Below are 230,686 nucleotides of genomic sequence, written 5' to 3'. Positions count from 1 at the left end.
AGGCAAAAGCTGAAGGCTAAATCCTGTTCCTGACAGAGCTGCACCACAGCCCGGATTTCGGTCTGGCGGAAGTTCTTCTTGAACGACCGCAGGCAGATATCGCTGCCTGAATCAATGCCAAACTCCACTTCCGTACACCCTGCCTGCTTAAGCAGCCCGGCAAACTCTGCAGTGAAGAACCGGGGATTCAGGAAGCAGCCCCAGGACACCGGCACCGCACGCCCGATCAGCTCCCGGCAAATATCCTCAGCATGCTCCAAGGGATAGTTGAACACACTGTCCACGAAATCAAAGGAACCGATGTCATGCTGCAGCACCATCTGCTCAATCTCGTCTGCAATTCCCTGCGGCGACCGCAGGCGGACTGCCCTGCCCTCCAGCGACGGATAGGCGCAATAGGTGCAGCTCAGTGCACAGCCTCTCTTGGTCAATACATTATGGCGCACCTTCCGCTCCACATCATAGCTATGCAGAAATCCGCTGCGGCTCGGAAAATAAGGGTGATCCAGCTGTTCAGGCGCCTCCGGCGCCGAGTATTTCCATTCTCCGTTCTTTGTGCAGAACATCAGCCCGCTTACGGCAGATGGCTCCTCTCCCTTCTCCAGATGGGATAAGAGTTCAACCATACTGTCACAGCCATCGCCCACAATCCCATAATCAGCCCCCGTCTCCTGCAGCCACTGCCTGGGAAGGAGCGAGAAGCCCGCTCCCCCCAGAATGACAATAGCCGCATGGCTCCATTGCCGGACCCAATCCACCAGGAGGCAGACCTGCTCCACGAAACTCCGGGGATACTGCATACAGCAATTATCCAGGTTACGGATCGACACGCCGATGTAATCCGGTGCATAGGAATCCAGGTAAGAGGTAACAGCCTCCCGGGTATAGTCCAGCTGGGTCATATCCAGCATGCCTGCTTCATAGCCGGAGGCGACAAGACTGGCATGAATATAGCTGAGGCCAAGGGGAAATACGGGCGGCCGCTTCTCCGTATTCGCCGATATTAGCAGCACTCTGCCCATGCTACTCCTCCTTGAGGAAAGTGAGTATTGCACTGGCTACGGTTTCGCTCTCCTCAAGAAACATAAAGTGTCCGGTGCCCGGAACCGCCAGCATCCGGGAGTCCGGCATATACCGGTTCAGCTCCAAGGCCTTGGGCAGTGGCGTGATACGGTCCTCTTGGCCGGTTATAATCAGAGTCCTCTGCCGGATATCCTGAAGGATCGGCCGGAGGTCGGGATGCTTAATCTGGATCATCAGCCGGTGGGTCGCGGCGGGCAGCCTGGACCAGCCCTCCAGAATGAGATGCTGAACCTCTTCATGGTCTGCTGTGAAAAAATACGGAACCGCGGCTGCATTCGTCTGCTTTACTGTATCCGGCGTGATCTCCTCGCCGTGGCCGGGCCGCTTGAACGGAACCCGAAAGGTGGCGGCTGCCCCCATAAGCACCAGCTTCTTCACCCTGCCCGGATCACGTGCGGACAGCAGCAGCGCAAGCGTGCTCCCCAGAGAATGCCCCACAATGGAGACCTGCTTCAGTCCCTGCTCGTCCAGCAACCGGACGATATCATCAACCATGTCCTCAAGGGTGAACGGCGGACCGGAGTATTCCGACTGGCCATGCCCCCGCAGATCAGCACATAGCACCTGATAATGAGGCTGCATCGCCTGGGCCAATTCCCGGAAGACGAGCGAAGAGTCCCGGTTGCCGTGCAGACACAATACGGCCTCCCCGGTGCCTTGGCACCTGTAAAATAAAGGTATGCCCTTAGTCTTCAACATTTGTGACTTTCCTCCCTTGATCTTGTCCGTCTACCGGCTCATACGATGGCTTCCTCCAGATAGTCAACGACCCGGCCGATCTCCCGGCCCTGCGTTCCATCAACGGCAAACAGCTGCCACTCCTCCCTGGTCCGTCCCACCAGAATGGCCGGCTGGCCGGGTGCTACGGAGCACCGTGAGGCCAGCGCGTCTTCCCAGTCATAATACAGCTCGAAGCCGGGAACTGCCTGCCCCGTCTTCTCCTTCACAAATTCATGGGTAATGAAGTGGGGCAGCTGCCCCACTCTCGCGATCAGCGCACAAGCTGCCCTGCCGCCGAATTGCTGCTCCAGCTGCTCCAGCAGCGGCCCGCAGCGGCTGCTGGCCTGCTGATCCCCAATGACGAAGATATGCGGCTGCTTCTCCGCCAGCTCACCGAGCCTGACCTCCTCATCCCTGATGTTCTGAACAGTGAAGGCAGACCAGGCACCGGCCAGCTCCGCGCGCTCCTGCTGCTGTTCCCAGCGCACCTGCCCCTGCTCCGCCGGGCTGTCAAAGTAGGAGAATCCCAGAGCCGAAGCAACCCTCAGCCCGACGGCCCGGGCCATCATTTTGGCGGATTCCGCTTCTTCAATCGGTTTGCTCCAGGAGCGTTTACGGATACCCGGCTGGCCGTCGTATTCAATCAGGCTGATGCCTGCGCTGGCGATCATGGACAGCTTGATGGCCGTGAAGCAAGGCATGAGAGAGGCCAGCGCCCATTCATGCCCCGGACCCGCTGCGACGACAATCTGCCCGGCGACCTTTCCCTTGAACGCTTTGCCCTTCACCCCGGCAACCCGGTCATAATTGTAGTGCTCAAAATCCAGATCCTCGGCGGAGCAGGGCTCGCAGCGGTCGATCCAATTCTTCCAGACTGCCGGAAGCGAGAGTGCATAGACCGGGGAAGAGAAGATAAAGCCATCCGCTTCCTTCAGCTTGTCATACAGTTCTGTCAACTGATCCTCCGGCTTCTTCAGCAGATGGCAGGGTTTGCCGTTCATGCAGTTGCCGCAGCCCTCACAAGGAAGAATATTGTAATCATTCAGCCGCAGCAGTTCCGTCTGCACCCCCTGCTCCTCCGCTGCTTCGAGCGCGACGGACAACAGATATTCACTGGAGCTGTGATGCTTCTTCATGGACCCGGCGAGCCCGATCATCTTCTTCATCCCACAGCCTCCTCTGCATCCAGCTCTGCCGTATCAAATCCAAGTGACCTCAGGTCCATGAGTGCAAACATCCGGAAATCAGCCGGTGTACACAGCACATTGGCTTTGGCCACATCATATCTGGAGACCTGACCTGTTCCGTTTGCTGCGGCAAGCTCCTCGGCTTTCTTCCGGATCTCCGTGCTTGCCATGTCACGGATGAACTCGGGCTTCCGTCCCACAACCCCCTCATAGAGACTCTGGCCCTCCGCCGTCCAAGTCACCGGCGCTCCGGCGGCCGATTCGAAGAAAGTGCCTGAAGCCAGCGCCGCAAACAGCTCTTCAAACTCCCGGAGAACAGCTCCCCCCGGCTTCGCCACTTGAACAGTCCGGCTGGCCCATTCGGCACAGTAGCCGCATTTGTCACAGTCCATCCTGTCACATCGCTTAGCGCGGAAGCCCTCCAGGAAGCCCTCCAGACTCTCATTGTCAATGTTCGCCTGGAAGCTGAACAGCAGGCTGTAGACCTGTCTCATTTTTTCGGAGGGTGCGAAATCCTCCTTGATGTTCTTGGAGAAATTGGGCATTTCGAAATCAGCCTCCGCCATCCGCGAGTTGAGCAGACTGAGCAGATTGCCCTGATAACTCCGCCCGGAATAGGCCAGCGCCGTATCCGCAATTTTCTCCGTAGTCTTCATCCGCTCGGTCAGCTTGAATTTGTGATATCCCAGTTCCTCATAGATATGCATATCTTCCGGGCGAATCCATTGCGATTTCAGCAGCTCCTCGGGATGCTGGAGCTTGCGCTCGGTGCAGCGCAGCATATAATAATCCAGCGCAAAGCCGTCGGTCACATGATTGCACTGCGAGGCATGGCTCTGAAAGTTCGCATGATTCTGGCGCATCGGGCAATCCAGCAGGCAGTCATTGGTCGCAATGAGCTGATAGTCGCAGCTGGTACTCTTGCGCAGGCTCTCCAGAAAGGAAAAATCACGGTTCCGGCTCTCGGGCAGGGTAATCTCGCTGACACCCCGTTCTTCAAAGTAATGCGCCTGTCTAAGCGTGTTGACGTTGGCAAAGGTAGACAAGCTGATCTTGACGTCGGGCAACGCTGTACGCACCATATCAACCAGCATGGGGAGGGACACAGTGACATATTCCGGCTGCAGCGTACCGATCCATTCCAGCAGCTCGCGCAGGCGGTAATGAAATTCCTTGGTCGTCTCCAGATTATCCAGACAAGTGGCATTCAGCAGGTAATTGAACTTGAACCCGTAGGCATGAAGGAGCTTCACATGCTCCTCCACCCTTGTCCGGTCAATGGTTGGCAGCGCAAACGTTGGCCGGCCACCGCCCACCAGATCAGAGGATAACTTGCCATAGAATACATCCACATGTGAATCCTTCAGCAATAAAGGTAACCGGTCATCAAAATTGGTACCGACAGACAGCTTCATCACTTCAGGACCTCCCCGGTAACCTCGGCCGGTTTTTGTCCGCGTGCCAGCTTCACACGGCTCTCGAACGTCTGCTGATTCGCTTCCGAGAAGAATTCCTTGCATACATTATTGCCCCAGACAATGCCCTTGGCGGACAGGCGAATCTCATGCTCATCCGTTTCAAGCAGGCCTTTGGATACCAGGTCATCGATAGTCGGACCAAAGACTTCTTCCGGCTGATACCCGAACATGCCGGCAAAATCCTTCCGCTTCACCGACAGCATGCGCAGGCCCTTGGCCATCATTCCATGCATCGCCTCCAGATCATCGGCTTTACTGGCGATGAAGACGGACAGGAACTGCTGCTGAAGACGGCTGCTGTACTCCTGAATATCACCCTGATTGATGTACATCAGCTTGTTGACATAACCGAAGGCCGCCGGACCGTGCGCGAACAAATCCTTCTGCTGGGTGTAGTACAGCAGGACATGCCGGTCTTCGAAGCCCGGCTTGGCGAAATCCCACACACTATATTGAACATATCCCTCTTCCTGCAGCAGCCGCTTGGCCTCCAGATACATGTCCACTTCCAGATTAACGTCCCCGGTAGGCGGAATCGTGCCTTCCTTAATCATTTTGAACAGCGCAGTAAACGGCACGACACACAGGGAGAACACAGTGATATGATCAATTCCGAGCCGCACGGCCGTCCGGACATCCTCCAGCCATTCCTCCATGGTCTGCTCGGGCAGATTGTACATCAGATCAATCCCGATATTGTCAAAGCCTGCTTCCTTCGCTTCGTTCAGCACCTCGAAGGCCCGGTGCGAATCATGGCTCATCCGGAGATGCCGCCCCATTTTGTCGTTGAAGGTCTGCACCCCTATGCTGATCCGGTTCGCCCCTTGGGCACGGATGGCCTGCATTTTCTCCAGCGTTAAGGTAGCGGGGCTTCCTTCAAACGAGATTTGTGCATCCGGCAGCACCCGGTAATGCTCCTGCACGCTCTTCAGCATCTCCACCATCCGCTCGGCAGACAGAGCCGAAGGCGTGCCACCCCCGAACGTAACTGCACTGATCGTAGACTGTGAAGCATAGGGGGAAGAGGCATAGATGCCGATTTCGGCCTTGACGGCCTCCATATACTGCTCTACCTGCTTCTCCTGATAAGCCATCTTGTTGAAGGGGCAGAAGATACAGACTGACGCACAGAATGGAACATGCACATAGACTGCACCGACATTGTCCGCCGGAGGCTGACTGTTCAGATCCATCACTCCATAAATGTCGGCTGGAGCAATCTCGGTCACAGGATTCGGATAGTGGGACACACAGATCGGATCTCTATGGGGATACACATTGTAGAATGGCTCATAGGACGTCTTAACTGCCATGATGAACACCCCGCTTGGATTCCAGTGCCGTCATGGCCGCAGCCAGACCGGAGGATACAGCTTCAATACCAGCCACAGGCAGGCAATTCATAACGGTCTCCGTCACTTCCTCAGGGGTCGCCCCCAGCTCATAAGCCTTCAGTGCATGCAGCCGGATGCCGTAGGTAGAACGGTCAGTCACTACACAAGCCAAACGGACCAGTTCCCGCACCTTGGGCTCCAGCGTCCCCGTATCCTCAATCGCCTTGCACATGCCTTCAAATGCGGTGCCTACCTGCGGATTGACTCTCATCAACATATCGCTCATTTGCTATAGCCTCCTTATTATTTAACCGATTGCACCGGACGCCCCTTGGCCAGCTTCATCCGGTGCTGCAGCCCGTAATCCGCATACTTAGAGGAGAAAAATTGCTTGCTGACATTGTTGCCCCATATAATTCCGTCGTCGGTCAGCCGGATTCCTTCGGCATCCTGAATCAGCAGACCGTCCTGAACCAGACGCTCAATCGTATCCGGGAACAGCTCCTCCGGCTCCTGCCGGAACATCCGTACGAAATCTGCACGGCTGACTGACAGCATCCGCAGGCCCTTGGCCATTGCCCCATGCGCCAGCTCCAGCTCATCGGCTTTCTCCCCGCAATTGACCGGGAGCAGCCCGTCCTGCACGCGGGACATATATTCATTCAGATTGCCGCTGTTGACATACATATAGCCGTTGATGATACCGAACGCGGCCGCACCGATCCCGATCATATGCGACTGCTCGCTGAAATATAAAGTCGCGTGCCGGTCCGTCTTGCCCGGCTTGGCGAAATCAATCACACTGTACTGGAGATAACCTGCCTCAAGCAGCATCTCCTTGGCGATGGTATACAGCTCGATCTCTCTGTAGACATCCCCGATTCCCGGAATCTTCCCTTCCGCTATACGCGAAGCGATCTGCGTATGCGGCACCACACAGAACGAAATCACACAGATATGGTCAATCTCCTGCTCAATGGAGGTGAGAATGTCAGCCCGCCATTGATCCAGTGTCTGACCGGGCAGATTGTACATCAGATCAATCCCGATATTATCAATTCCGCAGCTTCGGGCATTCTTCACCAGCTCAAAGGAATCATCGACACTATGGTATAACCCCAGCAGTCCGGCAAGCTCTTCCTGAAAGGTCTGCACCCCTACACTGATCCGGTTTAATCCCTGCAGGGCTAAGTCTTCAAGCTTGTCAGCCGTGAAATTCCGGGGGTTGCCCTCAATGAAGATCATGGCGTCCTCCGCAACGTGAAAAGCCTGCTTCATGTGCTGCAATATTCCCGTCAGCTCTTCCGAGGAGAGGCAGGAGGGGGTTCCGCCGCCCAGATTAATGGAGGAAACCGTGATGCTGCTTCCAAAAGGCGTACCCGCATACCTGTCGATCTCCTTCCGGACAGCAGCCAAATAATCATCCACCTGCTCCTGCTTCTTCAGATAACGGTTGAACGGGCAGAACGAGCAGGTTGCATCACAGAAGGGAATATGCAGATACAAGGCTGTCGGCGTATCTTTGGTATTCACCTGCTCAAGCTCCATCAGCGACCACACTTCGGACTCGGTATGCTGGGAGATCGGCACAGGATAATGGGAGACACAAATGGAGTCTCTTTCCTTGAATAATTCAACATACTGCTTCGCTCTGCTCATATGGAGCGGCCTCCCCTTCATTTGGATTGCAGCATCCGTCCCGCGTACGGGGAATCTTCAGACGGCTCTACCGGGATGCGGCGGATTTCCATCGTCATCTGGTTGCGCAGATCCGGACAAGCCGAGTGCACAATATTACCCTCTGGGTCCCACGGCAGCTTCGCATCCATATTCAGCGCCAGCAGCATCGGGAAGACCGAATGGAATGCCGTTCCGCACAGATTGCCTGCGTTCAGCGGAGAGACCTTCATGATATCCCCTTCTTTATGCCCTGCCCGGCAATGCCCCTTAACGCCCGTTACCTTGAGTTCAAATTCATAATTCATTCGAAATGCCTCCTCCATATATTTGGTGATAGATTTCACTTACTCTGCCGCAGGCTCTTCGACAATGGCCACTGCCCGTACCCAGGCCGCTCCTGCCTGTCTGATCTTGATTGGAAAACAAGCCACCTTAAACCCGTAAGGAACCGGAATCTGCTCCAGATTCGCCAGGCGCTCCATATGGCAATAGGTCTGCTCTCTTCCCCAGAAATGGGCCGGAAACAGATAGGCGTTGTCCCGGGTTCGCTTATAATCGCCGATCATATTCTTGAACGGACGGTCGAACCCGTAGCTGTCAATGCCCATGACCCGGATGCCCTGGTCAGTCAGCAGCTTCGTGGCCTCTCTGCTCATGCCCGGATAATCCGTAAGGTATTGGGGCGTGCCCCAATCACGGTCTGCACCTGTACGGATCAGCACAATATCCAGCGGCTTCAGCTCGTACCCGATCTTGGCCAGCGCCTGCTCGATATCCTGCTTCTCAATGGCTTCACCCGCTTGCCTATGCGTAACATCCAGCACCACACCGTCACAGTAGCACCACTCCAGCGGCACCTGATCTATAGACGCTGCGGGCTTGCCTTCGCTCATAGAGCCGAAATGCAATGGGGCATCGAAATGTGTCCCGGTATGCGTGGAAGCGGTGATCATCTCCATGTTCAAGAATTCTTCATCCGGAAAGTCTTTTCTGCTCCCGTCGAACTGGCGTGCAAAGCGGTCCGCCCCTTCCTGGTGGCCGGTCTGCTCGAAACCGTATGGAGCCAGCTCACCCGGATTCTGTTCCATATGCACACTCAGATCAATAAATTGATATCTCATGCCCTCACCTACTTCATTATTCTCAGCGCGTTCAGCCCCAGGATGTTCTGGACATCCTCCTTCTTGATTTCCTTCACGCCCATCATCAGCTTCATGGGCAGGGGAATAGCCACCTTCTGCATGTAATTCAGCACTTCGGCGATGTTCGGCGTAACCGTCCAATCCGAGCCCCAGAGAATCTTGTGGCTGCCGCAGACCGAGATCATCTTGGCCAGCTCCATCCGGAACACCTTGGGATTGTTATGAATGAGGATATTGGCTACCGCCGTAATGGTCACATACATATTCTCGTGCCTGCCCACCATGTAATAGCACAGGTCATTCCATGGATGTCCCATATGCTCCACAATCAAGGTCAGCCCCGGAAAATCAACAGCAACGTCATCCAGCAGAATCGGATAGTTATGCTTCATCCGAAAAATACTGCCTGGCGTAATTCCGGTATGCACGCTTACCGGAATTCCCAGCTCGCTGCACCGTTCATACAGCGGATAGAGCAATTCCCGGTCATTCAGGCCGAAGCCGCCATAATCATTAGGATTCAGCTTAAAGCCCTGCATTCCAAGCGTGTTAATCGCGTAATCCAGCTCCGCCAGCGCTTCCTTCCCCTTATAGGGGTTGACACTCGCGAATCCGCGCAGCTTGTCAGGGTGTGCCCGTACCGCCTCGGCGATTTTTTCATTGGACAGCACCTCATAGCCGTATACATCCTCAAAGCTGAGCTGATGGACCCAGCTCATGGCAATTTGATTCTCGGCCATACAGGAGAGGTAATCCTCGAGCAGATTGTTGTCATCCACGAATCCTTCTTGAGTAGCACCAACCATCTTCTTCAAATATTGCAAATCATCGAATCCTTTTTGCTTCTTGTAATCGGGGACGGTTCCGGCGCCAGCCAGACTGAGCTCCAGACTTTTATTCTCCTTGACGGCAAAATGGGCATGAGTGTCTACAATAACAAGATTGCTTTTCACGTTTCTCTTCTCACCCCTTTGGATTGTATGGGATAGCTTATTGCTGCCCGGGAGCTATACATCTCTGTGACCCTTCTCTGCACTCGGGGCCAGCGGTGCCGTGGCAAAGACCAGCTCCATTTCGCCCGGCCCCTCATTTACCACACGGTGCCGCTCACCCTTCCTCGCAATGAACAGGCAATGCTCCTGAAGGGAATGCGGGATATCTTCAATGAACGCCGTTCCTTGTCCCCGGACCACAAATACGGTCTCTTCACCGTAATCATGGAGATGCTCCTTGATCTCTTCCCCGGCGCGGAGGATCACATGACCCATAATCAGCTGCGAGGCTCCAACCGTTGCCGGATTTGCCAGCACGCGCATCTGTCCTCCCCTGGCAAGAACCACCGGCACATCGTCAAATTGAACCACTGTCCTTGCGTACACCTGATTCATCAATGCACTCCTTTATCCGGCTGATTTATATTCAGATACACCCGATTCTTCCTTTTTGCCCAGACCAAGCGAGATCAGAATCGTAAGCACCATCATTCCGGCTGCCACCAGATAGCTGGGATGCGTTCCGATCCTGCTGTAGAAGAATCCGCCAAGCGTTGATCCCAGCGCAATCCCGACCCCCTGCAGGGTCCGGAAGGTTCCTAAGGCCGTCCCCATTTCCATCGGATTGATCTTGACGACCTTATCCGTAATTATCGTGTTAACCAGCGTAATAATAGGCCCTTCTGTAAGTCCGATCAGCGCATAACCGAACGTCAGCAGCCAGGGGTTGAAGTCCAGCGCATACAGCAGCAAGAGCGCTCCCAGACAGATCGACTGGGCCCAGATCAGAGGCGCATGTCTGCCCACCTTATCCGAGATCCAGCCAATGAATACCGCCCCGAACGAAGCCACCGCTTCATACGGAATGAAGAGAAAGCTGAGCAGCACCAGGGAAATATCCTGCTCTTTGGCCGCGAACGGCACCAGGAAGGTCGTAAAGACACCCACCATGAAGCACAGGGTTCCCACAATCCCCGCCAGCAGGATTTCACGGATGCCCAGCCATTTGAACGAATTTTTGAAGGCTTTCCCGATGCTCTTGCTTGAATTCTTGACCCCGGTCTCCTTCAGCAGCGCAGAGGTAACCAGTGCGGACAGAACCAGGAGTGAACCCAGCACCGCGAAGGATACATGCCAGCCGAAGTAATTGCTGAGCAGACCGCTGACGACATATCCCAGCACCGATCCGGCACCGATCGCCCCGGACACAATGCCCATTGCCCGGCCCCGCTCTTCGGGCTTGCACACATCCGTCACCACCGCAAAGATCGGTGTGGATACGAAACCTCTGGCAAAGCCGAACAGCAGCCAGCCGGCTGTAAACATCAGCACGCCTTGAGCAGCGGCCACCATGAATACGGCTACTGCCGAAAGTGCGATCGAGGTGACGATAATCTTCTTCCGCCCGTACCGGTCGGCAAAGACGCCGGATGGAATCGACAGGAAAGTCATGACCAGCGAGGCAATGCCCGCTATGGTTCCGATTTCACCGGAGGTCATCCCAAGATCGCTGCTGATCAGGGGTGCGATCGGGAAGATACTGACCATAATCGAAAAGACGAGTAAAATATTGATGGCTAAGAGTGTGAAAATTTTGTTGTTGCTCATATCAATTGTCCTCTCCTCACAGTCATTGACTGCTCTCAATAATGATGAATGCAGCAGCATAATCACCGTGATGACTAATGCTTACGTGAACCGTCTCCTGCTGCTGTACGTAAGTCTCCAGGCCTCTGCTGCGGACCAGATAGGGCTGGCCGCTGGCATGGTTGAGAAACTCCATTTCATTCCAGCCCAGCTCACAGTTCATTCCGGTTCCGATGGCCTTCAGCAGCGCTTCTTTGGCGGCAAATCTGCCCGCAAGGAAGTCTGCGGCATGTCTTTTTTTACAAGTGAACAATTCTCTCTCTTCCTTCGAAAAATATTGCTGCATAAAGAGTTCACCGCATTTAGCCATCATCTGCTCCACAAAGCTAATGCTGATGATATCCATGCCGATCCCTCTGATCATGCCTTCAAGGCAATAGCTTCCATCACCTGGCCCACGGAATAAGCTCTGAGCGCCTTGCCTTCAATAAAGATGCCAAAGGTCTTGGCCAGCCCTGTAGACACAAGCGCCAGCTCCGTCGAATCCAGAGCCAAATCTTCATACAAACGCGACGCCTCCGTAATCTCCTCCTCAATTCCGATATCCTCAATGATGGCCTTTATCTTATCGAATACCATTAGATACACCCTCCCGCTTGAGTTTATGAGTTATAACCTTCGTTCTTCACAAGCCTTCGCCCTTCACAACCAGTGCCGAAGAGACCCCTCCCCTCCCTCTGGACAGAATAAGTGAGGACTCGACAGATACCCGGCGGCTGCTTCCCGCCACGAAATTCAGGTCGTTGTCCGGAGCCGATTCCGCTAAATACGGAAGACCGGGCAGCTGCCCGTGATTCATGGCAAGCACGCTCAGTGCCACATCGAACGCGCCTGCAGCCCCAATCGTGTTGCCGAAGGATGTCTTGGGACAGCCCGCCCATTTGTCCGATACACTGCCACCGAATACCTCCCGGATTGCCGAGCATTCAATCCCGTCTTGACGGGAGGAAGCCGCCCCATCCAGTGAGAGATAGCCAATCTGCTCCGGCTGGATCTCTGAATGTCCGATGGCCAGCCGGATGGCCCTGGCATATTGCGCCACACTCTCCTCATGCGGGGCAGATTCCTGCCCGTCATTCGTGAATCCGAAACCCTGGATACTCGCTCTCACCCGGCCGGTTGACTCGCGCTTCCGGAGGCTGCGTTCAGATTCGAGGCAGAGGAAAGCTGCTCCTTCAGCCAGGGCTATTCCGCTCCGGGCCGCTACAAACGGACGATACGCCGTCTCCGGACTGTCTGCCTTCAGGTTCAGCAGCCCCTCCGAGTTATAGAAGGAGAGCGCCCACGGATCAAGCGGCGTCTCTGCACCGCCCACGATGGCCGCATCAATGATTCCGCTGCGAATGGCTCTGGCCGCATAAGCAATGGCAAGCAGTCCGCTGCTGCGGTCTGCGATAACCGTCTTGCTGTAGCCCTTAATGCCGAAGGCCAGGGACATATGCCCCTGTGCGGCGGCCGGAAACCAATTGCTTGCGAGGTTAGGATCAATGAAGGGGGCACCTTCGTTATGCAGAACACGCAAGCCATTCCTGGCACTCTCCCATCCTCCCGAGTTGTTGCCGACGAAGATGCCGATCCGCCCGCGGCTCATCGTGTCAAGATCCCAGCCGGCATCATCCATGGCATCCTTAGCTGCCAGGATCGACATCACAGAGAACCGGGAGCATTTCTTGAACAGACGCTTCGAGATGACCTGCTCCGGCTCCATCCCGCTGACTTGTCCGGCGAAGGGAGGCGCCTCTCCAACCGTACCCTCAAGCTGGAGCGGGGTCATATAGTTACGGCCGCTCAGGAGTCCGTCCCAGAAGCCCCCGGCAGTATTCCCGCAAGGCCCAACCATACCTACTCCGGTTACGAATACTTTATTCTTCATGGGCTGCACATCCATTGTTCAGTCTGAAGCTTCCCCGTCATATTACAGCACTCGCTCCTCGCCAGAATCATGGCGGAATGAATGCCGGAGAAGCCGCTTGCATTGGTCAGAATATGGTACAGGTCACGCTTTAAGGCTTGCCCCGGCACATAATTCAAATCGCAGGCCGGGTCCGGCTCGTCCAGATTCGCCGTGGGCGGGATATAGCCTTCGTTCAAGGCCAGCAGACAATGTACGATCTCAATGGCGCTTGCTGCCGAGAGCGGATGGCCCACCATGGACTTCGTGGAGCTGATCGGAATGGAATAGGCTAATTCGCCAAAGGTTCTTTTGTAGGCAGCGGTCTCAAAAGCATCATTCTGCGGGGTCGAGCTTCCATGCGCATTGATATATTGAACTTCCCCCGCTTCAATGCCGGCATTCTCGAGCGCCTCGTTCATCGTCAGGCTGAGCGCCTCTCCGTTCTGGGGCAAATCGGTCATATGATAGGCATTGTTCGTGCTGGAGAAGCCGGTGACCTCACCATAGATTCTGGCCTGCCGCCGCAGTGCATGCTCCAGTTCCTCCAGTACAACAACTGCACAGCCCTCACTGAGAACGAATCCGCTTCTGTTTAGCTCAAAGGGTCTGGAGGCGCGCTTGGGATCATCGTTGAACTTTGAGGTCAATGCTCCAATTGCATCAAAGGAAGCGATGGTCATGGAGCTGATCGGCGCTTCCGCTGCACCGCATATCATGATGTCATGTTCTCCTGCCGCGATAGATTCGTATCCATACCCGACAGCATCAATGCCGCCTGTGCAGCCCGTTGACATAACCAGCGCTTCTCCCTGAAGCCCGAACTCATGCGCCACATCAAAGGCAATATAGGAGAACATGCCTTTGCGGTATAAATCATCCTGTCTGAGCCCCTGGGCAATCGGCCCCTGGCCGCCCTCCGTCACTTGCAGAAAGGTCTGCTCAGAGAATGGGGTATCGGCAATCGCATTGGCGATGCAGACCCCGGAACGCTCCCGCATTTCCTTGGTGAACTCCAGCTGCGCATCGGCAACAGCCCTTACAGCGGCGTTGACTGCCAGAATTCCCGGCCGGCCCATGCCTTCCCTCGCTGCTTCATCGGCCGTCCTGCCGAGATGCTCAAAATCCGGTATTCTCCCGGTGACCCGGCTCTTCAAAGCCATATGCTCATATCCCTGCAAACTGTCATATCCAACCTTGCACTGCAGGCTGTTCTTCCAGAAATTCTCCGGCGTATTCCCCAGCGGGGTAAGCAGACCCATTCCTGTGATAACCACTCTTCTTCCCATCACATTCTCCATCCAGGCCTCAGCTCCGAATCCTTAGTTTCTCGATATTAAGCTTGACCGCCTCCATCTGCTCCTTCGTGGTACGGTTCAGATGGGCTTCCACCTGCTCTGCGGTGAGGCCGCTTACGGGATCAACCTCAAACTCCTGAATCCAGGTCATGTACGTGCCCTCGCCCTGCTCCTCATAGAGCCATTCCAGATTCATATGCTTGAACGGCAGCAGCGGCGCAAGACGTCTGGCGGTAATCCGGAAATTCGGCCGGTCCAACCATCTTTCGGATGTCCATGAGCGCGACGGGCGATTTGGCTCGGGAAATGTAGTCAATTCAAAACGGATGTAGGACTCCCCCTGCTCCAGCACCCGCGTTTCTTTATATTCCGTGAACAAATCCGTCCAGCCCGCAATATCGTTGGTTCTGTCAAATACGGTGTTCCGGTCTGCCTGAATCCAGATACTGTTCTGAATCGTTGTCACTGTACATGCCTCCCTAATAGTATTAATTACATCGTAGCGTTAAATTTTGGAGGGGGACATAACCCGGCTGTTAAGCTTGCGTTAATTTACAGTTATTCTGCAGCACGAAGACAGCACAGGCTCCCTATCAAAAAAAATCAAAAAAAAGACCTGACAGAAAACTGTCAGATCTAAAAGCTAACCGAATATCCGATTCCCCGGCGGAAGTGAATGATGTCGCTTCTGCCGGCTGTCGTTTCAATTTTGTGCCTCAGCTTGTATACATACTGCCTGACAATTTCAGGGGATGTATAGCTGTCCCACAGGTGGTGCAGTATCTTCTCGGTGGGGATGTACTGGCCCTGGCATTCCAGCAGCAGGTCAAGCAATTCATATTCTTTACTGGTGAGTTCAATGATAACCTCTCCGACTTTCAGGGATTTAGAGTGAAGGTTAAGTGCGATATCCTTGATTTGTCTGGTACAGTGCGTATTCACACTCAGCTCTTCGTCGAACCAGCAGCGCAAACGGCTGAATAATTCCTCCTGGAAGCCATGGCCTCCCGAGCTGTCGATGTAAATATGATTGGAAGGGAACTGGACGGTTATGCCCTGAGTGCTGATCTTCTCAACAATAAGGAATACTTTCAGCTTAAGCATCTGCTGCAGGTATTGCATCGTATGAATGAAGCCCAGGTTAAAGTCCGGGGTACTGACGACCACACCGTCAAACCTCAAGCCATCCTTAACAATATCGACCAGCGCCTCAAGCTCCTTGAAATGAAACACCTTACAACCATACACCCTTGAAAAAAAAGAATGAACATTCTGAAACCTACACCCCTCACAAGGCTCTGTGGAACCCGCACAACAAACCAGTGCAACCCGCATGCGCTTCTCTCCAATCCCATTCTTTTCAACATACACCGAATTTCACCAAGGGTTTCGTTTTCTATTTTATAGTATTAATTAGGATAAAAAAGGAAAAATATCATAGCGTTATATTAAAAAAATCAATTCGCAGAATACTGCATAACTCATTGCCGTCCTCTGCTTCGCGGACAACCTTCCCTATGTATCAGTTACTCTCCGCCATCCTTCCGTCAACAGGTCATCAGACCTAATTTTTATCAATAATTCCTCGCGGAATGCGACAGCGGGATCAGAATAGATCAATCCTCAAGACTTATGCATTCGCCGCATTCCCAACTTTATGTATTTCAAAAAAACATGCTCATTATTTACTATTTTTTTTGAAAATGAACCTTTCTCTGCGATCCGACAAAATCCGAGTTATTTTAAATGTAAAACAAACACTGTTTTATCCGAAAATAATTCATTTGAAAAAATTTTCTTTGCCAGGTGCAACATTTCCCACCTAAAAACCATCTTAGTAGGTAGAGGTGATGCACAATGAGAACAACTAATCTAATGAAGCGCGCAAAAAATATGAGCATCGCGTGCGGAATCCTGGCTGCCAGCTTGTCATTTGGGGCATCCGCTTTTGCCTTCTCCGATCTGAACGGAAATCCTGCCGAAACCAAAATTAATGCGCTGCATGACGCCGGTGTAATCAACGGTATAACCAGCGACCTTTTTGCCCCCAACGCTAAAGTGACCCTGGCACAAGGCGTTCAATTTCTCGTCAAAGGGCTGGCGCTGACACCAGGGGCGGATACGGGCAGCAATTCTTCTACGGCCAGCAGTTATTTTGACAATGTAAAAGATAACGCCTGGTATGCCTCCTCGTTCCTGACCGCCAAGCAGAGCGGTTTAACCCTGGCACAGAATGCCAATCCGAATGCAAACCTGACCCGTGCAGAGTTCGCTCATCTGTTGACCGAAGCCTTGCAGAGTAAAGGTGATTTTGCGGTTACCAAAATGTATTTCATGGTTGAGGATGGCGACAAGCTCTCTTCCGAGGTTATGAACAGCCTGCAGATTCTGCTGAACACAAAGGTGATTACGCTGGACAACGGAAAATTCCGCCCGGCCGATATCATCACGCGCTCCGAGGCTGCTGTTATGGTTCATGATGCCGCTGAGTTTGCAGCGCGGGTGATAAACCAAGACAATACAGTAATTGAGCCTTCTGAACCGGAACCAGTTCCGGTCAACAACTACATTTCGGATGTCGTACTAGAAAAAGCGGCTGAAGGCGTCAATAAAGCCACCATCACCGTCGATAATCTGCCTAACCCCGGCTACGGCCTGGCGGTAGAGCGCATCGAATTCACCAGCGCCACCAAAGCAGTGATCTACTTCAAAATAACCCTGCCCGATCCGGATATGATGTACCCGCAAGTCATCACCAAAGGAACAGTGGTTACTTATCTGCCTGAAGGCTACACTGCTACAGCAGAGCCTGTAATGGGTTCGCGTTGGCTGCAGCCGGCAACTGATGTTGAGTAATTCTTGAGCTAGGTAGATTGTAAAATTAAAAGCAATTGAAATGAAAAACAGATCATGCCTGACTTCCGGGACATGATCTGTTTTTTTATTCCACCACTCCATGTTAAACAGTAGACGCATACGGCGCAATAAGGACATGAATGTATAAAAAAGACGCCGCATTATTTACGCCGCCTACGATTATGTAAAAACCTAGTAATACCAATGCAAAAAAAAGCGGTGAGGGGTATCGGTTGTTTAAGGTCTATTTGCTGACGACCATAGGAAAGAAAAAATAAAAATGTACGCAAAATAACAAATTACAAAAGCAGCAGAGATCCATCTTATTGAAGAATTCATTATACTTCTTTCCCCAAAAAAACTTGTTATAAATGAGCCAGTAAATCCAAACATGATGATATAAAGAAACACTTTATTGTATTCAACAACAGCATCAAAAAAGTAGATTATGAACACTACTAGGGAGACAAAAAACAAAATACGAGTGAAGTATTTCATATTACCTCCTTAAAATGGTTTAATTTCTATTATTTATACTACAGTTTATTTAGCTTATTGCCTATAAGGAGATAAAAGATACACCTTGAATGTAAATGTTGCGATAACCCAATGCAGTTTATTAAATTATGCTAAAGACTTGGTATGTAGAATATGTGGCACTAAATGGACTGGCTCGGATTATGGTTGATGATGAGGAACACATAGATTTTTACGCTTAGAGAGCTCAGATTGGAGAGTAGTGACACAATTGTGCATTAAAGAGTAGAGATTTCGTTACCATATTCCTATCGTTTCACTTTGCTGTTATTTACCAATATTTACCTGACGCGAATCATATGATAGCCTTCACTATCCGCTTGCGCATCACCGCAGCCTGCAGCGTTTGCCCCTCCCACTCCAGCTAATTCGGTTACATCCGCTTCCGTTACTCTCTGTACACTACATAATTCCGTTACAAAATCATTATTTCTCTCCTATCCCTGCAGCGCCTTCCGTACGCTCAAAATATACTTCGCCTGATCCAGCGGGTTCACGCCCCGGCGGGTACGCTCGGCAGTGACGTCCGGTGGGCACGGTTCATAGCCGGCAAAAAAGGAAGTAAACGTGCTCCGCCCCTTCGTGTAGGAGCTTAAGGTCACGGGATAATCGAGCGAGGTTGCCAGCGGCAGCCGGCCTTCGATGATCATCCGCTCGCCCTGCAGCACGGGCGGCTCGAAGGTGCCGCGCATCTGCACGAGGTCGTTCATCACGCGGCCGCCGTTCTCCTCCGGCACGACGATGCGCACCTGTAGGACCGGCTCCAGCAGGCTGGTGCCGGTATGGGCCAGCCCATCCATGATGGCCATGGGCGTAGCCACGGCAAAATCCAGCGGATGGGTATGCCACACATGGTGGTTCCCCTCCACCAGTGTGATCTTGAGGTCGGTGACCTCCCAGCCGCGCAGACCCTGCTGCAGCGCCTCCGGCACGCGGCGGGCCGTCTCGTTCTGGTATTGCGGCAGCAGATCGGAGCTGCGCACCAATGATTCATAGACGAGGCCGCTGCCCGGCGGGCCCGGCTCAATCTGGAACCTCAGGATCGCCCAGCAAGGCTTCGGCATCAGGTACGCAATGTAGCCTTCACCCGCGCGGCTTGGCGTTTCGCGGTAGATCACCGAAGGCTGGCCGAAGGTAACCTTCAGCCCGAATCGTTCCTGCAATACACTATCCAGAATCTCCAGCTGGATCGGCCCCATCACCTTGATATGCAGCTCCCGCTCCTCCTGCAGCCACTGTGTATCCAGCAGCGGGTCCTCGTCGGCCAGCTCCTGAAATGCGGCAATCACCTTATGGTCGTCGGCATCCTCCCCCCAGAAGACGCGCACGGTCAGCAGCGGCACGGCGAGCTTCGCCTCCTGCGGAATGGCCTCCGGCCGGCCCAGCACATCGCCGATCCGCACGCCGGACAGCCCATAGACTACGGCGATGTCCCCCGCTTCCAGCGCCCCCACATCCTCGGTGCGTCCGCCTTCGACCTTGCGGATCTGCGTCACCTTGGCCTGGACATCCTGCGTATAATTCATCACCGTATCCCGGTTGCGGATAGTTCCTTGATAGAGGCGCACGAAGGCCATGCGGCCCATGCTTTTGTCGCGCTGGATGTTGTACACGATGCCGGACACCGGCTGCTCCGCATCCCCGCCCGCGCGGGGGAAATACTGGGTCATGGCATCGAGCAGCGCCGTGACACCGAGACCTTTGGCCGCTACGCCATACACCAGCGGATACATTCTTCCTGCGGCCGTCCGAACGGCCAGCTCTCTTTTCCACCGCGCCAGATCTGCCGTACCGCCCGCCATATACAGCTCCAGCAGCTCCTCATCCCGCTCCGCGAGCGCTTCCAGCAGTTCTGTCCGCGCCGCCGCGTCTGCGCCTTCACTCCATAAATCCGCCGCCCCTATGTATTCCCGTTCCCTATATAAGGGCTGCTGCACAGGCACAATATCCCCGGACAGATAGGTCCGTGCCTGAGTTAGCACAGCGGCTGGATCAGCGCCGATCCGGTCCATTTTATTCACGAAAATAAGCGTAGGAATCCCCAGCTTGCGCAGTGCATTCCAGATCATCTCGCTCTGCGCCTGCACGCCCTCCACTGCTGACAGGATCAATACCGCACAATCCATCACCCGCAGGCTGCGCTCCACCTCGGACAGGAAATCCACATGCCCCGGGGTATCGACCAGGTTGATCTGCACTCCTTGCCACGTAAATGAAGCCAGAGCCGCCCGCACAGAAATCCCCCGCTGCCGCTCCACCTCCATGGAATCCGTCAGCGCCGTTCCGCTGTCCACACTGCCAAGTGCGCGAATCCGCCCGCTCTCATACAAAATATGCTCCGTCGTAGTCGTCTTCCCCGCATCTACATGGGCAAAAATCCCCACGTTGATACGTTCAACCCTCTGCTGCTGAATCATCTATGTTCTCCTGTCATAAGCCGGATGTATGAATGGCCTGATAGTGTTTGAATCCGTTTACTGATTCTACCTCAAGTGTACAGCCAAATGCCGTTAATGTTCAATCGGTAAGCACTTTCCCGGATGACGGCCTCCCAGTCTGCTGATACTAACAACAGCACGCCTTCTACAATCATGTTACTTGGTGACAGACGCACATCACTCAGCCCAACAACAATTTTTTTAGCTTATACAGAACTGCCTGCAACATTTCTGCCCCTTTATCCATCTAAGAGTATAAGAGGTGAGGCACAATGAAGAATAAATCATCATTCCAGAAGCACGCTACAAAAATCACTCTAGCGTGCAGCATTCTGGCGGCAACAGTATCGTTCGGAGCATCGGCTTCTGCCTTTTCGGATCTGAAGGGCAATGCTGCCGAATCCAAAATCAATGCACTCCATCAAAATGGCATCATTAACGGAATTACCAGTGATATGTTCGCACCGAAGTCCAAGCTGACTTACGCCCAAGGCCTGCAGTTCATCGTCAGCGGTCTCAAGCTGTCTCCGCAGAATACTACTGGCAGCAAAGCCAGCGATTACTTCGACAAGGTAAAAGATAACGCATGGTACGCCTCCGCATTCGTGGCTGCCAAGCAGAGCGGATTGTCTCTGGACAAGTCCATCGACCCCAATGCGGCAATGACGCGGATCCAGTTCGCTCATTTGCTGACCCAGGCGCTGCAGAGTAAAGGGAACTTCCCGGTTACGCTGATGTACGCTAATATCACGGATGGCGGCAAGCTGTCTACAGCGGAGATGAACAGTCTGCAGATTCTGGTTAATACCCGTCTGATCACGCTGGAGAAGAACAACACCTTCCGTCCGAATGAACCGGTTACCCGAGCGGAAGCCGCTGTCCTGATCTATGACGCAGCCAAATTCGCCAAAGAGGTAATCACTCCGGATGACAGCGCCACTGCTCCGGTTAATGACTATGAAGCAGCGGTTACGCTGGAAAAAGCGGCAACTGGCGTAAACAAAGCCACTGTCACTGTTGAGAATCTGCCTACCTCGGGTTACGGCCTGTCAATTGAGCGGATCGAATTCGGCGCTAACAAAACAGCAGTGATCTATTTCAAAGTGACTGCTCCGCCTGCCGGCTCCATGAATCTGCAGGTCATCTCTACCGCCTCCGCCGTGACTTACCTGCCTGAAGGGTATACAGCGGTAGCCAAATCCGTAACAGGTTCGGCTTCTGCTGCCGCTTCTTCCGCAGGGATGTAAGTGAGAAATACAGCAGCTACTGCTTGATACCATGGCACATGGCAGTAACCTATAAACGCATATACGTCAAAAGAAGCCGCATCGCCGTTGGGATAACCAAGGGGATGCGGCTTTTGGCGATTGTACTAATAACTGGCGCTTTCATTCCTTAAGTTAAGGTGTCCACTGATCATGAATGATCCCTACAAGGATATGGTCCTGACCATTCTTCTCGAAGACCAGCCGCAGGCTGCGCCAATCCATGCCCTCTAAGGAAGGATCGATACCGGCGATATGATATTCTACGAAGTCATGGGTCTCCTTGGGGTACACCTCATTGAGATTATTTAGAGTTGTCCCTTGGCCCAAGCCCTGATTCAGTGCAACTTCAGATTTACCGGAAAAATCCGCATCGTACACAAACCGCTTATAATAGTCGGCAAAGGTCAGCTTAATCAGCTCTCCGGTACCGGCGAACTCACGCCATTCGCGCTTTACCGGATCTTGCATTGCAGCCTTCAGCTCATCCTGACTTAACACAATGTCTTTATCAACATCAACATAGGCGTAAGGGGAGAAGCGTACCCCTCTGTCCCGGTGTACCCACGCGGCGAGCGTCTCCATATTCCCGCTCTTCAGCGCCCGCATTACTGTGGTTGCCGCTTCCAGTGCTGTAGGCGGTGTGCCTTCCTCCGGCGGTCCGGGGTCTTCCGCTACCAGAGGTGGTTCCGTAGCTTCAGGACTTGGAGCAACCGTTGCCGGGGATGCAGATGGTGATGGTACGGCCGCAGTAGTCGCCGGGGCAGATGTCTGAGTCTGCTCCGGTGTGGATGTGGTCGCCGGCGCCTCTTCCGGCGCTGAGCTGCAGGCTGCAAGCATTAGCATTCCGGCCGTTAACGCAGCGAATCCAATTGATCTTGCCTTATACATGATATCCCTCCTCATGCTGCCATTCTTACCTTTGTAGACGATACCGAGCCGGATATAGTTGCACGGCGCCTGTCACTTGGCAAGGTAAGCAGTGGGAGGGAGCTGGTTAACTGGTTTGCAGCAGACGTACGATTTCACCGTCGATTACTTCTTCACTGGCTTTTAGAAACCCTAAAGCTTCATACATTCTTCCCGCAATCAGATTGTCCGGCCGGTGTCCAATCATGATTCTTGTACAACTGGAATTACGTTCATCAACATATTTCGATTCGGCAATCCAATTCACCACCGGTGCAGGAAAAACATTAAGCTGTTCCGGCTTCACCGTAAGCCGGGTGCATTCATACCAATTATCAATACACACTGGCTTTAATTCCACTGTCATATAAACTTCCGCCCAACTTTCACTGTGCCGATTTCACTGTGCAGAGGAACTCATCCTGAGCGATTATTAATCCAGCTCCGTATACAATCTGATCTCCTGCCGTCCCGTTTGGAAACCCACGGATACGTACAGGGACAGTGCCGATTCATTGGTAGTCATGGCGATAAGCTGTGCCTGCTCCAGTCCGTGCTCCTTCAGATACGCCAGGGCGCGGACCAGCAGGGCCTTGGCGATCCCGCGTCTTCTCCATGGGTCACGGACAAACACATCCTCGATAATGCCGTTCTTGTCTTCCTGCCAGACCATCAGACTGCCGGCCACCTTGCCTTCATCCAGTACAACAGCCGATGTCCAGAGCGGATGCTCCTGATATTCGAGCAGACGTTCCACGCCCAGCGGGGTATCCGGCCAGATCTCCGCCTCCAGTTCCAGATAAGCCTCTCTCTGCTCCGGCGAATCCAACTGAACCCACGCTGATTCAAGACCTGCCGCAAGCTCTATCACGGGTATAGGTTCGTTCAAGTCACGATGGAGCGTATATAACCGGCTATGCGGCAGGTAACCCAGATGCTGTGCGAAATAAGTGTTGCAGCTCTCTTCTGCGGCATAATTCCCTGTACACAGAACCGTTCCGTATTCCCGGGGCAGTGTCCCCTTCAGTTCATGCGCCCGTTCCAGCAGAAGGGAGTAGACACTGTCCAGCAGTCCGATATCCTGTTCACGCCCGGGCAGAGTTTTCAGATTCACAAAAATCTTATGTTTGCTCATGGGCAGACGTCCGGGGGGAACCACATTGAAGATCTGCAGCTGGCCTTTGGCCACCATAGTCTCCCCTTCAAAGGCACAGATTACGTTCTCCCAGTTGCTCTCCTCCCCTACCCACCAAAAAAGCACATCCTCCTGTGCCGAGACCCGCGCATACATTTCCCCAAGCGCTGCCATATCGTTCTGTTCAAATTTCCGGATGATTCTGTTACTCAATACCCGTCCGCCACCTTCTGTTTTTTTCCATCATATCACTGTAAGGGAGGGAGCTTTAGATCATTAATAACTATAACTATTCTTTACCGCAGCTTGGACCTGGACGTTACATCTACTGCTATTTAGGGTAGACAAAAAACGGCTGCGCCGTCCTGGTCAAGGAAGCGCAGCCGTCCGGCTGATAATATGGGTTAGTTCTTGGGTTGCTTCTTCGGTTGGTACATGATTCGGGCTTGCGCTGATTTGGGTCTGTTCTGTCTAGATTGGTTATTAACCTTGGTGTCTCGTACCCGTTTCTTTGCTGCTGTATTCGCTGGCTGGCATTATTAATAGGTTAGATGGTTTGCCTGGTGCTCCATAGTGACTCCTATTGAACAGCTGCTCCGGTATTCCACTCACCATACCATGTCGGTACGCTCTCTTATGGACACCATAGACGTTATTTTGCGAAAAAGGCCTGTTATTCTGCCCTTGCTTCAACCTGCCAGCGTTGTCGCCGGCCTACTTCACGCTGTCGGCCGCCTCGCGCGGCTGGCGCATGGTCAGGTTGACGCGGCCCTTCTTCAGGTCGACGCCCATCACCCAGACGGTGACATTGTCTCCCACGGAGACCACGTCCATCGGGTGCTTCACGAAGCTGCCGCTCAGCTGGGAGATATGGACCAGCCCGTCGTTCTTGATGCCGATATCGACGAAGGCGCCGAAATCGATTACGTTGCGGACGGTTCCCTGCATCTCCATGCCGGGAACCAGGTCCTCGATCTTCAGCACATCCGTGCGGAAGATCGGCAGCGGCAGCTCCTCGCGCGGATCGCGGCCCGGGCGCTGCAGGCTCTCCAGGATGTCGCGCAGCGTAGGCACGCCGACATCCAGCTTCACCGCCAGCTCGGCGGCATCCTGCACCTCCAGCTGCTGTGCTACTTCCTTGCTGCCGAGCTTGGCCACATCCAGGCCCAGCTCGCGGAATAACCGGTCGACCACCGGATAGGATTCCGGGTGGATCGGCGTACGGTCCAGCGTGTTATCCCCTCCGGGGATACGCAGGAAGCCGATGCACTGCTCGTAGGATTTCGCGCCCAGGCGCGGCACCTTCTGCAGTGCCTTGCGCGTGGCGAACTTGCCGTTCTCCTCGCGGAACTTCACGATATTCTTGGCGATCGTCGTATTGACTCCCGCCACATAGGACAGCAGGGAGGCCGAAGCGGTATTCACGTCGACACCGACGTGGTTAACCGCCGACTCCACGACGCCCTTCAGGCTCTCCTCCAGATGCTTCTGCGACACATCATGCTGGTACTGCCCGACACCGATCGCCTTCGGGTCGATCTTCACCAGCTCCGCGAGCGGGTCCTGCACGCGGCGGGCGATGGAGGCGGCGCTGCGTTCCGCCACATCCAGGTCCGGGAACTCCTCCTGCGCCAGCTTGGAGGCTGAATACACGCTGGCCCCTGCCTCGTTAACGATCAGGTAGGCCAGCTCAGGATTCCCGACCTCGGCAATGACCTCGGCCGTGAACTGCTCCGTCTCCCGCGAGCCGGTGCCGTTGCCGATCACGATGAGCTGAATGCCATATTTGGCAATCAGCTCTTTGAACTTGGCCGCCGCCTCTTTCTTCTTGTTGTTCGGCGGCGTCGGATACGTGACCGCTACCTCCAGCAGCTTGCCGGTATCGTCCACAACGGCCAGCTTGCAGCCGGTGCGGTAAGCCGGGTCTACGCCAAGCACATGGCGGCCCTTCACCGGCGGCTGCAGCAGCAGGCTGCGCAGATTTCCGGAGAAGATGGAAATCGCTTGCGCCTCGCCTTTTTCCGTCATCTCCCCGCGCACCTCGCGCTCGACGGAAGGCGCAATCAGCCGTTTGTAGGCATCCTCGGTTACGGCTTCCAGCAGCTCTTTGACCGGGGACGGCCCCTTCACCAGCTTGCGGATAATGAAAGCGTGAATCTTATCGGCAATGATCTCAATGCCGACCTTCAGCACATTCTCCCGCTCCCCGCGGTTGATGGCCAGAATACGGTGCGGCGGCATTTTGTGCACAGGCTCACGGTATGAATAGTAATTCTCGTATACGCTCTCCTGCTCCGCATCCTTCGCTTCGGAGACCAGAATCCCCTGGCTTGCCGTATACTGGCGCACCCAGGAACGGATGGCCGGGTCATCGGCAATATTCTCGGCAATGATATCCATTGCCCCTTGCACAGCAAGCTCAGCGCTGTCTACACCTTTATCCGCATCTATATATTTCGCCGCTTCTTCATAAGGATTGCCCTGGCGGCGCTGCTCCATGATCCAATCGGCAAGCGGCTCAAGTCCCTTCTCCTTGGCTACACTGGCCCGTGTCTTGCGCTTCTGCTTGAACGGGCGGTACAAGTCCTCCACTTCCTGCAGCTTCACAGCCTTCATGATCTGCGCCTGCAGCTCCGGAGTCAGCTTGCCCTGCTCCTCAATGCTGCGGATGACATCCTTCTTCCGGTCACCCAGGTTCCGCAGATACCCAAGCCGTTCTTCGATATCGCGCAGCGCGTTCTCATCCAGCTCTCCGGTCATTTCCTTGCGGTATCTGGCAATAAACGGAATCGTGTTGCCCTCATCCAGCAGCCCCACCGTAGTCCGCACCTGCTTCAGGCTGATGCCCAGTTCCTTCGCAATTGCTGCAGTAATCAGTTCCTGCTCCTGGCGGGCAGCTGCATCTTCCGCCGCTTTACCTGCCACATTAGTATCAACGCTCAAGTATATCCCTCTTTCTATACACAGTCTGAGTTCATAACTCTCTACCAAAATACTATCACAGTTTGCCGCAGGACCAAAGCTTGGCACGCTAAAGTACCGCGCAAAGCAAGATACCAACCCGGTGATAACTCAGCAGATTTGCGTGGACCCCCAAAACATATTTCGCCCGAAGGGTAAAATTAGCAGCTTACCAAGGTTAGATTGGACCCTACCTTGCATACCTTTCCCGTTTACGGTCCCTCAGGCACCCACTTTGCAACAGTAGTTGGATAAACGTATCTTATTTTAGTTATTTTGGAGCGTTTGAGTGAATTAGTTGGATAAACGTCATTTAATTCCATGCACTTCCTCCACTTTGGCTGATATGGCTTATATTAAGTGCTGTTTTTCCAACTGCTGTTTGAGAGGGGCTTCTCTATTTATGAGCAAGTGGACAAAATCCAACTATTTCCCTGGCCCGCCGCAGCACCCCTGGTTAATGAGGAGGTTCCCGGTGTCTTTACCCGCTTCAGCGGAGTTATATAAAGACGGCTACACCGTCCCATCCGGGACAGCGTAGCCGTCTTGTTCTTGCAGTCCCCCTCATTACCTAGCCACTTTGCGCTTCACCCGTCTCTGCCGCCCATAACTCAGCGACATCAGGAAGCAGAGCACCATGACAAGCGCAGCCGCCGCATAAGGGAAATTCACATCCATATCGAACAGGATTCCGGCAACAATCGGGCCTGCAATATTGCCAAGACTGGTGTAGGCAGAGTTCATCCCCATGACAAACCCCTGCTGCGATTCGTCAGCCATCTTGGAGAGCTGCGTACCGACTGCGGGACGGAGAATATCCATCGCTAAGAATACAATAAAGGTAACCGATACTATAGCCGCGAAGCCGTGAACGAACAGCGTCAGGAAGATAGACAGGCCGGCAATGAGCAGGCAGATGGAGATCACTCTATTTTCGCCGAAACGGTTCAAAATCCAGCTAAACACCGTAACCTGAACCACCGCACCCGCGATCGAGCCGAACGTCAGGACAAACGCAATATCCTTGGGGGTGAACCCGAACTTATGATCCACAAACAAGCCGAACACTGTATCATAATTAGCCAGTCCGAAGGAGAGCACGAATATGATGACCAGGCCGAAGAAATAAGGTTCACGGTAAGAGCGCAGCATCTGCAATCCCAGATTCTCCTTGTTACCCTCATCAGACTTCGCTTCATGGCGCTTCTCCGCAGACAGGGATTCCGGCAGAACGGCAAAAGTAATGAGTGCAACAACAGCAGCCGCTCCGGCAGCGACGAAAAAGGGTACCCGGATGCCGAGCTCAGCCAAATATCCGCCAATTCCCGGACCGATGATGAATCCCGTAGTAATGGCCGCATTGATTAAGCCCATACCTTTGGCGCGTTCTTCAGAAGAGGTCGTATCGGCAACATAAGCCATGACCGCCGGCATAATCATCGCCGCACCCGCACCGCCTAGCATTCTGGATACGAAGAGCAGCCAGGGCACATTAGCCAGACCAAAGAGCAGCTCCGAAAAAGCAAAGACAATCAGACCGGCGATAATGATTTTTTTGCGGCCCATCCGGTCCGACCAGTTGCCGGCAAACGGTGACACCAGCAGCTGCGTCAGGGCAAAGGCGGCCACCAGCAGTCCGACAACACTCCCGCCAATGCCCAGCTCATTCATGTAGGTCGGCATAATAGGGACAACCAGACCAATCCCCGTGAACGCCAAAAATATATTCAACATCAGGAGCAGCATCGCGCCCCGGTTTCTTAAAAGTAATGACATTGTAAATCCCTCCGTAATTCCCGGGCAAATCTTCAGGCTCCAGGTGTACTTCATCTAATGGTAATAACAATCCGTAAATCCGGCTGCTGTACTATTTCAGTCTCTCCCATTAACGGGCCAAGAAATCATACCCGCGCGGATGATGCAGCTTGTATAGTTCATAGTACAAGACCGACCATCCGGTCTATTTAATCGCTAAAAAATACGTTCCCCGCCCAGGCTGCAATCCGCCCTCATACGAACAGCTTCCTCTGCTCCGGCAGAAACGTCATCTCTCATGAGTAAGACGGCTGAGCCGTTTCTGCCTGCGGATTCACTGCTTTCACTGTAGCATTGTGCAGAGCCCGCTCAGCTCTACCGGGTACGCAGTCCCTGCAGCAGCAGCTGAATGGCCCCGCGGTAATACTCCCTGATATCCTCAGGCCCCTTGGCGAGTGCGGTAATCTCACTGACTCTTCCGATTCCTTCCAGCATGCCGCTGACGATGATCACACAGTTATCCAGATTGCCTGTAATCAGGTATCCGGAATCCATACCTTCCTGTAGCAGATCACGGCAGGCCTGAGAAGCGGACTCGTAGATCTGCGAGAGCCGCTGGCGGATATCATCGGTAAGCGTACGGGAGCGGGCGTATTCCTCAAGCGCATGAATCAGCGGATTCTGGAAGTCATTCGCATAATGATCCCCCAGCGCGTACAGCCTGGCTTCCGTCCCGGTGATCTTGTTCCGCAGCTCCTCCCACTCACAGAGCCACTTCCGGGTATCATCCTCCACCACATACAGGAATAATTCATCCTTGCTGGGAAAATGGTGATACAGGCTGCCCTTGCTGACCTTGGCAGCTAAGCACACTTCATTCATACTTACCGAACCATAACCCTTGTGTGCGAACAAATGTGAAGCATTCTGCAGAATACGGTTCTTGGTTTCTTCTCCATCCGAACGTCCTTTGATATGTATCCCCCCTATAGACCGACTGACCGGTCTAATTGTATCATAAGGCCAAACATTAACACAACAGCTCTTGCACAACACCTTCTTAGCCTTTGAAAAAAGGCACACCGGTAACTTCCCGGCATGCCTTTTAGTACAATTATTGATGTCATAGCCCTATAAGGTTCAGAAATCAATCAAACCCAGGCTGATTTGCAGCGAATCATCCACCAGTTTCATGGTTTCGTCATCCAGGTGGGTGATCTTATCGGTTAAGCGTTGTTTGTCAATGGTCCGAACCTGCTCCAGCAATATAACGGAGTCCCGGTCAAAGCCATGGGCAGCCGCATCAATTTCCACATGCGTCGGCAGTTTGGCCTTCTGGATCTGGGCAGTGATAGCTGCCACAATTACAGTCGGGCTGAAGCGATTGCCAATGTCGTTCTGAATGACCAGTACCGGCCTAACTCCGCCTTGCTCTGAACCCACGACCGGTGAAAGGTCGGCAAAAAAAACGTCGCCGCGTTTAACAATCAATATTTACACCCCGCTTACTAAGCGGCCAAGAGTACTGTCTGCATCTTCCTCTGCGAGAAAGGCCTCGCTTGCCATGGTCAAATTAATCTTAGCCATTTCCATGTATCCCCGCTGCATCGACTCCCGGATGGTTCGTTTCCTCCGTTCAGTCAAGTACAGCTTCATGGCCTGCCTGATCAATTCACTACGGTTAGAGTTCTCCAATTGAACGATCCCATCCACTTCCTGTAAGAGATGATCGGGCAAGCTGATCATGATTCTTTTGGTGTTCTGCAAATTGGCCACCTTCTCTTCCACCCCCACAAACCTTCTGCCCTTGTGTTCCAGTGTTACAATATACAAGGAATTTTATACAAGGAATATATGCCGCCAGTATATCAAGTATGCTGCATCCCATTATAAACTAGAAATGGCGGTTCGTATAGACTATAAGTCACACGCTCTATACGGGTTAGTCCTTATTTTCAATTCCTGCACAAGGTACCTGGTCAGGCTTCAAGCCTGCAGCAAGGGATTCACGAGGTTGGGTGACATGCCTTCGCGTACATATACACGGGGCACCCGGTGAGCCAGCATACAGATGACTTCGTAGTGAATCGTCCCAAGATGGAGTGCCAGTTCATCTGCCGTGATCGACACGGCTCCCTGGCGGCCGATGAGTACAACCTCTTCGCCAGCTTTGATTTGTTCCGCTTCTTCAGCGAAAGATTTGAGTGATACCATACACTGGTCCATGCAGATTGTTCCGACGACAGGAACGCGGCGTCCGCGTATTAGCACCTCCGCTTTGCCCGTTAGCATGCGGGAGTATCCGTCAGCGTATCCCACGGGAAGCGTAGCGATTACCTCATCGCTGTCCGTGAAATACCGGGTGCCGTAGCTGATGCCTGAGTCAGGCGGCAGGGTCTTGATATAGACTGCCTGCGTCTTCAGCGTCATTACCGGGTGTAAAGCCACCAGCTCGCGGTTCACCTCACTTGAGGGATAGAATCCGTACAAGCTTATGCCTACACGCACCATGTTACTGGATAAGAGAGGTGTATCAATGGCCGTAGCGCTATTGCCCGTATGTATGATCGGGATGTTAATATTAATGTCCCGAAGCGCTTCCGCCACGCTCATGAAACGTCGGTGCTGCATCAGTGTATAGCTTTTGTTCTGTTCGTCTGCCTTGGCAAAATGAGTAAACATGCCCTCCAGCTCCGCCTGCGCTACAGAATGCACTTCAGCAATGAAAGCAGGTGCTTCAGCCGGCAATAATCCCAGCCTGCCCATCCCGCTGTCAATCTTGATGTGCACCTTCAGCCGGTGCTCCGGATCTGCAGGAAGCTCTTTAACAGCCTCCAGTACTTCCGGTGTGAACAGTGTTACGGTAACGTTGTTCTTCCAGGCAACGGCTATCCCTTCCGGGGAGGTGTAGCCCAGCACCAGAATAGGAAGTAGTATTCCCGCCTGACGCAGCTCCAATGCCTCATCCAGGAAGGCGACACTAACATAATCCGCTCCAAGTCGTTCCAGCTCCCGGGTCACTTCCACGGCACCGTGTCCGTACGCATTTCCTTTGACGCATCCCATGAATTTGGTCTCCGGCGGCAGTGCCGCCCGAAAAGCCTCATAATTGGCACGCAAATCATCCAGATTGATCTCGGCTACTGTCGGTCGATAGCTTGCTTGCACTTCAGGTTCACCTTCTTACATTGTAGTAAAACACCTATGCCGAAATCGCATAGAACTTGGGGTCTTACTGCAATGGTAATGCTTAGAGAAGGCCCCTGTCAATGTGAGCAGAACCAGCAAAAAAACGGATACTGCGTGTAGAGGAATAATATCCACGTTGCGCAGTATCCGCCTACTGATATTTATTTACCCGATTGTTCCTCCATAGAAGCGGCTATTTGCATCATTTCCGTAACTGGCAGATTATCGCTCGTGATGCGGTACTCTACGCCTTCACTCATCCACGTAAGTGTCTGCTGTTCATCCCCGCTAAGCAGGCCTGCGGTGAACCCCAGATCAATCAGTGTTCCCGGAGCCAGCGATACCGCACGGTCCAGCGGACGGGCTTCCATAATCGTGTACTGGTAGATGCCGTCATAGCGGATAAGCACCGCATGATCCTTGCTGCCTTCAATTTTGTTGGTATCCTTCAGCTTCACACCTACCGGAACGTAATCCGGCTCGATGATTCCGAAGTCGCCCAGCTCTGCGGTAACCGGCTGGCCAGCCTGTTCGCCGTCTTCTGTAACTACCGGATTACCGTTTTCGTCCACCTCAGCTACAGTGCTCTCCGAAGGTGAGCCCGTGGCCATATTCTTTTGCATATCAAAAGAATCTGCGGCGAATTCCGGATCAAACTTGAAGCTGTCGAAGGTCACGTTAACGACAACCTTGGCTTCGGAATCCGATACCTGAACCTGCTTTGGTTCATAGGTTTTTTTGGCCAGCCAGATCTTCTGGCGGACCAGCGCGCTGCTCTGATAATTCGCTGCTACCTCAAATACATAATTGTCCCCGTCCTCTACGAACTGGCGGTTGTTGTCGGAGACAATTCCCTTGAGCAGCGTTTGGTACAGATATACCTGTCCCTGGCTGTCCGGCCAGTCACTCTGGAAGCGGAAGCTTTTGCCGAGGCTTGGTGTCAATACGAATACGCCCTCATCATTGCGCAGGACAATCTGCTTCACATCCTTCTGGACATTAGACAGGCTGATCCGGTAGTACGAAGGATTCTTGTACCATACTTCCACTTTGTATTCCTGCGGCTGCTCCCCGGTGTACAAGGTCATCGTGCCTGAGCCTTGATAAGCTCCCTGCTTGCTCTCCAGCTTGTCAGACACACTATTCAAATCCTTGACCACAGAGGCGGCATCCTTCTTCCCGCACCCCGTCAATACTAAGGCCACGCTCATAATGATCGCGAGTACCCATGTTATCCGGCGCATGACATCATCCCCTTAACCTGTTTTGAATGCATTGATTAGTACATGTCTATGAAGGACTTGGCCTCAATATGCAGACGGGCATGACAAGCTTGAGGAGAAGGTTGCGCGCGGCCCCCCATCCATTGTCTTCGATGCTTGGATTCAGGTTCGTTAAGGCCTTCCCCCGGTCTCTTCTCCTGCCTTCCTCCTGATCCTTGCGGACTGTAGAGCCTTTATTTGTTCGAAAAAAATAATTTAGACGGCCTAACGGACCGTACAGCACTTATTGCCGCTTTGACAGGTATATTTGGGGTGGAAAGCCCAATATAAGGTCGCTGATGTCCGCTAGCCTGCGGAAAACCGGCTTTTGGCAGAAATAAGGGCGCCTCAGTCCGTTACAGAGAACCCGCGTAAACTCCCCATTCAGAACCTTATAATCTATTGGTATTCTTTCATATATATAATAGAAACAAGTCATAGGTATCCGCAAAAAAACACCAGACTGTTCCCCTCCAATCAGGGATCACGGCCTGGTGCATCTAATTCAGCTTACGGGTGGTATCCGTACTAGCTATCCTCTATCCTATTACAGTTATGCTTACCAGCGAATCGATTCGGCAATTTTCAGTACCTCAGCCCGGTCAAGTCCGCGGGTGCTGAGGCCGTATAGTACTCCGTTTGCTTCCCAGTCCAGACTTCTGCCACTGACTAGAACCGCATCGGTTCCCTTGATCTTCACCTGCTCTACCGTACCATCTGTCGACATTGCAAAGGCATTGTCCTCATTGGCCAAGCGCAGCTGCATCCAGATCCGCTTCCCATTCTCCTTGCTGGAGAAGAACAATTCAACAACCTGTCCGTCCACGCCTTCCCCGCCCTTGAAGAATTCTCCATGGTCAAAGGCGAAGCCCTCAGGCAAATATTCCGGCAGCTTTACTTTGAAGAGGGCGTATTTGTCCAGCTCCGCTGGCTCCTTGACAGCAAATTTATGCGCCGCCTCGTCCTTATCCCGCTGCTCCTGCTCGCTCAGGGTAATTAGCTTATCCCCGTCAAAGTCCACTATGGCCTCACCGGCTGCATTGAAGATGGCTTCCGGCATGGGATCGAAGGAATTGACCGGATTGCCGTCCTGATCAAATATCTTACCCTTCCAGGCATCCGGGAACACCGGCGGAACGCTCGCATCCATCTGACTTACCTCAATGTGTCCCAGATTGACCGACTTCAGCACCCGCTCCAGCATCTCCTCCGCGAAAGAGGGTCTGACGAAGGAAGCACTCACCAGTCCTGCCACCAGCAGGGAAAACGCAATCATGGCCGGACGTCTGAAACGTTGTTTTATACTCATCTTTAATTCCTCCTGTTCCTGTAATGAGCGGCGTCTCACTTGACGGAGAATGGCCACCTTATTGGAGTCCCGGGAGAAGTCCTGCTGTGCCAGATATTGTTCCAGCTCCAGCAGTTCAAGCAAATCCGCTGTCTCCTGCTTATTCTTCATAGCCCTTCCACACTCCCTATTTCAGTTTTGAGTTTCCGCATGCTGCGATAGAGAATGACCCCGACGTTGCTCTCCGTCATTCCTGTAACCAGCGCAATTTCCGTATTCTTCAGATCTGCCCCGAATTTCAGGGCGATGATATTCCGCTCCTTCTCACTGAGCGTATCCAGCGCCAGCTTCAACCGGTCATTGCGTTCACCTTCGAGAATCAGGTCTTCAGGCTCCTTTTTGCCGGATACCAGCTCCCGGATTGCATCCAATGAGAAGAAGCGGTTCCTGGCTCGGCTTCTGTAATAGTCATTCACTACATTCCTGGCAATGGCGAACAGCCACACCTCCAGCGGAGCTTTCTCCGGGGAGTAGCCGGGCAGCTTGGACCATGTCTTCTCGAACACCTGGCTGGCCAGATCCTCGGCGGTGTAACGGCAATTCACCCGGTAGGCAATATAATTGAATATCCGTGTATAGTAGGTTTCAAATACAGCTGTGAATTCCAGCTCTGTTTCGGTATTTGCTTGAATTCTTCCGTGAATCAAAGGCAGCAATGCGCGCTCTTGCATCCTTAGAGGCCCTCCCTTCCAGGCTGAATTTACTTGGCCAAGTAATTTACATGAGCTAGTACGCTCTCTATGTCTATTCCATTACAGAATCAGACGGACAAATTAAAAAAGACAGAGGATGGAAGCTCCCCTGCCTACTTTAATTAGATTAGGAATATCCGGCTATGCGGATTATTGCTGAACGCCCTGCTTCCGTTCTTAGGCAAGATTCTTCTTCTCGGTCAAAAAGTACACCAGGGCCAGCACCGGCAGAGCCATCCCGATCAGTGTAGCCAGACTCCAGCCGCCATAAGCATAAGCCCAGCCGCCCAGCGAAGATCCCACTGCTCCGCCTACGAAGAATATCGCCATAAACAATCCGTTCAGCCGTCCTCTTGTTTCATTGCCGAGCGAATAAATCGCCCGCTGCCCCAGTACCAGATTGCCGGATACACTCATGTCCAGCAGTATTGCCGTAAGAACCAGCAGACCGAGTGTAAGATTCGAATCATCCCGGAGCAGATAAGCCAGAATAAAGGATACGGCGGCAAGTGAGATGGCAACACCGGTTAACAGCCTGGTCCAGCCCCGGTCTGCCAGTCTGCCCGCTATAGGGGCTGCTACTGCTCCACCCACACCGGCCAGTGCAAACAGGGCAATTCCCTGCTGGGAAAGGTGATAGTAGCTGGACAAGTGCAGGGGAACTGTCGTCCAGAACAGGCTGAAGGCGCTGAACAAGCTGGCCTGATACATCGCCCGGCGCCGCAGAACCGGTGTGTGCATCCATAGTGTACCCAGGGAGCGGATTAATTGGCCGTAATTCAGCGTAGGTGCTGGCTTGCGTGCCGGTAGTATACGGGACAGAAGCAGGGTCAGGAGCGCAATCACAACTGCTGAGACAACGAATATGGACTTCCAGCCCCACAGTCCGGCCATGAAGCTCGCCACCGGCCGCGCAAACATAATACCAAGCAGCAGTCCGCTCATCACATTGCCTACCACGCGGCCGCGTTCTTCCTCTGCTGCCAGATAAGAAGCATAAGGCACCAGTATCTGCGCTGCTACCGAGCCCAGCCCGATAAACATGGAAGCCGTAAGAAACAGTGGCGCATTAGGTGCGAGTGCTGCAGCTGCCAGAGCGGCTACGACCAGAACCAGTGACGTTACAGCGAGCCGCCGGTTCTCGATAATATCACTGAGCGGTACAATGAACAGCAGTCCGACGACATAACCGATTTGTGTCAGCGTAACAATCAGACCCGTGGCTCCGGGAGACAGATGAATGGCCTGCCCGATCGGTCCGACCAGCGTCTGTGCATAGTAGAGATTCGCCACAATCAGACCGCAGGATACTGCGAGCAGAAATGTGATCCAGCCGGGAACAGCCTTGTGATTTACAGAGGATACTGCTTGTTGTTGCATTAGTAACTCCACCTTTCAATTTTTAATACTGAACGTACAGTTTAGTAATTCCTATGACCAAATAATATACTAAACGTTCAGTATTGTAAATAGGCATTTTTATGTTATACTCCAGTTACAGATTGTATAGAGTTTGGAATTTGAAGGCTTCTATGCAGTAATCTATTAGGAGGGAATCGCCATGGATAAGAAGAGAGGCCGGCCGCGCAATACGGAGGCGAAGAATGCCATTCTGAATGCTTCATATGATTTATTGCTGGAGATGGGATTCGGTGCAGTTACGGTGGAGAAAATCGCGGAACAGGCTCAGGTCAGCAAAGCGACCATCTATAAATGGTGGCCGAATAAAGCTGCGGTAGTGATGGACGGATATCTTTTTGCCGCTACCGCCAGGCTGCCAATACCGGACAGCGGCTCTGTGAAGGAGGATTTGCTGATTCACGCGGGCAACCTGGCCATGTTCCTGTCCAGCCGGGAAGGCAAAGTAATTACTGAGCTGATCGGTGAAGGACAATTTGACGCGGGACTGGCTGAAGCTTACCGCAGCAGATATTTCGGTCCACGCCGCCAGGAGGCCTGGCAATTGCTCGAACGGGGAGTGGCCAGAGGAGAATTGAAGCAAGAGCTCGACATCGGGAGTAGTATCGACTTGATTTACGGGCCCATTTTTTACCGGTTATTGCTGACGGGAGATGAGCTGAACGAGGAATCGGTCCGAAAGCTAGTCTTGCTGGCGCTTGAGGGGATTCAGGCCTGACAGCTGCTTAACGCTTAGAATCGCGGTTCTTACTGGTAATATCTGCTTTGTGGTATTTATTAATAAGGTCGTCCAATTTTCGGGACTGTCTGATTACGCTGGGATGCAGCCGGCCGTGCTGCTCTTCCATCTGATTCAGCCGGGTCCGCTCTGCTTCGATATGCTTTTGGATAGCTTCCAATTGATCCATTATCTTCCCTCCTGCAGATATTTTATAAGGATATGGCGAATTGCAGGGTCCTTCGCACAATGCAGTATGCATAAAAAACCACCGGATATACGGGAACCTTCCCCATCCGGTGGTTTTTGATTTCGTGTATGACGTTACTTTTAACGGTTAGACGGTTCAGGCTTACACTATCTATTGGAAGAATTCAGGGATTTCGTTCGATTTATTTAGCATTCTCTAGATTCCGCGATTTCAAAGAAACCATTACAGTCATAAGTACAACCATTCCCGCTCCCAGCGCCTGGAACAGATTGAAGGGGATGGACAGCCAGATTACGGAGGAGATGATTGCTGAGATCGGTTCCGTACAGGACAGCAGGCTGGCTTCATGCGGAGCAATGTGGCGGAGACTGCCGATGTATAGATAGAAGGCGGCTAATGTTCCTAGCAGAATAACGAAAAGAATAGCCAGAATGATAGACAGCGACCATTCGGCAGACGGCACGGACCAGACCGGATGAATCAGACTCATCCCTGCTCCCCCCACAATCATCCCCCAGCCCATCAGCAGCGAAGTGCTGTACAGCTTCAGCAGTGGACCGGAATAGAGCGTATAGAACGTCAAGGAAACCGCGGATAGAATCCCCCAGATCAATCCTCTCAGGGGAACGGTCAGCTCAGAGGAATCGCCGCCGGTCAGCAGTAAATATGTTCCTCCCAGCGCGAGCAGTGCACCGATGATATCCAGCGGAGCCAGCTTTGTTCTTGTCCAGATAACAGTGTACAGGAGAATAAACAACGGGGCTAAATACTGCAGCAGTGTGGCGATGGCAGCATTGCCTGACTCAATGGAAGCGAAGTACGTGTACTGCACGCCAAGCATGCCCAACAGTCCGAACAGCAGCATTTGAAGAATGAATCTCCGGTCCAGCCACAGCCTCCATACCTGCGAGCCTTCCTTGCGGACTGTAAGCATCAGGAATAGCACTCCCGATACCAGCAGCCTCAGGGTCACCAGCCAGGCCGCAGGCAGCATGGCCTGCTGGAACAAATGCTGGGCTACCGTCCCCGATACTCCCCATAGTAAAGCTCCACCGGAGGCCATAATGATTCCTTTGGTCCGCGACATTGACTCCACCCCTCCAGCGTATATGTATTGATATTAAGGGTTAATTATACGGACCACCGGCTGTTTCTTCTGGTAGATAAATCATATCTGGCGGAGCATATTCGCCTTATTCTTCACAGTAAACAGAGCCTTTCGTTTCGAAAGACCCTGCTTCTCCGGCATGCACTTGTATTACAGCTTAATCTTGGCAAGCAGGCTCATCAGCTGCTGCTTCTCTTCAGGAGCGAACTCCTCATAGACCGCTTCCAGCAGCGATTCGGATACCGCCTCGAACACCGGCTGCAGCTCCCGTCCTTTTGGAGTAAGCGATAACCTGAAGATCCGCCCGTCCTGCTGGTCCTGCTCCCGCCTCACGTAATCCAGCCGCAGCAATTTGTCCACTAATGCCGTAATCGTAGACTTATCCTTATCAATCCCACGGGACAACTCGTTCATTGTAAGAGCTTCCCGGGCAAACAGCTGATACAGAATATCTCCGTGCGATGGAGCGATGCCGTGAATATCATGCTTTTTCAATTCCTGTTCAATGAACTTATTTCCGCGTCGGTGGATACGGCCAATGACCGCCAATACATTTTTTTCATTCATATCTTATATGGTAGATTTATATAAATTAGGTGTCAAGCGGCTTCGTCCAGCCCTCTAAAAGTATATATAATCCGGGTATTGAAAATTTTATGAAATATTATTCAAATTTTAGTTTGATATAAAAATTTATTTGAATTTTGTGATTTATATCACACTATTTGTGAAAAAAATCACTTAAAATTAAAGTATCGAAGATGATCATCCGATACACAGATAAAGATTTTCAGGATAGGTAGCTCACAGACAGTTAGCCAATAAAACTTAAGCCAATGCTTCCGAAGTGTGTTATGAACGACGTGACTTGCAGAAGGTATGCTAACTAAACTTTAGGAGTGGAGATTATGTTCAACAACTGGTTTCGCACAAACAAAGCAGCTATGGTGCTGCTCACAATAGTACGTCTGTATGTAGGTTATCAATGGATTGAAGCAGGCTGGCACAAACTTACCGGCGGTTTCGATGCTTCCGGCTTCCTGAAAGGGGCCATTGCCAAAAGTGTCGGTGAAGATGCCACTGTACAAGCCTGGTGGGGCAGCTTCCTGCAGCATGCGGCGCTTCCCGGTGTCAATTTCTTCAATCTGCTGGTTCCTGCAGGTGAATTTCTGGTCGGACTTGGCCTGATTCTGGGCACCTTCACTACCTTCGCCGCTCTGATGGGAATCGTTATGAACTCTGCCTACCTGCTCTCAGGTACGGTCAGCACCAACGTCCAGCTGCTGCTTATGGGAGTGATCATTGTGGTCTCGGCGGCCAATGCCGGCAGAATCGGTCTTGATTATTGGGTCCTCCCTTACCTGCGCAGCTTGTTCCACAAGAAGGATCATACTCCCGCAGCCCGGCCTCTGGCTCCCGTTCAGGCTATGAAACGTTCCGTATAACTAAATTAATAGACTATACCTTAAAGGACCCGCAAGAAAAGGACAGCATCCGCTTCCTTCTCCTGCGGGTCTTTGTCATACGCTTAGCGCGCAGAGCAGGTAACCGTAACAGGCTTGTCTTATCTTTGTTAACAGAACGTGACCCGCAAGCGGAGTTTTTCATTTATAATAAAATGGATTGGAATTTCCAGACTCCGGAGGTTAACTTATGAAAAAATTAATAGCTGCGTCCGCCATCGCCCTGCTCTTCGCAGGTCATGCGGCGGCTTCATCCATAAATATTGCCCATTCTGCCGCTGCTCCACTGACTCTTATAATAGATGGACAACCCGCTCTTCCCCAAGTTCCACCCTTCTATTCTGAAGGAACTTTATATGTACCTGCTATTGCCCTGATGGAGTATTACCCTATTCAGCTGAAGTGGGATAATGCCCGTAAGCAGCTTACGCTTTCGACCGATTGGGATAATAAAGTCCTTACCCCCGGCAGTTCCTCTATGCAGGTGCGCTATACACAATCAGATGGAAGTTATATAGATAGCCTGGAGGCTCCTGTTATTCTTAAGGCCGGACATGTATATATTCCGGCAGATAGTCTGAATTCTCTTACAGGTGCTACGGCTGAGCTGGAAGCAGGAGGAACCCGGGTCGCCATTACGCCGGGCAGTCTAAGCACCACCGTCAGAGTTCCCGCTGATCCCCTCGTTGTCGCCGCGGATAATGCCAAGGTCAAGCTGTATGCCGCGCTGAAGGACGGCAACACCTACAAAGGCTTCATACTTGAAGTGAACGGCAAGAAGCACAGCTTCGGCTGGACCGTGAACAGAGATTTCTCGCATCCGCCCCAGCTCTTCTATGCCGATGTGGATGGTGACGGCAAGCCGGAAGCCACCGTTGTATTCACTTTGGGCACAGGAACGTCATTAGTAGCGCAGGAGGTTCATGTGGTCAAGCCTGAGCAGTGGAAGGAGCTCTCCGTACCTGCAGCGGACCAAGCGGCTTCTGCTGTAGTATCCTCCAGCATTTCGCTGGATAAGAAGGATGTGCTGCTGAAGCTTGAGCTCCAAGGTGATAAGCCATCTAAAGTAACGATGCGAATTCCGGACCGGGCAGAGGATGGATTGAAATATTTCGGCAAGACTGCCGGTATTGGTGCTGTTACCTACTACTCGGTGAAGGGCGGCAAGCTATTAGCAGATACCAGCCTAATGGTAGGCATGACCGAGAGCATGGGGACGCTGAAGCTGGAATACAAGGCAGGCGCAGCGGGGATGGAGCTCGGCTCCATCACTTTTGAACCACATGATACCACTCAGCAATTTGTTGAGAAATAACCTGCGGGGGAAGGAGCGGTTACGTATGATTGATGCCCATATTCATCTGGACCAATATGAAGAGACTTTGTTATCCTCCTTGCTGCAAAGCCTGCCGGAGCAGGGCATTGAGTCGCTGATTGCCGTCTCGATGAACCTCGCTTCCAGTATACGCACTCAGGGGATAGCAGCCCGTTACCCGGGTCTGGTGAACCCCGCCTATGGCTTCCATCCTGAACAGCCGCTGCCGCCGGAAGAAGATCTGGCCGCGCTGCTGGACTGGATCACACACCATACCGCAGATATGGTCGCTATAGGTGAAATCGGGCTGCCCTACTATTCCCGGGCCGAGGCAAAAGAGCGCGGGGAAGCTTGGGACATGGAACCTTATATCCGGCTTCTGGACAGACTCCTTGGCCTGGCTGCACAATTAGCCAAACCGGTGGTGCTGCATGCCGTCTATGAAGATGCCTGGACCGTATGTGATTTGCTTGAGCAGCATCATATTACCCGGGCCCATTTCCATTGGTTCAAGGGCCCGGGAGATACTGTCGACCGTATGATCAGCCGGGGCTATTATATTTCGTTCACTCCCGATATTCTCTATGAACAGGAGATTCAGGATCTCGCGCGCCGCTACCCGCCGGAGCTGGTCATGGCGGAGACGGACGGCCCCTGGCCGTTTGAAGGGCCATTCACCGGGCGCACCACCCATCCGGCAATGGTGCATGACGTTGCCGCCGCCTGGGGAGCGCTGCATGGTTATACCGCGGGCGAAGCGAAGGCTATTTTAACAGCGAATACGTTGCGGTTCTACGGACTGTAGCTTAGCTTTCACCGTACCACAGTGAATTATGGACTCTGACGCGGCTGCCGCCAGTAAATCCTGCACAAAGTACAACATTTCCCGCATTAAATGGGCCGCAACCTCAAATTGTTGTACAAACTGCAGCATTTCTCCTCCTCCAAGCGGTTTGGCGGGACAATTCTTGTATTTCATACAACAATCATCCCAATGGCCCGGGTATCTATGGCCCGAAGTTGCAATTCGTGCAACATTTTTACTTATGCAGAGCGAACTTAAGATGCTCACTCTCCTCCCTCGCGCCAAAGAACGCCCCCAGCCCATCAGCAGCTTGGGACGCTCTTCCGGCCAATCTTCCCTTCTCATTCCTTTACTACAAGTCGCTCCACCCCGGTCAATCTGCCTTCCGAGAAGGCCATGACGTAAATATCCGGCTTGGTGGTCTTCAGCAAGAAGTCAAGATCATATTCTGGGGCAAAATAGCCCATCATTAACGCCATAACCAGCCCGTGGGTACCGATGGCAACCCGTTCTCCTTCATGTGCCTGCAGGATTTCCTGCAGCGCCTCTACGGCACGCGCCTGGCATTCGCGGTTCGATTCCCCGCCCGACAGGGCATAGTCCGGATCGGCATACATCGCCTGAAGTGAAGCAAGCAGATCCTCGTCCGGCAGCTGCCGGTTGCCCTCCATCCAGACCTTCTCTCTCAGATCCTCCTTAAGCGTAATTTCCTGCCCAAGTACCTTGGCCAAATCGGCTATCGTATGTATGGCCCGGATATACGGGCTGCTGTACAGCGCACCAATGCCTTCATTACGCAGGCATGCTGTTACTCTGCGGGCATCCTCTTCCCCTCTGGGAGAAAGGGCGCGCGTCCATTCGTCCACCCCGGTCCGGAGTGAATCCCCGTGTCTCACCATGTAAATATAAGTCGTCATTGGTTCCTCCTGAATAGTAATGTGACAGTGCAGAAAAAGCCCCGAAGGGCTTGAGCTTAAACTTACTGTCTGCCTGTATGCTACCCCTGATCTACTGCAGCTGCTGGCTGTGCACCTTCCAGCTTAAGCTTGGCCACAGGCCAGAGCAGCCGCCCGAACATCAGACCCGCCAGACCCAGAAGTAGCTGCAGCAGGCCGGTGTTGATAAAAATACGGGCAGGGCCTGCATACTGGACAAGCAGACCGCCCAGCAAAGGTGCAACAATAAGTACCGTGCTGAGTACGGTGTTCTGGATGCCGAAGATACGGCCTGTCATATGCGGCGGAGTTTCTTTTTGCAGACAATAATTGAACGTAACCATAAATACCCCGTTTCCGGTCCCCAGTACAAATCCGATCAGCAGAACCCATACTATCGAAGCGCCCGGCTGGAGCAATCCAAGTGCAGCAATGGAACCGCCAATCAGTACATATCCTGAGCCGAGCCTCCAGCTATATCCCGTTTCCGGATTCAGCTTATTCAGCAGAAGTATGATCAGCACAGCTCCTGCTCCGGTAGCGGCTACCATCCAGCCGAGCAGGGATTCCCGCTCCGGTGCAAATACCCGGAACAAGCTGGTGAATTGAAAGTCGACCACTTGAATCACTAGTGCCCCGGCCAGCCCGAATAGCATAGTACTCAGCAGGATCCGGCTGCGCAGCATGAAGCTCCAGCCTTCCCGCCACATCGTATGCAGCGGAATCTTGTCTTCCGGCGCCTCCGGCTGCTTGCTGTCCTCTTCATCTGTACGGATGTTCTTTACGGACAGCAGCAGCAGATAAGAGCAGCCGCGCAGTAAGGCATTGATTAGGATGCACCATTGCGGCGTAAGGAAGGCGAGCGCCAGACCTCCGAGCAGAGGGCCGGCGATTTTGGAGCCCTGATTAACCAGTCCATTCAGCGACGAGGCTTGCAGCAGCTGATCCTCTCTGACCAGGCTGCGGGTCAACGACTGCTGGGCAGGCATATTCAGCGTGGATAGCGCTGAACGCAGCGCCAGCAAAGGCAGCAGCCATACCATACTCGGGGCGAATAGCACCAGTACGGTCAACAGCGCGGTCAGCAGATCGCAGACGCGCATCAGCTTCAGCTTATCCAGCCGGTCGGCGGCTACACCGGCAATCGAGCCAAACAGAATGCTCGGCAGCGCCAGCGCTACCGGAATAAGCGCCAGCATCAGCGGCCCGGCCTGCCAGCGGTAGCCGACCAGCACCTGAATAGCCAGTGCATCGAACCAGTCGCCGAAGCTTGCCGTGGCGAAGGCGCTGTACACGCGCATGTACGTTTTGTTATGCAGCAGGCTGGTTCCCTGCTTGGTTGAAAGCTCCATCTGACATTCCTCCAGGTTACATGTTATATCGTAGAATGTGTGATGCATTCTTGATCCTAATGTAACGGAGAATTGTCAGAGAATTATCAGGGGGCCTCCAGCAGCCGCAGCAGCATCTCTTCAAGGGGCTGTTCCAGCCGGATCAGACCAAAAGCTTCAAGCTCTGCTGTAAACAGGCGCTCATACTTGCGGTACAGGGCATTTCCGTTCAGGAACATGCGGCAGAAATGATAGACCCGGTACAACGCATAGAGCCGGAGCGGCACAAAGCCTGACATATCGAGCACCTGCAATCCCTCATTGATCAATTTCCCCCCCTCTGCCCACTGTGCATGCCGCAGCTTCCAGAGTCCCTTCACCACTTTATAACCGCCAATCTCCCGCAAAAAAGGCTTGTCCCTCAGGATTCGGCTGACTTCCCCGTCCAACCGTTCCAGCTCCTCCTCTCCGGCTCCTGCCACCAGACGGATGAACAACTCCGTAATCATCGTCACCGGAACGAAGTTCTCATAGCCGGGTCCGGTGATTACCTGATAGGAACGTTTCAGGCGTTCCAGCGCTTTTTCCGGCTGTCCTGCCAATGTGTACAAATCCAGCATCGTCAGAATCTCCAGCTCCAGCTGTTCAGGCGAATTCAGCAGCTTCCGTTCAATTAGCCGCTCGGCGTATTCCACCTTCACCTTAGGGTCCCCAATGAAGAAGTAGAACAGGTTGAGATAAAAAAGCCGGTCCTTCAGCGGAATCTCATCCGTCTGTATCAGCCACTCCACATCTCCCTGGACGAAATGAACAACCATTGAACTATGCGGATCCAGCTCGTAACCGAGGATGTCCTGCTGGCGTGCTAGGGTCAGCATGGAATTGCCCTGACCGTAGACATGGAACTTCATGAACACCTCACGCATGGTATCGCGCAGCTCCGGATCATTCGTTGCCGGATTCATCACCACCCCTTCAAGGGAGCCAGACACGGCCAGACTATAGCCGAATCCGCGGATGGTCTTAATGTCGATTCCGCTAAGCCCGCGCAGCTTCTTGCGCAGCCGGTAGATATGATCATCGACGGTCCGCTCCACCGGATACTCCATGGGCCATACTTTATCCAGAAGCTGCTCGCGGCTGAAGGTCCGTCCCCTGTTGCGGTACAGAAACTGCAGAAGCGCAAACTCCTTGGGCAGCAGCTCTATAGTTAATCCGCCGGCAGATACTTTATATTCACTTCCGTTCAACTCCAGATGCATAGCTGTGCCTCTTTTCTTCTACAGATCAACCTATAGACTGATTATATCAGCAAGGTGTTCTGCGCACGATAGCAGCCTTGTATTCATGGAGCGCCTACTCCCGCCTGTATCCGGTGATCAAGAAGAGTCCCTCCACAGTTGCCGCTGCGAAGGGACTCTTCTTGAAATTGCTCTATCTATGATCTAGCCTGCCATATTGTTGAATGAATCCCGTTCGGAGAATACAGAAATATGATTCACAGTACCGGTCGAGTCCGGGATGATGAACTTGAGCTGATACTGTTTACCCGCCTGGTATATATAAATGTCATCACTGCCGTTCACTGCTGTATCATCGGGCTTGCCGAGCACTTCTTCTATCTGCTTCAGCGTCAGCTTCTGCAGGTCCGCGGCACTCGAACGCACATCGAAAATCCGGCTGCCTTTGTTGAAGCCGAATACCACATGCTTGGCGGTATAGGTGGAATAGATACCTTTGCCGGCTGACTCTTTCGTGTCCGGCTCGCCCCATGCCGCTTCCACATCGTCAATGAGTCCGCTGTGTGCAGCATATTCCACGCCGGGCACCTTGCCCTGCCCGGCAAGCTGCAGCAGCTCTTTCAGCTGCTTGCTCAGCTCCTGCGGCGTAGCGGCCGCAGAGGTCCCGCCCGCAGCTCCAGGGTCTGCAGCTGCGGGTGAAGCGGCCGCAGCAGATCCGCCTGCGTCAGGCGCTGCTGTTGCTGCACCGCCAGCTTCAGCCGGCTCCGTGCCCGCCGCCGGGGCGGGACTTCCTTCCGGCTGTGCAGACGCCGGAAGCTCCGTGGCCTGCGCAGCCGCCCCGCCGGTATTCGCAGCATCCGGCTTGCCGGAATCACAGGCGGTAAGGCTAAGCATCCCGCCGAGTAATATAATGCCGGCTATCTTTTGGAATGATGTAATCATGATGCCATCTCCTTCGTTATAGGGAACATCCTCTAAAGTCTAAACTGTTAACCTATGACGCAGGGACCCCGGTAAAGGTTGCAGCATGCTCCTTCTATAGAATTTTATCAGCATGGAGCAGCTGGGACTGATGCTGCCGCGTGTAGTTGCAGGGTTGCCCTTACCGCAGAACGCTATTGCACTTTCTGCAATTAAGAAGCACATTCGCTGCTCATGCCCTTCAAACCAGGAATTATTTCCCTGCGGCACGCAACCTTCCTCCCGCAGCACGCATCTTACTAGTAAAGGGAGGGGAGCTTCATCTGGATATTATAGAGAGAATTAAAGCCAGGGATGAGTCCGCTCTCCGCCTGCTGATGGAGCAATATGGGGATATGCTGCTCCGGACCGCCTGGCTGCTGCTGCGGGACCGGCAATCTGCCGAGGAAGCCGTGCAGGATACCTTCATTCAAGCCTATGCCAAAATCGGGCAGCTGAAGGACCCTCAGCGTCTGAGAGCCTGGCTGATCACCATCGTGGTCAACCGCTGCCGGATGAGGCAGCGGACATGGAACTGGCGGAATATATTTCCTGCGGCAGAGAGCGGTGCCTGGGTGCAGGATGAAGCAGGCACCTCCGCAGGCGCAGAAGAGCTGTTTATAGCAGAGTGGCATAATCTGCAGCTGAGCGAAGCTGTAAGAAGTCTGGATTACATCTACCGCGAATGTCTGACGCTGTACTATTTCCACGAGATGAGCATCCGCGAGATTAGCGGGCAGTTAAGATTACCGGACAATACCGTGAAATCCCGGTTATCCCGGGGACGGATACTGCTGAAGCAGATTCTGGAGAAGGAGGGGCATGTTCTATGAGCAATGAACAAGAAGACATCAAACGCCGTCTGGATGAAGAGCTGAGCCGCCTCTCCTTCAGCGGACAGGAGCGGGTTCTCCAGCAGACTCACCCTGCCGCACCCTTAGCCCGCCTACGGGCGCTATGGAATAAGGAGCTGGAAATTCCGCTCAAGCCACTGGGCGCATTATCTGCGCTGTTAGTGGCAGGTGCACTTGTCCTGTGCTACCCGCAGAGCGGAACCCCGGATCAGCAAGCCCGTCCGCTGCCGGCACAGGGCCAGCGGGAACTGATTGAAGCCGGCGGCAATACGTACTGGAAAGACATCTATGAACAGGCGGTGAGACGCCATGAAAATTAGGATCAAGGTTAAGCAGCTGGTGCTGTTCGTGCTGCTTCCGCTTGCGCTGCTGATACTAATACCGGCTGTTGTTCAGCGGGCAGCGCCAACGGTTCAGCAGGCAACCTCCGCAGCGGCAAATACCGGGACCAAGGCACGCGGGGAACTGCTGAACACGCTGAATTCCAGCAGCGGCAGCAAACGAATGACCCTTATCCGTACCAGGCTCATTGAGCCCGGTACTGCCGGACCGCCATACCATTACAATGTATATATCGGCTCTTCTTCAAGCCAGTGGAGCCAGAACAATAACGAAGAACCCCCTTCCCTGCTGCTTCCCGGGGATAAGCTGCGTTTCCTGAGAGAGTATATGCTAGAAGGCCCTATAGACAACTATCTGCTTACTGCCGCTAAACAGCTGGCCTATGAATATGATGTCCTGGGCACCGGAAGTGACGGAGACAAGGTCCTTACGGAGGCTATTGCAAGAATTAGCAGCAAATCCTCTTTGGCCAGAGAGCTGACCATGCTTCAGGCCGAGCGGGCACTGAATGCAGGTAATTGGGCGGCTGCAAGAGTGCTGCTGATGCAGGCTGACTCCCCGGGGCATTATGGCGAAGAAGAATTAGATGCCCGTTCGGCCTGGCTGGGTGCACGTTTGCTCTTTGCCGAGGGAGACAATAGCGGAGCGCTGAAGCTGATAAACAACGGTTTGGAGAGTTATCAGGAGGTCCGTGACCGGAAGTATCATGAGATGAACGAAGGGAATGGTGGAGACTCCCAAGACTCCAAAGACTCCAATGGCTCCAGGGGGAACTCTGCATCCGTACCGGAATCCCTTAAACCAGTTTCGCAGGTTCTGGAGGAGCCACATTCTGAATCAGAGCGGCAACTGCTCCTGATGCGGAGCGCCTTATTATCCGCTGCGGAAGCAGGAAGCTCTGCTCCTGCCACCTTGTCAGGGACACTTACCTACAGCGACGGCACTCCGGTCTCCCGGGCAGGCATCTTCCTGCGGCCGGAGAGCGAAGTGAGTCATAGTGTGTTAAATGGCTCGGAGCCATATGAAATCTACACGGATGCGCAGGGCCGCTTTTCATTCTCAGGCGTCATTCCCGGCTATTACCAGCTTCATCTGGGCCTGAGCTTTGAGCAGATCGACGGCTGGACCTGGCCTGTGCAGAGTGATGACTGGATCGAGGTCAAACCAAATGACCGTTTGACCAATAATATCATCCTCCAGCCCTTGCTGGAGCTGAAATCACCGGTAAATTCGCAGATCCTTACAGGGGATTCTGTAGAATTCGAGTGGGAAGCCGTTAAGAATGCGGCTTCCTATAGCCTGAGCGGCACAGTCTCAGCGGAAGACAGCACCTTCAGTTATGTAGTCCGCCAGCATATCACTGATAACAGGATAACCATTCCGGTAGAAGAGTTGTATAACAGCGGCGGCTTCTCCACCAGCAGCAGCGGAGAAGGCTGGGAATCGGTTGAGCCTTCGTCCCTGCTTGGATTCGCCGATCCAAGCGGCCGCTTCTCGTGGAGCATCGAAGCCTATGATGAATCCGGACGGGTGATTACCCGCAGCAATGGTTACCGGCTGAACGAGGATACCGTCGGTAATCTGCCTTTCTTCTATTTACAGTCGCGCAGTCTGACCGCTGCCGATCAGCTGGTCAAAGCACAGAAGCTAGAACAGGCACTGGAAGCGTACCGCCATGACTATGCCGTAGATCCCCAGGATGATCATGCCCTCAAGATGCTGGTTCATCTCATGACAGCCAAGGCTTCCTACACTAAAGACAAATCCTTAGAAGCAGCAACGATGCCTCTGCTAGTGAAGCTTGTACAGCTTCGCCCGACTGCAGACTATGTCTTCAACCTGGCGCATTACTACTATGAGCAGGCCGACTGGAAAAGCTACAATCATTATTATTCCTGGTTTCTTGAGCTGCGTGATCAGAAACCGCACAGCTATGATCAGGGAATTAACGCTACCGCGCTGATGTACCAGGGGGAATTGGACGAAGCCCGCAGGCAATTCATTGCCTCACTGGAGGAGGATGGCAGCCACCGTTTCATTGGCAATTATCTCGCTGCAGAGCTGGCGGCGGGACAGCCGCTGGATGCCGTACTGCAGCTTGCTCAGCGTTATCCACAGCATAGTCCCGGCTCCGTCACTATTAACTGGGCGAAGCTAATTACCCGGATGAAGGCAGAACGTGCCAGACAGCCGGAGGTCTTTGACCGGCAGCTGAAGCAGGTGCTGGAGCTATATACAGAGCGATCCGGGAAGCTCAAGCAATGGACCGAAGAAAGCGGGGATTCCGCGCTGAAGACGTTCATGAAAGCCGTTCTGGAGGTGGGCTAGTCTACCCTCCAGAACACAGCAAAGGGAATAGAACAAGAGCGGTAACGCCGCCTGATCTATTCCCTTTGTACTTGGTTAATTCTATCCTTTGGGCTCAAACAAAATGGTCCAGAGCAATCTTCTTAACCACATAGGTTCCGGCCATCATATCATGCAGCGCCCGGTTACGCTGGGTGAATACAACGAATAGGCAGTCGGCGACCACGACCCAGCCAAATAATAGATTCAAATTCGTGGCGAGCGGACTCCAATTGGCAAGACTGCTGGAAACCGCAGATAATTCCTCTGTGTTCAGACTCACAATAACCGCAAGAAAGCCGTTGATGATGAGGAAGCAATCCCTGATCAGAGCCTGCTTCAGCGCCGGATAGCTGCCGTCCCCATTAATTATTCTTGCCCCCAGAATTAGTCTGCCCGGAGTCCCCCCATATTTGACAACCATGAACACATTGAAGCCCATCAGCAGCACAAATTGTATAAAAAGCGGAAACGCCGACTCCGCCGATTCTGCGGCTGAGACGCAAATCCTGTTCAGCAAATACGTAGGAAGTGCCAGAACCAGAAAATCAACGAAATGGATCAGCACCCTTTTCCAAAAACCTACATAGTCACTCCAATCAAGCTGTTGCTCTATCCGCTGCTCCATACTGTTCTCCCCTCAGTGTATGTCTGAACCCAGAATATCCTTTCCGGTCTGCAGGGCCTCTTCTAGCGTATTAGCCGGACCCGATATATATCCCTCTCCGCCGGCAAGCCCATAGCGCTCATCAAGATCTGTTAGCATAATCCAGAACTTATCCAGCTTCTGAGACGCTATAATAGAGCCAATTGAATGCCTTGACCGGTATGCATCCAGGACAGTCAGAATTCCCATATAGTAGCCGCCGCTATCCTTAAGCTTCACATCATAATGAAGAGCTCCATCCAGTGTAAGCTCTCCGGTAAACTCACTGCTCCCGGGCACACCTCTCCATACATCACCCTTCAGCCCTATTGTGCTATGCTTCACGACTTCATTATTGGAGTAAATCACACTTGAGTACTCCCGTTCCACATGCTGCGGACGAAACCATTCATAGCCTCCATACAACAGAATGAGCGCAGCTGCACCGGCCAGGATCCATTGTCCTTTTCTTTTCATAACTACGCCTCCCCCACTATTACATTACAAACGGCACCCCAAACGGGAGCAGAATCAGCAGCAGTGAGAGAACAGCAAGCGTCCGGGTCCACACCGGCTTCAGCTTCTGATTCTTCTCCGATTTGTACCAGCCTTTGAACTGCCAATAATTCCGGTACATCACGAAAAACAACAGGAAATTGCCGATTGCGGCAGTATACATATACCCGGTCCATCCATATAACATCTTGAAGATTGACTGTTCCAGGCTCCCAAGCAAGAATAAAGTCAGAATCAGCAGAACCACTAAACGCAGCATCTCTGCTATAAAAGTTGCGAGTTTACTCATCTTGTCCTCCGGTTTCATGATTTACATTGCCCGCGCACAGAAGACTGGCATCTCCGATGTATCTGCTTACATGCTGTAGAATCTCGCTGCTATTGTGCACTATTATCCTTTTAGCCTTGTACGCTTCGGTCAATTCCATAATGGCAGGAACAGTTTCCCTGATGAATCCCGGGTTCCATTCGAACAGCATCACGTACAAATTCTTGAACGTCTGCTTATAGTTTCCCTGCTCCAGACCCAGCCTTGTCTTAATGAACCTCCGGATTACCCGCCCATTCTGCACATACAAATCAGGTTGAATCAGAAAAATCAAATCCGCTTCCCCGAAGCTCTCTGTCCCCCATTTGTGATGCACGCCTTCTATAATCCACGACTCCTCAGCGACTGTTTCAGCTAACCGGGTATCCCTGACCTCTGTTGAGTTGCGGGTATTATCCGTACTCCGGTCCCAGACAAAATTGTCAGTTTCATAGCAGGGGATACCGTAGATTCGTGATAATTCTCTGGCTATATACGATTTACCGCTGCCGCAGCCACCTATAATCCGTATTCTAATCCTAGTTCCCTCCTATGGAATGCCCGACTGATCAACCGTTCACGTCGCAACCCGCAAGAATGCCCCTCCAGTTTGCTTCTATAACTTCTATATTTATCCTGTTAATCCTGCTTCAGCAACAGTAAGCTGCCGGTAAAACGGCTGTTGTGAAGGGAGCATTTCCCCCCTTGCAGTATCTGCCTGTGTTATATCCAACGCTGGAGTAATTATAGTATTCTGTAGAAAAGAACGTGAAGAGGTGTCCAGAATGCAACGAACAGATGTTGTGATTGGAATCGACGGAGGAGGAACTCATACCCGGGTCATAGCCGCTGATATCGAGGGGAATGTACTGGCTTATTGTAAAAAAGGAAGCGCTTCCGTATACCGGGATTATGACGCTCAGCACAACGTGCAGTCAGCGATTAAGGAGGTGCTGGAACGCGGCGGCATCGAGCCCGGAAGGGTCATCGGCATCGCTGCCGGCATTGCCGGCTATGATTCGCCGGAGGATTTGAACTGGATCCTGCCGCTCACGCAGGTCCCGGAGCTGACCTGCCCGAAGTGGCATGTCAATGACGCGCTTATCGCCCATTACGGAGCACTGCTTGCGCAGCCCGGCATTATTGTCATCGCGGGAACAGGCTCCATACTTATTTCTATTAATGAGGAGGGGCGGTATTTACGCAATTATGATTTCCAGCATTATGCCGCAAGCGCCGCCCGGCTCCTCTCTTACGATACCGTCTTTGAAGTCCTGGCCGGTCACACGGATTCCAGCGATGAGCTGCTTGTCGCCCGGATGCTTGCGCACTGGAATGTTACTGCCGTGTCTGAATTATACCGGCTTGCGAGCGAAGGGTTTGACGATGACCGGAAAGCCCGGGACAAGTGCTTTGGACAATTCGCACCTGTAGTGACGGAGGAGGCTGAGCGCGGAAGTGCCGCCGCCCTCCGGGTCTGCGGGAGGGCAGCGGCGCAGATCAAGGTCGGCATTGAGCTGCTGGCCGCATCTTTTACGCAGCATACCGTCCGTGTAGCTTTTATCGGCAGTGTAGCAAATAGCAGTTACTTCCAGGCTGAAATGCGTAAATTACTAAAGAATAGCACTAACAAGCAGTATACAGTGGTAACACCACAGCTCCCGCCCGAGTCAGGAGCTGTCCTGTATGCAATGGAGCAATTAGGCCGGCCAATCACGGAAAACCTAATCAGCCGGCTGCAGCATAGCAACAAGCCGACGCAATGAGCATGTATGCAGCATTGTTGCTAAGGATAGCCCTTCATCTGGCAGCGTTTAGCTTATACGCTTCACAACTCTACTGTCTGCTCTTTGGCATTCCATACGACAGGAAGGCCAAACAGCGGCGTCAAACTGCCTAAGGGAATGTACAAACGCCCGTTTACGCTCCGGGAGGCCAGCATGGCAACCGTTTTGCCGTTCACCTTCGCTGTTTCGCTCAGCGGTTTATGGACCACTGTATGCTCACCTATAGTTATGATAAGCGCTCCGGTTCCCGCCTCCTGCTTCAAGGTTCCGCCCAGCAGGGCAACCGATTCCCGGAGCGGAACAAATACCCGTGATTTCTCCAGCAGGAAAGAATCCTTAAGCTGAACCTTCTCCCCGTCCAGGATAAAGACGCCTGCAATCATCGTCGGCCCGGTGGAATAGCCGTTCTTCACTGCGATGCTTGCCATATCAAGCCCGGAGGTGGTAATGATCACAGGGGTGTTGTTTGCCACCTTCGGATACAGCCAGTGGATATCCTCATTATGCATCCGGATGCATCCGGCGCTGACATATTTGCCGATGGATGATTCATTATTATTGCCATGAATGGCGTAGGTCGTGCCGTAGGTATCGTTCACTTCCAGCCCCAGCCAGCGGTCGCCCAGCGGATTGGCCGGATCACCTCCGGGTATTTTCTCCTTGTAGTATGGTCTGTTTTTGATTTTGACCACAATTTTGAAGTTGCCTTCAGGCGTCAGGCTCTTGGTCTTGCCGGTCGCAACCGGGAAAACCTTCTCCAGCTTACCACCGCTGAAATAGGCTAGCTTATTCGTTTTTTTGTTCACAATAATCAGATCTGAGGATGATGACGCTGCTGCGGCTGATCCTGTGAAGCATGCTGAGAACAGCACTGCAAACACAAGCATAAGCTTGATGCTTCTTGGAACATAAGTTGTAGTCAGGCTGATACGCTCACGCAGATTCATGTTGCCCCACCTCCAGGTTATGGGTGATACTGGAAACTCTTTTCTACATAGACGTGAGTCTGCTGCAATAGTTGCACAGCGGCTTGTACCTATTCTTATCAACTCGTCCTTCCGGATTTGAAGCATTGTTTGCACAATTGTAACCGTTCAGGCGGGGTTTCCCGTGTGGCTTCATGACAATGAATATTAAGCGCCGCCACCAGAGATAATAAACCCGCATGACCATTACAGCACCCGCCAAGGAGGCCATTTACTTTGAATTCAAACCATTCCAGCCAGATCAGCCAAAGCGAGCAAATCATCCAGCAGCTGATGACACAGACCCAGCAGGGTACGCAGAATTATCAGCAGCTTCTGCAGCAGGAGCAGCAGCATGCCGCCAAACTGCAGGAGCTCAGCCAGCACAGCAATAAGGCCATTCAGATGATTCAGCAGGCATTGCAGGGCCATCAGACCGCTATGCAGCAGCTTCAGCAGGTCTCGCAGTTAATCAGACAGCTGGAGCAGACCCCGCAGACTGCCGGCTACAATACAGGTGGTATTCAAAGATTCAATACCGAACAACAGGGCTATAACACAGGAGTCCAGAGCTTCAATCCTGTAAACCAGGGCTTTAATTCAGGATCAGGCGGGTATAATTCTTCCTTCAGCCCGTCCTTCACTTCCAGCAGCCAGCCGGTAAATTCGCTGCATAGCCCAATTAACTCTTCAATTAATTCTTCATTTAACCCGCAGCCGCTGCATACACCAATGCAGACGAGCCATTCCTACGGTTCTCCGATGAATCAGGGACGCAGCTTCCAGCAGTAATATAAGCCGGAATATGCAGCTCAAGGCAAAGGGGTTCTCTCAGGCCGCACCAGCGGCACTGCGGAGAACCCCTTCTTTGTATCTGCGCTTTGCGTCTGACCATTCATCCATATGCATGTTAGATTACCAGCCGGCCCCTCTTTTCCGCTAGGCCAATGGTTGCCTCCACGCCGGAGTTGAATTCCAGATAATCGCTCTCGACTCCGTCACTGAAGATCACCCCGTCCTCCGGCATCTGCGAGGTAATGCGCAGCGGCATACTGCTGCTGATCCTGCCGAATACCAGATCGGCCGAAGTCGTCCGGCTGGGAAAAGGCTCCCGCACCGTAAAGTACAGATCCGGATGATCCCAGGCCAGCTTGAGCGCCGCGCCGCTCTCATGCTGTCTGCCCACATTCGCAGACGCGTGTGCTTCCGGGCCCGCCGATGCTGTCACCAGATTCGCTGCCTGCCATTGCGCCGCCTGGCTGACAATTCCCGCTGCTCCGGCGAGGACGCTTTTGAGCCAGCCGGTGGAGCCCATGCCGGTGGAAACGATGATACCGCTGGAGGATTGCTGCTCCAGCGTACCGTTCAGTTCAAGCTGATACCGGGCCGAGACATGGGTCCGGCGGCCGATGAACAGATCGTTGACACCGTACAGGCTCTGGCCGTCGTTCAGCTCTGCCCGGGCAAGTGTAACCTCGCGCACCTGCCGCTGGCTGCGCAGCACCTCCGGCACCAGCTGCCGCAGGTCCTTAACCGTGAAGGGCAGCAGGACACCATCCCAGCGCTGCGGGTCCGGATTCACACCGATCAGCGGCTGCTCCCGCAGGTATTTCAGCGTATTGGCAACCAGACCGTCCTGCCCCAGCACAACTACTGTATCCCGCTCTCCAAATATAAAATTAGGCACATGCTGCCGGTCCAGAAGCTGCAGCCGGCCTGCCGCGCTCAGCTCGGTTACAGCAGCCTCTACCGCCTTGCGGTAAGTGAAGTCCTCGCTCAAATAATCGCTGAAATCGGCCCCCAGCCGTTCAATATAGAACTGGGCCTGCTGGATCGTATTGTAGCGGACTACCAGTTCTTCCAGGCGCGTCTTACGCTTGATCAGAATAATCTTGTTCTCGGATACCGGGCTGCTCATCGTCCGTTGCCTCCTCTTGCCGCGCCCGCCCCGTTACCCGGCGATCCGGCCATAATTCCCTGCAAAAGATCCGGTGTAATATTGAGCTGCCCGATCTTCCCGGCATTCTCAGCCAGCTCCTGGAACGCGATGGCGATCAGCTTATCCGGCTTCATGCCGACATTGGTCAGCGCCTGCAGCACACCCGGTGCCACTCCCTGCAGCGAATTCATTACGGCCGACAGCTCGTAGGCCTTGGCATCCGCTTCCGCTCTCTGATTCGCCACTGTCAGTCCGATCAGCTCCTGCTTCTTCTCCTCCAGCGCTGTATCGAAGCTGAGCTGCTCTTCCTTCATCCCGTTCTGCTTCTGCTTCACCGAGCGTTCGGCATCGAGCTGGGTTTCGCGGATCTGCCGCTTCTTCGTCTCCACGGCGATCTCCGTATTCAGCTCATTCTCCTTCACCCGCCGCTCCTGCTGAATCGAGGCATTGCGCCGTTCATAGAGCGCATCGTCGGCGCTGCGGAGAATCTCTTCGCGGGCCTGCGCCTCCAGCGCGCGCAGCGTTTCCTTATTCGGCACAATCGCCAGAATGGACAAGCCCATCAGCTCAATACCCAGCTTCTCTATCTCCGCACTCTGTCCGATTTCGAGCGTAATTGTCTTAGCCAGACGTTCACTCGACTGAATGGCTTCCTTCAGCGGCAGCTGCCCGAGCTGCTTCTTGGTCAGCACCTTGGCGATATTGATCACCCGCTGGGCCAGCTTATGCGGATCATCCGAGAGGTAGGTGTTCTTCCGCAGATTATAGGTATAGTTAAGAATCTGTGTAGTCTTGCGGTAATCCACGATCCGGTACGTCAGCTGTCCCTGCACGGTCACCGTCTGATAATCAGCCGTAATTTCCTCGAACATAAACGGTACATCAATCGAAGAGACCGGCACCACTACAACCGAGGTCGTAGGCGCGTAATAATGGAAAGAAAGTCCTACACCTTCCTGCACTACCTTACCGTTCTTCACCTTAAGCACATATTCACTGGGCTGGAACTTTACGAAGCGGAATCCGAACATGTTCATTACCTCCTATGGTTTATTTTGCGAGTGATATTATCTTAATGTTATTATTAAAATGTTATTAACAATATCTTAGCAGACTTTAATGATATTATCAATATGTTAATAACAAAAATCCGCAAAAAAATACCTCACTCTCCAAAATGGAAAATGAGGCGGTGGAATGCAAGAGAGTCAAACGCAACTACGTTGAATATTTGGACTTCCGGCCGCTGCCCGCCTACAGATTTCTTGATCCTTACCGCAGTAGCGGTTGAAATCCGTAGACAAAGGCGGACGCTACCGCTCCTCCAGTTCCAAAATCCCCCTCCGTTGCGCCCCTCTCTTGCTTTGGTGTAAGTAAGTTATTTAACAGTCACCTTTATCTTGACGGTTTTGCCGCCGTATTTCACGGATATACTCGCTGTCCCTTTGCTGTTGGCCTTAATCAGCCCGTTTTTGCCGGTAGCTACCAGCTCCTTGGTGGAAGCCCAGACTGCTGTCTTGGACACATCCGATTCACTGCCGTCCTCAAAAGTAGCCGTTGCCGCCAGCTGCACGGACTGGCCAACGCCCAGTGTAAGATTCATCTGGCTGACCTCGAGATATTTCAGCACATCGACGGTAACGGGGACTTTCACTGTTTTGCCGCCGTATTTGGCCGTCACATAGGATTTGCCGTAAGCCACTGCCTTGACCGAGCCTCCGGTAACTGTGACGATCTTATAGCTTCCGCTCTTCCACTCCGCCTTGTCCGTCACATCCTTCGTTTTGCCGTCGCTGAAGGTGATGCTTACTGTGATTTTGGCCGTATTGCCGGATTTCATCGCCAGATTGGTGACCGACGCTTCAATTACAGTAACCTGGTCCACTTCAATGTTGACCGTCACTTTCTGCCCTCCATAGGAGGCGGTGATCGTCGTTTTACCCTTCAGCACTCCGGTTATAAGACCTTTCTTGACCGTAGCGATTGTAGTCTTGGCCGAGCTCCACTCCGCATCCGCCGTTACATCACTCTCTACACCTGCAGAATCGGTGGCAGTCAGTGTAATCTGCTCCTTGTCTCCGGCAGACATCGTAATCAGGCTCACATTGGCAGCAAGCTCATCCACAAGACCCACGTTCACGGTAATGGCCGCCTTCTCCGTACCTATTTTGGCCGTGATCACCGCTGTTCCTACAGAGAGGCCGGTAATCAGACCGTCCTTAACCTCAGCAATCTTCTCATCGCTGGAGCTCCACTCCACATCACTGGTGATCGTCTTGTCGCTGCCATCGCTATAACTTCCGGTAGCCTCGGCCTGATAAGTCTCGTCTTCCTTCAGTTCAATGGTCTTGGCCTGCAGCGCCAGTTTGTCCGGTGTGCCTGCTGTGATTTTGACCGTTGCCGTCTTGCCGCCGTAAGAGGCCGTAATTACAGCACTGCCGGTAGCATAGGCGGTAATAGTTCCTTTGCTAACATCAGCTACATCCGCATTATCTGTAGTCCACACTGCATCCTCTGTGACATCCTGTGAAGTTCCGTCCTCATAACTGGCCATAGCCGTTACAGCTTTGCTCTGGTCCTTGCCGAGATTCAGCTTGCTGACCGTAAGATTCAGGCGCGCAGCAGTCTCGACGCTCACCGCAATGGTGAGGGTCTTGCCGCCATAGACGGCGGTAATGGTGGTGGTACCCGACTTGTAGCCCGTAACCAGACCTTTGGTCACGATAGCGATATTCTCGTCAGCGGTGGTCCAGACTGCGTTGTCTGTCACCGTGCTTGGGGTGCCGTTTGCATCCAGGGCGGTCAGCACAAGCTGATGAGTTCCGTTCAGGCGCAGGTTCAGGCTGTCGTTATCGACGCTGAGCTTATTGCTTTTACCTACAGCAGCTGTTGCAGTTACTGTCTTCCCGCCATAGGCTGCCGTTATCGTCACATTGCCTTCTGCGTAGGTTGTAATACTTCCTTTATCCACATAAGCCACAGCCTCATCACTGGAGCTCCAGGTTGCCTTACTGGTTACATCTGTTACCGTACCGTCAGCAAAAGTCGCCTTGAGCACAAGCACCTTAGCAGCATCCACCGCAAGATTCAGACTGGTTTCACTTAAGGCCAGATGTCTTGCCGTCCCCACATCAACGGTAACCGTGGCCGCCGCTCCATTATAAGTCCCTGTAATGGTCGCCGTACCTACGGAATAACCGGTGATCAGGCCTTTGCTGACCAGTGCGATGCTCTTATCGCTTGTAGTCCATACCGCACTGCTCGTAATATCCGATGAGGACCCGTCGCCTGCAACGGCAGTCAGCACAAGCTGCTTCGTCCCGCTGATCTGCAGGAATACATTATCATCGCTGGCTACCAGTTTGCTTACGGCTCCGACTTCCACCTGGGTCGAGGTTTCAAGTGTGCCGTAGACGGCAGAGATTGTTGCGGTTCCAGCCAATTTATAAGTAGTGAGGGATCCTTTTTTGACAAAAGCCACAAGCTCATCGCTCGAACTCCATGCCGCCTTAGAAGTGACATCCTCGGTGCTGCCATCGGCATAGGTCGCCGTCAGGGTAAGCGCATGGGTGGAGCTTGTCTTCAGGCTAAGCTGTTCTTCGCTCAGATCAAGATACCGGGCCACCGCAACATCCACATCCACCTGTACAGATTTATCGCCATAGGCTGCTGTAATCGTCGCCGTTCCGGCTGTATAACCGTAAACCTTGCCTTTGTATACATAAGCGATACTGGAATCGCTCGAGCTCCAGACTGCGGTGCTGGTCACATCTTTGGTTGTCCCATCCGGGTAGACGGCGGTGAGTTTAAGCTGCTGGGCTTCTTCCGTCTTCAGAAAAACACTCTGATCATCCACCACCAGCTTGCTGGTCTGGTCAACCGTTACCTCTACTGTGGTAGTCTTGGTGCCGTATTTGGCGGTGATGACCGCCGTTCCCTGCTTGTAGCCGGTAATGACGCCCGCCAGAACATCGGCAACCGCTTCATCACTCGAGGACCAGGTGGCCAGTGACGTTACATTCTCCTGCGTGCCATCCTGGAAAGTAGCTGTAAGTTTTACAGCAGAGCTGTCTTTCAGCAAAAGCGCAAGCTCCGGCTGATCCGCTTCAATCCGCTTGGCCACCTCTACATTCACTGTGACGGTGATGGTTTTTTTGCCATATACGCCTGTGATTGTGGCTGTCCCGGAGGAGATCCCTTTGACTGTACCGTTCACCACGGTAGCTACCGCAGCATCGCTTGTGCTCCAGACTGCCTTGTTCGCCACCGTGGCGTCCGTTGTATTATCCGAATACGTTGCGGTCAGAATAATGCTGCCCGATTCGGCTTTGCGGAGGTCCAGGCTCTGGACATTCTGCGTCAGCGCTTTAACCTTCTTGGTTACAGTAACCGTTGCGGCCTGGGAGTACTTCGTGCCGTCACTATATGTAAATACCGCAACAATCGTGGCCGTCCCTTCCGCCTTAGCCGTCACAATCCCGTTATATACGGTGGCTACCGCCGGCTTATCGCTGGACCAGTCACTGTTAACCGTCACGTCGCCTGATGTGCTGTCGGAATAGACCGCAGTAGCTGTTAGAGCCGAAGTCTCTTCCATCGCGAGCGTAAGTTCACTTACATTCAGCACAATTTTGGAGACCGTTACGGTTGTGGCTGCCAGCGCCAATCCCCCGTTAGTCAATACCAGAAGCAGCGGCAATGCCATCAGCAAAAACCGGAAATAGCTGTTTTTCTTCAATCTGTTATCCTCCTTGGTGAATTATGATTTGAATCTCTTATCGACATATCCTGACTTTTAATTCAGGTACTAAAGACTTAACTTTTTTCTTATAACAACGATAATAAATCGATTATTTATCTATGTATTTACACAATCCGCGGAAAAAGAACAGCTCTAAATACACCCTGCTCAAGAGATAGGCTGAATGCATCATAACAACCCAAACTGAATGTAGTCTGAATAGCATCATTCTTTTTTTAAAATCTGAAAATTCACAGCGGATATCCGGTTTTGCACAAACTCCAATCTTCTTTTGCACAAACTCAATTCCCGCTTTGCGTTTTGTCCATTGAGTAACGGATAGTTATCCTCTATGATCATTCCAACGAGAACGAGAATGATTATCATTATTGGTAGTCGATATACACATGGGGAGGCATACTTACAATGAACAAGGCAAGACAACCTTTCGCTATCCTGTGCATCATCTTCCTGATGAGCACCTTACTGCTGGCCTGCAGCAGCACCAAAAATGATGAAGGCAACGCCGCTGCCAACACAGCTGCCGGCAATACCGCTGCAACCGCTGCTCCAACTGCAGAAGCTACTGCAGAACCGGCAGCCACAACACGCTCTTACACCGATTACAAAGGTCATACGGTTGAGATTCCTGTGAATCCGCAGCGGATCATCTACTCCGGGGAAACTTACGGCGATCTGATTGCGCTGGGCGTACAGGCCATTGGCTATCCGCTCTCCATGGCTGAAGGCCAGGTATTCAAGGACAAGCTGAGCGGGGTAGAAGATGTCGGCTTCCCAATCAACCTGGAGAAGACGCTTGAGCTTCAGCCGGATCTGATCATCTATGCCGGAATTGAAGAGGCTGATTTCGATGCCTTGTCCAAAATCGCTCCAACCATTATCTTCGATACCTTCGCCCCGCTGAAGGAACGGATGCAGGAAATCGGCGGTATCCTAGGCAAGACGGCAGAAGCAGAAGCCTGGCTGGCCCAGTACCAGACGCAGGAAGATGCCATGTGGGCCCAGCTTAAAGCTTCGGGCATGAAGGAAGGCGAAACTGCCGCAGTCTTCACTTACTATCCGGGAGACAGACTATTTGTAATGGCTACAACAGGCCTGTCCCAGGTACTGTATGGAGAGAATGGATTCAAGCCTACTGCCGCTATTCAAAAGGTGCTTGACGCCGACATGGGCTTCCAGGAGATTTCGATGGAGGTTATACAGGAATACGCAGGTGACCGCATCTTCCTGCTGACGCCGGTAGCTGAAGAAGCCAAGGCATCGACCGACAAGCTGCTGGAAAGTGCAGTCTGGAAAAGCCTGCCGGCCGTTAAGAACGGTTATGTCTATACGCAGGATATCATGAAAACCTCCAGTGATGCCGCCACCAGAGAATGGCTGCTGGGCGAAATTCCCGCCATGCTGAGCAAGTAACGCTCACGCACGCAGACTGGACAAATATTAAAAGCAGCTTATCAACAAATGTTGATAAGCTGCTTTATTTTATATACAATGAGGTTTATTGATAATCATTCTCAATATACATATAAATCCAACTGCCCCTGAAAGGAGTGCCGAGCCTTGCGACAGAATGCCCTGAACCCTGAACTCCCCCCTATCCCCGCACTTGCAGCGGCTCCGGCCCTGCCGGCAGTCCCGCTCCGTTTCCTGCTGTTTCAGCTGAAGGACATTGAGCTGGTTATTCAGAGTGCCGGCACTGTGTCCGCTGTGCAGTCGGCCAGGCAGCATACACTGCTAATCTTTACAGGCGGCCGCGGTGAACTCTGTATCGAAGGACAGCCCGCAGTTCCGGTAAATGCGGACAAATGCTGTCTGCTGTCTCCCGGAACCTCTTATAGTACAGGTAACGGGGAAATGACGCTCTACTATTATCTGATCTCCTTCGCCGCTTTCTCGGCGGGCAATCCCCCTGCTTCCTTCAACGATGAATTGCTGCCCGGCCGGAAAGAGCTAATCGTCCACCCCTTCACCCGGGTGATCCGGCTCGCGGAAGAACTGCATGCGAACCAGGGCAGCGGGGATGAACTCCAGTATTTCAGACAGCAGCTGCAGTTCCAGGAGCTGCTGCTCCTGCTCTTTGAACATAACTACTCCACCCGCCAGCTGCCAAGTCCCGCGCAATCGGTGGAGAGTACAATTCAATTTCTGCAGGATCATTATATGGAGAGCATCACGGTGAAGCAGCTTGCAGAGCTGGCACATGTCTCTCCCTGGCAATACACCCCTATCTTCCAAAAGCTGACCGGCAAACGTCCGCTCGATTATCTGACCGATCTGCGCATCGGGCATTCCAAGAACTATCTGCTGGAATCCGCCGAACCGCTGCGCGAAATCGCCCGGCTGGTGGGCTTCTCGGATGAATATTACTTCAGCCGCCGCTTCCGCCAGAAGACAGGAGTCACACCCGGGCAGTATGCCCAGGCACAGCAGCGCAAGATTACCGTCAAGGATTGGACGGGGCATGAGGTGGAAATTCCGGAGCGTCCAAAGCGGATTGTCTACCACGGGGAGACACTGGGGGATTTGCTGGCGCTTGGAGTCAAGCCTGCCGGAGGCGATGAGGCCTTCGCCCGGAACAGCGTCTACAAGCACCGGGTCAAGAATCTGGCCAATGTCGGCTTCCCGCTGGATCCGCAGCTGACCCGGCTGATCAGCCCCGACCTGATCATTATTGCGAATTCGGACGAGCGTGCTTATAAGCGTGTCTCCGGTATCGCACCGACCCTCACCTTCGATTCGTTCGCGCCGCTTGAGCAGCGGATGCGGATTCTTGGGGAGTGGCTCGGCAAGCAGCGCGAAGCGGAAGCCTGGCTGGAGGCCTACCACGCCAAAAACGCTGCCATGTGGCAGCGTCTGTACGCCGGGGGGCTCCAGCCGGGGGAAACCGCCTCCGCGCTAGTCTATGACCATGGCAACCGGCTGTTCGCCATGGCGATGACCGGACTGTCCACGGCCCTGTATGCTCCCGGCGGCCTGCAGCCGGCGGCAGAGATTAAGGGCATGCTGGACCAGGGGCTTGGCTTCGGCGAGGTGGACCCGGCGAAGCTGCACAGCTACGCGGGGGACCGCGTCTTCATGCTCATCCCTGAGCGCGAGGACTCGCGGAAAGCCATGGAGCAGCTGCTGCGGACGCCGCTCTGGAACAGCCTGCCCGCCGTACAGGAGGGCCGCGTCTATATGCTCGACGGCGCCAAATGGAATTCCGGCGACGCCCTGACCCGCGAGCGGCTGTTGACCCTGCTGCCCAGGCTGCTGGGGGAGCGGGCGGGTAGGCGGGTTCGGGAATTCAGAGTGACTGGAACCTGGTACAATATCAGAACTAAAGAAGTGAGTCCATTTAACAATGCAGTAACTGCTGTATTCCGTTCCAAATGGAGATTCAGTGATAGTTGTATAATGTGCAATTAAAAACAGCGAAAAGGGAGGCTCGCCTCATATAACTGCAGTCTGTACAACTAAAATTGCCCAAATGAGTGAAAACAATCTACAAATAGCTATTTAATTGCACGAAATACAACTAAACGGATAATTGGGTGTATATCAGACGATTTAGTTGTACAAAGTGCACTTATACATATCGCTTACCGCAAATACCTAGGCATATATCGTAATCAGGTCATCTCAGGTCATTAGCAAGCGATTTACCAAAATGGTTTTCACTAATTTAAATCTGACGCTTCACCAGGAGCTGCCCTAGATCGCTTGAATTCGTACCTCGGCAGAGTTCGTACAATAGATTTCTTCCTTTCAGCCACAATCGGGGACGATCCCTAAATTCTGTTGCAGTAAATACATTAGAATGCCTTTGCAGACCCTTAAAACCCCGATTCTGTTGTACAAAATACGATCAGCCGGCTGTGAGGTTAGTCCGGAGTTGTTTGGAGCTGGTTTGCAGCTGGTTTGGGGCCAGTTTAGAGCTTGTTTCGGACATGCCGGAGCCTCAGGGCTTGCCCAGAATATGCAACTTGGCCGGAATATGCAGCTTGCCGGATTCACCCGCAGCAGCCCCGTAACTCCTCCGCCCGCCCCTTTACAGCTCAAATGTCTATTTCGCCGCCTCAGGAGTGGAATACTTGATCTTCAATACCAGAATGCCCCGGCCGCGCATGTCAGAGGGGAGTTCTACAATTAAGCCTTCTCCGGCCCGGCTCCATTTCAGCTCTTCGCTCCAGCCCAGCAGCTCCACCTGCAGAATCTCTCCGGCAAGCTGTTTGGAGCGGTTGCCTAAGGTCTCAATCACTGTTGTTCCGCCCTCCGGCCAGCCCATAACAGCGGCATAGAGCAGCTCCCCGCCTCTGGCGGTGAAGCGGATATCCTGCGGGGTGAACGGGCTGCGCTTCGTATCGTTGAATGTGCCGCTGACGATCTGCGTCGGTCCTTCACCATATACCTTCCAGGGCCGCGTTCCATAGATCGCCTCCCCGTTCACCGCCAGCCAGTCCCCTACCTCCAGCAGCAGCTGCTGCTCTTCTTCAGGAATAGTCCCATCCGCACGCGGCCCGACATTCAGCAGCATAACACCGTTTTTGCTGACAATGTCGACCAGGTCGCCGAGTATAACGCCCGAGGTCTTATATTTGTGGTCGGCAATATGGCACCAGGCGGTTTCACCTACCGAGGTACAGGTCTGCCAGAGCTCCGGGTTGATATCGGCCAGCTGTCCCCGTTCCATATCATAGACGGCGGTTCCTTCGGCAAAAGCATCAAACTTATAGTTGATGACTGCGCCCTGGCCCCATTCGGCAGCCTTGTTGTAATAATAGGCGGCGAGCTTTTGCAGATAGGGCTTGAAGACCGGCTGCTCGATCCACCAGTCGAAATAGACCAGCTGCGGGCCGTAACGATCGATCAGATCACAGGTGCGGACCAGCCAGTCGTCCAGAAACTCCTCATTCGGCGGAAGAATCGGCAGCGGATACGCCGGATCGCCATAGCAGGGCTGCGCCGGGCCGTACAATTCCGCGTATTTCGGGTCCTGCACATCCGAAGGCAGCTCGCGGCCTCCGTTGTAGTACCACCAATTCTCCGCGCGGTGGCTGGAGACGCCGAAGGTCATATAATGCCGCCGCACGGCAGCGCCAAGCTCGCCGATGATGTCTCTGCGCGGACCCATCCGGGCGGCAGTCCACTCCGAATAAGGACAGTCATACATGGCGAAGCCGTCATGATGCTCGGCAACCGGCACTACGAACGCGGCACCGGCGCGTTTGAACAGGGCAGCCCACTCCTCGGCATCGAATTTCTCCGCCGTGAACTGGGGAATGAAATCCTTATAGCCGAATGTATCCGGCGGGCCGTAGGTCTTCAGATGATGCTCATACACCTCGGTGCCTTCCCTGTACATATTGCGCGCATACCACTCTGTCCCGAAGGCGGGTACAGAATACACACCCCAATGAATGAAAATGCCAAACTTCGCATCCTCGTACCAGCGGGGGACGGAATATTCCCCCAGAGAGTTCCAGTCCGCTCTAAACGGACCGTTCTCTACAGTGTCTTTGATCTCCAGCTTCTTCTGTTTGCGCAGCTCGTGCAGCGATGGTTTGGACAAGGAACTCACCTCTTCTATGGTTTGAGAATCTTGCGGACGGCTTCCAGCCGCCCGGGGTCAACCGGCCTTAGCGGATCGCCGTCCTCCCGGACAGCCGAACCGAAATGCACCCGGCGGACAGCCGTCCGGGAGATGAAATCCTGCAGACTTGCAGCGTTTAAGCCGCTGCCTGCAAGGATGGAGAGCGAAGAACCGCCGGACAGCCGTTCCAATACAGCAATCCTCGCCATACCCTCAGCGGAAGTAGCCTTATCGCTGCCGCCGGAGGTCAATATATCCGTAATCTGCGGATACCGCTTCAAGACTTCAAGCGCCTCAAGCTGATCCCGTACCTCATCAAAGGCCCGGTGGAACGTAACCTCCATCCCGGCCGCAGCATCAAGCAGCCGGACCAGCAGCTCTTCGTCCACGGTCCCGTCACTGCGGAGCATTCCTGTGACCAGGGACAGTCCGCCCACTCCGGCAATATGCCGGATATCCCGCAGCATTGTCTCTGCGTCGGATTCGTCATACCTGAAGGACCGCGCATGCGGCCGCACCATCACTCTTACGGGAATGCTGATCGCCTCCCGCACCGCTTCAATCAACCCCAGGCTGGGTGTTAATCCGCCTTCCCGGATTCCGGTAATCAGCTCGATCCGGTCCGCTCCATAACGTTCAGCTGTGATTGCATCACTTACTGTCGTTGCTATGACCTCTAACAGCATAGTTCACTCTACTTCCCTTCTTTGTTCATAATCATCCGTGCCGCACCGATCATTCCGGCATCATTACCAAGCTCAGCAGGAACCACCTTAATGGACAGCGGCGACAGGGCGGCAAGCTTGCTCATCCAGGCATCCCACCATAAGGCATGGGATTCCGCGACTCCGCCGCCAAGAATAATCGCCTCGGGGTCCATGAAAGACTGGATATTATGCACGGTCAGACTCAGGTCGTGCATATATCTCTCCATGGCCGCAGCCGCTGTGGCGCTGCCTGCGGCGAATTCAGCCAGCAGTCTGCGGCCGTCCCAGCCCTCCGCTGCTTCTGCGGCCAGCCGGCTGAGCGCCTTGCCGGACAGATAATGCTCCGTGCAGCCCTGCTGTCCGCAGCTGCAGGAAATCCCTCCGGGATAGATCACCATGTGCCCTATCTCCCCGGCCCCGCCCTGTCTGCCTGAGATTGCCTCTGCATTATGAATAACGGCTCCGCCGACACCGGTGCCCAGCGTCAGCATTACATAATCGTTCAGGCCCGCAGCCGCACCGTGCCAGCCTTCGCCAAGAGCCGCTGCATTGGCATCGTTGCCAACCGACACAGGCAGCGGGAACTCCTTCTCCACAGCTTCCGCCAGGCGCATGCCGGTCCAGCCCGGCAGATTCTTCGTCGCATAGAGGACAACACCTTCAGCCTGGTCCACCCGCCCGGCAGTGCCTATACCAATGCCGCCGATCTCGTATCCGCAGCACACAAGCTCTGCAATAATCTTCTTCAGCGCAGCGAGAATCCCTGCTGCCCCCTCGTTCACAGGCGTAGCGGTACTGCGGCGGGCAACAATCTTCCCTTGCCCGTCCACCACCGCCGCCTTTATGCCGGTTCCGCCGATATCGGCCCCGATATAATAGCGGCTCATCCTTCGGCCTCCGTTGCAGCGCTGCCCGCCTTCACCTTCATCGCCTTCACATAACGGGCGGCTATCCACTGCGGGCGGCTTATCGCCGAGCCCACGACGACAAAAGCCGCGCCCAGCTCCAGCGCCGCTGCCGCCTGCGCCGGCTCAGATATCCCGCCTTCGGCGACTACCGGGACCTGCAGGACAGCGGCCAGCCGCTCCAGCAGATCCAGATTAGGCAGCAGAGTGCCCTGTGTCTCTGCGGTATAACCGCTTAGCGTGGTCGAGATGTAATCCGCTCCCCATCCGGCCGCCTGCACGCCTTCCTCGAAGGTAGCAATATCCGCCATCACCGGTATCCCCGCAGCCTTCAGCGCGGCAAGCGTAGCTTCAAGGGTCCGCCCGTCCGGCCGGTGCCGCCCGGTACCATCGATGGCCACAATATCGGCCCCGGCCGCATGGACGGCAAGTGCATCCTCAAGCGTCGGCGTAATGTAGACCTCACTGCCTTCATGCTGTATTTTGACCAGTCCGATCAGCGGCAACCCTGCGGCATCCTTGATCGCCCGGATATCCGCCAGCCCTCCGGCACGGATACCGGCCGCCCCCGCTTCCTTCGCCGCCATCGCCATCGCTACCATATGGTGGCTTCCGAACAGCGGCTCGTCCTCCAGCGCCTGGCAGGATACGACCAGCCCCTGATATGGAATGAGACTCCCGGATATTTTCTCCATATTCCCTCACCCTCCCGGCACACATTTTGAGTGCGTTATCTTGCTATTAATGGTGATGCTGATGTTCTGAAGCTGCTACTCCTGCTAAGCCGTCCCTTTTCAGCCGATAGTCGCCAGCCTCTACCCCTTAACCGCCCCGCCCACCAGGCCTTTAATAATGAAGCGCTGGACGAACAAATAGAGGATGATGATCGGCAGGGCCACAAGTGCAGCTCCGGCGAACATCTGCGGCCAGTTGGTGTTGTATTGGCTTTTGAAGGCCATGAGACCCACGGGCAGCGTCCGCATATCCGGCGAAGACAGGTAGACCAGCGGATTGAAGAAGTCATTCCACGAGTTGATCGCCACCACGATAATACAGGTTGCCGTAATCGGCAGGGTCAGCGGAAAAATAATCTTCAGGAAGGTCCGCCAAGGCCCGCAGCCGTCCACCAGCGCAGCCTCCTCAATTTCAGTCGGCACGGTCTTAAAGAAATTAACATAGAGGAAGATCGGCAGGGCCAGCCCGGAAGCAATCTGGATCAGCGACAGCCCGACATGCGTGTTAAGCAGATGAATCTCCCGCAGCACCAGGAATGCCGGAATCGTGCCGGAGAAGGCCGGAAGAATCAGCCCCATCAGGAAGAAGGTCGACATCGCGTCCGATTTATATCTTTTACCATGGTGCAGACCGTAAGCGGCCAGTACAGAGACGCCAATAGCGGCAGCGGTTGTCATTACCAGCACCAGAATGCTGTTCCCGAAATACGGCAGCAGATTGCCGGTACGGAACGCTTCGGTATAATTGCTCCACTGCGGGTCTTTGGGCAAGCTAAGCGGATTGATCGTTGACGGCGTCTGCAGCGAAACCGAGACCATGACCGCCATCGGAACAAGTACAATAATGAGTGCGATAATCAGCACGGTATAGATAGAGGTTTTCTGTAATGTAGTCGTCAATTCGCCACCTCCATTCTGCTGAGCAGCTTAATCTGCACGAAGGTTACGCCCAGGATCATCACAGACAGGATCATCGCCATCGCGGTGCCGTAACCCATTTGCGAGGTTTTGAAGGCGTATTGATAGATCATGATCCCGAAGGTCTGCGTAGAATTCGCCGGTCCGCCTTGCGTCATGATGAAGACATGCTCGAACATTTTCATACAGCCGATCACCGACAGCACTGTATTCACAATGACCGAAGGAATCAGCAGCGGCAGCGTAACTTTCCAGAATTTATTCCACGGGCCCGCGCCGTCAATGCTTGAAGCTTCATATATTTCACCCGAAACGGATTGTAGTCCAGCCAAGTAGATCATCATCGAGTAGCCTGTGTACTGCCAGACCATGACGAGCGCAATCGCGTAGATTGCCAGGGAAGGATCACCGAGCCAGTCCAGCTGCGCCAGACCATTCAGCCCGATTGCGGCAAAAAACTTCGGCAGAAACCCGACCATCGGCGCATACATGTAGCTCCATACATAACCGATTACAACGGTGTTCAGAATCACGGGGAAAAAGATAATCGCCCGCATCCATACAATACCTTTCAGCTTCTGGTCCAGCAGTACGGCCAGCAGGATCGACGCGCTGTGCTGCAGCACGATGACTACAACGGAGAGAATCGCCATATTCTTCAGTGCCGTCAGGAGCAGCGGATCACGGAAGGCTTCGCGGAAGTTCTCAAGTCCCACCCAGTCGGCCTTGAACGAGAAGCCGTTCCAGTCGGTGAAGCCGTAATACAAGCCGCTGAAGATCGGTCCGGCAAAAAACAGCAGGTAGATCAGGAGCGCCGGTGCGATAAACAGCAGGTAATTGCGAAAATTCATGAATTTCATCTTCTGCCTCCATCCCTCACCCCAAATTTGGGTAAAAAAAAAGAAACCTAAGCGAAAGACAGGGTTGTCCTTGATCTGAGCTTTCGCTTATTCTCTTGTGTTGTGTGTGTTCTATAAAGATTGTGCCTGAAACTCCTCCCATTTAGGTTCAGCCGTGACTGCAGAGAATGTTTGGACCTCCGGCCGCTGTTATGTTTGGATTTCCTGATTTGGACCGCTGATCGCGGTAGAAATCCAACCATAAAGGCGGACGCTACCGCTCCTACAGTTCCAAACTTCTCTTCCGCCACTCTCCCTAAAAGGTATACTTTTCAAACCGAATCTTTATAGTTTTGTTTGTCTTATATGTTCTATATGTCCTTATCCTGAGCCGTTTGCATTTGTTCCAGCAGCTTGGTGGTGTCCACGTCCTGCTTCAGCAGAATCTGCTGGAAGATCGGGAACATTACCGGCTCAATGGACGAGGTCATGCTCGGGAAAATCTGCGCTTCGCTTGCGTCAATTAGCGGCTGAAGGGAAGCGGCCAGCGGGCTGTAGGTTTCGGAAGTGCCGCCTTTTACCGTTACCGCCTGCTTCGTTTCATCGGACCAGATCTTCGCCATTTCCGGCTCGGCCACGAATTCCATAAACAGCTTGATTTCTTCCTGGTGCTTGCTCCAGGATACGCCAACCAGCAGGTTGTCGGACACCAGATTCGTTACGAGCGGCTGATCGCCGCGGTTGACGGGAATCGGGAAGGCACTAAGCTCAAATGCGGAGAAGTCTGCATCAAAGTTCTCGCTGTAGCCCCATTCGCCCATCGGCCACATGGCGGCTTTGCCTTCCTTAAATACCTGCGCTACCTGGTCATAGCTGAGGCCGACGGAGTTCTCCAGCAGATAGCCTTTATCCGCCAGCTCCTTCATGCCGTCGAAGTAGCCTGTGAACTCTGGATCGGTCCACTTTTTGTCCCCGCTTGCCAGCTGAGAGAATACGTCCGCATTGTCATGCTGATACAGTCCGAACTGTGAAGTGGTGATGAACTGGGTCGCCCAGCCATCCTTGCTACCAATGACCATCGGGGCAGTGCCGCTGGCTTTGATTTTCTCGCTTACCGCCATCAGCTCTTCCCAATTGGTCGGAATCGCAAGTCCCAGCTGATCGAACAGTGTTTTATTATAGAACATCACGATCGGCTGGCTGTTATAAGGGACGCCGTAGGTTTTGCCGTCCACTGTACCCAGCTTCACCGCTGCTTCAAGATAATTGTCCAGCCAAGGACTGCCGGTGATGTCCATCAGGACATTCTCTTTGGAGAATTCAGCCACCTGGTTCGGGAACAGCCACAGCATGTCCATATCGGATTTGGAGACAATCCGTGTACGGATGATTTCCCGGAATTGATCGTATACCTTGTCATGCTCTATCGTGATGTAGGGATATTTCTCCTGGAATTTATCAACCACCGTCTGGCTGATCGGGTTCCATGTGGTCAGTTTCAGCACCACCGGCTCTTTCTCAGCATCACCTTCTGCAGCAGTACCGCTTATAGCGGCCGCTCCGGAATTACCGTTTGATGCCGCATTATTACTGCCGCAGCCTGCAAGAATGACCAACAATCCAAGACATAATACCGACAACCACCAGAACCCGCCTTTTCTTCTCATGTGTTAGCCTCCCTGACATTATGTTTGTTTCATGAGTTAATCGTACTCCGATTGTGTCAGGTTAACTACCAGATTGATCTGCTGCTTTATAGCTATTAATTGCTTATCTTGGCCGCTCTGCCGGATGTCTGATCCTCCAGCTAGACGAGAATTGCTGTTTACGTCAAATATTTGCTCTTTACTTACTGATTGCGGAATTCCAGCGGTGTCAGACCTGTGTCATCTTTAAACAGCTTGCTGAAATAATGCGGGTTGGCATACCCCAGCTCCTCGGCCACCTCGTATACCTTCCGGTTGCTCTCACGCAGCAGCCTGCGGGCCAGGAGCATTTTTTTGGCGGTCATATATTCATTGAAATGCTGTCCGGTCTCCTTAAGAAACTGGCGGCTCAGATGGCTGACGCTGACATGAATCGCCTCTGCGGTCCGCGCCAGCGTCACCTCCTCCAGCAAATGCTCATCGATATACGCCGTTGCCAGCCGGATAATTCCGCTCAGCCTCCCGCCGCTCGCCGGCTCACGCTCCGCCGCACTACGATATGCCTCCGGCAGCTCCGCGGCTGTCCGGTGAATTCCGCTGCAGGTATAGGTCATGCGGATGCCCAGCATTTTGTGCAGGCCTTGCGCCAGCTGATCCAGATCACTCTGCATCGCGGCCCCGGCTCCCGCTTCATCAACGGACACCTTCTGCGGCAGCAGCCAGACCAGCTCCTTGTTCTCCCGGCTGAGTAATATCCCGCCCCATTCGCGGGAAGTGTATTCCTCCAGAAAATACCGGAAGGACATAAAGCGGGCCAGCGCCGCCTGCGGTTCAATCCCTTCATTATCGGCCATGCGCAGAATAGCCAGCCGGTATCCCTCTCCATACAGGGACTCCAACCCATACCGCTGCCACTCCTCCATCCAATTCTCCACAGGCTGCTCTTCCGCTCCGAGCATCGACTGCAGGAATTGATCACGGTCCTTGTCGCTGTATCCCGGCACCTGCGGCACAGCCTCCTGATGAAGCTGCTCCAGCGTATCAGACGCTTTGCGCAGCGCTGCTGTAATCTCTTCGGCCGCCATCGTCGGCTTATGCAAATAATCCACGACGCCAATGCGGACGGCTTCTTTTACATAAGGAAAGTCCTCAAAGCTGCTGAAGAAAATAATCTGCACGCTCGGATATTGCTCCTTAATTCTGCGCGCCAGCTCCAGACCATCCATACCCGGCATGCGGATATCCGTCATCACAATATGAATTTCCTCCCGGGCCAGCACCTTGAGCGCCTCGTGCCCGTTCGCAGCTTCGGCTTTCCATGTGATTTCAAGCTCGTCCCAATTCAGCATATAGCGCAGGCCCAGCCGCACAATGGTCTCATCTTCCACCACAAGCAAATTCCACATGCTTCATTCCTCCATTCGCGGCCGGGCTGCTTGCCCGCCTTCCGGTTGATAAGGCAGATATAATTCGGCCAGGGTTCCTTGTCCGGGCTCACTCTTCAGCGTCAAGGTATACGGCGGTCCAAATCTAAGCCGGATACGGTCGCGGACGTTGGCTACTCCTATGCTTGAATTCCCGTTCCGCTCCCCGCCCGGGGCATTCTCCTGCTCCGTTTCACCATTGAGCACCTCCAGTGTGTCCGCCGTTATACCGTGACCGTTGTCAGTAATGGTGATCAGCAACCCGTCCCCGCCGTTCCCGGTCAACCGGGCACCTACCTCAATCAGCAGCGGGCCTCCGATATCGAAGGAGCCGTGAAAAATCGCATTCTCCATCAGCGGCTGCAGAATCATCGGCGGTACCATCGCCTTCGTCGTATCCTCTTCAATCTGCCAATCCACCTTGAAGCGGTTCGTGTACCGCAGCTCCATCAGCCGGACATAGTGATGCAGCAGCTCCAGCTCCGCAGACAGCGACACCAGCTCGCTGTCCAGCTTCATATTGGCATGCAGCAGCTTGTTCAGGGACTGCAGCAGCCTGGCGATTCCTTCCGACTGCTGCAACACAGCCAGCATGCGGATGGAATTGATCGTGTTATACAGGAAGTGAGGGGCTATTCTCGCTCTAAGCGCGTACAGCTCCGCTTCCCGCTTCTGCCGTTCCTTCTCTTCTATCGACTGAATCAGCACATCGAGCCGTCTCACCATCGTGACATAGCTGAGATGCAGCTGGCCGATTTCACCCTGGACCGGCGGAGCGGCCGGAGTGATGAACAGCCCCCGCTCCACGTCGCGCATGGAGGAGATCAGGCTGCGGATCGGCCTCGACAGGTTCCGGGCCAGCAGGAGCGACAGGATAGCCGCAGCGGCAGTGAAAATCAGCACCAGCACTACGGTGAAGTTGCGGATCACATTCGCGTCTCCCAGCAGCTCTTTGCGGTCGATCATCAGGTAGCTCGTCCAGCCCAAATACTCACTGTGGGCATATACTCCAGTCGCCGCTGCCAGCCCGCCGCCCAGATCGGGCAGATTGATCAGACCGCGGCCCGTGCCGCTGAGCGATGCCTGCTCTGCCGCAGCGCTGAGGAAGCGCTGGTTATCTCCGCTTTGTGTGGAGTAGATCAATTTCCCTTTCTCATCGGCTACAATCACATGCATGCTCTCCAGCTGGAAGGAGCGGACAATCTTGTCCATGAAATCCGGGCGGATATCCACGGCGACCACTCCGGCCGGAGTGAAGTCATCATTGAGCAGCACACGGGAAGCGGTAATCGTGGGAAACGGAGCACTATTGAACTGCCGCTCCAGCCGCAGCCCGGAGATGAATACGCCTCCGCTTCGCTTGAGAGTCTCCTTATACCATTCCTCGTCTACGGGACTTACGGCTTCATTGATGGAGGAGCGGTCGCTGACTCTATAGCCGTAAATATTGCCTTTGGTGCTGTAGAATACCAGACCTTGAATCGTGGAGAAAATCGAAGGGTAAGTTACGAGCAGCTTGGCGAACTGCTGCTGGGTTTCAATCTCGCGGTAACCCCACTGGTCGCGGGGCACGTACGGCTGGTTCAATATTTGAAAGATTTCAGGTGTGAAATAAGGAAAAGTACTGAAACGGTCCACGTCCTCCACCTGGCGCTGGATCGCCTCATTCAGTTGTCCGGCAATGACGCCGAGATCGGCATTCACCCGTGATTCCAGGGTGCTGACCGATTTGAAATAAGCCATCGTGCCGATCACAATCGACGGGATAATCCCAAGCATGAAGAAGGCGAGCATCAGCTTGCTCTGGTATGTTAAGTTGTTCCACCGCCGCATCATCAGCCTCTCCTCCTGGTCCGTTAAATTTCATTCAGTATAAAGGATTCTGCATAACGCTGCATGAAAAATACCGAAGTGAATATTTAACAACCCCTCACCCCAGACTTGGCAGAATAGCCAAACCCTTGATATAAAAGCATTTATAACTAACATGTATATAACGCAATTTTATTATTTAAAATTAAGCCATGTTAGTTTTCCTGCCACCGGCGTAATGTTAATCATGGCTAACCTGAGACGTGCGGGAGCTTAGCGCTGCGCTTGTAGCGGAAGCAGAAGCAGAAGCAGAAGCAGCCCAGCTAATGACACAGGTGTGGTGTAGGATGATCTCCGCCAGCGGTGAAATGAATGGGGCGCACACCCATGAACGATCTGCTCCTGGAGCAAATTTACCCATTAAAATTTATGTAGGCCGGCCTCAAAATGAAAATGTTGTACGTAGTGCAACTCGAAACTCCCTATACAGGAGGATTCCTAATGATTGTTGTACGAAATACAAGAATTTTCTCGCTTGGCTGCTATCCGGAGAAGAAATGTTGCCTTTCTTACAACAATCCTGGATTAGGGCCGCTATCCTAAAGAAATTGTTGTATTTCATGCAGGATTCTCAAGTGTAACCCCTCCGTTAAGCGCGGCAGCACAAAAAACCGCCAGACCGTTAGGTCTGGCGGTTATAGGTCTGGCGGGTATCTTTTTCATCGACTGCAAGGCTAGAGGTTATACGCCTACTTTGCTTCTAATCGGCTCCAGCGCCTCGGAATGGCCATATACCGGAACCGCGCGTTCTACCGGTGCACACCAGTTCACGCCGTTGATAATAACCTGCTGAATTTCCTTGTTGTAATAGGTTGGATAGGACTCGTGGCCGGGCTGGAAATAGAAAATCTTCCCGCTGCCGCGCCGGTACGTCGAGCCGCTCGGGAACACATTGCCGCCCTCGAACCAGCCGACAAAGATCAGGCTCTCCGGTGCGGGCACATCGAAATGCGCCCCGTACATCTCTTCCTGCTCCAGATCAATATATTCTCCGATGCCTGCGGCAATCGGATGGCTAGGCTCCATCACCCAGAGGCGCTCTTTCTCCCCGGCTTCACGCCACTTCAGATCACAGCTTGTGCCCATGAGCTTGATGAAGATTTTGGACATGTGGCCTGAATGCAGCACCACCAGCCCCATCCCCTCCAGCACGCGCTTATGAATCCGGTTCACCACCTCGTCGCTCACTTCCTGATGGGCAACATGCCCCCACCATACCAGTACATCGGTGCGCTCCAGCACTTCTTCCGTCAATCCATGCTCCGGCTCGTCCAGCGTTGCCGTTCTTGTATCCAGTCCCGCTGCGCTCAGAAAAGAGGCCAGCTGTACATGTATGCCATTCGGATAGACCTGGCGGATTCGTTCTTCCTGCCGCTCATGGCGGTATTCATTCCATACGGTTACTCTGGTCACTACGGACACTCTCCTGTTTCAAAGGTGAATTTTACGGTTAAGCTTAGCTTTTGACTACTTTTTATACCTCTATCATACAAATCTGCAAGCAGGCATTCTTCCTGCATTCTTGCTCAATTATTCCCGGATATTGTCTTGCGGTATTTAAGCGGAGAGATCCCCGTAGCTTCCTTGAATAAATGGTGAAAGGTCTTCCCGCTGCCGAACCCGGCCGCTTCCGCTACCGCTGACATCGGCAGGTCTTCGTTGAGCAGAATCCACTTGGCCTTATTCAGCCGGTATTCTGTCAAAAACGCGACAAAGGTCATACCCGTATTCTTCTTGAACAGCTTGGTGAAATAATACGGGCTGAAGCCCATGTAGCCGGCCACCTCATTCAGTGTAATCGCTTCCTGATAATGCTGCTCCACATAGCTGAAGATCCGCTCCAGCCGCTCCAGCGTCTCTCTGGACTGGGACAGCGTGTCTTCCGAGAACTTGGGCTGCTTCTTGACCCTGCTCTTCGGCACCTCCCGCATAATTACCGTCAGCATTTCAAACATCCTGGCCTTAATCAGATAAGCGTAGCCTTCACGGCGCTGTGTATTCTCCTCATAAATGCTCTCAATCAGAGCCTTCATACTGGCGGCGGCCCCTTCCGGCCAGCTTGAGCTGGAGAATTCCATCTCCGTGAAAATATCCCGCAGCGGGGAGTCATTGCCTCCCAGGGCTGCAACCTCCTGAAAGAAATTCAGATCAAACTGTATCACTACCCGCTCACTGTCAGGTGAAGCCAGGAAATAATGCACATCTCCGCCGTTGATAAACTGCACTTCACCCTGCTCCATCCGGATCGGCACATCATTTATTCCCAGGTTTAGACTCCCTTTGGTTACATAGATAATTTCGATTTCTTTATGCCAATGCGGATAGGTCAGATCATCCCCTCCGCAGACCAGGCTGCGAAAAGGAAAATGCTTGTCCACATCCGGAATTTCCAGATAGATATTCATAAGCGCTACTCCTTGTCCGGGACATTGATCATTGATCATTGATCGTCATACACTCTTTATTTATTGTAGAGAAATATGCCTGCCCGTGCCAGCCTAAACTGAGGGAGTGCCGCACTAGACCAAAGACCAGTATTTTTCCCGCCTCCGGGTGCGTGTATGATATGGATTTAACCTCTATACTGAAGAAGGTGAAATTTGGAGAGGAGTTGCCCCGATGTTACGACGAAGTATAAACGCGTGGAAAATGCTCATGCTTGCTTTGCCCAAAGGAATAATCGCCTTTGTTATTGCCATCACAGGCCTATGCGTAAGTCTGCCTCTGGTGATTATATGGATTGGGCTGCCATTGCTGGCCCTGACACTAACCTGGTGCCGCACGATGATGACTAATGAACAGAAGGTTGCCGAAGCCTGGTCTCACGGTAAAGGGGAAGCCGCGCAGCAGATTATGCCAGACAATACGGCCGTCTTCCGCTGGGAAGGTCTGCGGACATTAGGTTCCCAGCTTCGCCAAGACCAGTCGTACCGGGGAATCCTGTACAGCATACTGCAGCTGCCCGCAGGTATCCTTGGATTCACTCTTTCGCTTGTCCTGCCTTCAGTTGCGATCGGCTGCCTGCTGGCGCCCGCGGTTCATAAGATCAGCACTGAGCTGTTCTCATTTGATCCCAATATGCTCGATCCGGAGGTTTTCTTCTTCTTGGCCAATAGAACTTCCAGTGAACGCTCCTGGATCGTATGCGGAATAGGTTTTGTAATGCTGTTGCTGCTGCCGCTGCTGCTTCAGGGTATCGGCCGTTTGTACACTGCCTGGATCAACATGATCTCAGGAACACAGCTGAATGTGAAAGCCCCGCTTGAAATACTGCATAACTCTTAGACGCTCCACTTCTGACAACGATACTTATATTCCTGAAACGTCTGAGCAGCAGTAACAGAAACGGCTATACCAGCCCTTGAGTGAGGGCGAGTATAGCCGTTTCTCCTTATCTTAAGACTTACAGCTTGATCTTCAAAACTACCTTCCGCACAGCCTCGGGCTTGCCAGCTTCAATCCCTGTCATATGTCCGTCCTGCGGATAACACACGACAAGAGCCCCCGGTCCTGCAGTCACCGCGGATTCAACGGCACCGGTGAAGAAGATCGCATCCTTCTCAGCGCTGTAGTCATCTCTTACGTCAAGCTGCTCAATGGCCGCATAGCCGATCCGCTCCGTACCTTCCAGAATATAATGCAGATCGAGATTCACACGGTGCGCTTCCCAGAAGCATTCTCCGGCAGCCTTGGTCTGATATTCGTTGATGAAATAGAACATCTCATCATTGACCTCATAGCGTCCGGCTGCTTGTCCGGTGAAATCGGTATCGCGCAGAAACTGTAGCCCTCTCTGAATCTTCTCTCCGTATGCCGCCTCATCTTTGAGCAAATGGCTAAGTGTATCAACAATCATGCCTGGAATCCCCCTGGAATCTCTGAATTATTCCCCGCCTTGCAGAATACTCAAATAATATATGCTCACGGCAGGCCCGGTCTATGTATTTGTTCACGTACTCCCGGCATATCTATTAAATAGTTACCTTTTTAGGAGGCGGTTCAGTGCTTATTATCCTGATGTACATGTTCGCTGTACTTGGCGTTGCACTCTTGCTGTCAGCCGCGGTGCTTCAGTTCATACGATTCCGTCCCAAGGCGTCCGGCCAGATGGAGGCAATTCACGCTCTGTCAGCCTTCAATCTCAAGTTCCCCCAGCGGTTCATTACACCGGATGAATCCCATCTCATTGCCCTGGATGAAGACGGCCAGACTATGGCCATCGGTTTGCTGCATCCCGGCAAGCAGGAGCCGGCGACAGCCACCACCTACACGTTCGATACCATTCTGGGAGCGGAGATCGTCGAGAATGCTTTAACGCTGAGCAAAGTTAGCAAGACCAGCCGGATTACGACCAGTGCGCCGAGAATCCGCCCAAGTGTAGCCGCCACCCCCGGGTTCGCAGAAGCCGTTCAAGCCATAAGCAATGCCGAAGAGATCAGCGAACTGACGCTAAAAATCTATTTTAACAACGCGGACACGCCTGTCGTATCGATTCCCTTCCTGCCCCGGCTGCTGCCAGCCAGAAAAACAGATCTTCTGTACTCCGCGGCCTTTCTGGAGGCACAGCAGGTACATGAAAGAATCCGTGATATCGTCTCGGCCTGAATCTGCGCTTACTGTACCGCTGCAGTGAAGCTCTCCAGAGTCCGCCCCTGTCTCAGCTTACCGATAATCGTCAGCAGGAAGCTCTCGGCGAGACTGCCTTTCAAGATGGCATCCGCAGCTTCATCCAGTGTAAACCATGCTGCATGATCCAGCTCAGCGCTCATCGCGCTTAAGTCCTCCGTGTCAGCCACACTAATGAAGTTCAGCATCAGCGTATTGGAAGGGGCAAAATACTGGCTGCGCACATATTCATACGCGATGATCTCAAGCCCTGCTTCTTCCCGGACCTCACGGATAAGCGCTGCTTCGGCGTTCTCGCCCTTATTCACGTAACCGGCCAGCAGGATATAATCCTTGCGGTTATACTGCTGAATGAGCAGAATTTTATCCAGTTCCCTGTTCAGTACCGCTGTACTCATCGCCGTGCTGAACACCGGGAACCGGAACGCGGCACAGGATTCACAGTAAGGCACCTCCCCCTCTCCATTACATTCCTTCAGGACCAGCCGGCTTCCACATTCGAGACAAAACTTCAAGTGTATCGCTTCTTTCTGTTATGGGTATAGTTGAAGCTTATTCTAAGCGATTGCTGAAGAATGCACCAGCCGTAATCCGATATCTCATATAGACCGTTTCCCGACAAAAAAACCGCTGCCGGCAACACATGCCAGCAACGGGCTTGCAATTCGTAATTACTCAGCTGTAAACACATATTCGCCTTGGGCAACATTTAGAGTCCGGCCCGCCAGGCCTGGAGCATCACCGCTCACAATCACCTGCGTCATCTGCCGTTCTTCTCCGCGGCGGAATTCAAACACCTTATCGCCAATCGCCAGTGAGACGCTGTCACCGGGGAATGCCGGTGAAGAGGCTGGGACTTCTCCCAAGCCGAAGATTTCGCCCCAATGGGCCGCCGCCGCTACCGGATCGGGTACAGAGAAGACGGCTTGGCGAACCGTCAATTCTCCTGCCGGATGAGGAACGATAATTCCGGCAGCTGTCAGTTCCTCTTCCCGCTGTCCATCGCTTCCCTTCCACTCGATTACGAAGGGATACACCAGACCCTGATAATGGCCGCCGATAGTCAGCATACGCCATTCAATCCACTGCCCCTGTGCATTCAGCCGTCTGCCGTCAAGTATCGGCGACAGCTTCAGGCCCTGCTTCTCCAGCGCTGATGCGGTTGCTTCAATATCACCGGTGCGGATCGCTACCCTGCTGAACCCTTCATGATCGGGCAGCAGATTCACGGCATCCTTCACCACCAGATTAGGGGTATCCAGACTTGCCGCTAATTCCCGGTCCTCAATTGCCAGAAATTCGATATAGTTCAGTCCGAAATAGCTAAGCGCGTTATGAGTCCCCCACAGCTTATGCGATCCGCCGTAGGAAGCGGTCAGGCCATTGTCCCTGAAGGCCCCGATAGCCTGTGCAAGATCATTGACATAATGCACGGTATGATCCCACTGCAGCACGCTCATGACTGCACCTGCCCCAGCTCCGTTGTGCGTTTCACTGCCGCCTTGACACTGCGCTGTAGCCCGGCTGCGAAGTCGCTGTTATTCAGCTCATACAACGCGTGAATGCCGACTCCGCCCGGGGAATTGTTGATATCCAGCAGCTGCCGGGGATGCAAGCCGCTATGCCGCAGCATAGCTACGGCACCCTCTACATTCTCCAGCGCCGTCGTCCAGGCTTGTTCGCGCGGCAGTCCTGCCAGCACTCCGGCATCGGCCAGGGACTCGATGAAATAATAGACATAATTCGGGCCCGCCACCCCGTAGCCGGTAAAGATATCGATCAGCGATTCCTCCAGATACTGTACCTTGCCGAACCCGTTCAGGAACTCCTCCACCTGCTCCTTACCCGCGAAAGCGTTCAGTGCGGCCCCGCTGTAGCCGAGTCCGGTATCGGTAAGTGTATTCGGGATCACCCGGATAATCGGGCGTTCTGCTCCAACGTAACCTGCCAGCCTATCGATGGTCACTCCGGCGACAATCGACAGGACTGCCGCTCCGCTTGACGCATGGCTGGAGATGGCCACGCCTACAGCTGCAAGATCATCCTGCGGCCGCACGGCAATAATAATCATCTCCGCTCCGGCAAGCTCTGCCTCCTGAGACTTGCTTGCCGCCTGCACCCCGTAGGCAGTATTGAGATAAGCCGTCCGTTCTTCATGTATGTCTGCCACGCTGATCTGTTCAGCCTTGTAAGTCCCATTGCCGACAACAGCCCGGATAATCGCTTCCGCCATTTGCCCTCCGCCGATGAAATGAATTCTGCCCGCTGCCATATCAGTTGTTCTCCCAGGCATCCGGAAGGATGAAGCCGTCGTATTTATCCTGGGCATTGATGTAATCCTCGAATTCCTGCGATTCATACGCTGCCTTCAGATCCTTGGCCCACTGGGTATCCAAATCGCCCTTGTTCACCGTCACGGTTACCCGGTGCTGCTCCGGCGTATTTTCGATCTTCAGCGCTTCGGTAATCTGCCGCTTGGCATTGGCGATATAGTTGCCGTTCACCACGCCGTAATCCACATCGGCCAGCGAGACCAGAATCTGCGCCGAATCCAGCGACTCCAGCTTCAGATCGAATTTGTCCGGCTCCACACTGCTGAGATTGAAGTCTGTGGTCCCGGCATCCGCTTTGACCTTCACCCAGCCGAGATCCTCCAGAATACGTACCGCACGCTCCTGGTTAACCGGATCATTCGGCAGGGCGATAACAGAGCCGTCCTTCACTTCATCAAGCGATTGATGCTTCTCGGAGTAGAGCCCCTGCGGTGCGCTCGGCACGAAGTTAAGCACAGCCATATCCGCGTCCAGTTCCGCGTTGATGCCCTCCATGTAAGCCGTACTCTGGAAGATGCTTGCGTCAATAGAGCCTTCCTTCATCGCCGGATTGACCTGCATGTTCTGGGAGAAGGTTTTGATCTCCACCTTGTACCCTTCCTTCTCCAGAATCGGCACAATGCCAAGCCGGAACTGTTCTTCGTAGGTGCCCACGCCAAAGCCGACAACGATATCCTTCTTATCTTCTCCGGTAGCTGTTTTGTTCCCGCAGGCCCCCAGCACGACCGACATCCCCACCAGAACCACAGCCGCCAATTTCTTAACCTTTACGATACTTTTCATTCTTTGAACCCCTTTTCATATGTGTACTCCTGCGGAATAGAATCACGTAAAGCCTGTAAGGATCGATCTTCTACGGTTACCGGTATCGCACAATTGGGTGCAAGCAGGAACGGCTCGTCCGCCATAAGGCGCAGGGCGAATTCAGCCTGTGCACGGATACGCCGGGGATCATGGGCTGCGAATAAGGCATGATCTACTCCCCCGACCTTCGTTGGCTTCAGCTCCGCATGCAATCCGGGATTGCCCGGTGCTGCGGTATCCCAGCTGATGCCCTCAATCGGATAATTGTTGAATCTCTCCGGCTGCGAATAGGCACCGCAGGTATGCAGAATCCTTTTGCCATAACCGGCGGCTTCCAGCACAATCTCATCATACGGCCGCGACAATTCATTGAACGCCGATTCGTCAAACATTCCCGGATGAGCGGTGCCGGTCACCGCATAAAAAATCCCGTCCAGCCCCCGTTTGCCCAGCTCCTGCACATAATCCGCCAGCGTCAGGGCGATGGCCTTCAGCGCTTGATGTACGCCTGCCCGCTGCTCCTCCAGCAGACTTGCCACGGTCACCGGCTCACGGCTGCCATAAACCGTATCACCGGCATAAGCTGACTGGCCCGCCAGAAACAGCAGCACGGTAAGCGGCGAGAAAATCGTCTGGGTCAGCGGAGTATCCGGCAGGCCCTGGCGTATAAGGCTTACAGCCTCTAACTGTTCGGCCAGCGGAGCTGCGGCTGCAGCCTGCTGCGCCTGTATATTCCAGACATCCTCCGGCTTGCTGATCACCGCACGGGTCTGCTTGGGAAATACCGTACGGTAATCCGCGAAATCGTAGGTGTTGCCCCATGTTTCTGCATAATATGTAGCCCGCGGATTGATTTTGACCCAGTCCCAATCGAATTGCTTCGTATAAGCTATTGTACTGTCTGCAAGATCACTGGCGTTACCCTCCCGGTCTATGAAATGGCGCCAGCCGCTGACAATAGGCCGGTCGGCCCGCTCCCCGGACAGCAAGGCAGCAAAACGCTCCTGTCTCGACCACTCTCCCATATGTTATCCCCCTTCTGGATGCAACACATTGTTTCCGAAATGCTAAATAAGTAGTTAATCTATCGGATTTAAATGAATTGGCCGTATAATAGCATGGGCAAAAATGAAACGTCAATGAGATATCCATCACTTTCATGAAATATTTCATAAATCTCCGGATCGTTAAATAACACATTGACAGGACCTTTCCGTTAAAGGTATTATGCGCAGTAAATAAATCAATCGGATTAATCAGGAATATACAGGAATGATAGATTAATTGGAGAAAGCGGGGTTGTACATCCATGCCGTCATTAACTCAAAATCAGGAACAGCAACTGGCTCAGCGTTTGATTCAGGTGCGCAGGGAGCTTCATCAGCAGCCCGAGCTGTCAAACGAGGAATTTCAGACCACAGACAAGCTGCGCCGCTGGCTGGCTGAAGCGGGAATTACTGTGCTTGATCTTCCGCTGCAGACAGGACTGATTGCCGAGATCGGCAACGGCCATGGCCCGGTCGTCGCCATCCGTGCAGATATTGATGCCCTGCCTATTGAAGAAGATACGGGGCTCCCCTTCGCCTCTGAGATTTCCGGCAGGATGCATGCCTGCGGGCATGATTTCCACACGGCAGGCATCCTCGGAGCAGCTTACCTGCTGAAGGCCCGGGAGAGTGAGCTTGCCGGGACGGTCCGAATACTGTTCCAGCCTGCGGAAGAGACCGGGCACGGAGCTATAGCCGTGCTGGAATCCGGCGGGCTGATCGGAGTAGACGCCATTTTTGGACTGCATAATAATCCTGATCTGCCAGCAGGTTCATTCGGAACCCGCAGCGGTGCACTTACCGCCGGCGTAGACCGGTTTGTCATTTCGATTCTCGGCAAAGGCGGACATGCGGCTCAGCCGGAACGCGGGCAGGATACGATTGTAACGGCGGCGCAGGTCATCACCTCGCTGCAGACGATCGCGAGCCGTCTTACCAGTGCGGTTGAATCGGTGGTGGTCAGCGTAACCCGGATTCAGGGCGGTAACACCTGGAACGTCCTGCCCGGCGTTGTAGAGCTGGAAGGTACGGTACGGACGCATAATGAAGCCATCCGCCAAGCAGTACCACGGCAGATCAGACAGATTATTGACGGGGTTGCCGCCGCTGCTGGAGCTGAAGCACAGCTCGAGTGGATCCCCGGACCGCCGGCAACGGTCAATGATCCCCGCTGGGCCCAGTTTGCCGCAGCCACTGCGGCCCGTCTTGGCCTCACAGTCTTCGAGCTTGAGCCACAAATGGGCGGCGAGGATTTCGCCTTTTATCTGCAGCAGCTGCCGGGCGCTTTCGTCAACATCGGCACCGAAGGCGATTTCGGCCTTCATCACCCGCGATTTGACGTTGATGAATCGGCGCTTCTGCCGACAGCACGCTATTTCGCAGAGTTGGCCGCTGCGGCCCTGAAAGAACTGGGAAATTAATCCTTACATATTAACAGCTCCTGCCGGCACATGTTAAATTCAAGAAACCGTACCCTTTTCGCTCCATGCGGACAGGGTTTCTTGATGTGATGTGGAATACACTACAAGGGGGCCCGTCCAACACGGGCATCAACACAACCAAGAGACGGAGGGAAATACAGTACATGAACATCATTAATTTCGCGCATCGCGGCGCATCCGCAGTCGCCCCGGAGAACACAATGGCGGCATTCCGCAAGGGTCTGGAGCTTGGCGCAACCGGCATCGAGACAGACGTACAAATGACGAGTGACGGAGCAATCGTAATCATTCATGATGAGAATCTTAGCCGCACCACTACAGGCAGCGGATATGTAAAGGATAAGACGCTACGTGAAGTGCTGGAGGTTGACGCTGGCTCCTGGTTCAGCCCTGAGTTCACGGGAGAGCGGATTCCGACCCTGGATGAGCTGCTGGATCTGCTTCAGGGACGTGAGACTGTGCTTAATATTGAGCTGAAGAACGGTACGTTCCTCTATCCCGGAATGGAGGAGAAGGTGATAGCGGCTGTACGGGAGCAGGGCATGAGTGAGCGGGTGGTTATCTCCAGCTTCAATCACTATTCCCTGGCCTACTGTAAATCGCTGGCACCGGAGATCCGCACCGGCATTCTCTACGGGGAGGGCTTATACCGCCCTTGGAATTATGCGGCTACCCTGCAGGCGGACGCGCTGCATGCCCATTATTCTTCTGTTCTGCCGGAGTTCGTCACCGATGCAACGGAGAGCGGGATTGTCTATCATCCCTGGACTGTAAATGATCCTGAGCGGATGACCTATCTGATTGAGGCCGGAGTGGCCGGCATCATAACCGACCATCCGGATGTACTTGCCGGACTGCTGGCAGCAAGGGGAATCTAGTATTTGCCAATAGCTTCTGGCTGCCTGTTCCGGATAATGAGCCATCTGAAGCATTCGGGCAGCGGCCGTACCAAATAGAAAACGGATACCATCCTCTACAGGATAGTATCCGTTTTCTGTGTAAAGCTTCAATATCTCACACCCGGCTCATACCAGATTCATTGCTGGCCTCGGTATTAATGTTGTACGTACTGCAACTTTGCTTGCTACATACCCAGCTGTTCGGGAGGATTGTTGTACGAAATACAAGAATCGCCCCGCTAATCCGCTTAAATGAGGGGGAATGCTGTATTTCATACAACATTTGAGGATTAGAGCCGATTTCATGAGCATAATGTTGTATTTCGTGCAGGATTTCATAAGTTATTGTGCTCTGGAGCTGCTGACCAGCTTCACAGGAGGAAGACTGTTCTCCTGCTTGTACACCGCATAACGCCCGCTGCCAAGCTGCTTGGCATTGTACATCGCGGAATCGGCCTCCTTGAGCAGCCTCTTCCGGTCAATTCTGCCTTGACTCATAGTGATGCCGACACTCGCCGATACGAACAATTCATGCGTCTCCAATTTGTAATTCCGGGTGATATTCTCCAGAACCTTAAGGGCCAGCAGCTCCGCATCCTTGCGGCTGCAGCGCTTGGCGATGATGACAAATTCATCCCCGCCCACCCGGAAAATATGCCGTTTGCCCTTGCGGGAGAACTGCTGCAGGCTGCCGCCGACGGCTTCAAGCAGCAGATCCCCCGCATGATGGCCGAGCGTGTCATTGATCGATTTGAAACGGTTAAGGTCAAGATATAATACCGCAAGCTGTTCGCCTGATTTGCAGTGATCCCAGAAGTGATCCATTCCGTTCTTGTTAAGCAGGCCGGTTAAAGCGTCCCGGTAGGCCAATTCTTTCAGCTGCTCACGCTCTCCGAGAAGCAGACGCACACGCAGGAACAGGTATAATATTCCGGCGAGTGTAAGCGCATAGAGCGCCATCGTAATAAACAGATTGCTGTCCTCAGCGGTAAATCCGGACAAGGTTTTCTTGCCCAGCAGGTGCATGCCGCTAAGGCCGGCACTAATAACCAGTACAACAAGACTTGTGCGGACCGCACGGGTTCTTTGGTGATACTTGGAGAAATTCCGCGTCAGCCTGAGGATGCTGTACACCGTCAATACTCCTATAAGAATGGATAATACAGCCAGTATATAATTCCGGGCCTCTTCCATATTACTTTGCCCTCCTTTTGCCTAATCGTATAATTCATCGCTTTTAAGCGCTACTGTACAGGGTTAGTCTGAACATATTCTGAACATCTCCGGCAAGTATGGCCGGACCTTGCCTCAGTACTAAGCTTATTATCGGTAAAAGCCGCAGAATTTGAGATGGTATGTTCTGGAACAGGTGGAAGAGAGCCTTCCTTTACAAGGGAGACTCTCTTGTATTCCAATTTTGTACAGCCGGCTCTATTCGTTCAGATGCCCCACGCCATTGTACAGCTCGCAGGTCCAGCCGCCAGCGTCTTTGATAATACAGGTAACTGAAGTATTCTTCAGCACTACACTGAGATCCAGTGAAGGAACAAGTCCTGCCAGCGTACTGCGCAGAATGGCGCCATGACTGACTATGAGTACATTGCGCCCCGGATGGCGGGCAGCGACCTCTTCAACGGCCCGTACACCCCGCTGCTGGGCCAGGTCCCGGCTCTCCAGCTTCATATCCATCGTCTTCCACCCGCTGCCGAACCGCTCAATCCGTTCCTTCTCCGTAGTCCCTTCTATTAACCCGCCGTTCATTTCCCGTATCCCCGGAACCAGGCCAGCCAGCGGAATCCCCAGTCTCCCGGCAATGACCTCCGCCGTCTGTCTGGCCCGCAGCATATCGCTTGAATAAATATAATCCCACGATTCACCGCTGAGACGCTCTGCAAGTACAGCTGCCTGCCGGAAGCCCTCCTCGTCCAGAGGATTATCCGTGTGGCCCTGTATCCGGCCTTCCTGGTTCCAGAGTGTGCTGCCGTGCCGGATCAAGCCTATTCTTGTTATCATCGCTTCCCGCCTTTGTGCCAATATCCGTAAGTGATTTCATTATAAACTAACATCTCTCTCAATGCATGTTCCATTGACGGTCAACGGAGCCCGCTATATTATAGTATTTCAAGTGCTTCTTTCTGGAGTCCGTTCCAGATTCATCCTAAACTGCAGTTATACTGCTACAATCTGAAGGAGATTTCGTTTACTATGAAAAAAATGTCTGTCCTCTTCACCGCCTTCTGTCTGCTTGCTGTGCTTCTTTCCCCTTTGCAATCCCGGGCCGCTGCGGCTGCGCCAGCTAAACTTGCCGTCTATGTGGACAAGGAGAACCATTCGTTCATTCCGCTAAGATTCCTGAATGGCTTCGCCGGCATCCAGTCTGTAGTAAGCTCTGCTGGAGGCCAGATCCAGGTAACACGCGATGACTTGTCTGTTACCTTCACTCCAGGCACAGCCGGAGCCTCCGTCAACGGCAAGCCCGTTCCCTCGGGCGAACGCCCCTTTAGTGAAAATGGCATGACCTATATTCCGTTGGCTCTCGTCAGCCAGACGCTTGGCATACAGCTCCAGTGGAATAAAGAAGCCGCATCGCTCACGCTCACGAGCGGCGAAGCAACAGCCACATTACCTGTACAGAATGGCGCCCTGATCAATAGCGGTACGCCTGCTATAGTCAGCGGCAAACATATATACAAGGTCGGCGGACGTTCCTTCGCCGTGCAGACCGTCACAGTCTCCCTGCTGCATCCTTCGGTGAAGCTGGATGCCGTCCTTGCCGGAAATACCGTCGGCAAGACAGAAGCGCTCGCCAGCATCGCGAAGCGCAGCAATGCGGCTGCCGCCATCAACGGTACCTTCTTCGATGCCTACACCAAGGGCACTTATTATGCTCCTTACGGTTATATTATCAGCGGCGGCAAGATGCTGAAGAACAGTCCCGGAGACAAGCGGACCGTATTTGCCTATGACGGCAACCTTCTGGCAGAGCTGATTCCGGGCAGTGAATTCAAGAACCGCTTCGACAGCGGCTCCATTCAAGGAGCTATACAGGCAGGCCCGCGGCTGCTGGTGAACGGCAAGGTATCCCTCAATGTGCTCGCCGAGGGCTTCAAGGATCCGAAGATATTGACAGGCGGAGGCTCCCGCAGTGCGCTGGGTCTGACCCGCGACCACAAGCTGATTCTGCTGACCTCCGGCGGGGCGACCATCCCCCAGCTGGCGGAAATCATGAAGCAGGCTGGGGCTTACCAGGCGATGAATCTGGATGGCGGCGCCTCAAGCGGCCTCTACTATAACGGCAAATATCTGACCACACCCGGCCGCCTGATCAGCAACGCATTGGTCGTCCAGACCAAATAATATCCGGCTATAATACTCTATATGAAGGCATTTCTCCCATCCTGAACAGGCTGGAGAAATGCCTTTTTTGGTGCTCACAGCCATTATTATCACCTCTAGATTCTGCAAACCAGGCAGAATAAGGAATCCTTCGGCGGGGGATAATACAGCCAATGAATCCAGAATTCAGCAGAAAGGAGCCCCGAAGATGCCGCAGAATCAGCAGAAAGGCCGGAAGACAGCTAAGGATCCCGTGGAAACCTCTGTGCCCGCACCGCTCCCCCTGAACCCTTCACTTGAAGTGAATTTGCAGGAAATCGGAAAGCGGATCGGCAGCAGCTCGGATATCGTCATCCGCAACTTCACCAATGAATCCTTGAGCTCCCTTTCCCTTACTTTCATATACATTGACGGCCTGGTGAATGCCGATGCTGTCAACCAGACGGTGCTCCAGCCATTGATGGAAAGTGTAACGCTGAAAGGGGATACGATTACCGCCGAAGCTGCCTTCAGTATGATCAAGGATCAGATGCTGCCGGTCGGGGGCGTCAAGGAAGGCAAAACGCTGGAGGTTCTGCTGGCTATGCTCTTTGAAGGCTATACGCTGATTCTGTTCGAAGGACTTCAGGTCGCACTGGCTGCGGATACCTCCGGCTGGGAGAAGAGAAGCATCAACGAACCTACTTCCCAGGGTGTCATCCGTGGTCCCAAGGAAGGCTTCACGGAAAGCCTGCGCACAGGCACCTCCATGCTGCGCCGCCGGCTCAAAACTACCGATCTGCGGATCGAAGAATATAAAATCGGCCAGCGCACCCAAACCGGCATCGCTATCATTTATTTGAAGGGCATCGCCAGCGAACAAGTCCTGACAGAAATCCGCCGCCGGCTTGATGCCATTAATACGGACGCCATTCTGGAGAGCAACTATATTGAGGAATTCATCCAGGACGGGGGTCTGACGCCCTTCCCTACCATTCAGAATACTGAACGTCCTGATGCCGTAGCCGGAGGCATACTGGAAGGACAAATCGGGATTATTATTGACGGCACTCCCTTTGCCCTGCTGGCGCCGTCTACCTTCTTCAACTTCTTTCAGTCCAGTGAAGACTACTACCAGCGGTATGATATTTCATCCTTTCTGCGGCTGATCCGCTACGGGGCTTTCTTTGTGTCCATGCTGCTGCCGGCGCTCTATATTGCAGTCACTACCTTTCACCAGGAAATGCTGCCGACGACCCTGCTGATCAGCCTGGCTGCCCAGCGTGAAGGGGTGCCGCTGCCCGCACTGGCAGAGGCTCTGCTGATGGAGCTTACCTTCGATGTGCTGCGCGAAGCCGGGGTGCGCATGCCGCGCACTATCGGTCCGGCCATCTCCATCGTCGGAGCGCTGGTGCTGGGGCAGGCCGCCGTTCAGGCCGGGCTTGTCTCAGCGGCTATGGTTATTGTGGTCTCTTTTACCGCCATCTCGAACTTTGTGATTCCGTCACTGGCGATCGCCAACTCGATCCGGCTGATCCGCTTTGTGATGATGTTCATCGCTTCAACGCTTGGCTTGTTTGGCATCATGTCCTTCATGATGGTGCTCCTGATCCATATGGCGGGATTGCGTTCGTTCGGTGTGCCCTATCTGTCTCCGGTAGCACCGATGATTCCTCGTTATCTGAAGGACATCTTCATCCGCGTTCCGCTCTGGAGCATGTCCATGCGTCCCAAGACCGATCTCGGCAAAGAAACCCGCAGACAAGGGCCAAACCAGAAGCCTCAGCCGGTTGAAGGAGCGAATCAGGGATCTCCGGAACAGCCGAAACCGCAGGGGGAGGATCCAGAGTGAACGGAAAAATTGGCACTACCCAGGCATCCATGCTGGTCGTTAACACTATTCTGCCGACAGCCACCGTCGTACTGCCCGTCATTATCACCAATTATTCGGAGCAGGACGCGCCGCTGTCCATTATTATGTCCACCCTGGCCGGACTGCTCGTTGCGGCAATTGTCGGGACCGTCATACGCTGCAGCGACGGCGCTCCTTTTCTGGACTGGGTCCGTGAGAAAAGCTCGCCGGTTGTCTCCACTATTCTCGGCCTGCTGATGCTGCAGTTCTATCTGGATACAACGGCAACCATCCTTCGTGAATTCGTCAATTTCATTAAGGATAACGTGCTGGTCGAAACCCCGGTCATTGTACTTGTGATCCTGATTCTGTTCATCACAATCTATATAGTCCGGCAGGGCATCGAATCTATGGCCCGGGTGAACAGCCTGGTCATTCTGCTCTATTTCGTCTTCGTTCCCCTGTACCTGTTCGGCTTGTTCAGCGATCTGAATGTGCATAATTTATTGCCGATGTTCGATCATAACCTGGCTGAATTAACGCTGGCCAGCCTGACCCCGACCACCTGGATGTCTGAAGTGGCGGTGCTGCTGTTTCTGGCCCCCTACCTGCAATATCCGCAGAGAGCGCGGATTATCGGCTGGACCGGGCTGCTGTTTGTCTCTGCTCTGATGATGTTCTCCCTGATCTCGGCCTTGATGACATTCGGTCCGGATTTCCTCAAGCTTAGCGCTTATCCGGGCTTCTCTACCGTGGGCATTATAAGAATCGGACGCTTCATAGAGAAGCTGGATATTCTGTTTATCTCCTATTGGGTGCTGTCGATTTATCTTAAATTTGCGATCTTCCTGTTTGTGACGGTAGAGTGCTTTAAGCAGACTTTCCGGGTCAGCAGCAGCAGGCCCTTTATCGGTGCGCTAGGTCTGCTCATTGCGCTGGAATGCCTGTTCACCTGGCAAAGCTCAGCCAAGCTCAACAACTACAACAAGGAAGGGCGTTTTGTAGTCTTCTTCCTGTTCAATGTGCTCGTGCCGTTGGGGGCTATCCTGCTGTACCGGGTCCAGAAATCCAGGTCCAAGCGGAAAGGGTTGGAAACATGAACACACAGAGAAAAGCACTGTGCCTCATCCTCTGTCTCCCGCTTCTGTCCGTCCTTCTCTCCGGCTGCTGGGATGACCGGGAGCTGAACGAGCTGGGGGTTACCTCCGGTTCAGCCTATGACTGGGAGAACGACCAGTGGAAAGCTACCTATCAGGTCATCAACCCCTCTTCCGGTGCAAGCGGGATGGGCGGCAGCGGAGGAGGAAGTACAAGTTCACCGCCGTTCGTCACTTTTACGGTAAAAGGCCGGACGATTATGGAAGCGATCGAACGGACCAATCTGACCAGTACGCGTGAGATGTTCTTCTCCCATTCGCGGATTACAGTCATCGGGGAAAGTCTGGCCAAGCATGGCATCAATCAGCTGATCGACATGTTCCTGCGCAAGCAGGATGCCCGGGAAACGGTATATGTTTTCATCTCCAAAGGCGAAGCGGGCGATATCCTTGATCAGCTGATGCAATTGACCAAAAACCAGGGCGCCGGTATCCAGCTCATGATTGAACAGGAGTCGCGGCTGCTGTCCTATTATCCCGGTACCCGCCTGTTTGAGCTGGCGATGTCCCTTGCCTCCGAGTCCGGGAGTGCAGTATTGCCGGAGATTCTGCTTACGGGACCTGACATTATGGATGAGACCAGCGAGACCGGCCGTACAGATCTGCCTTCACGTCTGGCACTGGGCAGACTGGGCGTAATCAAAGGCGAGAAGTTTGTGGGCTGGCTCAGCCAGAAACAGGCCTTCGGCTTGTCTTTTATGACAGACCATATTGAGACCGCAACCATCGCATTCGCTTCCCAGCCCCGGAAGAGCGACAAGCTTGACGCCTCATTTATTCTTCAGAATTCAACCACTGCTGTGCATCCCGTCTGGGCTAAAGACCATTTCATTATGGATATAGACATCAAGGGCAGCGGGGTGTTGACGGAGCTGGGGAGCGTCATGGACCTGAATGACCGCAATGCCATCAGCCAAATGGAAGAATCCCTGGAACAGCAGGTAGTGGATCTCGTGAATAACTCCTGGATGGAGGTCAAAAAGCTCGGCGCTGATGTCACAGGATTCGCGGTAAGAGTCCACCGCAGCGACCGCAAGCGCTGGAAGCAGATCGAGAAGGAGAAAAGCTGGGACAGCGTATTTAAGGAGATTGAGATCCGCCCGCGTGTCTCGTTCCAGATTGAACGGACAGGTCTCAGCAATAAATCGTTCAAGTCCGTCCAGCAGGAGTAAAGGAGCTTCACTATGAAAATAGCTATAACTCTTATACTCTATATGCTCGCCTTCTTATGGGGCTGCACCAAGCTGCGAGGAAAAGGCCGCCAGCTCCACCGGCTGTGGCTTGGCTGCATTCTCGCCTACTGCGCTTACATTAATGTTTGCGGGATTACCAGAACGCCCTTTATTAGTGTCAGCATCTTGTATACGACGTTCTTTCAGCCTGTCGGCAGGGCAATTATCAATTGGTTAGGAGGCTGAGTACTGATCATGCCCAAAAAGGAACAGGTGTCCTCCCTGCAAATCGCGTTCATGATTATGCTGTTTGAAATTGGCAGCACGCCGCTGTTCCTGCTTGGCGGCAAGGCCAAGCAGGATTCATGGCTGGCGATGTGTACAGGTTCAGCCGCCGGCTTCATCCTGCTTCTGCTTCTGATGTGGATCCAGCACCGTTCTCTGAATACAGATCTGATCGGCATGCTTAAATTTCATTTTGGAAAATTTGCCGGCTCGTTCATCGGCGGGGTCTACGTCCTCTATTTCGCCTATCAGTCCATGCGTAATGTCCGTGATTTGGGCGAGCTTACAGCAATCACTATGCTTCCGAGAACCCCTATGTTTATCACGATGTTAGTCTTTGTCCTTCTTGCCCTCTATGCAATCTGGAAGGGGGCTGAGGTTGTGTTCCGGCTGCCGGAGGTTCTGTTGCCGGTGATGATCTTCTTTTACATTGTGCTTGTTGCGCTGCTTGGAATTATGGGGTCGATTGATTTCAATCGGCTGGCTCCGGTCATGGATGGCGGGCTGATGCCAATCGTCAAAGCAGCACTGCCGGATATTGTCTCGTTCCCCTTCGGGCAGATGATCGTATTCCTGATGCTGTGGTCTTTATGGGAGAAGCCCGGTGTGCCGGTGAAATATACAGTGAACGCCTATCTGCTCATCAGCCTGTTCCTGATCTTCATGAATGCACTCAATGTGGCGGTCCTCGGCCCAACCATTGCGGGGATCAGCCAGCTGCCTTTTCTCAAAACCGTCCGGACCTTATCGAACCTTAAGTTTGTGGAACGGCTCGATATCCTGGTAACCATTCAGCTCTTTCTGGGGCTGCTGATCAAGATGATGCTCTTCTACTTCTGTTCGGTAAAAGCCATTGCAGAGCTGACCGGTAAACCGGCGAAATGGTGGGTATTCCCGGTAGGCGCTGTGATCTATGGCGCTTCCTTCCTGGAACGCGATTACACGCAGCATATTGCCGTAGGTCTGGGTCCAAGCCTCAAGCTTGATCCGCTGTTCCAGGTCGCCATCCCCCTGCTGCTGGCGATTTCAATCCTGGTGCGCAGCGGGTTCAGGCGTTCAGCATAGGCCGCCGGACTGGTTCCTGTAGAAGCCGGTGATGCCAGCAACAATTCATGGTGGCAGATTCTCAGCAATCCGAAGACGCTGGAGAACCCGGCCACACACTGGATTTCGGCAGCCGGGAGTAACAGCAGCAGGCAGTTTGTCCGCTATGTCTATACAATCGCCCCCCCAAATAAAATCTCCTATTTCTTCACCTTCTACTATCTCTACTGTAAAAGAGGCTTCGGCCGCTTTTACAGTAGAAATTTTTCTTTCCCATGGGAAACATTTTTGTTGCAAGGACAAATTTATTTACATATACTAATATTGTGGCAGGCTGCAATAATCTATGCCGTGCGCACAATATACTATATAAGTGCATATTCCATACGTATGGCTATATATTCATTCATTCCATTTCATACGAAAGAAGGAGATCTTATGGCTGAAGCCGTTATTCCATTGTCCGAAGCTGTGAACGGCAGCACGCTGCGCATCAGCGGCATTGAAGTTCAGGGTGTGCTGCGGAGAAGACTGCTGGATCTCGGATTTGTCGTCGGAAATAGCGTAGAAGTGCTGCGGCGCAGCCCGCTGGGAGATCCTACGGCATTTCGGGTAAGTAACACAACGATTGCCCTCCGCCGGGAAGAGAGCTCATTAATCTATGGGAAATTGATTGGAGGCGGTGAAGCTTGAGCCAGTACACTGTCGCTTTTGCAGGCAACCCCAACACAGGAAAAAGCACGCTGTTCAATCTGCTGACCGGCATGCGCCAGCACACCGGCAACTGGGCGGGCAAAACCGTGGTCACCGCCGAAGGCGGGTTCTCCCACAAGGAACACACATACTTGGCCGTTGATCTTCCGGGTACCTACTCGCTTTACTCCAACTCCGCCGACGAAGAGGCCGCGAGGGACTATATTATTTTCGAGCAGCCGGATGTGACGCTGGTGGTACTGGATGCTACCTCGCTGGAACGCAACCTTAACCTTGCCCTGCAGGTACTGGAGATTACCGGCCGCGCGGTGGTCTGCATCAATCTGATTGATGAAGCCCGCCGGCTTGGAATTGACATAAATCTGAAGCGAATCGCTAAGAGGCTCGGCGTTCCCGTAACCGCTATTTCTGCCCGTAACAAAATCGGTATTGAAGCGCTTCTTGATCAGATCGAACGCGTGGCCACCGGTGCCTTCACGGCAGAGCCGCTGAAGATTACTTACAATAAGGAAATTGAGCAAGGCATTGCCGAGCTGATTCCTATGGTTGAGCAGACGGTCGGCTCAAGATACCCCGCACGCTGGATTGCCCTTCGTCTGCTGGACGGTGATCACAGTCTGCTTACTTCACTCAAAGCCCACATGGGCCGCAAGGATATTCCCGTAAGCGAGGAGGTAGTCGGCCATGGAATCACCGCATGCCATTAACGGCCACGAGCCGCTGGATTCTCTGCTCACAGCCGCTAAGAAGCTGGCAGACAAAGGGGCGATCCGCGATGAGATTGTCAGCGGGATTTACGGCGTATCCGCCGGCATCTGCAGCGATGCAGTCACCTACCATGATAAGAAGAAGCTGGGCAGCACCTATAAACTGGACAATATCGTTACCTCCAAGCTCTGGGGCTTCCCCATCATGCTTGCCGGTCTCGGCCTCGTATTCTGGATTACGATTGCCGGAGCCAACTATCCTTCAAGCTGGCTTGCCTCCCTCTTCAGCTGGATTGAAGGTTATCTGACCGCCGGATTCACAGCTGTTCATGCGCCCGCCTGGCTGCACGGTGTCCTTGTGCTCGGACTGTACCGCGGAACCTCATGGGTCATCAGTGTCATGCTGCCGCCGATGATGATTTTCTTTCCGGTGTTTGCGCTGCTGGAGAATTTCGGATATCTGCCCCGGGTAGCTTTTAACATGGACCGTTTATTCAAGAAATCCGGCGGTCACGGCAAGCAAGCCTTGACGATGTCGATGGGCTTCGGCTGCAACGCTGCCGCCATCCTCTCTACCCGCATTATTGAATCGCCCCGTGAACGGATGCTGGCTATTCTGACCAACAACTTCGTGCCCTGCAACGGCCGCTGGCCGACACTCATTCTGCTCTCCTCCATGTTCATGGTCGGCGCCGCCACAACCGGAATGCTGCGTACATTCTCAACAGCTCTGGTGCTGATGGGCATCGTGCTGGTCGGCATTACCGTAACTCTGAGTGTATCCTGGGTCATGTCCAGGACAGCACTGCGCGGTGTGCCCACCCACTACACGCTCGAACTTCCGCCGTACCGGCGCCCGCAAATCTGGAAGACGATTGTCCGCTCCTCCAAAGAGAAATCGCTGAATGTACTGACCCGTGCCATCGTCGTCGCCGCTCCAGCCGGCATTATTACCTGGATTCTCGGCAATGTTTTTGTCGGTGGAGAGAGTGTGCTTAACCATATGGCAGCGTTCTTCGATCCATTCGCCCAGCTGCTCGGTATGGACGGCTTCATTATCATGGCCTTCATCCTTGGGCTGCCGGCCAATGAAATTGTGCTGCCGATCCTGCTCATGGGCTACATGTCCTCAGGTGCCATGGTTGATATCGAAGGCCTGGGCAGTATTAAGGATATCTTCCTGAGCCACGGCTGGACCTGGCTGACGGCGCTGAATATGATGCTGTTCTCCCTGCTTCACTATCCTTGTGGCACCACGCTGGTGAACATCTACAAGGAGACCAAAAGCATGAAGTGGGCGGTGCTCTCGGCCGTGATTCCGCTCGGCATCGCTATCGCGGTTACCTTTGTGGTGGCAGCAGCTGCCCGGTTGTTCGGCTGGGTATGATGCGCACGCCGCTGGCCCCCTGCCGCTTTAAGGCGGGGGCGACGCAGCGGGGCGCCGGGGCGAAAACGTGAGAGCGGTGCAGCATCAGGCTGCGGTACCACCACTGCCATGCATTAAACGCCGCTTGCTGTATTATCGGGGGCTTCCGGTGATTTCGGGGGCTTCCGGGTGTTTGAAGTAATCACACTTTGCTCAATTCAAAATCCTGCACGAAATACAACATTTCCATCGCGATAAGCAACGAAAATCGAAATTGTTGTACAGAATACAATATTTTCCTTATTCTCATTGGATTTATGCGAAAATTCTTGCATTTCCTACAACAATTCTCTCGAACGACCCGGTATCTCTACCTCAAAGTTGTAATTTGTGCAACATTTCGAATCGATTCATCTTATTATCAGCGATGGGAAGGCTACTATTCAGGAGTAGCGTTAAATACGGGCTGAGTAACTTCATTTCGCGCACGCAAAATCCTAAAGTTACTCTGCAGATGTCTAAAACTCCATAAGTTTGCGAAAATCATCCCTCTCAAGCCACTCTGCAGCTACTCTCCAGTTACTCTTCAGTTACTCCAGCTACTCTTCAACTACTCTACTGCTACTCTACTGCTACTCTCCAGCTACTCTCCTACTACTCTTAAGTTACTCTCATACCACTATCCAACTACTCTCCAACTACTCTCCTGCTACTCTTCATATACTCTCCTGTTACTCTCCTGATCCCCTCACACTGCTCTCCTGCTACTCCCCCGCTACCCTGTTACTGCTCTTATATCTGTCTTATCCTGCCACTCCGTCTGCTGCCACTCCCTCTTCCTTAACCTTCCGTCCTGACTATTTGACTCCCCTTCCTCTTAATGTTAGGGTGTTTTGGAAGCCATAATTTTCCGGGAGGGAATGTTCATGACAGTAGTGAAGCTCAGTATCGATTACGATGCATTTGAAGAAGGCAAGCGGATAGAGACAGAGATCGAACAATTGAGTAACAGCCCCGAAGCCGCTGCCGTTAGCAGCCTTACGATTGGCGATTGGGGGCAAGCCTACGAGAACAGCCCGGAGGATGCCATCCAGGCGCTGGTGAAGCACAGTGCAAGTTTCCCTGCGCTGCGGAGGCTGTTTATCGGCGAAATGGGCTATGAGGAATGTGAAATCTCATGGATTACCCAAACCGACCTCTCACCGCTGCTTCCCGCTTATCCGGAGCTGCAGTCATTGACTGTGCAGGGCGGCACGAATCTGCGGCTGAGCCAACTGCAGCATGACAAGCTGGAAGAGCTGATTATTATTACAGGCGGACTCGGCAAAAATGTCCTGGCCGATATCGCCGCCGCCAATCTGCCGAATCTGCAAAAGCTGGAACTATATCTGGGCGTGGACAACTACGGCTTTGACGGCGGTCTGGAAGACCTGTATCCGCTGATCGAACCCGGAAAGTTCCCCAAGCTTACTTACCTTGGACTCAAAAACAGTGAAATCCAGGATGAAATCGCTGCTGCGCTAGCCGATGCGCCTATTCTCGATCAGCTCGAGACGCTCGACCTCTCGCTCGGAACCCTTAGCGATACCGGCGCCGAGGCACTGCTCGCCAGTCCCCGGATTAAAGGGCTGAAGCTGCTCAACCTGAGCCGTCATTATATGTCGGACGGATTGATTGAGCGCTGGAAGAAGAGCGGATTGCCGGTTGATGTCAGCGACCAGCAAAAGACAGACGACGATGACGATTGGCGCTATCCGTCGATTACAGAGTGATGCCTCCTGCAGAGCCGCTGATTGTGATCTGCAATCCCGGCGACAGGCGCTCGGAGGGCATCCAGCTGGCGCGAAGCCGGCTCGGCATGCCGCCGGCGCTACTGATTCCTTACGCCGGGCTGCTGCAGGGCCAGCCCCTGGCTGATTTGCTGGAGCAGGCGATGCAGCAACACCTGGACGAGTTGCCGGGGCAGAGGCAGGCGATGCAGCAACAGTTGCCTCAGCTGGCGCAGGTGCAGGCGGACGGATTGCGGGAGCAAGCCGGTACGATGCAGCAGCGGAACGGGCAGCCGGGCCTAACAGAGCTGGCTGCCCAAGGCCGCGACAGCAACTGGCGATCCGGGCCAGCCGCGCCTGCCCCGGATACGATCCCGCCGCTGCTGCGGCTTGAGTCTCCTGGTGGCAGCTTCGAAATTGAGCGCGCCCTGATCGCGCTCGGCGCGCCGGATGCGCCGGACGCAGATGACTCGCTGCATCCTTACGGCAGCCAGCCGGATCTCCGTCCGCTGAGCTTCAAGGCAGCCGGGGTGCTCAAGGATATGCCCGGCGTGCTGCATCATCCGTCCCAGTGGTTCCGTGGCTACTGCCGGCTGCTGGCCCGGATTCAGCGTGAAGCCGGGCAGCTTCTGCCCGCCGCCCGCTGGACCAATGATCCCGGCGAGATCGCCGCGATGACCGATAAACGCCGGACGCAGCAGATTCTCGCTGCGGCGGGTGTTCCGGTTCCCCGGCCGCTAAGGGGCAGCAGCGGACAAGCACCTGTGGATTACGGGTCCCTCCGCGAGCTGATGCTCTCTCAGCGGATGCACCGCATCTTCATTAAGCTGGCCAGCGGCTCCGCTGCCTCCGGCGTGATTGCCTATCAGCTCAATCCGGCAACGGGGGCTGAGGTGGCGGTTACTACCATCGGGGTCGAGAACTATATCACCCGTCCACCGGTGTATTATAATTCCGGTAAGCTGCGGCGTTATACCGATCCTGCCCTCCTCGCCGGAATCATCAACTGGCTCTACCGCCACGGCGCCTATGCCGAGCAGTGGATCCCGAAACCCGGCGGAAGCGGACAATCATTCGATATCCGCCAGCTGGTTGTCGCAGGCAGAGCCTGCCACGCCGTTGCCCGGGTAAGCACCACGCCGATTACGAACCTGCATCTGCGCAGCCGCCGGATGACCCCGGCCGAAGCCGGACTCACGGAGGAAATGCAGGCACAGGTACGGCAGACAGCCGAGCAGTCTCTGGCTGCTTTTCCGCGTTCTTCCGTCGCGGGGATTGATGTACTGGTGGGGAGCACCGGGCGGACGTATACGGCGGATGTGAACCCTTTTGGCGACTTATTGTACGATGTTGAATACCACGGCTGCAGCATCTACGAATGGGAAATGAAGCAGCTGCCTTGGAGGAACCTGGCCCTATGACCGATATGAATGCCGTTGTCGGCACCCACGATATCTTAATGATTACGCTTGATACGCTGCGCTATGATGCCGCTGTTCTGGAGGAGGCCAACTGTCCCAATCTGTGCGGCAACGGTTCCTGGGAAAAGCGGCATACACCCGGCAGCTTCACTTATGCAGCCCATCACGCCTTCTTCGGCGGATTCCTGCCCACTCCGGCCACTACGAACAAGGCTGAGCATGTGCGTCTGTTCCATTCCCGGAATACCGGGCTCAAAACCCATCCCCATACCTGGCTGTTCGACACACCGGATATGGTATCAGGGCTGGCGGCTGCGGGATATCAGACGGTGTGTATCGGCGGCGTAATCTTTTTCAGCAAAAAAGTGCCCCTCGCCCGCGTCCTGCCCGGTTATTTCCAGCACAGCTACTGGCGGATGACGTTCGGGGTGACGAACCCGCGCTCGACCGAACATCAGGTGAATCACGCACTCAAAATATTGAACAATACACCGCTTGACCAGCGTCTGTTCATGTTCCTGAATGTCTCGGCGATCCATGGCCCGAACCACATGTTCCTGCCGGGGGCGAAGCGTGATTCTGTGGACAGCCAGCGCGCTGCCCTCCGTTATGCCGACGGTGAACTGGGCCGTCTGTTTGCTGCCTTCCGCGAACGCGGCAATCCGGTCTTCTGCCTGGCTTTCTCCGATCACGGCGAGGCTTACGGCGAAGACGGCTATCAGGGCCACCGGCTGGCGCATGAAACGGTGTGGAATGTTCCTTACCGCGAGTTCATTTTATAGCAGTACCATCCCGCAAAAAGAAGGAGAACGTATGACGTCAATCCGGCAATCCCCTCATCACAAGAGTAACGACGGGCAACCTCCCTTCTCCTCAAGGGAGCTTCAGGAATGGACCGGACAGATCACGGCCAATCCATACCGCAATTATCTCTATTCCTATCCGCACAAAACGGCTTACCGCGAGTTTGAATCCCCCCTCTCCCTGGAGGAGCTATGGCGAGATGAGCCTGCGGAGAGTTTTTTCTTATATATGCATATTCCCTTCTGCGGCGCACGCTGCGGCTTCTGCAACCTGTTCACCCTGCCTGACAAAAGAGCGAATGTCCACGCCGAGTACGTAGACGCGCTTGAACGGCAGGCGAAGCAGTGGGCCGCGTTCACCAGCCACAAGCCTTATGCACGCTTCGCCATCGGCGGCGGAACGCCAAGCCTGCTCGCTCCCGCGCAGCTGAACCGGCTGTTCGGCATTGCTGCGGATATCATGGGAGTGGACCTTGCGGCCACGTCCATCTCCGTCGAAACCTCACCCGAGACGCTGACGGAGGAGAAGCTGTCGATCCTGAAAGAGCATACCGTGGACCGGGTCAGCATGGGCATCCAGAGCTTCGTGGCCGCTGAGTCGGCTGCCATCTACCGGCCGCAGGACCCGGATGTGGTGTACCGGGCGCTTGAGCTGCTGGGCAAATACGATTTTCCCATCCTCAATCTGGATCTAATCTACGGGCTTCCGGGCCAAACGGTGGAATCTTGGCTCTATTCGCTGAATCAGGCGCTGCTGCATGAGCCGGAGGAGATCTTCATCTATCCGCTCTACACCCGTGAACATACAATTGTGAAGCCGGGGGATCTGCTGCGCCAGAGCGATATCCGCCATGAATGCTACCAGGCCGCATGCCAGCTGCTGGCAGAGCATGGCTACCGCCAGTATTCAATGCGCAGATTTGCCAAGGAGAATGCAGGAACCGCCAAGGATATTCTTGATTACAGCTGCCAGGAGGAAGGCATGGTCGGCCTCGGCTGCGGCGCCCGGTCCTATACCCGGAATGTACATTATGCCTCCCGATACGGTGTCAGCCGCAAAGCTACGGAGTCCATTATTGCTGATTATGTAGCTGCTGAGCGGTACGATACTGCTGACTATGGAATCGTGCTGAGCCTTGCAGAACAGAAACGGCGGTTTATTCTGAAAGCGGTTCTGCACAGCGAAGGCCTCACTGTGGCGGATTACAGCCGGCGGTTTGGGTCTTCGCTGTGGATGGATCATCCAGAGCTGGGCCTGCTGCTACAGAGCGGCTTCGCCACGGATGAAGAGGGCATCCTGCAGCTGACTCCAGAGGGACTTGGCTACTCCGATTCCATCGGTGACTGGTTTATCTCCGGCGAGATCAGGGAGCAGATGAAGGAGTTCGTCCTGCCATGAAGGCGATCCTCTACTACCGCGGCTCCCTCTCTTCCTGCAACTATGACTGCCCGTACTGCCCCTTCGGCAAAACAAGAGACAGCGCCGCCACCCTCGCCAAAGACCGCGAGAATCTCGCGGCCTTCGTCCGCTGGGTGTCGGAGCAGGGGGCGGCAGGCCACCGGCTGTCTGTTTTCTTCAACCCCTACGGGGAAGGACTGACGCACCGCTGGTACCGGGATGCGATGATCACTCTATCCCATATGGAGCATGTGGACAAAGTCGCCATCCAGACCAATCTGTCGGCCCGGCTTGATTTCACCGCAGAGCTGAACCCGGCCAAAGCCGCCTTTTGGGCGACCTATCATCCGGGTCAGGTGTCTGAGGAAAAGTTTCTGGCACAGTGTATGACTGTATATGAGCAGGGCATTCCTTTCAGCGTGGGCAGTGTAGGCGTACACGGTGCTTTTGCGGCGATTGCCTCGCTGCGCGGCGCCCTGCCGGAGGATGTCTATCTGTGGGTGAACGCCTACAAGGACAAGCCGGATTATTATACTGAAGAGGATGTAAGCTTCCTTAGCGGAATAGATCCCTATTTCCAGATCAATGCTGCGGACTATGACAGCCTAGGCAAGACCTGCAATGCAGGCAGCAATGTGTTCTATGTGCAAGGCGCCGGTCTCGTGAAACGCTGCTATAAGGACCGGGGTGTGATCGGCAACCTCTACCGCGACGGTCTCGAAGGACTGGCCGCGCAGCGGAGCTGCCGGATGAAAGTCTGCGACTGCTACATCGGCTATATCCATATGCCGGAGCTTGGTCTGGAGCAGATTTACGGCCCCGGCCTGCTGGAACGGATTCCTTACAGCGCGGCAGAGCGGATCCCAACCGAATTGAGGGAAACGGGATTTCTGCGGTGAGTGGATGAGTGAGTTGTGGGTTGAGTGGGTATAGTGACTTGAGTGAGTACGGTGATGGAAACGGTGAGCTTACACGCGGCGGGCGGGCCGCGAATAAGTGTATTTCATACAATTAAAAGAAGGATAAACACCGGATTTGTACGGATAAGTGTATTCTGTACAACTAAAAAAGGCGGAAAGCGCCCCTTTGGGCAAAGTCAGTCCATTTAGTTGTAGAAAGTGCAGTTATTGGGCTGGCAAGACAATAACTGGTGACTTTAGTTGCAGTAAATACAGTTATATTCTGGCGAGGTTCATGCTTCAAGCAGAAGTCTGGTGAAGTTAATGGCTTCAAGCATTAGCTGGTTCTATTTCGAAAGAGTTCCGATCACTTGATAGAGCAATTGTAGCTACATTAAGGCAGAAAATCATGGGAGGACAAAGCAATGACGGCTCAGGTACATTTTCAGGCACATCCTGGGGTAACGATATGGCTAACCGGTCTATCCGGGGCGGGTAAGTCTACGCTTGCCGCCTTGCTGACGGACCGGCTGCAGGAGCAGGGCCAGCCTGTGGAGTGGTTGGACGGTGATGAGCTGCGGCGGACACTGGGCCGGGGGCTCGGCTTCAGCCGCGAGGACCGGTTCGAGAATATCCGCCGGGCGGTCTATATTGCCGGCATGCTGAACCGGCATGGCGTGATCACCGTCGTTTCGGTGATCAGCCCTTATGCCGACATGCGCAGTTATGCCCGCCGGGAGCTGCCAAGGTTCGTGGAGGTCTATGTAGACTGCCCGCTCCCCGTCTGTGAAGCGCGGGATGTCAAAGGGCTGTACGCCAAAGCCCGCTCCGGTGAGATTCCGGCCTTCACCGGAATCTCCGATCCTTATGAGGCTCCGCTTAACCCGGAGCTGACACTGCGTACGGCTGAGCGTACCCCGGAGGAATGCGTGGAAGAAATGATAGACTGGATCATAGAAAACAGGCTATATCAGCATAATGCTTAGGCTGAGCGGTGAACATTATTACACTGCCACATTTAACACGCTGAATCACAAACAGAAGGGTGATCTGTGGCGCTTTGCCTGCCGATCACTCTTCTGTTTGCATAAACCAACTTCCAGAGCAGGAAAGAGCCGTTGCTGGGCTATCCGCCTAAACCTTGTTCCCTTGCGGACTGGAGAGCCCTTATTCAGCTGATTCCCGTCCATTTACTTATCTTGCGGACTGGAGAGACCTTATCCTCAGCCAAATACCGCTTTGCGGCAGCCGATTCGGCAAATAAGGTCCCTGATGTCCGCAAGCCTCCAAAAAGCAGCAGTTTGCTCGAAATAAGGTCCGTGGTGTCCGCATAGATATGTGATCCTCCTGTTACGCTGACCTCCCCGCCGCCAGTACTCCATCCCGTCCCGTTCTTCTAACAAACCAGCCGTGTAGCTCAGGTATTCTCCACCGTTGCTTTACCGCGTCTCACTTCCTCCGCCTCATTCCTGTCTCATTCCGCCTCATCCTACTTTAGTCTTCCTTACACAGTGATCGCTGCTGCTTATTTCCGTGATTTGTTACTTTGACGGCGCTGCCAGATTAGTATTAGTGCAATCAAGATTACTATCCCCGCGCCTAGTCCCACGTATAGCACCCATGGTGCTGTCGCTGAGTGGTTGTCTCCGGTTACTGAGGGTCCAACGCCTTCAGCATTCTCCGGCGGAGCTGTCGGTGAGCCGCCGCCGTTACCTGGCCCCAGCTCATTCAGATCTTCCTGCGCATCAGTGTACAGTGCGGTCCGGCTGCACAGGCTCGTAGTAAACTCACTCTGTTCTTCATTCCCCTTCGCTATGCTTCCGTCCGCTTCCGCTCCTCTTGCATAAACCATGTAGCGTTCACCCTTGGCGAACTCGAACCCGCAGCTGTCTCCGGACTGCGCCGTACTTACGGTCACTTGATCCCCCAGATCACCTTTCCAGCGGGCCCCCACCTGAAAGGTAACCTGCATAGGATCCGCGCTGGATTGAATAATTCCGAATGGTTTCGTGATCGATATAACGGTACCTTCAAACACAGCCGCAGCGTCTTCCATTGCTTCCAGCGGCGGAGCAGGGACGACACATGAGCAGGCATAGGTAACCTGCGGACGCACGGTTAGCATTAGCATGAAGACAAGCAGGGCACACAGGCTCATGAGCAGGACGCCCCGGATTCTCCTTATCACAACCATAACAATCACTCTCCTTATACCCCAGACGAAATTACCAGAGAAAGGTTACTCTATAATCCAAAAAATCCCATACCAGCAAAAAGGCACGCGGGAATAATAGGACAGTCAGCGTAATATCAGCTGCGTAATAACAGCTGCGTCATGGGCATGTGATAGCAAGCTGCGACCAGACTGCTACGTGATAACGCCTGCGTCATGGGCATGCGCTACCAGTTACGCCTGATGGATACATGGTAGTGGCTGGCTCCATATTTGCAGGCTAACCCCCAAGGCTTACCCGCATCTGCTTTCTGCATCTGCTCTTCGTATTTACTCTCTGCGTTCACTCTCCACGCCTGCCCTCCGCCTCGATCTCCCGGGCAATCGCGGTCAGCCGCCGCATGCCTTCGCGCAGCAGCCCTTCGCTGGCGAAGGAGTAGCTGAGGCGCAGCCAGGACTTCATTTCACCCAGCGGATCGCAGATTTCGCCGGGAACGAAGGAGATTGACTGCTCCATGCAGCGCACAAACAGCGTGTCCACGGGCACCGTATCCGGCAGCTTCACCCACAGGTTCAGCCCGCCCTGCGGTGCGGTCCATTCCCAGCCGGCCGCCGCAAGCTCCTCCTCCATAATCTCCTTATGCACCTGGAGCGCAATCCGCAGCTTGCCGAGATGCTGCTGCAGGCGCGGCGAGGTGTAGTAGTGGAGAAAGATCTTCTGATTCAGCAGCGGAGTCCCGTTGTCCGCCAGGGACTTGGCGGCAATCAGCCGCTCCATGAACGGATAACGGCAGGCCACAGCGCAGATACGCAGCCCGGGGGCCACGTATTTGCTGAAGCTGCTGATATAGATGACCCAGCCCTCCGTATCATAGGCGAAGAACGGCGTAGGCGGCTCCTCCTCAAAGTGCATATCACGGAACGGGTCATCCTCCACCAGCAGACAGCGGTAGCGCTCCGCCAGCTCAACGAGCAGCTTGCGCTGCTTAGCCGGCACGGTATAGCCCGTCGGATTATGATGCGTCGGGTTAATATAGAACATCCGCGGCTTATGCCTGCGCATCAGTTCTTCTACCGCCGCCAGATCATACCCCTGCGGCGAGATCTCCACCGGAACCAGCCGCGCGCCGGCCCGGCGAAAAATATCCAGCGCCACACTATAAGTCGGGCGCTCCACCAGCACGGCATCCATCGGGCCGAGCATGATCCCGGCGATCAGATTAATCGCCTGCTGTGCGCCCGAGGTAATCAGCAGCTCGCCAGCCGACAGCTGCAGCCGGTACCGGTCATGGAAATGCCTGCTCAGCGTCGTGCGCAGCTCCTCATCCCCCTGCACGGAGGAATAGGTACCCATGACCTTCGGGTAGAGGTCGAATACTTTTTTGACATAATCGGACAGAAACAGGTTTGGCAGCAGACCCGGATCAATCAGCGCCTGAGAGAACTGGTAGGTCACCGGCTTCCGCTGAATATCGGACATCGGACTCTTGACCGTATAGCCAAGTATTGCGGCTCCCTCTTCCACAGAATTAGCCAGCCGGCTTCCCGGCGATACATAATAACCGGATTTGTCTTTGACATACAGCATGCCGTTCTCCGTCAATGCCCGGTAAGCCTTAAATACCGTCAGCCGGTGGACACCCAGCTCATCCGCCAGCAGCCGGATCGACGGCAGCTTGTCATGAGCCTTCCACTCCCCCCGCTCGATCCGGTTCAGCATGAACTCATAGACCTGGCGGAACAACGGATTACTTTGCTCTACTCCCGCAGATTTTTTCATAATAACGCCGCCTCTCCCTATATAAACGCAACCGCCCCACAGCTCACAACCCGCCGCCCGCTCCTGCGCACGCTTCCGCCAACTTCTCTTTGCCCTATTGTACCCCATTCCGCCCGGTAACTGTTCTGTGTTCTGCAATCTGTTCTGCGCCTAAGAGGATATGATTAACAGAATACTTTAAGAGATTGCCACATTACCACCACAAAGGGGCACGGAAACATGATTATGTTAGCTTATTCACTGGTCTGTCTGATCTTCGGCACCACCTTCCTCGCGATCAAAATCGGCGTAGACGCCGGTGCGCCGCCATTCTTCTCTGCTGGACTGCGTTTTTTCACGGCAGGGGCGGTGCTGTTCCTGTTCATGGCAGTGAAAGGCAAAGCCAGCTTCTCCCTGCTGCTGCGCAAGGAAATGCTCTTTACCGGGGCGACGCTGACCTTCGGCACCTTCGCCGCACTTTACTGGGCTGAGCAATATGTATCCTCCGGACTCGCGGCCGTATTATCGGCAACCGGGCCGATGATGATTCTGCTGATGCAGATGGCTTTTCTCCGGCAAAAGGCTCCCGGCTACTCGCTGTTCGGCTGTATCATCGGCTTCACCGGCGTACTGCTGCTTGTGCTGCCGAATCTGGCGGCTGATGTCACTCCGCTCTGGCTGATCGGCTGTGTTGTCGTCCTGATCGGAGAACTCTGCTATGCGGCAGGGGCAATCTACTCCAAAAAAGTAACCACCACCTTCTCCGGAGTATCCCCCGTGGCACTGAATGCGGCCCAGATGATGTACGGCGGAGCGTTATTGTTCATCATCTCGCTGTTTACCGAGCCGCTGCATCCATCCTTCCTGCTATCGTTCAAAACCGCAGGCTCCCTGCTCTATCTGACGGTTATCGGGTCCATGGTTGGACACACCCTGTTCTACTGGCTCGTCTCCAAGACGAACCCCGTCTTCCCGTCAACCTGGCTGTATATCTCTCCGCCGATTGCCGTTGGTGTGGGCTTCCTGTTCTATAATGAGGCGGTAACCTGGGTAACACTGCTTGGCGTGTTCACTATTATCGCGGGCACCATTCTTGTGAACGCAGGCGCGCTGAAGCAACTTATTTTCAAACAAAAACCGGCAATACCCGTGCTTCAAAAACCAAGCATTGAAGCTCTTCCGCAGGATTAAGGGTTAGGCGTTCCGCAGCAACACAAACAGCCTGCACCCTGACTTCAAGGGTTACAGGCTGTTCTGTTGTCTTTTCATATGGCTTAGGGCACCATGGAGTTTAATGCTTCTCTTCCGAAATGAAATACAAATTCAGCGGCAATTCCTCATCACTCTGGAAACTGTTCGATATCCTGTAGGTGATAAACAGCTTGTTCTCACCCTCGCCGTATGCCCAGGATTCTTCGATTGAGCCTGTCAGCGGCTTAAGCGGAAGCGCCATCCGGTCAATCGTCTGGACCGATTGCTCGACTTTGTCAGCCTCTTCATCATCCGCAGGCTTGTAATGGTCCAGAAAAGCACGCACCAGCTCCCTCGCATTCTCGTACCCGAACTCTGATCTGGGAACAACCGTCCCAATCCGGTAGCCGATGATTTTATCGGTTGTAACATCTGCCGTAATCTGCTGGATGAACTCCATTTCATTCACGGTCAGGATTGCATCCTGCATAACTGTCCCTAAAGTTGTATCGTATTCCCCCACGGCATCCGTAATTCCCAGAGCAGCAAGCCCTTCTTCGAGCGGCTGCGTGAACACAGCCCGGTGCTTCTCCACCTGTGTGAACAGCTCAGCATACTTCGGGGTGTCCTTGCTGCATGCACTAGTCAATAGTATAAGAACGAATAATCCACTCATTAGAACGAAGCATGATTTCCTCAAATGAATACACCTCCTTGCTTGCATAAACCTTACCACATATGTGAAGAAAGAACCTCAAATAGATACCATATATTAGAAAATAGTAGCGTCTGCTTAGTGCTATCCTGATTATGCTGCCTATATTTCCATAAAATCATTATATATGACGTACTATATATTGCATTTATGATCAATGTTGCGTATTATATAAGCAAGTTAGGGAATTTAATTCCAAATAGGACGTCTGAATGAAAGGGGGAATCGGCGCACGGTGCTCCTTTTCTGCAAAGGGAATGCCTGTATCTGTAACGTAAACCGGAAAGTGGAGGAAAATTGTGATCGAACTGACAACCCGGCAACTGCAAATTATTGAGATTGTGAAGAAAAGAGCTCCGATTACCGGTGACCAAATCGCGGAAAGCCTGGGCCTCAGCCGGCCGACCATCCGGGGGGACTTGTCCATCCTGGTCATGCTCGAATACATCGATGCGAAACCGAAGGTGGGCTATTTCCCCGGCACCAAAGCTGCAGCGCGCCATAATAGCCGGGGGCTGCTACAGGATACCAAGGTGAGTGATATTCAGGTCATCCCGGTCATTATCCGCGAGAATGTGACCATACAGGATGCAGTCGTTACGCTATTCCTGCAGGATGTCGGCACACTTATTATCTGCGGCAGTGACGGCAAGCTAAGCGGTGTCGCTTCGCGCAAGGATTTCCTGAAGGTCACGCTCGGCAATCCGGGAGCGGTAACCATGCCTGTGAGTATGGTAATGACACGCCAGCCCAAAATAGTGACTGTTTCGCCCGATGACACGGTGCTTGACGCCGCGCAGCGCATGATTTATCACGAGGTAGACAGTCTGCCGGTAGTTGTTCCCGGCAGCGGGGAAGGGTCCGGCACAGGGCTGGACGTAGTAGGGCGGTTGACGAAGACTTCCATCGTAAAGCTTCTCCTCGAGCTTGAAGCCAAAGGATAACGGAGGAATCGATAGAGCATGGAGCCATCCACTCATTACATTACGATATGCTCAGATTCTATTGGGGATACGGCGGAAGCTGTCGTGCAGGCCGTCATACACCAATTTCAGAATCAGCGTGTCACCATCAGAAGATACGGCAACGTCAGACATGAAGATGAATTGCGTAAGTTAATGGAAGAAACCGCTCAGCTTCAGGGTTTCGTAGCCTACACCCTGGTGCAGCCGGAGCTGCGGGAGATGATTCGCGAGGAGGCGGTCCGCCTTGATCTGCGGATTGTCGATATCATGGGCCCGATGATGCAGGCCTTCATCGATACCTTCGACCATGCACCCGAGGCCCGGCCCGGACTGCTGCATCAGCTGGACGAGGCGTACTTCAACCGGATCGAGGCCATAGAATTCACCGTCGCCTGCGATGACGGACGGGATCTCGGGGCCATGCTGAAGGCGGATATTGTTCTGCTCGGGATGTCCCGCACCTCGAAGACACCGCTCAGCATCTTTCTGGCCCACCGCGGCAAGAAGGTTGTGAATTATCCGGTTGTCCCGGAGGTCGGCCCGCCGCAGCAGCTGCTGAGTCTGCCACCGAACCGGATCATCGGCCTGACCATGAAGCCGGAGTACATGCTGAAGATCCGCTCCGAGCGGCTGAAGATGCTGGGCTTGCCTGCCGGCTCGCAGTATGCCAGCCTGGAGCGGATTACCGAAGAAATGGAATATGCGGCAACACTATTCGCCAAGCTGGGCTGCCCGGTCATTGACATTACGGATAAGGCGATTGAAGAAACCGCCGGCATCATCATGGGTTATATCTAATTTAACCATTCTAACTATACTGGAGGGAATCATTATGGAACGCGAATTGGCACTGGAAATTGTACGGGTCACTGAATTGGGTGCTTTATCCTCAGCACGCTGGATTGGCCGGGGCGACAAACATGCGGCGGATGATGCTGCCACAACCGCAATCCGTTCCATGTTCGATTCTGTCTCCATTGACGGAACTGTGGTGATCGGCGAAGGCGAGATGGATGAGGCGCCGATGCTCTACATCGGAGAACGGGTCGGCAACCGGAACGGCCCTTCCGTCGATGTAGCGGTAGATCCGCTGGAAGGGACCGAGGTCGTTGCCTGCGGACTGCATAATGCACAGTCGGTAATCGCGATTGCTGACAAGGGCAGCCTGCTGCATGCACCCGACATCTATATGGAGAAGCTGGCCTGCGGACCGGAACTGGCGGGCAGGCTAAGCCTGGACGATCCTGCCGAAGTGACGCTGCGCAAGGCCAGCATGATCACCGGCAAAGCGCTCTCCGAGCTGACGGTGATGGTGCTGGACCGCAAGCGGCATGAAGGCTTGATCAGCATCCTGCGTGAAGCAGGAGTGCGTATCAAGCTGATCAATCACGGCGATGTCGCCGGGGCCATTGCCGCTGCGCTGCCGGACAGCGATGTGGATCTGTACATGGGCTCAGGCGGAGCCCCGGAAGGCGTACTCGCCGCCGCCGCACTGCGCTGCCTGGGCGGCGAGCTTCAGGGCAGGCTGCTGCCCGAAGGCCCTTTTGAGATGCAGCGCTGCCTGCAGATGGGCCTGGATAACCCGGCAAGGGTACTGTCCATGGAGGATATGGTAGGTACCGGCGATGTCATCTTCGCCGCAACCGGGGTCACCTCCGGCGAGTTTCTCAGCGGCGTCCGCTTCATCGGCAAGGAACGTGCCGAGACCCATTCGGTAATCATGCGGGCTCAGAGCCGCACGATCCGTTACATCCGCAGCATTCACTTCCTGCCCGGCAAAGAGATTCCGGCTATTACTCCGGCCAGAGCCAATGCGGCCTTTATGTAGGCACAGGGGCAGCGGATAATTGTATTTCGTACAGTTATAACAAGGTATACGCCCAGATTCATTACGCTAAGTGTATTCTGTACAGCTAAAAAAGCATGAGCTGATCCTATGGAGACAAACCGGTCAATATAATTGTAGAAAGTGCAACTAAAGCACTTCCCAGGCAATTATCGGTGATTTTAGTTGCAGGAAATACAGTTAAAGCCTCGCTGGATTGGATCCTCTGCTTCAAGCAGAATTTCATTCTGCTCCGAAGATTACCGGTTCAATGGATGTACAAAAGGGTTTCCGGGAAGTCCGGCTGGACTTTTCGGAAACCCTTTTGTTTTCTCGCTGAAACAGTTTCATGCTTAAAGTGACGCCAAGGCCGTTCCCGCTGCTATTTAACGGGTACGGCTGTGGTCTCTAAGCAGCTCGTCACTGCCGTCCACCTTCACTTCACCGCTCTTGTCGACCCGCGCTTCTTCGCGTCTGACCGTATCCTGTACCTGCTCGGTTCCCTGAACCTCACGTTTGTGAATCTCCACCTCACCGGTAACGACCGTATTCTTTTGGACCTCCACCTGCTCCTCGCTCACCGGGATTCGGATCGTCTCATCCGCACCAATCGGCTCTGCTGTGGAGTCATTATTCACGGCACGCCGCTCAATGACAATCTCTTCATGGGTAACCGGAACATTAATCGTCTTCTGCTCTTCGATGATTTCCTTGCGCACGTTGACCTCGCCAGTCTGCACCTTGTTCTTGGATACATCCAGCTGTTCTTCACGCAGGCGCAGCTTGCGGTCTTCATCCAGATCATTGAACTCTCCGGTTCGTGTACTATCCAGTGTCCCGCCTATGCCACCCGGCGTACCGGAATATGCATCTCCGGTCATCCCCGGCCGGTTCACATCATCCAGCGCTCTCGTGCCGGGAAGATCATGCTCCGTAGCCGAATTCATGGTATCCAGTCCTGTATCGTCCCTGCCTTCAAGACCCGAGCCGTTGAACGCGGCATCCACGGTATCTGTTACCGAATGACGTGCAGCATCCGCAGCATCCGCGGTTGTATTATAATCATCCGCATAACGGTCGGCGTTCGCTGAATTATGGTTGCGGAATACAGAGTACACATCACTTGCCCGCGTGTTATCAGCATCGACCATGACCAGAATGCGGCCTTCATCTACATAGTTGTCGTAACTCTCTGCTTCATCCTCCGGAATACCAAGCCCGATCAGACCGCCCACCAGACCGCCGGTTCCTGCGCCTACAGCCACTCCTGTCAAGGTTGCCGCAATCGGTCCCGCTGCAATAATGGGCCCGATCCCCGGTATCGCCAGTGCGCCGATGCCTGCCAGCAGCCCGGTGACACCGCCGAGTATACCGCCTGTTGCTGCTCCGGAAGCCATACCCTCAGGCGCCTTGGTTCCTGTCTCATCACTGATTGCTTCAACATCACGTTTGTTTCTCGCTATCACTGAGATATCCTCTGTCAGAAACCCGTGACTCTTCAAGTCTTCAATGGCCCGTGAAGCTTCATGCTCGGTATAGAATACACCTACAATTTTCTTATTCATAACGATTCCCTCCTGGTAGCTGATTTTTGTGAATCATGGTTGGTCTCACTTAACTTTCACATCCCTTACTTAACCAAACGGGCACCCGCGAAACTGAATTATTTCATAATTTAAGCAGGTTCCCCAATTATATTTATGAAACAGGAAATGACCGGGAAATAATTTACATTCAGACTATTTATTATTTTCCAGACACATTTCACTCATATTCTCCGGATCGGAGTCAGATTAGATAACACTTAATTATCCGTCTCATGGCATTTATTAAGCCTTTTAGAACAATGTCCATAACCTCATTACAGCGCCGCCAAAAGAGACTATACTCCTCATAAGACAGGTCAGCCACTCAGATATCATTTAGGGGGAACCGCGATGAATATGCGTTTGAAGGTGCTCAAGAAACATTTACTTTTCTGCTGCAGCGAACACTGTAATAACCAGGATGTTGAAGAGGTCATGCAGGAATTCAAAGAGCAGATGGTAGAGCAAGGGATTAACAAAACGGTCAAAATCAACAAAACCAGCTGTCTCGGCCTATGCGGCAACGGGCCTTTTGTTATCGTATATCCTGATGGAATCTGGTACTACAATGTGACTACAGATGATGTGGCGCGCATTGTGGAGGAGCATCTGGTGAACGGTGTGCCTGTGGAAGAGCTGGTTATGCTGAAAATGGAAGCCTGACCCTGCCCAAACTCCGGCGTCTATGTTATGAATATGTACGTATGGTCCCTCTCCCTTTCAGCGGAGCTGGGACTTTTTGCGGCGTATGTGCCTTGGGGTTATTTTGCAGTTGATCGGCCTTGGTGGAACTGATGTATAATGGAGAATATACGCTTTACTTTATATGTGAAGAACACTCCCTATACAGGAAAGAGGCTGAAGCATGGCCATATTCAAATATAATTCCCATCGTCCACACCGTACCAGTCCCGATCTTCATCTTCATTATTGGGGACAGGAGCAATGCGCACCCGGCCATTCCGTCGGACCCGGTGTCCGTGATTTATACAAAATCCACTTCATTCACGAAGGAACCGGTAGAATCGTTGTCGGGGAAACGAGCCACACGCTGGGGGCCGGACAAGCCTTCCTCATCTATCCTCATGTGGTGACTCATTATGCCGCAGACCAGGACAGCCCCTGGACCTACTCATGGATTGCGTTTACCGGAGAAGAAGCCGGATATCTGCTGTCGCGGACTTCACTGTCACCGGAGCAGCCCGTATTCCCGATGGATCAAGAGCTTATGCCTTCCCTGTTCGAGAGGCTGTCTGAAGCCGCCGATTGCCAGGATGTTATGGATCTGCCGCTCAAGGTGATCCTCTATGAGTTCTTATCCCTGCTGCTGCGCACGGTTCCGGCCACCGCAAGCCATGTGATTCCGCGCCAAAAGAGTGTCTATGTCGAGCAATGCCTCCACTACCTGCACGCCCACTACTGTGAGAATGTTACCGTGGAGAGCATGTCCGCTTCCCTGAAGCTGGACCGCAAGTATCTCTCCACGTTGTTCAAACGGACCATCGGCCTTCCGCCGCAGCAGTATCTGCTTAATTTCCGGATCGCCAAAGCCTGTGAATTATTGACCGAAACCAGCTGTACCATCGGCGAGATCTCGCATTCTGTCGGATATCAGGACGCACTGCTCTTTTCCCGTATGTTCAAAAAGGTAAAAGGCTGCTCCCCCAAAGAGTACCGCATCCGTCACACCGATACTGACATTGTTCTATAAACATCATCCATGCTGACATACGATTATCCGCGCGGATTCGCTACAATAAGAGCGTGGCCTGGCCGGAGAAGCAAACGCTAACATCTCCCGGATAGGGAGCGCCAGTGTGTACACATTAAATTACAGAACTTAGGGTATGCTTTCGAAGCGAGTTTTGTACGAAGCTCAGCTGCGGAAGAATAAGCTAAATAATTTTAGGAGGAAAAATATGTATATCGCTAATCCTGAACGCTATGACACTATGAAATACAACCGCACCGGCCGGAGCGGCCTGCTGCTGCCGGCGATTTCGCTGGGGCTGTGGCATAATTTCGGCGGCAATGATGTGTTCGAGAACGGCCGGGCCATGGTCCGCCGCGCTTTCGACCTCGGGATTACCCACTTCGATCTCGCCAATAACTACGGTCCGCCCGCAGGTTCGGCCGAAGAGAGCTTCGGACAGATTCTGAAGAAGGATCTCGCCGCTTACCGCGATGAGCTGATCATCTCCAGCAAAGCCGGATACTATATGTGGCCCGGCCCGTACGGCGAATGGGGTTCCAAGAAGAATCTCGTTTCCAGTCTGGACCAGAGCCTGAAGCGGCTGGGCCTGGATTATGTGGATATCTACTATCACCACCGTCCAGATCCGAATACGCCGCTGGAAGAAACCATGTCTGCACTGGACCTGCTTGTACGCCAGGGTAAAGCGCTGTACGTAGGAATCTCGAACTACAGACCTGAGGAAGCGCGGCAGGCGGCGCAGATTCTCCGCCGTCTGGGCACTCCTTGCCTGATTCATCAGCCGAACTACTCGATGATGTCACGCTGGATCGAAGACGGGCTGCAGGATGTGCTCGAGGAAGAAGGCATCGGCACCATCGCCTTCTCTCCGCTGCAAAAGGGTATCCTGACCGACCGTTACCTGAACGGCATCACCGCAGATTCGCGCGCAGCCGGACCAAGCGTGTTCCTCTCCGAGAAGGAGATCACTGCCGAGGTGATCGCCAAGGTAAGCAAGCTGAACGATATTGCTGCAGCCCGCGGGCAGAAGATGTCCCAGCTCGCCTTGTCCTGGGTGCTCCGCGGCGGCAAAGTGACTTCCGCGCTGATCGGCGCGAGCAAAGTCAGCCAGATCGAAGATGCTGTAGCTTCCCTGAATGCGCCTGAGCTGAGTGCGGAAGAGCTGGAGCAGATCGAGAACATTCTGCGCGGATAATCCGGCACCGGAAGACTGATAGACAACATCTATTCTTACTAATGACGGCAATCCTGCCCGTCCGGCTGACAGTCAGCGGCGGCAGGATTGCCGTTTTTGTGCATCACAATGATATAATAGACACAATTACAGTAACGAAAGGACGACAGATGAACACTAACCGTTTGGGACAATCCGATTTATATGTAAGTGCCATGGGCCTCGGCTGCATGACGCTGGGGACGGATGAAGCGAAGGCTGCTGCTATTATTCACGAAGCCCTTGACCACAGGATCAATTTCCTGGATACCGCCGATCTCTACGATGAAGGCCGCAATGAAGAAATCGTCGGCCGGGCGATCCGGCACCGCCGTGCAGATGTGATTCTGTCCACCAAGGTGGGCAACCGCAGAATTCCCGGCAAAGAGGGCTGGAGCTGGGATGCCTCCAAAGCCTATATCCGCTTGGCGGTGAAAGAGAGTCTGCGCAGGCTGCAGACCGATTATATCGATCTGTATCAGCTGCACGGGGGAACGCTGGAAGATGAGATTGACGAGACTATTGAAGCTTTTGAGGAACTGAAGCAGGAAGGGGTAATCCGTCATTACGGGATTTCCTCCATCCGGCCGAATGTCATCCGGGAATATGTGCAGCGCTCGGGAATTGTCAGCGTGATGAGCCAGTACAGCATCCTCGACAGACGCCCGGAGGAGAGCATCCTTCCGCTGCTGGCCCGCGGGGGCATCAGCCTGATTGCGCGGGGACCGCTGGCCAGCGGCATCCTGACAGAACATGGCGGCAGCAAGGTAGAGCGGGCATATCTGGATTACACTGCTGCGGAGCTGTCAGAGCTGCACGGCCAGCTGATGCAGCAGACTACCCTCACCCGCACCTTGACGCAGACGGCACTGCAATATCCGCTGGCCGATCCTGCCGTTGCCGCGATTATTCCGGGGGCGAGCAGCCTTGCACAGCTGCGGCAGAATATTGCATCCGCCACCTCACCGCCGCTCTCTGATCTTGAGCTTGAGGCTGTCCGTAAGGTGAACAAGGCTGGACGGTATACACTGCACTTGTAGAATGGAATCTTTCTTTAGTACAAGGATTTCCTTTATTTAAGCCAAAGAAGCTGCCATTGAAGCTGCAGGAAATCTGCAGTCACTGGACAGCTTCTTTTTCATACAAACGGGAGAGAATTTTGAGATTACAAGGATAGATTAGGTTAAACGTTCTTTCTTTTCTTAACGATCCATATGATCACTGAAGCTGCAAATACCAGGGCAGTAATAAGCCACGTCAGCAAAAAAGCCATGCCCAGCCCAATATTCGCATCGAGAGCGTCTCTTCTGCTCTCCAGCACCAGCATCACCGCGAGCGGCGCCCCGCTGGCGACCAGCAGAACCGTCATACTGTAACGGGCAAAGGTTGTCCGTTTATGAATCGCAGCATACAAGCTTATGAAGCCAGCAATCAAGAGTAAAAATGTCAGTAAAGCTTCCCAGGTTAGTCTGTCCATCAAATCACACCTTCCATCTTCAAGCTAGCGCTCTATGAATCGCTGGGATAAAAGCCAGTATAGCTGCTTTCGGGAACAGACGCAAATGGTGCGAAGATTCAATTCCAATACAAAAAACCGCCTGGTGTCTGGCACCACAGGCGGTCTGAATATTGAGAATCTGTGAATCTATAGTTTGGAGATCAATTGTACCGCTTCAGCACGCGTAGCATTCTTCAAAGGATTAAATTTGTTGCCGCCTTGTCCCAGGACCAGCCCAAGATTCTGGGCAGCGCTGGCATATGGCCGTGCCCAGGCAGCGATGGCGCTATAGTCGGTAAATTTAATCTCCGGTTCTCCTGCATTGAGCGGTGTCTTGTTTTTGTATACATAAGCTTTCATCAGCATCGCTACCATCTCCTGCCGGGTAATCGGCTGATCCGGTGCAAAACTTGATCCGGAAGTACCGCTTACAATGCCCGCCTCTGCGGCAGCGGCGATCTCACCGGCATACCATTTGGTGGAAGCCACATCAGTGAAGCTGCCTGCACTCCCTGATTTCAGACCCAGGCTCCGGGCAATAAATGCTGCAAATTCAGCACGTGTTACATTCTGGTTCGGAGAGAAGGCCTTATCACTTGTACCCGTGACCACTTGCTTAGCAACCATAGACTGTATAGCGGCAGCCGCCCAATGAGCCGCCGGAATATCGCTGAACGTCTTGCTGTATTGCAGTACGGCATATGGACTGAAATGGCTGGTTTCCGCAATCCAGAAGCCATTATCTAGACGTCCAGGCATGTATTGCAGGTCTCCTTGGTCACCTAAGTAATAAATCCCCGTCAGATTACCGTCCGCGCCTGCATTAACCTTCAGCTTCAGTGTAACCGGCAGGTCAAGCTTGGACAACTTGGTTACTTTCCCGTCCGCTGTAATCAGCGATAATCCTATGTCGAAAGCAGCACCTGCGGAAGTAATTATCGTATTTGACGATTTTGCGGTAATAGCGTCCGTCTTCTTGGCAATTTCCTCACTGGTCAGTGGAGAAAATTCAACAGAGACCTTGGCATCCTTCCATGCCTCTGCCGGAACCAGGCCTTTCAGCTGGTCCAGTACTCCACCCGGAATTTGAATGGACAAGTCATCTTTGACAACGGCCAGAGCGTTATTTTTATCAATTGGCACCAAGCCAGCCGGCAGCAACAGCTGCTTAATGTCACTGGCTACGGAAACTGTAGTCTTGCCATTCTCACTGTTCAACACCGTGCCCAGCGGCTTCGCAACACCTGCTGTGTCAACAACGGTGATTACAGGAGCTGCTGGAGTTGAAGCGGCCCCGGTAGTAGCCGGGCTGGCGATACCACCGCCACCGCCGCCTCCACCACCAGTATTACTTCCACCGCCAACCGTACCGCTTCCCGTGCTCTGCGGAGCCGGGAAAAGATAGGCCTGATAGGATTGGTCCCCGGCTTTATTTACGGCAGCAACGTTCACATGATAATTTTTACCGTTTTGTAATCCCTGAATCAGATAATTCGTTTGATGAATAGGCGATTCCGTCAATAATTGACCGTCAAGCCATACAAGATATCCGTCCAGATCGGCTTCTGTATTGCTGTTCCAGGTCAGATTCAACGTCCCGTTCCCTGGTGCTGCTGCGAACCCTGTTGGCTTGTCCGGGAAAAGCCCTAGGGAAATATTCTCAGGAAAATAATCAAAGGTGTAAGGGACATCGTCTTTGGAGCTGTTTAAGTAAAGATAGAGCCATCCATATCTTGAATTGATATCAGGCAAATGAATCTCTTTGCCGGATGCCGTTGATGAAAGCCGCAAAGTATACATACTATCCGTATTTAACTGGCCGGCAAATCCAAAATGAAAGGTATCATCCTCAAAATTAAAGTAATCCACCTGGTAAATCCGCCCGGAATCATCTGCAAGCTCAAAATCGGAAGCCGCTATTTCATTTGCATCAAATAAATACGGAAAATGGGAGAAATCAGCAGCCTGAGCTCCCGGCAATGTCAGCTGGAAGCTGAATCCCGGATCTGTATCCAAATGCTGTGAGCTGGGTCTGAATGCCAGCATTTCGTCATTAGGCATCAGGGCCGCACCTCTTTTTTTGCCGCTGAGCAGAACTTTGCCTTCCGGTACTAGAGAGGGAGCATACATAGGATAGCTGTAGCGTTCTGACTCATGACCCAGTAAATCTACCGAAGTAAGTTCGAACCTGTGGAGAGAATTATAAGGCAGGTTATAGAAATCGCGATAATAACTCTTAGTTGAAGCCATAAGCTGGTTGTTGTCATAGATATTATAATGAGCCAAACCAAACCCGTCCTCAGTAAGCCAATATGGAGCTACCATCGTAGTTTTATTCAGGAATCTGTACCAGTGGTTCTCGATATACGGAGTAGTGACCTTGTTATCAAAAGAATACACATCCCCCGTTACACTTGCGTTAAACTGTCTGATATCGCCCGCTTCTACAGTTGCACTTCCGGGAATCAGCCCGGTGGCAATATTTCCATTCACCTTAGCCCAGTATATATGCGCGCTGTTAGAATGGTAGACCTCCCCAATGACTGATCCAGGAACTTGAACCTTGCTTCCATCGGTGTTATCCAGACTCAGTGAAATATCCTCCCGATCGGAATAAATCACACCGGAAATCTCTCCTGTTGAAGCATTGTAATAAACTTTCAGTATACTGGCCGCATAGGTCAGTACAGGCGCGCTCAGTGCCAGCAGCATAAGAACTGCAAGCGAAGCGCTAATTTTACGTAAAATGTTGTGCAGAATAATTCCCCCCGGCGGATATGTAGGATTCGAATTTGGAAAATCCTTCACTACTATACGAGGAACTCCAGAATATTACAATGTGATTTTTAATATATAAACAGTCATTCTTGCTGTTTCTCTGCCTGCTTCAACATCGCTTTATAATTTCTGTTCTCCGGGATCATATCCGAGGCAGTCTGCATCTCTTGTACGGCCTTGTCCATATATATTGCATCTCCCTTATCTTGAGCTATTGCTGAATACAAGGCTGCCAGCTGATAGTGTGTCTCATGAGACCATGGCAGTGCTTTGTCTGCTCCCAGCAAGGATTGCTCCGCCTTATGCCAGTCCTTCCTGAGCATCTGCGATTCTCCTCCGGCAAGCCGGTTATAACCCAGGGTCAGCCATGTAAAAGCCACTATAGCGCAGAGCACCGGCAGTGCTGTAACTGCACCCGTCCAGCGGGAGAAGCGGAATGGTCTGGCAGAGAAACCCTCAGCCTCTGCTCCGGTAAGGAGCATAATAAACAGCCCGAAGATCAGCGGATAAGCCAAGTCGATGTCAAAGGCTATATGGATACCAAACAAGAGAATTACCAGCAGGGTACTCCGTCCTGAGTGCCCTCTGCGCAAACCTGCCCAAAGCGAACCGGCAATCATCGCAATGAAGGTCAAGCCTCCCAGTATTCCGGTATCCAAAGCAACCTGCAAATACTGCTGATGTGCGTATTTCACAAATACGGAAGGGTACAGCACGGCCCAGCCGCCCCCTCCTACACCGAGCAGCCAATGCTTCCTCCATAATTGCAGCGCATCATTCCAATAGATCCGGCGCAACGCGAACTCAGGGGCATTCCAGGCAATCTCCCGATAAGCTGCCTCGCCGCTCCAGATGCTCAAGGCAATGCCGCCCCCTAACAAGACCGCCGCTGTCAGAGCACCCAACATTGCAATCTTCTTGTTCTGCCCAGTAATCCCTACATAAAGCACCGCCCCAATGACAGCCAGAATAATCACAGCCCTGGAACCGGAGAGCAGCAGCCCCCCAGAGGTGACAACGCAGGCCAGCCAGTAACGTTTATATCCCGATAGCTGATAAGCGCGCCAACCGGCCGCTATGGCTGCCGCTGCTATCACAGCATAGCTATTCGCATACCCAAGCGTCGATTCCAGTCTTCCCTCCCTGAACAAGCCAAAGACTAGTCCCCATAAGGTCAGCGCTGCACCGCACCAGGCCCATGCCGACCATACCCGGTCCCGCTGCTTCGATGACAGTGTGGCAAACAGCAAAGACAACGGGAGCAGCGACGATATTTTGGCCGCCTCCAGCACCGCCTGTTCAAGATCAACCGCCCAAACCGCAGATATCCAATACATCGCCGTGAATACCAGCAGAAGAACGTGCACAGGCAGCAGCATTACCCTGCCGGAGTGTAGAATACAGCTAAACGCAGCAGCATACAGCAGAACATCCAACACCAAAAAGGACCGGGTATGAAAATAACCCGCTCCAAGCAACCCCGCAATCATATAGATCAGTACAACATAGTAAGGCATTGCTGCCAAAGATTTTATTTTCGCCATAGTAATAGACTTTTTCGACAGACTTTGCGGAAAAACCTCTATGCAGATCCTTCATCCCCCAAAAAACGTTGTAATATATACCATCGCCAGCAACCCGAATATAAACGAATAAGTCGAAGGCCGCTCATACCCATGGCCGTGGCTCTCCGGGATCAGCTCCTTATAGACAATGAAGAGCATCGCTCCGGCCGCGAAGGCCAGCCCGTAACCGACCACATTCTGCACATAGCTGGCTGTAAAATACCCGATGACCGCCGATACCATCTCCATCAGGCCGGTCAGGGCAGCAATGGTCAGTGCTTTGCGCCGGGTCGCGCGGGCATTCATCAGAAAGACGGCGAGGATCAGGCCCTCCGGCATATTCTGGGCACCGATCGCAATAGCCACCATCGGACCCAGGCTTGCCTGCTCACTGGCATAGCTGAAGCCGGTACTCAGCCCCTCGGGAATATTATGAATGAACAGCGCAATCATCACGAGCAGCGCTTTGGAATCCAGATTGCTGAGACCGGGCTTGTTCTCCACATCAATATGCGGAATATGGCTCTCGATCAGATCGAGCAGAAGCACCCCGGTAATCAGGCCAAGGGTAAGAGCAATGATTCCCGACTCCTTGATCGCCTGCGGCATCAGTCCGAAGGTGGTCGCAGACACCATAATACCGGCGGTAAAGGCTACCAGCACATCCTTCCACAGCTCTGACAGCCGCTTCACGAACAGGATGGGAATCACGCCAAGAACCGTAGCCATTGCAGATAAAAAGCTGCCTAGAAGTGCAGTCGCCAAGTCTTCAACCCCTTTTGTGGACAGGACTTATAGACAAGCTTATGCTTCCGGCAGCCTTAAATATAACCTGAATTCCATTATTTTCTTTTCATATAGATCGTCAATTACTCCAGCTTCGCCCATCTCTCAAACAACCGGTCTACCCGCCCGCCTATGGCTGCCCCGGATACTGCCTTGATCTCTCCTTCTTCAAAAACCACCTTCCCGCCCACGACTACTGTCCGGATCGCTCCCGGCTGCATGGCATAGACCATGTTCGCGAACAACTCCTGCTTCGGAGCCAGCGACAGATCCTGCAGGTCGAGTGCAGCAAAGTCGGCATACTGCCCGGTTTCGAGTGAGCCCACCGGCAGCCGCAGAATTTCCCCGGCACTCCGGGTACCCATCCGGTACACCTGCCCGGCGGTGATGCAGGTACCGTCCAGCCGGCTGACCTTCTGCAAAAGCGCACACATGCGCATCTCCTCATACACGCTGATCCGGTTATTGCTGCAGCCTCCGTCAGTCCCGAGTGTCACTCTGACGCCTGCCTTCAGCAGGTCTGGAATGCGGGTCACCCCGTCAGCCAGAAACATATTACTGGACGGACAGTATGCCAGCGACCCGCGTCTTGCGCCAATCAGCTCAATCTCGGAATCCTCCAGCCAGACCAGATGAACCGCAATCATCCGCTCGTCGAGAACGCCCAGGGAATCCAGATAATGCACAGGCCGCAGGCCATAGTCACGCTGGATCTCTTCTACCTCGAACATTTCTTCCGCCACATGGATATGAAAAGGCGTATCCAGCTCCATAGCCAGCTTATGCCCGGCCTTAATCATCTCCGGTGAAGCCGCATGCGGGCTATGCGGAGCCGGATGCACTGTAACCATGGGATTGCCCTGATACTTCGTGGCAAGTGACCGCGTCCGTTCCACAGCCTCCGGAACCGTCTCCCGGTAAGCCAGCGGCGCACCTGTCCAGTCATACATGGTGCGGGCAAATACAAGCCGGATCCCCAGATCACCCGCGGCCCGGATCACGGCTTCATCATAGACAGTCCCGCCGTTATGCACATAGAAGAAATCACAGACTGTCGTGATTCCATAGCGCAGCATCTCCCCGAAGGCAAGCAGCGCGCCGGTATAGATGGCCTCTTCATCGAGAAGCGGTGTGTACTTGTACAGGGCCTGATCCCGCCAATCCAGAAACGGCTTATCAATCGCTATCCCGCGCAGCAGGCTCTGGAAAGAGTGATTATGTGAATTAACAGTGCCCGGAACAATAGCTCTGCCCTCCCAATGAATGTGCCTCGCATCAGGGTAGCGGCCCAGCAGCTCTTCACGTTCTCCCACATCCGTAATCATTCCGTTGTCTACCAGGAGAGCGCCATTCTTCTTGAATTCGTCTTGCGTGTACAGTACATCTGCTGAATATATTTCGCGCATGGTTTGCTCCTCCTAACGGCTTAGTTGCTCATCGAGTAACAGAATAGACTGCAGCAGTACGTTGCCCGCCTTCTCAATATCTTCGATCCGGCTCTCTTCTTCCGGGCAATGGCTTTTGCCGCCAATACTCGGTACGAACAGCATTCCCGCGCGGGTCAGCGAAGCCATATGGGTCGCATCATGACCAGCCATGCTGCCCAGGTGCAGAACCGGAATTCCCAGCGCCTCTGCCTGTGCAGCACTCATATCCATGATCAGGTCATCCATCGGCTGCGGAGCCTGATCGAGAATCAGCCGCCGCTCCAGCCGGAGGGCTCTGCTTCCGGCAATTTCCTCAGCCTGCTTGCCCCAGACCTCAATGATCTCCTGAATCTCCTGACGTTCCGCGCCTCTGGCCTCCAGATGAAAGACCACCTTCTCCGGAATGATATTAGCGGCATTCGGTTCATTGCTGATCCGCCCGATCGTGCCTACGGCTTCATCCGCCGGATGCTTCCGGCATGCCGCTTCGAACGCCAGCATCATCTCGGAAGCACCCATCAGCGCATCCTTCCGGTCCTGCATCAAGGTGGTGCCGGCATGATTAGCTTCTCCCGTGACGGTAACCTCCTCGCGGTATATCCCCGTAATGGCAGTGACGATTCCCACTGGAATGTCCCGGTCCAGCAGCCGTTTGCCTTGCTCAATATGGACCTCGAGAAAAGCTGCAAGCTCCGCCGGCTCTCTCCGGCAGTTCCCGAAATGTTCAGGATCACCGCCGGCCAGCAGCAGCGCTTCTGTCAGCAGCAGCCCCTGATCATTGCGCACTCCTGCAAGATCACCTCGTGTGAGCTTGCCCGAGACCGCCCGGCTGCCGAACGTAGACAGTCCGAACGGGTTCGGCTCCTCCGCGCTGAAGGATACCAGCTCCAGCGGATGACGGGTGCTGATCTTGTTCTCTTCCAGTACGGTCATGACCTCCAGAGCCAGCAGAACTCCAAGCGCTCCGTCATATTTACCGCCGTTTGGAACCGTATCGATGTGGGAGCCGAATGCGATCACGGGAAGGCAACTTTGTACATTGCCGGAACTGCCGAAACCGGCTGAGGCTGCTGGATCTCCGAAAGCTGCTGAATCTCCTGACGGATCTGAAATTCCCTGCCCATCCGCTACTTCCGATGCAGTCCCCTCTCCCGCCCCCCTCCGGGTGGCCCAGATATTCGCCGCTTCATCTACCCTGACCGTCAGTTGCAGATTGAGCAGCTTACTCTTAAGCCACTGCCGTGCAGCCAGTTCAGCCTCTGTGAAGGTCGTCCGGTCCAGCCCTCCGGTCTGCTCATTCAGCCCGAACATGGCCAGCTCCCGGATGTTATTCTGCAGACGTTCCGCATTAATCCGCAAGGCTCTCATCCCCATACCCTCCGTCCGTTCTGAATGACTGCCTCACCCTTCTTGAACACGGTATCCACCAGATTCACTGCATAATGGTACTGGAGGTAGAGAACATTCGGCGCATCGAACATTACCAGATCCGCCTGTTTGCCCACCTCAATGCTGCCGATCACATCCGCACGGCAGATCGCATGAGCCGCATTGATTGTGCAGGCCGTCAGCACCTCCGCCGGAGTCATGCCCATCGTCAGGCAGGCCAGATTCATAATGAACGGCAGCGATTCCGTCGGGGAGGAGCCGGGATTGCGGTCGGTAGACAGCGCGACCGGCACACCGGCATTGATCATCGCCCGGGCATCGGCCGGCTTCGCCATCAGGAAGAAGGCAGTGCCGGGAAGCAATACGGCGATTACTCCGCTTTCCGCCATCGCCTGTATACCAGCTTCGGAAGCATGCAGCAGATGATCCGCTGTCACTGCCCCCAGCTCTGCGGCCAGCTCTGCTCCTCCGCAGGAGACAATCTCATCGGCATGGAGCTTGGGCTTCAGCCCCCAGCTCCGGCCCGCCTCCAGAATATCCCTGGACTGCTCCACTGTGAATACGCCCTCTTCGCAGAACACATCACAGAACTCCGCCAGCCCCTCCCGGGCCACTGCCGGAATCATCTCTTCAATCACGCAGCGGACATATCCATCCGCATCTCCGCGATACTCTACCGGCACCGCATGGGCGCCCATGAATGTGGACACCACATCCACTGGATGGGAAGCATCCAGTCTCCGGGCCGCCCGCAGCTGCTTGAGCTCATCCTCCAGCCGCAATCCGTAGCCGCTCTTGGCTTCGATGGTCGTCACTCCATGCGCGAGGAAACGGTCCAGCCGTTTCACGGTTTCAGCGACCAGCTGCTCCTCCGTAGCTTCACGTGTACATTCGGTGGAATACAGGATTCCGCCTCCGGCATTTAGAATGTCCATGTATTTAGCGCCCTGCAGCCGCAGATTCAGCTCAAACTCCCTTGAGCCGGCAAATACGGCATGGGTATGGGGATCAACCAGCCCCGGCGTCACGGTCTTACCTTCAGCTGAGAACACCCTAACCTGCCTGTTCCCGGCATGCTGCTCCACATAGCTGCGTGCTTTCTCGTCACTGCCGACGAAGGTGAAGATTCCGTCTTCGATCACGATTCCCCCATGCTCGATTAACCCAAGCTCCTCCATCTCCTTGCCTGTCTTCGGCTTATTGCCGGCACCACCAAGCGTTGCAAGCTGCGCAGCGTTCTGAATATAGATCATCACTTAGCTCCTTCCGGGTCTGCCAGCATAGGCATCACAATTCCCTGGGCTTTGGCCGTCTCCACAGCCAGGGGATACCCCGCATCCGCATGGCGGACGACACCCATGCCGGGGTCTGAGGTCAGGACCCGCTCAAGCCGTGCTTCCGCTTCCTTCGTTCCATCCGCCACCACGACCATTCCGGCATGCTGCGAATACCCCATTCCGACGCCTCCGCCATGGTGCAGCGATACCCAGCTGGCACCGGCAGCGGTATTGACCAGCGCATTCAGCAGCGGCCAATCGGACACGGCGTCGCTGCCGTCGCACATCGCTTCCGTCTCCCGGTTCGGGGAAGCGACAGAGCCTGCATCAAGATGATCCCTGCCGATGACAATGGGTGCGGACAGCTCTCCGGAAGCCACCATATCATTGATGATCCGTCCGAACTTCGCCCGCTCCCCATAGCCGAGCCAGCAAATCCGTGCAGGCAGCCCCTGGAAGGAGATCTTCTCCTGCGCCAGAGTAATCCAGCGCTGCAGCCCTTCGTTATCCGGGAATGCCTTCAGAATAGCCGCATCCGTCTTATAGATATCTTCAGGATCACCCGACAGGGCGACCCAGCGGAACGGTCCTTTACCTTCGCAGAATTGCGGGCGGATATAGGCCGGGACGAAGCCCGGGAAGTCAAAGGCCTGCTTCACGCCTTCATCATAGGCAACCTGGCGGATGTTATTGCCGTAATCGAAGGTAACCGCCCCCCTCTGCATAAGCTCCAGCATAGCTTCGACGTGGCGCGCGATACTCTTTCGCGCCAATTGTATATATCCCTGCGGGTCCTGAGTTCTAAGCTGCTTCGCTGCAGCCACAGTGAAGCCTTCCGGCACATAGCCGTTCAGCGGATCATGAGCCGAGGTCTGGTCGGTCAGAATATCCGGGACGAAGCCCCGGGATAACATCACCGGCAGCACTTCTGCCGCATTGCCGAGCAAGCCGACCGAGAGCGCCTGCCCGGCATCCCGGGCTGCTTCCGCCAGAGCCAGCGCCTCATCCAAAGATTCGGCCAGCACATCGCAGTAGCGGGACTGGATTCTTTTCTCAATCCGGGTCCGGTCCACATCGATGCCGATGAATACCCCGCCGTTCATGGTCACAGCCAGCGGCTGCGCACCTCCCATGCCGCCTAGTCCCGCGCTAAGTGTGACCGTACCCTGAAGGGAACCGCCGAAATGCTGTCTCGCACACTCCGCGAAGGTCTCATACGTCCCCTGCACAATCCCCTGTGTACCGATATAAATCCAGCTGCCCGCCGTCATCTGCCCGTACATCATCAGTCCCTTCTGGTCCAGCTCATAGAAGGTGCTCCAGTTGGCCCAGGCCGGCACCAGATTGGAATTCGCCAGCAGCACGCGCGGAGCATCGCAATGCGTGCGGAAGACGGCCACCGGCTTGCCCGATTGAATCAGCAGGGTTTCGTTGTCTTCGAGCGCCTTAAGCGAACGCACAATCGCATCATAGCTCTCCCAGTTGCGCGCAGCCTTGCCGATACCGCCATAGACAACCAATTGCTCCGGATGCTCCGCCACTTCGGGATCCAGATTATTCAACAGCATACGCAGCGCCGCTTCCTGCACCCAGCCTTTGGTGTTCAGCACGCTGCCTCTTGGCGCGCGGCAGACTCTTTGTTCATCCATACTCATATTCTTAACTCCCCTTCCTCCATAGAACACGCTGTTTATCGGGACTCCGGTGACTGCTAATGCTGTAGCTAACGCCCCTTCCAGCAGGAAACTTTCATACGCGGTTGAATGTAGCGTTACCCCGCAAGAGAGCAAATTACAATTTTGATTAAAAATCCTGCATAAAATACAACATTCCCTTCATCAATATCAATTCGGCCGTAACTCGGAAATTGTTGCAGAAAATACAGCATTCCTCCTCTTCCAGCCGGCTTAGCGGGAGAATTCTTGTATTCCGTACAACAATCCCCCTGAACACCCGGGTATCCAGGTATCAAAGTTGCAAAACGTACAACAATTATGCCTATATCGGCTGAACCACAGGTCTCAACCGGCTTCCAGACGTAAACTACGGGCAAACAGTGTCATCACCGCCCATTGCCTCATTTAAAAATTCGCCAAAGGGCTTGATTGGCTGAACTCCGTCCTCCAGAAATAAGCGGTTATGCGGATTGAATGATTCTGCTTGCCCCACCAGCGATTGAAGGGTTACTTGAATGCATCTGGACTTGATCAGGAATGAAACGGAACCAGTGCGAACAAATCCTCCAGCACATCCGCTTCCTTCATCCATTCGGCGATAACCGCGAAATCACCGGACAGCACCCGGTCCCCGTCAACCGGAGAGATCTGCTCACGGCAGCGGTCATACAGCCATTTCGTGCCCTTCCCCAGTAGCTGCGGCCCGCGGAAATCGGCCGCCTGCGCCCCGCAGAGCAGCTCGATCGCCAGCACCGCGTAGGCGTTATCGACGATCTGCTTCGCTTTTCGCGCGCCGATCGTGCCCATGCTTACATGATCCTCCTGGTTGCCGGAGGAGGGGATCGAATCCACACTGGCCGGATGAGCCAGTGATTTATTCTCGGACACTACGGATGCCGCCGCATACTGGGCGATCATGAACCCCGACTGCAGCCCGCCGTTCTTCGTCAGGAACGGGGGCAGTCCCTCGTTCAGCTGCGGATTGACCAGCCGCTCGATCCGCCGCTCGGCAATATCCGCCAGCTCCGCCGCGCTGATGGACAGATGATCCATCGGCAGCGCAACCGGCTGCCCGTGGAAGTTCCCGCCGGAGATCACCTTCTCTTCATCCGCGAAGATCAGCGGATTGTCCGTGGCCGAGTTGATCTCAATCTCCAGCTTCTCTGCGACATAAGCCAGCGCATCGCGGCTAGCGCCGTGGACCTGCGGCGCACATCGCAGCGAATAGGCATCCTGCACCCGCACTTCCCCCTGATTAGTCATCAGCTTACTGCCGGCTGTCAGATTGCGTATATTATCGGCCACCTGCCGCTGGCCTTTATGGGGACGAACCGCATGCGTCGCCGGGTCGAACGCATCCCGGACCGCCCGCAGCGCCTCACAGGTCAATGCAGCCGTGCAGTCGGCCCAATTGGCCAGATTCAGCGCATCCCGGCAGGCCAGCGTGCCGACAGCGGTCATCACCTGTGTCCCGTTGATCAGGGCCAGCCCTTCCTTGGCCGCAAGCTCGATCGGCGTAAGGCCTGCCTTGGCCAGCGCCTCCCCACCGGGCATCCGCACGCCCTGATAATAGGCTTCGCCTTCGCCAATCAGGACCAGCACCATATGCGACAGAGGGGCGAGGTCACCGCTTGCGCCGAGGGAGCCTTTCTCCGGAATCACCGGCACAACATTCCGGTTCAGCATCTCCACCATCAGCTGGATGACCTCCAGCCGGATGCCGGAATATCCCAGGGCTAAGGCGTTCACCCGCAGCAGCAGGATCGCGCGCACGACCTCCTCCGGGAACGGCTCACCAATTCCGCAGCAATGGCTGCGGATCAGATTAAGCTGCAGCTGCTTCGTGTCCTCAGGCGAGATGTACGTATCACTGAATTTGCCGAAGCCGGTCGTGAGGCCGTACACCACTTTTTTCTCCAGCAGGAGCTTCTCCACATATTTGCGGGTACGGTCCACCTTACGGCAGCTCTCCTCGCCCAGATCCACCATTCTGTGATACCGGGCCACCTTGACGACTTCCTCTATGGTTAATGTATTGCCGCGGATCATGACGGTTTGATTGTCTATTTCAAGCATATGCCTCACCTGCTTCCCGGATAATAGAAAAAGCCCATACCCTAATAGAGGTACCGGCTTCTATATCACTAATCGCTAAATTACGGCTTATTCTGTTTCAGGCTGCTTCTTTTCTTGCGGATGATACCTAAATGATACCTAAATAATTTCTAAATATGATTGAACCCAAACCCTATCGCTTCATGCTCAAAGCCCTTTTTGGGCGCACCGATCGTGCCGTAGGCACAGACTGCAATCCATTCCCCTTCATGCTCTACGCTGCCGGTCATCTTCCCCCGTACAATGGCAAAAGTAAGCCCGACTGTACGCAGAATATCGCCGAACTGTACAATCCCGCGGCCTATACTCTGGATGGTCTCAATGATGGCATGATACAGCGAGTGAACCTCCCGGTAGGAATTGCTGTCGATAATATTATTATTCTTGGCCGCCGTTTCGATCGCCGCGATCACTTTGATCATATCCATCGCCCCTACCCGGCCAATCGTATAGCGGAAATCCCGGGTATGCAGCTCCTGCTCGACAACCTTTTTCCATTCATGCTCCTGCAGAACGGCCAGAAGTATTGCTAATTTGCCAATTGGAAATGATGAAGCCGATGCTTCTCCCATGCCGGAGATCTCCTCTTTTCTTGAAGCGTTTGCCCCGATTTAAGCCACATACAGCAAAAAAATGTAACCGAAACAAGGAAACCTCCGTTTCCTGATTTCTCAGCTACATTCTGTTAACTAATGACTATATATCGCTGAGTAGACTATAACCTCGCCGCCTGACTTTGTCAATCGCGAATGTGACCTAATATAACATTGAGTCCGCTTATAAAGAGTCTACCGGTTCATCACGTTATATAATATGCCTTACAACTGCTAATCATGAATAGTCCTCATAAAAAAACAAGTCAGGGCAGTCCCCCTGATCCGGGAGCCAGCCCTAACACATACAAAACCTCGTCTATAAATTCCGCCTTCACCTTTAGGTTATACGCGGCTCTCCCGCTCAAACAGCTCCAAATACCGTCCAAGCCCGTTATCCGTAAGCTCCGTCTTCGGAATAAACCGCAGCGCGGCAGAGTTCACGCGGTAATGCAGCTTCGCCGGTTCCGGGCCATCGTAGAATAGATGCCCCAGATAAGCCCCGCTCAGCCTGCTGCGCAGCACGGTCCGTACTTCGCCGCCGCTATAATCCGCTTCCCTGCGGACCAGCCCCTCTTCCAACGGCCTGGTAAATCCGGGCCAGCCGGTGCCGGAGTCGAACTTATCCTGCGAGCTGAACAGCGGATCACCGCTAATAATATCAGCGTAGATCCCTTCCTCGAAGTGATTCCAATATTCGTTCTGATACGGCGGTTCCATGGCCTTCTTCTGGGTGACTTCATACTGCAGCTCTGTCAGCCGATTCAGCAGCTGCTTCTTGTCATCCCGGCCGTTCCAGTGCAGCTCCGTGAAGTCATCACGGCCGGAGCCCTTCTGATACAGCTTATAGTCCAGCGGATGGGTCCGGTAATAATGCTGATGCTCCGCTTCCGCCGGATAGAAGGTGGTTGCCGGCAGAATTTCCGTCACAATGGGTGCTTTGAACCGTTTGCTGGCTTTCAGCGCTTCCTTTGACCGCTCTGCCTGCTCCCGCTGCTCTTCGCTATGCACGAAGATCGCTGCCTCGTAAGCACGCCCCCGGTCCATGAATTGCCCGCCGCTGTCTGTCGGATCAATCAGCTGCCAGTAAATGTCCAGCAGACGTTCATAAGGGAAGCGCTCCGGTTCAAAGGTGATCTGCACCGCCTCCCTATGCCCCGTCGTATCTGTTTCTAAGTCCTCATAGGTAGGTTTCTCCGTATGCCCGCCTGTATAACCGGATACCACCGAGACTATGCCCGGCAGCTCGTCGAACGGCTTGACCATACACCAGAAGCAGCCGCCGGCGAAGGTGGCAAGCTGCTGTTTATTCGTAGTATTCAACCAGACCGCCTCCTTGCACTCTTTCCTCCCATTATATATGAATATCTTTTTTCTCCAAAGAGACCAGCGCTGCACTCAGACATAGAACAATCCATACAGCCGGAATCCACAGCGCACGCCTGTAATCTGCCGCTCCTGACAGAACGATTCGCTGTGAATGCTCGACATACATCCCCGAGAATTTCAGAATCTGCGTCATCAGGGAATGCCCGGAAACTGTACGCAGTATGGCTGAGGATGAGTCCTTGAGATACCCTGCGAGCAGAAAGTTGCCAAAAATAAAGAAAAAAGCCGCCACCACAGCCGAGGCCGTTATACGGATCAGCATTCCCAGCATCATGACTGCGGCACAATAAGCCGCCAGATAGAGCAGATTCAGGCCAAACGCCTCCAGACCGGCTGCTGCATCTGCCGCCCAACCTGAATGACCGATGGGGGCACCCGTGAACAGGGCAGCCGCGAGAGAGAACAGATAGAACAGGCCGTAGAATTCCAGCAGCCAGCCTAGCACTGCAAGCAGCTCCAACACATATTTAGCGGTGAAATATTTCGCCCTGCTCTGGCCTGAGGCGATTATATTCTGTACTGAGCCATGCTCAAAGCCTTCCGTAGAGAAGAAGCAGGCATGCAGCGGAATGACCAGATAGAACAGAATGGAGAAGGAAGCAGCCGTCTGGAGCGGCTCCGCATAGTTGCTTAAGGCATAGCCTCCTTTGCTGCCCATTATCAGAACGAGCACGAAGCTGGCCAGGGCGAATGCGGCCGTGACGCTTTTGAACGCCAGGTCCTTGCGCAGGAAATAGATTTCAGCCCTCCATAGATTTCTCATCTTCCGCCGCCCCCGATCAGATCCATATAATAATGTTCAAGATTCGGAGCCGCCAGGTTAAATCCGTCAACCGGGATCCCCAGCTGCACAAGAGCTGACATCAGCTGCTCCAAATTCACCGTGTCCCTGGGAATCTCAATCTGCCCCTTCCGGTTGATAGTGATATCTTCGCGCTCCAGCTCCCGCTTCAGCATATCGGCTGCGGTTGCCGGATCGGAGGTTGTGATACAGATCATCGTCCGGGCAGACTGCAGCAATTCAGCAGCATCGATCTCTTTCACAAGTCTCCCTTGATGAATGAAGCCATATTTGCCGGCCAGCAGCTGCAGCTCACTCAGAATATGGCTGGAGATAAGGATCGTTACACCCTGCTCATGGGCCAGCTGCTCCAGAATCCGCCGGATCTCCACGATCCCCGCCGGATCCAGTCCGTTGACCGGCTCGTCCAGCACCAGGAAATCCGGCCGGTTCAGCAGTGCAATGGCAATACCCAGCCGCTGCCGCATGCCAAGCGAATATTCCCCGGTTCGCTTCGGCCCGGCCTCACTAAGGCCTACAATCTGCAGCACTTCAGCGGTTCTGCTCTTGTCCCGGATTCCAAAGATCCGGCTATAGAAGCCCAGATTCTCCTGCGCACTCATCTGCGGGTACAGTGAAGGCCGTTCGATCAGGAAGCCTATACGGCGTCTGGCCGCAATCAGCTCCGTTTTGCCCTGCTCTCCGAACAATGCCATCTTCCCGCCTGTCGGGTGTACCAGCCCGCCGATCATTTTCATCAGCGTAGTTTTACCCGCCCCGTTCTCCCCGACGAATCCGTACACATCCCCCGCCTCAATTCTCATGCTGAGCTTATCCAGCGCGCACCCCGAGGGGTATTGCTTCGATAATCCCTGCGCCTCAAACACCAGTGCCGTCACACCCAACACTCCTTCTCTATTTCAGATCTGCTGACGGCTATAAAGATAACATGCCTCTTCCAGCCCGCTGCGGCCGGTGTCAAATTCACGGGGGATCATGTCGTTATTAAGGGAGAATCTGTATAATGAAGGGATAAATCCAATTTGGAGGAACCCATGATTCATATCGCGGTCTGTGATGATGACCCCCGTATGGCCGGAGAGGTAGAACACCTGATCTTGGCTGCCGGGAAGAGTTCGAGTGAGAAAATTGAAATTTCATTGTACTATTCGGGAGAAAGCTTCACCCGGGCCCTTAAGGACGGCTGCTGCTTTGACATCATTTATATGGATATTGAGCTGGGGGGACTGGATGGAATTACGGCGGGGCAGATCCTGCGGGAAGACGACATCAATGATCCGGTACAGCTCATTTACATATCAAGCTATGAACAATATCATGTGCAGCTGTTTGATCTGCGCCCGTCAGGCTTCATTAAGAAGCCGGTGGAGCCGGAGCTGTTCAAGCGGAAGCTCGAGCAAGCCTTACATAAAACCATCCGCACCAGGGGACAGAACCGGATGAATTTCCTTGCGGTGCAGCAAAAAGGCCAGGAATTGCGGATTCCATACCGGGAGATTCTCTATTTGGAGAGCAGCATCAGAAAAATCACGCTTGTTACCAGGGACGGCCTGCTGCAGTATTACGGCAAGCTGAGGGAAGAAGAGCAAAAGCTGCCCGTCAGCCATTTTGTGCGGATTCATCAGTCCTATATTGTGAATTTCTATTCGGTTAAAGCAATCAGCGCCAAAAAAATAGTACTGGTTAACGGCCGGGAACTGCCGGTCAGTGACAAACACAGCCAATCTGTACGGAAGGCTTATCTGAACTTCAGGGGGGAGATGGCTTGAACCCCGCACTCTTGGATGAACTCCTGTATCTCGCTGCTCTGCCGCTGATTCCGGTCATCCTTCATTCATTCTTCAACCACTGCTTCCGCTGCCGTGTGCAATCGGGTACACTTCTCATTCTGATCTACACCTTGTATCCGGGTGCCCACCTCCTGCTGCATCACAGCGCACTCCCGGACACCGTTCTGCTCGCAGCGAATACCGGACTTATTCTATGTCTCTCTCTGCTTTACCAGGGCGGTTTCAAGTGGCGGATATACGCTGCCTTATTTATATCCGCATTGATCGTTCTCGGAGATGGTGTAATACCGCTGGCCTACACGGACACCGGTTACAGGATAAGCCTGCTGCTCTCCAAGCTGCTTATGCTGCTGCTCGTCTTCCTGCTGCGGCGGCTGGTCAAAGGGGATGGCAGCGGTCATCTGGCCGGCTGGTTATGGTCCCTATTGTTTCTCTGCCCTGTTCTTAGTATTGCTGCACTGCTGCAGCTGTCCAATCACCCGTTCTTCCAGCTCTATCCGCAGCTGTTCCCGGTGGTCCCGGCCTTGCTGCTGGCCATTAACTTCCTGATCTTTGTGCTCAGTGACCGCGTAATGGGCATTCAGTCTGAACGGAGCCTGCGCCTGCTGCTGGAGCAGCAGAACAGCTATTATGTGAATCAGTATCACAGAAACCGCGAATTTCAGGAGGAAGCCTTCAAATTCCGTCATGATTTCAATAATATCCTGCTGGGCCTGCGTGCCAGTATCCACAGCGGGGAAGAAACAGCTTCCGCTTCCGCTGCGGAGCTGGATGCGCTGCTTGGCTGGACCGGGCAATCCGCAGACTACTGCCATACCGGCAATCCGGTGATTGATTCCATCCTTGATTATAAGCAGCGGAATGCGGCTGCTGAGGGTATTGGTTTCCGCCTGGATCTCCATCTTCCACCACGGCTTAGTCTCGATACCCCTGTCATCAGTGTTATTCTGGGGAACGCCCTGGATAATGCGATTGAAGCAGCCCGTCAGGTGAACCCGGTGCCGGACCGGTACATCGCCGTACATATGCATTATTTGAACAACAGCTTATTTATGCGGATACAGAATCCTTACTCCCATGTTATTGTCAAAAACACACGCGGGGATATTGTGACCACGAAGCCCGATAAGCGTTCCCATGGCATTGGACTCCAAAATATCCGCACAACTATAGAGAACGCCGGAGGATTGTTTCATATCTTGTACAGTGACAATCTGTTTCAGCTGGAGCTGGTGCTTTTTCAGATTGAATCTGTTTAAGGATGGGATAGGGTCGGATTGAGCCTATTTGAGCCTATGTTGTCTGTCTGATTGGTTTGAACGGTTCCGGGTCTTTGCATCACGCCGGTTGGCATCCCATAGCTCCTTATGCATCCAGCCTGCGAATACCAGCATTACGAGAGTCAGAATCAGCACATACTCCCGTATGATGTTCGACAGACTGCCGTCCACATTATATCCGAGAATAATATTCATCCGCCCCCACAGCAGATTGAGACATAGCAGGGCCACGGCGCCATAGGTAACCCATACACTCCGGAGATACAGATTATAGGTCCGCAAGGGGCCTCGTCCCAAAAAATACCTGCGGTAACGGATTACATAAGCAGTAAAAGCAATAAAGGCTATCGTTTCCAGTGTGATCAGTGTCAAGTCAACAATTTCCATGCAGATCATCTCCCCTTCTACCTAAGCCGGTGCGGTGCAGATCAATGAGTCTCTCCAGATCATTGGATTCATACGCTTCCTGAATTTGGCCCAAGGTATCAATTTCAAGCTTGACCCGGCTGGGCTTCATCTCGTGTTTTCTGAATATATCGAGGAGCTTCACTTGTTGACGACCTCCTCATCATTAGGTTTTTTCTCTGCGGTACCTCTCTCGATCAGCAGCTTTACGAGCGTACGGTTATATTCATTCAGCTGCTTTTCGTTCTCTTCATCACGTTTCTGGTAATTCTGAATCACTTTCTCTTTGTTCGCTATTTGCTTTATACTCCAGATTAATGCAGTAGATAACAGAACATTTAGCACGACCGAACCATTGTTATTCACAAAAAGGCCAGTCAATGCACTGAAATCCATTTGTATCCCCCCGTTCCTATAAAGTAATCGAGATCATGCCATCGGATATAGATTGCACCCTTACCCCCTGTCCACATTTTCGGCAAAAGCCCTTGCCACCGCTCACACCACAACACCCTCATAGTAATCTACTCTTTCAGAAGCATTGTTGATTGGGTTGAGGAGTATATTGTTAGAATGGCGGCGTGAGGCTTAGAGGAGTGGAGGGCTATTGCGGGGAGGGCTGCATTGTGGAGGAACTCTCATGAACGTACTGAGGAGAAGTGCATACTTCCAAGGAACATCGGCAAAGGAGGACAAGGTGGAAACTGCGCAGAAAGATAGCAGAGGGAGGCTGAAAAGGAGAATTCTAGCATGTAACCAAATATTAGCGAGCGTCGCGAACTACAGTTCCGTTCATTCTCAGTCCACCGTAACAAGTAGAAACGGCTATGCCGTCCTTCAAAAGACAGTATCCGTTCCAGCGAAAAAGATAAGGATGATGGATGGAGTAAAACATATAAATCCTTAAATGAAGGAACTCGGACTTCATTGTATGGTTCGTAGGAAGAAGTATCGCTCGTACAAAGGGGAGCCCGGAAAGATCGCACCCCATCTCTTGAAAAGAAATTTCAAGGCAGATGCACCAAATGAGAAGTGGGTAACGGATGTAACTGAGTTCCATCTCTTTGGTAGAAAGATACCTTTCGCCCATCATGGACCTGTATAACCGGGAGATCATGAATCATCGAAGAACTAAAGAAAAGCTCCAAGAATTGTCTCCAGTAGAATACCGGCTACAGTCCTTGAAGGCAGCTTAAAATACAAAATATCTAAGTTTTTGGGGTCAGTTCACCTGAGCCAGTGGGCATTATCTCACACGTTGCGGATTTAGTAATGGCTCCCATAATCTGAGTTGCCACTCCCCTACTCCATTACTGCCATCGTAATTGCTAATCTTGATACTTAGAGTGATGCAAAGCGTTTCTCTGTTTTTTCTAAAGCTTTCGTTCTAACTTGTAGTGTACGACCATCCATACCAGCATAGTTATACCACTTCAGCTTGTGAAACCCCATTTTCCGAAATGTGCCACGAAATAGTATTTTAGTAATGGGATTACCAAATATCCATCTGTATAAGAACCCTGGGGTGGCCATTACTGTTAATAGTGATACTCCCTTAAGCTTTTTTAACTGGTTAACAAAGGGTCTACTTTTTTTAGGTTCCTCATAAATGATTCCTTTAACAAACACTTTATCTAAAAACCCTTTTGTTGATGCAGGCATCGATTCCCACCAAATTGGGAAAAGAAAAATGATATGTTCCGCTGCAGACAATCTTTTTTGATAATCTTTTACAAGAGGGTCGAGGGTTTTCTTTTGTCTCCACGCCGATAGTTCTTCCGCTGACATCACAGGATTAAATCCATCTGCGTGCAAGTCAATGAGATCTACTTCGTGCCCACCGGAATGAAGACCTCTAGTAATTGAAGCCAATAATGCTGCTGAATAGCTTCTCTGATGAGGAATATTCTCAGAAGCCTTCGCTGTGTAAGGATGGTCAAATATAATGAGTACTTTCATATGAACTCGTTCTCCTCCTATTATTCACAAATAATGGCGTCTTTGATATTGCTAAAGAACATCTGCTCCCACAGACCTTCCTGCTGATACACCTTTTGCTTCCCATTTTCGTTGACTGTCAACTTAACTTTCCCAACACTACGAACATACGTTGGATTCATTTTCAAAACTTTTACAACGACACGCATAGGTAAAGAAAGCTTCATGCCGTCCAATAAAGAACTCGCAACGATATCAGATTCCCGATGATACTCAATTTGATAAGAAGTGTTATTGCCAGAGGACTGAATAAACTTCAATTGGTTATCCATGAATTTCTTTGTAATGGGGTGATTAATCGTATCCTTTCGTTCTATTCTTGTGTTCTCCTCTCGATCTTCCAGAACCTTACCGTCCTTAGCGATCATGATGAGAGGCATACGTGTATAACCATACTTTTTCTCAGCAATGATATCGCACGATATTATGGTATAAGGTCCAATATTAGCACGGCACCAGTACCAATGATTTATGAGCCTATTCATTTCTGCGTTGCCCCAATTATGATCGTGATATCCGTTACCGACTAATTCACGACGTTGACCATTCACAGTAAGTACGGCCTCCAGATCGGCAGAAGGCTGGGCTACGAACCATGCGAAGAAATCCTTTTGCTTCTCTCCAAAAAATATATGTCCTGTTTTAGGTCTCCACATGGGCACGATAGAATTCATGGTACAGCGATATTCAATATCATCGTCAACGAAATGGATCAAATAATTTCCATTGGAATATTGGATACTACTTCTATCAATTTTCACATCGCATGTTTCTTTGGAAGCGCGGATAGTGCTACCTTTCTCTTCCGATATTTTTTTCGAAATACTTCTCCCATCAGGCAACGTCAGATCAAACCGTATCGTTGGGCATGCCTCACCTTTGAGGTCGAACTCATACTTGGTGAAAAACACGACTACAATTTTAGTTCCATCTGTAAATTCGGAGTCAAAATACCACCATTCGTAACTTCCCGCTTGACCATCCGTCCTCATACCATCTTCCCATTTAGCAGGTTCTTTCGTGATTCCTAATCTTTTGTAATCTTCATTTGTATGCGCTAAAGTCACTAGCTTATTCATTCTAAATTCCTCCGCATCTAACAAGTGTCACACTTGTATAACTTGTTGGATTAGATTATAATTGGATGTCTATGAAGCAGTCAATAAGTGTGACAGAGGTTACACATTAGAGGTGATTTGTGACATGTCTACTCGCGTTAATCCTATTGCGCAACGATCAAAGAAATGGTTAAGCGATGCTTTAATTGATCTTTTACAAGAGAAACCCTATAGCAATATCACGATTACAGAGATTTGTGATAAAGCTGAACTTGTTAGGAAAACCTTTTACCGCAACTTCACATCCAAGGAAGCTGTCCTCATCGAAATCATTGATTTGATGTTTCAAGATTTTTTTAAATATATTAGTGATCAAAACTTAGGACCTCATGACATGCCCCTTGCCTATTTCACATTTTGGGAAAAACATAAAGTTTTTCTGCATATTTTAATCCAAAATCAATTATATGGACTTCTTAACGACCAATACGTTATTTACTTAGAAGCGATGGAACATATCATAGGTACTAAGCGAGAGTATCATAGCGAATTAGAAAAAGATTATATGAGAACGATGATGGCTGCAGGGTTATGGAGTATATTGAAAAAATGGATTATACGCGATTGTAAGGAATCTAAAGAAGAAATGGCTAAAATGACACTTGATTTTTTTGATATAGAGTAAACCTATATTTAGGTTAAGCTACTAACCTTTTTACAATTTTGATTCTTATACCGTCAAATCAACCTTTGGCATATAGCACCGTCCCTATACGCCAAGTATTTGGGGGTTACTATGAGATGATATCCACCGTCTTCGTGGCAGCACCATATGTCACTGTTGTCCCCAAGGCCTCATAATACACCCATGCTCCGGATGCAAACTCTGCAATTTGCCCGGTCTTCCCTGCCCATACGCCCGGTTGCCCCGGAAGGGATAATATAACGGTCCGCTTCTACCGGACTGGCTGGCCGTGCGACAAGGTTCTGATCTTTTACCGATGCCTGCGGCTTGATATTACTATAGGAGCATATGTACCTAAAGATGAGGTTTCTGTTGAGGATCTAGAAAACATGACCAAATACCGAAATATCTCGAAAAGGAAGAACTCCACTTGTTTTTAGTAACAGCTCGTATATACGGCTTGGATAGGGATTATGAGATTTTTCATACCCTAGCTTATACTGGCATAAGGGTTGGTGAATTATATGCTACTGAGTATGTACTCAACACTCCCAAAACAAAAAGTTCAATCCGGGGAATAGTTGTTGATGAAGAAGTTCTCAATAACATTGAAAATCTACAGGTATATAATCAGATGGAAAAGGCTACTAAAAAGGAGGCTTATCATGATCCGCGGATTCATTTTTTACAAGCGAGGTCAGTGTGCTGGATACCCTGAAGTGATTAAACAAGTTCAATTACAGATGGCGAGACTACTTAGAATTTCTAATTTGAACCTAGAGTTAACGCCCATTCCTTAAGGCACACTCACACCTCTCTCTGTGCTGAAGCAGGACAATAACCATTTAATTACAACTAAACTGAGAAAGAAAGAGGCCTCACAAAAGTTCACAGAACTAATGAGAGGCCTTAAAAACGAATCTGATGTTAACAAATAGTTAAAAACCAAATAATATTTAAAGAAAAAGCCTTGTGCAACAAGGCTTTTTCTATTTCTTACATCATGCCGCCCATTCCGCCCATTCCGCCCATATCAGGCATTCCGCCCTTTTCCGGTTCTGGCTTGTCAGCGATAACAGCTTCAGTGGTCAGGAACATTGCAGCTACAGAAGCAGCGTTCTGCAGAGCATAACGTGTTACCTTGGCAGGGTCAACGATACCCGCTTCGAACATATTTACCCACTCATCGGTAGCAGCGTTATAGCCGATACCTACAGCTTCTTTTTTCAGACGGTCCACGATAACGGAACCTTCCTGGCCTGCGTTAGCAGCGATGGTGCGGACAGGTTCTTCCAGTGCGCGCAGCACGAGGTTAACCCCTGTTCTTTCGTCGCCTTCAGCTACAACAGCAGCTACAGCAGCATATACGTTCACAAGAGCTGTACCCCCACCGGATACGATACCTTCTTCAACCGCAGCGCGGGTTGCGTTCAGGGCATCTTCGATGCGGAGCTTGCGCTCTTTAAGTTCAGTTTCAGTAGCAGCACCGACTTTGACAACGGCTACGCCGCCAGCCAGTTTAGCCAGACGCTCCTGCAGTTTTTCTTTGTCGAATTCGGAAGTTGTTTCTTCCAGCTGGGAACGGATTTGGCTTACGCGTGCGTTGATGTCAGCCTTGTCGCCGCTTCCGTCTACGATTGTAGTGTTCTCTTTGGTTACGCGCACTTGACGTGCGTTACCCAGTTGCTCGATGGAAGTGCTTTTCAGATCCAGTCCAAGCTTCTCAGTGATCACTTGGCCGCCTGTCAGAGCAGCGATATCCTGCAGCATAGCTTCACGGCGGTCGCCGAATCCAGGAGCTTTAACCGCTACAGCATTGAACGTTCCGCGCAGTTTGTTCACGATCAGCATCGCCTGAGCTTCGCCTTCGATATCTTCAGCGATGATCACCAGCGGACGCGCCTGTTGAACGATCTTCTCAAGCAAAGGAAGAATTTCCTGAGTGCTGCTGATCTTCTTGTCAGTGATCAGGATGTACGGGTTCTCCAGAACAGCTTCCATTTTGTCCGTATCTGTAATCATGTACGGGGAAATGTAACCGCGGTCGAACTGCATACCTTCTACCACTTCAAGCTCAGTCAGGAATCCGCGGGATTCTTCAACGGTGATAACGCCGTCTTTGCCGACTTTTTCCATAGCTTCAGCAATCAGTTGGCCTACTTCTTCGTCAGCAGCAGAGATAGCAGCTACTTGTGCGATAGACTGGGAATCTTCGATAGGCTTGGAAATTCTCTGCAGTTCAAGAACAGCAGCTTTAACCGCTTTGTCGATACCTTTACGCATAACCATAGGGTTAGCGCCTGCAGTAACGTTCTTCAGACCTTCGCGGATCATGGCTTGAGCCAGAACTGTTGCAGTTGTAGTACCGTCACCGGCTACATCGTTAGTTTTGGTAGCAACTTCTTTAACAAGCTGCGCGCCCATGTTCTCAAATGCATCTTCAAGCTCGATTTCTTTGGCGATGGTAACACCATCATTAGTGATTAGCGGGCTGCCGAATTTCTTCTCAAGCACCACGTTGCGGCCTTTAGGTCCGAGTGTAACTTTAACCGCATTTGCCAAAGCATCAACCCCGCGCAGCATTGCACGGCGTGCATCTTCACTGAATTTAATTTCTTTTGCCATTGTGTTGTTAACCTCCTAAAAGTTTTGGTATAGCCTTATCTTCCTGCAACCGTCTCAAGCAAAGCTCGCACCGGAAGCATACATTTAAGTTGTGGGTCATCGTTAAGTAATCTGGATCGAACTTATAAAAGGCTCTAACAGACTAGTCAAGAATTGCGTGAATGTCGCTTTCTTTCATAATCAGATATTCTTTGCCTTCGTATTTGATTTCAGTTCCGGCATATTTCGAGAAAAGCACACGGTCGCCTTCTTTAACTTCCAGCGCTACACGTACTCCGTCTTTCAAAGCTCCGCTGCCTACAGCGATAATTGTGCCTTCTTGCGGTTTCTCCTTGGAAGAGTCCGGAAGCACGATCCCGAAAGAAGTGGTTTGCTCTTGCTCGCTTGGTTCTACCAATACGCGTTCACCTAGTGGTTTAATCATGAAAAAATAGCCTCCTTTGAAATTATGTTGTTTACCTTGAAAACATAGATTGAACTGCCGGGAATCTTAGCGGTCCTTGCGGCACTACCGAGAATCAGCATACTTAAATGCAGTTTCGCCGGCCCATTCCCTATTTTCCGCAGCGTTAGCACTCAACCCTCTGTAGTGCTAACAACAATTTTTATGATACTCAACTTGAAGACGGATTTCAAGTCCTTTTACGTAAAATCGTATTTGTTTTGGGGAAAATTATGGTTTCAGGGGTTGTCCGGCACACACTCTCTTACATTCTATCCACCAAGGGGCAATTTATGCCCCGGTTATCTGGTTTGTTATATTGCCGTGTTACGAAGCCCCATGGTGCGGATATCCTCAAGACTGTTCCTAATAAACTCCCTGGCCAGTGCTGAAACACAGTCATGATTATTCACTGCAAACATAATCCCCTGCTGTATAGAAGGCTTAAGCGGGATTACCGAAAGCTTGGGGATTCGTCTGGAAATATAAAAATCCGGCAGAATAGAAACCCCCAGTCCCTCCTGAACCATGGCCTGTATCGTATGGATATCTTTAACCTCTATCGTTGTATGGATACAAGAATATCCGGACAGGATCAGCTTCTGCAGATCCCTGTCTCCCGGCATAATGAAGCGGCGCTCTCTGAGCTGTTCCAGGCTTAGGCTTCCTTCTTGCCCCAGCGGATGATTCTCGGGCAGAATCACAACCATTTCGCCTGTAATCAAAGGCACCGTGCACAACTGGGGCTCCGGAAACATTGTAACGCCGACATCAATGATACCACTGGAGATCCAGTGATTGATTTCTTGCGAATCTCCTTCGAACAGCACAAGCTCCACCTTTGGAAACGACTGCTTAAAAGACGCTGTCAGCTCCGGGATAAACCGGCAGGCGATATCCGGCGCAGCGCCGATCCGTAAATTCCCGGTCTGCAGTTCTGCGGACAGCAGCGCCTCCTCTTTCATAATCTGCTCTGTGCGGACAATCAGCTCAGCATGCTTCAGCATGTTTTCCCCGTCCCGGGTCAGAACAATGCCTTGATGACTGCGGTGGAACAATAAGACTCCCAGCTCCTTTTCCAGGCTTTGAATCATCTGGGAGACCGCTGATTGTGTAAACGCAAGACCCTCGGCAGCTTTGGTGAAACTGTTATACTTCGCTGCTGCTGCAAACACCTGCAATTGGACTATGGTCACTGGTTATCTCCTTCCGGCAGGCTTATGCCCTGATGAGTCTATTAGCAAATACTTATCATGGTATTACAAACCTTAATTTCCCGGACGCCTGAAGCGGCAGCTATACTTCAGATGTGTTCACAACACGGGAAAGGAGTTCTATATTGATGAAAATACGCACACTCCAAAGCTTCCTGCGAAGTTATAATTCTGCAGTTTGGATACAATTTACCGGCACGGTCCTCAGCGCGCTGACCCAGTTCATGATCCGCCCTTTTCTGGTGCTCTACTTGCATGACCTCATGGATGGTGCCGTGCTGTTGCCAATTCTTATCGTAACGCTTCAGCCTCTCTGCGGAATGGCCGCAGGAATTGGCGGCGGCACCTTGAGCGACCGGTTCGGGCGCAAGCCGGTGATGTTGATTTCACTGCTGCTGCAAACCCTCTCCATGGCGGGATATGCCGTCGCAGACAGCGTTGTCTTATTTGCCTTGACCTCAGTGGTAAACGGCATCGGCTCTGCCTTGTTCGAGCCCGCCGCAAACGCCCAGGTTTCGGACATTGTGAGGCAGGAGCAGCAGGGAGAAGTATATGCCCTGCTCCACATGGCCCTAAATATCGGAGCAGCCTTCGGTCCCGCACTGGGACTCATGCTGTTCACCTGGAATGCACATGTTGTATTCTGGCTTGCCGCGCTGCTGCTGGGTATGTACTCGCTGCTGCTCTGGACACGTTTGCCGGCAGCGCCGCCTCCAGCTTCTCACATGGTCAGAGGCAGAAAGTCCTCAAACAGCCTTTCCACCTTCAAAAGCCGGGAAATGCGGTTGATTCTGCTGCTGACACTGTGTTATCTGCCGCTGGGATTTCTGTATGCCCAGGTGAATTCGACATTGCCTTTCCATCTCCAAACCCATTTCGGCAATTACAAGGCTGTCCTCACCCTGCTTTTAACCTTCAACGGGATTACAGTCATACTGCTACAGCTGTGGATAGCCAAAGCCACTGCCCGCTTTAGCGCCCACAAGATGCTTGGCCTTGCTTATGTGCTGTTGGCGGGGGCTGCACTTGGCTATGGGATTGCCCCTTCACTCCTGTTTCTTCTGGCTGCAGAGCTGATGTTCTCCCTTGGCGAGATGCTGCACGGACCACAGATCCGCAAAGCAATCTCTGAGACCGCTCCGGCGGAACGGCTAGGGTATGCCTTTGCAATCTTTGGGCTCGGGCCGCAAATATCCAGAACGCTGGGACCGCTGATTGGCGGAATTCTGCTGGGCCGGTGGGGAGGAGCCGTCCTATTCATATTATTGGCGGGTTCATTTCTGGTCATCGGAGGCTTGCAGTTCAAACTCCTGAAGATACGCAGTGCATATCAGAACTGCAGAGAATGTCTGCCGTCTACGACTCCTGCGCCTTAATATAACGCGCTTCCCGCTGCGCATCCTCCGCCAACTGCCTCCGGTAGACGAACGCAGACAGAAATACACTGAATTCATACAGCACCAGCAGCGGAATCGTCACCAGAAAATCCGAGATGAAATCAGGCGGTGTAATCACTACAGCAATAAATACGAGTGCAAAGTAAGCATACCGCCGCATCCGGCGCAGGCGCAGCGGATTCAGCACTCTAAGCTTGGTCAGGAACATCACAATCAGCGGCAGCTCAAAGAGCAGGGCCAGCGGAATCACCAGACTGAACAGGAAGCTGAAATATTCGGCTATGCCGTAAGTCTCCTCAAGCCCCATGCTGCGCGTAATGGAGATCGTAAATGACAAGGCCATAGGAAATACGATGTAATAGGCGAAGGCTATGCCCAGAATAAACAGAATGAACACATACGGCACATAACGCAGCGCTGCGCTGCGCTCCACAGGACGCAGGCCCGGGCTGATGAACGCCCACAGCTGAAAGACAATAAACGGCACGGAGAACGCCAGCGACACGGCCATGGCAATCTTCATGTACATCCCGATCCCATCCCAGAAAGAGAAGGCATGCAGCACGAACCCCTGGGCCGGGTCAGCGCTGATCAGATATAAATAGATTGGCTTGGCAACGAACAACCCGATTACAAGTCCGGCTACAAATACAATCAGCACGTAGATAAGCCGTCTGCGCAGCTCGGTCAGATGATCGACCAGGGACATTTCTTCCGCTTCCAGAGACATGACTCACACCACCCGAAATGACATATGAAATGTCTATATAATTACAGTGACTTGCCGTATCAGCATAATGCTGCACATAATACAATTTTAATTGGGCAATACCCCGGGGTTCAACCGGATTGTTGTATAAAATACAAGAATTATTCTGCTGAGCCGCTTGAACGAGGAGAAATGCTGCCTTTTTTACAACAATTTCGGATTAGTTAGCGCCTTAATTTCGAGCAAAATGTTGTACTTTGTGCAAGATTCTATAAAATTAGAAAAAAAGGAGCGCCGCCCCAGTCTGAAGCAGACCTGGGAAAGACGCCCCTGCGTAAGTGAATGGAAATTATTCCGGCAGACGGCGGTCCTGCGGAAGCTCTGCTGCTACAGTCTGCGGAGCCGGAGAAGCAGGCACCTCGCTCTTTCTGGCCGGTTCCGGTTCATTGATAATCTCCCGCGCCCCGTCCTTGAATTCACGGAAGGTACGTCCGACTGCCCGCCCAAGCTCAGGAAGCTTATTCGGACCAAAGAGCAGGAGCGCCAAGATAACCAACAGAATAATTCCGGGTGCACCAATACCATTTAGCATTATTGTTTCCTCCCATCACTCTATCCGTTCATGATATCGTTAACGATAAATTAATAATACCATAACTTATATCACACATCCATCGTCTAGAGTGACGAATCATGCGTAAAGTGACCAGAGCATGAGCTGTTATTGGCGGTATTGCCCGGTAACCATCAGCAATGCCTCAGGCAACTGATCCATAATTGCCGCCAGGTTCTCATGCACACCCTTAGGTGTGCCCGGCAGATTGACGATTAATGTCCGGCCGCGGATACCGCAGATTCCCCGGAAGAGCATCACCGCGCGGTTCTTCTGCATCACTGTACTGCGCATCGCCTCAGAGAGTCCAGGGACTTCACGTTCAATGACACGCCGTGTAGCCTCCGGCGTAACATCACGGATCGCCAGATCGGTTCCTCCGGTAGTCAGCACCAGATCCGCCTGGAAATAATCAGTCAGTTCAATCAATGCTGCAATAATTTCATCCTGCTCGTCGGGTACGATCCGGTATTCCACGATCTCGCCTCCAAGCTCCTCTTCCACCAGTTCCCGAATAACCTGGGCGCTCGTGTCTTCCCGTTCGCCTCTGGCCCCTTTATCGCTGGCCGTCAGGATTGCTGTTTTCCACGCCATAGGTTGTCCCTCCCTCTCTATATACTATGTATGTCCGGCTGCTTAAGCAGCCGCAATCTGCGCCTTCCGCGTGAGTCTCATGCTGTTAACTATTCTTCTTCCAGCGCGTAATCCCCATTCTTGCCGCCGCTCTTGGATACGAGCAGAGTAGGTCCGATAATCATATCCTTCTGGAGTGCCTTGCACATGTCGTATACGGTCAACGCCGCCGCTGAAACAGCGGTTAGTGCCTCCATCTCCACCCCGGTTTTGCCGGTAGTCTTGACGGTTGCTTCTATATATAGTTCATCTTTGCTGTTATCCGAGAAGATGATATCCACTCCGGTAAGCGGCAGCGGATGGCACATCGGAATCCACGCTGAGGTCTGCTTGGCAGCCATAATTCCGGCAACCTGTGCTACGGCTAGTACATCCCCCTTGCTGATTGTGCCCATCTTGATGGCAGCGAGCGTCCCCGGGTCCATCTTCACCCGGCTGCGCGCAGCTGCCGTCCGCTTGGTGACTTCCTTCTCACTTACATCCACCATGCGGGCTCTGCCCTGTTCATTGAAATGACTTAACTCCATAGCACCCTCTCCTTCCGGCAATCCCAAATGCCGTTCTCTGTAATCAGCACATCCATTAAGGCATCATGCTCTTCCAGCGGCACTTCAGGCACCAGCTGCAGGCTATAGGCCAGGCCCACCCATAGAGGTCTGGCAGCAGATTCAGGAAGCTCTGCTTCCCATGCTGCCCGCAACCGGTCATAGTAGCCCCGGCCATAACCGAGCCGTCCGCCGCGCCGGTCGAAGGCCAGGCCGGGTACGAATACGGCATCCGGCAGTGCGGATATCGCAGCCGTGCCAGCGTTGGCGCCCGGACCGGCTATTCCGGTTACAGGCTCCGGTATGCCGTAAGCACCCGGAGCAAGCTCATCCCAGGACCGGACCGGATGGATGCTCAGTGCACCGCTCTCCCGGATGACCCTGGGAAGCAGCACTTGATGTCCTCTGGCCCAAGCTTCTGCAAGCAGCGGACGGCAATCCAGCTCGGAGCGGAACGGGGCATAGGCCAGCAGTGAGTCCGCCTGTTCCTGCGAGAACCAGGTCAGGGCATGACTGCATACCAGAGCAGACAACCGGCCTCTCTGTTCCACGGACAGTCCGTCCCGGAGCGCGGCCTTACCGGCCCGCAGCTCGCGCTTCCGGAGAGCAAGCCCCATGCTGCTGTCCTGCATAGGCAGCCGCCTCCTCTTCAACATGTTCCTAGCTTATCATAGTTTGTAAGCTCAGTTTACCACTCTTCTCCCCGGTTCGCCAAGGTTGCAGCATTTACATTGTTAGAAGAATGTTCTGCGCACTGTCTTTGCCAGCCTTGTCTTGAAATTTCAGCCGCACAGCCGGCTTGTCCGCTGCCGGTGGAAGCCGCAGGAATGAAGCAGCCCCCTCGCGCGGCAAACTTTTTTCATGTAAACTAAAGAATAAGATTATTACAAGCCGGGCCTAATCAGCCCAGGCGAATATGCAAGGGCGGAGGTTTCATCAGAATGCTTCTTCAAGCGACAGGAATTTCGAAATCATATGGGATACAAAGTGTGCTGGACGGCATCAGCCTGATGGTGAACGAGAAGGAAAGAGTCGGTCTCGTTGGCGTCAATGGTGCCGGCAAGTCGACCTTCCTGCAGATTCTCGCAGGCGAGATGTCGTATGACAGCGGGCAAATTCATAAATCCAAAGAGACTACAATAGGGTATCTGGCCCAGAACAGCGGCTTGCAATCCGATAAAACCATTCAGGAAGAGATGCTCGCCGTATTCGCTCCGCTGCTGGAGGCAGAAGCTGAACTGCGGCAGCTCGAAACAGATATCGCCGATCCGGCGCTTGCAGAGGACCCGAAGCGTTATGAGGATCTGCTGGAGCGCTATGCCAGACGTTCAGACTGGTTCAAGGATCATGGCGGTTATGAGATGAATACGCGTATACGCAGCGTACTGCACGGCATGGGCTTCGGGGAATTTGCACCCGAGACGCCGATTGCTACGCTAAGCGGCGGTCAGAAGACCCGCTTGGCACTGGCGCGTATTCTGCTGCAGGCCCCAGATCTGCTTATGCTTGATGAGCCGACCAACCATCTGGACATCGAGACGCTCACCTGGCTGGAGGATTATCTGCGCGGGTACGCCGGAGGCATTCTGGTCGTCTCCCATGACCGGTATTTCCTCGACCGGCTGGTCACAACCATAGTGGAAATTGAGCGGCACCAGTCCCGCAGATACACAGGCAATTACAGCCGCTATATGGAACTGAAGGCTGCGGAATATGAGATCCGCATGAAGCAATATGAGAAGCAGCAGGATGAGATTTCGCGGATGGAGGATTTCGTACAGCGCAATATTGTCCGGGCCTCCACCACCAAGCGTGCTCAGAGCCGGCGCAAGGCACTCGACAAGATGGACCGCATCGACAAACCCATGGGCGATCTGAAGAAAGCCAGCTTCTCCTTCGAGCCTGACTTCATGTCCGGCAAGGAGGTGCTGCAGGTGCGCGAGGTTGCTGTAGCTTTTAATGAAGGGGCTGCCCCGCTGTTCCGCAATGCTTCCTTCGAGCTTAGACGCGGTGAGACCGCAGCGCTGATCGGGCCGAACGGTATCGGCAAATCCACGCTCCTGCAGTGCATGACCGGCACCCGTGAGCCATCCGCAGGGACGGTCAACTGGGGAACCAAGGTGAAGATCGCCTACTACGATCAGGAGCAGACGAGGCTGAATCCGCGCAACACCGTTCTGGAAGAGCTGTGGAGCGAGTACCCGATGCTGGAGGAAGCGAGGATCCGCACCATTCTCGGCAATTTCCTGTTCAGCGGCGAGGATGTCCTGAAGAGGGTAGCCGCGCTCAGCGGCGGTGAGAAAGCACGTGTCGCCCTGTCCAAGCTGATGCTGCGCGGGGCCAACATGCTGATTCTCGATGAGCCTACCAACCATTTGGATCTGGTCAGCCGCGAGGTGCTGGAAGCGGCACTGATTGATTTTGAAGGCACACTGCTGTTCATTTCCCATGACCGTTATTTCCTGAACAAAATGGCTGAACGGGTTCTGGAGCTGCATCCGGGCGGTATCGATCAGTATCTCGGTAACTATGACGACTATGTCGATAAGAAACGCGAACTTGAGGCCATTGCCGAGGAGGAAGCGGAGCTTGCCGCCGCCAAGTCATCCCGGAATGCTGACAACGAAGCTGCCGTTGCCGAGAAAGGCACTTCCCTCTCCTATGAAGCAGACAAACAGGCCAAACGTGAGGAGCGTAACCGCCAGCGGCGGATCTCTGACCTTGAGGAGAATATCGCCAAGCTGGAGGAAGCCATCTCCGGAATTGAGCATGAAATGACCAAACCTGAGGTATATCAGGATTACATGGCGCTTCAGGAGCATGAAAGTGATCTTAAAGACAAAAAACAGCAGCTTGGAAATTTATTTAGCGAATGGGAGCAATTGGCTGACGAATAATGTAAAGGCAGTAAAAAAATAAAATTCAACTGTTTCCGATTTGTTCATAAATAGTTATCCACAGCGCCATCCACAGTTTTCGTGCATAACTACTGTTGAAAAATAGCCCTCCGGGGCTTTTTTTATGCGTAAAATCGCTATTTTCCTTGTCAAGGACTTTTTATCCACCGAATTATCCACATTATCCACAGTTTTCACAAAACTGATTCAATGCATAACCTCCTGTTTATGGCCTCCAAAAAAAAGGCGTTATTGCTGATTTTACACGGTTTTTACACAACTCGTGCGGAATATGTGGATAACGTTGTCCACAGCTTGACAAAACCCGCATTGGGCAAAAAATTGATGTTAAGGGATTGCGGAAGCACGGAGCACGCGAGGAACAGATACCGGTTAACGTAGCGGACATTTGCATGGGTTAACATAAATCAAGGCCTGCAAATCGCTGGGTAAAGGACGGTAGAAAATGAGCAACCAACAAACCAAAACAGACGTGATTTTAATTGGTGCCGGAATCATGAGTGCAACACTTGGTTCACGGCCTAAGCGGATTGTTTGGGCTGTGCCTTTTGGTTTTGTGCGGGATTTACGAATGCTTTTTGTGAGGACGCTGCTCCAATTTCTCTGCAACTTCCTTGGCCTTCGTCCTAAAGCATGGGTCGGCTTCCTTTTGCCCTCTTGCGCAACCACTTGACGAAGCGGCAAAATCCACTGGATGTTTCGGCCTAGTCAGTTGCTCGCACGGTCTTACAACAGTACTTTTGCCGATGCGCCTCTACACACAGATTTCGCCATGTGCAGGCATCCTAGCTACGCGGGGGCTTGGCCCCTCCCGCGTGCCGGACTTTCACCGGCTAGAGATTGCGTACTTAGCTGGGCACGATGCTTCCGAGGTAAGTTTTCCTGCGGAAAGCTTTCAGGCAGCCGCTGCCGCTTGTACACAATCGTTTCATCCACTCCGCTGTTTAAGTGGGCAAAGCATCTCCAAATCTCAAACGAAATAGATCCCCCCTAACTGTTGAATCGAGCTGAGCTTATGCGGCCTGTGCGGCCTGTGCCTGAGCAGCTTATGCAGATTTTAAGGCCACCTCACATTACCCGATTCAGAATACTTCCGGGGCAGCCACTGGTGAAATTAAGCGCACTAATGCTCCTCATTTCCTCCCTTGGCCGGCCGTATTTAGGAATTAGAGGGATTTATCCCTTTGATTTTCACATTCCGCTCACTTTCGGTGGAATCAGAGGGATTTATCCCTTTGGTTTTCACATATCACCCACTTTCGGCGGAATCAGAGGGATTTATCCCTTTGATTTTCACATATCACCCACTTTCGGCGGAATCAGAGGGATTTATCCCTTTGGTTTTCACATATCACCCACTTTCGGCGGAATCAGATCACCATCCTGTCAACTTCTTTGGGATTCCTGATCAAAATCAAACCCCACATCCCGTGAAATCAGGGGCATTAGTGCTCTTCATTTCCACCATTAGCCTACATCCAATCAAATCAGGGGCACTAGTGCTCTTCATTTCCTCCAATTAGCCCACATCCGGTGAAATCAGGGGCACTATGCTGTTAGTATTAATCGTGGACACCCGTTAAGAGAATAGGGATAATGAGATTAACGAGGAGGTGCCCACATGAGTGGAACACGGAGAAGCTACAATGAAGAATATAAAAAACAGACCGTAAAGTATATCCAGGAGCAAACCAAGACGGTGGCAGAACTCGCCCTGGAACTGGACATCCCCGCCAAAACCCTGCACCAATGGCTGGGGAAGTACCGGTCGTTTCAGAGTGAGCCCATAGCCACCCCAGACAAAGTCAGAGAGTTGGAACGTCAACTGAAGGAACGCGACCAACAGGTGGCAGACCTGACGGAGGAAATGGCCATCCTAAAAAAAGCAGTGCACATCTTCAGCAACCCAAAGAACTGAGATTCCAGTTTATAGAAGATCATCGCTCCGAGTTCCCAGTGGAGAAGATGTGCAACGTCTTTCAGGTATCACGGAGCGGTTATTACAAATGGAGAACAGCGAAGCCCAGCCCCCAAGCCACCCGCAAAGCGTTACTGCTTAAGCGGATTACCTATCATTTTCACGACTCGCATGGTCGTTACGGTAGCCCCAAAATTACGGTTCTCTTGAAGCGTGAGGGGTACAAGGTAAGCGAACGCACAGTAGGAAAGTACATGAGAGAACTGGGCCTGCGCTCCTGTGTCGCGAAGAGGTTTCGCGTACACACGACCGACTCTAACCATCCTTTGCCCATTGCCCCTAACTTGCTGAACCAGCAATTCCAAACCGAAAAGCCAAACCAGGCGTGGGTCGCAGATATTACTTACATTCCCTGTCGGGAAGGGCGGATGTACTTGGCGAGCGTGCTGGACCTATGCACCCGGGAGATCGTAGGCTGGCGGCTGGGCGACCGGATGACCACAGACCTCGTACAGGGCGCTCTAGACGATGCCTACCAAGCGAAACGCCCCGGGAAGGGCTTGATTCACCATTCGGATCGAGGCTCGCAGTATGCCTCTGCAGACTACCGGGGACGCCTGGAGAAGTACCAGATGACTGCAAGTATGAGCCGCAAAGGGAACTGTTATGATAACGCCTGTATCGAATCTTTTCACAGCCTCTTGAAAAAAGAGTTTGTGTACTGGACTCGATTTAAAACAAAGAAGCAGGCCTATGATTCCATCTACCAATACATTGAATTTTTCTACAACTGTAAACGAATCCATGGGGCACTGGGTTACGTATCTCCGGTTCAGTTTGCAGCAACATTTAAGCGGAAAACCGCTTAGGTTCACGTCTACTTTCTTGACAGAGGTCCACTAGTGCTCCTCATTTCCTCCATTAGCCTACATCCAGTCAAATCAGGGGCACTAGTGCTCTTCATTTCATCCAATTAGCCCACATCCGGTGAAATCAGGGGCACTAGTGCTCCTCATTTCCTCCATTAGCCTACATCCAGTCAAATCAGGGGCACTAGTGCTCCTCATTTCCTCCATTAGCCTACATCCAGTCAAATCAGGGGCACTAGTGCTCTTCATTTCATCCCTTGGCCTACATCCAGTCAAATCAGGGGCACTAGTGCTCTTCATTTCATCCCTTGGCCTGCATCCAGTCAAATCAGGGGCACTAGTGCTCTTCATTTCATCCCTTGGCCTGCATCCAGTCAAATCAGGGGCACTAGTGCTCTTCATTTCATCCCTTGGCCTGCATCCAATCAAATCAGGGGCACTAGTGCTCTTCATTTGACCATGCCATCGACTTCTTGGGGATTCAGTAACAGACAGACTAATATCATAATCTCCTAAAGCATAAAAAAGACCTGCTCTCCACTCTTGCAGGCGGAAGGGCAGGTCAGGGCGGATTCTCCTAAAAGGGATTACTGGGTTGCAGAGTTAACGGAACTATGAATACTAAATCACCTGAAGACTTGCCGGTTAACCTCATGACTTCTCTACACACCGCACATAAACACCGCACAGCCTGCGGGCTTGCAGAATTGCCGGTCTACGGAATTACCTCCTCCTGCGGGCTTGCAGAATTGCCGGTCTTCGGATTTACCTCCTCCTGCGACCTTGCAGAATTGCGAGTCTGCGGACTTACCTCCTCCTGCGGGCTCGCAGAATTACCGCTCTGCGGACTTACGTCCTCCTGCGGGCTCGCAGAATTACCGCTCTGCGGACTTACGTCCTCTGCGGGCTTGCAGAAGAATTACCATTCTTCGGAATTACGTCCTCCTGTCCGCTTCCTGCCGCAGCAGAGCTATGACCTCTTCCGCAGTGCCCATAGACAGAGCCTTCCGGGCGAGCTCCTCCATCCCGGCTCGGGACAGCTGCATAATGCATTCTCTCGCCGCCAGAATGGACGGGGCGCCCATACTGAACTCATCCAAGCCCAGGCCTAGCAGCAGCGGAATGGCTGCCCTGTTCCCGGCCATTTCCCCGCACATCCCCACCCATTTGCCATGGCTGTGTGCGGCGTCAATGACGCCCTTAATCAGGCGCAGCACCGCTGGGTTGTAAGGCTGGTATAGATAGGATACCCTGCTGTTCATGCGGTCGGCGGCCATCGTATACTGAATCAGATCATTAGTGCCGATGCTGAAGAAGTCCACCTCCGGTGCGAACAGATCGGCCATCACCGCCGCTGCAGGAATTTCCACCATCATCCCGACAGCGATACCGGCGCCTGCCGGGATGCCTGCCTGCTCCAGCTTGCGCTTCTCCTGCGCCAGCACCTGTTTGGCCTGGCGAAGCTCATCCAGCGTGGCGATCATCGGGAACATGATCTTCAGGTTCCCGTAGACCCCTGCACGCAGCAGCGCGCGCAATTGCGTCCGGAACAGCTCCTGCTCCGCTGTCTCCAGACAGAGCCGGATGGCCCGGAAGCCGAGGAAGGGATTCTCCTCCTTCGGCAGCTTCAGGCAAGGCAGCTCCTTATCGCCGCCGATATCAATCGTGCGGACAACCACGGGCCGCCCTCCCATCTGCTCCAGCACGCTCCGGTAGGCCTGAAACTGTTCTTCTTCGGACGGAAGCTCCTTCCGGCCCATGTACAGAAACTCGGTACGGAACAGGCCGACGCCTTCTCCCCCATGCTGCAGCACGGCGGCCACGTCTCCCGGACTGCCGATATTGCCGGCCAGCTCCACCTGATGCCCGTCAGAGGATACTGTAGGCAGTGCCGCAAGCTTCGCCTGCTGCTCCTTACGGCGCTCCAATTCCAGCCGCTTCCCTTCATATTCAGCGATCACTCCGGAGGGCGGATTCACCAGCAGCACGCCTTCCTCCCCGTCAAGAATAAGCAAATCGTCCTGACGGATCTCCTGCAGCGCATCCGCTGCACCGACAACGGCCGGAATCTCCATCGCCCGGGCCATAATGGCCGAGTGGGAGGTCGTTCCACCCGCCACAGTAGTGAAACCTTTCACATAATCCCGGTTCAGTTGCACCGTATCCGAAGGTGTAAGGTCTTGGGCAACGATAATTACCGGCTGCTTAATGTCCTGCACACCGGTTGCTCTCCCGGACAGCGCGTTCATAACCCGCCGGGATACATCGCGGATATCCCCGGCCCGCTCCCGCAGATACTCTGTGTTAAGTGATTCAAAAGACACTACAATTTGCCTCGTAACCTCTTGCAGTGCGTATTCCGCTGTAGCTTCCTGAGCAATGATCTGCTCCCTGACTGCCCCAAGCAGCTCCGGGTCATCCAGCACCAGCAGATGCGCTTCAAAAATTCCGGCCTCGGCTTCCCCCAGCTTCTGTGCCGTAAGCGCCTTAAGCTCTCTGACTTGTGTAACCGCCAGACTGACGGCTGCTCCGAACCGTTCCAGCTCTGCCTGTGTACCCAGCCTGCTGTCCTTCTCAATCACCGGCGCTGCCGTATGCAGGCAGTGTGCCTTGGCAATCGCGATGCCGGATGAAGCGCCAATTCCCTTCAGCATCTGCAGCATCATTGTCCCAGCCCCTGGCCGATGATAATGCTGCTCAGTTTGGCAATCGCCTCTTCCTCATCTTCCCCGAAGCTGGAGATTGTGAAGGAATGACCCTGGGGAACCCCCAGCGACATCACACCGACTATAGATTTCAGATTGACGCTTCTGCCGTCGTATTCAATGCGCAGCTCCGCCTTGAACTTACTGGCGGTCTGGACCAGCACCGAAGCCGGACGGGCATGCAGGCCTGATTCTTCAGTGACTACGAATGTTTCCATAACCATCGCTATACCCCCACCTTTCCGTTCTCCGCAGCCAGCCGCTTGAATTGCAGCGCCAGGTTCTCCGGCGTGAAGCCGTATTCCCTGAACAGCACCTCTGCCGGGGCGGATGCCCCGAAGCCGCTGAGCGTAAGCGTCCGGCCCGTATCACCCGTGTATTCCCTCCAGCCGAACGGGGAGCCCAGTTCCACGGCAAGCCTTACCTTAAGCGCTGCGGGCAGCACACTTTCCCTATATTCCGGAGTCTGCTGTTCGAAGCGGTCCCAGCTAGGCATGCTCACGACGGAGACATACACACCTTCTGCAGCAAGCAGCGCCTGCGCAGTAATCGCCAGGCTGACCTCCGAGCCTGTTGCCAGGAGGAGGCCCTCAGCATCTTCCGCTGCCGGGGAGACAATGTATGCGCCTCTCTTCACCCCTTCATAAGCGGCATGATCTTCAATGGCAAGCGTGGGCAGATTCTGCCTGGAGAGAATCAGCGCAGTCGGCGCGTCCTTGCTCTCCAGTGCCAGGCGCCAGGCGGCTGCGGTCTCCTTGGCATCAGCCGGGCGGATGACGGACAATCCGGGCATCGCCCGCAGCGAAGCCAGCTGCTCAACGGGTTCATGGGTCGGCCCATCCTCGCCTACGGCCACGCTGTCGTGGGTGAACACATAGGTTACCGGCAGCTTCATCAGGGCGGCAAGGCGGATTGCCGGACGCAGATAATCCGAGAAAACAAAGAAGGTAGCACCGAACACCTTGACCCCGCCATGCAGAGCCATGCCGTTCATCGCCGCGCCCATCGCAAATTCACGTACACCGAACCAGAGATTACGGCCGGCATAAGCCCCGCGGCTGTAATTGCCGCTGCCCTTCAGCAGCGTCTTGTTCGAGCTGGCCAGATCGGCCGATCCGCCAATCAGCTTCGGAATGACCTGTGCAGCCGCATTCAGGACACGGCCGGAAGATTCCCGCGTTGCCAGACTCTGACCCGGGGTGAACTGCGGCAGATCCTCCTGCCAGTCCGGGGGCAGTTCTCCTGAGACAGCCGCATTAAACCGGACGGCCAGCTGCGGAAATTGCAGCTCGTATTCACGCCGCAGCTCATTCCATTCCATCTCCGCCTGTTCCCCATGCATAGCCAGCTCCGCGAAGTGTGCCTTCACTGCTGCCGGCACCCCAAAGGGTTCATGCACCCATTCGTAAGCAGCCTTCGCTGCCCGGACCTCTTCAGCTCCCAGCGGAGCGCCATGACAGGCTGAGGTCCCGCCTTTGTTCGGCGAGCCGTAGCCGATCACGGTCTTCACTTCAATCAGCGTCGGCCGCTCTTCATCGGCCCGGCCTTCAGCAATAGCCGCCTGAATATCTTCCACACTGTTGCCGTCCGTAACCCGCAGCACCTGCCATCCATATGCGGTGAAGCGTTCCTCCACAGATTCAGAGAAGGACATCGCAAGCGCTCCATCCAGCGAGATGTCGTTGGAATCATACAGGACAATCAGACGCCCCAGACCAAGGTGGCCGGCCAGTGAAGCCGCCTCCGCCGATACGCCTTCCATCAGATCGCCATCGCCGCAGATACAGTACGTATAATGATCCACCAGCGGAAACTGTTCCTTATTGTAGACAGCGGCCAGATGACGCTCAGCCATTGCCATTCCGACAGCCATGGCCATCCCCTGACCCAGTGGACCGGTAGTGGCCTCCACACCGGGTGTATGCCCGAATTCGGGATGTCCGGGAGTCCGGCTGCCCCATTGCCGGAAGCTTTGCAGGTCCTCTATTGTAAGCCCATAGCCGAACAGGTGCAGCAGGCTGTAGAGCAGGGACGAGCCATGCCCCGCAGACAGGACGAAGCGGTCACGGTTGAACCAGCCGGGGTTGCGCGGATTGTGCTTCATATCTCCTGCCCACAAAGCGTAAGCCATCGGAGCTGCCCCCATTGGCATGCCCGGATGCCCCGAGCCTGCCTTCTCCACGGCGTCGATGGATAAGGTGCGCAGCGTGTTTACAGCCAATTTCTCGGTCACACTGCTTGTAACCGGAGTTGTGTTCATATGCCTTCTCCCTCTCTTTCTTTACTCCTGTAGTGCAGATGCAGAGTGTTCAAACTCCGCTATTTTATCAATCCGCTGCTTATGCCGGCCGCCGGTGAATTCCGTCTCCAGCCAGACCCTTACAATCTCTCCGGCCAGCCCCGGGCCGATCACCCGTTCACCCATAGCGAGAATATTGCTGTCATTATGCTCCCGTGTGGCCTTTGCACTGAATACATCGTGGACCAGGGCGCAGCGGATGCCGGGTACCTTGTTGGCGGCAATCGACATGCCGATCCCTGTACCGCAGATCAGAATGCCACGGTCGGCTTCCCCGCCTGCCACTTTACGGGCAACCGTAACTGCATAGTCGGGATAATCTACCGATTCACAAGTGTGGCAGCCTATATCCTCAATTTCCACCTCTTGATCAAGCTCCGCAAGCACCAGCAAGAGCTCCTCCTTCAAAAAGATTCCGCCGTGGTCATTGCCGATTACGATCTTCATTTGCCTGCCTTCCTCCTCTCTTTTCATTTTCATAGTATCATTTTGATATTCATAAATGTACACGTTTTCATCCCAATTTATTACCATTGAAATGTGCATCATTGTGATGCACAGGCCCTATTCTCACAAGGGATACAGCTTATCAAGCACCCTCTCCGCAGCCTGCTCCAGGATACCTAGCTTGGCCGCGAAGGAGAAGATTGTATAGCGGGGTCTGGTCAAATGGGATAGCAGCAGAGCCTCACGCAGCAGCTCACGGCTGATGCCGTAATCAGCCGGGGAAGCAGACAGCCCGATATCCTCCAGCCAGCTGCGGATCAGCCAAGGCACAGGCTGCCTGGCCCCCAGCGCCTCACGGACAGCTGCAATCTGCTCCTTATCCACCCACTCTGCGCTGTTCAGCACAGTGTTATAGAACATTCCCGCGCATAAGGTGCCGGCAGCAACCGCAAGACCATGGGAGAGCGGCTCCCGGCCTTCACGGAGGAATGCGCCCTCCAGATAATGCGCCAGCAGATGCTCGGACCCGGATGCAGGCCGCGAATCGCCGGCCATGGCAATCGCCATGCCCGACAGCAGCAAGGCTTCCATCAGTTCCTGCACGGCCTCAGGCTCCCGGCGGCGGATGCCTTCAGCTTGGACAATTACACTATCCGCCGCCTGCTCCACTAGACCGAGGGTATACGGGCAGAGGTATTCGCCGTTCAGCGTATGCCCGAGCAGCCAGTCACAGACGGAGATTTTCTTGCCGATGATATCGCCGAAGCCGGCCTGCAGCATCTTCAGCGGGGCAGCTGCAATAAGCTCAAGGCTCCCAAGGATGGCTGTAGCGGTAACACCGGGATAAGTAGTCTTCCTGCCGCCTGCCAGTAAGGAGGAGACTCCTGAGGCATAACCGTCCATCGACGGGGCTGTAGGAACGGACAGGAACGGAATACCCTGCCGCGCAGCCGCCATCCGTGTCAGATCGGTAAGGGTGCCTGAACCGACGGCAAGCATCCCATCCGGTTTCCCGGCAGAAGACATCAGCAGCCGGCCAAGTGAGCGTTCATCCGGCAGTACTTTGGCTTCAGTGTATAGGCAGCTGCCGGCCTTGCAGCCTTTCTTCTCCAGCAGTCCGATTAGCTCACGGGCTTGCAGTTCATAGGTGATCAGGTCTGGACGACCAGCAGATTCCTGCCTTGAATGTACGTCAGCATGCCTCTGCCACAGCCTCCATATCCGCATGCAGCGACAGGCTGCGGATCGGCACTTCATGGACCCGCCCGCAGGTGCAGCTCAGCGGCTTATCAATTAACCGGGATAGCTCCTTCATCCGCTTACTCCTGGACAGGGGCAGCATAGCTCCCCGTCTCGCTGCGGAAGCGTTCCACGTTATCCCGCAGCCCGCCGGTCTTAAACAGTGCGGAACCGGCCACGATTACATCGGCACCGGCTTCAACAACCTCCCTGGCATTGGACAGTTTGATGCCGCCGTCCACCTCAAGATCAATCCGGCGGTCAAGGGTATCCAGTGTCCGGCGCAGAGCTTTGATTTTGCCCATCACTGAAGGAATGAAGCTCTGTCCGCCGAAACCGGGATTAACGCTCATCAGCAGCACCAGGTCGATATCCTCCAGAATATGGTCAAGCACACTTAGCGGCGTCGCCGGATTAAGCGCCACTCCGGCCTTCAGGCCTGCCGCCTTAATCTCCTGCACGGTGCGGTGCAGATGGGTACAGGCTTCTGCCTGCACTGTGAGAATATCCGCGCCAGCCGCAGCGAAGTTACTGATATAGCGCTGCGGCTCGGCAATCATCAGATGTACATCGAAACACAGTCTGGTATAGGGGCGGATCGCCCTGATAATATCGGGACCCAATGTTAGATTCGGTACAAATTGCCCATCCATGACATCAATATGAACCAGATCCGCGCCGGAGCTGTCAATCGCCTGAATCTCACTTCCAAGCGCGGAGAAATCAGCGGCCAGAATGGAGGGAGCCAGCTTAATCATGCTTGTTCACCTGCTCTTTCTTACGGATATACAGCTTGCGGATAATACTGAAGACAACAAAGGCAAAAATGGCGCAATTCACGGGAAACTGGTATTTAAATAACAGCGCACTAAGTGCTCTCCCATAAGGTCCCAGCGAATAATCCAGGAAGCTCTCAACCATAACCTCACCTAATTTCTGCAAAAGTGTAAATCCCCAGGCGTATGATTATTGCAGCGGAGTCAGTACGACCTTGATCGCTTCCCCGTTCTTCATCAGCTTGAAGGCCTGCTCCCACTCGGAGAGATCGAGCTGGTGGGTAACCAGCGCCTCGGTATTCACCCGGTGATCATTCATCAGCTGCAGGGAAGGCCCCCAGTCGAACGGATTCTGGCTGCGGCAGCCGATCACCTTAATTTCTTTTTGAATAATCTTCTCGAAATCCACAGGGATTTCCGGTGTACCGAAGATGCCGACCTGAACATAGCGGCCCTTCTTAGTCAATAAATCCAGCCCCATCGCCACCGCCGGAACTGCACCTGTACATTCCAGTACCACGTCTGCCCCATAGCCCTCGGTAAGGCTGTTCACCAGTTCCTTCACATTCTCCGTCTGAATATTAACCACATGATCGATCCCCAGCTCCAGTGCTTTATCCAGCCGGATGCTATCCTTATCCAGTCCTGTGATGATTACTGTCGCCCCGCAGCTCTTGGCAATCTGGGCCGTCAGCAGACCGATTGGACCCGGACCGAGCACAACCACCACTTCCCCCCTTTTAACTGCCGCCTTGGATACAGCATGATGCGCACAGGCCAGCGGCTCCGTCAATGCGGCAGACAGGTAATCCACATTGGGCGGCAGCTGATGCACACTTTCCTTGCGGGCAATGACATATTTGGCGAATCCGCCATTCTGCTGGGTACCCAGTCCTTTGCGTGAACCGCATAAGTTGTAGTGTCCGGATTTGCAGTACTCGCAGGTGCCGCAGATATAAAAAGTCGTCTCCGACGTTACCCGGTCCCCGACCTGTATATGAGTTACATTGTCACCTACAGCCACCACTTCGCCAGAGAATTCGTGGCCCAGTGTGACAGGCGCCTTCACCTTGTATCTGCCCTCAAAAGTATGCAGGTCCGTCCCGCACACTCCGGCATATTTAACTTCAATTTTCACCTGGTCGGGCCCCATATGCGGTTCCTCGACATCCATAACCTCCAGGTGTCCATATCCGGCTTCTTTCTTCACTAAGGCTTTCATTACAGCTTCCCCTCCATTTTATCTATTGGTTAGACTGGTGCCGCACCGCATAAATCAGGTATAACAAATACAATAGACCGTCTTTAACAGGTTGTTATGTGAATTTTTAAAAAGCATATCTGCGCGAACGGCCTATTTTAAATGCTATAAAGATAGGCTTATTTGTTCTGTTTCTTGTCTAGAATTGCTGAAGTAGCGCTGCTGCCGGAAGATCATCCGGCATTGTCCCTCTGCCCCGGAAGGCAGAATATAATCCGTTAATTGAATAAGGCAAAGGCTTTATAGATCACATAGTTGATCAGGTTCCCGCCCTGGTCGATACTGGAGATCTGCGCGGTTCCTTCCGGCATATTGAAGTGGGCATCCACAGCCATCTGTGTGTGCAGCGGTGCAAGGTCAGTCGCCATATACAGGGACAGGCCGATGACGATGGTTCCGACGATAACCGAATGAATGATGTTTCCTTTTGCCGCACCGACGATAAACGCCACAATGAACGGAATGGTCGCCAGATCGACGAACGGCAGGACTTTGTTGCCCGGCAGGAATACGGCAAGTGCGACGGTAATCGGAACGAGAATCAGCGCTGTGGCAATAACAGACGGATGGCCGATCGCTACCGCAGCATCCAGACCGATGTAGACATTCTCAGCGCCGAACTTGCGTCTCAGGAATTCTCTGGCCGATTCAGATACCGGCATCAGGCCTTCCATCAGGATTTTGACCATACGCGGCATCAGGAACATGACCCCACCCATCGACATCCCGACTTTGATGACCTCACCAACATTGTAACCGGCGAGCGCCCCCAGCCCGATCCCCAGAACAAGTCCCATAAAAATCGGCTCACCGAAGACCCCGAAACGTTTCTGAATACTGTCCGGGTCGGCGTGCAGCCTGTTAATTCCCGGAATCTTCTGCACCAGCTTCACCAGCGGAATCCCCAGAATGGCATAGGACACGGTGCTACCTGTAGGGACGGAAATCCCGGGGAGATCGAAGTAATCCTCCAGCATAGGAGCCGTCCAGTCGGCAATCTTAAGGACAACAATCTGGAAGATCACGGCAGCAATCAGGCCAAGCACGATGCTCTGGGTCAGCGCGTAAACACAAGCTCCGGTAAAGGTAAAATGCCAGAAGTTCCAGATGTCTACGTTCATTGTCTTGGTGGTTTTGGTCACCAGCATGATTACGTTGACCAGAAGGCCCAGCGGGATAATGAAGGCCGCAATGGGCGAGGCCCAGGAGATCGAAGCCGAACCCGGCCAGCCTACGTCGATGACGTTAAGCTGGACACCGAAGCGCTCCACCATGCCGTTCGCGGCAGGCCCGAGGTTGTTGACCAGCAGATCAACCACCAGCGAGATCCCGATGAAGCCCACGCCGATGGTAAGACCGGAACGGAAGGCCTTGCCCGGCTTCTGCCCGAAGACCAGGCCGAGAATGAAGATCGCGACCGGAAGAATAACCGTTGGACCGAGATCCAGAAATGAACGTAATGCGTCAACCATACCTTGCATTGAAATTCCCCCTATGAATTAGACAATTATGATACCAGCTGCTAAGAAACAAACACTCCCTGAAGACTGTTATTTGACCAGTTCAGCCAGGATTCTCTGTTTCACTTCCTCTATCCCGATCCCTGTCAGGAACGCTCTGGCATTGATGACCGGAAAAGGATATTCCTTATTGGCAATGGTGGTGCTGACCAGCAGATCAGCTCCGTCGGCGAGTGAAGAGACCTCGGTAATTTTGCACTGGATGAGATTGACGTCAATTTTATGTTCCTTGCACAGATTCTTCAGTGCTTCATTCACAACGGTTGAGGTGGCGATTCCTGCTCCGCAGGCTACGAGAATTGTTTTTTTGGTCATGCTAATGGGCCTCCCTGGGTTTCGAATTGAAGTACGGCGTTCATTAATTCCTTGATACTCGCGGGACTGGTTTCATGGCTGAGGGCTATCAGCATGCTCTGATCCTGAATGACCTGCATCAGCCGGGTCAGCAGCTTCAGCTGGGAATGCTTCTGGTCCATAGCCAGCATGAACACCAGCTCCACAGGAGTAGTCTCCTCCTCCTCACCCATGATGCCGAAGCGGACCGGCTGCTTCAGTACACCGATACTGATCGCTTTGCGGTTCACATGCTCAATATCCGTATGGGGAATGGCCACGGAGCAGCCCCCTGTCGGCAGACCTGTCGGATAGGCTTGCTCACGTTCGATCACAGCAGCAATATAGCTCTCCTTCACCACGCCCAGCTTGACCAGATTTTCAGCCATCCGGGCGAGAATATCCTCCTTGGATTCACCTTCCACACCAATCAGAATGAAAGCTTCATCCATCATATCCATGGTCATTGTTGTACCTTCTCTCTTAATCTTTGGAAAATTTAACGGCTACCTTATGAATCTCCAGCGCGGAACCGGCTTCAATTACCGCCCTCACCGCCTCCTGGCTGCCGGCAAGCTGCATCAGCTGCATCAGAGAACGCAGATGCTGATGTTTATCCTTGGCGGCAATAATGACGATCACCTGTACCGGATAGGCCTCCGAATAACTTACGGGCTCCTCCAGGCGCAGGAGACTCATCGAGACCTCATTGACACCGCTGGCCGGGTCGGCATGCGGAATGGCCAGACCCGGGCCGATCACGATATAAGGATCCTCCCGGTCATAGGAATCAATCATCGCTTCCACGTAGCCCGGCGTGATAGCCCCGCGCCGGAGCAGCGGCTCCGCTCCGAGACGGACCGCCTCCTGCCAGGAGTCCGCGCGCCGCTCCAGCCGGATCATATCCGGAGTCAGCAGCCCGTTTAGATCAGGCATGCGGGTATCATAGTCCCGCTTGCCGGACGCCCGCTCTCCCGGCCGGAAATGCTCCTCAAGCTCCACGCGCAGGCTGTGGCTGTTCCCGATCACCGCATGTTTGCCGACAATCTCCATAATCAGCTCCATATTGAATTCAGAAGGGCTGTAGCCGCTCATCTCCTGCATCACCTGCTGGCGCAGCCGGTATTTATCTTCTTTATCCAAATAAGATTTAATGACAAACAGCTTCTTGTCTGTCGGCAGATATACCGTGGAGAACACTACGTCATATTCCAGCGCATAGCTGTGGAACTCCCGTACCGAGAGGGAATCGAAGAAGATAAATTCCCGGAACAGCTCGCGCAGCGTGCTCTGCAGCAGCCTGGATACACATACTCCCTTAGGGCAGACCACAAGTGCCTTGATCTTCTGCTGCAGACTGTCTCCCTGCCGGGATAACCAGCCGCCGATGAGCATCGTCAGATACGTCGTTTCGCTCTCCGGGATGTCTACGCCGATCAATCTGCGCAGGGGCACACTTGACTGTTTGACCAGATGATGCAGCTCCTTGAATTCCTTGCCGATCGTTTCCTGCAGGGGATTGGCGATCGTCAGCTGGTATTTGATGCGGTAATAGGCAGGCTTCAGATGCAGCAGAATTTTGTCCAGCAGCTGTCCACGGTCCTGAAGCGTCACACATGCGCTGCGTTCGAATAAGGAGAGCATCTCATCCAGCGCCCGGGTCAGCTCCGGCAGCGTATCCTCCGACAGATAGGCCATCGAGGAGACGTTCGTTGTCAGCAGATGCAGGGTGAAGAACAATCTTTCTTCCGTCGGGATGCCTTGCAGGTCATGCAGAATCTCCTCTACGGCCTGGTATTCCTTCGTATCCGAAAGCTCATCACAGTGGATATGAAATCCTTCTACAATCTGTCCCTGCCGGATGCGGCGCAAGGATAACAGCAGAATGTAGGGCATGGATTCCATCTTTTCATCGGTGAATTTAAGGTTCAGCTTGGCTTCGACCGCTTCCATCTTGCGGCTTAGCGCTGCGATCTCACTGCTGTCTGCCCCCGAAAGCTCTTTAATCCAAGTCTCGCCGCCGTACATATCTATCGTTCTGTACACAATATTGATCAGCGCCTGGCGTTTGTTGAATTCCTTCCCTTCCAGCGAATATCCCAGCACTCTCGAATAAGTAACTGCAAGCTCAAACGCACCGGCAATCGCTTGGGCGTTCTTCAAATCGCTGAGTATCGTGTTCTTGCTGACCCCGAGCGCATCGGTGAAATGCAGTAGAGACAGATCACTATTCTTGCTCAGCAGCATCAGGATAATCAGATTCGTCCGCTCTTCCTCGGAGAGTACATAGGTACTGCCCGCCTGCTGGTTCTGCTCACTGGACAAAGCGGTCAGAAGCGCCTTATGAATCAGGAAGTGACCGGTTTTGGTCCGCTTAATCTGCGGCAGGTAGCGGGCTTCCAGCCAATCGTTAATCTTGCCGAAGCTATATTCAATCTGTCTGCGGCTTAATCCGTACTTAAGCTCCAGGTCTTTGTTCCTGATTCCGGAATTGGTGAGCAGTTCCTGCAGCAGCGAGCTGCTTCTAGCATCAAGTTCCATGTCTTCCCCTTCCTTCAAAGGCTAGGCTAAAGTTCGCACGATATAATGAGTACGCTTACAAATCCGCTGCACAGCTGGCCATGTTCCGGCAACGGAGGTAGTGGAAGTCCGCCAGAATGATAGAACCCGTTCACGGGAACGCGGCTGCGGGTTCAGTGCCTGGTTGTTCTCCCAAAAATATCTTATCATCGTAACCTGAAATAATGTACACGTTTTCATCCCAATTTCTAGCTGTAAAATTGTACAGCATTGTGATGCTTCTGCTGAAGGCTGCCACCGCAGCCGAATTCCGGCTGTCACACTGCGGGATACTGTTAGCCTCTTAGCCGGTGGATATAACAATTACCAGAGGGTGAATCAGCACCTCACTAAGGTTGGATTAGACCATAATCGCCGTTCCCGGCATAATTCCACAGTGTAAGTAAGCAGGTAGATGAAATGGCGTCGATAGGCCTCCACTCGCCTCCACTCTGCATAATAATTTAGTTGGATAAACGTAGCTTAATTGGGCTGTTTTGGAGCGTTTGAGATCATTAAGTGGATAAATGTCATTTAAATTCATGAATTTCCTCTAGCCTGGACATTTGCACCCTATTAAGTGCTGATTATCCAACTGTTTCCTGGAAAGGGTTCCTCCGCTCATGAGCAAGTGGAGAAAATCCACCTGTTTCCGGCCGCCGGCACCAGCCACCCCCGTGCGGCTTCTTCGGAGTTATCGCTAAAAAACGCGCCCCGCCGTGTCTGAGTGACATCGGCAAGACGCGTCCGTGAAGTGTCTAATGCTGCATGCTGGGTAAGCCTTAGCCGTTCACCGCTGTGTCCGGAGAATCCGCAGCCGATTCCGACAGCAGCGCTGCATTACAGGCGGCTATATAAGCGATTCCCGCTGCCATCACGATATCGTGATGGATGGCCGTGCCGCGGAATTTGGCGTCCTTCCATTCCACCATGACGGCAGCTTCAGCCTGGGCATCTCCGCCGCTGCCGAGAGAGTGCAGCTCCAGCCCGTCAAAGCGAATATCCTCAGCAATCCCTTGCCCGATCGCGGCAATGATCGCTTCCAGCGGCCCGTCTCCGGTGCTGGTGTGCGTGGTTTCTGCGCCGCTCTGCAGATGGCGCACCGTTACGGCGGCTACGCGGCGCGGAGCGCTGCCTGCCAGGACCTGCACCTCGCCGAGCGCATAGACCTGCGCCTGCTGCCCGGTGGTGCTGCTGACCATCCGCAGCAGCTCATCATCGCTGACAGCCTTCTGGCGGTCAGCGGTTTCCTTGAAGGATTCGTAGAGCGCGTCCAGCTCCGCCGGATCCAGGGCAATGCCATACTTCGCCGCGCGGTCCTTCAGCGCATGCCTGCCGGAATGCTTGCCGAGGATAATCATGCTGCGCGGGATGCCCAGCCGCTCCGGGTCCATAATCTCGTACGTGCTGCGGTCCTTGAGCAAGCCGTCCTGATGGATGCCGGATTCATGCTGGAAGGCGTTCCGGCCGACGACCGGCTTGTTGAAGGCGATCGGGAAATGCATCGCCCCGCTGATCATACGCGAGGTATCGTACAGCTTCTCAAGCCGGATGCCTGTCTCTGCACCGATAGAATCCCCCCGTGTTTCCAGCGCCATAACCAGCTCCTCCAGCGCACAATTGCCGGTACGCTCGCCAACACCATTGACGGTGACCTCGATTTGAGTGGCGCCGCCGGCAATCGCCGCCAGGCTGTTCGCTACAGCCAGCCCCAGGTCGTTATGACAGTGGGCACTGTAGATGACCTTGTCGCCGCCCCGCGCACCGAGCCGCACACGCCGGAACATCTCCCCGTATTCCTGCGGCAGCGCATACCCTACCGTATCGGGCAGGTTGATAATTGTTGCGCCTTCTTCAATCACCGCCTCAACCATCTCGATCAGATCGTCGATTCCCGTCCGCGCAGCATCCATCGCGGTGAATTCCACCACATCGCTGAACTGGCGGGCATACGCCGTCATTTCGCGTGCGGCCGCAACCACCTCAGGCCGGCTCTTGCGCAGCTGATGGCGCAGGTGAATGTCCGAGGAGGAGATGAACAGATGAATCCGCCGCCGCTCCGCATCCCGGGTCGCCCGTACAGCAGCATCGATATCCCCTTTGACTGCGCGGGCGAAGCCGCAGATCTCCACGCCCTGAATCTTGCGGGAAATGGTCTCCACCGCTGCAAAGTCACCCGGACTGGATACGGGGAAGCCCGGCTCCATGACATCCACGCCCAGCTCCGCCAGCTTGCCGGCCAGAATGATTTTCTGTTCCGGGGTAAGGCTCGCCCCGGGGGCCTGCTCTCCGTCACGCAGCGTCGTGTCAAAAATCTGAATTCGTTTCTTTACCGGAATAATCATTGTTCATCCTCCTCAAATTGGTTTCATTCAGCCTGCATTGTCTTCCAGATCAACTCCAAATAACACAAAAAACCGCCGTCTCTAATTAAAGAGACGGCGGGTCACCCCTCCGCGGTACCACTCTTTTTGACGCATAGGCTCCTGATCCTAATCCAATCCAGGTAAGCCCAAGCTGCGTCCAGCTCCGCTTCATATCTCCCTGCTACCTTAAGGGTAAGCCCGGGGGATACAAACAGTCCGGTAACGGGGACATCCGTAACGGCGTACCTGAAGCTCCTTCCGCCGCTCCGCTCACGGGCGAGATTCGCCGGCCTCCGGTGACTGCGTCGCACCACCCGCAGCTCTCTGTTCACCTTGGCCGTCTACTGCTCCCGTTCATTGCGTGTAATTCTATGGGTGCCTATACAAGCGCACAAAAAAACCTGCCATCTCATTCAAGAGACGACAGGTTGTTCACCCTCGCGGTACCACTCTTGTTGATACCCGGATCAGCGGTTGTGCTGCTGCGCCTGCGGTATCCACTCAACAACCTTCTTACGGAGGTCAGCCGTAACGGTGTACGAAAGGGTCCGGTCTAAGTTCTGCACCGGCCAGCACTCCCTGTTCCAGGAGTACCCTGCTTCCACCGCTCCGCTCCCGGACGAGTTCAGGTCTCCTTCGACTGCGTCGCACCCACCCGCAGCTCTCTTATCCCGGAGTCACCTTACTGCTTCCAATCATCGCGTTTGTTCAAATATAAGATTTATGAATTGAAATGATTATACCCGGCTTCTCCAAAAGAAGTCAATAGGCAGATACAGACCATTTCTCCAGCGAGAAGCCGGGATCGGCGACCATATCCAGCGGAATCCCACCTTCATGCTTCCATTTGACATAAGCAGCGGCCCCGATCATCGCTGCGTTATCGGTGCAATAGACCGGCGGCGGGATGATTAGCTCGATCCCTTCTGCGGCGCATCTCAAGGTCAAAGCTTCACGGAGGCCCTTGTTCGCAGCCACTCCTCCGCAGAGCAAAAGCTGCCCCGCGCTGAACTCACGGACGGCACGCACAGCCTTCTCAACCAGCACCTCAACGACGGATTCCTGGAAGCCGCGGGCGATTCCGGCCACATCCGGCTCCAGCCCCTTCATCTTGCTCTGGTTAACCGCATTGAGTACAGCGGACTTCAGGCCGCTGAGGCTGAAATCATACGAGCCCGGCTCCAGCCACACACGCGGCAGGGGAAAGGCTTCCTCCGCTTCACGCGCCAGCCGGTCTACATGGGGACCGCCGGGATAAGGAAAGCCCAGCGCCCGTGCCACTTTGTCATAGGCTTCCCCTACAGCATCGTCCCGGGTACGGCCGATGATCTGGAATTCACCTTCCCGCTCCATCAGAACCAGCTCTGTATGACCGCCGGATACCACCAGCGTCATATTGGGATACTGCAGTTCCTTGACCAGCCGGTTGGCATAGATATGACCGGCAATATGATGGGTGCCGATGAGCGGCTTGCCCCAGGCCAGCGCCAGGCTTTTGGCCGCCACGACACCGACCAGCAGCGCCCCGACAAGCCCCGGCCCCTGGGTGACCGCGACTGCCGTCAGGTCCTGCGGCGAGATTGCCGCCACGCTCAAAGCTTCCTCAATGACCAGCGTAATCACCTCTACATGCTTGCGGGAGGCCACTTCTGGCACCACGCCGCCGAATGCCCGGTGGGTCTCAATCTGGCTGGAGATAATATTGGATAACACTTCACAGCCGTCTTTGACTACAGCTACTGAAGTTTCGTCACAGCTCGTTTCAATGGCAAGTATATATACAGGCTTAAGCGCGCCCGTTTCTGTCTTCATTTCAAGTCCACGCTTCCTTCCGTCAATCCTTGCTCCCCGTACTCCGGCAGATCCGCCCACATGATGAGCGCATCCTCACGGTTGTCTGAATAGTAGCCCTTGCGGGTGCCGGCAGGACGGAAGCCTTTTTTGCGGTATAAATTCTGGGCCACCTCATTCGAGACCCGCACTTCAAGTGTTATGGATTTCATGCCGAGGTAAGCCGCCGTCTTCATCAGCTCGTCCAGCAGCCGGTCCCCCCATTTGCGTCCCCGGTAGGCCTCCAGCAGCGCGATATTCGTCACATGCGCCTCATCCACTATCGCCCACATCCCGGCATAGCCGATAATATGACCCTCCAACTCCATTACCATATATTTAGCAAAATGATTATGGCCCAGCTCGTTGCGGAAGGCTTCCTCCGTCCAGGGCATGGTGAAGGCTTCACGTTCAATCACAAGAATCTCCGGGATATCCTCAAGCCGCATCAGGCGAAAAACAAGCTCAGTCCCCTGATCTCTTCCTGGTTCCGATACCGTCATCCTTTATTCAGGCTCCCTTCACTGCTCCGGCGAAGATTAGCCTCCGCTTCGGTAAGCTGCGTATAATTGGGAATCAATACGTGAACATCTGCGCTTTGCTCATAGATGCCCGCTTCGGCCAAGAATCCGGTCCAGCGGCCTTCGAGTTCGTAAGGCAGCGCCTGAACACTGCCCGCTCCGGCAAGCGGAGCCAGCGATGCTGCACTTCCGTGCAGTGCCGTGTCTCCGGTGAACCATAGCTTACCCGGTATCATACCTTCGGCTGCAGCGGCCTTCAGCCGCTCTCCGAGCTCCTGCACCCAGTCTGCCATCAGGCGGATGGCATCAGGCGCAAGCCGCTGTGGAGGGTTGTCCCCGTCCGCAGCGAATAGCGCAGTATAAGCTTGTCCGCGGCGCGCGTCAATCAGCGGGATGATCCAGTCCGGGCCTGCAGCCCCGTCCGAGGTCGGCACATCAGCCTGTCCGGCCTCCTGCTGAACAGTCGCGGCATGATATCCGCCCCACGCCAGCGCATGCAGGCTGGACACGCCGGTGACCGGTACGTTCCAGGCCCAGGCCAGTGTTTTGGCCGCGGTTACGGCAATCCGTGTCCCGGTGTACGATCCGGGACCGACACCCACTGCAATCCCGCCGATCATGTCTGCGGCAGTAGCCGAGGCCTGCAGCGCCTGCTCAATGATCGGCAGCAGATGTACCGAATGATTCCGTTCGCCGGAAGCATTGATCTCATGCAGCAGCTCCCCGTTCCAGGTAACCGCCACCCCCAGTACTGCCGTTGATGTATCCAGCGCCAAAAACCGCTTGCGCGGCTCATTATTCAGATTCGTCATGTTTCTTTACCCCACTTCTGGATCAGCGCCCGGCAGACTTCGCCGTAAGGCTCCCCGATTCCGGTCACCGTAATATCACGTTCGTCCGGGCCGGCTGTCTTCAGCTCTATATGCAGATGCCGCGGGGGCATCAGGTCCGTAATGATACTGCTCCATTCCACCAGGCTTACTCCCTGGCCGTAGAAATACTCTTCCAGCCCCAGCTCATCCGCTTCCTGGAGTGAAATCCGGTATACATCCATATGATACAGCGGCAGACGTCCCTCATACTCTTTGATAATTGTAAAAGTAGGACTGTTCACAATTCCCTCCACTCCTAAGTGGCGGGCGTAGCACTGGGAGAACGCTGTTTTGCCTGCACCCAGATCACCGTCGAGGCCGATCACCATACCCGGCTCTGACACGGCTGCGATGGCGGATGCAAGCGCCTCAGTGTCCTGAAGGCTGGAGGAACGGTAAGTAAACACCGTCTCAATATAATTGTCCAAAACTGCAACTACCACCTTTTAGAATATACCTTAACGGTTAACAATACTTTTAATTATATCGGTATGATACTTGCACCGCAACAGGCCGCGGTCAACTCTGGGCAGATCACGCTTACTGCTTCACCGCTTCCGGAGCAGCGTCTCCCGGATGCCTGGAGAACAGGCTGTGCAGCGCCATTCCGGCAATAATGACTGCAATCCCGACCCATGACAGAAGTGAGGGCAGCGGCGAAGCAAGGATCAGCATTTCACCGAGCAAGGCAAATAATACCTCCAGCGACTGGGTTGCTTCAACGCCTGCCAGACCGCTCATACTGTTACGGACCATATCTGTAGCCTGGAAAAAGAGTACGGTAGCGATTATGCCGGAAGATAATGCAACGATTACCGACTGCCCGACTTGTGAGGAAGACGGCAGACCTGCATCTGTCAGGCCATACAGGCTTACCAGCAGCCAGAAAGGCAGGCTGGCCAGCGTCATGCCCAGAACCCGCTGGAATACATCCAGCCGGTCGCCGCACAGTTCCATCGTCTTGCGGTTGCCGAGCGGATAAGCGAAGGAGGCGAGCAGTACCGGAAGGATGCCCAGGAGTACCTGGGATGGAGCCAGCTCACGCGCATGCTCAGCCTGCAGCAGCGCTACTCCGGCCAGAATGATCAGGGACAGGAGCAGCCCGCGGAGCGGGATTTTACCTCTTATGTATACAGAACCGGAGGGGCCGCTGATCCATTGTCCGAAGAAGGGGGCAAGCAGCGAACCTGATATAATCGTGATCTGCCAGGTCCCTGCCGTCAGCCAGCCCGGTGCATACGCAGCCGCGAAGCAAATAGGCGCATAGAACAGGCCGAAGCCAACCGTCCCCCATAACAGCCAGGCCCCCGGACGTTCTCTCATCGCAGCCAGCAGCGGCCTCAGCCGACCTCTTCCAGCCACAATAACCAGCAGAAACGGCAGGGTAAAGAAATACCGCAGCGACGCGCTCCAGGCCCAGCTTCCTCCTGCAAGCTCCATCCTCCGGTTAAGCACAAACGTTACCGCAAAAAACAGCGCCGAACAGACGCCAAGCAAAATGGGACGCACGCTACCATCTCTTTTCGTCAAAATTCTCCCCCCAAATATAGGGGGTTCCGGCGCATTCCGTCAACCTTTGTGTCAGCTCTAATATGATCTTTTTTCCGGACGAGGCTACTCAACTTCTGGCATATTTCTAAGAGATCTAACTCCTCATGTTGACCACCCAGCCCCCTTCCAGCACATTGTATTCGGTTTTTCACATACATTTGGCCCGTATACCCTCGCAGTCACACATTGTATTCGGTTTTTCGCATACATTTGGCTCGTATACCCTCACAGCAACACATTGTATTCGGTTTTTCATATACATTTGGCTCGTTTCCCCTTCGCCGGTCACACTTGTTTTTACACCTAACTCCCTTCGGGGGACTCACCAATACATCGCATAATTTCCTAAACTACACAAAAAACCGGCTGATCGGATACCTCCTCAACCGGTTTTCTATATATTCTTTCCTGAGCTGCCTTAGCCGTGCTCATCCGTTCCTATCCGTACTTACTCATCTCATCCGGCCGCTGCCCAGGTATACATCAACCTGTCTAGCTTCCCTGCTCCTCCAGCCGGTCTACGCCAACTGTCCGTGTATTATCCGGCCGGGAGCCTACTTGTACAGTGGCCATGCCGTTATCCGTATCCACATGCTCAATCCATACCGGCTCTCCATCGAGATGGACAGCAATCCTATCCTTGGAGGCGTAAATATCCTCCGCACGTTTCACATCCATTGTCTCGCCTCCCTATTCATCCTCATCTTCCGCAGGAAGTTCGCCGATGGTTGCATCGGCATCAAGCAGTCCGGCCTCACCGTACAGCTCCTCTTCCTCCGGGTCCGCAATAATGCTCTCCCAATCGACAGCCTCCGCCGGGATATCCTGCTCGGACAGGGCGTCGCTCCAGTTGTTCCGATCTTTTTCCATACCGGCCTCCCTTGTATGACTGTCCAGCAATGACTTCTTCACTCATTGTGCCTGCTATGCTGAGCAGCTTTATTTTTTCCCATGAATCGCAAATAATGCATCCCGGCTAGAAAAAGCCCCCTCGCGTCATACTAAGCCATATTGATCGTGAACTCATCTTAATACAGCACTTATAAACAGCACTAATACTCAGGAGGCGATTCTCATGCATACCGTTTGGAAAGGAGCCATCAGTTTCGGGCTTGTGCATGTTCCGGTCAAAATGTTCTCCGCTACGGAGGATAAGGACATCTCGCTGCGTTACATCCATAAAGAATGCGGAAGTCCGCTATCCTACGTGCGTAAATGCCCCGTGTGCGAGAAGGAGGTGGCCTGGGAAGAGATCGGCAAGGGTTACGAATACGAGAAGGGCAAGTTTGTCCTGTTCGACAAGGAAGAGCTGGATCAGTTAACCGAGGAGAGCAGCAAGAGCATCACGATTCTCGATTTCGTGGATTTGACGGAGATTGACCCGATTTATTTCCAGAAAACATACTACCTGTCCCCCGATCAGGCCGGCGCCAACGCCTACCGTCTGCTCATGGAGGCGATGCGCCAGACCGGTAAAATCGGGATCGCCAAAATCTCCATCCGCTCCAAAAGCAGTCTGGCTGCTATACGTGTCCTCGCCGACTGCCTGGCGATTGAAACCATTTATTACCCGGACGAGGTCCGTCCGGTATCGCAGGTCCCCGGACTGCCGGAGCCGGGAATGGTCAATGACAAAGAGCTGGACATGGCCAAGCTGCTGATCTCCCAGCTGTCCACACCTTTTGAACCGGCTAAATATACTGATGATTACCGCCAGCGGATGCTGGATCTGATCACGCACAAGATCGCCGGTGAGGAATTCCATATTGCTCCGGCACGCCAGGAGAACAATGTCATCGATCTGATGGCTGCCCTGCAGGCCAGTATCGAAGCTGTGCAGCATATTCCGTCTGACCCGGGACCTTCCCTGTCCGGCACCGGTACCGGCACTGGCACAGGCAAGAAACCGCGGGCGGCTGCGGCCGGCAAGAAAAAACCGGCACAGGCCAAAGCCTCAGAGAAGACCCCTGCCGCTGAACCGGCAGTGCCGGTAGTCAGCGAAGCCACAGGGCCGATTCCGGTCATCGCTCCGAAGCCGAAACGCCGCACGGCGAAGAGCAAGGTAACCGGTGCCTAGGAGCAGGCCGTCCGCACCTCCCGTTATAGGCGGCCCGCTCACGCTGCAGCCGGTTATTCCATTCGAGCCTGTGCTGGCCGCCCGGCTCCCGGAGGGCGATGAGTGGATCGCCCAGATCAAATGGGACGGCGTGCGGATGCTCTCCTATTATGATGGAAGCCATGCTGAGCTGATCAACCGGCGGGGCAACCGGCGCACGCTGCAGTATCCAGAGCTTGCCAGACCAGAGGCGTATTGCCGGGCGGATTCCGTCATTCTTGACGGTGAGATCATCGCACTCAGCGGCGGCAAGCCCTCCTTCCATGAGGTCATGCGGCGGGACAGCCTGAAGAACGAGGCTGCGATCCGGGCGGTAAGCCCGCAGGTTCCGGTGCTCTACATGGTCTTCGATATCTTGTACTGCAATGGCATTTGGCTGCTGGATCAGCCGTTGTCCCGGCGGCAGCAGACTTTAAGTGAAATGCTGCTGCCCCATCCCCATGTACAGAATGTGCCGAGCTACCATGAGCCCGCACAGCTGTACGCCGCCGCTCAGAAGGGCGGTTTGGAGGGAATAGTATGCAAGGAGCTCTCCAGTACCTATGCCCCGGGCGGCAAGGACAAGCGCTGGCAGAAATGCAAAATCATCTCCGATGTCACTGCTGTAGCCGGCGGGGTCACCTTCCGTGACGGACTGGTCAATGCCCTGCTCTTCGGACTGTATGATGACGCGGGCAAGCTGCACTATATCGGACATGCCGGAGCAGGCAAAATGACCGTCCAGGACTGGCGGAATTTGACTGCGCAGATCAGCGGCATGATTACAGAGCAGATGCCTTTTGCCGAGCTGCCGCAGCGCAGTAAAGGCTCGGTCTGGATTAAGCCTGAGCTGGTGTTCAAGCTGCACTATCTGGAATGGAATACTTCCGGAACCTTCCGCCAGCCGGTTATACAGTCACAGGTAGAGCTCCCTCCGCTGTCCTGCCGCATGGACCAGAGGACACAGACGTAGTTACGAAATCATCTGGAATGCGTCTGGCCTGAGTCTGCCCTGACCTGTGTTCACCAGGCCCGGGAATCACCTTATCTCCAACGCCAATATTTCTACAAAGGAGGATGCCGTATGCCGAAGACGACGATCAGAGGCTCCATTACCGCAGAGGGACATGAGATCAGCATTACGAACCCGGATAAGCTGCTATGGCCTGAATGCGGCATCACCAAGCAGGTGTATCTGCAGAAGCTGGCTGCGCTCTCCCCTTATCTGCTGCGCTATTGCCAAGGCCGCCTGCTTACGGTAATCCGCTACCCCCATGGTGTACCAGGGATGTCCTTTTATCAGAAGAATGCCCCGGAGCCGCTGCCGGAATTCGTGCATACAGCTACCCATGAGAATATTACCTATATTGTGCTGCAGGGCCTCCCGGAGCTGCTCTGGCTGGGCAATCTGGCCGCGCTCGAATTCCATCCCTCACTGCATTATGCGGGCAGTGAGCTGCCCTGCGAATGGATGATTGATCTGGACCCCTCGCTTGAGGTTGAGCCGCGTATTATGGAAGCGGCCGCTACGGTGGGCGAAGTGCTGAAGTCATTGGGGCTGGCCTCCGTGCCCAAGACCTCCGGCGCCACCGGTGTGCAGATCATTGTTCCGGTGGAGCCGGGAGTCACCTTCGACGGCCTGCGCCGGATAGGCCATTTCGTCGGACGTTATGTCACGGAGAAACGTCCCGATCTGTTCACTCTGGAGCGCCTGAAGAAAAACCGCGGGGACAAAATCTATTTCGATTACCTCCAGCATTACGGCGGCAAAACACTCGCTGCCCCATACACCCCGCGGGCCCGTCCGCTGGCAACAGTCTCAACTCCCCTCCTGTGGGAGGAAGTGCAGCGTAACGTCAAGCCTACGGACTACCATCTGCTGAACATTGAGGAGCGTCTGTCCCGGATGGGTGATCTTATCGCGCAGGTCCCTCCGCAGCCAGTGGGTGATATTATTGCTAAGCTGCCCTGAAGACAGCAATAAGCCCGCAATTACCTATAATCTAGGCTGCGGGCTTATTTGGCGTCCAGCATATGGACGGAAGGTATTATATATGAGAATACGGCGCAGCAAGCACAGGCCGCCGCATTGATTACTCTGACGTTCGTAAATATACCTTCCTTCGGAAGCGCTCCGGTTATACCGTACCCGCTAATGGATTGCTTTTTTCTTAAAGCGGCCGCCTTTGACATCATGGATATTGCCGATCGCGATGAATGCGTCAGAATCCCAATCTTCTACAATGGACTTAAGCTTAGCTTCTTCCAGACGGGTAATGACCACAAAGATTACTTTCTTGTTATCGCCGGAGAATCCGCCTTCACCATCCAGATACGTCACTCCGCGTCCCAGACGCTCGGTCAGAGCTTCGCCGATATCACGGAATTTATCACTGATAATCCAGACCGATTTCGACTGATCCAGACCTTCAAGCGTAATATCTATCAGTTTAAAAGCAATGTAATAGGCAATCAGCGAGAACATCGCATTATTCCAGCCGAAGACAAAACCCGCGCCGGAAAGAATAAACAGGTTGAAGAACATTACAACTTCCCCTACGGAGAACGGAAGCCGCTTGGACACGAGGATGGCCACAATTTCAGTACCATCAAGCGATCCGCCATAACGTACAACAAGTCCGACCCCTACTCCGAGGATAACCCCTCCGAATACTGCGGCCAGCAGCGGTTCAACCGTAATCGGATTTACCGGGTGGAGCAATTGGGTACCGATGGACATCACAACAACTGCAAATAAAGTAGATAAGGCAAAGGTCTTGCCAATCTGCTTATAACCAATCACCAGAAACGGCAGGTTAAGCAGGGTTAACAAAATACCGAGCGGTATATTGAAAATATGGGACAACATAATGGAAATACCGGTTATTCCGCCGTCAATCAACTCATTGGGAACAAGAAAAATCTCAAGCGCAACAGACATCATGGCCGCTCCGATGATAATCATCACAATCCGCTGGGCTAATCTTGCTGTCTTGAAGGCTCCTGATTTCTGAGGCTTCTTCTGTTCCTCATTCGTAAAGATTTGTTGGCTTACAGTCATAGAACTCCCCCTATAAATAATGTATCTAAGAAGTATACGAAAGCAGAATTAACAGGTGCGCTTTCTCCCCTTTGCTTCTTATATTCCTATTATATCATAAAGGAAGCTCAAATAACGCATGGAACATGATATAACCTTCGATAAACGATGCTAACTTCACCTTTTATGTCATAAAAGCGGCGATAAGAGCTGACAGAGCCCCTCAATCAGTTTGACATTATGCGCTCTCTCCCTAAACTTTCTGGGATCAATGAATTCGCTGTGCTTCAGGTCTTTGCCGAAGTCCTCAGCCAGTCCTGCAATTATCTCCGGACGGAACAGGATAGCCGTCAGTTCAAAATTAGAATAGAAGCTGCGCATGTCCAGATTAGCACTGCCGACCGTTGCCAATACGTCATCAATGATCATAACTTTGGCGTGCATGAAGCCTCTTGTATAGCGGTAGAAATTCACTCCGGCATCCTGCAGATCCTCAAGATACGACAGGGTTGCATTATATACCAGCTTATTGTCCGGCTTAGCCGGAATAATGATCCTCACGTCCACTCCGCTGAGCACCGCACTCTTGAGCGCCCGGCAAATGGCAGGGTCCGGAATGAAGTACGGCGAGGTCATCCAGATGCGTTCCTTCGCCGCACAGAGTGCCCCGAAGAACATCTCCTGTGTGGCATCAATCGCTCTATCCGGCCCGCTGGCTACAATCTGAACAGCATCCTGCCCGCTGCAGGCATGAACAGGGAAAAAACGCGGATGGCTCATACTGTCACCGGCCGCCAGTCTCCAGTCTTTGAGAAACACATACTGCAAGTGATACACAGAATCCCCTTCCAGACGAAGATGCGTATCTCTCCAATAGCCCATCTTGGGGTTTTTGCCCAGATAATCATCGCCTACATTCATCCCTCCGGTGAAGCCGGTCAGCCCGTCAACCACGAGAATCTTGCGGTGATTGCGGTAATTGAAGCGGCGGTCCAGCAGCGAAGTAAGCGGTGGCAGGAAAAAGTGAACCTGCGCCCCTGCATTCTTCAAAGTATTCACGAATTTCCGGCTCAGCTGATGACTCCCAAGACCGTCACAAAGCAGACGCACCCTTACCCCCTGACGCGCCTTGCGGATCATGACCTCCTGAAACTGCCTGCCGATATCATCATCCCGGAAAATATAAAATTCCATGTGGATATGCTCCTGAGCATTCTCCATAACATCAAGCATCGCCTTATAGGCGTCCCCGGCATTAGTAAGGACCTGACAAGTATTACGGCTCGTAATGTGCATTTCTGACAGGCCTGAGAGGATATGCAGCAGTTCTTTACGGTTCTCGAATCCCGGATTGCCGGTATCTGCCGCATTTTTGACGATATGGATTCTGCCGGAGACGTGGGCGCGGATCTCCCGCAGCAATGAAACGCACCGTTTGCCAAGCTTCCGGCCCTGCCAATAATCACGCCCGAGGAAATAATAGAACAGCAGCCCCAGCGGCGGACAGCAGAAGGTAATGCATATCCAGGCCAGCGCCCTCTGGGGACGGCGGAACTCCGATATAACAATAATGGCGATCTGTATGATAAAAAGACATAAAATAACTGCAAATATCTTCATTTCGGGCCTCCTAAAGTTTTGTCAGCATAGGTGAAATTGTCTACAGAAGCCTTTGCCTACTACAGGTCTTGCCGTAACTCTCCTTCTTTATTCAAGCAAACCGTTGTCATGTTCGCCAGAGGAATGGAATACATAGAGTAGTAGGACGAATCGGATGAGCCCCGTTCCACCGAAAATGCTGTATTCATTCAGTTCATACCACGCGGCTGCTGAAGGCCGCAGGAAGGAGACGTTATGAAGAGTCAGCCAGATCATAACCGGATTACGCTGCTCGTCGTCCGTGAAGCCGGGCGGCCGGTCAGACAGCTGCAGCTGTCCAAACCGCTTGCCTTCGCCCTGCCTGCCGCAGCTGCCCTGTCCCTCTCCAGTCTGGTCACCTCCATGCATATTCATGCCTCCCGGTCTATTTCCGAGCTGGAGGCTGAAGCAGCGGCGCTATCGCTGACCAATATCCGGATGGAGCTCAAAGTTGCGGACAAAGATCAGGCGCTGCTGCAGCTTCGCAGCCAGGTCACCGAGCTCTCGGAGGAAGCCCAGAGTATTAAAGACAAGCTGAAGAGTGTCACTGAACTGGAGCAGCAGCTGCAGTCGCTGATTGAGAAAGAGACTACCTCCTCTTCCGGGACAGAGGATGCCGACACTGATACTACTGCCGATGCAGCCCCTGCCGCCGGCAGTAAGCCGTTCCTTGCCGCTTCAGCCAGTATAGCGGCAAGCGGAACGCAAGGATCCGTCAAAGGAACTATAAGCCGATCAAGTACAGCTCCGCTCCTTGCAGATAGTCCATCAGACTCCCCTTCCGGCACCTTGTCTGCAGTTGATTTCCGTTTCGGGGTAGTTACAGCTACACTTGGGAGTTCAGTGCCCCCGCAGGTTGGCGGAGAGTATATCGCCGTTTATGCCAATGACCCGCTAGAGCTGGTTCAGGAAACGAGAGACGACTACGAAGAAATCAACAGCATGCTGGAGGAGATGGTCAGCAGCATCTCCACTACAATCACAGCAGCCGAAAAAGCCAACACCCTGGAAGCTAATCTGCAAGCCCAAAAAGCTCGGGAAGAAAAAGCCAGACTGGCCCCGGCTGTCATCTGGCCCACAGGTTCTAAGGTAATCACCTCCAGCTTCGGTTATCGTTCCGATCCCTTCAAAGGTGTCTCTGCCTACCATTCCGGGATCGATATTGCCGGCAGCATCGGAGACCCTGTATACGCAGCGATGGAAGGTGTAGTCACTTCCGCAGACCAGATGGGCGCAAGAGGCAAATATATTATTATCAAGCATGCTAACGGGCTGGAAACCTGGTATATGCATCTGAACGGCATGATTGTCTCGCCCGGAGACAAGGTCAGCAAAGGTGAGCAGATTGGTATGCTCGGCAACACCGGACGCAGCACAGGCCCCCATCTCCATTTTCAGGTTGTGAAGCAGAACAAGGCAGTGAATCCGCTGAATTATATTAAACCTTAGAGACTACAAGGAGGAATGCAGGCATGTGGAACAGACGCAAAACAAGTGCACCCTATAAATCGACCGATTCACTTATCGGACATGGAGGCACACTTGAAGGTAAAGTCCATTGCGATACCAATCTGCGGATTGAAGGAAATTTCAGCGGGGAAATCCTCTGTCAGGGGACGGTTACGGTAGGTGAACAGGGAACGGTCCACTCTAGCATTAAGGCGCAGGAGATTATTATCGCGGGCAAGGTCTTCGGTAACGTGACTGCCGATCAGAAGCTGATCATGACCGGAACCGGACAGCTGCACGGCAATATTGCGGCCGGTTCACTGAACATTATGGAGGGCAGTGTCCTTAACGGGTCTGTGGCCATGGCCGAACAACCCGCCACAGAGCAAGCTGGCGGGCTTCAGACAGGAGATTCTGCGGACAAGGCAGGTAAACGGGATTCTCATAAACAAAGCAAACTGGAAGCAGGCTGAGCGGGTATAGCCCGCCTATGCCTGCTTCCAGTTCTTGTGCAGCATTGTTCCTTATTAAGCAGCGACATCTCTTTTACGGAATACAATCCATGAAACGAGCATGAAAATAACGTAATACACTGCGAGGACAGCAATCGCGAACCCTAACGTAGCTCCACCGGGACCGGTGTCCGTCAGCAGATAACCGCTCAGATTCATATGGGCAAAAATCAGATAGTTGGCCCACTCATAGCGTTCCGGGCTGAAGATGGCAATAAAGATATCCTTAGTGAACATGATGGACAGCGACAGTACAATCGCAAGTCCGCTGGAACGGAACACGCTGGAGATCATAAAGGCAATGGCTGCTGTGAGAAACAGCTCAATGTAAGCGCACATAATCGTCAGAAACACGTATTCCCCCTGGCTCCAGGCCATCGTCTGGCCGGATAACGAATCTGCGGCAGAGGACGAGAAAATCAGGGCTGAGCCATAACCAAACACGATTAGCAATGCCGTACTGAACAAGCTGAAGAGCACCATTGATATATATTTCGAGAGCAGGATTTTGGAGCGGCTCCAAGGGCGGATCAGCAGCAGCTTAATCGTTCCCCAGGTGAATTCGCCCGCAACGGAGTCAGCAGCCACCAGGGCTGTGAAAATGGTGTTCAGGAAAAAAGCGATGGCTACTGTTGTCTGGAAGCTGTCCCATAACCCGATCGATACCTCACTGTCTCCACTGGTGAAATGGATTAGCGCAGGAAACAGCGCACTCATAACCGCCAGAATGAACAGCATAATCCATGTCCGCAGACGTCTGTAAATTTTGATATTCTCATTATGTATGAGAGCAGCGAACTCACCCAATGCCTTCACCTCCTGTAATCTCCAAGAATTGATCTTCCAGTGACCGGAACAGCGGCTTGATGCTGTACACTTTAATTCCGCCGGCCACCAGCTTCGCGTTGAACTCGGCAATTTCCTCACGCACCGCCTCTACAGCAATGCCCCCGTTTTTCACGACGCCGCGGCCGATCAGTTCCAGCGCAGCTTCAGGCTGGTCCACTTCGAACAGGGTCTCACCCACCGGCACCAGCACATTGCCGACAGCTTTGAGCTGCTTCACTTCAATCAGGCGTCCATTCTGGATAATCGCCACACTATCACACATCAGTTCCATTTCCGCTAACAAATGGCTGGAGACAAAAACAGTTGTGCCTTCCTTCTGGCACAGCTGGCGCAGATAATCACGCAGCTCGCGGATACCCTGCGGGTCCAGCCCGTTGGTCGGCTCATCGAGAATCAGCAGCTTCGGCCGGTGCAGCAGTGCCTGGGCCACGCCCAGCCGCTGGCGCATCCCCAGAGAGTAGGTCTTGACCTTGTCATTGATTCTCTGGCTGAGACCTACCAGCTCCACCACTTCATTAATCCGCTCCTTGGTCACACCTGGGACCATACGGGCATACTGGCGCAGGTTCTGGTATCCGGTAAGGAACTTGTACATTTCCGGATTCTCCACAATCGCCCCTACATTGGCTATCGCCTCTTCAAAATGGTCTTTAATACTGCGTCCGCAGATGAGAATATCCCCCCGGCTAATGGAAATAAGCCCTACCATCATGCGGATGGTAGTTGTTTTACCGGCGCCATTCGGGCCCAGGAATCCGAAGATTTGCCCGGGTGGAATATCGAGTGTCAAGTCGCTGATCAGCGTTTTGGAGCCGATCTTTTTGGTGACCCCCATCAGGCTGGCCACAGGTTTCACAACTTCTGCCGTATTCGGCATAACTTCACTTCCTTTCGTCGGTTTGGATGAAACGGACTTGCGCTTTCGGATAAGGTGACTAATAGAAGAACTGAAGAGGCTCCAATGCAGATGTTAGCCGTAACTGCGGTGAATGTTTGGACTTCCGGCCGCTGTTGTCTGCAGATTTCTTGATTCATACCGCTTTTGCGGTGGAAATCCGCAGACAAAGGCGGACGCTACCGCTCCTACAGTTCCAAACTTCCCCTCCGCTACTCCCATCTTAATATTGTCCCTTTCAGTTCAAGCTATATTAACCTTATCGCTGTATCAGCAACCCGTTTCATACATTTTTATATTCTACCATAGCTTTCCTTTTTCCTGAAATTAGGAAAGAAATGCAGTAATAGTAAAAGGGACAGTATCTTCCCCGTGTGGTACGGGTAAGAATACTGTCCCTTGTTCGTATAGTGCGCACCGGCAATACCAGAGCCATTTAAAGTTGAAAGCTTAAACCTTAGCCGCCAACACGGGCAAGCTCACGCATATTCGCTTCAAAAGCAGCCATCAGGGCAGCTTCGCCGGTCAGGCCATTCTGCTCAACCTTGCGGATCTGTTCCATCATCCGCTTGTAATCCTTCGGAATAACACGGGCAAACTTCGGCAGGGCCTGATCCCATGAATTGAGAATCGCTCTGCCCGCATTGCTGTCTGTAAGCTCTGTATGGCGGGTAATCAGGCTATGCAGCTCAGCGATTTCATCCGCCTCTTCCACACGCTCCAGCAATACCATTTCCAGGTTACAGCGTCTGATGAACGTGCTGTCCGGATCATATACGTAGGCGATACCGCCTGACATCCCTGCCGCAAAGTTACGGCCGGTTTCACCCAGAACAACCACACGGCCGCCAGTCATGTATTCGCAGCCGTGGTCACCCACGCCTTCAACGACTACATTCGCCCCGGAGTTACGGACCGCGAAGCGTTCACCGGCGATCCCGCTGACATAAGCTTCGCCGCCAGTCGCTCCATACAGCGCCGTATTCCCGATGATGATATTATCTTCAGCCGCAAAGGTTGCCTTGCGGGAAGGTCTGATAATCAGCTTGCCCCCGGACAGCCCTTTGCCGACATAGTCATTGGAGTCGCCTTCGACCGTAATCGTGATGCCCTTCGGTACGAATGCGCCCAGACTTTGTCCGGCCGATCCGGTGAAATACAGCTTGATGGTGTCATCCGGGAGGCCTGCTGCGCCATATTTGCGCGTCAGCTCGCTGCCCAGAATCGTACCCACCGCACGGTTGACGTTCGTGATCGGCAGGGATGCTTCAACTGCCGTGCCGGATTCCAGTGCAGGTGCAGCAATATCCAGCAGGTGAGTCATATCCAAGGTTTCTTCCAGGCCATGATTCTGATGCTTGCTGCGGAAGCGTGTGCTTCCTTCCGGCATAGCCGGAGTGTGCAGCAGGCTGCTCAGATCAACGCCCTGCTTCTTCCAGTGGCTTGAAGCCTTCACCGCATCCAGGCAATCCGTGCGGCCGACCATTTCTTCAATGGTGCGGAAGCCAAGCTCTGCCATAATCTCCCGCAGATCCTGTGCTACAAAGGTCATGAAGTTAACGACATGCTGCGGATCGCCCATGAAGTTCTTGCGGAGCTCCGGATTCTGCGTAGCTACGCCGACCGGACAGGTATCCATCTGACATACGCGCATCATGATACAGCCTACAGCTACTAGAGGTGCAGTAGCGAATCCATATTCTTCGGCGCCAAGCAGAACAGCTACTGCCAGATCGCGTCCGCTGAGCATTTTGCCGTCTGTCTCCAGCACGACACGGTCGCGCAGATTGTTCAGCATCAGCGTCTGATGCGTCTCGGCCAGACCAAGCTCCCAAGGCAGTCCGGCATGACGGATGGAGTTCATCGGTGAAGCACCGGTGCCGCCGTCATAGCCGCTGATCAGGATAATATCGGCGCGGCCCTTGGCCACACCGGCGGCAATGGTGCCTACGCCGACTTCAGATACGAGCTTAACGTTAATATTGGCACGCGGATTGGCATTCTTCAGATCATAGATCAGCTCAGCCAAATCCTCGATCGAGTAAATATCATGATGCGGCGGCGGTGAGATCAGACCTACACCTGCTGTAGAGCCGCGGACTTCGGCAACCCAAGGATACACCTTGCGGCCCGGAAGCTGTCCGCCTTCACCCGGTTTAGCGCCTTGTGCCATCTTGATCTGGATTTCGTCGGCATTCACCAGATAGTTCGAGGTCACGCCGAACCGTCCCGATGCCACCTGCTTGATCGCACTGCGGCGGGAATCGCCGTTAGCGTCAGGAATGAAGCGCGCCGGATCTTCCCCGCCTTCGCCGGTATTACTCTTGCCGCCGATACGGTTCATGGCAATGGCCAGTGTCTCATGGGCTTCCTTACTGATTGAGCCGAAGGACATGGCGCCGGTCTTGAAGCGTTTCATGATCGATTCCGCCGGTTCTACCTCGTCCAGGGAAACGGGTGCATTAGCCGGTTTGAACTGCAGCATCGAGCGCAGCGTCTGATGCTTCTCGCTTTCACCCTGAACAAGTGCCGCATATTTCTTGTACATCTCGTAATCTCCGCTGCGTACGGAATGCTGCAGCAGATGAATCGTCTGCGGGTTGAACAGATGCTCTTCCCCGTCACTCCGCCACTGGTATTCACCGCCGGAATCCAGCACCTTGTCGTTGCCGTCTTTGTCGGTGAAGGCACGGTTATGGCTGGCAAGTGCTTCTAGAGCCACTTCCTCGAGGCCAATTCCCCCGATACGGGATGGTGTCCAGGTGAAGTAACGGTCTACGAACTCCGAGTTCAGGCCTACAGCTTCAAAGATCTGTGCGCCGCGGTAGGATTGAATCGTGGAGATCCCCATTTTGGATAGAATCTTGACTACACTCTTCGTGGCTGCCTTGATGTAATTCTTCACTGCCTTCTCATGCGAGATTCCGCGGAGCAGGCCCTGGCCAATCATATCATCCAGGCTCTCGAAAGCCAGATAAGGATTGACCGCACTTACACCATAACCAAGCAGAAGCGCATAATGATGAACCTCACGCGGTTCACCGGATTCCAGCAGGATGCTGACCTTGGTCCGAGTTCCCGAGCGGATCAGATGGTGATGCAGGCTGGAGACAGCCAGCAGCGCCGGGATTGCAGCATTGTCGCGGTCTACACCGCGGTCGGACAGAATAAGAATATTATGTCCTTTGGCCATAACGCGGTCTGCCGCCTCATTCATACGCTCCAGAGCGATACGCAGACCTTCTGCCCCCAGCTCTGCCGGGAAGAGAATCGGAATCGACATCGATTTGAAGCCGGCGCGGCGTACATGACGCAGCTTGGCGAAATCCTCGTTCGAGAGAATCGGAGAATCCAGCGAGATCTGGCGGCAGCTCTCCGGTTCTGCTTTGAGCAGGTTGCGTTCAGGCCCGATCGTTGTCGCCGTGGACGTTACCAGTTCTTCACGGATCGCGTCAATCGGCGGGTTGGTAACCTGGGCAAACATTTGTTTGAAGTAGTTGTAGAGCCGCTGCGGACGGTCAGACAGTACCGCCAGCGGTGAATCATAACCCATGGATCCGACAGCTTCAGCACCTGTGGAAGCCATAGGCTCCAGCACTTTGCGCAGATCTTCAAAGGTATAACCGAACGACTGCTGCAGCTGCTGCACGTTATCATGCTTCGGATTCGGTAGCTCCGGTGCTTCCGGAAGCTCATCGAGGCTGATCAGGTGCTCATCCAGCCAATCCTGATAAGGCTGCTCTGCAGCGATTTCAGCTTTGACCTCTTCGTCTGAGATAATCCGGCCCTGCTTCGTATCTACCAGCAGCATGCGGCCCGGTCTCAGCCGGTCTTTGTATAGTACATCCTCTGCCGGGATATCAAGAACTCCCGCTTCAGAGGACAGAATGATCAGATCATCTTTGGTTACGTAATAACGCGCAGGACGCAATCCGTTACGGTCGAGAATCGCCCCGATTTGTACGCCGTCGGTGAAGCCCATAGCGGCAGGCCCGTCCCATGGCTCCATCAGGGTGCTGTGGAATTCATAGAAGGCTTTCTTCTTCTCGTCCATGCTGTCATGATTGCTCCAAGGCTCAGGTACCATCATCATCGCCACATGCGGCAGGGAGCGGCCGCTCAGGTACAGGAATTCGAACGTATTATCGAACATCGCAGTATCAGAGCCGTCCGGGTTAACCACCGGCTTGATCTTGCCGAGATCCTCTCCGAACACTTCGCTCTTGAACAGCGACTGGCGGGCATGCATCCAGTTCACATTGCCGCGAAGGGTGTTGATTTCGCCATTGTGAATCATGAAGCGGTAAGGGTGGGCACGTTCCCAGCTTGGGAAGGTATTGGTACTGAACCGGGAGTGGACAAGCGCAATCGCCGACTCCAGCTTCTCATCCTGCAGATCCAGGTAGAACTGTCCTACCTGTACAGTAGTCAGCATGCCCTTGTATACGATCTTCTTGCAGGATAAACTCGGTACGTAGAAGGATTCACCCTCTTCTGCCCCGCCGTAGCGGATCGACAGCTCCGCACGTTTGCGGATCACGTACAGCTTACGTTCAAAAGAAAGATCATCCTTAATTCCTTCAGACCTGCCGATAAATACCTGCCGCACATAAGGCTTGGCAGCCTTGGCCGTCTTGCCGAGCATTTCGTCAAAGGTAGGCACATCGCGGTAGCCGAGCACCTGCTGGCCCTCTTCAGCGATAATCTCGCTCAGGAGAGCCTCATGGCGGGCCCGGATCTCCTCGTTATGAGACAGAAAGATCATGCCCACGCCGTAATGGCCCTGTTCCGGCAGCTCGAAGCCAAGCTTCGCTGCTTCGCCGGCAAAGAAACGGTGCGGAATCTGCAGCATAATGCCGGCTCCGTCACCAGAGTTCGGCTCGCTTCCCTGGCCTCCCCGATGCTCCATATTAAAGAGCATAGTCAGAGCATTGCTAACAATATCATGGGACGGTTTGCCTTTAATATGGGCAACAAATCCCATGCCGCAAGCGTCTTTTTCGAACTGAGGATCATAAAGGCCCTGTTTGCCGGGCAGTTCTGTGTGTCTCATCATACGCAACCTTTCTATTATAAAGTAGACGGAATTCCAGGAAAATTTTTCAGAGGAAAATCTTAATAATTATTCAAGCCAGATTGGTTATATTATTTTATCATCGACCTGACATGAGCGCAATTTAAACTTTTTTATGAGCTTGATTAACAAATGCTTTTGCGACACAGCTTTAGCGGATAAAAGCGTAAAAAATCTTCCGAGTGCATAATTATGCATAAAAGACGAATAAGTTCTTATGCACTGAAAGCGTTTCATTTATTTTCCTGCCATGGATATGGCACTTTTTTAATATCTTTAGTTTTCTGTATAAACCAAAAACGCCCCCTCAGGGGCGTTTTCGTGTCCTCAAATTTACAAGGAAATGTGTTCCATTATACAGTCAAAACTTGTTCACTTTTCAGCACAGCTTCATTACCGCGGTCACGGGTCATGAAGTAGGTGAAGGTAAGAGCCAGGAATACTATGCCGTAAGCGGCCAGCAGTCCGGCATCATTCCACATGGAGCTGAAGTCGCCTGTGGAGATCACTGCCTTGAAGCCTTTGACACTGTAAGTCATCGGCAGCAGCGGATTGAAGATCTTCATCCAGTTAGGAATCAGCTCCAGCGGGAACGTACCCGCACTCGTAGTCAATTGGAAGATCAGAATCAGAATGACTACGAAACGGCCCGGCTGGTCGAGCCAGGTTACGATCGCCTGAATCATCCACATGAAGGCAAGGCTGGTGATGAAGGAGAAGGCGTAGAATAAGCCTACACTCTGCACTTCAAGGCCCAGACCGTACAGGACAATCAGGATAGCAAGCAGAGCCTGAAGCAAGCTCATCATGGAGAACGTAAGCGTACGGCTCATGAACCGGTTAAACCGGCTGGCTCCGATCACTTCAGATTCACGCATCGGGATTACAATGGTGCAGATCAGTGCGCCAACGAACAACCCAAGCGACAGGAAGTAAGGAGCGAACCCTGTTCCGTAGTTCGGTACTTTGCTGACTTTCACTTCTTCAATCTGCACCGGCTGGGCGAACATGGATACCAGCGCATCGGACTTGTTCACTGAATTCGTCTGCGTTGCAGCATCGCCCAGCTTGCTGGCCAGCTCACCGGAGCCTGCTTTCAGTTCATCCAGGCCGTCCTTGAGCTGGCCCGCACCGTCACTGAGCTTCTTCGAGCCATCGGCTACGGAGCTGAGTCCGCTGCCAAGCTGTCCTGCACCGCTAAGCAGCTTCGCTGTACCGGCTTCGAGCGCTTTACCGCCGTCTGCCAGCTTCGCGCCGCCTGCTGCCGCTTCGTCCAGCTTCGCGCCGAACTGCTGCATGCCTGCCGACAACTTAGCGCCGCCTGCTGCAAGTGTGCCAGCGCCAGCCGCCAGCTGCTGCTGGCCTTCCAGCAGCTGTGCGCTGCCGGCGTTCAGCTGCTTCGCTCCGTCATGCAGCTGGGTTACACCTGCATCCAGCTGCTCAGATCCGGTGTGCAGCTGATTCGCACCCTGCACCAGCTGCTCCTGGCCGCTGTGCAGTGCCGTTGCTCCTGCCAGCAGCTGCTCCTGGCTCTGGTCCAGCTGTGCAGTGCCGGTGGCCACTGCTGTACTTGCCGCCAGCAGCTTCTGTACATCCGGGCTTGCCGCAAGCTGCGGATTCGATTTCGCCAGTGCCTGCAGGCCGTCTGCTACCGCCTTGGCTCCGGCTGCCGCTTTCGCGCTGCCTTCCTTCGAAGCCGTAAGACCGGCTTCGAGCTTCGCACTGCCTTCAGCCGATGAGGTTAATCCGGCTTCCAGCTTCGCGCTGCCGTCCACCACCGACTTCGTGCCAGCCTGCAGCTTGGCGGTTCCGTCTACGGCCGACTGTGTGCCGTCCTTAAGCGAAGCCGCTCCGGCTGCTGTCTTCTGCAGCCCTGCATTAAGCTGCTTGCTGCCTGAAGCTGACTGGGTCACACCATCCTGCAGCTGCTTATGGGCTGCGGACAGCTGCTGGAGTCCTCCGGCCAATGTGCTGCTGCCGGCTTCCAGAGCGGCTGCTCCGGTATTCAGATCCGTCACACCCTGCGTAAGCGGCGCTACGCCATCGAGCAGCTTGCCGGTGCCTTCAGTCAGGACAAGCAGATTGTCCTTCAGCTTAAGCGCGCCGTCATCCAGCTTGGTCGCACCGTCGGCAATCTTGCTGGCGCCGTCCCCGGCTTCGCCAAGGCCGCTTGAAATCTCGGTGATTTTATCAAATACAGATTCGGTATAAGCTTCTGTGATCTTGGCTGATACTTTAGTCTTGATATCCTTCACTGCCGTGCCGCCGATCTGGCCCGCCAGGAAGTTGTAGCCTTCATTCGGCTCGTAGATGATTTTGGCCGGCTGCGGATCTGCATCCAGCAGTGTGGTTGCTTTGGCTGAGAAGTCTTCCGGAACAATAATCGCCATATAATAGGTATTGTCCGCAAGTCCCGCTTCCGCAGCTTCGCGGCTGACGAAATTCCATTTGAACCCGTCGGTCTTCTTCAGCTCTGCTACCAGGTCTGACCCGGCGCTAAGCTTAGAGCCCTCATAATCAGCACCTTTATCTTCATTTACAACAGCGACCGGAAGCTCGTTCATTTTACCGTAAGGATCCCAGAAGGCCTTCAGGAACAACCCGCTGTACAGCACAGGAATGAACAGAATGGCAAACATGGAAATACGCATCTTGGGATTCTTAAAAACCGCGCCAAGGTCCTTGATAAACACGGATAAAGATTTCATTCTGGTTCTCTCCTTATAATCATATGCTCTCTTTAAAATGCTATAAATTCTTCTGAAATGATATTTTCGTGAATGTTACAGTAACACTGGTTGACCATTTTCCCCATTCAGTCAGTCGAGAGCAAAAAAAATTTGTTCACTCCTAACGTAACGGCCAGCTCTCTCACAATCAATCCCAATCAGGGAAAGCGCAGGTTCGATAGACGCCGTCCCTATACCGGACTTAAATTCTACTGTGACAGGCCTTCTGCCAAAAACAAGTGAAAGTAGCATTTAATCTGCTCTTTGGTCAAAGGCACATGCACCTTGCTCAATTCAGCAGTAAGTACGATATAAAGCCTGAACATTACCACCGACACAATCTGGGGATCGCAGGGTTTGATTTCCCCCTGACGAATTGCCTGTTCCACCTCCCGTTCCAAATATTCAAGTACCACACTCTCGATCTTGTCGAGTCCATCACCGGCCTGCGGCGTTCCGAAATCACGGCTTTCCTGGGACAGCTTGATGAATAGCTCATGTTCGCTCCGAAATTCCAGTAGGGCATCGAGCACGCGGTGCAGATTATCGAAGAACGGCTTGTCGCGTTTGATCTCCCGCTCGGCGATTCTTTTCATCTCAATAATGACATCTCGCAGAATCTCGTCAAATAATTGTTCCTTGTTCGTAAAAAAGGTGTAAATCGTCCCTTTGCCGACATTGGCAATCTTGGCGACCTGATCCATTGTAGTTGCCTTATAGCCGAATAATGAAAAAGATTTCGTCGCCGCCTGAAGCACCTGCTGCCTTCGATCTACCACAGCCACCCGTGCACTCCCTTTCGTCAGGAAATATCATTGCGTCCGCATTCTGACCAATTTACTAATCCGGTCACTCGGTCAAGACCAACTTTATCACGATGCCTCCGCCAATGCAATACTTTTGCCCAACTTTTTTTATTTTATTGCAGTGTTTTAACTTTCTATTTACGTCTTATTTGTATAATGTGAGAAAAGAAGCAAAATCCCTAGTATAATATAATAGAACATGTACATGGGGTCTCGAATGAACCGATGAAGAGAACTCGTAATTCTACCCATGATGGAAAGTAGCAGGTGAACTTATGCGAAAGAAAAGAGTACTGCTGTTTTCGGAAGGCTTCGGCACGGGCCATACAGGGGCAGCCTATGCTCTGGCCGAAGGAATAAGACTGCTGAGTCCGGATGTGCAGTGCCGGGTCATTGAGCTAGGGAAATTCCTTAATCCTACGGTCGCACCATGGATTCTTTCCGCTTACCGCAAAACAGTCAGCAGCCAGCCGAAGCTGGTCGGCATGATGTATAAGACCCAATATCATAAATCACTGAACCGGTTGACCAAGCTGGCTCTTCACCGGATTTTTTATACACATGCCTCACAGGTCATTGAGCAGCTTAAACCCGATCTGATTATCTGCACTCATCCGATTCCGGCTGCCGTCATCTCCAGATTGAAGCAGCAGGGGCTGGATGTCCCGCTCTACACGCTGATTACAGATTATGATGCGCACGGCAGCTGGGTGAACGCCGAAGCCAACCGTTATCTTGTATCGACTTCACGCGTCAAATCGATTCTTACCGGACGGGGAGTATCTCCTGAGCTGGTGACGGTTACCGGCATTCCGGTGCATCCGAAGTTCTGGGAGCGCCTTAGCAAGACTCAGCTCCGCAAAGAGCTGGGACTCGCCGACATTCCTACCGTGCTCATTATGGGCGGCGGCTGGGGGCTGATGTTCGGCAAGGACATTATGAATTCGCTCACGGCCCGGATGGATGAGATTCAGCTTATATTCTGTATGGGCAGCAATGATAAGCTGGTGGCCAAAATGAAAGCCAATCCGCTGCTGGACCATCCCAATGTAAAGATTCTCGGCTACAGCAGCGAGATCAACAAATTAATGGATGCTTCCGACCTGCTGATTACGAAGCCGGGCGGAATGACCTGTACAGAAGGTCAGGCCAAAGGTATCCCGATGCTGTTCTACAGCGCCATCCCGGGGCAGGAAGAGAAGAACAGCCAGTATTTCGTAGAGCTGGGTCTGGCCGAAGTGCTGGACCCCGAAGTCGTGAACAAATGGTTCTCCATGCTCCTCCATGAATATGCCGGACTTGAACTGCAGCGTAAACGCCGGACTGCACCGGAACGCCAGCAGCCACAGCATTGTGCGGCTACCGTGCTCCAGCTGCTTGGCAAGCCCGCCAGCGAAGCTGTTGCAGGATCAGAGCCGTGGAGCGCCCCTTCACAGGTACGTAATGAAGAGGCCGTCTATGTCACCCCATAAACGGCCCTCAGTGAACAACAACGCAAAAGAACCTCCAGCCACTGGTAAGCGTGGATGTGGAGGTTCTTTTGCGTTGGATATATGAGAATACAGCGGAATAACCTTCTCCGGCTCAACCAGCGTGAATTCGGATCACAAGGCAAAAACGGGACGGTAATAACATTCGCCGTGTCCGTCTCCACGGGCAGCGCCGAATACGCATCAGGCTCACAGGGAACCCGGATGATTCGTTATTTGTAGAAGGTATGATTGCCGATCGTCTTGAGGAGTGTCCGTGAATGATGCACAGTAAGATCCTGCGCGAGCGTCAGCGATAAGAAGAAGTACGTATCATCCGTAACTTCCTTAACTCCCATGAGTGCAGCATTAACAGCCTTAATGCTGTCTGCGTTGGGCTTCACACGCTTTAGGCGGCCGTTGGCGACAGGACTGAACTGGCTTTTCTGATAGATTACATCATGAATGGTGTCGGGAAAATTGGCTGACCGCAGCCGGTTCAGAACAACGTTGGCAACTGCCACTTTGCCCTGGTACGGTTCGCCTTCTGCTTCTGCCATAACGATCTTCTGCAGCAGTAGCAGGTCTTCTTCGGATACGGCGTAGCTCCAGGTTGCTTCAGCTTGCTGCTCCTGGCTTAGTAGCTTGGTCCGAGAGAAGAACAATGTTGCGGGGGGATGTTGCTGAGTTGCCGCTTTGACTTTATTTACGCTCGTTGTCCCCTTGGCCGCTTTCTTCAGCGCTTGCGCCGCTGACGGCGTTGCTTTCACCACAGTTACCTTAGCCTTAGGCTCGGCGGTGCCCTTCTTCACAGCATTTTGACGCTGCAGCTTCTCGGGGCTTAACCATCCGGCGCTTACCATGCGGGCCCAGGTGTGGACCGGTTCGGCAGCTGTGGTGTAAAGCATGGGTATAATTGTGCTGGATGAAGCGCTTGTCCTGTGGATTGCTGATTTCGTACCCGGAACAATGGCTTCCGCGGCTGTATGACTGACAGACTTCAGTTTACCCATTTCTATTACATTCTCCCCGGTTGCAGCAGATCCTTCGGGGTTCATCAAACTTATCGCTGAGAAAGACACTAGGATTACACTAACCAACAGCGCAATACAGCGGCTCTGTTTAAAAATTAACATTATTGACCTCCTATTTTACGGCACACTCCTATTGTATGTAACCGAAAATGGAAGCTTTGAAAACTTTCTTGTCGATTTATGTTGAGAAAAATGTAAATTTTTCGGTCATTTCATACATAGGAATGGCATGCATCCTGGTAGCATACACCACAAAAGCATCCACCGTCCAGCCTAAGTCTGGAAGTAAATTGCTTGCAGGGCGTCCCTTTACCCGTAAATTTTCCAGCCGCTCCAGCGTAAACGGCTGCTCCTCGCGGTATTTGCGGGCCACTGTCAAATGGGGATTATACGTTCGCGTTTCCGCCGTGAACCCTAACGGAGCTGTCGCTGAAACCACCTTTTTCTGCAGCTCCCTGAGCGGCTCGAGCTCTCCGGAAACCCCGGCCCAGAGCACCCTTGGCGAGTCCGGGAGGCCGAATGTGCCCCATTCTCCGAGCCTCAATTGAAAGCCTTTGCTGGATGAGGATACTTTCCGGAGCGCCTCGTACAGGGCCGGGATATCCTCCTTCGGAGTGTCGCCAAGAAATTGCAGCGTAATATGGAAATCTTGAAAATGTGTCCATCTGGCAAATTTCACTCCGGAGGACACTTGGGCAGACTCATTTTTGAGATAATTGCGCAGTGCTTCCGGCAAGGGTATCGCGATAAATAAGCGCTCGAATTCTTGCTCTGGCTCCTTATGTTCCATTCTAATTTCACCTTTCCAGGCAGATTTGTTATGCTTATTCTATACTTATCGTCTATTTCTCTACTGAAATGTAGAATAGGAGGGAACCAACATGACTAAATCCATCGTTTGTATGCAGCACTTATCATCCGGGCAGCAGGAACTGATCCGCGCCGCTGCACCAGGTTATACCCTTACCCTTGGAGACTCCAGGAATCCGGATCTTGAGCTGCTCTCCGGTGCGGAAATCATCATCGGCTGGGGAAAAGGCGTCAGTGATACACTTCTGCGGCAGGATTCACCGCTGCGCTGGGTCCAGGCCTGGTCTGCCGGTGTGGAGAAACTTCCGCTGGAAGCCATGAAAGAACGCGGAATTCTGCTGACGAATGCCAGCGGCGTTCATGCCGAACCGATTACGGCCGTGATCTTCAGCTTCATGCTGATGTTCACCCGGAACATGCATACCGCTATCCGCAACCAGCAGAACCGCCGCTGGCATTCGGATGGACAAGAGAGTGAACTGACCGGCAAGACGGCAGTGATTGCCGGAACCGGCTCCATCGGCAGCGAAACTGCCAGAATTGCCAAGGCTTTCCGCATGAAGACTATCGGCGTAAGCCGTTCCGGCCGGGCGGCCCAAGGCTTCGATAAGGTCTTCACGACCGGCCAGCTGAAGGATTCCGTAAGTGAAGCCGACTTTATTATCAACACTTTGCCGATTACCGACGAAACGCAGGGACTCTTCGATGCAGACATCTTCTCCGCTGCCAAGCAAGGGGCCTATTATATTAATATTGGCCGCGGCGCGACCACTAATACGGACGATCTGATCTCTGCGCTGAACAGCGGACAGCTTGCCGGCGCCGGACTTGATGTGTTCGAGACTGAGCCGCTGCCGGAGGATCACCCTCTATGGGGAATGGAACAGGTCATCATGACCCCTCACTGCGCCGGCGCTACCGACCGTTACGCCGACCGGATCGTTGATATATTCACCCGGAATATGAAGGCTTACCTGGAGTCCGGATCGCCTTCACTCAATCTGGTCGATTACAGCCGCCAATATTAACCTCTGCCGCTTAGGCTGGCGGGCTTAGCGGGCTGCTACTTGGGCTGGCGGTCTGGGGGGACTTGCGGACTTGCGGACTTGCGGACTTGCGGACTTGCGGACTTGCGGACTTGCGGGCTTGCGGACTTGCGGACTTGCGGACTTGCGGACTTGCGGACTTGCGGTTTAAAGGTACCTCCTTCCGCTAAATGTTGTACGTATTACAACATTGGATGTTAGATAACAGGGTTATCTGGAGAATTGTTGTAGGAAATACAATAATTCTCTCGATAATCTGCCGGATGGAGGCGAAATGATGCCTTTTATACAACAATTTTCGGTTAACGTCGATATCTTGAGCAAAATGTTGTATTTTCTGCAGGATTTCAACTATCAGGAAGTTCAACTATAGTTGAACTTGAAAATAACCTATTCCGTAGAACCCTGTACCGGCAAGACTTCTGCGCGGACAAGTCTATTGAGAATAACTAGCTATACGGAGTGCATTGCAGTTACTTTAATTGTATTTCCTGCAGTTAAAAAACGGCGAAAAAACGGATTTGCCCGGTTAACTGTATTCTGTACAACTAAAATTAGCGGTACGTCTTTTTTCCCGGAGTATGGGGATTTTAACTGTAGAGAATGCAATTAAAACCTTCACAGCGCAATAACCGATCGCTTTAGTTGCACAAAATACAGTTAGTTAGTACTAAGGCAACGCGGAACTCGTCATCAACAGCATGTAGTTCGAGCTAGGAGCCTCGGTCTAATCCGAAAAATCACCAGTTCAAGCTATAAAGTAATATAGCTTTACCTCCCCCGCTTCACTACAGTTGTATGCCCAGACAGAAACAGCCTCTGCTAACCTAAGCAGAGGCTGTTTGTATATTCCCATCTCACTATATAAGAAGAATTAAGGAAAGCAACAAAAAAAGCGAAGGATTGGAGGGGGATTTTGGAACTGTAGGAGCGGTAGCGTCCGCCTTTAGGTTTGGATTTCTACTGCGAACAGCAGTTTAAATCAGGAAATCCAAACCTAACAGCGGCCGGAAGTCCAAATATACACCGTAGTGACGCCTGTGCTTTGAGTGAATATCTTTAATTCAGCTTATATAGCCCCCTCACACTTGAAAGCGAGTAACAGACTCCTTAAGCTCAGTCAGCAGCAGCTTCAGATGCTCAATGCCGTTGGCCACTTCGGTGGTGGCGCTGAGCTGCTCATGAGCGGAAGCGGAAGTCTCTTCTACACCGGCCGCAGATTGCTGGGCAAGTGCCGAGATATGCTGACTGAACTCATTCATGGTTTCACTGGCTCCGGTCATCTGCTCCAGATCCTTGCCCATGTCTTCAACTGTGAGCGCCATTACCCCCACTGAGCCGTTGATTTCGGCCAGGGCTTCGCCCGTCTCGACAATCTGCCGGCTGCCCTCTTCCGTCTTCGCCACTCCGCCGCGCAACTGCTCAACCATAGCTTTGGAGTCATGCTGTATTCCTTGTGTAATTCCCGTAATCTCTGCTACCGTCCGCTGCACATCCTCCGACAGCTTGCGCACCTCCTGTGCCACTACCGCAAAGCCCCGGCCGCTGTCACCGGCTCTTGCCGCTTCGATGGCCGCATTAATCGCCAGCAGATGTGTCTGCTCGGAGATGCTGCGGATAGAGCCCACAAGCCGGAAGATGCCCTCATTCTTGCGGTTCAGCTCCTCCACCGTCTCCATGGACTGCGATACAGCATCCGCAATCTGGTTCATTTGAGCTACCGAGCTCTCCATGAGTGCTCTGCCCTTCTCACCCTTCTGCCGCACCTGCTCCGAATGAAGCGAGAGATCCGTTCCCCTGCCGGCAAAATTCTCAATTAAAGCGTTTAACTCCTCCACCGCCTTGGAAGCATCTACCGCTGCTTCAGCCTGGCTTCCGGAGGCTTTGGCCAGCTCTTCCATCGTCAAGGCAATCTGGCTGCTGCCTTCCTTGGTATCGGAAATCGTATGCATCAGCTCATCGCCCTGTTCCGAAATCACCTCGGAGACATTTCTGATCCGGTTCACCATTTCCAGCAGGGTGCGGTTGGTTTCGTTTACGGTTTTGGCAAGCTGGCCGATTTCATCCCTGTTGCCGATCAGGGTATCTTCAGCGGTCAGATCACCGCCGGAAATCCGCTGCAGGTGCGCCGTTACCTTTTTGAGCGGATTGATCATGGTCTTACGGATCACCATGTTAATCATACCGATGACTACCAGGACAATCAGTACAGTTACAATACTTAATGTCAGGGAAGTGTGAAAAATTTTCTGGGAAACCTTGCCCTCACTCGCTGCTTCATCCTGAGTGTGCGCAACAAGCGCGTCCAGATCAACCTGCATGGAATTAAACGCCGCGATCCCCTTGTGGGATACCTCCAGTGCTAATTCCTCGTCATTCGAGCTGCTGAGCAGGATCGCCTGATTGTTGACGGTCAGGAACTCACCCCACTTCCCGACGAGCGACTGTAATTGCCCCAGCTCCTGCTCTCCGCGCAGGGTGAGCTTATATTCCTTCAATGTATCTGACACTTTGCGGATGAATTTGGCCCGCTCTTCCGCAAGTGTGCTTTTCTCCGCGCTATCCGTGCTCAGAATATGCTGCATGCTAATCGCCATAACATGCTCTGTCAGGTAATTTACATTGTGGATTTTATCCAGTGCGGGAATGCTCTGATTAATAATATTGCCTGTGTTCTTCTGCATACCGTTCATTTGATAGAGCGAGACCCCGCCGGTAACCAGAACCAGTACAGCCAAAGCCGCATAACCGGACGCAATCTTGAACCCAATACTTTTACTTCCTTTAGCTAGAGCGGTTTGGCGCACCTTCCTTGCTCCACTCACCCATTTTTTAACTGCATTTCTCAGTTGTTGACCCTTGCCCATATACGTGCGCCTCCTCCAACTTTTTCCGAAAACATAACCGGAATTCCATACTATTACATTTCATTTTCATAAAAAACCAAAAAAAAATAGGTTGCTAGTACTATTTCGGCAAAATGTCTAAAAAATTTTATATGTATATCCAGATAATATAAAGAAATACCCGCCAGCCAAACCGGCTGACAGGTACTATAAACGCAGCAGTATGTCCTAGTCCAAATCGTAAATCGAGCCAACCTTCAGCCCGTACAGCTCATTGTAGATTTTCTCGGCAAAAGCATCGGTCATTCCGGCGATATAATCTGTCACCATATGCTCCCAGGTCCAGATGGGCCTGGCCGACTTCTGATCCTTCTCATACCGCTGCAGCCAATCGGTCGGAATAATACTCCGTGAGGTCTCGGGATCCAGGAAGGCCTCCCACAACCGGCGCAATATCCATTCGCTCCGTTTCTGCAGGCGCTGCACACGCAAATCGCGGATCATCGTCACCCAGGCAAAGCTTTTGAGCACACTGACCGTCCGGAGCATGTCCTCGTCTTCCTGGCCTTCCTTGATGAAGGTGACCTTCTTCCAGTCCCCGTCCTCAATAACGCCGAGACTGGCGACAAAAGTACTGACCCAATAAGCTTTAACTTCACGGCGCGTGCGGGAATAGTCATTCTCACAGGTTGGCATTTTCTCCATCCATACCCGAAGGAACGAGCTAAGCACTTCCTCAACCTTGGCGCCGATCGCCTCCGCTTGCCAGCCTGACCAGAAGGCATCCTCCAGCGTAGTGATCTTCTCTACAATCAGCCGCTGGATGTATTCGTCATGCATGAAATGCTCGTGCACCTCTATCTTGCCGGCCTTAATGCCGTCTTCGAGATCATGGGCCGAATAGGCAATGTCATCGCATAGGTCCATAAGCTGTGCTTCCAGTGTCTTTTTGCCTGCCGGAACTCCCCACTGGGTGCGGATCTCGTTGATATACTCCCATTCATGCAGGTACATGCCCTTCTTCAGCACAGTACCCGGGAACGGATATTTGTTAATGCCCAGCAGCACCGCATCGGAGAGGTTCAATCCATCGATATTCTCCCGTTTCTCCAGAAACATGATCAGGCGGAAGTTATGGGCATTGCCTTCAAAATGTTCATATTTACGCTTCATGCTCTCGTGAATCGTCTGTTTCTGTACCGGACCGGCCCCGGATTTCGCAGCGGCTTCCGCTGTCTTCTTAGCAATCAGTCCCTCCAGCAGACTGTCCAGCACTTCTTCCCCTTTATGTCCAAACGGCGGATGGCCGAAATCATGCGCAATGGCCGCACATTCCACGACCTCCGGATCGATGACCAATCCCGGATTTCCAGCCGCCCCCGTCTCTACTTCAGGGTAAGAACGCAGCAGACTTTTGGCAGCCTCGCGGGCAATCTGCGCCACCTCCAGCGAGTGGGTCAGCCGCGTGCGGTAATAATCGCCGGTGCCTGCACCGAATACCTGTGATTTGCCCTGCAGCCGGCGGAAGGTCGGCGAATGGATCAGACGCGAATAATCGCGTTCATATGCGGCTCTGGATGTTTCCAGCCGGGTAATTTCCGGATATTGCCTATGCTCTCTTTTCTCAATTAGTGTCATCTCCGCTGCCCCTATTCCTTGATCTGTATTTAGTACTTCATTATAAGTCATTTCCGGCAGAACTTTCACTCTAAAATACAAATCGCCGGGCATCCGGGCTCAAATGCATATTTCATAGGACAGATGGAGCATTCTAAGGCTCAAGCAGTGCAAGACTGGCTTATAAAAACACAGGGTGTGGAGTGAAACTTGAGACGCATGAATAGAGGAATCCGAATCACTGCCGCGGCCCTTACAGCGCTCGCGCTTATGCACGGCTCGTCAGACCTTGCGCTCGGCAGCCCGAACAGGGTCAAGAACCGCTATTATTATGAGGAACGGGGCGACATGATCTGGGAGGTGCAGACCAGCCAAAAGCTTATAGCACTCACCTTCGACGACGGCCCGGACCCCATCGAGACGGATGGTATTCTGGAGGTGCTGCATCAATACAATGCGAAATGCACATTTTTTGCAATTGGCAAACGGATCGCCGCTTATCCCGAAGTAGCCAGACGCGTCATTAATGAAGGCCATGAGCTTGCTAACCATACCTATAACCACGTCTACTTCAAAACTCCGGTCTCCGGGCAGCAGATTCAGGAAGAGCTGGAGCTGGCGGAGAAGGAGATTGTCAAAGTATCCGGCAAGCACAGCAGCCTGTTCAGGCCTCCGGGCGGAATGTATGACGAGACGATGATTGATGTGTCCAACAACATGGGCCTGAAGCCGGTGCTCTGGTCCTGGCATCAGGATACCCGCGACTGGAACCGCCCCGGAGTATGGAGCATCTCCAGCCGGGTGATCCGCAATGCCAAGAGTGGCGATATCGTCCTGTTCCACGACCATGTCCATGGACAATCGCAAACGAAGGAAGCGCTGAAGATCATCCTGCCTGAGCTTGAGAAGCAGGGATTCCGGTTCGTCACCGTCTCGGAGCTGATTCAGTGTTCCGATGCACAGCAGGCGAAGACTGACCGGCATGGGGCTTATTAAGCCCGTGTTCTGCGCTCCGCCTGCTCCCCGGGTGTTATCTTAGATTGCGCAGGCCCACAAAATAAGGTAGTCTTGAGCATTATAAGGCTATGTGACTTCTGCCGCAGTTCATCCCCTGGGAGGGTTTAAATTCATGTCCGAGAATACTTCCTATACTACCGAGGAAATCGCCCGGTTACTCAAAATATCCAAGCTTAAAGTCTATGACCTGATCAAAAAAGGAGAGCTTCCCTCCTACCGTGTCGGCAAGCAAATGCGCGTTGACCTCTCTGATCTGGAGAGGTACAAGCAGAATTCCCGCAGCAGCGGGGCTTATGGTCATCCGCTCCCCGGCGGCAGCGGATTGCAGGAAATACAGCAGCCGCAGGCAGCCGCTTCCTTCGCGCCTCCGTTCCAGAGCTTCGCGCCGCCCCACAGCGGCAAAGGCACCAGCGTGAATGTGGTCATTACCGGCCAGGATATGTCGCTTGATATTCTGGCGACCCATCTGGAGCGTACATTGCCGTCTACCCGCCCGCTCCGTTCGTATGCCGGCAGCCTGGACAGCCTGATTGCCATGTATCACGGGGAATCGGATATTGTCAGCACCCATCTGCTGGACGGTGATACCGGCGAATATAATCTCCCTTATATCCGCAAGCTGCTCGTGGGCTTCTCTTATGTCGTGGTGCATCTGCTGTCACGGAGTGCCGGGTTCTATGTGCAGAAGGGCAATCCGAAAGGCATCCGCAGCTGGAGTGATCTCCGGCAGAGCGGGCTGACCCTGATTAACCGCGAACGCGGCTCCGGGGCCCGGGTTCTGCTGGATGAGCAGCTCCGCCTGCTCGGAATTCCCTCCGCCTCGCTTCAGGGCTACGGAACCGAAGAGAACAGTCATCTGGCTGTAGCCGGCATGGTAGCGCGGGGGAGCGCCGATGTGGGCATCGGCACCGAGAAAGCCGCTAAGATTATTGAAGGCATCGACTTCATTCCGCTCACTGAGGAACGCTATGACCTGGTCATGGTCAAGAAGCCGGAGAATGAACAATGGATCAGCACGGTCATTGATATTCTGCGCTCACCCGCTTTCCAGAACGAGCTGAAGTCCATCCACAGCTATAACCTTACCGAAACCGGAAATATTATTTACGAGACTTGAGTTTGGGACAAACCAAAGGGACGTCCGGTTGCGATCTTGCCGCCGGGCGTCCCTTTTGGTTTACAGCAATCATTCATTGCTCCTTCTATCCTTACTGCTGCATCCGGTCTACAATCCCGGTGAACAGAATACCTATCGCTGTAGCTCCGGCATCCGGGTGGCTGAGGCTCCGCTCGCCCACATAGCTTGCCCTGCCTTTGGAAGCGATAATGTCTTTGGTGTGCTCGGCTCCCTGCACCGCCGCTTCTGCGCCCTTGCGCATGCTGATCAGCAGGGCGTCGCCATTCTCCGCACTCTTCCGCTGGGCTTCAGCAGCAGGAATCAGCGCATCAAGCAGCGTCTTATCGCCAAGCTTGGCCCCGCCCCGCTTCTGAATCCCTTCTGCCGCACTCTCCAGCAGCTCCGCCAGTTCAAGCCCGCTTAACTCTGTTCGGCCCTTGGCATATTTAGCAGCGCTGCGGAAGGCCGAGCCCCAGATTGGTCCCGAAGCTCCCCCGCAATGCTCGATGATGACCATTCCGCAGGCTTTGAGGAATTCGCCGATCTCCTCTTGCGGCAGCTCTTCCCATTCCAGCTTCAGCTGCCGGAAGCCTTTGGCCAGCGACATGCCGAAGTCACCGTCGCCGGCGAACGAATCCAGCTCACAGAACTCGACTTCCTTGTCGATGATGAGCTTCGCCATCTCATCTACCATCACTACGATATCCGCTGTAAGCAGCTTCTCCATTGCTTTCGCCTCCTAACATTTATAAGCTACAGTCTCCGCGCTATAGTCCAGCGCCTGCTTCAGCTCATCATCCAGCTTCAGCAGGGTGACCGACGCACCCGCCATATCGATCGCACTCATATAATTGCCGACAAAGGTCCGGTATACCCTGATCTTGGCTTCCTCCAGCAGCAGGCTGACCGAACGGTTCAGGATATACAGCTCCTGCAGCGGCGTTGCCCCGAAGCCGTTAATCATCAGCGCAACTTCCTCCTGCGGATTCACCGGCATATCGGCAAGCAATGCCTGCACCGCCTTGGCAGCCAGTTCATCGGCTGGAACGAGCTTTTCCCGGGCAATACCCGGTTCGCCGTGAATGCCTACACCGAATTCGATCTCATCCTCACCCAGCGCGAACGTCGGCGAGCCTTTGGCCGGCACAGTACAGGAAGTCAGCGCGAAGCCGATCGAGCGGACATTGCGCACCGTTTTCTCGGCGATGGCCTTAACTTCCGCCAATGCGTCTCCGCGTTCAGCAGCCGCTCCGGCGATTTTATGCACAAACACCGTACCGGCTACGCCTCTTCTGCCTGCCGTCGATGCATCGTCCGCTACGGACACATCATCGTTCACATACACTTTTTCCACCGGTATATCATCGTCTTCGAACGCCATCTCAGCCGCCGCATCGAAATTCATGCAGTCACCGGAATAGTTCTTAATGATCAGCAGCGTTCCCTTGGAGGAAGCCGTCTTCGTAATCGCGTTGTAGACCTGAATGGTCGACGGAGAGGCAAACACATCGCCGCATACCGCTGCATCCAGCATTCCCTTGCCCACGTATCCGCCATGGGCCGGCTCATGTCCGCTGCCTCCGCCGCTGATCAGGGTGACTTTGTCCGGATTCAGCTCCTTACGCGTAATGATTTTGTATTTCCGGTTCCACTCCAGCAGCTCCGGGTGGGCCAGCACCATGCCCTCGATCATCTGCACTACAACGTCTTCAGGGGCGTTGATAATCTTCTTCATCTGGCTCCGCCTCCGCTTCCGCCCAGCCGGTCCGCAGCCAGAATGGCCGCATACACATCATAAGGAGTGACCGGGAACGGCATATTATGAATCGATTCCCCTTCGGCGCAGGCTCTTTCAGCCACCGGCATCAGCCGCTCTTTGCTTATATCCGTAACCCCGAGGTCCTTCAGACAGGTAGGAAGTCCAATCGACTTGCAGAAGGCCAGCACCGTATCGAGCTCCGCCTGCGGCGCGTTCTCCAGCACCATGTGCACCAGTGTGCCGAAAGCCACCTTTTCCCCGTGATAATAATGATGGGTCTCCTCCAGAATGGTCAGCCCGTTATGCACCGCATGCGCTGCGGCCAGTCCCCCGCTCTCAAATCCAAGTCCGCTAAGCAGGATATTCGTCTCGATAATATTCTCCAGTGCCTGCGTAACTACCTTGCTGTCATTGGCCGCTTTGGCCTTCAGTCCGTCCTCCAGCAGTGTTTCGTAGCAGAGCCGCGCCAGCTCCATCGCCGCCTTGGTGCTTACCGCCCCGGAATTGTTATAGGTGAACCCTCTGACACAGGACCTCGCTTCAAAAAAGGTCGACAGCGCATCCCCCATCCCGGCCACCAGAAAACGCGTCGGCGCATTGGCAATGATTCCGGTATCCACCAGCACCACATTGGGATTCTGCCGTGCGTACAGATAGGATTCGAACTCGCCGTGCTCCGAATAGATCACCGAAGAGCCGCTGCATGGTGCATCTGTGGCCGCAATGGTCGGTACGACAATAATCGCAATTCTTGCGCGGTTGGCGATCGCCTTGGCTGTATCCAGCGCTTTGCCGCCGCCGAGGCCAACAATGACGTCACAGCCTTCCGCTGCCGCGAACTGCTCCAGCCGGTCGATCTCCTTAAGCGTACATTCCCCGCCGAAGCCGCCGGTTACGAATTCGAAGCCGCCTTTGGCAACCGCCTTGTCCAGGTAATCCTGAACCCGGGCCTGATCATCCTTATGCGCTACCAGTAGCGCTTTCCGTCCATAGATCGTTACATAGTCCCCGATGTTGTACAGTTCATCTTTGCCCTGGACATATTTAGAGGGAGAGGTTAGTATTTTTCTCATTTCACAGCACTCCTCAATAGGATTTGTAAACGCTTCCCATTCAGTATAAACCCTTTGCTGCTGTTTGGCATTGCACGATCCTGTATAGGATTAATCCGTTATTCTACCCTATATAATTCCAGATGAAATTCCAGCGTAATTCTCAGCGGTGCTTCAGGCGGTAGGCCGCCGGGGTGTCTCCTGCAAACTTCTTGAAGGTCCGGATGAAATACCCGCTGTCCTCATATCCCAGTGAATACGCAATGCTCACGACAGAATCCGCCTCTTCCACCAGACAACGTTTCGCTTCCTCAAGTCTAAGGCTATTTATATAGGAAGAAAAAGTGCTGCCCGTCTCCTGCCGGAACAGTCTGCTGAAATAATCTGCACTGATCCAGCATAACTTGGCCATCTCCGCCAGTCTCAGCGGCTCCCGGTAATGCCCATGAATGTACTCCAGCGCCGGCTTCAGCCGGATGCTTCCGCCTGTTGTGCCCGTAGCTTGCTGCCCGCCTGCCGGATGGCCAGTTTCCTGCTCCTGCAGAAGGGGAACGGGAGTAGCCTGCTCTTGCGCAGCTTTTTCCTCTGTATGCTTCACAGCAGCAGTCTTGCCAAATGCATAAGTCCGATTCTTAGCGCCTATCCTGCCCGTTATATAATGACTCATATGGGTAACCAGACTGGCTACGGATTCGATCCGCTCATAGGACATCACCGGAAGGCTCCGGTAATATTCCTCCAGCATTGCGCCATGCTCCCCCTGGTCTGAACCGCCGGATGCACTTAGCACATCAAGTTCCTTGCCGGTATCCTGTCCGGGGATGGAGATCTGCCCCAGCATAATGGAGCCAAGGTACTTGCTGCCGACTACCAGCGGTACCGCCATATCCACAATGCCCATATGGCATTTATAGACATAGGGACGCTGCATGCTCTGCGCAGCATGTCCCCCGCGGTAATCACAGCTCTCACATAACCTGGAGGACTGGGTAGCTGATCTCATCGCTCTGCAAAAGTCCGTGCATTTGCTGTGCCGGGTAACCGGCTTGCCGGCAGCATCCACCGTAAGCACCGCCATATCCGTAACCGCAGCAAGATCGTCCTGAATGACCTGCAGCGCCTGTGTATCCACGACATGCTCAAGCAGTTCCAAAGAGTTCCTCATGAGTCCCTCCATTTTCATTCAAATTATATCTAAAATTATAACATGATTACGGTTACAACAAGGAGATCCGGCGCAAACATTTTCAAGTTGGCGGATTCAGGGGCACTTTTGCCCCTTATTCCCGCCTGCTGCCCACTTTCGGCGAATTCAGGGGCACTTCTGCTCCTCATTTCCACCTGCTGCCCTCTTTTGGCGGATTCAGGGGCACTTTTGCCCCTTATTCCCGCCTGCCGCCTGCTTTCGGCGGATTCAGGGGCACTTCTGCCCCTCATTCCCGCCTGCTGCCCACTTTTGGCGGATTCAGGGGCACTTTTGCCCCTCATTTCCACCTGCCGCCCACTTTCGGCGGATTCAGGGGCACTCTTTAATACAGTCTCATTTTTATCCATTTCTCAGATTCGTCTAAATCTTGAAAGCAAGCTTTCTTGCAATGCTACTGCGGCTGGGGGACAAATAGTCGCAGGTAAGCATGCATGGAGTCCGTTTATCCGGCCAAAGTTGATTTTGGCCAGGAATAAGAGCTGCCTTAGTCGCACCCGGTCCGTTATCAAGCAAGCAGGCAGAAATCTAACCCCATGGACTTAGTCGGTCCTGCCAGCATTCCAATCGCAAACGAAACCTGTACGGGAGTGAATGGTTGCCTTACCCGCCAACGTCGGACCGGCCTCCTGTGATGTAGCCTTAAGTGCGGTTAATCTAGGAGGATAAGTTATCATGTGGAACCTATCAATTCTTATATTTACAACTAAAACAATGCCCACCCCGGTTCAGGATGGACGTTGTTCATTTCAGCCACTATGCTCTTTGGAAGCAGTGATCACAATAACATCCCGGCTGTAGCTCCTCCCGGCAAACTCCAAGCCTTCCGGTTCTTCCTTGCGGGGCAGCAGCGCTTCAGCAATGATATTGCCGGTGTGATCGAGGTAGCCCGCTACCTCTACACTGCCATGGTATAAGCAGATTTCATCCACTCGGTCTTCCATTATAATACGCAGAGCTGTTGCCTCTTCGGCAGATAGCTCTTTCCCGTTCATCCGTGCAGGCAGTTGTTCAACGGTCACCTTGGGTTTCTCCGTTCCAAACGGAACGGCAAGCGTTACGATTGCTGCTCTCCCCGCCATAGTTAGCGAGCGCTTCACCACCGGACTCTCAGCATACTCCCCCTGCTTGAAGATCAGGCCCGGCTCAAGCACCAGTTGATCGTCAGCGCAGCCGGCAGGCAGATGCTTCAGCAGCAGATTAGCTTCCTCCAGCTGCGTGGATATTTCCCCGCTGCGGCAGTCATATCCCGCTCCGCCGGTCGGCAGATGGAAGTACTGCTCATAACGGTGTTGCTCCTCCGCTTCAAACAGGTCCACGATCAGCCAGTAGCTGTTCTTGATGAACAGCACCTTGCGGGAATGGATTACCGGATCAACATAACAGGTATAGCCGTAATGGCTCGCGAAGCTGTAGTCATAAGCCGCACTGGACTGGACGTCCCAGATTCTGCAGGCTGCCGTAGTTGGCGTATTCCAGTGAAAGCTGCGGACATGCTGGTCCTGGCCATCCACCACTACAGTATTATGGGCCCGGGTGGATACCGTATATTTACGCTCCTTGTTCCACTCGAACAATCCCATACCGGAGTCCGTCAGCAGCTCACGCCCTCCGGCGTAGAGCACCAGGCTCAGCGCATCTGAATGGGCATGTCCGCCGACTCCAACACCTGCACGCATCGCCATATACATGTCTTCCCGGTTCCAGCCCTGCCTGGAGGAAATGTAACCTCCAATGGGGAAACAGGCTGCCGTTTCGGCAGGCTGCTTAGCCTTCAGCTGCTCATATTGCTGCACCGCTTCCGGCCCAACTCTCCAGAGCAGGGAGAACGGCAGCCGCTCATGCCCCAGCGTTTTGAAATCGCCCCGCTGATACAGGTAAGCGCCCAGACTCATGACATTGCGCAGCTCGCTGACCACCTGCACATCGGTATCGCCGAATTTGACCAGCTGCCCGTCGGGTGCCAGCAGATGCATTGTAACGGTGAACATCTTTTCCAGCGTTTCGCGGTATTCTTCCGCGGCGATTCCAAGCTTGTGGAACAGTGCCACCAGTTCATACAGATCGCGCATTACGACCAGATGATAATTCGGGCTTCCTTCAAACTGTACCCCGTCCGCATATACGTTCTGGCGGATATATCCCGGCAGCTCACGCATTCCATACTCCAGCCATTCCGCAGACTCCTTCAGCTCCGGCAGGAGCAGCGCCGTCTGGATCAGCCCCCGCAGCTGCATGCAGACATGGTTGCCGCCGCTGGCATGGTATTTGCGCACATACTGCCCGTGCTCATGGAAGGACTTGATCAGCTTCAGCTTCACTTCAGGCTCAAACGCGGGTGAACTGAAGAAGGTAATGAAAGCTTCCGGCAGCATGAACAGCCGTACCCCAACAGACAGCGGGTCCCAGGTCGAATGCTCGGAACGGAACGTATCATCCACCGGCACCCTATTGTCATCAATGAAATCCTCCATCATGTCATTGAAGCATTTAGCGTATTTCTCATCACCGGTCAGCGCGTAGGCTCTGGACAAATGCTTCACATACACGAACCGGGTCAGATGCAGCTGATACTGCGAGCTGTCATACAGCCAGCTGTTCCAGTCATAGGTTCCGCGCGGGAAGACCACTCTTTTACCCTTAAATAACGGGATATCCCCTTCCACAATCCGGTCCGCCTCAGCGATGGACTGCACCGCTTCCTCCTCATGGCTGTAGCGGCTTGCGGCATACGCCTGAAGCTTGGGAACATCCTTCACTTCAAAGTAATATCTCCCGTTGTTACCAGCTGCAATGAGTTCCAGATAGGCATTCCGCGCAGCCGGCACATCACCTGACTTCAAGTATGCAGCCACACCGCCAAGCTCAGGCCTGCTCAAGTCCAGCATGGTTCCGAGGAATTCTTCATCCGATAGCTGCGGCTTCGTATATACAGGATTATGGCGCAAGTCTTTATATCCAATCGTCATTTGAACCCTCACCTTTATTGGTTTAACGGATCTGATCCGCGTCTATTCCTTAATCGACCCCAGCATGGCACCCTTGGCAAAATACTTCTGCAGGAACGGATACACGATCACAATAGGCAGCATGGCGAGCAGGATTGCCGCATTCTGGACATTGGGCCCGAGGTTAGCCGCCAGCTGTGCGTCTACAGCAGCTTCTGCCGAAATATTGGAGGCACTGATCGCCACCATCTGCCGCAGGAGCGGTTGAATCGGCCAGCGCGATGTATCATTCAGGTAGATGACCGCAGAGAAGAACTCGTTCCAGAACTGCACCATGAAGAACAGCGTAAACGTGGCGATGATCGGCTTGGACAGCGGGAGCACGACCGAATACAGAATTCTGAACTCCCCCGCCCCGTCAATTCTTGCCGCTTCATCCAGACTTTCCGGCAGACTCTGGAAGAACGAGCGGATGACCATGATATTAAAGGCACTGGAGGCCGCCGGAAGCACCACAGCCCAGTAAGAGTCAATCAGACCCAGATTCTTGACCACCAGATAGCTGGGAATCATCCCGCCGTGAAAGATCATGGTGAAGAAAATAATCAGCAGCATGATGCGGCGGCCGGGCAGAAACTTCTTGGATAAAGCATAAGCCAGGGTAATCGATACAAACAGGCTGAGCAGTGTACCCATCACCGTGATAATCACGGAGTTCTTGACCGAGGTCAGGAACGTGTTCGCATTCAGCAGATAGCTGTAAGCATCCAGCGTCCAGTGCTTGGGCCAGATGAAGAAATTCCCAGCCATTGAATCTCCGGGCGGACTGAAGGATACCGCGATAATGTATAGAAAAGGCAGAATAACCAGCAGACTGATTAAGCAGATAATAACTACAATAATGGTGTCAAACCATGTTGCCTTGAGCTTCATAACGTCTCCACTCCTGTTCTTGTTCTAGAATATGCCTTCCTCGCCAAGCAGCTTTGCCGCATAATTGGCCCCGAGTACAAGGATCAGACTGGCAACGGATTTGAACATGCCTACGGTAATCGCGAAGCTGTAGTTGAATTGCTCCAGACCGATGTGGTAGACGAACAGATCGAACACATTGGAGACATCCAGGTTGAGGCTGTTGGTCATCAGGAAGATCTGCATGAAGTTGGAATCCATAGATGAGCCTAGACGGAGCAGCAGCAGGATAACAATGGTGCTCTTGATGCCGGGGAGGGTAATATGCCAGATGCTCTGCAACCGGCTCGCTCCATCCACTTTGGCCGCTTCGTACTGCTCCGGGTTGATCCCTGCGAGTGCAGCCAGGAATATAATTGTCCCCCAGCCTGCATCCTTCCAGATAGACTGGAAGATGACCAGCGGCCGGAACCATTCATTGCTCACCAGGAAATTGGCATTGCCGTCAAACCACTGGCTGAGATAATGATTAATGACGCCCGAAGGCCCGAAGAACGAAATCGTAATCCCGTAAATGACGACCCAGGACAGGAAATGGGGCAGATAGACGATCGTCTGCGACACCCTTTTGAACACTTTGAGCCGCACTTCATTCAGGAGTAACGACAGGATTATCGTAAACGGAAAATAAATGATCAGGTTCAGCAGACTGATCAGCAGTGTATTTTTCAGCAAAATATAGAAATCGGAGGTTCCGAAAAACTGTCTGAAATTATCCAGCCCTACCCACGGGCTGTCCATAATGCCTTTGAACGGGCTGTATTCCTTGAAGGCCAGAATGAGTCCCGACATCGGGATGTAATGAAAAACCAGAAAATAGAGAATACCCGGTGCCGCCAGTAAATAGAAGGGCCATAATTGATTAAACCGTTTAGGGCGCAAAGTTCTCTGCACAGGCTAAACCTCCTTATCCATGGGCAAAAGAAAGGGGAAAAGCCCCCTCCTATGCCTCTGTTTATATTTATTGGTGTCTTATTTAGTGCGCTGCATTATACTGATCCAGCAGTTCCTTGGTAATCTGCACACCTGCACCAGTAGTCCAGGTATCAATCTCTTTCTGTACATCGTCCCAGGTGCCTTCACCCAGTACATATTTCGTCATCACGGCACTCATTTTTTTGTAGCTGTCTGGATTCTTGCTGGCGAACTGTGAGTTGTAGCTGAGGAACGGATTCTCAATGCCGATCTTGCTGATGATATCCAGCGTAGCCTTTTGCTGCGTCAGAATTTCAGGCACCTTGGAGCTGGCGTATACATATGGATCTACCCGGTTCTCCAGAATGAATTGACTCGGCTTATCCAGGTCGTACTGCTTCTGCTGCTCCTCAGTCTGCACAGCAACACCATCTTTGAAGTCACTGGAATGAATGCCGGTAACTCCCGCTTTGGAGAACGCTATATTCTCCTCGGAGGCGGTGAAATCAAGGAAATCAACAATCTGCTGAACCTTGTTTTCCGGCACAGAGCTCGGAATTGCCCACAGCCCGTAGTATCCGCCGAGTACAGCAGCCCCCTTTTGTCCGCCTGCCCCTTCAAGAACGTCGACAATGGCAATTTCAGCATTCGGGTCCGTCTGCTTTAGCTTCTCCACATTGGCCTCTCCCAGATCGCTGACATTCCCGACAAAAGCACCCGCTGTGCCTGCTAGGAATTTGCTCCGTGCCTGGCCCTGATTCTTGAGCACCGGCGCATCCTTGTCAATTAGGCCTTTGCTCCAGGAATCTCTCAGCCACTCCAGGAAGGCCTTGTATTCAGAGGTCTGGAAATCCCGCACAGCATTGCCGCCATCCAGCTTCCACACATTAGGAATGCCGAAGGCGAACTGAATCGGAAGTACACCTGAGAATGGTCCGGGACTGTTGACCCCGTCTGAACCATAGATCGTAAACGGAATGGTTTTGCCTCCGCCCGCCGGATCATTCTCCTTGAATACAGCAAGCGCATTCGTCAGCTCATCCACCGTCTTCGGCACAGCCAGATTGTATTTGTCCAGCCAGTCCTTACGGATCAGGACATTGGCTTCCCCTCCGCCGTACAGCCCGCGCGGTCGGGGAACTCCGTACACCTTGCCGTCGATTCTGATTCCATCCCAGACAACATCATCGATCTGGCTGATATTCTCCGTCTTCTCCAGATAAGGCGTCAGATCATGGAACGCGCCCATCTTCACCAGGTTGTTGAATTTATCATCCTTTCCGCCGTCCATGAGCAGCAGATCATAGGAATCACCTGCCGACACAGCTACGGAGAGCTTATCGGTATAGGCCTCGGAAGGTACGAAGGTCACATCCAGATCCACGTTGCCGCGTTTCTCCAGATCCTCCAGCGCTTTATTGCTGCCCGTCTCCGGCGGATTGCCGAAGAGGATCGTCATCGCTTTGATGCTGGCCGGCTTGCCGCCAGTCTCTGTCTGCGCGCTTCCTTCCGGTGATGCCGTGCTGCCTGCTGCAGAATTGTTGTTACCGGAGCAGCCTGCCAGGGCTGTTGCCATTAATGCTGCTGATGCCATAAGCGGTACAAGCTTTCTTGTAAAATTCATTGTTATCCCCCATTCGCTTGTATTGATTGCGTTTACATCGTTCTTACACTTTGGATTATAGAAGACGCCGCCCTTAGTGAACATGCCGGATTCGAGCCAATGTGTCACCATTTTTAAGATTCGCCCTGATCGCTGTTTCTCCCTATTCCCCAATGTACTATAATCTTTATAGGATAGCCTATCCAGCATTCAGCTAACGGAAGGGGTTCACATGAGTTCACCATTCATCAGTTTTTTGCGGCGGAGCTTCTACATCAAGATGATTCTCGTCATGTTCGCCATCTCTGTGATTCCGCTGATTCTGTTGTCCGCCATCTCTGTAAGCGTGTCCACTACAACCGTAGAGAAACAGGTGAACCGGCTGAACGCCCAGCTTGTCAATCAGGTGGTAGACCGGATTGAATTAACCATGAACCGGCTGCGGGAATTAAGTGAGCAATATTCACGCATTTCGTCCATTCAGGGCGCACTGGTCTCGCCGTCGGCACAATATTTCGAAGAGGTTGTCCGCAAAAAGGATCTGATCTCCGTCCTCAGCAATGCCTCGGCGATTATCGGGAACGTAGAGGGGCTGCAGGTGTACTCAACCATTACAGGGGAGATTCTCTCTTCTGCGGATGCCCCGGCAGCACTTGAGGATTCGCCTTACCGGCCGCTGATTGAAGCGTACTTAGCCTCGGGCAAGCCCAATCTCTTCCTGGACAAACATTCTATGCCGGAGCTTGCGGTGCTGGATTCTTCAACCTACTATATCTCACGGGTCCCCTTCGATTTATATGAGGATCTCAAGGGAGTACTGCTGATCTCAATGAGCAATAATCAATACCAGCAGCAGATTGAGAATATTCAGCTCGGGAGCGAAGGCTCCATTTCACTTCTGACTGAAGACGGCATGAGCATTGCTACAACCAGCAAGCTTGCGGAGCAGGAAGACACCGAGCGGGTACAGGGGATTCTCCGGCACTGGAAGGAGTTGAACCGTCCGAACCAGTTTGCCGCCGGGTCTTCTATTGTCTCAGTCAAACAGACCTCCACCTACGACAAGTGGATCGTGGTCTCGGAAATCCCATCCAAGGAGCTTACTTCAAGTGCAGATATCATCCGCCGGACCGTTACTTATTTCCTGGTCATTCTTGCGGTGCTAGGGGCGCTGTGCGTTGTCGGATTCGGGTATCAGCTATACCGGCCTCTACAGGCGGTGAAGCGGCAGGTCGATGCGCTTAAGAAAGGCCATTTCGAGGCCCGGGTTACTCATTTTGCCAATAATGAAATCGGGGATCTGGGTCGGATGCTGAACACAATGGCTGTCCGTATCCAGGATCTGCTGGCTGATTTGCATGATTCAGAGGATTTGAAGCGCAAGCTGGAGATCCGGGCCCTGCAATCACAGATCAATCCCCATTTCATGTACAATACCTTAAATACCATCCGCATGTTCGCCATGATGAAGGATTATGAGAAGATTAACTCGCTGATGGGCCGGCTGGTCGCACTGCTGCGGTACTCCATGGAGAATTTCGAGCAGACCGTGCAGCTGCAGCAGGAGCTAGATTATTTGGCGGATTATGTGGGGCTGCTCAATATGCGCTATAAGTGTCAAATCCGGCTGGAATCAGACATCGAGGAGCCGCTGCGGAGCATGCAGATCCCGAAGCTGAGTCTCCAGCCACTGATTGAAAACTCCGTGTTCCATGGCGTTCTTCCAAACAAAACGCCGGAAGGGCATATAGGTGTCCGGGTCTTCACCGATACCGTGCAGAACTATATTGTCCTTGAAATTAATGACGACGGAATTGGGCTTGCGGAGGCTGAGCTGAAGAAGCTGCAGCTTCATCTGCTCCGGGAAGAGTCCACAGAGAATATCGGGCTGCAGAATGTATGGCTGAGGATGAAGCTGCTGTTCGGAGGGGATGCGCAAATCCTGCTCTTCAGCGCTCCCGGCGAAGGCTTGACGATCCGCATTATGCTGCCGTCTGAGGCCGTTCTTATGAAGGAGGAGCATCATGAATCACTATAGAGTCGTGCTTGTAGAGGACGAGATTCCGGCAAGAACGGTATTCCGCCATTTCATTGAAGAGCGCGCCGATTTGTTCACGCTGGTCGGCGAAGCCGAAGACGGACAGGATGGGCTGGCCTTGTTCCTGAAGCACAAGCCGGAGCTGGTTGTAACCGATATCACCATGCCGGTCATGAACGGGCTGGAGATGCTCAGAGAGATTGAGCAAAGCGGGGAACGTCCGCCGCAGATCATCATCCTTACCTGCCATCAGGATTTCCACTACGCCCAGCAGGCGATTCATCTGAAGGCCGCCTCCTATCTGATTAAGGATGATTGTCTCTCGGATCCCGGCCTCTTGACCCGGACGATGGAAGAGCTGGCCTCTCAGGCAGGCTCACTGGATGAGTCACGGGAAAAGCAGCTTCAGCTGGAGCAGCAGGTCCGCTTAAGCGAAGTGGAGATTGAGCAGAGTCTGTTCCTGGACATGCTGCTGAATCCGGCAGCCGAAGCCAAATGGCTGCGCAGTCTGGAGGAAGCGCAGCTTCCCCTGCACGGGCAAGGCTTCAAGGTGCTGCTGCTGGAGCTGGACCGCAGCTCCCTGCGCTTCCCGCTCGATCAGCTTGAAGAGCTGAAGCTGTGGCAGTTCGCCGGGGTCAACGTGCTGAAGGAGCTGTTGGCCGGCATTGGCGCGCACAAAGTCATCGCACTCGACAAAGGGCGCTTTCTCGCTCTATATACCGAAGCGTCAGGGATCGAACGTCCCAATTTCCCGGAGCAGGTGCTGCAGTCCTTTGCCGCGAATCTCAAGATGAGATGTATCGCCCTGCAATGCAGCTTCGGGCAGGGACTGGAGGCCCGGCCTGAAGCGCTGAAACGGCTGGCTTCTGCCCCCTATCCTTTCTTCTACCGCTTTGGCGAGAGCATCGCAATTGAGGAATGGGAGCCCACCGCCCGCTTTCAGCGGATTCCGGAGCCGCTCAGCCGGTTCTGGAGCAAGGTACTCAAGAAAGCGCTCCTGGAGCCGCATCTGAGTACGGCCGCACTTGAGCAGGAGCGCAATGCTCTATACCGGCAGGCTATGGAGCAATCCTGGGACCCGGAGCAGATCAAATCCCTGTACCTGAGAGTCTTCCTCGATATGAGCCATAACGTCATTGGAGCCGAAGGCGGTGCAGATCTGGAAGCGGACCTGCGTAAAAGGATGGAGCTTTGCCAGACCTTCAACTCTGTACACGAGGCGACCTGCGATTATTTCCGCAAGCTGCAGCAGCTCCAGGAGGGCGGCCGGAAGATTGATGCTTCGATTACAAGAATCATTCAGCACATGCGCGAAGATCTCAGCTATCCCTATAAGCTGGAGGAGCTGGCCGCTTCGATTAATTACAGTGTGCCTTATTTCAGCTCCATGTTCAAAAAAGCAGTAGGCGAAAGCTTTATTCAATACCTGTCCCGTCTGCGGATTGAAAAGGCAAAGCTGCTGCTGCTTACCACAGATCATAAGACCTTTGAAATTTCCGAAGCCATCGGTTTTGAGAATTACCGCTCCTTCAACCGGATCTTCAAGAAAGAGACTGGCGTTTCCCCTTCCGATTACCGCAGAATGGGGATGGGAATGTCCCAATGAAAAACCCCCGGTATCACCAGAAGTTCAGGTGATACCGGGGGTTTTTTAGCTTACATTCCGTCAGGAACGGCGGTTCACAAACATCAGCATAAGAGCCGAGATGACAATGATTGAGCATACCCACATCCAGGCCAGTGTCATGTTACCGCCGTCGACCGCTACATAGATCGCAGTCGGCACCGTCTGGGTGCGCCCGGGGATATTCCCCGCTACCATGATCGTAGCGCCGAATTCGCCCAGCCCGCGGGCAAACCCGAGCACATAACCTGCGGCCAGTGAACGGCTGGCGAGCGGGAGCGTTACATAGCGCAGCACCTGAAGCTCGCTGGCTCCCTGCGCGCGTGCTGCATCCTCAAGATCCTTCTCCACACCTTCGAAGCCCGCCTTGACTGTCCTGTACACCAGCGGAAAAGCGACAACGACTGCGGCAATGACCGCCGCTCCCCAGGTGAACAGGATCGTATGCTCCGTGAACTGTTCATACAGCTTGCCGATCCAGCTCCGCCGGCCGAGGATCACCAGCAGGACGAAGCCGACCACGGTCGGCGGCAGAACCAGCGGAAGCAGCAGCACCGTCTCAACCAGGCTGTGTCCGAAGAACTTCCGCCCGGCCATCTTCCTGGCCGCCAGCGTAGCCAGCAGGAACACGATGATGCTGGTAATTACCGATATCTTGACCGAAAGCCAGACCGGGGCGAAAAAATCGGTCCAATTGATCTCCATCTCTTCCCACCCCATCTGCAGTAGTAGTTACTCATTTCGCTTATTTCGCTTATTTCGCTTATTTCACTTATTTCACTTATTTCGCTAATTGAAAGCCGTAGCTTGTAAACACCGCGCTTGCCGCTGTTGTCTGCACATAATCATAGAAAGCTTTCGCTTCCGCCTGATGCGAGGAATCCTTAACAATGCCGACCGGATAATTAATGGCCTTGTGCACATGTCCGCCTACTGTCAGGGCAATCTTCACTTTCTTCGAGGTAAGCGCGTCTGTCTTATAGACGAAGCCGGCGTCTGCGTTCCCTGTTTCCACATAGGACAGCACCTGACGGACATCCTTGGCAAAGACCAGCTTGCTTTGCAGCGTATCCCATACATTCTTGGCTGTCAATGACTGCTGGGCATATTGTCCGGCAGGTACAGATTCCGGCTGGCCGACAGCCACCTTCTTGAACGCTTTATCGGTAAGCTGTGTAATGGTAGTAATGGAAGTTTTGGAATCGGATGGAACAACGAGGACCAGCTGATTCTTCAGCAGTTCCGTATTGTCACTGATGAGTCCGCCGTCTATCAGGGCAGTCATTTGCTTGTCTCCGGCAGAGAAGAACAGATCAGCCGGAGCGCCTTGCTCAATCTGCTTCTGCAGCGTACCGGAAGCACCGTAATTAAAAACAAGATCAATACCGGGATGCTGCTTCTCATAAGTAACGGCGATCTTGTCAAGACTGTCCTGCAGACTGGCTGCCGCCGAGACAATAATCTCCGTCTTCTTGGCTGCCTGTGCCTGTTCACCAGGTACAGCAGACAATCCCACCGCTACCAATCCCGCCACTAACACTAATCCGAATTTCTTGAACATTTCCATTCCTCCCATGTATGTATCTTATATATTTAGGTGCTATTCTAGCACATCTTTTTTTCTTTTACTATACGTTTGAATATGTTTGATTATATTTAGTTATTATTGATGTGAACATATTATAAATACAGCCTAATGTATAAAAAACAGAAAAAATAGCCCATACAAGCCAAAGGCCTGCAGGGCTATCAGTGAACAGGAGTTAATTCTTCATCCTCGGATCAAGCACATCACGCAGGCCGTCCCCTACCAGGTTAAAGCCAAGTACGGTCAGCATAATGGACAGTCCCGGAAAAATAACCGTCCAGGGAGCTTTCTGGATGAACTGCCGTGAATCCGAGAGCATCTTGCCCCATTCCGGATCGGGCGGCTGTGCGCCTAGTCCCAGGAAGCCAAGAGCAGCTGCCTCAATAATCGCGGTGGCGATGCCAAGTGTACCTTGTACGATTATCGGCGTTAAGCTGTTCGGCAGAATATGGGTCAGCAGGATGCGGTTATTCTTCATTCCGATTGCCCGGGCGGCTGTAATGTACTCCTCCGATTTCAGGGAGAGCACCTTGGCCCGCACCAGCCGGCCATAGGTAGGAATATTAACAATGGCGATAGCATACAGCGCATTCTGCAGCGAAGGCCCGAGAATAGCTACGATAGCAATAGCGAGCAGAATGCTCGGAAAGGCCAGCAGAATATCGAACATGCGGGAAATCAGCATATCGATCCATTTGCCGTAGAATCCTGCCAGAATCCCCAGAAACGTACCGACAACAATGGAGCCGATAACGGAGAAGAAACCGACCCACAGGGAGATTCGGGCACCGTATAGAATACGGGTGAACATATCTCTTCCCAGATCATCCGTGCCGAACCAGTGGTCAGCGGACGGCGCCTTGAGCCGGTTGACCAGCTCCTGCTCCTTGAAGCCGTAAGGTGCAATGAATGGCGCCAGCAGTGCTATCAGCACAAAAAATACAATAATGCCGAGGCCGAGCATCGCCGTCTTGTTCTTGCGGAAAGCCTTCCACGCATCGCGCCAAGGTCCGGTTACCTTCTCGGCAGGTACAGCCGGGGGTGTTACCTGAATTGATGCCTGTCCCATAGGTTCACCCCTCACTTGTAGTTGATTCGCGGATCAATGACGGCATAGAGCAGATCCACCAGCAGATTAATGAATACGAAGATAAAAGCAATGATCAGAATGCCGGTCTGGATGACCGGATAGTCGCGTGAGCTGATCGCCTCAAATATATATCTTCCCACGCCCGGCCAGGCAAAGATTGTCTCTGTCAGTACTGCACCGCCGAGAAGCGCACCTGTCTGCAGACCAACTACGGTCAGCACTGGAATCAGCGCATTCTTAAGTGCATGCTTATATACGACAAGGAATTGCGACAACCCTTTGGCCTTTGCCGTACGGATATAGTCGGAGTTCATGACCTCCAGCATGCTCGAACGGGTCATCCGGGCAATAATTGCCATCGGAATGGTACCCAGCGCTATGCTTGGCAGGATCAAATGCTTAATGACCGTCCACAGCTGGCGCCAGTCTCCTGCCAGTATCGTGTCGATCACGTATAGATTGGTTATACTCTCCACGGGATTCCGCTGATCCATCCTGCCTATAGAGGGCAGCCAGTGCAGCTTCAGCGCGAATAACATCTGCTCCATCAGCCCCAGCCAGAAGATCGGCATGGACACGCCAATAAGCGCTATAATCATCGCGGTATAATCAAACCAGGAATTCTGCCGCCAGGCACTTAGAATACCGGCGTTCACTCCTACAATGGTAGCAAACAGCATACTCGCTGCCGTAAGCTCCAGCGTTGCCGCCAGATAAGGCATAATTTCTTTGGCAATCGGTGTTTTGGTCCGGATTGAGGTCCCCAGATCGCCCTGCACCAAATCCCCCATATAGTTGAAGTACTGCTGCAGCCATGGTTTGTCGAGACCCAGCTGCTCGCGCAGCGCCTGTTTGGACTGCTCGGTTGCTTTTTGGCCCAGAATGGTTTCTGCCGGATCACCCGGAATGGCGTGAATAATGGAGAAGACGATAATCGTCATCCCGATCAGCACAGGAAATAAAACCATGACACGTTTTAATAGGTAGGAGTTCAAGTTGGCTCACCTTCCAGTGGTCCTTAAGCATAACTTGCCGCCCGGCATGCGGCGGCAAGCAAATGCTTATGGAGCATACTATTCGAAGTAAATTTCGCTGTAATATTCCGTACCTGTAGGGCCTGGAACGAATCCTTTCAGATTGGCTTTCGCTGCCAGCAGTGGTGTAGTGTGCACCAGCGGAATCCACGGTGCATCCGCTTTGATGATTTCCTGAGCCTGTTTGTACAGGTCAGAACGTTTCGTCTGATCCGTTTCCTTCTGTGCATTGATCAGGATCGTGTGCAGATCTTCATTCACATAGAAGGAACGGTTGTTACCAGGGATAGCATCCTTATCGAGCAGGGTATAGAGGAAGTTGTCCGGGTCACCATTGTCGCCGGTCCAGCCGAGCATGTAGATATCATCTTTTTCACCGGCTTTGGTATCATCCAGATAAGTCGCCCATTCCGGGGATTCAATAACCGTCTTCACGCCGATTTTCTCCCAGTCTGCCTGAATCGCTTCAGCAACCTTTTTGCCGTCAGGCATGTAAGGACGGGATACCGGCATAGCGTACAGAGTTACTGTGTCCGGCAGACCGTCAGGGTAGCCAGCTTCCGCAAGCAGCGCCTTCGCTTTGTCCAGATCGTATGCATAATCCTGCACAGCATCGTTATAGCCCCACAGTGATGGCGGCATCGGGTTAACAGCGGCAGTAGCCTGGCCCGAGAAGAATGCATCAATAATAGCTTGTTTATTCACCGCATAGTTAAGGGCCTGTCTTACTTTCACATTATCAAAAGGTTTCTTCTTAAAGTTGAAGCCGAGGTATGCGACATTGAACGGCGGACGTTCAATCTTCTGCAGCTCAGTGTTGCCTTCAAGTGTAGACAGGTCATCCGGGCTCAAATCCTCCATCAGATCGATCTCGCCGTTCTGCAGGGCATTAAAGCGTGCCGAGTTGTCCGGAATCGAGCGGACGATGACTTTGTTCAGCTTCGGAAGGCCTTCTTTCCAGTAGTTAGGGTTCTTGTCCAGTGTAATGGAATCATTATGCTTCCACTCCGTGAACACGAAAGGCCCTGTGCCTACCGGCTCGTTCTTGAAGTTTTCTTTCTTCTCCTGGATGGCAGCAGGGCTGGCAATCCCGAAGGAGGTCATAGCGATATTCTGCAGGAACGGTGCCTGCGGCTGATTGAGTGTAAACTCAACAGTAGTTGCGTCCACAGCCTTAACTTCTTTGATTACACGGCTGCCGTCCGGACCGAACATCGAATCATAGTAATCAAAGGAATCGCCTTCGAACTTGAACTCACTTGCCGGGTCACTCCAGCGTGTGAAGTTGAACACTACAGCTTCAGCGTTGAAATCTGTTCCGTCATGGAACTTCACGCCAGGGTGCAGCTTGAAGGTATAAGTCAGACCGTCAGCTGAAACTTCCCAGCTGTCAGCAAGTGAAGCCTGTACTTCAGAGGTACCCGGTTTGTATTCCAGCAGGGAATCAAAGACCTGATGGGCAATCTTCAGGGATTCGCCGTCTGTTACAATGGCCGGATCCAGTGATGCGGAATCGCCGCCTCGTCCGAGGATCAGTGTATCCTGCGTGTTAGCCGATGTTTCAGGTGAGCTCTCCGGTGCGGTGGTCGCCGCTGCGTTCGTGCCTGCAGTCGCTTCTGTGCTTGCGTTGTTATTGTTCCCCCCGCAGCCGCTTAATGTTAATACCGCCCCCAGCGTTACTGCCAGTGCAAGACTACTCCACTTCTTCATCTCTAGAAAACTCCCTTCTCTCATTAAAAGTATTAAAGCGTTTATATGGAGCTGCGCCAAAGCGCTGCCATATATCAGGGCTAATGCATAGAGAGCTGTATTGATTTTTTCCTGATTTCATTAGGCCAGCCGGGAACGGACTTCCTCATCATACAGATGGCAGGCGGTCAAATGTCCGGAACCTGTCTCCTGCAGCGGCGGTCTGACATTACGGCATACATCCATCACCCTGGGACAACGTGTATTAAAAGCACATCCGACCGGCGCATTCGCCGGACTCGGCACCTCACCCTGCAGAATGATCCGTTCCTTGCGGATATCGGGATCGGGCTCAGGAACTGCGGACAGCAGAGCCTGGGTATAGGGATGCTGCGGCTCGGCGTATAGCTTATGCTTGTCGGTGACTTCAACAATCCGGCCCAGATACATCACGGCTACACGGTCGCAGATATGCTTCACCACACTGAGATCATGGGCGATAAAGATATAGGTCAATCCGAATTCCTTCTGTAAATCCTGCATCAGGTTAATAACCTGTGACTGGATCGATACATCCAGTGCTGATACAGGCTCATCGGCGATAATCAGCTTCGGCTGGAGTGCAAGTGCTCTGGCAATTCCGATCCGCTGGCGTTGTCCGCCGGAGAATTGATGCGGGTAACGCTGCAAATGCGCCTTAGCCAGCCCGACTACATCAGCAAGCCGTTCAACTTCAGCCCGGCGCTGCCCCGCATTGCCTACACCATGCACAATCATCGGCTCTTCGAGGATACGCTGTACGGTATTGCGGGGGTCCAGGGAAGAGAAGGGGTCCTGGAAAACAATCTGCATCTCCCGGCGGCGCTTGCGCATTTCTTCTATAGATAGCTTCGTGATATCCTGACCTTCGAACCAAACCTCTCCCGCCGTAGGCTCTATCAGCCGAAGCAAGGCACGGCCGGTTGTGGATTTACCGCAGCCGCTCTCTCCTACAAGACCAAAGGTCTCACCTTTGCTTACAGAGAAGGAGATATCGTCGACAGCCTTGACATAACCCTGTGCCCGGCCCAAGAATCCTTTGTTGATCGGATAATACTTCTTGAGGCCCTTGACCTCTAGCAGGCTCTCACTCATACAGCATCCTCCTGTTGACTTTCATGCAGCCAGCATCTGCAGCTGTGCTGTTCCTCCTGCAGTGTAAGCTTCGGAAGACTTTGACGGCAGATATCCATCACATCAAGGCAGCGCGGCGCGAACCGACAACCCTGCATTTCTTTGCTGAGAATAGGCACATTGCCCGGAATAGAATACAGGCGTTCCCTGGTTTCATCCATCCGCGGTACAGATTCGATCAGCCCTCTGGTATACGGATGGAGCGGATTCTTGAAAATATCACGTACGCTGCCTTCCTCCACTACCTTGCCGGCATACATAACCGCAACACGGTGGCACATCTCCGCTACAACACCAAGATCATGGGTAATCAGCATAACTGCGGTACCCTGTTCCTCGTTAAGCCGGCGGATCAGATCCAGAATCTGCGCCTGAATCGTTACATCAAGAGCCGTCGTCGGCTCATCGGCAATCAGCAGCTCCGGACTGCAGGAGATGGACATGGCGATCATTACACGCTGGCGCATGCCTCCCGACAGCTGATGCGGGTACTCATCAATAATGGCCTCCGGCCGGGGAATGCCAACCTTGCGCAGCATCTCTACGGCGTGCTCCCGGGCCTCCTTCTTAGAGAGGCCGCGGTGCAGGCGGACGGTTTCTATTATTTGCTGTCCGACAGTGAACAGCGGATTAAGCGAAGTCATCGGTTCCTGAAAAATCATCGAGACTGAGTCACCGCGGATCTTGCGCATCTCTTTCTCTTTGAGCGGGACAAGATCACGGCCCTTCAGCAGGATGCGTCCGCCCACTATTTTTCCCGGGGGATTCGGAACCAGCTTCAGAATGGATAGTGAGGTTACGCTTTTACCACAGCCGGATTCGCCAACCACACCAAGAACCTCACCCGGATTAATGTACAGATCGACGCCGTCAACTGCAGGAACTTCACCGCGGTCGGTAAAAAAGTGGGTATGCAAATTTTCAATTTTCAGAATTGGCTGGATCAAATCTCTACCTCTCTTCTGCTAAAAATTGAACAAATAAAAATTGAACAAAGGTCAAATTACAGGCTGCCAAATTATTTTAAAAGTTAGCTATATTGACCAACACCTGACATGACAAGAGATAAATCAAGTTTTAAATACACATTGTTGTTATTTAATGTATAACTTACTATATAAAACCCGACTAGACAAGGAAAATTTGCACATATAACTAACACGAGTGTTTTTGTGTGAATAACAACATCCCCAACAACTGGAAATACTCTATATAAAAAGAAAAACTGCGCTATTTGTATAGCGACAGCCATTTCTCGAGCTGATTTCTGAGAACCTCCCGGTAGTAGACCGGCTCCATAATCTCAGCTTCTTCCTCGTATCTCATAATCCAGTGAACAAAACCAATATCCTGCTCCACAGCAACCTTAAAATGCAGACAGCGGTTCTGGCGGTCTACCCTGCTGGGCTTCACAAACATCTCCTCATGCTTAAGCCTCTCCATCATCCGTTCCGAGAACTTTACTCTGAATTCAACCTGCAGACTATCCTGGTCCAGTGACCACTTCTGCTCCATAAAAGCCTGTAAATCGAATTTATCCTTGGAGAACCAGCTGTCCAGCGGCTTTACACTGGAAAACCCGTTAATATGAAAAGTGCGGATGATCCCGAAGCGATGACAAAAACCAATCAAATGAAAACGATTTTCCAACGGAACCAGGCAGTAGGGATCAATTTTGATACCTTTTTCTTCATATGCATTCTCACTGTAGTCCGCCTGTATACTGCGCTGCTTCATTACGGCATCCAGAATGCCGGTCAGAAAGAATGGCCGATCTCCATGAGACCCGTTTCGCTCCATCCAATGCTGACCCGCTTCCTTCTTCGCGCTCTCCATCGTTTCTTCCCTTTCTGCCTTTTGCTTATATTCTGCGGCCATTACTTTCTCATAGGCGTCTTCGAATTCCGGGGGCAGTAAAGCTTTGATATCCGTCATAATACTGCGCAACTGTGAAAATGCGGCTGCTTCTTCGTCTGACCAATCCAAAGGGTACAGTGCAAAATTACCGATAAAAGCATATCCCTTACCGTGTCCCATATGGGTTATGGGGATATGCATGGCACTGAGCGCATCCATATCCCGGTAAATCGTTCTCTCACTGTTGCCGCATCGTTCCGCCAGCTCACGGGCCAGAATTCCCGGTTTGGCTTGAACTAGCGTAATAATGCGCATCAGCCGGATTAATCGGTCTGTCATTTTCAGTTCTCCTTGATTCATGGTAAAATAGACCCATTATTTTTAAATAAACTAGTTATATATATCTATAACCAAGGATGTAATAACCGAGATAAGAAAATATAATAGAACTATTTTACTATATTACCACAATTATATATTACACGATTCGTTATCTATTTCTGCGAATTGGATTCAAAATTTAATCTATATGTATGGTCACTGCCTATTATATCCCTGCTGCATTCCTTAGATTTATCTCGTTACAACCTTTCCCAAAGGATTATTCTCCGCCTCAAGCTGCTTATAGAGCGCTTCCGCTTCCTTTACAAGATGCATATCGCCGGAACGTGCAGCGAGCAGCAGCAATTTATCCGCCTGGCGCCGCAGCCTGTCCGTGAAGTCCTGCTGATGATTATGGGCTCTGGACGCCTCTCTTTCTGCTAATATTTCCTCCATTTTGAGCAGTTCTACATGCTTCTCTACTTGAAAACAACACTGAGCGCCAAGTACATCCGTATGATGCGAATATTCCATTCCCAGCTTCTTGAGCGGCAGCTCCCGTATACGTTCTACCGTGGGCTGTCTGTATTGCCACTGCAGCCAAAGCGCCTCATGTATGCCCGCAGGCATGGCGGACATCGTAAATTCCAAAGCGACAAACCTGCGTTGTCCGGAATGAATTTTGCCCAGCTTCAGCAGCAGCGAGCGGCCTTCCCCTTCTTCTGCTGTACATCCGTAGCATCCGGTCACCGTAACGTGGCTTTCCAGCCATACGCGCAGCTCAATCTCCCGGGCTACAACTTTCCGGCTTTTCTTGCGGAATTCCTCTCCTTGCGACACTCCCTTCCACTCCACGAGCAGGATAATATTCTTCGCACCTCCTGCTAAAATCCGATCCTGGCTCCAAGTAAATATGGGCTGAATACTTGCTTGCATATTTCCACCTCTTTCTTTTTTTGGGTCTTCTATTAATGTACCAATAATGGCGGACAACTCCTTGTCATGGAATATATGTTCGGTCCTATAATATCGACAAAAAAAGAGCCAACCTACCACTAAAGGTAATTGCCTCTTTGCGAAAGTCTATTATTTTGTCAAAAAATGACGAACACAGTTTTGCGCATTATAGGCTTCTAGTCCGGTTAGCTGATTTCTCTTCCCGGAAAAAAAAGCCCAGCGCCCACTTGGCGCACAGCAGCGAGAAGAGGAAAAACAGCAGCGCCCACAGAATAGCCGGCAGCGGTGTTAGTCTGGCCAAATTTGCTGCATCCCCGGCCCGGGAAGGCGTCAATACTGAAGCAGTTACCAGAAATAATGTCCCCATAACGGACTCTTCCAGAGTCAGAAACGCAAGAAATAAATAATAATATTTGCTGACCTTCGGCCAAAGGAACAGCATAGCGGCATTCAGCAGAATAAAACCGCTCAGCCAAATCATCCCGAAGCCGCCCCGTACATAGAGCACCAGCATCACCAGCGCTACACCACTGGCCATAATCAGCCCCCACTGCCGCTTGTCTCTA

General features: G+C 53.2%; 204 protein-coding genes, 3 pseudogenes and 2 other annotated features (2 of these 209 running past the window's edge). Of the genes and pseudogenes, 61 read left to right on the top strand and 146 right to left on the bottom strand.

Translation table 11 applies throughout. From position 1 onward, the window contains the following. From PBOR_RS06385 to PBOR_RS06300, 18 genes are all read right to left on the bottom strand, one after another. Nucleotides 1–1,022, bottom strand: the 5' portion of a protein-coding gene (locus tag PBOR_RS06385; protein WP_042210964.1) for a B12-binding domain-containing radical SAM protein. 262 nt of this gene lie to the left of the window's left edge; only the first 1,022 of its 1,284 coding nucleotides appear in the window; the start codon lies at nt 1,020–1,022; its stop codon lies beyond the left edge, outside the window. Nucleotide 1,023: 1 nt separating this feature from the next. Then, nucleotides 1,024–1,782 (bottom strand): alpha/beta fold hydrolase, encoded by a 759-nt coding sequence (locus PBOR_RS06380; protein ID WP_081971929.1) that lies wholly within the window; start codon nt 1,780–1,782, stop codon nt 1,024–1,026. 38 nt (nt 1,783–1,820) lie between these two features. Next, nucleotides 1,821–2,969 (bottom strand): flavodoxin family protein, encoded by a 1,149-nt coding sequence (locus PBOR_RS35295; protein WP_052429356.1) that lies wholly within the window; start codon nt 2,967–2,969, stop codon nt 1,821–1,823. Further along, nucleotides 2,966–4,405, bottom strand: a complete 1,440-nt coding sequence (locus tag PBOR_RS06370; RefSeq protein ID WP_042210962.1) for a U32 family peptidase — start codon at nt 4,403–4,405, stop codon at nt 2,966–2,968. Before PBOR_RS06370 ends, PBOR_RS35295 begins: the two co-directional genes overlap by 4 nt. Beyond that, nucleotides 4,405–5,781, bottom strand: coding sequence for a radical SAM family heme chaperone HemW (gene hemW / locus PBOR_RS06365; protein WP_042210961.1), 1,377 nt, complete (start codon nt 5,779–5,781; stop codon nt 4,405–4,407). Before hemW (PBOR_RS06365) ends, PBOR_RS06370 begins: the two co-directional genes overlap by 1 nt. Next, nucleotides 5,771–6,088: a carboxymuconolactone decarboxylase family protein gene (locus PBOR_RS06360; RefSeq protein ID WP_052429355.1), complete on the bottom strand. Its 318-nt coding sequence runs from the start codon at nt 6,086–6,088 to the stop codon at nt 5,771–5,773. The genes hemW (PBOR_RS06365) and PBOR_RS06360 overlap by 11 nt, the downstream gene beginning before the upstream one ends. 17 nt (nt 6,089–6,105) lie before the next feature. Then, nucleotides 6,106–7,461 carry a radical SAM family heme chaperone HemW gene (gene hemW, locus PBOR_RS06355; protein WP_042210960.1) on the bottom strand — a complete coding sequence of 452 codons (1,356 nt, stop codon included), beginning with the start codon at nt 7,459–7,461 and terminating at the stop codon, nt 6,106–6,108. Between the two features lie 17 nt (nt 7,462–7,478). After that, nucleotides 7,479–7,787, bottom strand: coding sequence for a TIGR04076 family protein (locus PBOR_RS06350; protein WP_042210959.1), 309 nt, complete (start codon nt 7,785–7,787; stop codon nt 7,479–7,481). Nucleotides 7,788–7,826: 39 nt separating this feature from the next. Next, on the bottom strand, nt 7,827–8,603 hold the full coding sequence (locus PBOR_RS06345) for a cyclase family protein (RefSeq protein ID WP_042210958.1): 777 nt from the start codon (nt 8,601–8,603) through the stop codon (nt 7,827–7,829). 8 nt (nt 8,604–8,611) lie between these two features. Next, a complete protein-coding gene (locus tag PBOR_RS35290; protein ID WP_052429354.1) occupies nt 8,612–9,577 on the bottom strand; it encodes an amidohydrolase family protein in 966 nt (321 codons plus the stop codon). Nucleotides 9,578–9,631: 54 nt separating this feature from the next. After that, nucleotides 9,632–10,012 carry a cupin domain-containing protein gene (locus tag PBOR_RS06335; protein WP_042210957.1) on the bottom strand — a complete coding sequence of 127 codons (381 nt, stop codon included), beginning with the start codon at nt 10,010–10,012 and terminating at the stop codon, nt 9,632–9,634. A gap of 12 nt (nt 10,013–10,024) precedes the next feature. Continuing rightward, on the bottom strand, nt 10,025–11,224 hold the full coding sequence (locus tag PBOR_RS06330) for an MFS transporter (protein ID WP_042210956.1): 1,200 nt from the start codon (nt 11,222–11,224) through the stop codon (nt 10,025–10,027). Between the two features lie 22 nt (nt 11,225–11,246). Further along, nucleotides 11,247–11,627, bottom strand: a complete 381-nt coding sequence (gene acpS, locus PBOR_RS06325; RefSeq protein ID WP_042210955.1) for a holo-ACP synthase — start codon at nt 11,625–11,627, stop codon at nt 11,247–11,249. Further along, nucleotides 11,624–11,842 carry a hypothetical protein gene (locus tag PBOR_RS06320; RefSeq protein ID WP_042210954.1) on the bottom strand — a complete coding sequence of 73 codons (219 nt, stop codon included), beginning with the start codon at nt 11,840–11,842 and terminating at the stop codon, nt 11,624–11,626. Before PBOR_RS06320 ends, acpS begins: the two co-directional genes overlap by 4 nt. A 46-nt stretch (nt 11,843–11,888) precedes the next feature. Further along, nucleotides 11,889–13,136, bottom strand: coding sequence for a beta-ketoacyl-[acyl-carrier-protein] synthase family protein (locus tag PBOR_RS06315; RefSeq protein WP_042210953.1), 1,248 nt, complete (start codon nt 13,134–13,136; stop codon nt 11,889–11,891). After that, nucleotides 13,133–14,455 carry a beta-ketoacyl-[acyl-carrier-protein] synthase family protein gene (locus PBOR_RS06310; RefSeq protein ID WP_042210952.1) on the bottom strand — a complete coding sequence of 441 codons (1,323 nt, stop codon included), beginning with the start codon at nt 14,453–14,455 and terminating at the stop codon, nt 13,133–13,135. Before PBOR_RS06310 ends, PBOR_RS06315 begins: the two co-directional genes overlap by 4 nt. A 7-nt stretch (nt 14,456–14,462) precedes the next feature. Next, a complete protein-coding gene (locus PBOR_RS06305; RefSeq protein WP_042210951.1) occupies nt 14,463–14,918 on the bottom strand; it encodes an SRPBCC family protein in 456 nt (151 codons plus the stop codon). Between the two features lie 170 nt (nt 14,919–15,088). After that, on the bottom strand, nt 15,089–15,700 hold the full coding sequence (locus tag PBOR_RS06300; RefSeq protein ID WP_157763983.1) for a winged helix-turn-helix domain-containing protein: 612 nt from the start codon (nt 15,698–15,700) through the stop codon (nt 15,089–15,091). A gap of 627 nt (nt 15,701–16,327) precedes the next feature. Here PBOR_RS06300 and PBOR_RS06295 point away from each other — a divergent pair. Beyond that, nucleotides 16,328–17,308: an S-layer homology domain-containing protein gene (locus PBOR_RS06295; protein ID WP_042210949.1), complete on the top strand. Its 981-nt coding sequence runs from the start codon at nt 16,328–16,330 to the stop codon at nt 17,306–17,308. Nucleotides 17,309–18,282: 974 nt separating this feature from the next. On the opposite strand, the gene PBOR_RS06285 is transcribed toward PBOR_RS06295, so the two are convergent. Beyond that, nucleotides 18,283–20,262 (bottom strand): GTP-binding protein, encoded by a 1,980-nt coding sequence (locus PBOR_RS06285; protein ID WP_042210947.1) that lies wholly within the window; start codon nt 20,260–20,262, stop codon nt 18,283–18,285. A 293-nt stretch (nt 20,263–20,555) separates the two neighbouring features. Here PBOR_RS06285 and PBOR_RS06280 point away from each other — a divergent pair, with 293 nt between their 5' ends. Beyond that, nucleotides 20,556–21,530, top strand: coding sequence for an S-layer homology domain-containing protein (locus PBOR_RS06280; protein ID WP_042210946.1), 975 nt, complete (start codon nt 20,556–20,558; stop codon nt 21,528–21,530). Nucleotides 21,531–21,683: 153 nt separating this feature from the next. On the opposite strand, the gene PBOR_RS06275 is transcribed toward PBOR_RS06280, so the two are convergent. The 13 genes from PBOR_RS06275 to PBOR_RS06215 all read right to left on the bottom strand — a co-directional run bounded on the left by PBOR_RS06275 (nt 21,684) and on the right by PBOR_RS06215 (nt 36,179). After that, the gene (locus PBOR_RS06275) at nt 21,684–22,439 is read right to left on the bottom strand and encodes a hypothetical protein (RefSeq protein ID WP_042210945.1); all 756 of its coding nucleotides are present in this window, start codon (nt 22,437–22,439) and stop codon (nt 21,684–21,686) included. Between the two features lie 106 nt (nt 22,440–22,545). After that, a complete protein-coding gene (locus PBOR_RS06270) occupies nt 22,546–22,824 on the bottom strand; it encodes a hypothetical protein (RefSeq protein WP_042210944.1) in 279 nt (92 codons plus the stop codon). Nucleotides 22,825–22,890: 66 nt separating this feature from the next. Next, a complete protein-coding gene (locus tag PBOR_RS06265; protein WP_245648063.1) occupies nt 22,891–23,805 on the bottom strand; it encodes a GNAT family N-acetyltransferase in 915 nt (304 codons plus the stop codon). 501 nt (nt 23,806–24,306) lie between these two features. Continuing rightward, nucleotides 24,307–26,469: a Tex family protein gene (locus PBOR_RS06260; protein WP_179945461.1), complete on the bottom strand. Its 2,163-nt coding sequence runs from the start codon at nt 26,467–26,469 to the stop codon at nt 24,307–24,309. Between the two features lie 651 nt (nt 26,470–27,120). Next, complete coding sequence (locus tag PBOR_RS06255; protein WP_042210942.1) at nt 27,121–28,329, bottom strand: MFS transporter; 1,209 nt, start codon at nt 28,327–28,329, stop codon at nt 27,121–27,123. A gap of 354 nt (nt 28,330–28,683) precedes the next feature. Further along, entirely contained in the window at nt 28,684–29,364 is a 681-nt protein-coding gene (locus PBOR_RS37660; RefSeq protein WP_281192292.1) for a TetR/AcrR family transcriptional regulator, read from the bottom strand. An 84-nt stretch (nt 29,365–29,448) separates the two neighbouring features. Further along, on the bottom strand, nt 29,449–29,799 hold the full coding sequence (locus tag PBOR_RS06245) for a type II toxin-antitoxin system PemK/MazF family toxin (protein ID WP_019913013.1): 351 nt from the start codon (nt 29,797–29,799) through the stop codon (nt 29,449–29,451). Between the two features lie 3 nt (nt 29,800–29,802). Continuing rightward, nucleotides 29,803–30,084, bottom strand: coding sequence for a CopG family ribbon-helix-helix protein (locus PBOR_RS06240; protein ID WP_039307597.1), 282 nt, complete (start codon nt 30,082–30,084; stop codon nt 29,803–29,805). 210 nt (nt 30,085–30,294) lie between these two features. Next, nucleotides 30,295–31,476: an alanine racemase gene (gene alr, locus PBOR_RS06235; protein ID WP_042210940.1), complete on the bottom strand. Its 1,182-nt coding sequence runs from the start codon at nt 31,474–31,476 to the stop codon at nt 30,295–30,297. A 182-nt stretch (nt 31,477–31,658) separates the two neighbouring features. Beyond that, on the bottom strand, nt 31,659–32,741 hold the full coding sequence (locus PBOR_RS06230) for a LolA family protein (protein ID WP_042210939.1): 1,083 nt from the start codon (nt 32,739–32,741) through the stop codon (nt 31,659–31,661). A 577-nt stretch (nt 32,742–33,318) separates the two neighbouring features. Further along, nucleotides 33,319–34,218, bottom strand: a complete 900-nt coding sequence (locus PBOR_RS06225; RefSeq protein ID WP_042210938.1) for a DUF4367 domain-containing protein — start codon at nt 34,216–34,218, stop codon at nt 33,319–33,321. Beyond that, nucleotides 34,215–34,778, bottom strand: a complete 564-nt coding sequence (locus tag PBOR_RS06220; protein ID WP_042210937.1) for a sigma-70 family RNA polymerase sigma factor — start codon at nt 34,776–34,778, stop codon at nt 34,215–34,217. The genes PBOR_RS06225 and PBOR_RS06220 overlap by 4 nt, the downstream gene beginning before the upstream one ends. Nucleotides 34,779–34,976: 198 nt before the next feature. Beyond that, nucleotides 34,977–36,179 carry an MFS transporter gene (locus PBOR_RS06215; RefSeq protein ID WP_042210936.1) on the bottom strand — a complete coding sequence of 401 codons (1,203 nt, stop codon included), beginning with the start codon at nt 36,177–36,179 and terminating at the stop codon, nt 34,977–34,979. A 181-nt stretch (nt 36,180–36,360) separates the two neighbouring features. On the opposite strand from PBOR_RS06215, the gene PBOR_RS06210 reads away from it, so the two are divergent. Next, nucleotides 36,361–36,936 (top strand): TetR/AcrR family transcriptional regulator, encoded by a 576-nt coding sequence (locus PBOR_RS06210; protein WP_042210935.1) that lies wholly within the window; start codon nt 36,361–36,363, stop codon nt 36,934–36,936. Nucleotides 36,937–36,943: 7 nt separating this feature from the next. Here the strand turns inward: PBOR_RS06210 and PBOR_RS06205 are convergent, their stop codons facing one another. The 3 genes from PBOR_RS06205 to PBOR_RS06195 all read right to left on the bottom strand — a co-directional run bounded on the left by PBOR_RS06205 (nt 36,944) and on the right by PBOR_RS06195 (nt 38,822). Then, the gene (locus PBOR_RS06205) at nt 36,944–37,126 is read right to left on the bottom strand and encodes an aspartyl-phosphate phosphatase Spo0E family protein (RefSeq protein ID WP_042210934.1); all 183 of its coding nucleotides are present in this window, start codon (nt 37,124–37,126) and stop codon (nt 36,944–36,946) included. Between the two features lie 202 nt (nt 37,127–37,328). Next, on the bottom strand, nt 37,329–38,234 hold the full coding sequence (locus PBOR_RS06200) for an EamA family transporter (protein WP_052429353.1): 906 nt from the start codon (nt 38,232–38,234) through the stop codon (nt 37,329–37,331). 171 nt (nt 38,235–38,405) lie between these two features. Beyond that, nucleotides 38,406–38,822, bottom strand: a complete 417-nt coding sequence (locus tag PBOR_RS06195; RefSeq protein WP_039307558.1) for a MarR family winged helix-turn-helix transcriptional regulator — start codon at nt 38,820–38,822, stop codon at nt 38,406–38,408. Between the two features lie 341 nt (nt 38,823–39,163). On the opposite strand from PBOR_RS06195, the gene PBOR_RS06190 reads away from it, so the two are divergent. The 3 genes from PBOR_RS06190 (at nt 39,164) to PBOR_RS06180 (ending at nt 41,838) form a co-directional block, all read left to right on the top strand. Further along, nucleotides 39,164–39,700, top strand: a complete 537-nt coding sequence (locus tag PBOR_RS06190) for a DoxX family protein (protein ID WP_039307555.1) — start codon at nt 39,164–39,166, stop codon at nt 39,698–39,700. A gap of 208 nt (nt 39,701–39,908) precedes the next feature. Next, a complete protein-coding gene (locus PBOR_RS35285; protein ID WP_052429352.1) occupies nt 39,909–41,033 on the top strand; it encodes a stalk domain-containing protein in 1,125 nt (374 codons plus the stop codon). Nucleotides 41,034–41,058: 25 nt separating this feature from the next. Next, the gene (locus tag PBOR_RS06180; protein ID WP_174479806.1) at nt 41,059–41,838 is read left to right on the top strand and encodes a TatD family hydrolase; all 780 of its coding nucleotides are present in this window, start codon (nt 41,059–41,061) and stop codon (nt 41,836–41,838) included. 341 nt (nt 41,839–42,179) lie between these two features. Here PBOR_RS06180 and PBOR_RS06175 read toward each other — a convergent pair whose 3' ends face one another. From PBOR_RS06175 to PBOR_RS06160, 4 genes are all read right to left on the bottom strand, one after another. Continuing rightward, entirely contained in the window at nt 42,180–42,755 is a 576-nt protein-coding gene (locus PBOR_RS06175) for a histidine phosphatase family protein (protein WP_042210932.1), read from the bottom strand. Between the two features lie 80 nt (nt 42,756–42,835). Further along, nucleotides 42,836–44,125, bottom strand: a complete 1,290-nt coding sequence (locus PBOR_RS06170) for an MFS transporter (protein WP_042210931.1) — start codon at nt 44,123–44,125, stop codon at nt 42,836–42,838. Between the two features lie 86 nt (nt 44,126–44,211). Next, nucleotides 44,212–45,366 (bottom strand): winged helix-turn-helix domain-containing protein, encoded by a 1,155-nt coding sequence (locus PBOR_RS38310; protein WP_042210930.1) that lies wholly within the window; start codon nt 45,364–45,366, stop codon nt 44,212–44,214. A 183-nt stretch (nt 45,367–45,549) separates the two neighbouring features. Further along, the gene (locus PBOR_RS06160; protein ID WP_042210929.1) at nt 45,550–46,287 is read right to left on the bottom strand and encodes a YjgB family protein; all 738 of its coding nucleotides are present in this window, start codon (nt 46,285–46,287) and stop codon (nt 45,550–45,552) included. A 356-nt stretch (nt 46,288–46,643) separates the two neighbouring features. Between PBOR_RS06160 and PBOR_RS06155 the strand changes: the two genes are divergently transcribed. From PBOR_RS06155 to PBOR_RS06145, 3 genes are read left to right on the top strand one after another with little or no spacing between them, the layout of a single operon-like run. After that, nucleotides 46,644–47,138, top strand: a complete 495-nt coding sequence (locus PBOR_RS06155; RefSeq protein WP_052429786.1) for an RNA polymerase sigma factor — start codon at nt 46,644–46,646, stop codon at nt 47,136–47,138. Further along, nucleotides 47,135–47,479, top strand: coding sequence for a hypothetical protein (locus PBOR_RS06150; protein ID WP_042210928.1), 345 nt, complete (start codon nt 47,135–47,137; stop codon nt 47,477–47,479). The genes PBOR_RS06155 and PBOR_RS06150 overlap by 4 nt, the downstream gene beginning before the upstream one ends. Next, nucleotides 47,469–49,829, top strand: coding sequence for a carboxypeptidase-like regulatory domain-containing protein (locus tag PBOR_RS06145; RefSeq protein ID WP_042210927.1), 2,361 nt, complete (start codon nt 47,469–47,471; stop codon nt 49,827–49,829). The genes PBOR_RS06150 and PBOR_RS06145 overlap by 11 nt, the downstream gene beginning before the upstream one ends. Before the next feature lie 94 nt (nt 49,830–49,923). Here PBOR_RS06145 and PBOR_RS06140 read toward each other — a convergent pair whose 3' ends face one another. Genes PBOR_RS06140 through PBOR_RS37960 form a run of 4 tightly spaced genes read right to left on the bottom strand, consistent with a single transcriptional unit; the run spans nt 49,924 to nt 51,653 of the window. Continuing rightward, on the bottom strand, nt 49,924–50,475 hold the full coding sequence (locus PBOR_RS06140; RefSeq protein WP_042210926.1) for an RDD family protein: 552 nt from the start codon (nt 50,473–50,475) through the stop codon (nt 49,924–49,926). A 12-nt stretch (nt 50,476–50,487) separates the two neighbouring features. Further along, nucleotides 50,488–50,970, bottom strand: a complete 483-nt coding sequence (locus PBOR_RS06135) for a hypothetical protein (RefSeq protein WP_042210925.1) — start codon at nt 50,968–50,970, stop codon at nt 50,488–50,490. A 19-nt stretch (nt 50,971–50,989) separates the two neighbouring features. Next, the gene (locus PBOR_RS06130) at nt 50,990–51,298 is read right to left on the bottom strand and encodes a hypothetical protein (RefSeq protein WP_042210924.1); all 309 of its coding nucleotides are present in this window, start codon (nt 51,296–51,298) and stop codon (nt 50,990–50,992) included. Continuing rightward, nucleotides 51,291–51,653: a hypothetical protein gene (locus PBOR_RS37960; protein WP_245648061.1), complete on the bottom strand. Its 363-nt coding sequence runs from the start codon at nt 51,651–51,653 to the stop codon at nt 51,291–51,293. Before PBOR_RS37960 ends, PBOR_RS06130 begins: the two co-directional genes overlap by 8 nt. A 448-nt stretch (nt 51,654–52,101) precedes the next feature. Between PBOR_RS37960 and PBOR_RS06120 the strand changes: the two genes are divergently transcribed. After that, the gene (locus PBOR_RS06120; protein ID WP_042210922.1) at nt 52,102–53,082 is read left to right on the top strand and encodes an N-acetylglucosamine kinase; all 981 of its coding nucleotides are present in this window, start codon (nt 52,102–52,104) and stop codon (nt 53,080–53,082) included. Nucleotides 53,083–53,144: 62 nt separating this feature from the next. On the opposite strand, the gene PBOR_RS06115 is transcribed toward PBOR_RS06120, so the two are convergent. Next, nucleotides 53,145–54,050: a L,D-transpeptidase family protein gene (locus tag PBOR_RS06115; protein ID WP_052429351.1), complete on the bottom strand. Its 906-nt coding sequence runs from the start codon at nt 54,048–54,050 to the stop codon at nt 53,145–53,147. Nucleotides 54,051–54,305: 255 nt separating this feature from the next. Here PBOR_RS06115 and PBOR_RS38440 point away from each other — a divergent pair, with 255 nt between their 5' ends. Continuing rightward, nucleotides 54,306–54,860, top strand: coding sequence for a hypothetical protein (locus PBOR_RS38440; RefSeq protein WP_174479805.1), 555 nt, complete (start codon nt 54,306–54,308; stop codon nt 54,858–54,860). Nucleotides 54,861–54,978: 118 nt separating this feature from the next. On the opposite strand, the gene PBOR_RS06105 is transcribed toward PBOR_RS38440, so the two are convergent. The 3 genes from PBOR_RS06105 to PBOR_RS06095 all read right to left on the bottom strand — a co-directional run bounded on the left by PBOR_RS06105 (nt 54,979) and on the right by PBOR_RS06095 (nt 60,745). After that, nucleotides 54,979–55,986 carry a diacylglycerol kinase catalytic domain-containing protein gene (locus tag PBOR_RS06105; RefSeq protein WP_042210921.1) on the bottom strand — a complete coding sequence of 336 codons (1,008 nt, stop codon included), beginning with the start codon at nt 55,984–55,986 and terminating at the stop codon, nt 54,979–54,981. Beyond that, entirely contained in the window at nt 55,983–57,038 is a 1,056-nt protein-coding gene (locus PBOR_RS06100; protein ID WP_042210920.1) for an SPFH domain-containing protein, read from the bottom strand. Before PBOR_RS06100 ends, PBOR_RS06105 begins: the two co-directional genes overlap by 4 nt. Before the next feature lie 347 nt (nt 57,039–57,385). Beyond that, a complete protein-coding gene (locus PBOR_RS06095; protein ID WP_052429350.1) occupies nt 57,386–60,745 on the bottom strand; it encodes an Ig-like domain-containing protein in 3,360 nt (1,119 codons plus the stop codon). A gap of 429 nt (nt 60,746–61,174) precedes the next feature. Between PBOR_RS06095 and PBOR_RS06080 the strand changes: the two genes are divergently transcribed. Next, nucleotides 61,175–62,182: an ABC transporter substrate-binding protein gene (locus tag PBOR_RS06080; RefSeq protein ID WP_042210919.1), complete on the top strand. Its 1,008-nt coding sequence runs from the start codon at nt 61,175–61,177 to the stop codon at nt 62,180–62,182. A gap of 147 nt (nt 62,183–62,329) precedes the next feature. Then, complete coding sequence (locus PBOR_RS06075) at nt 62,330–64,177, top strand: ABC transporter substrate-binding protein (protein WP_245648059.1); 1,848 nt, start codon at nt 62,330–62,332, stop codon at nt 64,175–64,177. A 637-nt stretch (nt 64,178–64,814) separates the two neighbouring features. Here the strand turns inward: PBOR_RS06075 and PBOR_RS06070 are convergent. The 11 genes from PBOR_RS06070 to PBOR_RS06015 all read right to left on the bottom strand — a co-directional run bounded on the left by PBOR_RS06070 (nt 64,815) and on the right by PBOR_RS06015 (nt 77,791). After that, nucleotides 64,815–66,320 (bottom strand): alpha-L-fucosidase, encoded by a 1,506-nt coding sequence (locus PBOR_RS06070; protein WP_042210918.1) that lies wholly within the window; start codon nt 66,318–66,320, stop codon nt 64,815–64,817. A gap of 14 nt (nt 66,321–66,334) precedes the next feature. Further along, on the bottom strand, nt 66,335–67,027 hold the full coding sequence (locus PBOR_RS06065; protein WP_042210917.1) for a copper homeostasis protein CutC: 693 nt from the start codon (nt 67,025–67,027) through the stop codon (nt 66,335–66,337). 8 nt (nt 67,028–67,035) lie between these two features. Continuing rightward, the gene (locus PBOR_RS06060; RefSeq protein ID WP_042210916.1) at nt 67,036–67,935 is read right to left on the bottom strand and encodes an ROK family protein; all 900 of its coding nucleotides are present in this window, start codon (nt 67,933–67,935) and stop codon (nt 67,036–67,038) included. Beyond that, a complete protein-coding gene (locus tag PBOR_RS06055) occupies nt 67,932–68,648 on the bottom strand; it encodes an N-acetylmannosamine-6-phosphate 2-epimerase (RefSeq protein WP_042210915.1) in 717 nt (238 codons plus the stop codon). Before PBOR_RS06055 ends, PBOR_RS06060 begins: the two co-directional genes overlap by 4 nt. Before the next feature lie 120 nt (nt 68,649–68,768). Beyond that, nucleotides 68,769–69,587, bottom strand: coding sequence for a carbohydrate ABC transporter permease (locus tag PBOR_RS06050; protein WP_042210914.1), 819 nt, complete (start codon nt 69,585–69,587; stop codon nt 68,769–68,771). Then, nucleotides 69,584–70,465, bottom strand: coding sequence for a carbohydrate ABC transporter permease (locus PBOR_RS06045; RefSeq protein ID WP_042210913.1), 882 nt, complete (start codon nt 70,463–70,465; stop codon nt 69,584–69,586). The genes PBOR_RS06050 and PBOR_RS06045 overlap by 4 nt, the downstream gene beginning before the upstream one ends. A 350-nt stretch (nt 70,466–70,815) precedes the next feature. Continuing rightward, complete coding sequence (locus PBOR_RS06040) at nt 70,816–72,111, bottom strand: ABC transporter substrate-binding protein (protein ID WP_042210912.1); 1,296 nt, start codon at nt 72,109–72,111, stop codon at nt 70,816–70,818. A gap of 182 nt (nt 72,112–72,293) precedes the next feature. Continuing rightward, entirely contained in the window at nt 72,294–73,496 is a 1,203-nt protein-coding gene (locus tag PBOR_RS06035; protein WP_042210911.1) for a response regulator transcription factor, read from the bottom strand. A gap of 3 nt (nt 73,497–73,499) precedes the next feature. After that, nucleotides 73,500–75,350: a cache domain-containing sensor histidine kinase gene (locus PBOR_RS06030; protein ID WP_245648055.1), complete on the bottom strand. Its 1,851-nt coding sequence runs from the start codon at nt 75,348–75,350 to the stop codon at nt 73,500–73,502. Nucleotides 75,351–76,067: 717 nt separating this feature from the next. Continuing rightward, nucleotides 76,068–76,799 carry a ThuA domain-containing protein gene (locus PBOR_RS06020; RefSeq protein WP_042210909.1) on the bottom strand — a complete coding sequence of 244 codons (732 nt, stop codon included), beginning with the start codon at nt 76,797–76,799 and terminating at the stop codon, nt 76,068–76,070. A gap of 113 nt (nt 76,800–76,912) precedes the next feature. Continuing rightward, complete coding sequence (locus PBOR_RS06015) at nt 76,913–77,791, bottom strand: AraC family transcriptional regulator (protein WP_042210908.1); 879 nt, start codon at nt 77,789–77,791, stop codon at nt 76,913–76,915. Nucleotides 77,792–78,005: 214 nt separating this feature from the next. Between PBOR_RS06015 and PBOR_RS06010 the strand changes: the two genes are divergently transcribed. Then, entirely contained in the window at nt 78,006–78,671 is a 666-nt protein-coding gene (locus tag PBOR_RS06010) for a sensor domain-containing protein (protein ID WP_081971918.1), read from the top strand. Nucleotides 78,672–78,789: 118 nt separating this feature from the next. Here PBOR_RS06010 and PBOR_RS06005 read toward each other — a convergent pair whose 3' ends face one another. Continuing rightward, a complete protein-coding gene (locus PBOR_RS06005; RefSeq protein ID WP_042210906.1) occupies nt 78,790–79,242 on the bottom strand; it encodes a NanQ anomerase/TabA/YiaL family protein in 453 nt (150 codons plus the stop codon). Between the two features lie 146 nt (nt 79,243–79,388). Here PBOR_RS06005 and PBOR_RS06000 point away from each other — a divergent pair, with 146 nt between their 5' ends. Next, nucleotides 79,389–79,991, top strand: coding sequence for a hypothetical protein (locus PBOR_RS06000; protein ID WP_042210905.1), 603 nt, complete (start codon nt 79,389–79,391; stop codon nt 79,989–79,991). A gap of 8 nt (nt 79,992–79,999) precedes the next feature. Here PBOR_RS06000 and PBOR_RS05995 read toward each other — a convergent pair whose 3' ends face one another. The 5 genes from PBOR_RS05995 to PBOR_RS05975 form a co-directional block, all read right to left on the bottom strand. Beyond that, entirely contained in the window at nt 80,000–80,464 is a 465-nt protein-coding gene (locus PBOR_RS05995) for an NAD(+) diphosphatase (protein ID WP_245648053.1), read from the bottom strand. Between the two features lie 219 nt (nt 80,465–80,683). Beyond that, nucleotides 80,684–81,472 carry a VOC family protein gene (locus PBOR_RS05990; RefSeq protein ID WP_042210903.1) on the bottom strand — a complete coding sequence of 263 codons (789 nt, stop codon included), beginning with the start codon at nt 81,470–81,472 and terminating at the stop codon, nt 80,684–80,686. Then, on the bottom strand, nt 81,469–82,284 hold the full coding sequence (proC, locus tag PBOR_RS05985; protein WP_042210902.1) for a pyrroline-5-carboxylate reductase: 816 nt from the start codon (nt 82,282–82,284) through the stop codon (nt 81,469–81,471). Before proC ends, PBOR_RS05990 begins: the two co-directional genes overlap by 4 nt. A gap of 1 nt (nt 82,285) precedes the next feature. Next, a complete protein-coding gene (locus PBOR_RS05980; RefSeq protein WP_042210901.1) occupies nt 82,286–83,128 on the bottom strand; it encodes a MetQ/NlpA family ABC transporter substrate-binding protein in 843 nt (280 codons plus the stop codon). Next, a complete protein-coding gene (locus PBOR_RS05975; protein WP_042210900.1) occupies nt 83,125–84,174 on the bottom strand; it encodes a uroporphyrinogen decarboxylase family protein in 1,050 nt (349 codons plus the stop codon). Before PBOR_RS05975 ends, PBOR_RS05980 begins: the two co-directional genes overlap by 4 nt. Nucleotides 84,175–84,458: 284 nt before the next feature. On the opposite strand from PBOR_RS05975, the gene PBOR_RS05970 reads away from it, so the two are divergent. Next, nucleotides 84,459–85,616, top strand: coding sequence for an amidohydrolase (locus PBOR_RS05970; protein WP_042210899.1), 1,158 nt, complete (start codon nt 84,459–84,461; stop codon nt 85,614–85,616). Between the two features lie 164 nt (nt 85,617–85,780). After that, on the top strand, nt 85,781–86,515 hold the full coding sequence (locus PBOR_RS05965) for a glycerophosphodiester phosphodiesterase (protein WP_042210898.1): 735 nt from the start codon (nt 85,781–85,783) through the stop codon (nt 86,513–86,515). Nucleotides 86,516–86,878: 363 nt separating this feature from the next. Here PBOR_RS05965 and PBOR_RS05960 read toward each other — a convergent pair whose 3' ends face one another. Further along, the gene (locus tag PBOR_RS05960; RefSeq protein WP_052429349.1) at nt 86,879–87,730 is read right to left on the bottom strand and encodes a GGDEF domain-containing protein; all 852 of its coding nucleotides are present in this window, start codon (nt 87,728–87,730) and stop codon (nt 86,879–86,881) included. A gap of 237 nt (nt 87,731–87,967) precedes the next feature. Beyond that, a complete protein-coding gene (locus PBOR_RS05955) occupies nt 87,968–88,549 on the bottom strand; it encodes a histidine phosphatase family protein (protein ID WP_342671103.1) in 582 nt (193 codons plus the stop codon). A 192-nt stretch (nt 88,550–88,741) separates the two neighbouring features. On the opposite strand from PBOR_RS05955, the gene PBOR_RS05950 reads away from it, so the two are divergent. The 14 genes and pseudogenes from PBOR_RS05950 to cysC all read left to right on the top strand — a co-directional run. Next, nucleotides 88,742–89,893 carry a phosphodiester glycosidase family protein gene (locus PBOR_RS05950; protein WP_042210897.1) on the top strand — a complete coding sequence of 384 codons (1,152 nt, stop codon included), beginning with the start codon at nt 88,742–88,744 and terminating at the stop codon, nt 89,891–89,893. Between the two features lie 187 nt (nt 89,894–90,080). Continuing rightward, nucleotides 90,081–91,703 carry a spore germination protein gene (locus PBOR_RS05945; RefSeq protein ID WP_081972327.1) on the top strand — a complete coding sequence of 541 codons (1,623 nt, stop codon included), beginning with the start codon at nt 90,081–90,083 and terminating at the stop codon, nt 91,701–91,703. Continuing rightward, complete coding sequence (locus PBOR_RS05940) at nt 91,700–92,803, top strand: GerAB/ArcD/ProY family transporter (RefSeq protein WP_042210896.1); 1,104 nt, start codon at nt 91,700–91,702, stop codon at nt 92,801–92,803. Before PBOR_RS05945 ends, PBOR_RS05940 begins: the two co-directional genes overlap by 4 nt. After that, the gene (locus PBOR_RS05935; RefSeq protein ID WP_042210895.1) at nt 92,800–94,032 is read left to right on the top strand and encodes a Ger(x)C family spore germination protein; all 1,233 of its coding nucleotides are present in this window, start codon (nt 92,800–92,802) and stop codon (nt 94,030–94,032) included. The genes PBOR_RS05940 and PBOR_RS05935 overlap by 4 nt, the downstream gene beginning before the upstream one ends. A 255-nt stretch (nt 94,033–94,287) precedes the next feature. After that, the gene (locus tag PBOR_RS05925; protein ID WP_042210893.1) at nt 94,288–95,382 is read left to right on the top strand and encodes a GerAB/ArcD/ProY family transporter; all 1,095 of its coding nucleotides are present in this window, start codon (nt 94,288–94,290) and stop codon (nt 95,380–95,382) included. Between the two features lie 417 nt (nt 95,383–95,799). Continuing rightward, the gene (locus tag PBOR_RS05920) at nt 95,800–96,054 is read left to right on the top strand and encodes a FeoA family protein (protein ID WP_042210892.1); all 255 of its coding nucleotides are present in this window, start codon (nt 95,800–95,802) and stop codon (nt 96,052–96,054) included. Then, the gene (locus PBOR_RS05915; RefSeq protein WP_042210891.1) at nt 96,051–96,782 is read left to right on the top strand and encodes a FeoB small GTPase domain-containing protein; all 732 of its coding nucleotides are present in this window, start codon (nt 96,051–96,053) and stop codon (nt 96,780–96,782) included. Before PBOR_RS05920 ends, PBOR_RS05915 begins: the two co-directional genes overlap by 4 nt. Further along, nucleotides 96,760–98,169 carry a nucleoside recognition domain-containing protein gene (locus tag PBOR_RS05910; RefSeq protein WP_042210890.1) on the top strand — a complete coding sequence of 470 codons (1,410 nt, stop codon included), beginning with the start codon at nt 96,760–96,762 and terminating at the stop codon, nt 98,167–98,169. Before PBOR_RS05915 ends, PBOR_RS05910 begins: the two co-directional genes overlap by 23 nt. Before the next feature lie 905 nt (nt 98,170–99,074). After that, nucleotides 99,075–99,920, top strand: coding sequence for an STM4015 family protein (locus tag PBOR_RS05905; protein ID WP_042210889.1), 846 nt, complete (start codon nt 99,075–99,077; stop codon nt 99,918–99,920). Then, entirely contained in the window at nt 99,920–101,338 is a 1,419-nt protein-coding gene (locus tag PBOR_RS05900; RefSeq protein WP_042210888.1) for an STM4014 family protein, read from the top strand. Before PBOR_RS05905 ends, PBOR_RS05900 begins: the two co-directional genes overlap by 1 nt. Next, nucleotides 101,335–102,120 (top strand): STM4013/SEN3800 family hydrolase, encoded by a 786-nt coding sequence (locus PBOR_RS05895; protein ID WP_042210887.1) that lies wholly within the window; start codon nt 101,335–101,337, stop codon nt 102,118–102,120. Before PBOR_RS05900 ends, PBOR_RS05895 begins: the two co-directional genes overlap by 4 nt. A 31-nt stretch (nt 102,121–102,151) precedes the next feature. Next, a complete protein-coding gene (locus PBOR_RS05890) occupies nt 102,152–103,540 on the top strand; it encodes an STM4012 family radical SAM protein (protein WP_042210886.1) in 1,389 nt (462 codons plus the stop codon). After that, on the top strand, nt 103,537–104,439 hold the full coding sequence (locus tag PBOR_RS05885; RefSeq protein WP_042210885.1) for an STM4011 family radical SAM protein: 903 nt from the start codon (nt 103,537–103,539) through the stop codon (nt 104,437–104,439). Before PBOR_RS05890 ends, PBOR_RS05885 begins: the two co-directional genes overlap by 4 nt. Before the next feature lie 422 nt (nt 104,440–104,861). Further along, nucleotides 104,862–105,425 (top strand): annotated as a pseudogene (gene cysC / locus PBOR_RS05880) (adenylyl-sulfate kinase); the annotation flags it as partial. Nucleotides 105,426–105,964: 539 nt separating this feature from the next. Here the strand turns inward: cysC and PBOR_RS05875 are convergent. Further along, nucleotides 105,965–106,633 (bottom strand): hypothetical protein, encoded by a 669-nt coding sequence (locus PBOR_RS05875; protein ID WP_052429348.1) that lies wholly within the window; start codon nt 106,631–106,633, stop codon nt 105,965–105,967. A gap of 322 nt (nt 106,634–106,955) precedes the next feature. Next, on the bottom strand, nt 106,956–108,392 hold the full coding sequence (locus PBOR_RS05870) for an aminotransferase-like domain-containing protein (RefSeq protein WP_099052443.1): 1,437 nt from the start codon (nt 108,390–108,392) through the stop codon (nt 106,956–106,958). 219 nt (nt 108,393–108,611) lie between these two features. On the opposite strand from PBOR_RS05870, the gene PBOR_RS05865 reads away from it, so the two are divergent. Further along, nucleotides 108,612–109,562: a DMT family transporter gene (locus PBOR_RS05865; RefSeq protein ID WP_042210883.1), complete on the top strand. Its 951-nt coding sequence runs from the start codon at nt 108,612–108,614 to the stop codon at nt 109,560–109,562. Between the two features lie 100 nt (nt 109,563–109,662). Here PBOR_RS05865 and PBOR_RS05860 read toward each other — a convergent pair whose 3' ends face one another. After that, the gene (locus PBOR_RS05860; RefSeq protein WP_042210882.1) at nt 109,663–110,238 is read right to left on the bottom strand and encodes a hypothetical protein; all 576 of its coding nucleotides are present in this window, start codon (nt 110,236–110,238) and stop codon (nt 109,663–109,665) included. A 338-nt stretch (nt 110,239–110,576) separates the two neighbouring features. On the opposite strand from PBOR_RS05860, the gene PBOR_RS05855 reads away from it, so the two are divergent. The 3 genes from PBOR_RS05855 to glpX are packed head-to-tail and all read left to right on the top strand — an operon-like array spanning nt 110,577 to nt 113,070. Beyond that, complete coding sequence (locus tag PBOR_RS05855) at nt 110,577–111,221, top strand: helix-turn-helix transcriptional regulator (protein WP_174479804.1); 645 nt, start codon at nt 110,577–110,579, stop codon at nt 111,219–111,221. An 18-nt stretch (nt 111,222–111,239) separates the two neighbouring features. Beyond that, nucleotides 111,240–112,040 carry a pyruvate, water dikinase regulatory protein gene (locus tag PBOR_RS05850; protein ID WP_042210881.1) on the top strand — a complete coding sequence of 267 codons (801 nt, stop codon included), beginning with the start codon at nt 111,240–111,242 and terminating at the stop codon, nt 112,038–112,040. 34 nt (nt 112,041–112,074) lie between these two features. After that, nucleotides 112,075–113,070 carry a class II fructose-bisphosphatase gene (glpX, locus tag PBOR_RS05845; protein ID WP_042210880.1) on the top strand — a complete coding sequence of 332 codons (996 nt, stop codon included), beginning with the start codon at nt 112,075–112,077 and terminating at the stop codon, nt 113,068–113,070. Between the two features lie 383 nt (nt 113,071–113,453). On the opposite strand, the gene PBOR_RS38540 is transcribed toward glpX, so the two are convergent. After that, entirely contained in the window at nt 113,454–114,632 is a 1,179-nt protein-coding gene (locus tag PBOR_RS38540) for a YsnF/AvaK domain-containing protein (RefSeq protein WP_042210879.1), read from the bottom strand. Between the two features lie 372 nt (nt 114,633–115,004). Between PBOR_RS38540 and PBOR_RS05835 the strand changes: the two genes are divergently transcribed. From PBOR_RS05835 to PBOR_RS05820, 4 genes are all read left to right on the top strand, one after another. Continuing rightward, complete coding sequence (locus PBOR_RS05835) at nt 115,005–115,316, top strand: (2Fe-2S) ferredoxin domain-containing protein (RefSeq protein WP_042210878.1); 312 nt, start codon at nt 115,005–115,007, stop codon at nt 115,314–115,316. A gap of 202 nt (nt 115,317–115,518) precedes the next feature. Beyond that, nucleotides 115,519–116,364 (top strand): AraC family transcriptional regulator, encoded by an 846-nt coding sequence (locus PBOR_RS05830; RefSeq protein ID WP_042210877.1) that lies wholly within the window; start codon nt 115,519–115,521, stop codon nt 116,362–116,364. Between the two features lie 208 nt (nt 116,365–116,572). Further along, entirely contained in the window at nt 116,573–117,562 is a 990-nt protein-coding gene (locus PBOR_RS05825; protein ID WP_042210876.1) for an aldo/keto reductase, read from the top strand. Nucleotides 117,563–117,711: 149 nt separating this feature from the next. Continuing rightward, nucleotides 117,712–118,620, top strand: coding sequence for an aldo/keto reductase (locus PBOR_RS05820; RefSeq protein WP_042218969.1), 909 nt, complete (start codon nt 117,712–117,714; stop codon nt 118,618–118,620). A gap of 143 nt (nt 118,621–118,763) precedes the next feature. On the opposite strand, the gene PBOR_RS05815 is transcribed toward PBOR_RS05820, so the two are convergent. The 13 genes from PBOR_RS05815 to PBOR_RS05755 all read right to left on the bottom strand — a co-directional run bounded on the left by PBOR_RS05815 (nt 118,764) and on the right by PBOR_RS05755 (nt 135,753). Beyond that, a complete protein-coding gene (locus PBOR_RS05815; protein WP_042210875.1) occupies nt 118,764–119,057 on the bottom strand; it encodes a hypothetical protein in 294 nt (97 codons plus the stop codon). A 168-nt stretch (nt 119,058–119,225) separates the two neighbouring features. Next, nucleotides 119,226–121,790, bottom strand: coding sequence for an S-layer homology domain-containing protein (locus tag PBOR_RS05810; protein ID WP_157763981.1), 2,565 nt, complete (start codon nt 121,788–121,790; stop codon nt 119,226–119,228). A gap of 149 nt (nt 121,791–121,939) precedes the next feature. Continuing rightward, entirely contained in the window at nt 121,940–123,400 is a 1,461-nt protein-coding gene (locus PBOR_RS05805; protein ID WP_042210873.1) for an O-antigen ligase family protein, read from the bottom strand. Between the two features lie 51 nt (nt 123,401–123,451). Continuing rightward, nucleotides 123,452–124,186: a ZIP family metal transporter gene (locus PBOR_RS05800; protein ID WP_081971917.1), complete on the bottom strand. Its 735-nt coding sequence runs from the start codon at nt 124,184–124,186 to the stop codon at nt 123,452–123,454. Nucleotides 124,187–124,290: 104 nt separating this feature from the next. Continuing rightward, nucleotides 124,291–125,613, bottom strand: a complete 1,323-nt coding sequence (locus PBOR_RS05795) for an amidohydrolase family protein (protein WP_042210872.1) — start codon at nt 125,611–125,613, stop codon at nt 124,291–124,293. Nucleotides 125,614–125,625: 12 nt separating this feature from the next. Next, a complete protein-coding gene (locus PBOR_RS05790; RefSeq protein WP_245648052.1) occupies nt 125,626–127,002 on the bottom strand; it encodes a Zn-dependent hydrolase in 1,377 nt (458 codons plus the stop codon). After that, nucleotides 126,999–128,276: an imidazolonepropionase gene (gene hutI, locus PBOR_RS05785; protein WP_042210870.1), complete on the bottom strand. Its 1,278-nt coding sequence runs from the start codon at nt 128,274–128,276 to the stop codon at nt 126,999–127,001. Before hutI ends, PBOR_RS05790 begins: the two co-directional genes overlap by 4 nt. Further along, nucleotides 128,276–129,955, bottom strand: a complete 1,680-nt coding sequence (gene hutU / locus PBOR_RS05780; protein WP_042210869.1) for a urocanate hydratase — start codon at nt 129,953–129,955, stop codon at nt 128,276–128,278. Before hutU ends, hutI begins: the two co-directional genes overlap by 1 nt. Nucleotides 129,956–130,507: 552 nt before the next feature. After that, nucleotides 130,508–132,052, bottom strand: a complete 1,545-nt coding sequence (hutH, locus tag PBOR_RS05775; protein ID WP_042210868.1) for a histidine ammonia-lyase — start codon at nt 132,050–132,052, stop codon at nt 130,508–130,510. 149 nt (nt 132,053–132,201) lie between these two features. Further along, nucleotides 132,202–132,663 (bottom strand): histidine utilization transcription antiterminator HutP, encoded by a 462-nt coding sequence (gene hutP, locus PBOR_RS05770; RefSeq protein WP_042210867.1) that lies wholly within the window; start codon nt 132,661–132,663, stop codon nt 132,202–132,204. 366 nt (nt 132,664–133,029) lie between these two features. Continuing rightward, complete coding sequence (gene msrA / locus PBOR_RS05765) at nt 133,030–134,007, bottom strand: peptide-methionine (S)-S-oxide reductase MsrA (RefSeq protein WP_081971916.1); 978 nt, start codon at nt 134,005–134,007, stop codon at nt 133,030–133,032. Nucleotides 134,008–134,038: 31 nt separating this feature from the next. Continuing rightward, nucleotides 134,039–134,836: an ABC transporter permease gene (locus tag PBOR_RS05760; RefSeq protein WP_042210866.1), complete on the bottom strand. Its 798-nt coding sequence runs from the start codon at nt 134,834–134,836 to the stop codon at nt 134,039–134,041. Then, nucleotides 134,833–135,753 carry an ABC transporter ATP-binding protein gene (locus tag PBOR_RS05755; protein ID WP_042210865.1) on the bottom strand — a complete coding sequence of 307 codons (921 nt, stop codon included), beginning with the start codon at nt 135,751–135,753 and terminating at the stop codon, nt 134,833–134,835. Before PBOR_RS05755 ends, PBOR_RS05760 begins: the two co-directional genes overlap by 4 nt. A 156-nt stretch (nt 135,754–135,909) precedes the next feature. Here PBOR_RS05755 and PBOR_RS05750 point away from each other — a divergent pair, with 156 nt between their 5' ends. After that, nucleotides 135,910–136,644, top strand: coding sequence for a LytR/AlgR family response regulator transcription factor (locus PBOR_RS05750; RefSeq protein WP_042210864.1), 735 nt, complete (start codon nt 135,910–135,912; stop codon nt 136,642–136,644). Beyond that, nucleotides 136,641–137,924, top strand: coding sequence for an ATP-binding protein (locus tag PBOR_RS05745; protein ID WP_042210863.1), 1,284 nt, complete (start codon nt 136,641–136,643; stop codon nt 137,922–137,924). The genes PBOR_RS05750 and PBOR_RS05745 overlap by 4 nt, the downstream gene beginning before the upstream one ends. 24 nt (nt 137,925–137,948) lie before the next feature. Here the strand turns inward: PBOR_RS05745 and PBOR_RS05740 are convergent, their stop codons facing one another. From PBOR_RS05740 to PBOR_RS05735, 3 genes are read right to left on the bottom strand one after another with little or no spacing between them, the layout of a single operon-like run. Beyond that, the gene (locus PBOR_RS05740; RefSeq protein WP_042210862.1) at nt 137,949–138,332 is read right to left on the bottom strand and encodes a hypothetical protein; all 384 of its coding nucleotides are present in this window, start codon (nt 138,330–138,332) and stop codon (nt 137,949–137,951) included. Further along, nucleotides 138,319–138,495, bottom strand: a complete 177-nt coding sequence (locus PBOR_RS36850; protein WP_157763980.1) for a hypothetical protein — start codon at nt 138,493–138,495, stop codon at nt 138,319–138,321. Before PBOR_RS36850 ends, PBOR_RS05740 begins: the two co-directional genes overlap by 14 nt. Beyond that, entirely contained in the window at nt 138,492–138,746 is a 255-nt protein-coding gene (locus PBOR_RS05735) for a hypothetical protein (protein WP_042210861.1), read from the bottom strand. Before PBOR_RS05735 ends, PBOR_RS36850 begins: the two co-directional genes overlap by 4 nt. A gap of 244 nt (nt 138,747–138,990) precedes the next feature. Between PBOR_RS05735 and PBOR_RS05730 the strand changes: the two genes are divergently transcribed. Next, nucleotides 138,991–139,257 carry a hypothetical protein gene (locus tag PBOR_RS05730; RefSeq protein ID WP_042210860.1) on the top strand — a complete coding sequence of 89 codons (267 nt, stop codon included), beginning with the start codon at nt 138,991–138,993 and terminating at the stop codon, nt 139,255–139,257. Further along, nucleotides 139,258–139,474, top strand: a pseudogene (locus PBOR_RS34880) (IS3 family transposase); the annotation flags it as partial. 217 nt (nt 139,475–139,691) lie between these two features. On the opposite strand, the gene PBOR_RS05720 reads toward PBOR_RS34880, so the two are convergent. Together PBOR_RS05720 and PBOR_RS05715 are read right to left on the bottom strand one after the other, a co-directional pair. Continuing rightward, nucleotides 139,692–140,309 (bottom strand): NAD(P)H-dependent oxidoreductase, encoded by a 618-nt coding sequence (locus PBOR_RS05720; protein ID WP_042210859.1) that lies wholly within the window; start codon nt 140,307–140,309, stop codon nt 139,692–139,694. Between the two features lie 20 nt (nt 140,310–140,329). Continuing rightward, nucleotides 140,330–141,427, bottom strand: a complete 1,098-nt coding sequence (locus PBOR_RS05715) for a lipocalin-like domain-containing protein (RefSeq protein WP_042210858.1) — start codon at nt 141,425–141,427, stop codon at nt 140,330–140,332. A 124-nt stretch (nt 141,428–141,551) separates the two neighbouring features. On the opposite strand from PBOR_RS05715, the gene PBOR_RS05710 reads away from it, so the two are divergent. Then, on the top strand, nt 141,552–142,091 hold the full coding sequence (locus tag PBOR_RS05710) for a TetR/AcrR family transcriptional regulator (RefSeq protein ID WP_042210857.1): 540 nt from the start codon (nt 141,552–141,554) through the stop codon (nt 142,089–142,091). Between the two features lie 996 nt (nt 142,092–143,087). On the opposite strand, the gene groL is transcribed toward PBOR_RS05710, so the two are convergent. The 3 genes from groL to PBOR_RS05690 all read right to left on the bottom strand — a co-directional run bounded on the left by groL (nt 143,088) and on the right by PBOR_RS05690 (nt 146,354). Continuing rightward, nucleotides 143,088–144,716 (bottom strand): chaperonin GroEL, encoded by a 1,629-nt coding sequence (gene groL, locus PBOR_RS05700; RefSeq protein WP_039302101.1) that lies wholly within the window; start codon nt 144,714–144,716, stop codon nt 143,088–143,090. Nucleotides 144,717–144,858: 142 nt separating this feature from the next. Then, nucleotides 144,859–145,140, bottom strand: coding sequence for a co-chaperone GroES (gene groES, locus PBOR_RS05695; RefSeq protein WP_039302104.1), 282 nt, complete (start codon nt 145,138–145,140; stop codon nt 144,859–144,861). A gap of 332 nt (nt 145,141–145,472) precedes the next feature. After that, nucleotides 145,473–146,354 carry a LysR family transcriptional regulator gene (locus PBOR_RS05690; protein ID WP_042210856.1) on the bottom strand — a complete coding sequence of 294 codons (882 nt, stop codon included), beginning with the start codon at nt 146,352–146,354 and terminating at the stop codon, nt 145,473–145,475. Between the two features lie 146 nt (nt 146,355–146,500). Between PBOR_RS05690 and PBOR_RS05685 the strand changes: the two genes are divergently transcribed. Further along, on the top strand, nt 146,501–147,748 hold the full coding sequence (locus tag PBOR_RS05685) for an MFS transporter (protein WP_042210855.1): 1,248 nt from the start codon (nt 146,501–146,503) through the stop codon (nt 147,746–147,748). Here the strand turns inward: PBOR_RS05685 and tatC are convergent. From tatC to PBOR_RS05660, 5 genes are all read right to left on the bottom strand, one after another. Further along, on the bottom strand, nt 147,729–148,499 hold the full coding sequence (gene tatC / locus PBOR_RS05680; protein ID WP_042210854.1) for a twin-arginine translocase subunit TatC: 771 nt from the start codon (nt 148,497–148,499) through the stop codon (nt 147,729–147,731). The two genes, PBOR_RS05685 and tatC, sit on opposite strands and share 20 nt — an antisense overlap. 328 nt (nt 148,500–148,827) lie before the next feature. Further along, nucleotides 148,828–149,070 (bottom strand): twin-arginine translocase TatA/TatE family subunit, encoded by a 243-nt coding sequence (tatA, locus tag PBOR_RS05675; RefSeq protein WP_042210853.1) that lies wholly within the window; start codon nt 149,068–149,070, stop codon nt 148,828–148,830. Between the two features lie 129 nt (nt 149,071–149,199). Beyond that, complete coding sequence (locus PBOR_RS05670; protein ID WP_020429419.1) at nt 149,200–149,685, bottom strand: MogA/MoaB family molybdenum cofactor biosynthesis protein; 486 nt, start codon at nt 149,683–149,685, stop codon at nt 149,200–149,202. Between the two features lie 89 nt (nt 149,686–149,774). Continuing rightward, on the bottom strand, nt 149,775–150,251 hold the full coding sequence (gene moaC / locus PBOR_RS05665; protein ID WP_042210852.1) for a cyclic pyranopterin monophosphate synthase MoaC: 477 nt from the start codon (nt 150,249–150,251) through the stop codon (nt 149,775–149,777). Next, nucleotides 150,242–150,901: a 5-formyltetrahydrofolate cyclo-ligase gene (locus PBOR_RS05660; RefSeq protein WP_052429346.1), complete on the bottom strand. Its 660-nt coding sequence runs from the start codon at nt 150,899–150,901 to the stop codon at nt 150,242–150,244. The genes moaC and PBOR_RS05660 overlap by 10 nt, the downstream gene beginning before the upstream one ends. A gap of 309 nt (nt 150,902–151,210) precedes the next feature. Here PBOR_RS05660 and PBOR_RS05655 point away from each other — a divergent pair, with 309 nt between their 5' ends. The 4 genes from PBOR_RS05655 (at nt 151,211) to PBOR_RS05645 (ending at nt 155,974) form a co-directional block, all read left to right on the top strand. After that, complete coding sequence (locus PBOR_RS05655) at nt 151,211–153,166, top strand: ABC-F family ATP-binding cassette domain-containing protein (protein ID WP_042210851.1); 1,956 nt, start codon at nt 151,211–151,213, stop codon at nt 153,164–153,166. A gap of 466 nt (nt 153,167–153,632) precedes the next feature. After that, nucleotides 153,633–153,860 carry a malate:quinone oxidoreductase gene (locus PBOR_RS38435; RefSeq protein ID WP_167549506.1) on the top strand — a complete coding sequence of 76 codons (228 nt, stop codon included), beginning with the start codon at nt 153,633–153,635 and terminating at the stop codon, nt 153,858–153,860. 948 nt (nt 153,861–154,808) lie between these two features. Continuing rightward, a complete protein-coding gene (locus tag PBOR_RS05650) occupies nt 154,809–155,105 on the top strand; it encodes a transposase (RefSeq protein ID WP_042210202.1) in 297 nt (98 codons plus the stop codon). After that, entirely contained in the window at nt 155,102–155,974 is an 873-nt protein-coding gene (locus tag PBOR_RS05645; RefSeq protein ID WP_157764190.1) for an IS3 family transposase, read from the top strand. The genes PBOR_RS05650 and PBOR_RS05645 overlap by 4 nt, the downstream gene beginning before the upstream one ends. 935 nt (nt 155,975–156,909) lie before the next feature. Here the strand turns inward: PBOR_RS05645 and ptsP are convergent. The 21 genes from ptsP to PBOR_RS05545 form a co-directional block, all read right to left on the bottom strand. Next, nucleotides 156,910–158,637 (bottom strand): phosphoenolpyruvate--protein phosphotransferase, encoded by a 1,728-nt coding sequence (gene ptsP, locus PBOR_RS05640; RefSeq protein WP_042218961.1) that lies wholly within the window; start codon nt 158,635–158,637, stop codon nt 156,910–156,912. Next, nucleotides 158,637–158,903, bottom strand: a complete 267-nt coding sequence (locus tag PBOR_RS05635) for a phosphocarrier protein HPr (protein WP_042210850.1) — start codon at nt 158,901–158,903, stop codon at nt 158,637–158,639. Before PBOR_RS05635 ends, ptsP begins: the two co-directional genes overlap by 1 nt. Before the next feature lie 2 nt (nt 158,904–158,905). Continuing rightward, a complete protein-coding gene (gene tkt, locus PBOR_RS05630; RefSeq protein ID WP_042210849.1) occupies nt 158,906–160,939 on the bottom strand; it encodes a transketolase in 2,034 nt (677 codons plus the stop codon). Between the two features lie 21 nt (nt 160,940–160,960). Beyond that, nucleotides 160,961–161,425 carry a ribose 5-phosphate isomerase B gene (gene rpiB, locus PBOR_RS05625; protein WP_042210848.1) on the bottom strand — a complete coding sequence of 155 codons (465 nt, stop codon included), beginning with the start codon at nt 161,423–161,425 and terminating at the stop codon, nt 160,961–160,963. A gap of 123 nt (nt 161,426–161,548) precedes the next feature. Then, nucleotides 161,549–162,652: an iron-containing alcohol dehydrogenase gene (locus tag PBOR_RS35275; protein ID WP_052429345.1), complete on the bottom strand. Its 1,104-nt coding sequence runs from the start codon at nt 162,650–162,652 to the stop codon at nt 161,549–161,551. Continuing rightward, complete coding sequence (locus PBOR_RS38305) at nt 162,618–162,740, bottom strand: hypothetical protein (RefSeq protein ID WP_281192291.1); 123 nt, start codon at nt 162,738–162,740, stop codon at nt 162,618–162,620. The genes PBOR_RS35275 and PBOR_RS38305 overlap by 35 nt, the downstream gene beginning before the upstream one ends. A gap of 4 nt (nt 162,741–162,744) precedes the next feature. After that, nucleotides 162,745–163,422, bottom strand: coding sequence for a ribulose-phosphate 3-epimerase (gene rpe, locus PBOR_RS05615; RefSeq protein WP_042210847.1), 678 nt, complete (start codon nt 163,420–163,422; stop codon nt 162,745–162,747). Beyond that, nucleotides 163,415–163,606 carry a hypothetical protein gene (locus PBOR_RS05610; RefSeq protein WP_042210846.1) on the bottom strand — a complete coding sequence of 64 codons (192 nt, stop codon included), beginning with the start codon at nt 163,604–163,606 and terminating at the stop codon, nt 163,415–163,417. The genes rpe and PBOR_RS05610 overlap by 8 nt, the downstream gene beginning before the upstream one ends. A 24-nt stretch (nt 163,607–163,630) precedes the next feature. Beyond that, on the bottom strand, nt 163,631–164,662 hold the full coding sequence (locus tag PBOR_RS05605; protein ID WP_042210845.1) for a zinc-binding dehydrogenase: 1,032 nt from the start codon (nt 164,660–164,662) through the stop codon (nt 163,631–163,633). 257 nt (nt 164,663–164,919) lie between these two features. After that, nucleotides 164,920–166,182 carry a PTS galactitol transporter subunit IIC gene (locus PBOR_RS05600; RefSeq protein WP_042210844.1) on the bottom strand — a complete coding sequence of 421 codons (1,263 nt, stop codon included), beginning with the start codon at nt 166,180–166,182 and terminating at the stop codon, nt 164,920–164,922. A 69-nt stretch (nt 166,183–166,251) separates the two neighbouring features. Then, nucleotides 166,252–166,536, bottom strand: a complete 285-nt coding sequence (locus tag PBOR_RS05595; RefSeq protein ID WP_042210843.1) for a PTS sugar transporter subunit IIB — start codon at nt 166,534–166,536, stop codon at nt 166,252–166,254. Continuing rightward, complete coding sequence (locus PBOR_RS05590; protein ID WP_042210842.1) at nt 166,533–167,021, bottom strand: PTS sugar transporter subunit IIA; 489 nt, start codon at nt 167,019–167,021, stop codon at nt 166,533–166,535. The genes PBOR_RS05595 and PBOR_RS05590 overlap by 4 nt, the downstream gene beginning before the upstream one ends. Nucleotides 167,022–167,037: 16 nt before the next feature. Next, the gene (locus PBOR_RS05585) at nt 167,038–169,095 is read right to left on the bottom strand and encodes a BglG family transcription antiterminator (protein WP_042210841.1); all 2,058 of its coding nucleotides are present in this window, start codon (nt 169,093–169,095) and stop codon (nt 167,038–167,040) included. 800 nt (nt 169,096–169,895) lie between these two features. Further along, nucleotides 169,896–171,458 (bottom strand): 2-isopropylmalate synthase, encoded by a 1,563-nt coding sequence (locus PBOR_RS05580; RefSeq protein ID WP_042210840.1) that lies wholly within the window; start codon nt 171,456–171,458, stop codon nt 169,896–169,898. Nucleotides 171,459–171,544: 86 nt separating this feature from the next. Then, nucleotides 171,545–171,846 (bottom strand) — a binding site (T-box leader). 46 nt (nt 171,847–171,892) lie between these two features. Beyond that, nucleotides 171,893–172,187: a binding site (T-box leader), on the bottom strand. 54 nt (nt 172,188–172,241) lie between these two features. After that, the gene (gene tsaD, locus PBOR_RS05575; protein WP_042210839.1) at nt 172,242–173,291 is read right to left on the bottom strand and encodes a tRNA (adenosine(37)-N6)-threonylcarbamoyltransferase complex transferase subunit TsaD; all 1,050 of its coding nucleotides are present in this window, start codon (nt 173,289–173,291) and stop codon (nt 172,242–172,244) included. Then, the gene (rimI, locus tag PBOR_RS05570; RefSeq protein ID WP_042210838.1) at nt 173,288–173,812 is read right to left on the bottom strand and encodes a ribosomal protein S18-alanine N-acetyltransferase; all 525 of its coding nucleotides are present in this window, start codon (nt 173,810–173,812) and stop codon (nt 173,288–173,290) included. Before rimI ends, tsaD begins: the two co-directional genes overlap by 4 nt. Beyond that, the gene (gene tsaB, locus PBOR_RS05565) at nt 173,809–174,642 is read right to left on the bottom strand and encodes a tRNA (adenosine(37)-N6)-threonylcarbamoyltransferase complex dimerization subunit type 1 TsaB (protein WP_042210837.1); all 834 of its coding nucleotides are present in this window, start codon (nt 174,640–174,642) and stop codon (nt 173,809–173,811) included. The genes rimI and tsaB overlap by 4 nt, the downstream gene beginning before the upstream one ends. Continuing rightward, the gene (gene tsaE, locus PBOR_RS05560; RefSeq protein ID WP_081971913.1) at nt 174,639–175,130 is read right to left on the bottom strand and encodes a tRNA (adenosine(37)-N6)-threonylcarbamoyltransferase complex ATPase subunit type 1 TsaE; all 492 of its coding nucleotides are present in this window, start codon (nt 175,128–175,130) and stop codon (nt 174,639–174,641) included. The genes tsaB and tsaE overlap by 4 nt, the downstream gene beginning before the upstream one ends. 112 nt (nt 175,131–175,242) lie before the next feature. Continuing rightward, nucleotides 175,243–176,211, bottom strand: a complete 969-nt coding sequence (locus PBOR_RS05555; RefSeq protein WP_042210835.1) for a DMT family transporter — start codon at nt 176,209–176,211, stop codon at nt 175,243–175,245. A gap of 534 nt (nt 176,212–176,745) precedes the next feature. Beyond that, the gene (locus tag PBOR_RS05550; RefSeq protein WP_042210834.1) at nt 176,746–176,931 is read right to left on the bottom strand and encodes an H-type small acid-soluble spore protein; all 186 of its coding nucleotides are present in this window, start codon (nt 176,929–176,931) and stop codon (nt 176,746–176,748) included. A gap of 12 nt (nt 176,932–176,943) precedes the next feature. After that, nucleotides 176,944–177,123: a hypothetical protein gene (locus PBOR_RS05545; protein WP_042210833.1), complete on the bottom strand. Its 180-nt coding sequence runs from the start codon at nt 177,121–177,123 to the stop codon at nt 176,944–176,946. A gap of 205 nt (nt 177,124–177,328) precedes the next feature. On the opposite strand from PBOR_RS05545, the gene ku reads away from it, so the two are divergent. The 3 genes from ku to ligD all read left to right on the top strand — a co-directional run bounded on the left by ku (nt 177,329) and on the right by ligD (nt 180,320). Further along, complete coding sequence (ku, locus tag PBOR_RS05540; protein WP_042210832.1) at nt 177,329–178,330, top strand: non-homologous end joining protein Ku; 1,002 nt, start codon at nt 177,329–177,331, stop codon at nt 178,328–178,330. Further along, complete coding sequence (locus PBOR_RS05535) at nt 178,323–179,321, top strand: ATP-dependent DNA ligase (protein ID WP_245648050.1); 999 nt, start codon at nt 178,323–178,325, stop codon at nt 179,319–179,321. The genes ku and PBOR_RS05535 overlap by 8 nt, the downstream gene beginning before the upstream one ends. Nucleotides 179,322–179,432: 111 nt before the next feature. Beyond that, nucleotides 179,433–180,320 carry a non-homologous end-joining DNA ligase gene (gene ligD, locus PBOR_RS05530; RefSeq protein ID WP_042210831.1) on the top strand — a complete coding sequence of 296 codons (888 nt, stop codon included), beginning with the start codon at nt 179,433–179,435 and terminating at the stop codon, nt 180,318–180,320. Between the two features lie 180 nt (nt 180,321–180,500). On the opposite strand, the gene PBOR_RS05525 is transcribed toward ligD, so the two are convergent. Both PBOR_RS05525 and cls read right to left on the bottom strand, forming a co-directional pair. After that, nucleotides 180,501–181,409, bottom strand: coding sequence for a YitT family protein (locus PBOR_RS05525; RefSeq protein ID WP_042210830.1), 909 nt, complete (start codon nt 181,407–181,409; stop codon nt 180,501–180,503). 168 nt (nt 181,410–181,577) lie between these two features. Continuing rightward, on the bottom strand, nt 181,578–183,008 hold the full coding sequence (gene cls / locus PBOR_RS05520) for a cardiolipin synthase (RefSeq protein ID WP_042210829.1): 1,431 nt from the start codon (nt 183,006–183,008) through the stop codon (nt 181,578–181,580). Nucleotides 183,009–183,242: 234 nt separating this feature from the next. On the opposite strand from cls, the gene PBOR_RS38300 reads away from it, so the two are divergent. Further along, nucleotides 183,243–184,475, top strand: a complete 1,233-nt coding sequence (locus PBOR_RS38300) for a M23 family metallopeptidase (protein WP_042210828.1) — start codon at nt 183,243–183,245, stop codon at nt 184,473–184,475. Between the two features lie 23 nt (nt 184,476–184,498). Continuing rightward, nucleotides 184,499–184,948, top strand: a complete 450-nt coding sequence (locus PBOR_RS05510; RefSeq protein WP_042210827.1) for a bactofilin family protein — start codon at nt 184,499–184,501, stop codon at nt 184,946–184,948. A gap of 54 nt (nt 184,949–185,002) precedes the next feature. Here the strand turns inward: PBOR_RS05510 and PBOR_RS05505 are convergent, their stop codons facing one another. From PBOR_RS05505 to PBOR_RS05485, 5 genes are all read right to left on the bottom strand, one after another. Beyond that, the gene (locus PBOR_RS05505; protein ID WP_042210826.1) at nt 185,003–185,794 is read right to left on the bottom strand and encodes an ABC transporter permease; all 792 of its coding nucleotides are present in this window, start codon (nt 185,792–185,794) and stop codon (nt 185,003–185,005) included. Continuing rightward, nucleotides 185,787–186,713: an ABC transporter ATP-binding protein gene (locus PBOR_RS05500; protein WP_042210825.1), complete on the bottom strand. Its 927-nt coding sequence runs from the start codon at nt 186,711–186,713 to the stop codon at nt 185,787–185,789. Before PBOR_RS05500 ends, PBOR_RS05505 begins: the two co-directional genes overlap by 8 nt. Before the next feature lie 475 nt (nt 186,714–187,188). Then, the gene (gene gltB, locus PBOR_RS05495; RefSeq protein ID WP_042218956.1) at nt 187,189–191,784 is read right to left on the bottom strand and encodes a glutamate synthase large subunit; all 4,596 of its coding nucleotides are present in this window, start codon (nt 191,782–191,784) and stop codon (nt 187,189–187,191) included. A 374-nt stretch (nt 191,785–192,158) separates the two neighbouring features. Next, the gene (locus PBOR_RS05490) at nt 192,159–194,513 is read right to left on the bottom strand and encodes a YhgE/Pip domain-containing protein (protein ID WP_042210824.1); all 2,355 of its coding nucleotides are present in this window, start codon (nt 194,511–194,513) and stop codon (nt 192,159–192,161) included. 230 nt (nt 194,514–194,743) lie between these two features. Next, a complete protein-coding gene (locus PBOR_RS05485; protein WP_039302173.1) occupies nt 194,744–195,319 on the bottom strand; it encodes a TetR/AcrR family transcriptional regulator in 576 nt (191 codons plus the stop codon). A 296-nt stretch (nt 195,320–195,615) separates the two neighbouring features. On the opposite strand from PBOR_RS05485, the gene PBOR_RS05480 reads away from it, so the two are divergent. Further along, nucleotides 195,616–196,812: a UDP-N-acetylglucosamine--LPS N-acetylglucosamine transferase gene (locus PBOR_RS05480; protein WP_042210823.1), complete on the top strand. Its 1,197-nt coding sequence runs from the start codon at nt 195,616–195,618 to the stop codon at nt 196,810–196,812. 81 nt (nt 196,813–196,893) lie between these two features. Next, nucleotides 196,894–197,052, top strand: a complete 159-nt coding sequence (locus PBOR_RS37655; RefSeq protein ID WP_157763979.1) for a hypothetical protein — start codon at nt 196,894–196,896, stop codon at nt 197,050–197,052. Here the strand turns inward: PBOR_RS37655 and PBOR_RS05475 are convergent. Next, the gene (locus PBOR_RS05475) at nt 197,043–197,945 is read right to left on the bottom strand and encodes a cell wall hydrolase (RefSeq protein WP_042210822.1); all 903 of its coding nucleotides are present in this window, start codon (nt 197,943–197,945) and stop codon (nt 197,043–197,045) included. The two genes, PBOR_RS37655 and PBOR_RS05475, sit on opposite strands and share 10 nt — an antisense overlap. A gap of 76 nt (nt 197,946–198,021) precedes the next feature. Continuing rightward, nucleotides 198,022–198,633 (bottom strand): RNA 2',3'-cyclic phosphodiesterase, encoded by a 612-nt coding sequence (thpR, locus tag PBOR_RS05470; RefSeq protein WP_042210821.1) that lies wholly within the window; start codon nt 198,631–198,633, stop codon nt 198,022–198,024. Between the two features lie 91 nt (nt 198,634–198,724). Between thpR and PBOR_RS05465 the strand changes: the two genes are divergently transcribed. Then, nucleotides 198,725–199,681, top strand: coding sequence for a D-2-hydroxyacid dehydrogenase (locus PBOR_RS05465; protein ID WP_042210820.1), 957 nt, complete (start codon nt 198,725–198,727; stop codon nt 199,679–199,681). Nucleotides 199,682–200,781: 1,100 nt separating this feature from the next. Here PBOR_RS05465 and PBOR_RS05460 read toward each other — a convergent pair. Both PBOR_RS05460 and PBOR_RS05455 read right to left on the bottom strand, forming a co-directional pair. After that, nucleotides 200,782–202,566: a methyl-accepting chemotaxis protein gene (locus tag PBOR_RS05460; protein ID WP_042210819.1), complete on the bottom strand. Its 1,785-nt coding sequence runs from the start codon at nt 202,564–202,566 to the stop codon at nt 200,782–200,784. A gap of 207 nt (nt 202,567–202,773) precedes the next feature. Next, entirely contained in the window at nt 202,774–204,183 is a 1,410-nt protein-coding gene (locus tag PBOR_RS05455; RefSeq protein WP_042210818.1) for a deoxyguanosinetriphosphate triphosphohydrolase family protein, read from the bottom strand. A gap of 198 nt (nt 204,184–204,381) precedes the next feature. Here PBOR_RS05455 and PBOR_RS05450 point away from each other — a divergent pair, with 198 nt between their 5' ends. Both PBOR_RS05450 and PBOR_RS05445 read left to right on the top strand, forming a co-directional pair. Continuing rightward, nucleotides 204,382–205,158: a polysaccharide deacetylase family protein gene (locus PBOR_RS05450; protein WP_042210817.1), complete on the top strand. Its 777-nt coding sequence runs from the start codon at nt 204,382–204,384 to the stop codon at nt 205,156–205,158. A gap of 133 nt (nt 205,159–205,291) precedes the next feature. Continuing rightward, nucleotides 205,292–206,296 carry a helix-turn-helix transcriptional regulator gene (locus tag PBOR_RS05445; protein ID WP_042210816.1) on the top strand — a complete coding sequence of 335 codons (1,005 nt, stop codon included), beginning with the start codon at nt 205,292–205,294 and terminating at the stop codon, nt 206,294–206,296. A gap of 91 nt (nt 206,297–206,387) precedes the next feature. Here PBOR_RS05445 and dhaK read toward each other — a convergent pair. The 7 genes and pseudogenes from dhaK to PBOR_RS05400 all read right to left on the bottom strand — a co-directional run bounded on the left by dhaK (nt 206,388) and on the right by PBOR_RS05400 (nt 216,770). After that, a pseudogene (gene dhaK / locus PBOR_RS36095) lies at nt 206,388–208,031 on the bottom strand (dihydroxyacetone kinase subunit DhaK). Further along, nucleotides 208,028–209,128 carry a glycerol dehydrogenase gene (locus PBOR_RS05430; protein WP_042210813.1) on the bottom strand — a complete coding sequence of 367 codons (1,101 nt, stop codon included), beginning with the start codon at nt 209,126–209,128 and terminating at the stop codon, nt 208,028–208,030. Before PBOR_RS05430 ends, dhaK begins: the two are co-directional and overlap by 4 nt. A 142-nt stretch (nt 209,129–209,270) precedes the next feature. After that, complete coding sequence (locus tag PBOR_RS05425) at nt 209,271–210,272, bottom strand: PocR ligand-binding domain-containing protein (protein WP_042210812.1); 1,002 nt, start codon at nt 210,270–210,272, stop codon at nt 209,271–209,273. 788 nt (nt 210,273–211,060) lie between these two features. Beyond that, nucleotides 211,061–213,280, bottom strand: coding sequence for an alginate lyase family protein (locus PBOR_RS05415; RefSeq protein ID WP_042210810.1), 2,220 nt, complete (start codon nt 213,278–213,280; stop codon nt 211,061–211,063). Nucleotides 213,281–213,322: 42 nt separating this feature from the next. Continuing rightward, nucleotides 213,323–214,192, bottom strand: a complete 870-nt coding sequence (locus PBOR_RS05410) for a carbohydrate ABC transporter permease (protein ID WP_042134005.1) — start codon at nt 214,190–214,192, stop codon at nt 213,323–213,325. Nucleotides 214,193–214,216: 24 nt separating this feature from the next. After that, a complete protein-coding gene (locus tag PBOR_RS05405) occupies nt 214,217–215,125 on the bottom strand; it encodes an ABC transporter permease (RefSeq protein WP_042210809.1) in 909 nt (302 codons plus the stop codon). An 82-nt stretch (nt 215,126–215,207) separates the two neighbouring features. Beyond that, nucleotides 215,208–216,770, bottom strand: coding sequence for an extracellular solute-binding protein (locus tag PBOR_RS05400; RefSeq protein ID WP_042210808.1), 1,563 nt, complete (start codon nt 216,768–216,770; stop codon nt 215,208–215,210). Between the two features lie 211 nt (nt 216,771–216,981). Between PBOR_RS05400 and PBOR_RS05395 the strand changes: the two genes are divergently transcribed. Further along, a complete protein-coding gene (locus tag PBOR_RS05395) occupies nt 216,982–218,787 on the top strand; it encodes a cache domain-containing sensor histidine kinase (protein ID WP_042210807.1) in 1,806 nt (601 codons plus the stop codon). Further along, nucleotides 218,774–220,393 (top strand): helix-turn-helix domain-containing protein, encoded by a 1,620-nt coding sequence (locus tag PBOR_RS05390; protein WP_042210806.1) that lies wholly within the window; start codon nt 218,774–218,776, stop codon nt 220,391–220,393. The genes PBOR_RS05395 and PBOR_RS05390 overlap by 14 nt, the downstream gene beginning before the upstream one ends. Before the next feature lie 60 nt (nt 220,394–220,453). On the opposite strand, the gene modB is transcribed toward PBOR_RS05390, so the two are convergent. From modB to PBOR_RS05340, 11 genes are all read right to left on the bottom strand, one after another. Continuing rightward, nucleotides 220,454–221,116, bottom strand: coding sequence for a molybdate ABC transporter permease subunit (gene modB / locus PBOR_RS05385; protein WP_042210805.1), 663 nt, complete (start codon nt 221,114–221,116; stop codon nt 220,454–220,456). Between the two features lie 76 nt (nt 221,117–221,192). After that, complete coding sequence (gene modA, locus PBOR_RS05380; RefSeq protein ID WP_052429344.1) at nt 221,193–221,972, bottom strand: molybdate ABC transporter substrate-binding protein; 780 nt, start codon at nt 221,970–221,972, stop codon at nt 221,193–221,195. Nucleotides 221,973–222,174: 202 nt separating this feature from the next. Continuing rightward, nucleotides 222,175–223,068 (bottom strand): nickel transporter permease, encoded by an 894-nt coding sequence (gene nikC, locus PBOR_RS05375; RefSeq protein ID WP_042210804.1) that lies wholly within the window; start codon nt 223,066–223,068, stop codon nt 222,175–222,177. A gap of 11 nt (nt 223,069–223,079) precedes the next feature. Next, nucleotides 223,080–224,084, bottom strand: coding sequence for an ABC transporter permease (locus PBOR_RS05370; protein WP_042133990.1), 1,005 nt, complete (start codon nt 224,082–224,084; stop codon nt 223,080–223,082). Nucleotides 224,085–224,162: 78 nt separating this feature from the next. Further along, the gene (locus PBOR_RS05365) at nt 224,163–225,833 is read right to left on the bottom strand and encodes an ABC transporter substrate-binding protein (RefSeq protein WP_174479803.1); all 1,671 of its coding nucleotides are present in this window, start codon (nt 225,831–225,833) and stop codon (nt 224,163–224,165) included. Beyond that, on the bottom strand, nt 225,817–225,954 hold the full coding sequence (locus tag PBOR_RS37650) for a hypothetical protein (protein WP_218918882.1): 138 nt from the start codon (nt 225,952–225,954) through the stop codon (nt 225,817–225,819). The genes PBOR_RS05365 and PBOR_RS37650 overlap by 17 nt, the downstream gene beginning before the upstream one ends. Further along, complete coding sequence (locus tag PBOR_RS05360) at nt 225,954–226,946, bottom strand: ABC transporter ATP-binding protein (protein ID WP_042210802.1); 993 nt, start codon at nt 226,944–226,946, stop codon at nt 225,954–225,956. Before PBOR_RS05360 ends, PBOR_RS37650 begins: the two co-directional genes overlap by 1 nt. Continuing rightward, nucleotides 226,943–227,932: an ABC transporter ATP-binding protein gene (locus PBOR_RS05355; protein WP_042210801.1), complete on the bottom strand. Its 990-nt coding sequence runs from the start codon at nt 227,930–227,932 to the stop codon at nt 226,943–226,945. Before PBOR_RS05355 ends, PBOR_RS05360 begins: the two co-directional genes overlap by 4 nt. Before the next feature lie 283 nt (nt 227,933–228,215). Beyond that, entirely contained in the window at nt 228,216–229,181 is a 966-nt protein-coding gene (locus PBOR_RS05350) for a helix-turn-helix transcriptional regulator (RefSeq protein ID WP_042210800.1), read from the bottom strand. Nucleotides 229,182–229,415: 234 nt separating this feature from the next. Then, the gene (locus PBOR_RS05345; protein ID WP_042210799.1) at nt 229,416–230,099 is read right to left on the bottom strand and encodes a hypothetical protein; all 684 of its coding nucleotides are present in this window, start codon (nt 230,097–230,099) and stop codon (nt 229,416–229,418) included. 187 nt (nt 230,100–230,286) lie between these two features. After that, nucleotides 230,287–230,686 carry the 3' portion of a M50 family metallopeptidase gene (locus PBOR_RS05340; RefSeq protein ID WP_042210798.1) on the bottom strand. It continues 287 nt past the right edge of the window, so the window shows 400 of its 687 coding nt (coding positions 288–687); the start codon falls outside the window, past its right edge; its stop codon occupies nt 230,287–230,289.

Origin of the sequence: Paenibacillus borealis, from assembly GCF_000758665.1 — a bacterium.
Taxonomy (GTDB): Bacteria; Bacillota; Bacilli; order Paenibacillales; family Paenibacillaceae; genus Paenibacillus_AQ; species Paenibacillus_AQ borealis.
Note: the sequence above shows the minus strand (reverse complement) of the source record. Positions and strands in the feature narration are given on the sequence as shown.

Excerpts from the sequence above, each read along its gene's own strand:
- PBOR_RS06380 (WP_081971929.1), bottom strand. The coding sequence starts at position 1,782 with ATGTTGAAGACTAAGGGCATACCTTTATTTTACAGGTGCCAAGGCACC.
- PBOR_RS35295 (WP_052429356.1), bottom strand. The coding sequence starts at position 2,969 with ATGAAGAAGATGATCGGGCTCGCCGGGTCCATGAAGAAGCATCACAGC.
- PBOR_RS06370 (WP_042210962.1), bottom strand. The coding sequence starts at position 4,405 with ATGAAGCTGTCTGTCGGTACCAATTTTGATGACCGGTTACCTTTATTG.
- hemW (WP_042210961.1), bottom strand. The coding sequence starts at position 5,781 with ATGGCAGTTAAGACGTCCTATGAGCCATTCTACAATGTGTATCCCCAT.
- PBOR_RS06360 (WP_052429355.1), bottom strand. The coding sequence starts at position 6,088 with ATGAGCGATATGTTGATGAGAGTCAATCCGCAGGTAGGCACCGCATTT.
- hemW (WP_042210960.1), bottom strand. The coding sequence starts at position 7,461 with ATGAGCAGAGCGAAGCAGTATGTTGAATTATTCAAGGAAAGAGACTCC.
- PBOR_RS06350 (WP_042210959.1), bottom strand. The coding sequence starts at position 7,787 with ATGAATTATGAATTTGAACTCAAGGTAACGGGCGTTAAGGGGCATTGC.
- PBOR_RS06345 (WP_042210958.1), bottom strand. The coding sequence starts at position 8,603 with ATGAGATATCAATTTATTGATCTGAGTGTGCATATGGAACAGAATCCG.
- PBOR_RS06335 (WP_042210957.1), bottom strand. The coding sequence starts at position 10,012 with ATGAATCAGGTGTACGCAAGGACAGTGGTTCAATTTGACGATGTGCCG.
- PBOR_RS06330 (WP_042210956.1), bottom strand. The coding sequence starts at position 11,224 with ATGAGCAACAACAAAATTTTCACACTCTTAGCCATCAATATTTTACTC.
- acpS (WP_042210955.1), bottom strand. The coding sequence starts at position 11,627 with ATGATCAGAGGGATCGGCATGGATATCATCAGCATTAGCTTTGTGGAG.
- PBOR_RS06320 (WP_042210954.1), bottom strand. The coding sequence starts at position 11,842 with ATGGTATTCGATAAGATAAAGGCCATCATTGAGGATATCGGAATTGAG.
- PBOR_RS06315 (WP_042210953.1), bottom strand. The coding sequence starts at position 13,136 with ATGAAGAATAAAGTATTCGTAACCGGAGTAGGTATGGTTGGGCCTTGC.
- PBOR_RS06310 (WP_042210952.1), bottom strand. The coding sequence starts at position 14,455 with ATGGAGAATGTGATGGGAAGAAGAGTGGTTATCACAGGAATGGGTCTG.
- PBOR_RS06295 (WP_042210949.1), top strand. The coding sequence starts at position 16,328 with ATGAAGCGCGCAAAAAATATGAGCATCGCGTGCGGAATCCTGGCTGCC.
- PBOR_RS06285 (WP_042210947.1), bottom strand. The coding sequence starts at position 20,262 with ATGATTCAGCAGCAGAGGGTTGAACGTATCAACGTGGGGATTTTTGCC.
- PBOR_RS06280 (WP_042210946.1), top strand. The coding sequence starts at position 20,556 with ATGAAGAATAAATCATCATTCCAGAAGCACGCTACAAAAATCACTCTA.
- PBOR_RS06275 (WP_042210945.1), bottom strand. The coding sequence starts at position 22,439 with ATGTATAAGGCAAGATCAATTGGATTCGCTGCGTTAACGGCCGGAATG.
- PBOR_RS06270 (WP_042210944.1), bottom strand. The coding sequence starts at position 22,824 with ATGACAGTGGAATTAAAGCCAGTGTGTATTGATAATTGGTATGAATGC.
- PBOR_RS06255 (WP_042210942.1), bottom strand. The coding sequence starts at position 28,329 with ATGTCATTACTTTTAAGAAACCGGGGCGCGATGCTGCTCCTGATGTTG.
- PBOR_RS06230 (WP_042210939.1), bottom strand. The coding sequence starts at position 32,741 with ATGCGCCGGATAACATGGGTACTCGCGATCATTATGAGCGTGGCCTTA.
- PBOR_RS06225 (WP_042210938.1), bottom strand. The coding sequence starts at position 34,218 with ATGAAGAATAAGCAGGAGACAGCGGATTTGCTTGAACTGCTGGAGCTG.
- PBOR_RS06220 (WP_042210937.1), bottom strand. The coding sequence starts at position 34,778 with ATGCAAGAGCGCGCATTGCTGCCTTTGATTCACGGAAGAATTCAAGCA.
- PBOR_RS06215 (WP_042210936.1), bottom strand. The coding sequence starts at position 36,179 with ATGCAACAACAAGCAGTATCCTCTGTAAATCACAAGGCTGTTCCCGGC.
- PBOR_RS06210 (WP_042210935.1), top strand. The coding sequence starts at position 36,361 with ATGGATAAGAAGAGAGGCCGGCCGCGCAATACGGAGGCGAAGAATGCC.
- PBOR_RS06205 (WP_042210934.1), bottom strand. The coding sequence starts at position 37,126 with ATGGATCAATTGGAAGCTATCCAAAAGCATATCGAAGCAGAGCGGACC.
- PBOR_RS06200 (WP_052429353.1), bottom strand. The coding sequence starts at position 38,234 with ATGTCGCGGACCAAAGGAATCATTATGGCCTCCGGTGGAGCTTTACTA.
- PBOR_RS06195 (WP_039307558.1), bottom strand. The coding sequence starts at position 38,822 with ATGAATGAAAAAAATGTATTGGCGGTCATTGGCCGTATCCACCGACGC.
- PBOR_RS06190 (WP_039307555.1), top strand. The coding sequence starts at position 39,164 with ATGTTCAACAACTGGTTTCGCACAAACAAAGCAGCTATGGTGCTGCTC.
- PBOR_RS35285 (WP_052429352.1), top strand. The coding sequence starts at position 39,909 with ATGAAAAAATTAATAGCTGCGTCCGCCATCGCCCTGCTCTTCGCAGGT.
- PBOR_RS06180 (WP_174479806.1), top strand. The coding sequence starts at position 41,059 with ATGATTGATGCCCATATTCATCTGGACCAATATGAAGAGACTTTGTTA.
- PBOR_RS06175 (WP_042210932.1), bottom strand. The coding sequence starts at position 42,755 with ATGACGACTTATATTTACATGGTGAGACACGGGGATTCACTCCGGACC.
- PBOR_RS06170 (WP_042210931.1), bottom strand. The coding sequence starts at position 44,125 with ATGGAGCTTTCAACCAAGCAGGGAACCAGCCTGCTGCATAACAAAACG.
- PBOR_RS38310 (WP_042210930.1), bottom strand. The coding sequence starts at position 45,366 with ATGCATCTGGAGTTGAACGGAAGTGAATATAAAGTATCTGCCGGCGGA.
- PBOR_RS06160 (WP_042210929.1), bottom strand. The coding sequence starts at position 46,287 with ATGATTACATCATTCCAAAAGATAGCCGGCATTATATTACTCGGCGGG.
- PBOR_RS06155 (WP_052429786.1), top strand. The coding sequence starts at position 46,644 with ATGGAGCAATATGGGGATATGCTGCTCCGGACCGCCTGGCTGCTGCTG.
- PBOR_RS06150 (WP_042210928.1), top strand. The coding sequence starts at position 47,135 with ATGAGCAATGAACAAGAAGACATCAAACGCCGTCTGGATGAAGAGCTG.
- PBOR_RS06145 (WP_042210927.1), top strand. The coding sequence starts at position 47,469 with ATGAAAATTAGGATCAAGGTTAAGCAGCTGGTGCTGTTCGTGCTGCTT.
- PBOR_RS06140 (WP_042210926.1), bottom strand. The coding sequence starts at position 50,475 with ATGGAGCAGCGGATAGAGCAACAGCTTGATTGGAGTGACTATGTAGGT.
- PBOR_RS06135 (WP_042210925.1), bottom strand. The coding sequence starts at position 50,970 with ATGAAAAGAAAAGGACAATGGATCCTGGCCGGTGCAGCTGCGCTCATT.
- PBOR_RS06130 (WP_042210924.1), bottom strand. The coding sequence starts at position 51,298 with ATGAGTAAACTCGCAACTTTTATAGCAGAGATGCTGCGTTTAGTGGTT.
- PBOR_RS06120 (WP_042210922.1), top strand. The coding sequence starts at position 52,102 with ATGCAACGAACAGATGTTGTGATTGGAATCGACGGAGGAGGAACTCAT.
- PBOR_RS06115 (WP_052429351.1), bottom strand. The coding sequence starts at position 54,050 with ATGAATCTGCGTGAGCGTATCAGCCTGACTACAACTTATGTTCCAAGA.
- PBOR_RS06105 (WP_042210921.1), bottom strand. The coding sequence starts at position 55,986 with ATGAGCAGCCCGGTATCCGAGAACAAGATTATTCTGATCAAGCGTAAG.
- PBOR_RS06100 (WP_042210920.1), bottom strand. The coding sequence starts at position 57,038 with ATGTTCGGATTCCGCTTCGTAAAGTTCCAGCCCAGTGAATATGTGCTT.
- PBOR_RS06080 (WP_042210919.1), top strand. The coding sequence starts at position 61,175 with ATGAACAAGGCAAGACAACCTTTCGCTATCCTGTGCATCATCTTCCTG.
- PBOR_RS06065 (WP_042210917.1), bottom strand. The coding sequence starts at position 67,027 with ATGCTGTTAGAGGTCATAGCAACGACAGTAAGTGATGCAATCACAGCT.
- PBOR_RS06060 (WP_042210916.1), bottom strand. The coding sequence starts at position 67,935 with ATGAGCCGCTATTATATCGGGGCCGATATCGGCGGAACCGGCATAAAG.
- PBOR_RS06055 (WP_042210915.1), bottom strand. The coding sequence starts at position 68,648 with ATGGAGAAAATATCCGGGAGTCTCATTCCATATCAGGGGCTGGTCGTA.
- PBOR_RS06045 (WP_042210913.1), bottom strand. The coding sequence starts at position 70,465 with ATGAAATTCATGAATTTTCGCAATTACCTGCTGTTTATCGCACCGGCG.
- PBOR_RS06040 (WP_042210912.1), bottom strand. The coding sequence starts at position 72,111 with ATGAGAAGAAAAGGCGGGTTCTGGTGGTTGTCGGTATTATGTCTTGGA.
- PBOR_RS06035 (WP_042210911.1), bottom strand. The coding sequence starts at position 73,496 with ATGTGGAATTTGCTTGTGGTGGAAGATGAGACCATTGTGCGGCTGGGC.
- PBOR_RS06030 (WP_245648055.1), bottom strand. The coding sequence starts at position 75,350 with ATGATGCGGCGGTGGAACAACTTAACATACCAGAGCAAGCTGATGCTC.
- PBOR_RS06015 (WP_042210908.1), bottom strand. The coding sequence starts at position 77,791 with ATGAATATCTATCTGGAAATTCCGGATGTGGACAAGCATTTTCCTTTT.
- PBOR_RS06010 (WP_081971918.1), top strand. The coding sequence starts at position 78,006 with ATGTTACGACGAAGTATAAACGCGTGGAAAATGCTCATGCTTGCTTTG.
- PBOR_RS06005 (WP_042210906.1), bottom strand. The coding sequence starts at position 79,242 with ATGATTGTTGATACACTTAGCCATTTGCTCAAAGATGAGGCGGCATAC.
- PBOR_RS05990 (WP_042210903.1), bottom strand. The coding sequence starts at position 81,472 with ATGAGCGTGCTGCAGTGGGATCATACCGTGCATTATGTCAATGATCTT.
- proC (WP_042210902.1), bottom strand. The coding sequence starts at position 82,284 with ATGGCAGCGGGCAGAATTCATTTCATCGGCGGAGGGCAAATGGCGGAA.
- PBOR_RS05980 (WP_042210901.1), bottom strand. The coding sequence starts at position 83,128 with ATGAAAAGTATCGTAAAGGTTAAGAAATTGGCGGCTGTGGTTCTGGTG.
- PBOR_RS05975 (WP_042210900.1), bottom strand. The coding sequence starts at position 84,174 with ATGGGAGAGTGGTCGAGACAGGAGCGTTTTGCTGCCTTGCTGTCCGGG.
- PBOR_RS05970 (WP_042210899.1), top strand. The coding sequence starts at position 84,459 with ATGCCGTCATTAACTCAAAATCAGGAACAGCAACTGGCTCAGCGTTTG.
- PBOR_RS05965 (WP_042210898.1), top strand. The coding sequence starts at position 85,781 with ATGAACATCATTAATTTCGCGCATCGCGGCGCATCCGCAGTCGCCCCG.
- PBOR_RS05960 (WP_052429349.1), bottom strand. The coding sequence starts at position 87,730 with ATGGAAGAGGCCCGGAATTATATACTGGCTGTATTATCCATTCTTATA.
- PBOR_RS05955 (WP_342671103.1), bottom strand. The coding sequence starts at position 88,549 with ATGATAACAAGAATAGGCTTGATCCGGCACGGCAGCACACTCTGGAAC.
- PBOR_RS05950 (WP_042210897.1), top strand. The coding sequence starts at position 88,742 with ATGAAAAAAATGTCTGTCCTCTTCACCGCCTTCTGTCTGCTTGCTGTG.
- PBOR_RS05945 (WP_081972327.1), top strand. The coding sequence starts at position 90,081 with ATGCCGCAGAATCAGCAGAAAGGCCGGAAGACAGCTAAGGATCCCGTG.
- PBOR_RS05935 (WP_042210895.1), top strand. The coding sequence starts at position 92,800 with ATGAACACACAGAGAAAAGCACTGTGCCTCATCCTCTGTCTCCCGCTT.
- PBOR_RS05925 (WP_042210893.1), top strand. The coding sequence starts at position 94,288 with ATGCCCAAAAAGGAACAGGTGTCCTCCCTGCAAATCGCGTTCATGATT.
- PBOR_RS05920 (WP_042210892.1), top strand. The coding sequence starts at position 95,800 with ATGGCTGAAGCCGTTATTCCATTGTCCGAAGCTGTGAACGGCAGCACG.
- PBOR_RS05910 (WP_042210890.1), top strand. The coding sequence starts at position 96,760 with ATGGAATCACCGCATGCCATTAACGGCCACGAGCCGCTGGATTCTCTG.
- PBOR_RS05905 (WP_042210889.1), top strand. The coding sequence starts at position 99,075 with ATGACAGTAGTGAAGCTCAGTATCGATTACGATGCATTTGAAGAAGGC.
- PBOR_RS05900 (WP_042210888.1), top strand. The coding sequence starts at position 99,920 with ATGCCTCCTGCAGAGCCGCTGATTGTGATCTGCAATCCCGGCGACAGG.
- PBOR_RS05895 (WP_042210887.1), top strand. The coding sequence starts at position 101,335 with ATGACCGATATGAATGCCGTTGTCGGCACCCACGATATCTTAATGATT.
- PBOR_RS05890 (WP_042210886.1), top strand. The coding sequence starts at position 102,152 with ATGACGTCAATCCGGCAATCCCCTCATCACAAGAGTAACGACGGGCAA.
- PBOR_RS05885 (WP_042210885.1), top strand. The coding sequence starts at position 103,537 with ATGAAGGCGATCCTCTACTACCGCGGCTCCCTCTCTTCCTGCAACTAT.
- PBOR_RS05875 (WP_052429348.1), bottom strand. The coding sequence starts at position 106,633 with ATGGTTGTGATAAGGAGAATCCGGGGCGTCCTGCTCATGAGCCTGTGT.
- PBOR_RS05870 (WP_099052443.1), bottom strand. The coding sequence starts at position 108,392 with ATGAAAAAATCTGCGGGAGTAGAGCAAAGTAATCCGTTGTTCCGCCAG.
- PBOR_RS05865 (WP_042210883.1), top strand. The coding sequence starts at position 108,612 with ATGATTATGTTAGCTTATTCACTGGTCTGTCTGATCTTCGGCACCACC.
- PBOR_RS05860 (WP_042210882.1), bottom strand. The coding sequence starts at position 110,238 with ATGAGTGGATTATTCGTTCTTATACTATTGACTAGTGCATGCAGCAAG.
- PBOR_RS05850 (WP_042210881.1), top strand. The coding sequence starts at position 111,240 with ATGGAGCCATCCACTCATTACATTACGATATGCTCAGATTCTATTGGG.
- glpX (WP_042210880.1), top strand. The coding sequence starts at position 112,075 with ATGGAACGCGAATTGGCACTGGAAATTGTACGGGTCACTGAATTGGGT.
- PBOR_RS38540 (WP_042210879.1), bottom strand. The coding sequence starts at position 114,632 with ATGAATAAGAAAATTGTAGGTGTATTCTATACCGAGCATGAAGCTTCA.
- PBOR_RS05835 (WP_042210878.1), top strand. The coding sequence starts at position 115,005 with ATGAATATGCGTTTGAAGGTGCTCAAGAAACATTTACTTTTCTGCTGC.
- PBOR_RS05830 (WP_042210877.1), top strand. The coding sequence starts at position 115,519 with ATGGCCATATTCAAATATAATTCCCATCGTCCACACCGTACCAGTCCC.
- PBOR_RS05825 (WP_042210876.1), top strand. The coding sequence starts at position 116,573 with ATGTATATCGCTAATCCTGAACGCTATGACACTATGAAATACAACCGC.
- PBOR_RS05820 (WP_042218969.1), top strand. The coding sequence starts at position 117,712 with ATGAACACTAACCGTTTGGGACAATCCGATTTATATGTAAGTGCCATG.
- PBOR_RS05815 (WP_042210875.1), bottom strand. The coding sequence starts at position 119,057 with ATGGACAGACTAACCTGGGAAGCTTTACTGACATTTTTACTCTTGATT.
- PBOR_RS05810 (WP_157763981.1), bottom strand. The coding sequence starts at position 121,790 with ATGCTGCTGGCACTGAGCGCGCCTGTACTGACCTATGCGGCCAGTATA.
- PBOR_RS05805 (WP_042210873.1), bottom strand. The coding sequence starts at position 123,400 with ATGGCGAAAATAAAATCTTTGGCAGCAATGCCTTACTATGTTGTACTG.
- PBOR_RS05795 (WP_042210872.1), bottom strand. The coding sequence starts at position 125,613 with ATGCGCGAAATATATTCAGCAGATGTACTGTACACGCAAGACGAATTC.
- PBOR_RS05790 (WP_245648052.1), bottom strand. The coding sequence starts at position 127,002 with ATGAGAGCCTTGCGGATTAATGCGGAACGTCTGCAGAATAACATCCGG.
- hutI (WP_042210870.1), bottom strand. The coding sequence starts at position 128,276 with ATGATCTATATTCAGAACGCTGCGCAGCTTGCAACGCTTGGTGGTGCC.
- hutU (WP_042210869.1), bottom strand. The coding sequence starts at position 129,955 with ATGAGTATGGATGAACAAAGAGTCTGCCGCGCGCCAAGAGGCAGCGTG.
- hutH (WP_042210868.1), bottom strand. The coding sequence starts at position 132,052 with ATGCTTGAAATAGACAATCAAACCGTCATGATCCGCGGCAATACATTA.
- hutP (WP_042210867.1), bottom strand. The coding sequence starts at position 132,663 with ATGGGAGAAGCATCGGCTTCATCATTTCCAATTGGCAAATTAGCAATA.
- PBOR_RS05760 (WP_042210866.1), bottom strand. The coding sequence starts at position 134,836 with ATGAGAAATCTATGGAGGGCTGAAATCTATTTCCTGCGCAAGGACCTG.
- PBOR_RS05750 (WP_042210864.1), top strand. The coding sequence starts at position 135,910 with ATGATTCATATCGCGGTCTGTGATGATGACCCCCGTATGGCCGGAGAG.
- PBOR_RS05740 (WP_042210862.1), bottom strand. The coding sequence starts at position 138,332 with ATGGAAATTGTTGACTTGACACTGATCACACTGGAAACGATAGCCTTT.
- PBOR_RS05735 (WP_042210861.1), bottom strand. The coding sequence starts at position 138,746 with ATGGATTTCAGTGCATTGACTGGCCTTTTTGTGAATAACAATGGTTCG.
- PBOR_RS05730 (WP_042210860.1), top strand. The coding sequence starts at position 138,991 with ATGAACGTACTGAGGAGAAGTGCATACTTCCAAGGAACATCGGCAAAG.
- PBOR_RS05720 (WP_042210859.1), bottom strand. The coding sequence starts at position 140,309 with ATGAAAGTACTCATTATATTTGACCATCCTTACACAGCGAAGGCTTCT.
- PBOR_RS05715 (WP_042210858.1), bottom strand. The coding sequence starts at position 141,427 with ATGAATAAGCTAGTGACTTTAGCGCATACAAATGAAGATTACAAAAGA.
- PBOR_RS05710 (WP_042210857.1), top strand. The coding sequence starts at position 141,552 with ATGTCTACTCGCGTTAATCCTATTGCGCAACGATCAAAGAAATGGTTA.
- groL (WP_039302101.1), bottom strand. The coding sequence starts at position 144,716 with ATGGCAAAAGAAATTAAATTCAGTGAAGATGCACGCCGTGCAATGCTG.
- groES (WP_039302104.1), bottom strand. The coding sequence starts at position 145,140 with ATGATTAAACCACTAGGTGAACGCGTATTGGTAGAACCAAGCGAGCAA.
- PBOR_RS05685 (WP_042210855.1), top strand. The coding sequence starts at position 146,501 with ATGAAAATACGCACACTCCAAAGCTTCCTGCGAAGTTATAATTCTGCA.
- tatC (WP_042210854.1), bottom strand. The coding sequence starts at position 148,499 with ATGTCTCTGGAAGCGGAAGAAATGTCCCTGGTCGATCATCTGACCGAG.
- tatA (WP_042210853.1), bottom strand. The coding sequence starts at position 149,070 with ATGCTAAATGGTATTGGTGCACCCGGAATTATTCTGTTGGTTATCTTG.
- PBOR_RS05670 (WP_020429419.1), bottom strand. The coding sequence starts at position 149,685 with ATGGCGTGGAAAACAGCAATCCTGACGGCCAGCGATAAAGGGGCCAGA.
- moaC (WP_042210852.1), bottom strand. The coding sequence starts at position 150,251 with ATGGAGTTAAGTCATTTCAATGAACAGGGCAGAGCCCGCATGGTGGAT.
- PBOR_RS05660 (WP_052429346.1), bottom strand. The coding sequence starts at position 150,901 with ATGCAGGACAGCAGCATGGGGCTTGCTCTCCGGAAGCGCGAGCTGCGG.
- PBOR_RS05655 (WP_042210851.1), top strand. The coding sequence starts at position 151,211 with ATGCTTCTTCAAGCGACAGGAATTTCGAAATCATATGGGATACAAAGT.
- PBOR_RS38435 (WP_167549506.1), top strand. The coding sequence starts at position 153,633 with ATGAGCAACCAACAAACCAAAACAGACGTGATTTTAATTGGTGCCGGA.
- PBOR_RS05650 (WP_042210202.1), top strand. The coding sequence starts at position 154,809 with ATGAGTGGAACACGGAGAAGCTACAATGAAGAATATAAAAAACAGACC.
- ptsP (WP_042218961.1), bottom strand. The coding sequence starts at position 158,637 with ATGCTGCAGATGCTGAAGGGAATTGGCGCTTCATCCGGCATCGCGATT.
- PBOR_RS05635 (WP_042210850.1), bottom strand. The coding sequence starts at position 158,903 with ATGGTTATGGAAACATTCGTAGTCACTGAAGAATCAGGCCTGCATGCC.
- tkt (WP_042210849.1), bottom strand. The coding sequence starts at position 160,939 with ATGAACACAACTCCGGTTACAAGCAGTGTGACCGAGAAATTGGCTGTA.
- rpiB (WP_042210848.1), bottom strand. The coding sequence starts at position 161,425 with ATGAAGATCGTAATCGGCAATGACCACGGCGGAATCTTTTTGAAGGAG.
- PBOR_RS35275 (WP_052429345.1), bottom strand. The coding sequence starts at position 162,652 with ATGCGGATATGGAGGCTGTGGCAGAGGCATGCTGACGTACATTCAAGG.
- PBOR_RS38305 (WP_281192291.1), bottom strand. The coding sequence starts at position 162,740 with ATGAAGGAGCTATCCCGGTTAATTGATAAGCCGCTGAGCTGCACCTGC.
- rpe (WP_042210847.1), bottom strand. The coding sequence starts at position 163,422 with ATGATTAAGCTGGCTCCCTCCATTCTGGCCGCTGATTTCTCCGCGCTT.
- PBOR_RS05605 (WP_042210845.1), bottom strand. The coding sequence starts at position 164,662 with ATGAAAGCCTTAGTGAAGAAAGAAGCCGGATATGGACACCTGGAGGTT.
- PBOR_RS05600 (WP_042210844.1), bottom strand. The coding sequence starts at position 166,182 with ATGCAAGGTATGGTTGACGCATTACGTTCATTTCTGGATCTCGGTCCA.
- PBOR_RS05595 (WP_042210843.1), bottom strand. The coding sequence starts at position 166,536 with ATGACCAAAAAAACAATTCTCGTAGCCTGCGGAGCAGGAATCGCCACC.
- PBOR_RS05590 (WP_042210842.1), bottom strand. The coding sequence starts at position 167,021 with ATGACCATGGATATGATGGATGAAGCTTTCATTCTGATTGGTGTGGAA.
- PBOR_RS05585 (WP_042210841.1), bottom strand. The coding sequence starts at position 169,095 with ATGGAACTTGATGCTAGAAGCAGCTCGCTGCTGCAGGAACTGCTCACC.
- PBOR_RS05580 (WP_042210840.1), bottom strand. The coding sequence starts at position 171,458 with ATGATTATTCCGGTAAAGAAACGAATTCAGATTTTTGACACGACGCTG.
- tsaD (WP_042210839.1), bottom strand. The coding sequence starts at position 173,291 with ATGAAGACAGAAACGGGCGCGCTTAAGCCTGTATATATACTTGCCATT.
- rimI (WP_042210838.1), bottom strand. The coding sequence starts at position 173,812 with ATGACGGTATCGGAACCAGGAAGAGATCAGGGGACTGAGCTTGTTTTT.
- tsaB (WP_042210837.1), bottom strand. The coding sequence starts at position 174,642 with ATGACGAATCTGAATAATGAGCCGCGCAAGCGGTTTTTGGCGCTGGAT.
- PBOR_RS05550 (WP_042210834.1), bottom strand. The coding sequence starts at position 176,931 with ATGGATGTGAAACGTGCGGAGGATATTTACGCCTCCAAGGATAGGATT.
- PBOR_RS05545 (WP_042210833.1), bottom strand. The coding sequence starts at position 177,123 with ATGGAAAAAGATCGGAACAACTGGAGCGACGCCCTGTCCGAGCAGGAT.
- ku (WP_042210832.1), top strand. The coding sequence starts at position 177,329 with ATGCATACCGTTTGGAAAGGAGCCATCAGTTTCGGGCTTGTGCATGTT.
- ligD (WP_042210831.1), top strand. The coding sequence starts at position 179,433 with ATGCCGAAGACGACGATCAGAGGCTCCATTACCGCAGAGGGACATGAG.
- PBOR_RS05525 (WP_042210830.1), bottom strand. The coding sequence starts at position 181,409 with ATGACTGTAAGCCAACAAATCTTTACGAATGAGGAACAGAAGAAGCCT.
- cls (WP_042210829.1), bottom strand. The coding sequence starts at position 183,008 with ATGAAGATATTTGCAGTTATTTTATGTCTTTTTATCATACAGATCGCC.
- PBOR_RS38300 (WP_042210828.1), top strand. The coding sequence starts at position 183,243 with ATGAAGAGTCAGCCAGATCATAACCGGATTACGCTGCTCGTCGTCCGT.
- PBOR_RS05510 (WP_042210827.1), top strand. The coding sequence starts at position 184,499 with ATGTGGAACAGACGCAAAACAAGTGCACCCTATAAATCGACCGATTCA.
- PBOR_RS05500 (WP_042210825.1), bottom strand. The coding sequence starts at position 186,713 with ATGCCGAATACGGCAGAAGTTGTGAAACCTGTGGCCAGCCTGATGGGG.
- gltB (WP_042218956.1), bottom strand. The coding sequence starts at position 191,784 with ATGAGACACACAGAACTGCCCGGCAAACAGGGCCTTTATGATCCTCAG.
- PBOR_RS05490 (WP_042210824.1), bottom strand. The coding sequence starts at position 194,513 with ATGAAATCTTTATCCGTGTTTATCAAGGACCTTGGCGCGGTTTTTAAG.
- PBOR_RS05480 (WP_042210823.1), top strand. The coding sequence starts at position 195,616 with ATGCGAAAGAAAAGAGTACTGCTGTTTTCGGAAGGCTTCGGCACGGGC.
- PBOR_RS37655 (WP_157763979.1), top strand. The coding sequence starts at position 196,894 with ATGAGAATACAGCGGAATAACCTTCTCCGGCTCAACCAGCGTGAATTC.
- PBOR_RS05475 (WP_042210822.1), bottom strand. The coding sequence starts at position 197,945 with ATGTTAATTTTTAAACAGAGCCGCTGTATTGCGCTGTTGGTTAGTGTA.
- thpR (WP_042210821.1), bottom strand. The coding sequence starts at position 198,633 with ATGGAACATAAGGAGCCAGAGCAAGAATTCGAGCGCTTATTTATCGCG.
- PBOR_RS05465 (WP_042210820.1), top strand. The coding sequence starts at position 198,725 with ATGACTAAATCCATCGTTTGTATGCAGCACTTATCATCCGGGCAGCAG.
- PBOR_RS05460 (WP_042210819.1), bottom strand. The coding sequence starts at position 202,566 with ATGGGCAAGGGTCAACAACTGAGAAATGCAGTTAAAAAATGGGTGAGT.
- PBOR_RS05455 (WP_042210818.1), bottom strand. The coding sequence starts at position 204,183 with ATGACACTAATTGAGAAAAGAGAGCATAGGCAATATCCGGAAATTACC.
- PBOR_RS05450 (WP_042210817.1), top strand. The coding sequence starts at position 204,382 with ATGAATAGAGGAATCCGAATCACTGCCGCGGCCCTTACAGCGCTCGCG.
- PBOR_RS05445 (WP_042210816.1), top strand. The coding sequence starts at position 205,292 with ATGTCCGAGAATACTTCCTATACTACCGAGGAAATCGCCCGGTTACTC.
- PBOR_RS05430 (WP_042210813.1), bottom strand. The coding sequence starts at position 209,128 with ATGAGAAAAATACTAACCTCTCCCTCTAAATATGTCCAGGGCAAAGAT.
- PBOR_RS05425 (WP_042210812.1), bottom strand. The coding sequence starts at position 210,272 with ATGAGGAACTCTTTGGAACTGCTTGAGCATGTCGTGGATACACAGGCG.
- PBOR_RS05415 (WP_042210810.1), bottom strand. The coding sequence starts at position 213,280 with ATGACGATTGGATATAAAGACTTGCGCCATAATCCTGTATATACGAAG.
- PBOR_RS05410 (WP_042134005.1), bottom strand. The coding sequence starts at position 214,192 with ATGAAGCTCAAGGCAACATGGTTTGACACCATTATTGTAGTTATTATC.
- PBOR_RS05400 (WP_042210808.1), bottom strand. The coding sequence starts at position 216,770 with ATGAATTTTACAAGAAAGCTTGTACCGCTTATGGCATCAGCAGCATTA.
- PBOR_RS05395 (WP_042210807.1), top strand. The coding sequence starts at position 216,982 with ATGAGTTCACCATTCATCAGTTTTTTGCGGCGGAGCTTCTACATCAAG.
- PBOR_RS05390 (WP_042210806.1), top strand. The coding sequence starts at position 218,774 with ATGAATCACTATAGAGTCGTGCTTGTAGAGGACGAGATTCCGGCAAGA.
- modB (WP_042210805.1), bottom strand. The coding sequence starts at position 221,116 with ATGGAGATCAATTGGACCGATTTTTTCGCCCCGGTCTGGCTTTCGGTC.
- modA (WP_052429344.1), bottom strand. The coding sequence starts at position 221,972 with ATGTTCAAGAAATTCGGATTAGTGTTAGTGGCGGGATTGGTAGCGGTG.
- nikC (WP_042210804.1), bottom strand. The coding sequence starts at position 223,068 with ATGGGACAGGCATCAATTCAGGTAACACCCCCGGCTGTACCTGCCGAG.
- PBOR_RS05365 (WP_174479803.1), bottom strand. The coding sequence starts at position 225,833 with ATGAAGAAGTGGAGTAGTCTTGCACTGGCAGTAACGCTGGGGGCGGTA.
- PBOR_RS37650 (WP_218918882.1), bottom strand. The coding sequence starts at position 225,954 with ATGAAATCAGGAAAAAATCAATACAGCTCTCTATGCATTAGCCCTGAT.
- PBOR_RS05360 (WP_042210802.1), bottom strand. The coding sequence starts at position 226,946 with ATGAGTGAGAGCCTGCTAGAGGTCAAGGGCCTCAAGAAGTATTATCCG.
- PBOR_RS05350 (WP_042210800.1), bottom strand. The coding sequence starts at position 229,181 with ATGACAGACCGATTAATCCGGCTGATGCGCATTATTACGCTAGTTCAA.
- PBOR_RS05345 (WP_042210799.1), bottom strand. The coding sequence starts at position 230,099 with ATGCAAGCAAGTATTCAGCCCATATTTACTTGGAGCCAGGATCGGATT.